Here is a 210,501-nt window from a genome sequence, read left to right on the forward strand (position 1 = left end):
AGTCAAAGGGCGGTTACAACCTACAGCACAAGGTTTACGGTTTCTTGAAGAGGTTGAACGCTCCTATTATGGTTTAGAGCGCATTAAAAATTCAGCGGAAACCATCCGGCGCTTCGAACATGCACAAATATCGATAACCTGTCTACCGGCTTTCGCCCAATCTTTATTACCTCAGGTTTGCCAATCGTTTATGGAAAATTACCCTGATGTCAGCATCACGGTGATCCCACAAGAGTCCCCTGTATTAGAGGAATGGTTGTCAGCCCAACGTTACGATTTCGGCTTAACAGAGCATCTACAAATGCCACCAGGAACTGAACAACAAACACTAGGAAGTTTAAATGAAGTGTGTGTCTTACCGGCGAGCCACCCTTTAACCCAAAAAGAAGTGTTAACACCCAGCGATTTTCAAGGCCAACGTTTTATTAGCCTGTCATTAACTGACAGCTACCGTCAGTTGATTGACTCAACCTTTGCGGAACACCACGTCGAACGAAAAATGGTCATGGAAACGCATTCGGCATCATCCATTTGCGCTATGGCACTAAAAGGGATTGGAGTTTCTATTGTTAACCCGTTAACTGCATTAGATTTCCATCAACAATCAGCTGGGAAGTTAGCTCTACGCCCACTCAGTTTTTCGATTCCTTTTACTGTTAGTTTAATAAGGCCAATTCACCGCCCTTCATCACAATTGACCAATATTTTTACTCAACATTTAGAGGATAACTTTAATCAAATAAGAACTCAGCTAACTTCCGCGCTGTTGCATCAATAGGTGCCAATGAGGTGAAGTTTCAAACCAATTAGCGAGATAATCAATCACCACCCTCAGGGCGGTTGGCATTTTTTGGCGGCTAGTATACACAGCGTAAATACCTAGTGGCATTGGAGTATATTCAGGTAATAACTGAACTAACTCACCCGAAGCCAAATGATTAGCAACTGAATAATAAGGTTGCATAGAGATACCCGCCCCCTGCAATGTTGCTTCAGCGAGAAATACGGATTCGTTAGCACTTAAGCGCCCATCAACTAACACACTATGCTGCATGCCTGCTTTTTCAAATACCCATAAGCTACGACCAAAAAAATTGTAGGTTAAGCAATCAAGCAAAACTAAATCCTCTGGCTTTTCAGGCTGTTTTTTTCCTTTTAAAAAGTCAGGTGAAGCACAAATGACAGAATGGCAAGTTGACAAGGGTTTTGCGATTAAACTCGGTTCCAATTGATTCGTGATACGGATTGCCAAATCAATTCGTTCTTCTATCAAATTTACCGATTTATTCGATATTTGCATATCAATAGCCATATTCGGGTAGAGCTTCATAAACTCAGAAATAGCCACAGAAAGCGCACTTTGGGCGATTGATTGTGAACAACTAATACGCACTAAACCAGATAATGCTTTTGCATCAAGCTCTTGCTGCACAGGCACCATTTGGGAAATCGCATTAAGTTGCAAAGATTGTTGATATACCCCTTCCCCTGCTGAAGTTAGACTTAATTTCCGAGTGGTGCGATTTAATAAACGTACTCCCGCCCATTGCTCCATTTCTGACAAATAGCGTGTCACCATCGCTCTAGACATATCCAGTTTTTCTGCGGCTCCACTTAGGCTGCCTTGTTCAACGATAGTAATAAATACCTCAGCCGCTTTTAATCTATCCATACCATTCTCATTTGACCGAATTATGCAACAAACAACACCTAATTATGGGGTTTTTCATCTCATCATTGCAATTTAGTATACACGACATGCAAAACAAACTTTTCTGTATAACTTCATTTTAGGATACAACATGAAATTGACCTTATTAGCGGCAACCGCGCTATTTGCCACAACGATAAATCTGGCCCAAGCTGAAACACTCACACTAGATGTTTATAACCCTGGAAATAACAGCGTATTTCCAGTTTCCTCTGAAATAATTAGCGGTTCAAGTGAAGTGGTGTTGATTGATGCACAATTTCAAAAAAATGATGCACAACAATTGGTTGATAAGATTAAAAAACTCAATAAAAAATTAACTACGATTTACATTAGCCATTCTGACCCAGACTACTATTTTGGGCTAGATACCCTAACAAACGCCTTCCCAGAGGCTAAAGTGATCGCAACAGCAAACACAGTTGAAGCCATTAAAGCCACTAAAGATAGCAAACTTGCTTACTGGGGCGGTGTATTAAAAGATGAAGCCCCTGCCCATGTTATCGTCCCTGAAGTGATTAAAGGAGATAGCTTTACGGTTGATGGCGAACGACTTGAAATTAAAGGCCTTGATGGCGCTTCGCCAGATAGAACCTATGTCTGGGTTCCATCATTAAAAGCCGTTGTGGGGGGCGTTATTGTTTCTGACAATATTCATGTTTGGGTAGCAGATACCCAAACAGAAGAGTCACGCAAAAATTGGCTGCAAACATTAAAAGACATCAAAGCTCTGAACCCAGCAACCGTTGTTCCCGGCCACTTTACGGGGGCGTCTAAATTAGATGTAGCGACGGTTTCTTTCACTCAAAAATATTTACAGGACTTTGAAAGTGCATATAAAACAAGTAAAAACTCAGGTGAGCTCATCCAAAAAGTTGCAGCGAAGTATCCACAATTAGATGATAAATCAAGCTTAGAACTTAGTGCAAAAGTCATTAAAGGCGAAATGAAATGGCCTCAGTAATTAAGTAATATTCACTATTTCAGCCAGTTGCGCGGTATGCCCCGTATCTGCACACTGAATGACTTACTAAAAGCAATTTGGCTGATTTAACCGAATGATAGTGGTATTAATTTTTTGATAATGATACAACTTAACTCAAATTATTTAAAAATAGCAAATAAAGAGAACGATTATGAGCAACATCACCCTACACTATATTTATGACCCTTATTGCGGCTGGTGCTATGCCGCTGCGCCTTTAGTCGAAATTGCCAAGCAACACCCAAGTATCAACATTGAAATGCATGGTGGTGGCATGCTAGCAGGTGACGCTCGTCTACATTTAGATGATAATTTTCGCCAATATATTCTGCAATCCGATAAGCGCATTGCATCAATGACAGGGCAAGTGTTTGGCGATGACTATATAAAAATGCTACACGAACCTAATTTGGTTATGGACTCAACACCACCGCAAACCGCTATATTAGCGGCAACCAAGCAAGGCAAAGGCTTTGAAATGCTTAAAGCCATTCAAAAAGCACACTATATTTCAGGACGCCATATTAAAGATACCGCGGTACTTCTTGAGCTCGCCAAAGAAATTGGCCTCGATGTAACCCAGTATGTGTCCGACTACAGTGAGTGTGAGCAACATGAAACTGCGGCCCACATTGGAACAAGTAAGGCTCTGTTAGCGCAGTCAGGTGCATCCGGTTTTCCAACACTGTTAATACAACAACAGGATAGATGGTTGCGTGTTCCATTACAAAATTACCTCGGTGAGCCGAGTAAATGGCAGCAGTTTTTAGACTCTCTAGTAACAACAGCGTCTTAACAACTACAACTCCGATTTTTACTCACCCCTTTCATGCATGCACGTATGGTTGTCTTTTAATTTAATATTCAATTATTGATAAATACAACCATATGCTAGCACTAATAATTAGCGCAGGGCCAAATGGGATCGTCTTCGTTTTTTTAGCTATTTTTGCCCCAGATAGTATCTCAGGGTAGGCCTGATTCGCCTGTTGCTTCTTTTGATATATTTTAGGCAATAACCCATAGATTACCCAATATTGTAATAGCCCTACCCCTGCGGCAGTCCCCAGAAAGTAAGGAAGCTGCCAAACCCCAAGCCAGGCAGAACAAGCGGCAACGAGTTTAAAATCCCCCCTCCCCATTTGTGGCTGAGACGTTTGTTTTTCAACCAATGTCACCACCATAAGCATTACTAAGTAACTGATCAGCACCGCGTAAATAGCTGAAACCACATTCCCATTTGGCAAATGAATTTGATATAACAGCCCCAACCATAATAATGGGTATGTAAGAATATCAGGGAGATAACCTATTTTATTATCAATGATGAATAATGGAATTATCAAATTAATATATAGTGTCAAAAATAAAACCATATATAAACCATCAGACGTCCAATATATTATAAAAATTAATAAGCCATATATTAGAAGTAGAATAGTATTTTTAATAAAAATTTTTGATTTATCAAAAAAAACAACTGGTAAATAAACAAGCAGCTTTTTAGTCGAGAAAAAAGAGATTAATAACATAATCAAAGCAGAAAAAATACAAACAAAATCAAACGGATTTGTAAATTTTCCATTTTGGCATGCTAATATAAACTGCTCAGACGGTGAAATAATAGATATAGCTGATGATATAAAAATACAAATTAGTTCCCTCATATTAACTCCTTATTCCTTTATGGAGATAAAAATAAATATACTGTGAATTTTCGATGCTCCCAACACTTTAATTCCGTTGAGTGGAGTCGGTTTATTCGAATATCATGATCTCCTAGTTTGCTTTCATCACTGTTTAAGATATCGCTTATGGCACAGACATACTATAAAAGGTCAGTATTTCGTTATAAACTAGGTAGTAGCGCTTGAGTTTAACAATTCAACCCCCATATTCATCAAAGTTATATTATTTATTAACCCAGTTTGTACTAAGGAAAAGCTATGCGCATTCCACGCATTTATCACCCAGAGCCTCTTCAAATAAATACAACAATTTCTCTTGGTGATGATGCCGCAAACCATGTCGGCCGGGTGCTACGCATGACTGCTGGCCAAAAACTCGAACTTTTTGATGGCAGCAATCAGACCTTTAGTGCTGAAATTACTGAAGCAACTAAAAAAAACGTATTCGTACACATTGAAAATAGCCAAATTGATGATAGAGAATCCCCGCTCGATTTGCACCTAGGGCAAGTCATGTCTCGTGGGGAAAAAATGGAATTTACCATCCAGAAATCTGTCGAACTCGGAGTTAATACAATAACACCTTTATTATCAGAACGTTGTGGTGTTCGCTTAGATGGCGAACGACTCGAAAAAAAATTACTACAATGGCAAAAAATTGCAATTGCAGCCTGTGAACAATGCGGCCGCAACCGAATTCCAGAAATTCGCCCAGTGCAAACCCTTGAAGCCTGGTGCACCGAGAATGACGGTGCGTTTAAAGTCAATTTACACCCACGGGCGACAGAAAGTATTAATACGCTACCCACTGAACTAAAGAAAGTACGATTGTTGATTGGCCCTGAAGGTGGCTTGTCAGCAGACGAAATTGCCATGACAGCAAACTATCAATTTACCGATATACTGTTAGGGCCTCGAGTATTACGAACAGAAACGACTGCGCTAACCGCTATCACAGCACTGCAAGTGCGCTTAGGTGATCTGGGGTAAGGAGAAAAAATGATCAAGCTCGGTATAGTGATGGATCCTATTTCATCCATCAAAATCAAGAAAGACACCAGTTTTGCAATGATGTTGGAAGCTCAGCGTCGTGGTTATGAAATCCATTATATGGAAATGAATGACCTGTATTTACACCAAGGTGAAGCTCGCGCACAAACAAAAATCGTGACGGTCGAAGAAAACCCTGAAAAATGGTATGAATTTCATGGCGAACAAGATATCGCCCTAAGTTCACTTGATGCCATTTTAATGCGTAAAGACCCGCCTTTTGACACTGAATTTATCTATGCGACTTATATTTTAGAAAGAGCGGAACAAGCCGGCACCCTAATTGTGAATAAGCCGCAAAGCCTACGCGACTGTAATGAGAAATTGTTTACGGCTTGGTTTGCTGAATTAACACCGGACACATTAGTCACTCGCAGCCCACAAAAATTGAGAGAATTTCACCAAAAACATGGCGATGTCATTTTTAAACCACTCGATGGTATGGGCGGCGCTTCGATTTTCCGCCTCAAACAAGATGACCCAAATGTGGGTGTGATTATTGAAACGCTAACAGAACATAGCTCCCGCTACTGCATGGCACAAAACTTCCTGCCAGCAATTAAAGATGGTGATAAACGTGTCTTAGTTGTTGATGGTGAACCCGTTCCGTATTGTTTAGCACGAATTCCAGCTCAAGGCGAAACCCGAGGTAACCTTGCTGCAGGTGGCCATGGGGAAGCGCGTCCATTAAGTGAAAGTGACTGGGCCATTGCGCGTGCTGTCGCGCCAACATTAAAAGAAAAAGGCTTAATTTTTGTTGGTCTTGATATCATCGGTGACCGTTTAACTGAAATTAACGTGACCAGCCCAACGTGTGCACGGGAAATTGAAGCCGCATTTGATATCTCCATTACCGGTATGTTAATGGATGCCATTGAACGCCGTCTCAATAAATAATTTATAGCAGTGGTTTATCTTTACTGATGATTTTTATTTTTTTTACACAATATATTGTTTTAACAAGATATATTGTTTTCAAACGGTAAAAGTCATCAGTTTTATTTACCACCTTATAGTTTTGCCTTTTATTGTGTTCTATCAATTGTTTTTAAATTTGCTGGAGTCTAAGTTTGAATCTGCAAAACCATTTTCTTATCGCCATGCCATCCTTAACAGACCCTTATTTTGAACAGTCGGTCGTTTATGTGTGTGAGCACAATGAAAAAGGGGCGATGGGGATCGTGATTAACAAACCTATTGATGACTTTTCTGTCGATACGATGCTCAAAAAACTCGAAATTACGATTTCAGATAAAATTGATAACCGTAATTTAAAAAAGCCCGTCATTGCGGGAGGCCCTGTTGCAGAAGAACATGGGTTTATCTTACACACACCAATTAAAGGCTTTTTATCTAGCCTGCATTTAAATGATGACGTTATGGTGACGACGTCAAAAGATATCTTAGAGACTTTAGGAAGTGAGCACTCGCCTACCAACTCATTAGTGGCGCTAGGTTATGCAAGCTGGGAGCCAGGCCAACTTGAGCGTGAAATTATGGAAAATAGCTGGCTAACCGTTGAAGCTTCTCCTCAGCTTATTTTTGACACACCCATTCATGAACGCTGGAGTGCCGCGGCTAAATTAATTGGTGTTGATATTCATACAATTTCAATGCAAGCGGGGCATGCTTAATGTCTGGAAGAACTTTGTTAGCCTTTGATTTTGGAACCAAAAGTATCGGTGTTGCAGTTGGACAAGAAATTACAGGTACTGCACGACCATTAACCTCATTGAAAGCCAGTGACGGCCGCCCTGATTGGCAACAAATCGAAAAGTTACTTAAAGAATGGCAACCACAGTTGGTTATTGTCGGGCTTCCCCTTAATATGGATGGTACGGAGCAACTGGTTACAAGCCAAGCCCGTAATTTTGCAAATCGGATTCATGGCCGTTTTGGTGTTAAAGTCGAATTACATGATGAACGTCTTTCCACGGTTGAAGCAAAAGCAGGCCTTTTTGAACAAGGCGGTTATCGAGCACTAAGCAAAGGCAAAGTTGATTCAGCCTCTGCCGTGGTGATCCTTGAAAGCTGGTTTGAACAACAGATGTAATTATTGCGTATTTTGCGTGGTTATTTTTAGCTTAACCTCACGCCATGGTGCCGTTCTGATGTAATTTGCTTTACACTATGGTCAACAGCCGCTATTCATGTATGACATGAATAAAATAGTATTGAATAAACCATATTGAATAAAATAATGACCATTCAAAATAATATCTCTGATGTCACCGCGCGTATTGAGCATGCTGCCGCAGAGTGTCAGCGCTCATCACAAGACATTACGCTACTCGCGGTAAGTAAAACAAAACCTTGTGAAGCTATTTCAGAAGCCATTGAGGCAGGTCAGCGCCAATTTGGTGAGAATTATGTTCAAGAAGGTGTTGAGAAAATTCAATATTTTTCACATAGAAATGACCTTATTTGGCATTTTATTGGCCCATTACAGTCAAATAAAAGCCGCCTTGTCGCTGAACATTTTGACTGGTTTCATACCTTAGACAGAGCGAAAATTGCTCAGCGCTTAAATGACCAACGTCCTAGTGAAAAAGCCCCTCTCAATGTGCTAATCCAAATTAATATCAGCGATGAAAACAGTAAATCGGGTATAACACTAGCAGAAGTCGCAGAACTTGCTGCACAGGTCGCTACTATGCCAAACCTAGTGTTACGCGGCCTGATGACGATCCCTGCACCTGAAACGGATTATGAACGCCAGTGTGCGGTGTTTCATCAAATGAATGAGGCATTTGAGCAATTAAAAACCACTTATCCCACGGTTGACACTCTTTCAATGGGGATGACTGACGATATGCGTGCAGCAATCCATTGCGGTTCAACACTTGTTCGCATAGGAACCGCTATTTTTGGCGCGCGCCAATATCACCAATAACAATATCACCAATAAATAGGAGAACAGAATGCAACATCGTAAAATTGCCTTCATCGGCGCCGGAAATATGGCTCACGCCATCATTGCTGGGCTGGTTAACCATGGTTACCCTGCATCGATGATCACGGTGTGTTCTCCTACACCTGTGCGTCGAGATAAACTGGCTGAACAATATGGCATTATCAGCAGTCATGATAACTTAGCCGCTGTCAAAGCTGCAGATGTGATTGTCCTTGCCGTTAAGCCGCAAATGATGAAAGAAGTCTGTGAACCACTACAAAATGCGGCTGATTTTGAGCAAAAATTAGTCCTAACCATTGCGGCTGGGATCCCAGCAGAACGTTATAACGACTATTTCGCTCATTCGCTGAATTTAGTGCGCATCATGCCAAACACGCCATCATTGGTAGGGAAAGGCGTTAGTGGGCTATTTGCTCAAGGGAAAGTTTCAGAGCAAGACAAACAATTTGCACAAGAACTGATGCAAAGTGTCGGCTCGACGATTTGGTGCCAACAAGAACAAGAAATCAATAACATTATTGCTATTACTGGTAGCTCTCCTGCCTATTTTTTTCTATTTATGGAATCAATGCAGCAAAAAGCAGAGCAACTCGGTTATGATAAACAACAAGCTAGAGAGCTCGTTCTTCATGCGATTGAGGGGGCTGTAGAACTTGCTAAGTCACAAAATGACACGGCTTTTTCAACTCTACGTGAACAAGTCACCTCTAAAGGCGGTACCACCGCGATGGCTTTAGAGCAATTTTATAATGGAAATCTTCCGCAGATTGTTGCCGATGCAATGCAAAGCGCAATAAACAGAGCGGAAGAAATGGAAAAACTTTTTTAAATTAATCGCGGAACTCACCATGCAGACCTTAGTATTCGTCGTTACTACCCTGATTCAACTGTATATTTTTGTATTACTACTGCGCGTATGGATGCAGTGGGTGCGTGCAGATTTTTACAATCCCTTTTCGAAATTTGTTGTCAAAGCAACACAGCCTATCGTCGCACCATTGCGCCGAGTCATTCCTTCTTTTGGCGCAATAGATACCGCTTCAGTGGTTGTGGCATTTATTTTAGCCATTGCAGCTATTATTTTTGGTATGTGGGCGACTAACTTGCTCCCTATTTTAGGCATAAGTATTTTACCTATGGGGCTGATTTTATTATTAACCTATACCGGTAAATTGATTTTTTGGATGATTTTAATCCGTGCAATTTTAAGCTGGGTCAGCCAAGGCCGTAATCCTGTAGACTATTTATTATACCAATTAACAGAACCTTTAATGGCGCCAATTCGTCGTATCATCCCTGCTATGGGCGGGTTAGATTTCTCCGCAATGATTGTAATGTTTATTTTAATCGCGCTGAATTATCTGCGTGTTGATATCTCACTGATGATTGACCCATCATTGACTGCAATGATGTATTCCATTGGTATTATGTAAAAACGAGTTTTAAATAATGCAAAAAGTTGTTTTAGCCACCGGTAACCCCGGGAAAGTGAATGAGTTAGCTGACCTATTACGTGATTTTGGGATGGATATCGTCGCACAAACCTCATTAGGTGTTGAATCTGCAGAAGAAACAGGCTTAACCTTTATTGAAAATGCGATCTTAAAAGCACGCCATGCAGCAGCACAAACCGGGTTACCCGCAATTGCTGATGATTCAGGAATTTCTGTTGATGCACTCGGTGGCGCACCTGGCATTTACTCTGCACGTTATGCAGGGGAAGATGCGACCGATGAGCAAAACCTGATAAAATTACTTGAAGCAATGAAAAATGTGCCTGACGACCAACGTCAGGCTCAATTCAACTGCGTTCTGGTCTATTTACGCCATGCAGAAGACCCAACGCCGTTGGTTTTTCATGGTCGCTGGCACGGTGTCATAACTCATGAACGCAAAGGCCAAGGTGGCTTCGGTTATGACCCTATATTTTATGTTCCTGAATTAGGTTGCACCTCAGCAGAGTTAACAAAAGCAGAAAAACAAGCCGTTTCACATCGTGGAAGAGCCCTCACAATGATGTTGGATGCGCTGAAGAATGCTTAAATTACCCCCGCTGAGCCTGTATATCCATATCCCCTGGTGTGTGCAAAAATGCCCTTATTGTGACTTCAACTCGCACACACTTAAGGGGGAAATTCCTCAGCAAGAATATGTGGCACACTTGTTGGCCGATTTAGACATTGATGCAAAATTAGTTGCAGGGCGTTCGGTAAAAACCATTTTTATTGGGGGTGGAACGCCCAGTTTATTAAGTGCTGAGTCAATGCAAGCATTAATGGATGGCGTACGTCAGAGAGTTGATTTAGACCCTCACGCAGAAGTCACCATGGAAGCAAACCCCGGCACTATTGAGGCTGGCCGTTTTGCAGGTTACCAAGCGGCAGGAATCAACCGTATTTCTATTGGTGTACAAAGTTTCGGTAATGACAAATTAATCACTTTAGGGCGTATTCATGGCGCTGATGAAGCGAAACGCGCCGCTCAGTTGGCCACTAATCTTAATTTAAGAAGCTTTAACCTCGATTTAATGCATGGGTTACCTGCGCAAACTCAAGTTGAAGGTTTATCTGACCTGCGCCAAGCCATTGAACTTGCACCTCCGCACCTGTCTTGGTACCAATTAACCATTGAACCCAACACTCAATTTGGCTCACGTCCTCCGGTATTACCCGATGACGATACTCTGTGGGATATTTACACCGAAGGCCATAAATTATTGAGCGCGGCAGGTTATCAGCAATATGAAACATCCGCCTATGCTAAACCCGGTTACCAATGCCAACACAATCTCAATTACTGGCGCTTTGGTGACTATTTAGGCATCGGTTGTGGTGCTCATGGAAAAATTTCTTTTGAAGATGGTCAAATTTTACGAACCGTAAAAACAAAACACCCTCGAGGTTATATGGAGGGGCGTTATATGCACCAATCCTATGATGTTGATGCCTCCGATAGGCCATTTGAATATTTCATGAACCGCTTTCGCCTGCTTGAAGCTATGCCTCGCGCTGAATTTACCCAATATACAGGGTTACCAGAATCAACAGTTAGAGCGGCTATTGATGAAGCCTTAGCTAAAGGCTATATCACAGAAACCGTGAATGAATGGCAGATCACAGAGCATGGAAAATTGTTTCTCAATTCCCTATTAGAGTTATTTTTAGGTGAAGAGTAGCGGTTATTCGATTTATTTATAATATCATTTCACTTATAAATTAGATGAAAGCCCACTTTATTTGACGTGGGCTTTTGTTTAGAGATAAAAATGAAATAGACAAGAATAACAATTGAGGTAATACATATTGCCACCATCAATAAGACAGTGGCAGATATCTGTTATAGAGCATTCACCACCGCATTAACTTGCTCTGTTAAGCTAACTAAACCGCCACCAGACAAGTACCATAAGTCAGATTGCAGGTAAGTAATTTTGCCATCTTTATAAGCTTTGGTTTCTTGAATATTGCTGTCTTCAAATACCGTTTTATCCAGTTTACCTGCACCAATCGCTTCGCTACGGTCAACAATCAGGATCACGTCTGGATTCGCTTGAGCAATAGTTTTGGTATCCACTACACGACGTTTTGCTTTATCTGCACTTTCATCAACAGGTAGGTCAGCGCGTTGCGCTTTCACAACGTTGTAAACAACAGCTTGGCTGTTTGGAATTAATTTGCCGTCATTATGCATCAGCACTAACACTTTTTTATTAGAATCAGCCGCTTTCTTCTGGGCGTCTGCGATGACTTTATCTAATTGAACCAACTGCTCATCAACCGCTTTTTGGTTACCATAGAGCTCACCAATCACACCAATGTTGGCTTTTACAGAATCAATATAGTGCTTGCTATCAGAGCCTAAATTGATGGTGGGTGCAATTTTTGATAACTCATCATAAGACTTACCTTGACGGCCCGTGATCACAATCAGGTCAGGTTTTAATTGCGCGATTTTGGCTAAATCAGGTTGTTTCATTCCACCTGCATTTTCCATTGATGCAGGGATGCTGCCTTTTATATAAGCGGGAGCATTGCCAGTTGGTAGTGCAACAACCTTGTCACCTAAGCCGAGTTTTTGCATTGAGTCATAAACACCGAAATCAAACAGAACCACTTTTTGTGGTTTTTTCACGACTTCAGTTTCACCTGATAGGTGTTTGATCGTCACTTTTTCAACACCTTGTGCTGTAACCGCATTTGGCGTGAAAGTGGTAGATTCAGCGCTGAGAGCGAAAGGCGCAGAGAATGACAACACAGAAACAAGCAGAGCAGGAATGAACTTTTTCATTTAAATGATCCCAATTTAGTCATTAAGCCAAACCCGCATTGTAAAGTGAGCAGCTTAGATGTCAATCAAATAAGAATCAATTTCATTTTCATTCCCATTAATGGAATTAATGTCACACAAATTGATGATAGAGATAATACAGATAAAATAAAAAAACAGTAATGTACAAAAAATACATTACTGCTCATAAGGTTATTGTGATTTTAGTGCTATCAGCTACTTTTGATTGAATTAAGTAATGAGACGCGTTGTTGCTCTATTGAGGTTACTTTAGAACAAACTTGTTGGCCAAATTGCTGGAAGCTTTTCTCTTGTTTTTTCCATTCAGATTCGAGCTCTTGTTGTAACCCGCCTAAGTTCCCTAACATACCTTGTAGCGCTTTATTAGCATCACCACCCGATAATAATTGCTTGCGCCCCATTTCGTTGATGCTGTCTTGTAAAATGCCACCCAAGCTTTCATTAACTAACTCGCGTCCTTTCGCTTCAACGGTTTTCATGGCTTCATGGTGAAATACATAACCATTAGGGCGAGTCTCAATAATTTGATTGATTTGCCCATTAAGCTCTTTTTCTAGTTTTGTTAACCGGTTACGGATATTGCTATCGCTACCAACCACTTTAACAACAACTTTGTCTATCGTTTCCCTTGAAGTTGATAATTTTTTTTCTGATTCTTGTTTTATCCAAGGTAAATCCTGACGGATAGAGGCTTGGTAACGAATAGCTTGCTGCTTTTGGGCCACTGTTGCAGCAACATTTTTACCGTTAAGCGTGATATCACCATTTGGCGTAATTTTTAAATCGCCACTTGCACCAATAACTTGCACACTTTCAGGTGTCATAACGATGTCATCCTTTGGTGTTACAGAACAGTTATAATCTGCAGCTTGGCTCGTCGCACAAGCAAGGAGTGAAAATGCAATTAATGTACGGCGTAACATAAAATCTCCTAGTAGAGCATTAATTAAAAAACAGAACGCCCAATTCGTTTCGATAATAACTCTAAAGCCGCACAGCCGACTAAAGAGTTCCCCGCCGAGTCTAGCTCAGGTGACCAAACCGCTACGGTAAATTGGTTTGGAACCACACAAACAATACCGCCACCAACACCAGACTTGCCGGGCATTCCTATCCGAAATGCAAACTCACCAGAACCGTCATACATACCACAAGTCATCATTAATGCATTGATTTGCCTTGATTGTAGTGGCGTGATGATGGGGTCAATAGAGCAAGATGACATCCCTTGCGATGTTAAATAGGAAAAACACCTCGCTAATTCAACACAGTTCATACTTAGAGAGCAATAATGAAAATAAGTTTCGAGAACCGTTAAAACATCATTTTCAAAATTCCCAAAAGATTTCATAAGATAAGCAATAGCTGCATTACGACTGGCGTGTTCCAATTCTGAGCGAGCGACAACCGTGTCATAACTGATATCCGGTTCGCAGGACAACTTTCGGACAAACTCTAGCATGCGCTGTTTAGGTGCGCTTAGACGTGATTGCAACATATCAGCAATAACAATAGCTCCCGCATTGATAAACGGGTTTCGAGGTATCCCCTTTTCCATTTCAATTTGAATTAACGAATTAAAGGGTAGCCCTGAGGGTTCTTTACCTACACGGCTCCAAATTTCCTCTTCCTCATAACGTGTCATTGCAAGCGTGAGGCTTAATACTTTTGAAATAGATTGAATTGAAAAACGTTGATATGCGTCCCCTGCGGTGAAAATATCACCGTCAATCGTGGATACCGCAATGCCTAAATGGTGGGAAGGTACGCAACCTAAAGCAGGAATATAATTTGCAACACAACCTTGCCCAATCAGTGGGCGAACTTGGTCTAGGATATCGTTGAGTAGCTGGTTAGAAAACATGGCGCTCAAAACGTTGACTCCAGATAGTATTTGCAACAGAAAATAAAGGCACCCAATTTTTGGATGCCTCTTCAAGCGACTGAAAGCTCAGTTTATTTATTGAGATTGACTCAATAAAATTATTCTTCCCACCAAACATCAAACAGCTCAGAAACGACGACGTCATTCATGCCTTTTGATTTTAGCCAATTTTCAACAATTTGACGGTGCTCTTCGGTACATTTGCCAATTTTTTGTAAGCAAACGATCCCTTCCCAGTTCATATAGCCACTTGCTTCAAACGCCAAACCATTAGGTTCAATCGCTTCTGCAATCAGTTGGTCAACGGTGCTGTCAACTTCCTCAATCGGCGTACCTTCTTTAAAGCTCCACTTAACAGTAAAGCCTAACTCTTGGAACTCATCCAAGCGTAATTTTTTACGTAAACGACGACTACGTGGTTGTTTAGCCATTATTTGATCCTCTCAAACATTAAATCCCATACACCGTGCCCTAACCGCTGGCCGCGCTTTTCAAATTTTGTTTCTGGTCTTGTTTCTGGACGAGGAACGTAATCACCTGATGGTGATAAGTTTTTATACCCTTCGACACTCGTCATCACTTCAAGCATGTGCTCTGCATAAGGCTGCCAATCTGTTGCCATATGGAAAACACCGCCGATAGCTAGTTTGCTACGAATTTTTTCTGCAAACGGAACTTGCACAATACGGCGCTTATTATGTTTCGCTTTATGCCATGGGTCAGGGAAAAATAACTGAACCATCGCAAGGCTGCCGTTTGGGATCATGCAGTCTAAAACTTCTATTGCATCATGGCACATCACCCGTAAATTGGTGACGTTTTCTTCTTTTGCTGATGCTAAACATGCGCCAACACCGGGAGCATGAACTTCAATACCTAAAAAGTTTTTATCTGCATTTTGAGATGCCATGGTCACCAATGAGGCGCCCATCCCAAACCCAATTTCCAAGGTAACTGGATTTGAGTTATTGAATACTTTGGCAAAATCAAAAGGTTCATTGATAAAATCGATGCCTTTTTCTGCCCATTCTTTTTCTAATGCGTCTTCCTGACGTTTTGTCAGACGCCCTTGACGGCGGACAAAACTACGGACTCGGCGCATAACCCGCCCATCTTCATTATATTCGGGGGAGATAACATTATTGATCATAATAAAGGTTCTAAAATGAGTGCCCAATTAAGTTAATGTGCCAACAATCAAGTTTATAAGGTGATTGGTTACCAAACCTATCAATTTACAGCCCTAAATGCCCAAGTTGTAGTGATTAACTTTACCCTTGAGGCATGATGGATATCGGAGTTTAGCAAAACTTCCACAAGGATGCAGTTGATAATTCGCTAACTTTACACTAAACAACACAATAGCGGTTTACAGCCCCCTTCGTCTATGTTGCAATTCCTACCATGACTGGAAATATCAATAAAAAATAAAATTATTAATGGAAGCTCAACAATTTTCATCTGCAGTACTTAACTGGTATCACAAATATGGTCGTAAGACGTTGCCATGGCAACAGGAAAAATCGTCTTACCATGTTTGGTTATCAGAAGTTATGCTGCAACAAACCCAAGTGAGTACTGTAATCCCTTATTTTGAGAAGTTTATCTCTCGCTTTGAGGATGTGACCGCCCTTGCCAACGCTCCTCTTGATGAAGTTTTGCACTTATGGACAGGGCTCGGCTATTACGCCCGGGCTAGAAATCTCCATAAAACCGCTCAAGTGATCGCGACTCAATATGGTGGCTCATTTCCCACTACATTTGATGAGGTTTTAGCGCTGCCCGGGGTTGGCCGGTCCACTGCTGGGGCAATTTTATCATTATCGCAAAAACAGCATTACCCTATCCTCGATGGTAATGTTAAACGCGTATTAGCTCGAGCTTATGCGGTTGATGGCTGGCCGGGTAAAAAAGAAGTCGAAAACCGTTTGTGGGAAATCAGCACTGATGTCACCCCACAAGTGGGAGTTGAATTTTTTAACCAAGCGATGATGGATTTAGGCGCAATGATCTGCACTCGCAGTAAACCAAAATGCGAACTATGCCCGCTTAATTTTGGCTGTATGGCCTATGCTAATCATTCATGGCAAAACTACCCAGGTAAAAAACCAAAACAGAAAATCCCTGAAAAGAGTGCTTGGTTTCTAATTATTCAGCACGACGATGATGTGTGGTTAGAACAACGCCCACCATCCGGTATTTGGGGGGGATTATTTGCCTTTCCACAGTTTGATTCTTTAGAGCAACTCAATGATTGGCTGAACGAATCTGGCTTTGAGTATACTCAATTAGAGCAATTAATTTCTTTCCGTCACACATTTAGCCATTTTCATTTAGATATTATCCCTGTAAAAGTTAAGATTCAGGCATTTAATTCTGCCATGGATGAAGGCAAAGGACTCTGGTATAACTTACACTTAGGCGCAACTATCGGCCTTGCTGCCCCAGTTGAAAGTTTACTAAAACAGCTCGCCTTACTACCTGATATTTGAGGAAAAATTAATGAGTAGAACCATTTTTTGTACATTTTTACAACGTGATGCAGATGGGCAAGATTTTCAGCTTTACCCAGGTGAGTTAGGAAAACGTATTTTTAACGAGATTTCAAAAGAGGCGTGGAGCCAGTGGATGGCAAAGCAAACCATGCTCATTAATGAAAAGAAACTTAATACGATGAACCCTGATGACCGTAAAATGTTAGAACAAGAAATGATTAAGTTCTTGTTTGAAGGCCACGATATCCATATTGATGGCTATACACCTGAAAAATAATCTGTTTGTCTACCTACTTAGTAGGTAGACTTTTGCCCCAAGACTGTGAATCGTATGAAAAAACTATTTGCGCTGAGTTTGTTGATCCCTCTAATTATTTCTTGTTCTAGCAAGCAAAAATCTGACTTTAACCCTGATTATGTCAAAGATACCAATGGGTTCGATATATTAATGGGTCAATTTGCCCACAATATTGAAAATATTTGGGGCATTAAAGAAGTATTAATTGCGGGTCCAAAAGACTACGTAAAATATACCGATGAATACCGAACTCGTAGCCATATTAATTTTGATGCAGGGACCATTACGGTTGAGACTATTTCAGCGGTAGAGCCTTCACAGCACTTAAAGAAAGCTATTGTCACCACCTTATTAATGGGGGACGACCCCAATTCCATTGACCTCTATTCTGATATCAATGATATTCCTCACAGCAAAGAACCCTTTTTATTTGGCCAAGTGCTCGATAACACAGGAGAAGCGATTCGTTGGGAATGGAGAGCCACAAAGTTTGCTGATTATCTGATTGAAAATAAAATGCAGCGCAGACAGTCTGGTATGAATATTGTTTGGTCCGTGACTATGCAATTAGTACCAAACCATTTAGATAAACGGGCTCATAAATATTTACCTTATATTAAGAAATCTGCGGCCAAATATGGTGTTGATGAGTCATTAATCCTCGCGATTATGCAAATTGAGTCGAGTTTCAACCCTTATGCAGTTAGCCGCTCTGATGCGCTTGGTTTAATGCAAATTATGCCAAATACCGCCGGCAAAGATGTTTTCCGCTCACAAGGGAAATCTGGTGTTCCTAGCCGTAGCTATTTGTTTGACCCAGAAAAAAATATTGATACGGGTACGGCTTACTTAGCTATATTGCAGAACAGCTACTTAGGCGATATTCGTAATCAAACCTCACGCCGTTATGCTGTTATTACCGCATATAATGGCGGCGCAGGCAGCGTTCTGCGGGTGTTCCACAGCGATAAAAAGCAAGCCGCGCAGCGTATTAATAATTTAGAACCGGGTGAAGTGTATGAAACCTTGTCCACTAAGCACCCTGCTGCAGAGTCACGTAATTACCTGATTAAAGTGAACAAAGCACAGAAAAATTATCTACGTTAAAATTTTCCAATAGTGAATGCCAGCCAAAATCTGATTTAAGGCTGGCATTAGTCATTAACCTTAATAATTTTATGTGTTTTCGATTAAAAACTAGCTAACATGTTGAAAAAAAGCGCATACAGTCAAAAGTTTATTGAAAGCACCTTGACTCAACCAATGAAATCAGGTTTAATACGCTCCGTTGCCCGGATAGCTCAGTCGGTAGAGCAGGGGATTGAAAATCCCCGTGTCCTTGGTTCGATTCCGAGTCCGGGCACCACTTATTTAAAGAACCCGCCCAAAAGGCGGGTTTTTGCTTTGTATCTACCTATAAAATTACTGAGCAAAACGCTCTTCATCACAAATTACTTTTGCGAAGAAGATAGCTTGTGCGGATAAAATTGAAAAGTAATGACGCCTTATCATATGATTATCCGCTGATTTAAAACTCTAATTAAACCGATATTTATCTCTCGCCTTGCGTATCAACTAATAACCGTTGGTTAATATATTCAATCGTTTCATCTATCGTCATGATTTTGTTCACAACGTTAGTAATACCTTGCCCAATAATGACTTCAGCTTGGCGTAAATTAAACAACTTACCGTTTGGAATTGAAGACTCACGGATCCCTCGGTTTATTTCTTGATACGCCAGCGGCATCCATGGATAACGATAGCAAATCTCTTGATTATGGCTGAAATCTTGGTGATTACTGTTGCCACCCAATAATATGAGGTGATCCATTACTATCGGTGAATAGAGCCAACGATAAAATTGTTCTGCATAATGAGTTTTTTGGCTATAGCGAGAAACCCCTAATGCTCCCCCCCCCAATTGAGGAATTCCCCCAGGTACAGAAGCAAAGCCAATTTTAGGGAAAATATTACTATAAGCGACATCGTTAAATAGGTTCATATAAGCAATTAACATGGCTAGTTTTCCTTGCTCAAATTGCTCGACGGATTCACTCCACCATTTATTATGAATATTTTCTGTCATAGAAACCTGATGAAGGTATTCATTTAATACTTGACCCGCTAATGGCATTTCTAACCTAGGAATATGGCCATTACTTATCAATTTTCCGCCAGCGGCGTAATACCTTAATAAATACTCAGTGGCAATTAACCCTGCACTACCTAACGTCGTTGATGCACCAATAGGCCGTAAAAACTCACCTTCTTCATGTAGCTCTGTGAAAAATTGAGTTACCTGATCATATTCAGTAAAAGAAGTGGGTACTATTAGTTCTTGCCCTGTTTTCTCGTAATACATTCTTTTTAAAATAGGATCTTCAAAGAGATCTTTACGATAAAACAACATTTGCGCACTGGCATCAAATGGCATGGCATAAGCAGTATCATTCACCAAACTATATTTTTGCTGAGTCGGTAAGGAAAAGTTATTTAATAAATCAGTCACCCCTCTTCCTACTTTATCTAATGGTTGTAGGATGCGCTCCGCAAACCAGGGAAAACAGGCCATATCGATACGTAGTAAATCATAATAAGGGTGTAAATGGAGTTGCCCTAATATCTGATAAACTTCATCATAAGGATAAACCGCTAAATTAACCTTAATTCCTGTTTGTCTATAAAAATGTGGCAGTAGTTTTTTAAGTGCGTTTGTTGAAGGACTCGGTAAAATGAGTAAATTCAGGGTTGGATCAGATTTATTGTCAGTAATTATTGCCGATGTTGCCGTATAAAGGTTACCACTTTGATTACGAACATAGACAGTATTTGTCCCCACAGTTTTCTTTTCATGATCTTCTCTCATCAGTTCATCGACCACTTCCAACCCTAATTGTGCATAGTTCATTGGGAAGCAATGTAACCCTTTTAGTATAGGAGGAATGTTACCGCTTAAAGCAAAAATTGCGGGGCAATCACCTTCGCTACCAAAAAAACTTGCTTGGGTTAAAAAACTCGCTTTTTCAATGTCTTCAGCAACAAATAAATCAGGAATCTGCTCTCCAGAGAAAAAATCAAAAGCCGCCTTATAAGATTCATCATTAGAAGCACGAATAATAATAAATTTTTTATTCGGAGCCTTCTGTTTAAGGTTATTTTGTAACTCACTGACAAAAGTGGCGTTCTCTAGATTTCCATGATCATCACTAAAAATACCTACTAATTGACTTCGACTTGTGGCTATTTGTTGGCATATCGCATCAGTTGCCTGAGAGTAATCCAGTGTGAAAAAGTGGTAAGCATTTGTGGGCTGACGGTAAATAAAAATAATTTGAGACGCCGCTAATTTTAAGGTATCAAAATAGATAGTGGCATCCTGCAAACAACTGACTGCCACTACTTGCCTATAACCACCTGCCGCAATTTTTTGTAATGCATCTAGTTCTGTCGTTTCCAGATCATCCGTCAAGAATAGATCATAAGTTATCTCTGGATACTGAGCCATTGATTGCCTAAATGAATTAAAAAATATTGCATACTTATCAGACAATAATTGCGGTAATAGTATTGCTATCTTCTGACTCTTATTGGTTCTCAATAATTGAGCTTGTGTATTTAGCTGATACCCCATTTGCTTTGCTGCTTTATAGACTGCTTCAATTTTTTCAACACTCACATTTCCCCGTTTATTCAATACGTTAGAAACAGTTCCATGAGAAACACCTGCTAATTTTGCGATATCTTTGATTGTTGCCATCTGTTTTTTTCACCTTGGTTGTTGCTACCAATAGCATACCTGAATTATTTATCACGACTACTGATAATTACTTTGAACGTTCCATAATTAATTCGTTTATAAAGCAAGCTAGTAATATAAATACTTTTTTATTGCCATTTTCCAATGCAAAAATAAAAATTAATAAAATCAATATCATTTAAAATATTCTTTGAATGAGATCACTGATCAAAATAACATTTATTGGCAAAAGTAATCACCAATATTATTATTGGAACGTTCAAATATCCTTGTTTTTTATTTGAATGCCAACATCAGGGTTAAAAAAATACATATAAAACAATAAAATATAGGTAATTATTATGAAAATTCACTTCTTAGGCACCGCGGCTTCTGAAGGTATACCAAATCCTTTCTGCCGTTGTGAGCACTGCCAGAGAGCAAGAGAACTCGGGGGGAAAGATATTAGAACCCATTCTTCCGCTATTGTAGATGATCTTATGCTGATCGATGTTTCCCCGACATTTAGCTATCAGTTAATGCGTGATGGAATGGATGCAACCAAGTTTGAAAGCCTGCTATTTACCCATACTCACCCTGACCATTTTAATGTCGGTGATTTATTTAGCCGCATGGAAGGTTATGGTTTTGAAATTTACCATCCATTACATATTTTTGGTAATGACCGAGCAATTAATGGCTGCCTTGATGTTCTGCCTGGCTATAGCAAAGAACGTTTCGATTTCCACTGCTTAATCCCTTTTGTCACTGTAGAAAGAAATGGTTATAAAATTACGCCATTACTCGCAAACCATGCTAAATGGGAATTATGCTACGTCTATCACATTGAAAAAGCTGGGAAAGCTATTTTTTATGGACATGATTCAGGTTGGTTCCCTGAATTAACATGGAAATGGTTGGAAAATAAACAGCTTGATATCGTCGTATTTGAATGCACTTACGGGCTCAATGGGAAAAATCGTACAGATAATCACATGAGCTTAGAAACTGTATTTGCAGCCAAAGAAAAACTGCAACAACAAGGCTGCCTACATTCGGAAACTCAAATTGCTGTTTCACATATTTCCCATAGCGGCAAATTACTTCATGAAGAATTAGAAGCAGTTTGTGCACCTTATAATATCCGCGTTGCTTATGACGGATTAACGCTAGAAGCACATTAAGAGGAAAACTAATCATGGATATGAAAATAACCTCTCGCTTACTCATTATGATGTTTGTGCAATATTTCATGCAAGGCGCATGGAATATGACCATGGGACTCGTGTTAAGTACTTATGGGATGGCAAATATTATTGGTAATGCCTACGCTTTATTAGGTGTGGCAACCATTATTTCTCCTTTATTTATTGGTATGGTTGCAGACCGCTTCTTTGCCTCACAAAAGGTAATGGGAACACTGCATTTAATTAATGCGGCCGTTATTCTATGTGTTCCTCAATTTATTGAGGCACAAAATAGCGGTATGACCCTGTTTATGATTTTCATTATTGGGCTACTGTTTTATCCAACAACTGCACTCTCTAATAGCATCAGCTTCTCTCATATTAATGGCGTGAAATATTTCCCTATTATTCGTGTATTTGGCACATTCGGTTTTATGGCTATCGGATTTATATTAGGAGAAATGGGCTTTTCAGGTAGTACCATGACTTGGTATATCGCATCAGCTGTTGCTGTATTATTAGGCTTTTACTGCTTTACTTTGCCAAATACACCGCCAAAAGCGAAAGGTAAACCTTTCTCCGCTAGAGATATTCTATGCTTAGATGCACTTTCATTATTCAAAGACCGCTATTTCGCTATCTTAATGTTTAGCATCTTTGTATTAATGATACCGAAAACAGCTTACTCCGCTTATATTCCTGTATTTATTAAAACACTGGGATTCGATAATGCGGCATCTATCATGCAAATTGGTATTGCATGTGAAGTCCTATTTATGTTCGTTCTGTCCTTCTTTTTAATGAAGTTCGGTTTCAAAATTACCTTACTTCTTGGCGCGGTAAGTTGGATTATTCGCTCAATGCTATTCTCCTATGCCGCAGTAGATTCCGGTTTTTACTTCATTATTATAGGGTTGATGCTTCAAGGATTATGCTGGGACTTCTTCTTTACAGCAGGTGATATCTACGTTGACCGTAAAGCCAAACCTGAGATCAGAGCGCAAGCTCAGGGTTTACGCTTTATTGTTTCAAATGGCTTTGGCTTATTATTTGCTTCAACAATTTGTGGTGAAATCTTTAATTCAACTGTCACAGAGACAGGTAGCGCAGCATTGCCACAATGGGAAACTTTCTGGCATTATCCTGCCATCGTCGCGGCTGTAGTTACTGTTTTCTTTATCTTCTTCTTTAAAGATGATGTGTCTAAAAAGAAAAATAACGAAGACGAAAAAGTAGTAAATAACGTTGCTATACCCAAATAATTTGAGTTGCAGGTAGGCGACAAGCAAAGATAGACGGGGAGCATAGATAAACTATGTGACTCGGCTAGCGGAGTGTAGTCAATACCGCTGCAACTTGAAGGATTACCAGTATACACAGTAAAAATCAAGGAAAGGGTAAGGCTACGTCAGGAGCAAGCCATGGATTTATTTATACAGTTTGTTGACACCATTGGCCCTTTATCACTATCAAGTATTTCTAAACTGTTGGCCGCCTTTGTTTTAGGCGGCTTAATTGGCCTAGAACGTGAATCAAAGGGAAAGCCTGTTGGTTTTAAAACTTGTGTCATTATTGCCGTTGCTAGCTGTTTATTAACCATAGTTTCTATTCAGTCAGCGGAGTATTACGCCAATATCTCTGACAATATACGTAGCGACCCAATGAGATTAGCTGCACAAATAATTAGTGGAGTAGGCTTTCTAGGTGCTGGCGTTATATTACATCGGCGTGATGATGCAATTTCAGGCCTAACAACCGCAGCCATTGTTTGGGCATCTGCCGGTGTTGGAATTGCATGCGGTTCGGGGTTCTACTGGCATGCGGTCATAGTTACAGTTCTTTTTTTCTTAGCAATACAACTCAGCCCCCAAGTTGCATTATTTCAGATGAAAAACCAAAAACTAGGAAAAATTAAAGTTCGTATGCTATTTACTCATGAAAAAGGTGTACCTTTACTTATTGAGTATCTAAAAAACCATAAGGACTTAATTGAGAATCTCACTATCAGAGATATCAAGAAAGAGCGCGTCGAGGTAAATTTAAAGCTATTAGTACGCCAAAAAATCACTTTACCTGAATTTTACTGTTCTTTAAAACAGTTGGAATATGTGCATTCTGTTTCTCTAGATCATTAATTTTCTCACTTTTAAGGTGTTATATTTCCGCTAAATAAAAGGCGAATTACTTAAATAACCTGCTTATATTCGCAGGTTATTTACTTATAAATTACCTTTCCCCACTATAAATTCCGTAAATCCTCTGGAATATTTTTTTTCAAAATACGCCAAAAATCCTCTGCGGTTTTATTTAGCCGTGTATCCATGCGGTAGATATACGCTTGGATAGGTATCGTTAATTCGGGTGTATCCAAACAAACAAGTTTTTTTTCTTTCAATTCATTCACTACAGAATAAATGGGTAACCATGCTATACCATGGCCATCCAAAGCCATATTTTTTAGTAACTCACTCATTGATGACATAAAAAGTGTTTTTGAATTGATCGCACCAAACTCACTTAACCGACGATTAACTAATCTTCCCATATATGAAGCACTGGTGTAATTCAACAATGGCACTTGAGGTTGATAGATATCAAATAGCGGCTTACCCTGCTCATCCGCTGCACAAATTGGGTATAATTCAGATTCAAATACATTCAATGAGGAAAATGGTGATTGCATTAAATCTTCATCATAAAATGAGATAATAAAATCACTTTTCCCTTCTCTCAATGTGTTCACAACTTGTACGACATCAATAGCCTCAACATGGTAAACAAATTCTCCACCGTAACCAGACAGCCCGTGAACTAATTTTGGGAGCAATGTTAACGACAACGAATGAGCTGCAGCAATTTTAATATTCGGTAGGCTCAATACATTATGGCCGGATAATTCATTTAAGTTACATTCCAGTTGTTGTAATAAACTACGCGCTTGAGAATGAAAAATTTTGCCCTCTTCAGACAACTGTAAAGGAGACGTCGTTCTATCAAATAATTCAACGCCAATGGCTTCCTCTAAAGCTTTAATACGACGGCTAAATGCGGGCTGAGAAATACTTCGCTGTTCTGCTGCATGAGAAAAATGTCGGCACGATTCTAGTGTTAAAAAATCATATAGCCATTTTGTTTCTATATTTTTCATCTTATTAAGCCTTAAATTGACTTGCTGTTAAAATATAAAAAATCAAAAGTATTTTTATTGATATTTTAAGTTAATGACTAGTTAAATAATCAAACTAAATTTGTAGTGGCGTTATTTGTATTATGCATAGCCCTACCATTTAAAACATTAACAAAAATCAAAAATTAATTTCATTTGATTTTTTTAATCCATAGAACCCAGTCTATTCAGGCTTTCAGAGCCATTTATAAAAATGCTTTTATTTTGAATAAAAACTCTTAATGCATATCTTGCATCAAACCATACTTACTTGCATTTCTCATTTTAGATAAACATTGATAAATATTAACCACAGGCTAGGCAGTTATAAATAAGTTAATAACCATTTTAACATTAAAGTATATGTTAAATAAATTAATAAAGATAAGTGCTTATTGTTTTTTATTTTATAAAAAGACTAATGAAATGCAGGGGTATTAAAATGAAAGGCTTAATTGGTGTATTAGGTGGTATGGGGCCTGCCGCTACTGTCGATTTATTTAATAAATTCGTAAATTATACCGTGGTAAATAGAGACCAAGAGCATATTCCTTTAATTATATCATCTATTCCTGATATACCAGACCGAACGGACGCACTATTAAACCATGGTGAATCTCCTCTACCTTTAATGACTGACTATTTGAGAAAGCTAGAAAATGCAGGTGCCGAATGCATTGTTATACCTTGTAATACCGCACATTTTTGGTTTAGTGAACTGAAAGAGGTTTGCCACGTCGATATGCTAAGTATCGTTGAAACGACAATGAAAGAGGTACTAGCAACTAAGAAAAAAAATATCGGATTACTTGCAACAAATGCCACCATATATATGGGGTTATACCAAAAAAACATAGAGAGCAATTATTTAAATTGCATTACTCCTGATAAAAAAAGCCAAGAAAATGTAATGGAAAGCATTTATTTATTAAAGTCAGGAAATAAAAAAATGGCTGAGTCCATTATGAAAAAACAAGCTGAGACATTATTTTCTCGAGGAGCTGAAGTTATTGTTCTTGGCTGTACCGAAGTCCCCGTCATTCTTGCAAATGAAATAAATAATTATCCAGATAAATATATCGACTCAACCAGCTCATTAGTCAGAGCAAGTATTCACTGGTATGAAAACAGAGTCGGAAAACAAAATTTAATGATAAATAAAAATATTTAACTTATATCAATTATCAAAAATTAATTTTTCAATATTACTAATGACAATATATTGTCTATTGGAGACGATTATGGTTTGGCTAGAAATCATTGTTGTATTAGGTGCAATATTCTTTGGCATTCGCATGGGCGGAATAGGTATAGGACTCTGTGGTGGATTAGGATTAGCTGTATTAACCATCGGGTTTGGTTTACCCATTGGATCACCCCCTGTTGATGTTATTTTAATTATTATGACGGTCGTGGTAGCAGCTTCTGCATTACAAGCTGCTGGTGGGATGGATTATCTAGTACGCCTAGCCAGTAAATTTATGCGTAAAAATCCTAAGTATTTAAATATAATCGCACCAATCACCACTTGGGTGATGACTATCATGGCTGGTACAGGTTTCATTGTGTTTTCTATGCTGCCTGTGATAGCGGAAATTGCGAAAGATTCGGGTATCCGGCCATCAAGAACATTAGCAGGCTCAGTGGTTGCCTCACAAATTGCTATTTCTGGCTCTCCAATCAGTGCAGCAATGGCTGCGATGTTGACAATTATGGAAGGTAACGGCATCACTTTTATCGTTGTCATGTCAGTATGTTTACCCGCCTCTTTTGTTGCTGCTATGGTTGCTGCCTTTATTGCATCGCGTCAAGGCTGCGAACTTGAAAACGATGAGGTCTATTTAGAACGTTTACAAAAAGGCTTAGTGCATAAGTACGAAGAGAAAAAAGGCGAGAGCACAACGAGAGAAAAATTCTCTGTTGTTCTATTCATTATTGCCACTATTGCTATCGTGATCCTCGCTGCATTCCCACAATTACGTCCTGGTTTTGATATCGGTAAGCCGATGGGAACACGAGATATCATCATCATTTGTATGCTAAGTGCAGCATGTTTGATGGTAGTTTTCTGTAAAACATCACCGGATTCCATTGTACTAGCACCAACATTCCGCTCAGGAATGAGTTCTCTTGCGGTGATCCTCGGAATCGTGACATTAGGCACTACTTTTGTTGATGCCCATATGGACCAAATCAAGGCCATCGCAGGAGATGTGTTATCTGCATATCCTATTTTATTGGCTTTAGTTCTGTTCTTAACCTGTGCCTTGTTATATTCACAAGGTGCCACAACACCGTTAATTATTCCATTAGCCATTGCCTTAGATGTCCCAACATGGGCAATATTGGCCTCTTTTGTCGCCGTCACCGGGGTATTTGTCTTACCCACTTACCCAACATCATTAGCAGCCATTGAATTCGACTCTACAGGGTCTACTCGGGTTGGAAAATATATTTTAAATCACCCTTTTATGCTACCAGGGCTAGGTGGAATTATTGCAGGTGTCGCCTTCGGTTTTATCATTGCACCAATGATTGTCTAACACTAGGATGTGAGGTCTCCTCACCCCTTTAGAATATAACGAAATGATTTTATTGACAAAATGAAGTTAAACTTTGGCTCTATTTAGCTTTATACTTTGCTTAATTGGCAAAATACAATTACAAGGTATAAAGCTATTTTTTTAATACCTATAGATATATCTGCAAAGAAAATATTATAGCAACGTATCAAAATGACTCATTACTCTATTTAATTTTTTAAATTAAATTTTATAAATTAAAAATAATGTCCTGTTAACCACTCAATATCTCTTTATTAAATGTAGTTTAAATTTGTTTTCATTCAAAAGTGTGAGCTGAAATGTTTTTGCATGAAATATTCACTTCTGAAAATAGTTAAAATAATTATACTCGGCTTCATATTCATTTCTTAAAAAAACAGAATAAGGAATGAATTAAGATTTTTATTATGATTTTCATCATGTTACAAAGTCAGTTTCGGCAGTCTCATTTCCCAATGAAAGTACTCAATTAAGTGACTAAAATTAGGGCTTAAATCACAAATTTTAGTTTTTAAGATACTTACTTTCAAAAATGACGACGTCGTCATATTAAAAAAAATTTATTTTATCTATAACATTAAACAACCATTTTTCTTACATACATATCAATATTGATAGTTAAGCGTTAAAAAACTAAAGCAAATGCGTTATAAAAAAACGCTTAATGTTGACGTCAACATTAGGGTTAACAACTAGAAAGAGGTCTTAGAACATGAGTAACCTACCTGAAAAAATGAAAGCAGTTGTTTGTCATGGCCCACATGATTATCGCTTTGAAAATATTAAAAGACCAACGCCAGGATTTAGAGAAGTTGTCATCAAAGTTGATGGGTGCGGGATCTGTGCTGGCGACTGTAAAGCCAACGATGGTGCTCAAATGTTTTGGGGAGATGACCCATGGATCAAAGCCCCAGTAGTTCCTGGCCATGAGTTTTATGGCCGCGTTGCAGAGCTCGGTGAAGGCTCCGCTGAAAAATTCAAACTGAAAATCGGCGACCGCATCTTAGCAGAACAGATAGTCCCTTGCTGGGAGTGCCGTTTCTGTAAGTCTGGCAAATACTGGATGTGTGAAACCCATGATATTTACGGTTTCCAAAAAGAAGTTGCCGACGGTGGTATGGCTGAATATATGCGTTTTTCAGAACGCGCCATTATTCATAAAATCCCTGATGAACTATCTGATAAAGATGCCGCATTAATTGAGCCAATGGCTTGTGCTATCCACACTGTACGCCGTGGTGATATTGATTTAAATGACGTCGTCGTCATTGCAGGTGCAGGCCCACTAGGGCTGTGCATGATCCAAGTCGCAAAATTAAAAACGCCGAAAAAATTGGTTGTCATTGATGCGATTGATGAGCGCCTTGAATTAGCAAAAAAATTTGGTGCAGATGTCGTTATCAATCCACTGAAAGAAGATGCGATTAAATTAGTCAAAGATATGACTGAAGGCTATGGCTGTGACGTTTATATTGAAGCAACGGGTGCACCAATCGGTGTTACTCAAGGGCTAGAAATGATCCGCAAACTTGGCCGTTTCGTGGAATTCAGCGTGTTTGGTAAAGAAACAACAGTTGACTGGTCAATCATTGGTGACCGCAAAGAACTCGATATCCGCGGTGCTCACTTAGGGCCATATAGTTATGAAGTCGCTATTGACCTATTTAGCCGTGGCTTAGTTAGTGCTGATGATATCGTTACTCACTTCTATTCCATCGATGATTGGGAAGAAGCCTTTGTCATGGCGAAATCGGCAGACTCAATTAAAGTCGTCATCAAGCCATAAACATGTTTTAACTGGCAGTAATAATTGATAATTCAAATAAACACTAAATAAGTAAAAACCCTACATATAATTAAACGCTCTTTTAGGAGAACATCTTATGCTGAGTAAATTTAAAAAGTTAGCTGTCGCTGCAAGTGTACTGACTTTAGGTATGGCATTTAACGCTACCGCTAAGCCAGTTTCAGTGGGCATGTCATTTCAAGAATTAAATAATGAATATTTTGTCACCATGAAGGAAGCCTTAGAGAGCGCAACGGGTGATATGGGCGCACAACTATACATTTCTGATGCGGCTCATGATGTATCAAAACAAACCAGTGATATCGAAGATATGTTACAGAAAAAAATCGATATTCTGTTAATAAACCCGGCAGATAGCGTTGGTGCGGAAACGGCTGTACTGGCAGCGAAAAAAGCGGGAGTTGTAGTTATCGCCATTGATGCTCAAGCAAATGGCCCAATTGACTCTTTCGTTGGTTCTAAAAACTATGATGCTGGCTTAATGGCAGGTAAACGTTTAGGTGAAGCATTAGGCGGCAAAGGCGAAGTGGCAATTTTAGATGGTATTCCTGTTGTGCCAATTCTTGAGCGTGTTCGTGGTTTTGAAGCAGCGATGAAAGAATATCCAAATATCAAAATAGTAACTAAATTGAACGGTAAACAAGAACGTGATACTGCAATGAACGTTACAGAAAATATGTTGCAAGCAAACCCAACGCTAAATGGGATTTTCAGTGTTAACGATGTCGGTTCTTTAGGTGCGTTAGCAGCGATTGAGTCCTCTGGTCGTGATGTCAAATTAGTGAGTGTTGACGGTTCTCCTGAAGCGGTTGCTGAAATTGCCAAAGGTAACTCTCCATTTATTGCTACTTCAGCGCAATTCCCTCGTGACCAAGTTCGTATTGGTTTAGCTATGGGCTTAGCAAAATACTGGGGCGCTAATGTCCCTAAAGAAGTCCCAATTGATGTTAAATTGATCGACAAAACCAATGCTAAAGATTTTCACTGGTAATAGTTAGTTATCAATAACCAATGTATTGCACCTGTATTTCTGATGTTCGGTGCAATACATTTTCATAAATATTAATTATTAAATGCATATTGGAATAAAAATTCCAAATGGCTTTGTTACCCATTTTTAAGCAGTTGAGAAATATAGGGAAGCAATATGATGCAATTATTAGCATTAAAAGATGTCAGTAAAACTTTCCCTGGGGTTAAGGCGTTAGATAATATTAATCTCTCCCTAGAAAAAGGGGAGGTTCACGCATTATTAGGTGAAAACGGCGCAGGTAAATCAACGCTAATGAAAGTGTTATGTGGAATACATAAACCTGATAGCGGACAAATTCTGATTGAAGGCAAAGAACACACCTTTCATAACTACAGAGATGCCATCAAAGCTGGCGTAGGTATTATTTTCCAAGAATTTTCTCTTATTCCTTATTTAAACGCTTTTGAAAATATATTTTTAAATCGAGAGTTAAAAAATAAGTTTGGTTTATTAGATAGAAAATTAATGCGAAAAAAATCGCAGGAAATCCTAGCTGAGCTGGGTGTAAACATCAATATTGATGAACCTATTAGCCATTTAAGTATCGCAGAGCAACAGTTTGTTGAAATCGCAAAGGCTCTGTCTTTGGATGCTAAAATTTTAGTGTTAGATGAGCCAACTGCGACATTAACCCCCAATGAAGCAAACCATTTATTCGATGTAATGCGTGATTTAAAAGCTAAAGGGGTTGGAATGTTTTTTATTTCCCACCATCTAGAAGAAATTTATGAAATCTGTGACACCATCAGTGTACTACGTGACGGACAATATATAGGGTCGCGTAAGGTCGATGAAACAGATTTAGACGTTATTATCGAAATGATGGTTGGTCGTGAAGTTGAGAATATTTATCCTCATAAACGCCAATTCAACGAGCAAGAAGTCATCTTAGATGCAGAAGTTCAGCGTTTCTCATATAGCCCAACTAACCACCTTCAATTAAAGAGAGGTGAAATTTTAGGGCTTGCGGGGTTGGTGGGATCGGGTCGCACAGAAACTATTCTTGCCATGATCGGTGCTGATAAAGCATATAAGAAGAAAGTTATTTTAGAAGGCAAAGAAGTTAAAGTTAAATCGGCTGCGGCTGCATTGCAATTAGGTATCGGTTTATTACCAGAAAGCCGAAAAACTCAAGGCCTTGTATTGCCCTTTTCCGTTAAAGAAAATATATGGTTAAACAATCATGCTCAAAAATTATTTTTAATTCAAAATAAAAAAGAACTCACTTTATCTATTGATTTAATTTCCCAAGTAAAAGTTAAAACACCAGAACCTCACACCGCGGTTTCTACTTTAAGTGGTGGAAATCAGCAAAAGGTTGTTATTGCTCGCTGGCTAAATAAACAAGCCAAAATTCTTATTTTCGACGAACCCACCCGAGGTATTGATGTTGGGGCAAAATCAGAAATTTATCAGTTAATGCGCTCTCTAACTGAAAAAGGAATTTCCATTATTATGATTTCATCGGAGCTACCAGAAGTTATTGGTGTCAGTGATAGAGTTTTGGTTTTTCGAGATGGTGAAATTGCTGCTGAGTTAACTGGAGACGAAATAAACTCAACTCAGATCATGGTACATGCGGCCGGCAATATTATATAGGATAACGACTATGTCTAATCAAAGTGCAATTCCATTAACTAAAAATAAATTTAGTTTTTCTAAGCTAACAAAAATACCTGCATTTTTACCACTTGTTGGTTTAATTCTTTTATTTGTCTGCATGTCCATTTTTAATGAACATTTTTTAACTGTAAATAACCTTTCGACCATTGCTCGTCAGGTTTCTATTAATGCCATCATCGCTATTGGTATGACATTTGCTATCTTAACAGGTGGAATTGACTTGTCCGTTGGTGCTGTTATGGCGCTTTCTGGAACCTTGATGGCTGGCTTAATGAAATATTATGGAATGGATCCTTACGCCGCAATTGCTCTGGGCTTATTATCCGGTGTTGCTTTTGGCTTCATTAATGGAATTTTAGCCGCTTATGGTAAAATGCCACCAATCATTGTCACTTTAGGCGCCATGATTATTGCTAAAGGGCTAGCCTTAATTTATACCGGTGGCTACCCAGTGTCAGGGTTACCTCAAGAATTTGCTTTTTGGGGACGCGAAGAATTAATGGGAATTCAAGTTCCTATTTTATTAATGCTTGGCCTTTATCTTATTTTCTATGTTGTACTAAATCATGTCTCTTTTGGCCGTTATATTTACGCCATTGGCGGTAATGAAGAAGCTGCACGCCTGAGTGGTATCCGCGTTGAACGTTATAAAATGTTAGTTTACGTCATTAGCGGTTTTACTGCTGCATTCGCTGGGTTAATATTTACCTCTCGAGTAATGAGTGGGCAACCCAATGCAGGGGTAGGATTTGAGTTAGATGCTATTGCTGCGGTCGTACTCGGCGGCGCTTCAATTGCAGGAGGCCGTGGTATGATCATTGGCACACTGATTGGCGCAATGATCTTAGGCGTACTTAATAATGGTTTAAATTTATTAGGTATTTCACCTTATGTTCAATATATTGTAAAAGGTTTAATTATTTGGGGCGCTACCTTAATTAGCTCAATGAAACGCTAAATTAATAATACCTCATCGCCATTAAGATAGGCAGGTATCATTACCTGCCTATCTATAATTGCCATACTTCAAGTTGCATGGGTGTTGACTGTGTTCATATATGACTCGAATTCTTTAGAGTATATAAATCATAACGGATTTTCTTTCTAACTCTTATTAATAAACAACAAGTTTCCCATCAACAAATATTTGTTTTGTTTTATGATCTTTATGTGAATCTCGCTCTATTTCAGAAAACAATAACTCAGTTGTTAATTCACCAAGATATACTGAATCGTGGTGTACACCAGAAATAGATAAATGGTAAGTATCTGCATAGGGTGGTAAATCTACAGAAAAATAACGGCAAGAAAGGCCTAGCTCTAAAATAATTTTATACATCCCTGCCGTGATAATTCCATTCAACCCAACAATATACATATTTGGTGTATAAAGCTCTTGAACTTTTTTTCTTAGATAATCTTCATCATTCTTATTAAACATATAACTGCTGTATAAGACATTAATATTTTTTCTATTTGGAAAATTTTCATATATACCCGCTAAACGAGACAAACTAATTTCAGATCCTTCTGGCCCTGAAACAATCAGTGTGTTTTCACTATTCTGCTGGTTAAGAAATTTTCCTGTTAAAGCGCCAATTTCAAAGTTTTTCAAAAACAGCCCTGAATACTTATTTTGATAACCATAAATTGAACGGTCAACAAAAACTAAAGGCACATTATGTTGATCAATTAATGATAAGTAACTTGGTTGATAGTCTTTATCATCACGAACTGGCGATAGTAGGATCCCACTCGCTTTGTAGCTGACTAATGTTTCGATTGCTGTTTTTTCTGCTTTTTCATCACTATCTGAATCAAAAATCATGACTTGATAGCCTTTTTCTTTCGCTAAGCGTGAGACTGTTTGAATCAGTACGATATAAAATGGGTTAAATGTGCTATCAGTAACCACACCTATTATGCGGCTATTTTTGTTTTTCAGATTACGTGCAAAAAGATTTGGCACATAATTGAGCTCTTGTGCTATCGCTAATATTTTATCTCGAGTTTCCTTCTTTACCATCTCAGGATGATTAAATGCTCTAGAGACTGTAATATCAGTTACATTAGCACGTTTAGCTATATCAATTATCGTTGTTGAGCTATCTTGTTTTGTCATAATTATACTAGTCAACCTTTAATGATTACCCAGAAGAGTATATTAGCAATCCATTTCACTATTATCAGGGTAGAAAAATGCGATGGTTCATTATACCTTTTTGAGCTTGAAGATAAATCAAATTTACTTTTTTAAAGAAGAATAAATGATTGAACATTCAAAATAGTGACACACTGCATGAATTATAAAAATTTATTTAATAAGTGATATTTAAAACCTATTTCAAATGACATTAAATTCAATCAATACTGATGAAATCAACCCTAAGGCAACAAAGATAACAGCACTTGAAAATAGTATTTGAATGGCTTTATTAGAAATATAATGCATTATTAATCGACCAATTAATAAGCCAACAACACATGAAGCAATGAAAACGATGCTAATTTCTTTAGGATATTGAAACCCATTCCAGACATTAATAAAAATACTAATACTACCAATACAGAAGATAACCATTAATGATGTTGCGATAATACTCTTCATATTCAAATTAGTGAATTTTCGCAATGCAGGAACAATAATAAAACCACCACCGACACCTAACATGCCAGTAAGTAATCCTGTAATGACACCAATTCCCCCAAAGATTAACGCTGTTTTAGTGTTCCAAATAAATTTCCCAGTTTCTGTATTAATTAAACAATGTGCATCATTTTGCTCATCACCCCGATTGAAAAATATACGTCCCCCGACATAAAGCATAACAAGGCTAAAAATAAGCGTTAACCAAACTGGAGGAACAATATGGGCAAGGTAAATACCATACTTAGCAGAAGGAATACTCAATAGCGCTATCCAAATAGCGGCTTTATAGCGAATATTCTTTTTTATAAGCCCTTGAATAACACTAATAAAAGCCGCTATTGTAATAGCTAAAAGCCCTACAGGTGCTGCTAATGCTACACTCCAATTTTGGCTTGCCATTAAAGCAGGAACAGCAAGAATTCCACCTCCCGCTCCCGTTAAACCTAGTAGACAGCCTATCAATAGCCCTTCTAATATCAGTATTAACATTATGAATGTCTTATCATTATTATTAAATATATTCGCTGAATATTAACGCTTACCGAGCGTTTTCTCCAATACCATTAATGCCCTATTAAATGGTACTTCTCCTGCAATAATATCGATTAACCGAGTATCTTGGAAAACCGCAATTGTCGGCACTGATTTTATACCATATCGAGGAGCTAAAGTGGGCGATTGAGCAATATCAACAATACCAAAATCGATGTTATTTTCTTGAAAACACTCAGAAAACTTAGTAAAAATAGGATACATATTTTTACACGGTAAACACCAAGAAGCCGAAAAATAAACAACTACAGTTTGTTGCTCATCTTGCTCTAGGGGGTAAAGTGTACTCGAGAAATTATCACTATCTAATGATAAAATATTCGACATTATATGCTACCTTTTGTGATTTTTTCCTAAACTAACATATTGGAACAATACACTAGATAATAAGTCACCTTTTGTCCATTAATTATTTAGTATTATTTGGCATTTGATTACTTTCATTTAAGAACAATAAACCAATTTAACATTTTATCACAATAAAGCATAAAAATATGATTCATAATAAATAGTAAAAACAAACTCGCTATATTAACTTTAAAAAATCATACGATATATAAACCACTTTTAGCTTTTTATTATACATTGGATTTTTATTCCTGAATATTATCAGCATTGATGAACCTAGATTATTTAATATAATTTAAAGATGTTTATCATTAAATAATAAACTATTTTTTTACTCTTATTCTTTATTAGCCATTCAATTTTAGCCCATTTAGATGGGTATCCGTTTCTGTTCTTTTTCTTTATCAAAAATCATATTCAGCTTCTCATGGGCATTGTCTGTATATCGACTTAAATCAGTAACATCTTGTTTCTGATTTGCCTTATCGCAAATAACAATCTCACCTTCCGATACCGCTGTATGAGTGGTGTTGCTGGCTTTGCCTGCATTGATGCCAGTTTGTTTATCCACCGATTGGTAATCGCTGTGCATCTCGGTTTTGCTGGCATTGAGACTCAGTGAACCACCGCCCGCTTGGCTACCATAGGGAGACAAAAGGTAAGCAAAATCGATCTATAGCTAAAATTACGTTTTAAAATCATTAGAATTATTAATTGTATTGGTTTGAGATAAAGTAATATACGAAACATCACACACCTTAAGTCAAATTACAATCACACTCATTTAAGCTTTTTTATAACTCATCTAACTTCATATATTATGATTATGATTATAATCATAATTTAACATAAAAATATTTTTTGTAATAAACAATATAAAACGGTAGCAATTTAAATAAATTATTTGAGTTCAATGCGATTTTTTATAAAACTTACCTTTATTTGTATCAAAAACACAAATAAAGCCCATTAACTAGTTGAATAAAATGAAATCTTAAGAAAAAACACCCGTTAAATGTATAAGTAATTATTATATTTCAATTCTGAATCGACAATAGATAACAAGGCAAAAATTAATTTGCTCTTGTTATCTATTTTGACGAGAGAAAAATAATTAGCTATTGCTAATATTAAGCTTCAACGCAGCGGCGATAGCGAGTGGCGAAAAGGTGATGCTGGCGGCAAATAACGCGGCAAGAATGGCAAAATAGCCATCGAGAGGCATTTTAAAGCTGTGGGCTTCCATCGTACCTGTTGCATAAATCAGCACAGGAATATACAGCGGTAAAACAAGCAAGCTCACCAAGACACCGCCTTTTTTTAAGGAAACGGTTAATGCTGCACCAATCGCCCCAATAAAACTCAATACAGGTGTGCCCAATAATAATGTCCCTACTAATACAAATAGTGTGTCTGCGCTAAAAGACAACATTAATGCCGCAACAGGGGATAACAAGATCAAGGGCAGCCCTGTGACTAACCAGTGGGCAATCACTTTCGCAAATACAGTGATAAATAAAGGATGCGGTGCGAGTAACAGTTGCTCAAGGGAGCCATCAAGGTAGTCATCCTTAAATAAACGCTCTAGTGATAATAGTGAAGACAAAATGGCCGCAACCCAAAACACCCCAACAGCAATGCGCGCTAATAATTGAGGTTCAGGGCCAATACTCAGGGGAAATAGTGTGATAACAATTAAGAAAAACCATAGCGGATTAACGAGTTCAGAAAACCCTCGGAACGCAATTTTAAGCTCTCTTTTAATTAATAACCAAAACATGATTCAACCCCACCCGTCAGTTTTAGTGAACCAAATTGCCCTGACATCGCTTGGTGGGAGGTAAACAAAATAATCCCCCCTTGCTCTGCATGCTGATGAAAACGTTCTGTTAAACGAGCGACCCCCGCCACATCAATGGCGGTAAAAGGCTCATCAAGTATCCATAGAGGGGCTTCACTTAGCCATAATCTCGCTAAATTAACACGCCGTTGTTGCCCAGCAGAAAGTTGGCTAACAGGAATATCTTCATAACCAATTAGCGAAACTTCTTCTAAAGCAGACCAAATACGCTCACCTTCATGCCCTTTATGGTGCATTTGGTAATAAAATTTGAGGTTTTCATAAGGTGTTAATAATGATTTAACCGCTGGTTTGTGGCCTAAATAAAGTAAATGACGAGTAAATTCTTCTTTTAGTTTATCAATCGATTGATTATTCCAACAGACAGCCCCTTCATCAGGTTTTAATAACCCAGCCATCATTCGTAGCAAGGTTGTTTTCCCCGCTCCATTTGGCCCTTCAACTTGCAAGATTTCACTAGGTTGCACTATAAAATCAAGTTGATGGAATAACACCCTATTTTGCCGATGGCAACTCACTTGTTGAGCACTTAGCATGAAGCACAATTCCCGTTATTTTTATTTTAAGGTTAGCTTTTTGCAACTTTGTTCAACAGCATATCACTAATAGAGTCGCTCGATATTGCTTCACCGCAAAGCACTTGCATCAAAACCTCTGAACCTAGCGTAGATAATGAAAACAACATATCAGGTTTAAGTAAGCGAACTTTATCCATATTGCTTTCTTGGTTAATTAGCACCACGGTTTTTACCGAGCCACCTTCCCCTGCTTGTTCTTTCACTCCCAATAAAGCGAAAGTACTGAGCGAATCGCTATCTGTCATCACTAACACACACTTTGCGTGTTTAACATTAGCAGCGGCGAGCAATTCGGAACTGGTTGGGTCACCGGTCACAATATTATCTTTTTCGGGATAATGACTGCGATGATTTTCTTGGCAAATCACAGCCACCGGTAGCTCCCGTTTTTTCAGCCCTTGATAGACATTAACAGCCATTGGTGTGCTACCAATCACCACATAATGATTTTTCATATAAGAAAACCTCTTACGCACGATTTCTTTCGTACCTTTCGCTAACACCCCAACAATATAAACCACTGAAGTGGTAAAAATTGTAATTCCTAAAATAATCACCGTCACCGTGAATACACGCGCATCCACTGTAACCGGAACAATGTCACCAAACCCGACCGTTGTCATACAGACTAAAGCAAAATAAAAGGCCGTTGTGCCGTCTTTAACCACTGGTGAAAATTCATCACCAATATATAAAGTACCAAAAATGGAATACAGCAATAATGCAATAATACAGGTTATTGCCACAAAGCCAGCACTGGTTAAGCTATGGTGATGATACAACTTCCAAAAAAGGCACAAAGCAACCAATAAAAAGAGGGAAAAATAACCTTGATGTATGTTTTCTTGTGTTAACCGCAGGTCAACAAATGAAATAATCCCAAGTAAAAATAAGGAGAACACCCAAGCAATACGGGCTCCGTTAACCATAAATAACGATAGGAAAATCAGTGAAATTCCCAATAAAAAACGAGGAATATCCAGTAACTTCATAAAGCCGAGTGATTTTAACCACTGTGTTAGCCCTGACTCGCGCCAATCAATGTAGTCGGTATAAGCACTTAATACAGGCTTTAAAATCATTGCGCCATCAATAATTATTAGCAATGAAAGCAACACCCTGATTGATAGAGGTGATTTTAAAAAAGCCACAAATGAATTATCTAACATGTATTGCTCTCACCCTTCATTGATGCATTCGTCAAATTTTCTTATATACCATAAATATATCAAAGGATAGTACCAATGGCGTAAAGACGATGACAAATGCTAATTGGACATTTTACTATTTTAACAATGGCTAGCAAAACATCGTCTATAATTGAATATCACGATAGCTGCCCAATTCCAAGCGAACAAAACAGCTTTTAAAAAACACTAGTAAACAAACGGTTATATGATTATTAAGGAAATATTATTTATAGATAATATATTTTGGAACTTAAACTACGTCTTTATATCTAAAAACCGATTTCTCAATTATTTTTCAATTCGATTTAACAATAATAGAAAACAAGAGTTTAAAAACCTATGAGTAACACTACACACTCGGAAAAATTTAGCTGGACCTCACTGTTCTGGTTACTAATCTACTTTTGGTATTTTTCATCACTATTACAACTGTATGTGCTCGTAACAGGGCAAAGTAATTCTATTGGCCTAAGAGATTCACTACTCTATAGCTCTCTTTGGCTGGTTCCTGCCCTACTGTTCCCTAAAAAAGTTAAGTTAGTTGCGGGACTAATTGGTATTGTTTTATGGCTTTCTTCGGTAGTTGCCCTCGCCTACTTTGTGGTTTATGGGCATCAAATATCCCAAAGTGTCATGTTTGTGATGTTTGAAACCAATACTAATGAAGCAGGCGAATTCCTTAAACAATATTTTAGCTTCAAAGTCTTAGGTGTCATACTCGCCTATACTGTAGTCGCAATTTTTCTATGGACACGTCTAAAACCGGTAACACTGCCAAAATCAGGGCGAATCGGTATTTCATTGTTAATTTTAGTTATTTTGTTCGGTATTCCTTATTATAACAAAGGCATTAAACAAGACCGACCAATGGCCAATGTCGCATCATATTTAAATAGTAAACTCGCCTACGCTGCCCCATGGCAGTTTGTGAGTGGTTACTTTTTATATAAAAACCAGCTAGCAAACATGGAGGAATTAATCCGCGACAACAGTAAAATTCCACCATTAGAAAACTTTGTCGATGCAAACGGTGATACACCCCGCACATTTGTATTAGTAATAGGTGAGTCCACCAGCCGCGATAGAATGAGCCTATATGGCTATTCACGCCCAACGACACCTGAGTTAGATGAACTTGCAAGGGATTATCCTGCTAATTTATCCGTATTCAATGATGTTGTGACGTCGCGACCTTATACTATTGAAGCACTACAACAAATTCTGACGTTTGCGACACAAACTGAGCCTGAACTGTTCAATTCGCGCCCTTCTATGATGAACATGATGAAGCAAGCGGGCTTTAAAACGTTTTGGATCACTAACCAGCAGACGATGACTGAACGCAACACCTTATTAACGGCATTCTCTCGCCAAACAGATAAGCAATATTATTTGAATAATGATATGGCTCAAAGCTCACGTATCTATGATGACGTGGTTTTTGCACCATTCAAAGAAGCGCTTGCAGACCCAGCAGAAAAGAAATTTATCGTGGTCCATCTGTTAGGAACACATATGCGCTATGAGTTCCGCTATCCAGAAGATAAAGCCATTTTCAAAGATAAAGACAGCGTGGTTCCCGCTAACCTAAATGATGATGAAGTGAAAGATTATAATGCTTACGATAACGCACAACATTATAACGATTATGTTGTTTCAACATTAATCAAGGACTTTGATTCTTCAAAAGAAAATGGTTTTCTGGTGTTTTTCTCAGACCATGGTGAAGATGTTTATGATACCCCGCCTCATAAAATGTTAGGGCGTAGTGAAGGTAAGCCAAGTAAAGTCATTTATAATGTGCCTTTCCTAGTTTGGCAATCACCTGAGTGGCTATCAACTCATCAATTTGATTTGAATGATAAAACAACCCGACCATTCAGTAATATGGACTTTATCTACGCGTGGTCTGATTTAGCAGGTTTAAACTATACTGGGTTTGAGCCCGAAAAAAGCCTGTTTAATGAGGCATTTAAACCTCAACCTCGTTATATTGGTGACCCAGATAATAAATCCTCATTAATGCTTTATGATGATTTAAAACAATAATTAGGTCTCTGTCGGTGAAATGTTATCTGCATTTCACCGACCTATTCATTTAAGCTATAACTTTCAGATGCTGTGCTCCCTTGCGGTTTATTTTACCATCCCGCAAAATAAACGTGACTTCACCACGCCAAAATTCAGCTAAGAAAATATCGTTTATTGATTCAATATTTTGTAATTCAATTTGCTGCATTAACCAAGCTTCATCTCTTTCGATAGATTCCAAACCATAGCTTCTAATAACCCCTTCCTTTATCAGGATCACTGATGGCATATTTTTTTCATCACAAATAATGGTTAGCTGCCCATCAGGTTCTATTTGTGCATAATAAATTTCTTGAAAGGAATGAATGCCTTGTGCATGAATTCGAGATGAAATATTGATGAGGTCTATCTTATTGGCTTTTTCTAAGATGTTTTCCATTATAAATTGGCCTTTTTTAATGATAGGTATGGGATTACCAATGGCCACATTACGAAAAAAATTAAATCTTTTTGTTAAAAAGTTCAAAAAGCTTATAAACAAAACACCAATAATTAAAATAGTCACATACTGGTACAATGGGATAGTATCACTGTAAATCACCCCACCAATAATACCTCCTAAAACAAAATTACCAATAAAATCAATAGGAGTCATTTGGGAAAGCTGCGTTTTTCCCGATAGATTCATATGAGTGATAACAATGGCAAAACCGATAATAAATTTTAAAATAATCAACGAATAATAGTACGCCATAATGCTATTCCTTTGTTATCTAAGCCATACATTTGTTTTCATTATTTATTTAATAATAAGTTCGATCAGTTTAGCTTGGTTTTCTATATTTTATAACTCTATAGCATGGAACAAGAGATGACTTTCCAAAAAAAAGCATTCACTTGAGTTTGCAATCAAAAAAATATAACGATTTCAGTTTGTTACCTAATTATTTTATAACTCACTTAATTTCAACTATAGTTAAATATACACATTGGCGATTATGCCAATATCGAGCTTTAATAACATTTTTACCAGCATCGTGCTAAGGATATGTTTATGAATATAAAACTCATCACTTCACTTCTTTTCGCGGGAATTGTTACAGTTATCGTAGGTTGTGATGACTCATCCAAACCAAGTGACACCGTTAAACAAGCTGAAGAAAAAGCCCAGCAATTAAAAGAAGATGGTGAACAAAAAGCTGATGAATTAACGAAAGATGCGCAAAATAAAGCTGAAGAGTTAAAACAAAATGCGTCAGAACTGAGCCAAGAAGTTAAAACGGATGCGATTAATAAAGCTGACGAAGTCGCAACCGATATGAAAGAAAAAACGGAATCGCTCAAAGCAGAAAATGACGCAGAAACCAATAAAAAATAATTTTCCTCTCAGTTCCCTTCAAGAATGTGGGCTTTAAATGCCTGCATTCTTATTTGGTGCAAAAAGACAACAAAAACCACCTAACTCTTTCGCCATTCCACGATATAATTATGTTTCTTATTCGCTAGCTACCAGGAAAACTAATGCAAATTAAACATAGCATGGGGTACACAAACCCAGAACTCCTTACTGATGCTTTCAACCTGCGCCAACAAGTTTTTACTCAAGAACAGGGGTTTCCCGCTGATATCGATGTCGATGAATATGATGAGTCCGCATTACATGTCGTTTTGTATTTAGATGGGCAGCCAGCTGCGGTATTACGTTGTGTACTACTTGAAGACAATCTCATCAAAGTTGGCCGTGTCGCAGTACAAAAATCACACCGAAGTAAAGGGTTAGGACGTGAATTAATGAAATTTGTAGAGCAATATGGCCGTTCTCATCATTACCATAAAATCGCTCTTTCAGCGCAATATACTGCCATTGATTTTTACCATACTCTGGGGTACCAAACTGAGGGAGAAATGTATGATGAAGAGGGAATGGACCACATTTATATGACATTATCTTTAGAGTAATAATTGCCCTTGAATTAAATTTTCTCGCCTCTATATTGGTATATAGGTCAATATTTAATCAAAAAGAGGTGAATGATGGCAAATGGTTGGGCAAATGAAGATGCTGTTCAAGAACAAATTGATGCCACTCTTGATGATGCGGTAGCGAAAGCTCGTCGCCAATTGCACTCAGGTGAAAGTGCCGAGTTTTGTGAAGAGTGTGGTGAGGCAATTCCTGAGGCTCGCCGTTTAGCATTACCCGGCGTTAAATTCTGTATCAACTGCCAAAATGAATTAGACAAAAAACAATCTACATTTAGTGGCTATAATCGGCGTGGCAGTAAGGATAGCCAATTACGCTAATCACATTTCCACCTCCATTTATCTAAGGTTTTTACTTATCTAGTACTTACTTTCACTCATTTGCGTTAACTTATTGGTAAAACATGTAAATACTGCACTGTTAATTATTAATTTAATGATAATTAACATGATATTTTTATCCTCTATTTAATGTTATTTCCCGATATTGTTGATCATTCACTCGTATCATGGCAGTATAACCGCCTATTTTTTAACTTATGAAGGTGATAAAGACTCGGGTTTCATCGCTATTTTTGGCAGTTTAGCCTGCCCTCAACACCATATTATTGTTCTTTCTATCTCGTTTCCTTAGGGGAAATTTTTCGCAATTATTCATTGTTTCATTAAGAAGGACAGCTCGCTGCATATTTGTCGATATCGGTATGCCAAAAATAAAATAAAACAAAACAAAAGAAGGTTGTTATGAGTCAAATTGATACTGATTCTAAAAAAATTCGTTCTAAAATTAGTCCCCCTGTATTTTATAGCTCTGCCGTTATTATTTTGGTTATCGTTGGCTTTGCCGCTTTGATGCCAGAAGTCGCAGAATCTCATCTAAGTCATCTTCAGCAAAACTTATTCAATAATGCTAGCTGGTTTTACATTCTAGCCGTCGCTATTATTCTTTTGAGTGTGACTTATCTGGGACTCTCCCGTTATGGGCAAATAAAATTAGGCCCAGACCACGCCCAACCCAATTTTAGCTATGTCTCGTGGTTTGCCATGCTTTTCTCAGCAGGTATGGGAATTGGGCTAATGTTTTTTGGGGTTGCAGAACCCGTAATGCACTACCTCAACCCACCTGTAGGTGAACCGCAAACCGTTGAAGCCGCAAAAGAAGCCATGCGCTTAACGTTCTTCCACTGGGGGTTACATGCTTGGGCTATCTATGCCATTGTCGCATTAATTTTAGCGTTTTTTAGCTATCGCCACGGCCTCCCTCTCACATTACGCTCTGCCCTTTACCCCATTATTGGTGAGCGTATTTATGGCCCAATAGGCCATGCAGTTGATGTATTTGCAGTAGTAGGGACGGTATTTGGTGTTGCAACATCTTTAGGCTTCGGTGTACTGCAAGTTAACGCTGGGATGAACCATTTATTTGGTTTACCAGTCAGCGAAACCGTACAGGTGGCTTTGATCATCATTTTTACAGGGCTTGCAACAATTTCCGTTGTTTCAGGACTAGATAAAGGTATCCGTATCTTATCGGAACTCAATCTTGGCCTCGCATTTCTATTGCTCGTATTAATCGTTGCTTTAGGGCCAACTGTGCTTCTTTTAAAATCTTTCGTTGAGAATACAGGTGGCTACCTTTCAGAGATCGTCAATAAAACCTTCAATCTCTATGCCTATGAACCCAAATCAAGTAATTGGTTAGGCGGCTGGACACTACTGTATTGGGGATGGTGGTTATCTTGGTCGCCATTTGTCGGTATGTTTATTGCCCGTATCTCTCGCGGTCGTAGTATTCGTGAATTTGTCATGGGGGTATTATTTGTCCCTGCTGGCTTCACTTTAATGTGGATGACATTCTTCGGTAACACAGCGATTGATTTAATTAAAAATAAAGGCGCAACCTTATTAGCCGAAACTGTTCAGGCAGACGTATCTCTCGCTTTGTTTGAATTCCTTAATTATTTTCCATTCTCTTCGGTTTTATCTTTCTTTGCTATGCTAATGGTCATTGTGTTTTTCGTGACTTCAGCGGATTCAGGAGCAATGGTGGTTGATACTTTAGCTTCAGGCGGCGATTCTAATACCCCTGTTTGGCAACGTATCTTTTGGGCGGGTTTAATGGGTATCGTTGCGATAACAATGTTACTCGCAGGTGGTCTCCAAGCGTTACAAACACTGACAATTGCGAGTGCTCTTCCCTTTGCTGTCGTTTTGCTCGCCTCCATTTATGGCTTGTTCAAAGCCTTAAGAGTCGATGCCTATAAGCGCGATAGCCAACAGTTAGCGACCATTGCACCAACTGCCAGCCGTAACCCTATTCCGTGGCAGCGACGCTTGCGTAACATCGTATATTTCCCTAAACGCGCGCATGTTAAACGCTTTATGGAAGAATCTGTGAAGCCATCAATGGAAATGGTATCTGAAGAACTGGCTAAGCAAGGTACTGTATGCCATATCCATACTGATAAAGATGACCGAATAGGTTTTGAAGTGGATTTAGGCGAAGATATGAACTTTTTATACGAAGTTCGCCTCCGTTACTATATTCAACCGTCATTTGCGTTATCGGGTATGGGGACAGAAAGTGATGATGAAAAGAGCGAGGAGCAACGCTACTATCGCGCTGAAATTCACTTAAAAGAAGGTGGGCAAGATTATGACGTGATGGGCTGGGCAAAAGAGCAGATCATTCACGATATCCTAGACCAATACGAAAAACATATCCATTTCTTACACTTACTGGGTAAGTAGCCCCAAAAAAGAAACATTACCTAAAATGTGTCGATAAGAATTCACAGGCGGCTAAAATTATAGCCGCCTCCGCCTGTGTTTATTCGATTATCTATTAATGCAATAGAATCCTATTTTATGACATTTGAATTTTTGATAATAAAGTACTTACGCTAGCTAAGTCTTCAGGATGAACTTTTAAATATTTTTCACAAGCTAATCTGGCATAGTAAAAGCAAGTTTCTTCACTGACGACTATTTCATCTTCTTTTTCTGGAGGATAACTTATTGCAAAAAAACACCCTCTTTAAAAATCATATCATCTAAAAATCCATCATACTCACAAGCAAAATTAGCACTCTTATTTTCTCCCCTCATGTAAGTTTTATTCCTCAAATAGACAGACATGACCACGTGTCTTTTTCCTAATTGATTCGGCTACGACCCTCGTTAACTTGGTTGGTTAAATCGTCTATCACCACAAAACAGGTTTATGTTTTTCGACGATTTCAGTGTGTTTTCGCATTCAATCTCAACGTTGCTAAAAACGCGCTGAGGCGGTTTTATGATGCCTAACGGGTGTTTTAGACACTAAGTTCGCCAGTTTAACATAATAGGTCTTATGGAAATTTTAAAATCAAGGTAAACGCAATCTATGCTAAATCATGATATTTAACTTAAGTAATGTATATGGTATTGTGAACTATCTATATTGGTTTTTAATGACAAAGGGAATGCTTAAAATGGCGAATATAATTTATCTTACGCTAAAAGGAAATAAACAAGGTTTAATCTCGAAAGGATGCTCATCGATAGATTCTATCGGAAACAAGTATCAAAAGGGACACGAAAACGAAATTCTTATTAATGAGTTGTCTTCTAATTTATCGATGCATCAAAATGTCAGTTTTCAGCCTATTAGTATTCGTAAGCCAATTGATAAGTCTTCCCCACTACTTTCTCAAGCATTAACATCGAGTGAGATATTAACGTGCGACTTTACTTTTTATAGAACATCAATGAATGGTGGGTTAGAGCTGTATTATAAAATAAAACTGACAGATGCCTCAATTGTTGACCTAAATTGTTTTTATCCTAATTCTGTTACTCACAATCAAGCCCAACCAGAAGAGTCTGTATCGTTTCGATTTAAATCGGTTACCTGGGAGCATGTTATTGCTGGTACTAGTACATACAGTATATGGGAAGAAAGGAGCTTTTAATGTTCTCTAGCCCAGAAGAGACCTTTGAATGGTATGCAAATGAATTAAGAAAAATATCTGAGTTATCTGCAAGGTATTTTCTTGACGACCCCTACTGTAAACAAGGTTACAGAAGTGAAATAAATGAAGTTATAAGGTTGATCCGAGCTGATTTTAATATAGCACTGTATAATAATAATGCTAGGCATCAACGAGTAGATAGCACTCGGGATTGGTTTAGAGAGAACATAGGTTCAACGGGGAATTGGCCCGATATATATAAATACACTGAGGAAATTAAACTCGAATATGAATCAGAAAAATTAGCGTATTCCCAATTAAGAAAGGCAAGTAAAGAACTATATAATGCAACTAGGTCTTATTTTGGTGAAGGCTGGCTTTTTTATGGTGACAAGAGCCTTGATATATTAGGTGGTGCAATTCAAACAGCAGTTGGTATTTTTAGTTATAGAATAGGTAAAACAATTGGAAGTCACGGAATGAAAACGTCCGGTGCGATAAGCATGGCCTATGGTGGAGGTCGTGTATATCAAGGTATTTCTGATATTACGTATGAGTTAACTGATGGTGAAATAAACTTTAGACAAGATCCAGTTAAATTTTTAATAGAACAAGGTACTATAGCATTAGGTGGAGATAGTATCACAGCTAAGAAAATTTATTATGATGTTGATTTTGTAAATAATCTTTATATCGGTTTTGGAGCATTTAAAATTATTGATCCAAAGAAAAGAACTGAAATAAGACAATTACCAACAAAAACTTCTAAAGGATTAAGAAAATTAGGTTTTTTTGAACGCTATTTTCCAGATAACGTCGGGTTTAGAATAGAAAGATGGACTAGTGAAAATTATAAAAGAAAATTAGCTATAGGAAATAAGCCAATGTTATTATATTCATTAACAGCATCAGCAATAAAATTGAAATTGATTCTTGAATTACATAGTGACGAAAATTAGTATTTTATAATTTTTTTATTTTCATTAGTGAATTAAAAGTTTAAATTTTATGGATAGATAAAATAAAAAAGGTATTTTACTATTTACTGAGTCTATAAATAAAACCATTAATACAGGGATTAAATATGCGATTGTTAAAGGTATTAGTGATAGAATTAATGGTGCCCCCATAAAAAAAACAAGAGTTAAATAGTTAATAATATAAATCAAATACAATATTTTGGGAATCTTTTTACTTGATACTGATTCTTCAAACCATGAATCAAAATCATCCCCTTTTCCAATGGATGAATGAATTGAACTAAGTTTGATAAAGTCATTTTTATTTAACTTATCTATATTTCTTATTTTCACTATGACCTCTGATACTAATATATAGCTTTTTATCTTAATTGGTGTAAATAGTCTTGTTTTTCATTTTGATGGTGGTGATTTATAATAATCACCATCAAGGTTATAATACTTAATTATATGAAATCACTTGAATTAATTCATACGGTTTACCTTGTCTTATCGCAAGGTTATCATCGAAATTGAATCCTTCAGCACAAAATAACGATTGTATACTGTCAATAATGACATTGTTATAATTGATAATAGAAGGTTCTTCCCCATCAATAAAATATTTAAGAGTAATATCTATTTTTTCATCGTTTTTGATAGCATCAAAGATAAATTTGGTTGAGTGACCCAAATCTTTATCAATCGTCAATCGTAGAATTGGAGTGCCATTTTCATCTTTTTCTCTAGAATAACTAATTGAATTAATTAGGATCGCATCATTTTTTGAATTTGAAAGGTCTTTCGTGATTACCCCCTGTTCAGATCCAATTATTCTCATGATTATTTGATGTTTCATGCGATTTCCTTATGTAGCATTTGGCTTTAGTAAGCCATTTTTTTTCACATAAAGCAATAAAAACATAACGAGTTCCGCACTGACTTTACCATTACTAAACCCAAATGCTGTTTTCTCCATAGAAGGATCATAAGCACCAATCCCAACTGCAAACTTCTCGGCTTGTGATTTAGAATTTAATTTATTAATTTCCTCAACCAATTTGTTAGTCGCAGAGGCATGCAACTGATCTTTTTCTATGATGGGGGGTTAATTTTGAGATATTAAGCCTAATTTAATATCATGGTCTGAAAGCGTAATGATCTTACCTTTTGATAGTAAGTTAGCCGACTATGTTTATTCAATTGTCTATTAATGCAATAGAATCCTATTTTATGACATTTGCATTTTTGATAATAAATTACTTACGCTAGCTAAGTCTTCAGGATGAACTTTTAAATATTTTTCACAAGCTAATCTGACATAGTGGAAGCAAGTTTCTTCACTGACGACTATTTCATCTTCTTTTTCTGGAGGATAACCTATTGCAAAAAAAACCCCCTCTTTAAAAATCATATCATCTAAAAATCCATCATACTCACAAGCAAAATGACAATATGCACCATCAGTACTATAGCCTCTCTTATGAACTATGTGGTCTACAACATCTAAGAAACGGTGATCATTATACATCCGATCAAAATAAGTTTTGATGACCCAATCGTGATGATCATAATTGTTTTTATCCTCATAATTATAAGGTAATCCAAACAATAAATGATTTAATTCATCAAAAGACTCATTCATATAAATTATTCCTATTGAGGATGAAAATTACTAACACCTTTAGTTTTGGGATCTAAATAAACTCTAAAGTGTATTAGTGTCGATAAGAATTCACAGGCGGCTAAAATTATAGCCGCCTGTGTTTTCAATCTTTTTTGCTCAATTCTATTGAACTTAGAGCTATCTACCCCCTATCATTGGGGCTTACTGATTGTTATTACCAGATTTCTTATAATAATTTTGCAGGAAGTATTACGTCTTTGCCTTTAACATAATCCCATACCAAGGTGAATATCTTTTTATATATCGAGCTTTCATATTGTGATAGGTGCATTAATAGTTTTGATAGTTCATCCGATGATCTCATGACTGATATCTCCCCCCCTTCAGGATACGCTATAAAAACGTGACTAACACCGTTTATCGATATAGTTAAAAAAGCCTTTCCATTAATATATTGTATATTATTAAGATATACACTACTGACTAAAAACGGCATTTCCATTCCAAGGCCCCTCGAAAAATTCTCGTAGTATCATTTGATAGCTCGTGCTTTTTTGTTGGGATTAACATATCAAAAGCAGGCAAGTACACAATTTAAATTACAGTCTAGGCCGCCCTCCCCCCGGCAGAAAAAACTGAACTAGATTTGACCTGACAGACACCTTATAAATAACCGGTAACTGTAAGGTCTGAGCTAATACATATAAGGCTTCGTCGGATAAACCCTCTTTCAAGTCAAAACACCTCACAGTGGATGAACCGTATATTTCTGCTCAAATGGCCTCGCTGATCCAACAAACCCATTCAAATACTGGAAGCCTCATCAAGCTCACTCAGGTTATCAATAGGAGACTGTTACAAAATTTGAATAATGATTCTAGCGTAGAACCATGTTTTAAATTAAATTAGCTGGTAGAGATATATTTCTGCCTTCGATAAAATCCCAAGTTATCTCACATAAAAATTTAGATATTTCTGGTTTATATGGCATTATAGACATTATTAACTTATCGAGTTCATCCGTATAATTTATACCTTTTATTCCTTTAGCCTCAAATATACTTGCCATGAAAAATTTAGTTTCTTTATTGACACTAAAACCATAGCTAATATTTTTCGTTGTATTATCATAATCTATTGATAATAAAAATATATTATGGTTTGTAGACACTATGTCCATTCCATGCATCCTTAAATTCGTTAACTTTCATTGTGTACCGTGTTCCTTTAAATGGATCGTTGATTATTACATTACCTCCATTGTCTACGCCTTTAACAACAACCCAATGACCAACTTTATTACCTGAGTCCCACATCATTGCACTCCAAGAACCGGTACGATTTAATGACTCAAAACTTGAAGAAGAAACATTATTAGCAACCCAACCGCTATCAACTTTATTTAGTTTATTGGCAAGTGAATTCATTGATGTTAATTCTGTACCTAATTTAATCTGAGATGTGAAAATATTACGATCTTTTAATATCATTTCCCCACATGCAGCGCCACAACTAGTCGGCGTCACCTGTTTCACTACAGTTGGGTCAACGATTTCATTCATGACATTCCAGTTACCTCCAGCCCCTCCTTTTAATGGTTTCCGCTGAAGGGCCGTGCCTGTTGTTTTGATCAATCGCCCCATAACGGCTACAGCTCGTTCTAATGGTAACGATGTTAATAGTGCAATTGCGTAATCTTTAGTATCCTTGGCCTGTGCTAATGCCATCATAGTATCTGAAACGGGAAGATGCTCTAATATTAACTTTACAGGGTCTTCTCCCCCAGCACCGTTAAGATAATTTTTCCGAATACTACGTTTTTCTTGCTCCGTAAGGCTGCTATCACTCGCTAATACTTTTTCAAGTTCAAAACCACTTGCGAAAAAGTTATCGCCCGTATTTCCAAAAAAATTATGGTAATGGTGATTAAAAAGAAATACATTTTCTGCGGCATTAGCACCACTGTATGCACCACTCGCTTCACCTGTATAAATACCGCCAGATAAAGCCCCAACCACCTTGATTATTTGAGTATCTGCATTTAAATTATTTTTACTTTTGTTATCAAGAGATAGTGCTGCCAATTCAGCGGCTAATGCACCAACAACGGCTCCTTTTACATTGCCACCACTAATTTCTGCACTTAGCGCAGCCAAACCCGCATGACTAAGAGCTTTTCCTGTATGCCCTAGAATATTTCCCTGTTTATCTACATATAAATACTGGAATTTATCGCCTATCAGGTTAGCCCCTTCAGCTTGAATTTGCCCTGCCACATTACTGAGTAGGGCTGTTTTAAAGTTTTCACTAAAGCTCCCACCTTGGATCGCTGTTCCGATGGTTGAGCTGATAGCACTTTGCCCTGCCACACGCTGTGCGACTTGAGTCCAATTTCCATCACTGAGTTTTGGTAAAGTCACTTTGGCCGGATCTGTCGCTTTGCCATATAACGCAATATCAAATCCTTCAAGTGAACCCGCAATAATCATGCTGGTCACAATTGATTTTACGGTATCACTTTCCCCTAGACTGGATAAGGTTTTTGACAGGTTTCCTTTGTTCTCGACTAATGCGACGGAAGCTTGAGAAACGAGTGAGGCAAACCCCGCCTGTGCCGCAGCAGAAGCCATTGACGCTGTTGTCGCTGAAGCACCCATGGTTGTAGCAGTAGAGCTCGCTAACCCACCAATACTGGCGGCTGTAGAGGTTCCATAAGTAGCAGCCGCGACAGCAATGGCAATCACAGCACCTACGACTGGATTAAGGCTTTCAGTTTTTACATCCCACTGGCTATAAGCATCTTTTACAACAGCCCAATTGACGTTTTTATTATTTTTAATGTCCCCGAGCCACTCATACCCAGGAGTACGACTTAATATTGCTAATGCCTGTTCGAATGACTGCCCTTCTTTAGTTTTAACATCTGCAGTGATCCCTTTATTCGCATCAACAGTCAGTTTTCCACCAATATGCAATGCAGGTAAAACCCATTTATCTGAGGTATAGCCTTTATTACGTTGGGTGATATAAAAACCGTTAGAATTTGTAATCACCTGTTCAAATTGCGAATTTTTGACCGCTTTAAAATTCACCTTACCCGTTTGGCTGGTGATTTTGGCATTCTTGCCCGCATTAATTTTGGTCGCTTCTAATGTGACATCATCCTTGGCATACAGATTAATATCGCCACCTGCGGTAAATTCAGTGACTTTATTGGTTTTATCACTGCGTGTTTTTCTCACTTCCTTTTTCGTAATACAAAGCGTCCATCTATTGCATTTCTTTTTATACTCTTCGAAGTAACTGCTTTCTTCCATGGCTTGGGCGTAGAGATAGCCGCCTTTTGCTGCAATATCCATCGCGCCTTTGGCAACGAGACGTGAGGCTTGGAAAAGAATGCTCCCCTCTGACAAAATGGTCAGGGTTTTACCACTGTTAATTTCAGTGCCAATTTGGCGATATAACTCTTCAAATTTTTTCCCTGACTGTTTTCGATAGTTCGTTTTAACTGACTCTAAGCGTACATTTCCCCCACTTGAGAGTGTGATGTCACTTAGGGATTTGATTGTGCTACCTTGTGCAGTGAGTGCGCCATTGGAGGCCAGAGTGACGCCTTTATCTCCGGAAAGTGTCGAGGTCACATAACGCACATCTTGGTTATCTTCACTGGGGTTGGGAATCGCAGAGTAAGCGGTAGCCGTTAATTTAATATCACGACCTGAAAGCGCTATGACCTTGTCTTTGGATTGAAGGTTGGCCGACTGCAAGTCAATATCACGAGCGGCATTTAACGTGATATTGCCATTTGCGATGAGTTGAGAGCGTAGCTCTGGGTAGCGATTGGTCTTGAATACATTATCGACATCTTTAATCGCTTTTGAGCCTAACAAAATATCTTGGCCTGCATTGAACGTCAGTGATTTTCCACTGTTGAAGGCAATGCCACGCGCTTCAATATTCTTACCTGCAGTGAGGTTTATTTCCCCTGAACTTGTCCAATTTCCTATTTTTGTGAGTAACACATTGATATTGGCGACAGGCTCTGATGCCGCGAGTTTCATTAAGTTGAGTTCATCGCGACGAATAAGGATATTGTCATTGGCACTGAGGGTAAGTTTATTCGTTTTAGCTAATTGCGCATTATCAAAAGTGATGTTTTTACCGGCTTGGATATGTAACGAGTTTGCGGCGTTGATAACCGGAGGAGATAAGACATTATCCTTAAAAGCAGAGACAGGATTTAAGCTATATTGAAGATTGCCATTTTTCGCAATCAAGGTACTGTCTTTAGCTGTTAAATTGACTTGTTTAAGGTTAAGGTCGTTGTTGGCAATTAGGCTCTGTGATTGTTTTGCAACGAGCTGCGCATCATGAATGTTGATATTTTGACCTGCGATAATAGACAGATCATTTTCAGACTGTAAGTTGGTGGAAATATTTATATTATTAGAATTTAAGACAATATTTTTTGCAGTAATGGCAAAAGATGGATTACCTACTTGTACTATTTTTGCTATGGGCTTTTCAGTATTAGGAAGTTTACTTTCAAGATTAATGGCGTTTTTAAAATCAAGAACAACATTATTTCCAGCAGATATCGTTTTATAATTTAAGGCTTCGGGAGCCCAAGAATAAAGTTTATCGATTAATTTAAAATCTACCGGCTCACCAACATAAAAAATATCATAAGTTCCATCATCATCACTTTCATCTGCAAATTTTCCTAAATCTGCATTAGATCTATCATATTTATACCAAAGATCTAACTTGCCTGAGTTAAAAGAGGATATTGATGCATTTTGTCCTGTCAATATCACATTGTTTTTTGCAGCGATTTTTCCAAAGTCGCTAACTAAATCATTTGCATTAATATAGGCATTCTTTTCTGATGCGATAACCCCAATATTTCCCAAATTCAAATACTGTTTTCGTTCAACATTAATGCTGTCACTGTTGATCAAATCCATCTCCCCAAACCATTTTTTATAGGGAAAATCTTCTAATCGAGGGTAGAGTGAAATAATTGATACAACTCCCTGCCTAGTACCAAAAAAAGAAGATACATAAGTGCCATTTTTATCACTGGTAGTCGCATTGATATTGGAAATTTTTATGGGTGATGCATTCGCCGTATTTGTCAGTTTTTTGGTCCGAACCACCAAGTCCCCTGCATTGGTCTTTATCGTCCCCGATTTATTCTCAATCAGGGTACTCAAATCCCCTTTGGCATTTTTTTGCATCCACAGATTATCTTGTGCCTGAATGAGTGCGCTATTTCCTGTGTTACTGACGTTATCAGCAAAGACACGCATATCCTTGCCTGCGGTAACTTTCCCGTTATTGGCGAGGGTGTTGGTGGCTAATGTGATGTCTTTGGCGGCATTCACGTTGGCATTGGCGTTAATTTGCAGGTTTTTGGTGCTAACATTGATGTCTTTTTTCCCTTGAATATTGCCGGCAAGGGTAATTTTGCCATCGACGGTTAACGTCAGGTCATGTTGGTTGGCTTGCACATTACTGAGGTTAATCCCCACCCCTGATTCCGTACTCACCAATTTCACTTGGTTGGCATACATCCCACCCAGTGCTTTGATATCTACCGAAATACTGGGTTTTGCTCCTTCACCCGCAATCGGTGTCACGGTGCCTTTTTGAAAGTCAACACGGTTGGTGCCTTGCATCAGGGTCAGGTTCTTGGCTTTGATTTGCCCATTTAGTTCGGTGGCGCGGCTGATAATATCGGCATACGTTTGCGCTTCGGTATTCATGCCATTGGCGCCGATAACCACACTGCCTTTTTTCACCTCAACCGCAGACAAAGCCCCCTTGTTATCCAGAATAGGTTTTCCCGTGGTTAAGGTAATCGCAGGGGTATTCACAAAACTACAGCCATTGCAGGTAATGCCATTCGGGTTAGCAATTAAGACATTCGCCCCTTTGCCTGCTACTTCCAACTTACCTTGTAATTCTGAGCGGCTACTGCCGGTAACTTCGTTGATAATCAGATTAGCGGCATTTCCCTTTAAATTCGTATTGGCTTTGATTTGCCCTGCAATTTGGGAATTCACATTAGTGGTGGCGTTGTTGAGTACCGCACCTTGTTTATCGACATTAAATTGTTGGAATTTATTGTGGGATATTCCCGCCCCATTCGGCGTGGCGATATTAATAATCGGGACGTTATTTTGTTGGCTGATTTGGGTGTTTTTATCTGCCGCCGTCATGGCTGCTCCCCAAGCAGGATGTAAGGGGTAGACGGCGGTTAAGAGAATAATGGTGTAACTTAATATCCGCTTAGAGCGAGAAGGCAACTGTTCATTTAGCATAAATAATCCTTTAAAAACGTAAAGCTACAGAGAGAATGAGACCGACCAATAAGCCGACCAATTGTCTGGTTTAAGTTGTGAGGGATAATGCAAAGGTTTACTGAGTAGAAACTGAGAATAAATTAGGCTATTGCCTGTAAAAGAGAGGCCAACGGCTCCACCAGCTAGGGTGTCATGTTCAACGTGGTATTTATCTGAGGCAATAAACCCGTAATCTAACGCTCCGATAAAACGCAGTTGCCCAATTGCCGTATTGGCGATGTCTTTATTGATTTCATTACGCCAATAGCCACCTCGGTTACCACTCAAAGACTGCTCATGGTAGCCACGGACAGAATACTGGCCTCCAATACTTATGCGTTCAATGCCGTATAAATTATCGGGCGAATATTGACCGTAAAATGAGGTTAAATAAGTCAAACCATTAGCGAAAAAATACTGATAACTGCTACTTAGACTGAATTTGCGGTAATGGCTTCGTGGTGAGCCTTGCGCGAGGGTGTCCGGTGAGGCACCAAAGGCAGATATCCCCCATTCAGCAGCAGGGTTAAACGTGAAGTAACCTTGTCCCAGCGCGGTACTGTATTGTGGGGTAAATGAGAGCGAGGTTAAAGTTGGGCTGCTGATACTCAGGGTTTGGGAAGCTAGCTGAGTGCGGGCATTTTTATGTTTGAAACTGCCTTGTAAGGTTAGACGCTGTTTGCCATCGCGATAAATTAAGTTGCTGACATCAAATTGTTGGTTGGTATTTTTGCCTTCATAACGGTATTGCTGATCCAATGTATAAAACGGCTGTAATGTATTATTACGATAAAACTGATAACGGTAAGACCAATAACCATAAGGCACATTCACATTCGCAACGATATAACGATTATGATGGGATGTACTTCCATCCATATCGGTATTGGCCGAGACTGACCACTGCTCACCAAACCCTAATGGGGAATCTACCGTCAAACCGCCGGTAATCAGCTGTTTTCCTGTTGCTTTCATCCCTGAATTATCGAAGTTCAATTGGCCCGTGATAGGCCACTTTTTCCCTTGCTGGTGAATAATAATCCGAGAGTAGCCATTTTGGCTTCCTGGCTGGATATCGATAGTGTACTTAGCGGACGATAACCGGTTGAGTTGCTCCAACCCCTGTTCAATATGCCGTAGGTTTAATATTTTTCCTTGTTGATGAGGGAATATTTGATGAGCTAAACGCTTAGGGGAGTTTTCAATCTCGATAGTTTCAATCTTTCCTTCAATCATTTGTATGGCGAGATGATGTGACGATAAATCTTGCTCAGGAATGATGGCTTGAGAGGTAATAAACCCCTGTTCTATATAGTAATTAGTCACATGCTTAGTGAGCTCATGTATTTCACCTAGCGTGAGGCAGCGTTTTAAGTAAGGTGAGGTTAACTGAGTCTGAGTTTTACTGGTGAGTTGTGTGGCACCGACAAATTGGATCTTATCGACCGGGAAACAAATTTCATCTTGACCGTGTTTGGAAAAAGTATCATCAACGGTGATTACATTGTGTTTTTCCAATAGGTTACGTTGGATTAACTCCGATTCTAACCGTTGTTTCTGTTCAAATTGAATACTTTCATTCGTGGAAGGGAATAATTGATTTTCCGTGTAGCCATAAGGAGAAATCATAAACAACGATAAGCATAATAAACGCCACATAATTTGATATTTTGTCATGTTATCTAAATTTTCGTTACGAACAGTAAATTTACCGTAATGTAACTTATTCTCATTAACTGCTTTTAGATAAAAAAAATCCACCATGACTAAAAATTAATACTTTCATTCTTAATATTGTTTTTTGCGCCATTTCACTATATTAATTTGACCAAATTGCAATTAACGATAAAGTCTAACGTTATATACTGAAAATCAATCATTTGATTTTATTAGGAATGATTTTTCTGAAGAATTTGTCACAAGCAACCTATAGGTAATTTCACAATTACAAATAAGATATGACAGTGAGGGATTGGCTACTCAACTAAAAGTATAAATGAAGTTCAACTTCAGTGAATTTAAACAGAAAAGTGAATTATTTAAGTAATAACTATATTCTAAATAATTCGAATTATAAGAAGGCGACAATTAAAGAAAGTCCGATGAAAACACACCAATATGTGACCCAGTAGCCAGCGCCAGCAACAATGTCACAATGCGAAATATGACGAAGACAAATTAATTTTCTAAATAGTTCGAACTCTAGCAAGGCGGCAATTGAGGATAGTTTGGGGAGCATACATCAGTATGTGACCCAAATAGCCGAAAGAAGCCAACACAGCTAGAGCTCGAAATATGACGAAAATTTAGGCGCTTTTCCGCTTATTCATCTCACTGTAGTCTGGGCTCTCTAAAGCGATTAGCTCATCCAACAGTGCGGTCAATTGCTGCATTTTCTCTGGCGAAAATGCCAGCTCGATTTTTTGATAACCTTCTTCCACTTCCTGCCGTGCTTTGTCATACAGCTCTTGCCCTGCTGGTGTCAAAGAGACATATAATTTGCGCTGATCATTCAACGGTTTTAAGCGGAAAATTAAACCTTCGCGCTCCATACGGGTTAGGATCCCCGTTAAACTTGGGCGCAGAATACAGGTTTGGACTGATAATTCATGAAAATCAATTGAACGCTTATCAGCTAAAACGCGAATAATACGCCATTGCTGTTCAGTCAAATTATACGACTTTAATATCGGCCGGAAAAAACCCATTGCGGTTTCCCTTGCCTGCAATAATGCAATTGTCAATGATTCATGCATAAGCTTAAAACTCACCACTTAATTAACGTTATTTAGCCCAATTTAGGTATTTTATGGCGGCTGCCACAGTGCTTTATTGGCGCAATGCTTTAGTGAAACCCTTTGGTTATCACCATGAATTTCCACATCACCAATTTGCCTTATTCAAGAGTAGCACGGTCAAATAACAATCTCAAAGAAAAACCCTAAAATATTAATGAGTAAATAATTTAAAATTCAACTTTAAAGTTAATTTTTTGTAAATCAAAAAAAATTGAAAAAATAATAAATTCATTTATAACAGCATGTTACAGAAAGGTGGCTCAATTATGTTAATGAGATCACAATTAAAATTAACATTTACATAAACCTATTGCTAATTTAAAAATTATACTTTATTAATATATTAATAATTACTCGAAAGTTGAATTCTTTTCATTAAGGAGTTGTCAATGAAAGGCACTGTATTTGCCGTTGCCCTCAATCACCAAAGCCAGCTTAGCCATTGGCTTGAGGCATTCCAGCAAGCCCCTTATAAGACCCCACCAAAAACCCCTGTGTGGTTTATTAAGCCGCGTAATACGCGTATCAATTCAGGTGAGCAAATTTTGCACCCTATAGGTGAAGAAGTGCAAAGTGGCGCTACGCTTGCTTTGGTGATCGGTAAAAATGCACGCAAAGTCAGTAAAGAGGATGCTCATCAATTTATTGCTGGGTTTGCGCTGGCAAATGAAGTGAGCTTGCCAGAAGACACCTTCTATCGCCCTGCAATTAAAGCAAAATGCCGTGATACTTTCTGCCCAATCGGTGAAATGGTGGCTACTTCGCTAAATACTCCTGTCGATATCATCACCCTAGTGAATGGCAAAGAAGTGGATCGCTGGTCAACAAAAGATCTGATCCGCGATGCTAGCGAGTTAGTGGCTGCATTAAGTGACTTTGCCACCTTAAAGCAAGGGGATGTGATCCTGCTCGGAACGCCACAGCAACGCGTCACCATCAAACCCGGTGATGACGTGGTTATCCAAGCGGAAGGCTTTCCTAGCCTGAAAAATACCGTTGTGGCAGCAGGAGGAAAATAATGTCTACGATAACAAAACGCGCCAAAATCCTTTTTAAAGGCACTGAATATTCCGTCACCGTTGGTGATAACGAAGCCATTACGTTACCTAATGGGGATGTAGTCACGGGTGATTCTCCTGATGTTGAATGGTTACCCCCTGCTCAAGGAACGTTATTTGCCCTTGGTTTGAACTATGCGGACCATGCTGCCGAATTAGAATTTAAGCCACCTGAAGAACCTTTAATTTTCTTAAAAGCAGAAAGCAGCTTAACGGGCCACCGCCAAGTTTCTGTTCGCCCTGATAATGTTGAATATATGCATTATGAGTCTGAGTTAGTGGTGGTGATTGGAAAAACGGCTCACAAGGTCTCAAGAGAAGATGCCATGGATTATGTCGCAGGTTATACCGTGTGTAATGACTATGCGATCCGTGACTATTTAGAGAACTATTATCGACCAAATTTACGTGTTAAGAGCCGCGATACCTTAACGCCGATCGGCCCTTGGATCGTCGATAAAGACGCCATTAAAGATCCACATAACTTAGCTTTATACACCTATGTAAATGGTGAATTACGCCAAAAAGGCACCACTGCCGATCTGATTTTCGATATTCCCTTTTTAATTGCTTACCTCAGTGACTTTATGACACTGCAACCGGGAGACATGATTGCGACAGGGACACCAAAAGGGTTGTCTGATGTCGTGCCGGGTGACGAAGTCATTGTTGAAGTTGAAGGTGTTGGCAAACTGGTCAACACCATTATCAGCGAAAAAGACTATGAGGAACGTGTGTAATGACTAAGATTAATCATTGGATCAACGGTAAAAACGTTGCTAGCAAAGACTATTTTGAAACCACCAACCCTGCAACGGGTGAAGTACTCGCTGAAGTCGCAGCGGGTGGACAAGACGAAATCAACCAAGCCGTTGCCGCAGCAAAAGACGCATTTCCAAAATGGTCCAATACCCCGATGAAAGAGCGCGCTCGCTTAATGCGTCGCCTTGGTGAATTGATCGACGAAAATGTCCCGCAAATCGCGGAAATGGAAACCAAAGACACTGGTTTGCCTATTCACCAAACTAAAAACGTGTTGATCCCACGCGCTTCACACAACTTTGAATTCTTTGCTGAAATTTGCCAGCAAATGAATGGCCGTACTTACCCTGTTGATGACAAGATGATGAACTACACCTTGGTTCAACCTGTGGGTGTCTGTGCGCTGATTTCCCCATGGAACGTGCCATTTATGACCGCAACATGGAAAACCGCTCCTTGTTTAGCACTGGGTAATACTGCGGTTCTGAAAATGTCTGAGTTATCACCATTATCAGCGAATCGCCTTGGTGAACTGGCTCTGGAAGCCGGTATTCCAGCAGGCGTTTTGAACGTGGTTCAAGGCTACGGTAGCACTGCGGGAGATGCTTTAGTCAAACACCATGATGTCCGTGCGGTTTCCTTTACTGGGGGCACGGCTACTGGCCGCACTATTATGCAAAATGCAGGCTTGAAAAAGTATTCCATGGAATTAGGGGGTAAATCACCGGTACTGGTCTTTGAAGACGCGGATATTGAGCGTGCACTAGACGCTGCCCTGTTTACGATTTTCTCCATTAATGGCGAACGCTGTACGGCTGGCTCACGTATTTTCATCCAAGAAAGTATCTATCCTGAGTTTGTTAAACGCTTTGCAGAACGTGCAAACCGCTTGATCGTCGGTGACCCGAACGATCCGAAAACCCAAGTGGGTGCATTGATCAGCCAGCAGCACTGGAACAAAGTTTCGGGTTATATTCGCTTAGGTATGGAAGAAGGCGCAACCTTGTTAGCGGGTGGCCCAGACAAACCGACTGATCTACCTGACCACCTCAAAGGCGGTAATTTCTTACGTCCTACCGTACTGGCTGATGTCGATAACCGCATGCGTGTCGCCCAAGAAGAGATCTTTGGGCCTGTGGCTTGTTTAATTCCGTTTAAATCTGAAGAAGACGGTTTACGCATGGCAAATGATATTGAGTACGGCCTTGCTTCGTATATTTGGACGCAAGATGTCAGCAAGATTTTACGTTTATCACGCAGTATTGAAGCTGGAATGGTGTTTGTTAACACCCAAAACGTGCGTGACCTGCGCCAACCATTCGGTGGTGTCAAAGCCTCCGGTGTAGGCCGTGAAGGTGGCGAGTACAGCTTCGAAGTGTTCGCAGAAATGAAGAACGTGTGTATCTCCTACGGAGACCACAACATCCCTCGCTGGGGTGTGTGATTCATAAATTTATTTTATTTATCAATTAGATACCCATGAAAATTTGAACTGTAAATGATTCATGATAAATAATAGCTACAACAAATTATGGGTAAACTCGTTCCTTACCCTAAATAGTTTGAGTTGTAGCTAGGCGGCAAGCGAAATCATCCCTATGAGCATACATGAGTATGTGATTAGGGTGGTTTTGTGCGGCCAACACCGCTACAGCTCAAAATATAACGGGTAAGAGAGGATGAAATGGGTAAGTTGGCACTCGCCGCAAAAATAACACACGTCCCATCCATGTACCTATCAGAACTACCAGGTAAAAACTTTGGATGCCGCCAAGCCGCTATCGATGGGCATAAAGAAATCAGCCGCCGCTGCCGTGAATTAGGCGTTGATACCATCATCGTTTTTGATACGCACTGGTTAGTCAACAGCGCCTATCACATTAACTGTGCTGACCACTTTAAAGGTATTTACACCAGTAATGAACTTCCACATTTTATTCGCGATATGGAATATGAATACGATGGGAACTCGGTATTAGGCCAAATGATTGGTGAGGAAGCGCGTAAGTTAGGTGTTCGTGCTCAAGCTCATGAAATCCCAAGCTTAACCCTTGAGTATGCGACATTAGTTCCTATGCGCTATATGAATAGTGACCGTCACTTTAAAGTTATCTCAATCTCAGCATTCTGTACTTCTCATAGTTTTGAAGACAGCCGCAAATTAGGTGAAGCCGTACTAACCGCGATTGAAAAATACAATGGCACCGTCGCTGTATTAGCGAGTGGCTCATTATCACACCGCTTTATTGATGACCAAAAAGCCGAAGATGGCATGAACAGCTACACGCGTGAATTTGATGAGCAAATGGATAAACGTGTCGTCAAACTTTGGCGTGAAGGTCGTTTTGAAGAGTTCTGCAAAATGTTGCCTGAGTACGCAGATTACTGCTATGGAGAAGGCCATATGCACGACACTGTGATGCTGCTAGGTATGTTAGGTTGGGATAAATACGCTGAGAAAGTGGAAGTTTTAACTGACTTGTTTGCCAGCTCAGGCACAGGGCAAATCAATGCCGTGTTCCCACTGCCAAGCTATATTACTGATAAACAAGCTGTCACCGCATAAGGAATTGTTATGCCTCATTTTTATGCAGAATGTACAGAAAATATTCGTGATGAAGCTCAACTACCTGAGCTCTTCGCCAAAGTGAATGAAGCCCTCGCGGGAACCGGTATCTTCCCATTAGGTGGCATTCGTAGTCGTGCTATTTGGCTGGATACTTGGCAAATGGCCGATGGCAAGCACGATTATGCTTTTGTCCATATGACGTTGAAGATCGGTGCTGGGCGCTCTCTTGAAGATAGACAAAAAACGGGGGAAATGATTTTCGACCTGATCAAAACCCATTTTGCCGATTTAATGGCAAAACGCTACCTCGCACTGTCTTTTACCATGGAAGAGCTTGATCCTGTTTTAAATTATAAACAGAACAATGTTCATGCCTTGTTTAAGGGCTAAGAGTTTAAAGCTTTATTCTTCGTTTTATTGAGAGGGCAAGATGGTTAAAAATTTCGATAAACACATACCGCACTACTTGATTCCATTACTGGGGTCATTAGTGGCATTCGGTCCATTGTCTATCGATATGTACCTCCCTGCCCTCCCTCAAATGGGAATTGCATTACAGGCCACTCAAGGGCAAATGCAGTACACCCTTGGGGCTTTTTTTGCTGGTTTCTGCGTGGGAATGCTGTTTTATGGCCCATTAAGTGACCTTCTTGGCCGGCGGAAAATGTTGTTAAGTGGCCTTGCCATTTTCACTATTGCCAGTTTGTTATGCGCACAAGCCACCAACGCAAATACCTTGATTGTATTCCGAGCGCTGCAAGCTTTTGGTAGTGGAGCGGCCATTGTTATGGCTAGGGCGATTGCAAGGGATGTTTACCCTGCTCATGAACTACCTAAAGTGCTGTCATTAATGACACTTGTGACCATGATAGCGCCATTACTGGCACCGCTATTAGGTGGTTTTTTACTCGTTCATTTTCAGTGGCAAGTGATTTTCTATTTGCTGGCAGTAATTGGCTTGGCTTCGGTGTGTGCGATTTTTTTCTTACTCCCTGAAACGTTAACCCACCAGCGCGGTTCTGAAAATATACTTTGTGTCGCTTTTAAGAATTATGCACAGGTGCTCACAGACCGAGAAGCACTGAGTATTATTGGCACCATGGCATTCTCTTTTGCCGGTATGTTTGCCTTTATCAGTGGTTCACCGTTTGTGTACATCAATTATTTCGGTGTTTCTGAACAACATTATGGTTTGCTGTTCGGTTGTAACATCTTGGGGATGATTGTCATGTTGTTGTTGAACGTTAAACTGCTAAAAACCTATAGTTTAACGCGCATACTGACTATGCAAAGTGGGTTTCAATTAGCATTTGGTCTGCTGTTACTCATATTTTACCAACAAAGTTTGCCCATAATTGTTATTCTAGTCGTGCTGTTCTTATCGATGGTCAATGCTATCGGCACCAACAGTTTGTCACTATTGCTGCAACATCGCGGGAAAATTGCAGGAAGTGCCAGTGCACTTGCTATTTCTATTCAGTTTGCCTTAGCGGCTGTCGCCAGCGTTGCAGTTTCTGTATTACAAGATGAATCCCCATTCGCTATGGCACTTGTTATGGCGCTGTGTGCCGGGTTAAGTTTTGTTAGCCAACAGCTATCAGCTAAAAATATCCGCCCACAAGTCCAATCAGTGTCTTCGGAGAACAACGAAAAATGAGCATAAATACCAATTCTACGTTATTTCGCCAACAAGCTTATATCAACGGCCAATGGGTTGATGCCCAAAATAAAGGTGTGTTTGAGGTCACTAACCCAGCAAATAATGAGATTATCGCTAAAGTCAGCAATGTCGGTGCTTTAGAAACCCAACAAGCTATCGAAGCCGCAGAAAAAGCCCTGCCTGCATGGCGTGCTAAAACCGCCAAAGAGCGCAGCCAAATTTTAAATAAATGGTTCCGTTTAATGATGGATAACCAAAAAGAACTGGCTGAGTTACTCAGTGCTGAGCAAGGTAAGTCGATCACTGAATCGATGGGAGAAATTGCCTACGGTGCCAGCTTTATTGAGTGGTTTGCTGAAGAAGGTAAACGTGTGTATGGGGAAACCATTCCATCACCTTTACCGGGGCGTCGCCTTGTGACGATAAAACAACCCGTGGGGGTGGTTGCGGCTATCACACCGTGGAACTTCCCAAACGCCATGATCACCCGCAAAGTCGGCCCTGCGCTAGCAGCAGGCTGTACGATGGTATTAAAACCCGCGGCAGAAACACCATTATCTGCATTAGCGTTGGCAGCGTTAGGGGAAGAAGCCGGTATTCCTGCTGGTGTATTTAACATTGTCCCAGGTACGGATGCTAAAGCCATTGGCGGCGTGATGACCTCTAGCCCTATCGTTCGTAAGCTCACGTTCACGGGTTCAACACGAGTTGGTAAATTGCTGATGGAACAGTGCGCTAACACCGTGAAAAAAATGTCTCTGGAACTCGGTGGTAACGCGCCATTTATCGTGTTTGATGATGCCGATTTAGATGCAGCAGTACAAGGTGCTTTAGCGGCTAAATTCCGCAATAGTGGGCAAACTTGTGTGTGTGCTAATCGCATTTTAGTCCAAGAAGGCGTTTACGATGAATTTGCGACTCGTTTAGCAAAAGCCGTGAATGAACTGAAAATCGGCCCCGCTACACAAGCAGACTCCCAGCAGGGTCCTCTGATTAACCAAGCCGCAGTCGATAAAGTCACTGAACATATTGCTGATGCCGTTTCCCACGGTGCAAAAGTCATCGCTGGTGGTAAATCGGCAGAATTAGGTGGCTTGTTCTTTGAACCGACCGTTATCACTGGCGTCACTGAAGCCATGAAAGTCGCTAAAGAAGAAACATTCGGCCCACTGGCACCTTTATTTAAATTCCGCGATGAGCAAGAAGCGATTGATCTTGCCAATGATACTGAATTTGGCTTGGCATCTTATTTCTATTCAAAAGATATCGGGCGTATCTACCGTGTTGCTGAGGCATTAGAAAGCGGCATGGTGGGTATTAATGAAGGCATTATTTCAAATGAAGTGGCCCCATTTGGTGGCATTAAGCAGTCAGGTCTGGGGCGTGAAGGTTCACGCTACGGAATCGAAGATTACTTGGAAGTGAAATACCTCTGCTTTGGTGGTCTTTCCAATTAGTTAAATTGAGTACCGCTGGGTACGCATTCAATTTACACCTTGAATAGTCCGAGTGGCAGCAAAGCGCTTTAGTGCAGCGCTGCTCTCGAAATAGAATAGGTGAATAGGAGTATTAACAGCATGTTACAAAAAGATGTCATATCACAAATCGCGCAGCGCCTAAATCAGGCTGAAAAATCACGTGAGCAAATCCGTCAGATCTCACTCGATCACCCAGAAATGACGATCGACGATGCTTACGCTATCCAAAAAGAGTGGGTTGGCGTGAAAATTGCTGAAGGACGTGTGCTAAAAGGCCATAAAATTGGGCTAACATCCAAAGCCATGCAGGCAAGTTCACAGATTGATGAACCTGATTACGGTGCGCTTCTTGACGATATGTTTTTTGATGACGGCTGTGATATTCCAACAGACCGCTTTATCGTACCGCGTATTGAGGTTGAATTAGCATTCGTACTGGCGAAACCATTACGTGGGCCAAATTGCACCATCTTTGATGTGTATAACGCGACTGATTATGTGATCCCAGCCCTTGAGCTGATCGATGCGCGTTGTCATAACGTTGACCCTGAAACCAACCGCCCACGCAAAGTGTTCGACACCATTTCGGATAACGCAGCAAATGGCGCGGTAATTTTAGGTGGTCGCCCAATCAAACCACGCGATTTGGATATGCGTTGGATTAGCGCCCTGTTATATCGTAATGGCGTCATTGAAGAATCTGGCGTGGCAGCCGCTGTACTCAATCATCCAGCAAATGGCGTGGCATGGTTAGCAAATAAATTAGCACCGCATAATGTGCAACTTGAGCCTGGTCAAATTATCTTAGGTGGCTCATTTACACGCCCTGTTCCGGCTCGTAAAGGTGATGTGTTCCACGTTGATTACGGCAATATGGGTTCAATTAGCTGCCGCTTCGTGTAAGGAAAATGGCATGGATATTTTAGAAAATAAATTTAAGAAAGCACTAAAAAGTGGTCAACCGCAAATCGGTTTATGGCTTGGCTTGTGCAGCCCATATAGTGCTGAATTACTTGCTGGTGCAGGCTTCGACTGGTTATTAATTGATGGTGAACATGCACCAAATAATGTGCAAACGACATTATCTCAATTACAAGCGATCGCCCCTTATCCGTCACAGCCCGTGGTACGCCCACCGTGGAATGATCCGGTGATCATTAAGCAATTACTGGATATTGGCGCACAAACCCTTTTGCTACCGATGGTACAAAATGCAGAGCAAGCCAAGCAAGCGGTGCGCGCAACACGTTACCCGCCAGCTGGGATACGCGGTGTCGGCAGTGCTTTGGCACGTGCTTCTCGTTGGAACCGAGTACCTAATTATTTAACCCGTGCCAATGATGAAATGTGTGTGATAGTACAGGTTGAAACCCGTGAAGCCATGAATAACCTTCCCGAGATCCTAAAAGTTGAAGGTGTCGACGGTGTGTTTATCGGCCCTGCGGATCTTAGCGCAGATATGGGCTTCTCAGGGAACCCTAACCACCCTGAAGTCAAAGCCACAATCGAAAAAGCAATTGTACAAATTCGTGAGGCTGGCTTGGCACCCGGTATTTTAATGGCAGCCCCAGATGTCGCTGAACATTATCTTAAACTCGGCGCACTATTTGTTGCCGTCGGGGTTGATACCACGCTACTAGCACGTACCGCAGAAGCGCTAGCAGCAAAATTTGGTAAAACCGTCTCAGAGGTGGCCTCGAGTGCACCAAGCGTTTATTAATTAAACTGTCTCTAAATAAGTTAATTTTAACCCTACAGACAAATAACTTAATTAGATAAATTAAGAAATCAATATCGCAACATTGGGCAGACAGCACCATGACTGCCTACTCGTCCCTTGTACCTATAATAATCTGTAAAAGAAAGAATTGAGGGCCCTACAATATGAGTAATCAACAACTTGCAAGCACTAACCCTGCTGAACAACATAAAAATTTAACCGAACCGCAGCAGCGGGTGATTAATAAGTTATTTAAACGTCTCATTGTATTTTTATTTGTACTATTTGTTTTTTCCTTCTTAGACCGTATTAATATTGGCTTTGCGGGTCTAACCATGGGGAAAGACATTGGCCTAACTTCCACCATGTTCGGCTTAGCCGCGACCTTGTTCTATGCCACTTATGTAATCTTTGGTATTCCAAGTAACATCATGTTGGGGATTGTTGGTGCTCGCCGCTGGATAGCTACCATCATGGTGCTTTGGGGTATTGCTTCTACAGCCACCATGTTTGCCACAGGGCCAACCAGTTTATACGTCCTACGGATGTTAGTGGGTATCGCTGAAGCGGGCTTCTTACCTGGGATTTTAGTTTATTTGACTTACTGGTTCCCTGCCTATTTCCGCGCTCGTGCTAATGCCTTATTTATGATTGCGATGCCAGTCACCATGGCATTCGGTTCACTCGCATCCGGTTATATTCTAGGTATGGATGGCATTTTAAACCTAAAAGGTTGGCAATGGCTGTTCCTGCTAGAAGGTTTCCCATCCGTGATCCTCGGTGTGCTAGTTTGGTTCTATCTTGATGATTCGCCGAAAAAAGCTAAGTGGTTGACCCAAGAAGATAAAGACACACTGCAAGAAATGATGGACAAAGACCAGCTGGAACTCGTACAGCCACATGGTTCCAAAAGCCATACCGCATTGCAGAACAAAAGCTTATGGAAAGAAATTTTCACCCCAGTGATCTTAATGTATACCGTCGCTTATTTCTGTTTAACCAATACCTTAAGTGCGATTAATATTTGGACCCCACAGATCATGCAAAGCTTCAATGAAGGCAGTAGTAATGCCATGATTGGGCTATTAACTGCAATCCCACAGTTTTGTACTATCTTAGGAATGATCTATTGGAGTCGTCGTTCTGATAGGTTACAAGAACGGAAAATGCATACTGCACTACCGTATTTATTTGCGGCCGCAGGATGGGTTCTCGCTGCGATGACAAGCCATCCCGTCATTCAGTTGATTGGTATTATTATGGCCTCAACAGGTTCATTTACTGCGATGGCAGTGTTCTGGACAACCCCAGACCAATCAATCAGTTTACGTGCTCGTGCCATCGGTATTGCGGTTATCAACGCAACAGGTAATATAGGTTCCGCCGTCAGCCCACTCCTTATCGGTTGGCTGAAAGACCAAACCGGTAGCTTTAACTCTGGCCTCTATTTTGTTGCAGGCCTATTGGTGGTCGGTGCGCTGTTAGTCATTGCTATCCCAATGAAAAACTCAAGGCCAAGGGCAACACCTTAAAATTTTGATGGTTCGAATGTTTTGAATGTTTTGAATGTTTTGAATGTTTTGAATGTTTTGAATGTTTTAAATGTTTTAAATGTTTCAAATGTTTTAATAACTTATGCTGCAAATAATTATTAAAGGGTGTTACCCAAAATAATTTGGTTTGCAGCTAGGCGGCAAGCAAGTTAATCCCTAGGAGCATACTGAAGTATGTGACTAGGGTTGGCTTGTGAGGCCAACAACGCTGCGAGCCGAAGAATGAAGGGTAACTCAACTTTAATTACGAATATTGACATCAGCACAGACTACGACGAAACCCAAGGCACCGACGACGTCCACTACCAAACCTTCGGCAACATGGCCGCCTTCTTTGGTCGTGATATGCAAGCTCATCGCCACGATGGTTTCTTCCAGTTGCACTATTTAGTTACGGGCCATATTACTTTGCAGCTCGATGAGTCGCGCTATTCTGTTCAAGCGCCGCTCTTTATTCTTACGCCCCCTTCGGTTGCACATGCATTTTTCACTCAAGAAGACACTGATGGCCACGTACTCACCGTACGGCAAGACCTGATCACACCGCTTCTTGGCTCATTGTACCCAGCGAATCCAGATTTGGTCGACATCCCTGCTATTTGCTTATCTGTTGCCGATAAGCCTGATGATATCGATACCTTTAATCATTATTGGGCATTGATGGCTCGCGAATCGGCGAATAACTATATTGGCAAAGACCAAGCCCTCGCCTCTTTAGCCCAAGCGCTGTTTACCTTTCTACTGCGCTCTATTCCACTTGATGAGCACCCTACAACGGGGGTTAGAGGCGAACACCGCCTATTCCAACGTTTTAATCAGCTCATTGACTTACATTATCATGAACACCTTGCGGTACCTGAATATGCCAAAAAACTTGATGTCACAGAGTCACGCCTTAAAGATATGTGCCGGCGGTTTGCTAACCGACCACCGAAAAGGTTGATTTTTGACCGAATATTGCGTGAAGCTAAGCGGATGTTACTGTTTTCCGACAGCCCCGTTTCAGAAATTGCCTACCAGCTCGGTTTCAAAGACCCCGCCTATTTTGCGCGATTTTTTAACCGGTTAGTCGGGTGCTCTCCTAGCCTATGGCGAGAACAAAACATTCATTAAAGAGAGGCTTAGTGATTTTATCCGTATTTTTAGGTAAAAATCATTAATGCCTCCTGAACGCTATATCATACCTACTTCTAACCTATCTCTACAAACCACCCTTCAAATAATTTTACATTTTAAAAACATTTTTGATATCTTATAAATTTTGTTTTAACTTTATAAAGATGCTAATAATGCTTAACAAAAAGTGAATGTGAAGATTAAAAAAAGAACAAACAACCCAAGGAAAAATATTAACATTAATATAATAACTATTTAATTAATGATTAATAATCAATGCACTGTAAGATAAATAAAAATTTATATTAATATCAAAACATCGAGATGATCACATTTCTTTCACAAAACACAGCTCCCAACGAAAAGTACCAGCAAACCTTTAGAAAGTCTCTTTAAAACTCCCTCGTAAAGCGATTCAATTAAGAAACACAAAACAAACATAAAATTAACATATTTCGCTTGCAACCTTTGTACCCTATCAATGCAAGCCCTCATTGTGAGATAACGAGGTAGACATGAAACCAGAAGATTTTCGTTCAGATGCTAAACGCCCTTTTAATGGCCAAGAATATTTAAAAAGCTTACAAGATGGCCGCGAAATCTATATTTATGGCGAGCGTGTAAAAGACGTCACCACTCACCCCGCTTTTCGTAATTCAGCCGCTTCTATAGGACAATTATATGATGCGCTTCATGATAAAACGACTCATGACCAACTTTGCTGGAACACCGACACAGGAAACGGCGGATACACTCACAAATTCTTCCGCTTCGCTAAAAGTGCCGATGAACTACGCCAACAGCGTGACGCTATCGCAGATTGGTCACGTCAGAGCTACGGATGGATGGGACGCACTCCAGACTATAAGGCGGCATTCGCCAGCTGTTTAGGCGCTAACCCAGAATATTATGGTCAGTTTGCAGACAACGCACGTCACTGGTATAAACGTATTCAAGAAAGTGGCCTGTACTTTAACCATGCCATTGTTAACCCACCAATCGACCGTCACAAGCCAGCTGATGAAGTTAAAGATGTTTATATCAAACTCGAAAAAGAAACAGATGCAGGGATTATCGTCAGTGGTGCTAAAGTTGTTGCGACTAACTCAGCGTTAACACACTATAACTTTATTGGTTTTGGTTCCGCACAAGTCATGGGCGATAACCCTGATTTCGCATTGATGTTTGTTGCACCAATGGACGCAGATGGCGTGAAATTAATCTCACGTGCATCTTATGAATTAGTTGCTGGTGCAACTGGCGCACCATTTGATTACCCATTATCAAGCCGTTTCGATGAAAATGATGCCATTTTGGTGATGGACCATGTGTTAATTCCATGGGAAAACGTATTAATTTATCGTGATTTCGACCGTGCACGTAATTGGGCAGTTCAAGGTGGTTTTGCACGTTTATTCCCATTACAAGCTTGTGTCCGCTTAGCCGTTAAATTAGACTTCATTACCGGATTGTTACAAAAAAGTTTAGAATGTACAGGTGTTATTGATTTCCGTGGTGTACAAGCTGATCTGGGTGAAGTGGTTGCGTGGCGTAATCTGTTCTGGTCATTAACCGATGCAATGACCTCTGAAGCACAAGCATGGGAAGGCGGCGCTTATCTACCCGATACTCAAGCTATCCAAACTTACCGTGTTATGGCACCAATGGCTTACACCAAAATCAAGAATATCATTGAAAGTAACGTGACAAGTGGCCTGATTTACCTACCATCAAGCGTTCGTGATATGAATAATCCAGAAATTGATAAGTATTTAGCTAAATATGTTCGCGGCTCTAATGGTATGGATCACGTTGAACGTATTAAGATCCTTAAACTCATGTGGGATGCAATCGGTAGTGAATTTGGTGGCCGCCATGAACTGTATGAAATTAACTACGCAGGAAGCCAAGATGAAATTCGTCTGCAATGTCTGCGTCATGCATACGGTTCTGGCAATATGAAAGCCATGACAGATATGGTTGATCGCTGTTTATCAGACTACGATCAACACGGATGGAAACGTCCACACCTGCATAACAACAATGATATTAATCAGTTAGATTCGCTGCTGAAATAGTCGGCAGCAGGAGGTCAAAATGTCTTTAGAAAATGAACATCGCCTGCGTTTCAGAGATGCGATGGCAAGTCTTGGTGCAGCAGTCAATATCGTCACCACGGATGGGACTGAGGGTCGCTGTGGAATTACAGCCACTGCAGTCTGTTCAGTTACAGATACGCCACCCACTTTGATGGTCTGTGTTAACCGCAATAGCGCTATGAATGCGGTATTTCAAAAGAATGGCCGCCTGTGTGTCAACGTGCTAAGCCATGAACAAGAAGAACTTGCATGCCATTTCGCAGGTATGAAAGGTTCAACGATGGAAGAACGTTTTGGCTGGAGTGTATGGGAAAGCGGTATTTTACAGCAACCAATGTTAAAAAACGCGCTTGCCAACCTTGAAGGTGAAATCACTCAAGTTCAAGATATCGGTACGCACTCTGTCTACATGGTTGAAATGAAACAAATCATTGTGAACGATACTGGACATGGTCTCGTTTACTTTAAACGTAAATTCCATCCTGTTATGCACCAAATCCTTGAGCCAACGGCTTAATTGGTAAAGTATTTATATGAAATAGCCTCTTATATTTGAGGCTATTTTTTATATATCATCGTTTAGCCAAAATAATAGCTAGCAACAGACTTACTCCTCATAAAATGTTTCAGCCTAAAATTTTTTACGCATAATAACTATTAGTTATTTTGTATAATGTTAAAAAAATAGTGTTTTTCTAAAAAAAATAAATACCTCTTCAACCTCCCGCCTTAAACATAACATGCGTAAATAAAAACTTAACTATATGATTTTCAATAACTTTCAAAATTACACCAAATATGCTTAATTGACATAACATAAATAACAGGTATAAACTCAAATAATATAAATATTTTTCCTATAAATAAAATCAATCTAAAAATGAACTATTTGATTAATAATCATATTAATTATGACAGTCATCAGGGGCTGTTATATATCGACGATGTTAATAATGCATTAAAACTAACAACCACCTTAAACCGTTTGTTATTAGTCTTAGTACAAAATAATCATGATATTGTTGACCGAGAAACCATATTACGTCGGGTTTGGGAGGAACATAACCAAGTTGTCTCCGATAATAACCTTAATAGTAGTGTCTCTGTACTCAGACGCCATTTATCATCTTTTTCTGATGATGAAATTATCACGACTGTACCTAAAGTTGGGATTAAATTTTCTGCTGATCTGAAAATTGAAAATGAGCAACAGGAAATTAGTGATAATAATCACAAAGCTTTATTCACTAGTGAGGAAGAACTAGACTCTTCATCAAAAGTACCCGAAGGGACTTTCCCCCAGGCAGTCGAAAATAAAAAAAGCTACATGTTGAATAACCGATATGTTGAAATTTCACTTATTGGGCTCATTATTTTTTGCTTATTATACCTTTTTAAAAGTTATTTCTTTGCAAGCCGAACAGAATACCCTGAAGTTGGTCGTATCGATCAATGCAGTATCCGCTACATTAATAGTTACCATAAACCCGATACAACAACCATCAGCTTTGCGACAATTCAAAATGAACTCACGAAATTAAACCTAGATTGTAAAAAGCCAGCAACTGTTTTTTATTATAATGTTGGTATCGTAGCAAATGATAAAAATTTATATGACAACTTCCTATTTTTGTCCTATTGCCCAACAGTACCGAAAGAAAGTGCAACTGTGAGCTGTGAGAATTTTTATGTCAAATAAAATATCAACAAGAATGTTTTTTTTGTCCATTATATCTATAATTTTGGTTTTCATTAGCTTATATGTTCATCACATAATTAACACTCCTATTATTCCTGATTGCCAAACAACCTTAAAAATAAATATCTCTGACCATCGTTCTACCTTAAAAGGATTTTACCTGCTAAGTGTTATCCCTAACGAAAATAAACCTGACCAACACACATTCATCATGAATGGAAGCATTAGTGATAATGGTAAAAACTATACTATTTCACGAAAATTTCTGATGAAACATGAATACTTAGGTGACCATTTTTTTTTACGCGTTGAAAATATATTTATAGACCCAGCTGATCAGGCTCAAGACAAAATCAATATTCGAGGTGTTCCTGAAATTAACCAACTTTATTTTTTAAAAATAAAAAAATTAACCGACACAAGTTATATTTTTGAAGAAAATTTCTCTCCACTTTTTATTTGCACTCTGTAGTACCAAAAAAAATCATAAGAAATGCATCAAATATTGATATTTTGATGCATTTTTTTTATTTCTAACCCCCCCCAACCTTAAAACACCTTAAAAGCACAAACATTAAACATTTCACAGACAATTAAATTAGCATAAAAACATTGATACATATTAAAAAAAACTAAATATAAGTTAAATAATTCAAATTTAATTAAAATCAAAGAGTTTTATTCCATTTTACACCTGATAGGGATAAGATTCCTTCCGTCGAAATGACCCACGCTAAAAACGATTACGTTAAGCGTTCTGTGATTAGGACATTTGAAAATCCATTTATGGATACTGAACTTTATTCCTATGGCAGTACTTATATAAAGGCTCACTAGGGATCAAATATTTACTTATTTTTAAGGATGTAAGATATGAAATTAAATAAACTTTCTATTGCTGTTTTATTCGCGTCTTCTGCTATTTCAACTTCTATCTTTGCTAGTGGTAATAGCGGTGAATTACATTTCAGCGGCCAAGTTGTTAATGCTCCATGTAATATTGAATCAGAAAGTACAAAACAAGAAGTTCCATTTGGTCAACTTTCTCGTGCATCTTTAGAAGCGGGTAATGCAGCAGAAAAAGATATCGCTATCAAATTGAAAGAATGTAATTTTGATGAGTTTAGCAAAGACACTGAAGGTAAGTGGGTTGCTGTTAAAGATATTAAAATTACCTTTGGTGGTAAAAACTATGTCGGTACTGATAAAGAATTCTTAGGTACTACTGGTACCGCTTCGAATATCGGTATTCAAATCAAAGATTTTAAATTTGATGAAGCTAAATCTATCCTAAGCCAAATTCGTAACCGCCAAGGTGAAAACGTTTTAGAATTTACTGCATTAGCTAAACGTGTTGATGGTGCAACACCAGTTACTGAAGGTGAATTTAGTTCTATCGCTGACTTTAAAATCACATACGAGTAATTTTTTTAGGGGAGAGAATTCTCTCCCCATAAAAGGCTCATTATGAAAAAAAATACTTATCTATGGATTGCCTTATTATTTAACCCTATTAACTCTAATGCGACTAGCTCTAACCTTGGACATATTCAAGATGGCCTCCGAGGCGAAACAGTAATGCAAGGTTATATCGTTGCGGCACCTTGTTCAATTGAAACTGATAGTCAGTATCAATATATAAACTATAATTACATTTCTAATTACAGTATAAATAATATAGATGATGAAAAATTAATGCGAAGACCTTTCTATATAAAATTAAATAACTGTATTAGTGAATATGACAGTAGTAATCATAAAGGTATTAAAATTCGTTTTTTTGCGCTGCAAGATACGTATACTAATGCAATAAAACTATCAGGCCCTAAGCCTGGAGTTGTTCTATATATATACGACATTAACAATAATTTATTAATACCAAATAAGCTCTACTCTATTTCTAATAATTACGTTTATTTTGATAACAAAAGTAAAGAGAGCTTTTTAAAATATGAAACAGAATTAGGCACAAGTAATAACGAAATTACACCTGGTGATTACTTTACCACAATTAAATTCAACGTTACTTACGACTAGTAAATAAACTCATAATTAATTTGATGAAAAAATCATGGTTAAATTTAATATTTACTCTTACATCATTGTGACTTCTTTTTTATCTTCAATCTCTTCGTTAGCCTATGCTGTCGAATTCAATACCGATATGTTAGATACAGAAGACACTCAAAATATTGACTTTAGCCAATTTTCTCAGGCTGGATTTATTATGCCTGGTATTTATCATTTAAATCTCAAAGTCAATAATGAGGGCATGGGTAGTGCGCAAGATATCACTGTGATAGCGCCACAATCCCAAAACAATAATTTATTCGATACCGTTTGTGTTCCCGTTAATATTCTTGATCGTTTAGGGCTTACTCCGGACGCAATTAAATTAATTAAATATCGTGATGAGGGTAAATGCCTTGATTTATCTCCGCTTGAAGGTGCTTCATTAAGTGTAGATTTATCGACATTAACGCTATCCATTTTAATCCCACAAAGCTATTTAGAATATACAGATCCAAGTTGGGTTCCTCCTTCACGTTGGGAGGAAGGTGTAAATGGATTTTTATTAGATTACAACCTAACAGGTTCTTTAACGCATCAAAATTCAGGTTCACGAGAATCGTACCTTTCTGCTAACGGAACAACAGGGCTTAATTTTGGTGCATGGCGTTTACGCGGTGATTACCAAGCAAACTATCGAAAATCGACAGGAAGCTTCGAAAACCAATATAGTGATGCCACATTTAGCCGATTATTTGCATACCGCTCAATAAAATCCATTGCGTCTATTTTAACGTTAGGTGAGAACTACTTTTACTCTGCTATTTTTGATTCTTGGCAATACACCGGGGTATCTCTTGAAACCGATGAAAATATGATGCCCCCTAAATTAACAGGTTATGCACCAGAGATTATTGGTATTGCTCAAACTAATGCCACTGTTATTGTCAAAAGCCATAACCGTATAGTTTTAGAAACAACCGTACCTGCTGGTCCCTTTCGTATCCAGACACTAGATAGCTCTATTCGTGGAACATTAGATGTGACTGTGCGAGAAGAAAATGGTGAAGAACAACAATTTAGCATTACCACAGCAGCATTACCCTACTTAACGAGACCAGGGCAAATCCGCTATAAATTTGCAGCGGGTAAACCACGTTTTAATGGCCGCCAGCTCGAAGGTGATTTAACTGCTTCGGGAGAACTCTCTTACGGGTTAAATAACCTTTGGTCTATCTATGGGGGCTCCGTTTTATCAAAAAATTATCAGGCATTTTCAGCAGGCTTTGGTCGTGACCTGTTTTCATTCGGTAGCCTTTCGTTCGATGCGACTCAGTCACATGCTCAATTACTTGATAAAACGTTAACTGGCCGAAGTTATCGACTTAGTTATTCAAAATCATTTGATGAAGCCAGAACTGACATTACATTCGCAGGGTATCGTTTCTCTGATGAAACCTATCGCTCTTTGCAACAAACGTTGGATGAACGACGTACAGGTAATGAAAGCCAAGCTCAAAAAGAAAGCTATCAAATTAATATTAATAAATATTTTGATGATTTCTCATTGGGTGGAAACTATCAATACAATACGTATTGGAATAGTGAAACAGAAGAACAATACAGCTTATACCTAAGTACTCTTTTAAATTGGGCGGCTATTGGGCTCAAAAATATTAACCTGACAGCTTCTGCTTCTCGTTCAAAAAGAGCGGGATATCAAGATGATGCGATCAGCTTGTATTTCACTATTCCTTTAAGTCAAGGAAGCAGCGTCAGCTTTTCTGAAGGTTATACCCGAAACCAAAATGGCCAACGCAGTTCAACACATAATATCGGTTATAGCGGATATAGTGAGCAGCGCAATTATAACTTAAATGTCGGTTATCAAACAGGAAGTCATCAGAATGACCAAACCAGCTTTAGTGTTTATTTAAACCAAAATCTTCCTTATGCCTCAATTTCAGGAAATGCGAGTTATGTCCCGAACGAGTATCACAGCGTTGGGGGATCAATTAATGGTGGAATTACCTTAATTAAAGAAGGTATTGCCATGCACCAAGCCGCTTATGGTGGTACTCGACTCGTTATAGAAACACCTGGTGCAGCTAACGTTCCTCTGAGTGGTGGCGTTTATCAAACTAATCACTTTGGACTCGCTGTATTGCCAAACGTGAGTAGTTATCGGAAAACCAGTGCATCAATTAATACCAGTAAATTACCAAAAGATGTTGAAGCATTAGAGACCGTCACTGATACGACTCTGACTCGTGGGGCAATCGGATATCGTCGCCTCAACGTAATTCAAGGTGAAAAAACGTTTGCTCGCTTAAAACTAGCTGATGACACTTATCCGCCTTTTGGCGCCAGCGTACGTAATAGCAACAATATTGAACTCGGAATTGTTGGCGAACAAGGTATTACGTGGATTATTGGTATCCAGCCTAAAGACTTACTCAATCTCTACTGGGGAAATAAACACCAGTGTAGTGCCGATGTGCCTGACGTGATTAATCCTCAAGAAATTTACCCAACTATTATTTGTCGTTAATAAGAGAACTAAGATGAAATTGAATTCCCCTTTTTTGTTACTTACTAGCGTATTCACGCTGACTATAAGTGTAATTTCAGCTGCGAATGCCGCGGTTACACTTGATCGTACTCGTATAATTTTCGATGGAAACCAGTCGTCTATTAATATTACGATCCGTAATGATAACCCGGAATTGCCTTATTTGGCCCAGTCGTGGTTAGAAAATGCGTTAGAACAAAAACTGGAAACAGGCCCTATTATTGCCACTCCGCCGATTCAGCGCATGGAACCCAAATCCACTAGCCTAGTTCGCCTAAGCACCGCACCCGACATTGCAAAGTTACCGCAAGACAGGGAATCCCTGTTTTATTACAACCTGCGTGAAATCCCGCCTAAGTCATCAGAAGCGGGTGTGTTGCAAATTGCATTACAGAGCCGTGTAAAACTATTTTATCGCCCTGAAAGCATTGTTGCACAAAGCAAAACCGATTGGACGAAATACATAACATTAACAGCAACATCATCGGGTTATACGTTAGATAACCCAACACCATTTTATTTAACTGTAATTGGTATAGGGAACAGCCAAAAACAATCTGAAGAAAGTGATTTTGACGCAGTCATGATACCGCCAAAATCTAATCAACTGATTAAATCATCCAAATTTTCAACACCTTACCTGACATATATCAATGATTATGGTGGAAAGCCCTCACTTGCTTTCAAATGCCAAGCTTCAAAGTGCAGTGTGACGGAATAATGAGTAAAAAATAGATAGGAGCAGAACAATGAAATTGAATTACCTAGCACTATGGGCTTTTACTATACCTATTTTTGCTGAGTCTGCGGTGCCTGTGACAACAGGCACGATATATGTTAATGCGCGTATTGTTACTGCTCCTTGTCTACCTAATATCTCATTAAAATTAAATGAAAGTACTTTAATTGCAGCAACCTATAGTGTGGAAATGCATTTTTCTCATTGTAGCAAACCAATACAAAAGCAAGCTTGGATACCGTTAAGACTGAAATTAGGCAGTAACCAGTATGTGCTAACTCAACCACTACGCAATAACACCATTTTATTCTCTATTCCTGCTAGTAATAAGATGCAACGTGTGGAGATAAATTATGACTAGATGCTCAATATTATTATTTAGTTTTTTATTCCTAACATGGAATACCAGCTTTGCCAATACACTAACAGTTTACTTTGAAGGAGTGTTAGTACCGCTTGGTTGTCGGCTAAGTGATGATGATACACAGAAAAAAATATATCTTTCTGGGCTACGTTTTTCTTCAATCGAAACATTAGGACGTTCAGATATGCAACCATTTAAATTGGATATCATGGACTGTTCAGCGATGGCTTTGAATAAAACGATCAAAATAACGTTAAATACCCAAAATATTGAAACACATAATGGTATTAATTATTTAAAAACCACTGGTGAATCTAATGTGTTATTAGCACTGACTGATAGTCGTGGTAAGGAACTAGAACTGAATACAACAATTGATGTCAGTACAGTAACTGAATCAGGTAAAGGGTCCGTTAATACACTTTTATTCGGTGTTTATGCTCAGAAGCCCTTTAGTTCTCTTTTAAAAACAGGGGGGTTCTCCTCAACTGTTACTTTTAATCTTGATTATCAATAAGGAGAATTGAAATGAAATTTATTTGTTTTTCATTCCCTTTAATTAGTTTATTAGTTTCCTTAGGCACTCAAGCGGATGTACTAATTTCTCTTTCTGCAAAATTGGTTCGACCACCATGTGTACTTACAGCAGAAAATGGTGAAAAAGAATTAGTCATTAATTTCCGTGAGGTAGCGCTAGACAGACTAACTGAAGAAAAACAGTCCTTTGGTATTCTCATTAAACAATGTGAACTTCGAAAAAATTTACAAGTTTACCTATCTCCAAGAGAAGGAAGCACTTTGACAATAAACAATGAAACCGTACTTGCAACCTCTATTAATGGATTGGGTATTCGTTTCTCAGAAGAAAATAAAAGTAATGCGCTCAACCTTAATAAATGGGAAAGGATTGCTCCATCCGTAAGTGGTGATACAGGGAAAGTTGTTATCCAATCACAATTAGTCACTAATCAAGCTATTGAAAATCTCACTGCTGGGCCATTTAGTGCCGCTTTATCAGTGATGGTTGATTATCTGTAATATTGGGAAGTCTTTATGAAAAATATAAAAAAGTATTCACCATTATTTTTGTTGCTGCTATTAGTTAACTTAAATTCCTATAGTGCGACTCGCTATTCAGGAAGTGGTGGTGGCTATAAAATGAGTTTAGTATCTAACAATTCTGTTGTTTCTGATACACCAGCAATTGGAAGTGATAACAATAAATATTTTTTAATAGCCCCAGCAAATAGCTCCGGTATTGTTATTAATGAAAACACATCTCAGCCTTATGGGTCTGTATATTGTACTGTGAATTTCTTACAAGGTAATTATTCAGCAGGCCTTGTTCCGGCTTATGCCTACCACCGTGTTTTTGCCTATATGCCAGAAGCAGGCTTTACTATTGGAGGGCTGACCGCATTTAAAATAAACAATAATACATTTTTTACACTTTATTCTGAGAATGGAATAACCAGTGGCTGGCGGAATATTTCAGGGAGAGGATGCTCTAATGAAGAAATGGGGCCATTAGCAACATCATTTTTTACTGTTCATTTTCCTTTTACCGTTAGAGTTTATGTCAAAGATATCCCTGTTGATGGAAAAATTGTTATTCCAAATGCAATGATTGCAGGTTACACACGATTATTCCAAGACTATGGGACACCAGATATTTATGTACCTATTGATAAAGCCACCGTTAAATTAGATCTCACTACATCGGTTATCAATTATCCGTCAAATTGCCATTCTAATATTGATAATTTAAACATTGATCACAAAACATTGGATGCTTATGAATTTAATAGTAAAGAAACGCGTACTGTTACTTATACATGCGATAGAGTACAGCCAGTTAAAGTAAAATTAGCATTAGATTATGCCACGGATAGTGATCCACAAAAACGACTTCCCTTAAAATCAGGAAATAATACTATTTATTCTGAGCTTATACTTTATGATGAACAAAATAATCAAAGTGGAAAAACGCTCGAAACAACAATAGATAAAGTAAAAAACATTACGATTGAAAGTAAAGTTTCAGGCTATGACGCCGAACCTGGAGACTACAAAGGCAATGCTTGGTTAATAGCAACATTTATTTAATATAGCGGTAAGCGTACTATGATCATAATATCCCGCTCACTATTTATTGGTATCTTTATTGTTTGGCACCTTGCTAGTCTTATTTATATTGACAGTCTAGGAAGCTTGAGACAATCATTACCACAAAACATTATTAGCTGGTTATCTATTTCCTTGACGATATCCATTATAGCATTTACAGTTTTCTATCGGAAAATTAAAATAATCATTACATTACCTGCTATTTGCTACTGTTTTTCTTTAGCTATTTTAATGATGGGGTTAATATCTCATCAGGGAGAAAATAATAATGTTGATTTTTGGTATTTTTCTGGTATTACCGTTGGCGTATTACTATATATTGCAGGGTTACAAGTGAAAAAAAAATGGTTAATACAATCATTTTGTATTTACTGTTATATCATTATTAATGTAGCTCAAGTCTTTATTACTGCATATCAATATATATTTGAAACTGATATTTTTTATCTTGCATCAGGCATGCGTTCAAATGGCTTATCACAGCAAGTTAATATATTATCGGTTAACATGGCGACTGCATGCTTATTATCTCTTATGACTCTTGTATTATCACAATTTTCGTTGTTATCTAAACGCCATGAAAAAATCAGGATTGTATTACTAGGAACATGCATTTTATTTTTCACATTAACTTTAGTCGTTCTGCAATCTGTTATTGCTTGGCTAAGCTTTACTGTTTGTGCATTTATTTTCATTTGTCTTTTTTACAAGAAAAACCCTCTACGTGTTAGTGCTAGTTATTTTATTATTGCTGTAGCAATCTTTATTGGAGTTTATTTAATAAAACTATGCCCACAGTACATTGGAACTGATGTTATGAATCAATTCCATTTAAAACAAATGCTACGTTTTTCTATTACTTTATTCTTAGAAAAACCGTATGATGCATGGGAGCAATCATTTTTATTTGAAAATAGTTATGAAAGAACAGCAATTCCTTTTTTTAGTCCTAAAATGTATATTGTTCCTCACCCACACAATGAAATACTACTCTGGCTGATGACTGGAGGACTCATTAATTTGATATTTTTATCTTTATTATTAACCGGAGGTATCTATGTCGTATTTCAATCTTTTATAAAATATAAAATTAATGGAAATGGTTATCCATTGGCAATCATTCTATCAATAATCCCTATTATTATACATAATCATGTTGAATACCCTTTTTTGCTTTCTGTATTACACTGGGGGATCGTCATATTATTTTTATCATTCTCAGATGCCGCTTTTGCATTAGAGGAACAATCCCTATTTTATATTAACAAGCAACTATCTTATCTATTCAGCTTTATTGTATTTATTATTGGATTAGGCGTATTTATTATTGGGTTATTTCTGTTTAATGGAGAGAAATCTTTTTATACTCAGGGTAATTATCGAAATGAAAACATAGCAATTAGACTATCAGATTCAATTACTTTCGAAAAAACAACGTATCAATATAAGAACACATAACTAAACCTTATTTACACTTAAGTAGTGTGATATTAATCAGGATAATATTATGAGAATATATCAAACTGAAATTTCAAATGCCTATATAGGACTACAAGTTCGTAAACGCCGTTTACAGATGGGATGGACAGCACACACTTTAGGGAAAAAGTCGGGATTAAGCCAACAGCAAATCTCCCGTTATGAACGCGGTACGCAGAATTTTACGATTCATCGGCTCTGTATATTTGCTAATGTATTGCAGTGTGACCTAGATTATTTTCTTGAACAAAATAGCTATAAGAACCTTTCTCTTGTAAATACAAATCTTTAAGCACTATTCAAAAGTAAAATCTGATCTTGTCACTCAAAAAGATCAGATTTTCTTTATTCTCACCTTACTTTCATTCTTTTCTGATTGCATAAGTGGTAAGGCTCTTATACTTTTAACCCAAATTACTTATCACGGGTTAAAAGGCATCAATATGACCATCACACTTATCGTTGTATTTGTTTTACTCTTATTGGCTATAGGTTGGGGGATCTCTATCTATAACCGTCTTATCAACACCCGTAATCAAGTCAGCAATCAATTTGCCAATATTGATGTTATTTTAAAGCAAAGAGCCGATCAGATCCCACAACTCGTTACCATTACAGAAAAGGCTATGGAACATGAGGAAAGCCTTTTTACTTCACTAAGTGATGCGCGTCAGAACTACTTTAATGCCAAAAACATGAACGATAAAATCGCGGCATCGAATGAAATGAACCGTGCACTGGGTAACCTTATTGCCATTGCAGAAAATTACCCTACTCTTATTTCTGGTGAGCAATTTACCCAATTACAAATCGCCTTAAGTGATGTTGAAAATAAATTAGCCCAACGACGTGAAGGCTTTAACGATGCAACAACAGAGTATAATACTGCAATACAAATGTTCCCTGACAGCCTAATTGCCAATGCATTTCGTTTCTCAGCACTGCCATTACTTGATATTTCTGAAGATGAAAAAAAATATCAGGGCGTCCAGTTTAAATAATGTCAGCCTAAAGGTATTAATGCGTGAATATGTATTTTTTACTCGGAGCAGCTATTGGTGCTTTAATTTTATTTATTGATAACAAATTTTCGATAAATAAAAAAGTAAACTGGGGGATTATTCCTTTTATCAGTGTTGCTTGTGGTATGTGGTACTCACTCTCTCCTTCTATCGGCGACTATGGCAGTATTATTTATTACGTCGTTATTCTCGTCATCACCTTTTTTATTACCCGTAATGTTGTCAAGGCTAGTAAAGCTGGCTATCAACGTTATCAACGTTTACAAAATGAAGGCTCATCAAAGTTTAGTGCGTTTCTTAAAACCCTTATAGGTATGCTGATCGCCACTTGCCTATTTGCAGGGTTCTTCATCGACATGCGCGTATTTTTTATCGCATTTGTCTTAGCCTTTGTATTTAAAGCGATTGAAAATACACCAACCAAGCGCTTCTTAAAATTTCAGAAAAACTTAGCCACCTCCAAAATCCGCTCAATGGCAATGGGGCTTGTGGAAATTGAAGGAAAAATCACGGCGGGCACAGCCATTAAAAGCCAACTAGGTAATAAAACCTGTTACGGCTCATTTTATTTTGAATATTCCATATCAAAAGATAAAGACGGTAAAAAAAGCTATACCTTACAAAATAGTAAATACAACATGCATAGTTTCACTCTTACGGATGATACTGGTTCGGTAAAAGTAGAGTGCGATCCAGACTATTTTGTTTACCCTGGCTTAGAACCGCATATGGATATTGAAAGCGGTAATCGCCGTTACAAAGAATATTTACTTGAAGCAAACCGCAGTTATTTATTAATTGGTACAGCAGATGCCAATGAAAAAGGCGAATCGATTATTATACGTAAGGCACCTCATATGCTATTAGGCGTCTCGCCCTTAGACTATGTCGTTCGTTGGAATAAAACAGGCCCATTACGTCGAAATTTAGCTATTACCGCCATGATTGCACTTTTTCTGATTGGTGTGATTCTAGTTACGCCAATGGATTATCAAAACGGGCTGCTAAATATGCATTTCGACCAGATATCATTATTCGGTGATAACTAACATGGAAAAGCTTATTTTTTTCATTATTATCGCTGTTATTAGCTATATTTTTATACGCTATCTAATTAATATTTATAATAATATTGTATTTTTAAAAAACAATTGCCATAAAGCATTTGCGAATATAGATGTGCTATTAAAGAAGCAAGTTGAATTAGTTCCTATATTAACTCAAGTTGCAGATAAAGCGATGGCACATGAAAAACAGCTGTTTAGCGAGTTAATTGCCAGCCGTCAGCGCTATTTATCCAGTACCGCTATTGAAACCAAAGTCGATATTGCAAACCAATTTCCAGCAAAAATAAAACCGCTGATTGCTATCGCTGAAAACTATCCAACGCTGATAAGTAAAGGGGTGTTACTGGAATTGCAAACCCAAGTAAAACATGTTGAAGACCAAATTGCAGACCGACGTGAGTTTTTCAACCAAACCGTCACACTCTACAATACTGATATTCATGTTTTCCCCAATGTTATTTTTGCCAGGTTATTTCGTTTTAAAGATATCCCCCTACTATTTAGTAAACAGGAGCGCTTACAATGATAAGTATCCCTTTTTCTTGGTTTGGTTTCACGGATTGGCTTATTGAGCAAGAGGCTGGGCTAATCATTATGTTTGCGACATTTGGTACGCTACTGTTAACTTTTGTCGTGCTTACCATCCTCAATATATTCGGGTTAAAAAAGTACTCACTCTATATTGCTGGCGCGTTATTGTGCTCCATTTTCATAAGCATGATGATCATGATCCCACTATTACTACTTTTCAGTATTGAAAACTCAATTAAGTTGCAACTTGTTTGGGTGGTGATTGTTGCCAGTTGCTTAATTTCATTTTTAAGCAACCGACATTATTTAGATATCTACTTCAATTCCATTGAAAAGAAAGCGAATAAAGAAGTCAAAAAACAAAATAAGAAACGTAAAAAATAGCACCGGCTCTATTTATATTAAACTTGCTCTGCTTCTAATCTTTTCACATAACGGTAATGTGAAAATGTCACTAGCAACGCTATAAAGGCAATTAATGCCCCTAATATAAACCCACCTGAATAACCTACCGCTGCCGTTAAACCAACAAGCATCATCGAACTGACTAATTCGCCAATATCCCGCGTACTTTGTACTGCGGTCATGTCAGTACCCGCTTGCTGATAGCGTGATGCAAATTGCATTCCCGCCGTCATTATCGCGACTGATGTGATCCCCGCAGATAATGAACCAAATGTAATACAAAGTGCCACTAAGCTAATTGACACGCCACTAAAGGATTGTAACAACCACAATAATGAAGAGAGTAAAGCAAATAATAGACCAAATGAGAAAGCACGCCACACACCGGTTTTACCGATTAACCACGCCCCACCGCCACAACCCAGTACTAATGTGACCATGCCACCAGCCATGCCCATTTTACCAATTTGCGCTAATGACCAACCAGCATCATTTAAGAATAGTTTGGCTAAACCAAAACCGGAAACAGCCGTTACCGCAGAAAGTAAAGTTAATAACAGTAAACGCGGAGCACCACGACGTTTTACTGTTTTTAATAGACTCGCTTTCTCGTTCATTTCCTGTGTTATTGATGGTGTTTTTAATGGGCAGACACTAATAAACAATAAACTGAGTAACGGTACACAAGCTAAAACCCCTAAGGCAAGCTGCTGACCTAAACTTTCACTCATGATCATCAACCCTGCACCGCCAATAAAAAAACCCGCCATCACCCCAGCTATCTGCACCGCATTAATTTTTGATAACATTGTGCCACTAACTTGCTCAGCAGCCATGCCATCTGTTGCAATATCTTGGGTAGCACTAGCAAGTGAAGCCACAAACAACAAGACAATACAGGGGAAAGCATTCGCAACCGATAGCCCGATGGTACTTAACGCAAACATCGTTACCGTGACAATAATTTGCATTGGAATAATCCAACTTTTACGACGACCTAAACGTTTCCCCCAATGGTTATCAACAAACGAAGCCCATAAAAATTTTACCACCCATGGCAAACCGACTAATGGCAAAAAAGCTAATGCTTTCAGTTCCCCTCCGTCATGGCGTAAAAAGGTAGGCAACGCATCCATTGCTATCCCCACCGGTATCCCTTGCGCAAGATAAAGTAACCCCAACGTCACCACTAACTGTTTATTTTGTAATAGATCTTTCATACTCACTCCGCGCACCTTTTGCTGTGCCTGACAATTTTCGATAACCAAATAAAATAAATAGCAGCCCTATTCCGCCACATAACAAAACGAGATTGATACGAGAAAAAGGCAACGAACCAAACAGGTAAGAGGCGATAAATGCGAATAGCAGCAAGATGGCAGAGAAAAAAAGGCATGCCATCAAGCTAAACTGTGCATTTTTGCAAAGTAGACTCGCAGTACATGCTATCCCCCAGCCGATAAAAAAATGTATTGGTAACAATGAAGTGAACCATGGCACTGCCGCTAATAGTGCACATGCGGACAACAGCAATCCCCCACAACTGCCCACAATGAACCTTGCCGCTAGGCTATGATTTCTTTTCCAACACCACATAGCTAGGCCAACAGAAATCAATATCAGCCCACTCAAGCCCGCGATAAAATGCAGATAACTCAATGTGTTACTTATTTTAGGTAGCCATTGATATTGCCCATAATGCAAGGGTTGGATGGCAATAAAAGCACGAGTCCAAATACCTTGCATTGCAGAATCCCGCACTGCAACTAACTGGCGTTTTTTACTATCAAATTGATATTGTTCGAAATTAGAAGTAGATAACTGCCCATTACGCACACCACCAATCACCCACATTTCACCTTGCTTGAACAAAGTTTGAGGTATAAAGCTAGGGACTGTTTGCTGTAATGCGCTGACTGCCGCAGTGATTGAGCTTTCAGCCACAGGTACGGGTGTTTTTAGTGGCTCAAACTCCCCCATCAGAGCTTTCATGATAATTTGTGGATTATCCGGTGCCGCCCTTTCACCGAGGGAAACGGTTCCGAGCGCCCCTAGCCCCGATAACGCGCCGGTAAACGCAAATAAAACCAACCACGGATAACACCATAGGCCAAGCCAGCTATGTAAATCGTGAAGCAATACTTTCAAGTGTGTGATGCGAGGTAAATGCACCATTGCGGCTATTCTACGGCGTTGAATTACTAGCCCTGTGATTAATAACACAGCTAATGCAAAACCAAATAAACTAATAAAAATACGCCCAGGAAAGTCTATAAATAAGTTTTTATGTAATGTCACTAGCCATATTGTGGGGCAGTCTAATGCCACCGATTTACCGTTAATCGCGCTATAGCTTAGCTCACAACTTCCCTGACTCTGGCAAAAAGTGATCACTGGGTTATGTTGTTCAGGCAATTGGATCATGGTTGCACTTGGTTGCAATGCAAGGAGCTGTTCAAGTGGTAGTAACTCACCTGAAAGTGGCTCTTTGTTACCCCATAATCTCAACGCATCACTGCCTAAGCTCCAACACCCTGTAAATAGGATCACAAACAAAAAAACACCAAATAGCGCCCCCGCACTGCGATGTAATTGGTCGAAACGACGAGTGAGGGAAAGAGATCGTTTATTCTTCATATCCATCCCCTCATCATTAAAAAAAGCGGCAATGGCCACCAGCTATAGCTGCGTACTAATATTTGCCGCCAATTTGATGCGCTGAGGTTATAAACCAATAACCCCATTGAGGTGATAACACTTAGAAATATCGCACCATATAAGCGTTCGAGGGGCTCTGCTGATGGATAAAAACGTGCTATCAACATCGATAGCACGATTCCACTGAACAAAGTGCCAATAACTGCTAGGCAACTGACTAATTTCATTAGAAATCAGCCTTCAATGTAAACATCACATTACGTGGGTCACCATAGCGGTTATTCCATTGAGGAGAGAACAACCCTGAGTAATAACGACGGTCGAACACGTTATTAACGTTAACGGCAGCCGTCCATGTTTCATCGATTTGATAGCCTAAACGGGCATTAAAAATGGCATATCCACCTTGGCGTAAAGTCACATTACCGTTACTTGTGCTGTATGCACTCTGAGCTTGCATACCGCCGCCCAAACTCCATTTACGCTCATCCCACGGTAAATCATAGTTAGACCATACCCGCAACATATGGCGAGGGGTTAAGGTGTTGTAAGATTCCCCTTGGTGCTGGCTGTCATCACGGTATTTCGTATCCGTATAGGTATAACCCACAGATACATCCCAAAATGGAGTCAGATAGCCAATGCCTTCAAGTTCAAAGCCTTGACTACGGACTTTACCACCACTAATGAAATAGTTATTAAAGCCCCCCGTTGGGTGCGCAGGGTCAATTTGTGGGTTATTTTTGATATCGATTTGGTAAATAGCACCTGATAAGTTTAATCCGCCATTGAATAACGCACCTTTGACACCCGTTTCAAGAGTTTGCCCTTCAACAGGCTTGAGCATTTTCCCGCTCCACGTTTTCCCTGTTTGCGGCTGATAGACCGTTGAATAGCTGCTATACCATGACCATTGAGGGTTAAAATCCCAAATCACGCCACCATAGGGGGTAAGACGGCCATTTTCCGTGAAGTTTGCCGTTGGCGTTTTGACATCCCACCAGCTATCACGTAGCCCCGCAATAACCGTGACAGGTTCGATCACTTTGATACGCCCCATCCCGTATAAACCTTTTTGAGTTGTCTTGGTTGGCCCTGCTGAACTATAAGTGCCAATACTCGGTTTCGGCACGCTGTGAGGGTTCCAACGATACACATTCACGGGTACATTTAAAGCGGGGTCTAAATCTGCGCTATATTGCTTTTCACTGGCATGTGAGTAACTCGCACCAACAACCACATCATGGGTTAACCCCCACGCGTCCACTTTGCCGTTTAAACTGGTATCTAAACTGGTTTGCTCGTTACGGAATTTATACGCGCCTCCCATTAGCATCGCACCGTCACCCGTGACTGGATCAATATTTCCCCATGCTCCTGCATATAGTAATCGAGCATTTACATGTTGATACTCTGCGTTAAGCTTATATTGCCAATTATCATTGATTTTATGTTCAATCCCCGCAAATGAGCGGGATGTATCCCACTTGAAGCGATCCCAATCCACATCTAAATACGTTTTACGCGGTAGATGTAAATCACTGCCATCTTTACCGAAAGGAACACCCGCCATATTGGTGACAGAATCAATCGTTTGGAACTGTGCGCCCATACGCAGTAACGTATCAGGGGTAACATCGATATCGACAGTACCGTACATCAAGCGTGTTTGCTGGTCAGAAACATCATAAAAATAATCTTTATCTTCCCACGCCATGACAAACCGTCCGCGCACTGAACCAGACTGATTGAGTAGCCCTCCAACATCCACTTCCCCGCGATAACGGTCCCAACTTCCTGCACTTAAACTCAACTTAGCCATATTTTTTTTTGGCGCATGTTTGCGAACCATATTGACGGTTGCCGCGGGGTTTCCCATACCATGCAATAGGCCATTCGAGCCTCGTAGAATTTCGACCCGCTCGTATACCGCCATATCTTGAGGTGAGCTCGCCATATTCCCTAATAACGCAGGTACACCATCAATTTCAAATGAGTCAATCTGGAAACCACGAACATAATAAGCGGTGGTTAACTTCACATAAGGCGCGCTGGTTACCCCTGTTGCACGTTGCATTACATCATCAAGGGTTTGTAGGTTTTGTTTTTCAATTTGCTCTCTATCAATCACGCTAACAGATTGCGCCACTTCTCGCGGCTTGAGTGCCATTTTTCCAAGTGTCGTCACGCCCGGTGCAACATAGTCATCATCCATATCTGAGGATGCGGTCACTTGTATAACATCCTGTTTCGGCTGCACGGGTTCTGCACTCACCATCGCAGACCAACTCACTGTTGCACACAAAAGGGCACAAGGTGTTAAGCGGAATATTCCGCGTGACTTAATGTTATAAACGGACAGCATTTTCCACCCTAAAAAAGTTAAATGATAATTGTTATCAATTTAGCAATTAATGTGATGGGTTACTTTCGACCGCCGGAATTTGTCTATCGTTATCCGGCAGTCGGCTGTTATTTTTTGAGTTGATTCGGGGAGATACCAAAGCGCTTGCGAAATGCAACGGAGAAATGAGCGGGGGTATAGCCGACTTGGTAAGCCACTGTTGAGATATTCGCATCATTCATACTCAGCAGTTGAAAAGCTGTTTCTAAGCGGTACTCCTGCAACCAGCCATAAATACTATTACCGAATAATTGACGGAAGCCTTGGGTAAGTTTACGGGTATTGATCCCTAGTCGTTTCGCCAGCTCATCTAAACTGGGCGGAGATTCCATTTCCTGAATCAATATCGTTTTTGCCATGTGCAGGCTATCAATATCTCGCTGCCGTAATGTGCCTATAACCGCCGAGTTCGCACTAGATAATGAATGATGTAAGCATAATGCCGTAATTTCTGACACTTTAGCACTTAAATATAGATGACGTAATGACGAATGAGTTGGGCAAGCAAATAATTGATGAGTGATTGCGAGTATATTAGGAGGAATAACCAACTGTAATAGCTTTGGGGCGCTAGGGTGATAGCACGTATCAGGTAAACTTAATTGTTGAGCCTCTAACCATTCAGGAGAGATATCAATCATGGTGTATTTCATGGTTTGTTGGCCATAAAATTGATTATTCAATAGATAATTTTTCTGGCTGCCCGATAAAATCAAAGAAGGTGAATTGATCTCCACATTTTGTCCCGCACTACTACGGCAGCCCATCGCCCCTTGATGGATAGCCACAATTTTTAGCCCAGCGGCTTGCTCTTCTTCAATACCTAAATCACGGTTAATCAGAAACTCACCGCGACGGATCCGGATAAACTCACCAACAGAGTGTTCTTCACGGGCTGAATGCGCTTGTGTGAATTTATCTTCGATACGCTGCTGCATAGGGCTCTTACCTAGACGAATAAATAAACAGTATAGTGACAAAAAAACACCAAGATAACAATAATTATCATTCGCAATAAATAAAGAGGAAATTAATTATTTTAAATTGAAGATTTGACTGTAGCTTTTAGGGTTCAAACGCAAATAAAGAATCAATGTTACTAATACAAAAATCACATGCATTGCCCATACCCATGTAAAACTCTGGCTCAATTGCTGTATCCACGCGGCGCATAATGGCCCAAAGGCTGCAATAATAAATCCTCCAGCCTGCATCAACGAAGTCAATGCGCCTGCGCTAACGGGATGAGGCAAATGATCTAAAGCAGTAATAATACTTAATGCAAAGCAGCCGCCTAGCCCCATACCTAATAACGCGACCCATAAAAGTGGCACATCGCTGGCAAACAGCATCAACCCAGAAAAACCAAGAGCTTGGCAACTGAGCGTGACAATCAGCCAAAAACGACGATCAATATTATGCGAAGCAAACACGGGGATCATGAGTGCAGATAACGCCTGAAACACCGTTAATATGGCAACAAAAGTGCCACTTTGTGCAGCACTCATTCCCTGTTCTTGGAAAAAAGGCGCTAGCCAAGTCACTACAGTGCCATATCCTGCATTAATCAGCCCAAAGCCTGCCATCAACAACCATGCTCTCGGCTTGCGTAAGAATGTCAATACTGAGACCCGATCTGCTTTTGAGCCCCGCTCCGTGTGTACATTCGCCCAAATCGCCAACAGCGCCAACAAAGCAGGGAAAGCAAGCCACGCTAAGGCACTCTGCCAATGGCCTGTTATTTTCTCAACCAACGGGGTGAGCTGTGCGCCGATAGCTCCCCCCGCCATTAACGTGGCTGAATATAACCCTGTCATCATCGCCATTTTTTGGGGGAAATTCGCTTTGATGAGCCCTGGAAATACCGACTGGATATAAGCCGCACCCACTCCACATAAAAAAGCGGTTAATAATAAAGCTGCACCATCAACCACAAAGTAACGAGCGAGTGAACCGACCAGCAGTAATAGCATTGCGCTACTGATACCCGCACGTTCACCTATTCGTTGGTTTAGCATTGGTACAACCAATGCGCCAACCCCCATCAATAACATGGGTAACAATGTTAAAAGCGAAATGCTTTGATAACTCATCCCTGTCGTTTGAATGATATTGTCGATAACAGGCCCTGGGCCCGTCATAAAGGGGCGTAAGTTCACCCCGACTAAAACAATGGTCAGTACTAACGCCAGCGAAGATGGTGCCGCTTTACTCATTTAGATTGCCGTTCCCACCACTGTTGGTACAGTGTACTGCGCGTTTCATCATTGGGTTTTAGTTGCTCAAACCGTAAACCTGATTGCTGCTCAGGAATGACCCTCAGCGCTTTTGCAATCGCATCCGTAGAAAGCCCAAAAGGTGCGGCATCATCATTTGAATAGGCGTAGACGACCCGAGAGATACCCGCCATTCGCATCGCGGCCAAGCACATCGGGCAAGGCTGCCCACTTGCATAAACCACACAGTCATCTAATTTCACGCGGCTTAATTTTTGCCCTGCTTGACGCAATGCCATCAGCTCCGCATGGGCGGTTGGGTCATTGAGCTCAAGTATTTGATTAACGCCACTCGCAACAACTTGCCCATCACAGACAACAATTGCGCCAAAAGGCCGCCCGCCAGCTCGCACGTTTTCCATTGCTAAGTTGATAGCTTGTTGTAAAAATTGCGTATCCGACATTATTTCGCTCCTGAATTCTCAAGAATTTCAATCAAGTTACGGTAACCTTTACTTTTTGCCAACGTCAGCGGTGATATCCCCGAACCATCAGCTAAGTTAACATCTGCGCCACCTTTGATTAATTCAGTGACAATTTGTGCATACTTATCGCTACCATCACCCAAAATAATCGCTTCAATTAGTGCCGTCCAACCCAATCGATTAACATGATTGACATCAACACCCGCATCAATCAAGGTTTTAACCGTTGCAACATGTCCACGTTCTGCCGCAGGGATCAAAGCAGTTCCCCCGTAGCGATTGGTACTTTTTAAATCAGCGCCATGTTGTAGAGTCAATATTAGTATCTCTTGCAAACCACGCGCCCCTGCGTACAAATAAGGGGAATCTTGCATATTATCCCGTGCATTAACGTCCGCACCTTGCTCAATCAAAAAACGGGCAACTTCAAGATGGTTTTCATGGGTTGCCGCCATCAACGCAGTACGTTGGCGTGAATCGCGCTGTTCAATATCCACACCTTGCTCAACTAAGGACTTAACACCTTGTAAGTTACCTTGCTCAGCCAATGATACCAAAGAGTTAGCTTGTGGGTTTGCCATACCTTTCCCCATAAATATCAATGAAATCATAAGAATGCTAGCTAAGTGAACCAACCATTTTGCACGTAAAAAGAATGTTTTCATGATTAATCTCCCCTATGACCCTTTAATCTACTGAAAAAGTATGCTATTTAAAAATTAAATAACTAAATGATTGGTATTTATAAAATGAATCCATTGCTCAATCTTGTTTTGTTAAAAACCTTTGTCACTGTTGCTGAAACAGGGAATTTCACCGTGGCTTCACAGCATTTAAATTCAACACAATCAACATTGAGCCAGCAAATTCAACGGCTAGAAGCTTTAGTCGGTCAGCCTTTATTTGTCCGAGGGCACCGCATACTAACCTTAACCGAAACTGGTGAAGTTTTGTTGAGTTATGCAAAAAATATATTGGCGCTCAATGATACCTTCTTTATGAAAATCACTGGCAATGCCGTCATTCAAACTATTCGGCTCGGTTTTCCTGAAGACCTCGCTTCTGGCCAAGTCACGCCGACACTGGCCGCATTTATGCAAGCTAACCCCAATGTGCGGTTAGAAGTCACGAGTGGCCTAAGCCGACAACTTCATCAGCGCTACCAACATGGCGAATTAGATTTAATTATTGTGAAACAGAAAAAAGGGGAATTTAAAAGTGATTACCATTGGCCGGAACCTTTGTGCTGGCTAACAAGCAACCAATATAAACGTTTAAGTAATGATTCAGTACCTTTGGTGGTTTTTCCTGAAAACGGTCTCTACCGTAATGATATGTTCAAATTATTAGATAGTGAACAGCGCCCTTGGCACATAACTTATACTTGTTCTAGCCTTGCAGGTATTCAAAGTGCTATCGCAGATGGGTTAGGTGTTAGTTTATTACCTTTACGAGCAAAACTTCCTCAACATCGAATTTTAACAGAAGAAGAAGGTTTCCCAGCTGCTCAAGAAATAGAAATTGCCATGCATTTCCATGCTAATACCTCGGATATCATTACGCAACTCGCCAAGAAACTGGCACAACAATTGGGGGAACGCGAGTGATAAATAAACTGATTGAATTAGAAAAAAAATTACATAACAGTACTAACCGACAGAATAGCAATTTTCTTCGCGAGATATTACATGAGGATTTTTTTGAATTTGGTCGTTCTGGCTTTTCAACCGATAAACTCGATACCTTAGCGTCATTGGCTAATGAAACAGCTAAAACGATTTACGCCGAAAACTTCCACTGCTCGCAATTGAGTGATAATACGGTGTTAATGACTTATATCAGTTTTGAACAACAAGATGGGGGTAAAACCAAGCTAACTAACCGCTCATCTATTTGGCTAAAAAATTCAGCAAACCAATGGCAATTAAGGTTTCATCAAGGGACACCTGCAAATTAACAATAAAGTGGAAATGTATCTCCCACTTTATTGTTAGCACAACATTAATTGGCTGCGTTATTTCTTATTAAAATACCCTGCGCGAATGGATGCTCCAATTAAATTCACAACAAAACGCCCAGCAGTCACCCCAGTTAGCTTAGAGGGAATATCTTTTGCGGGTGTAATTTCAACGATATCCATACCAACAACGCGACCTTTTTTCACTAAACCGTGAATTAGGCTACGAGCTTGCAAATAAGTCACCCCACCAGGAGCCGGGCCATCAACTCCAGGCATGATACTCGGGTCAATACCATCGGCATCAATACTAATATAGTAGTTCGAATTATCTGGAATGCGGTCTAAAATGGCTTGCATGCCAACCTCATGCAGTTCATAGGCAGGAATAACATGCGCACCATGGTCTTTAGCCGCTTGGTAATCCGCAGGGCGTCCGCTACCTTGTGCACGTAAACCAATTTGGAAAATTTCACCTATATGCTTCATTTCAGAAGCGCGGCGGATCGGGCTTGAAAGGCCGGTATCCACCCCATTAACCTCTTCACGCCAATCTAAATGTGCATCAATATGCACAAGTGTAATTGGCCCGACTTCATCAAATCCCTGCAAAATAGGCGTTGTGATCCCATGATCGCCCCCTAAAACAATGGGAAGTGCTTTAGCTCTTAATAACTGTCGAATTGCCTCAGCTGCACGCTGATGGTGCTCCCCCAAAGGCTTTGATAAATCAGGAATAACATCACCACAGTCAACAAATTTAATATCTTTACGGCCTTGGAGTAGTGGCCCATCAATATCAAAATCATAATGATCTGGATGCCTAACAATTCGGTCACTCATATCACGTAAATATTGTGGAGCACGAGATTGGTCGTTAGTAAATGCATGAGCACTATAAGCTGAACTAAATGGCATCCCTAGTATGGCAATATCCGCTTCAATGTTGGTCAATTCAGTCACTAATTCTGAATATAAAAATGTTTTATGGCCAACATGTGGGGGTGTCGTTAATTTTTTCATACAAACTATTCCTTCTTAGATTTAGTTTTCTTTCTTTTGTTGTTTTTTATTTCTTAGCCACCAAATGTGTTAGCTAGGAATACAAATAGAGGGACACCAACAATATCCGTTAATACTGTTCCGGCGATTGGTATAATAATGAATGCCTTTCGTGAAAATAAACCATATTTATTACAAATAGCGTCCATAACCACTAAGCCATTTGGTGTTGCACCTAAACCATGTCCAATAAAACCAGCGGACATAACAGCAGCATCATAGTTTTTACCTAATGCGCGATAAACAACAAATATGGCAACTAATATTGTTGTAATGACCTGAGATATTAATATAATCGTTAGTGGTAATGCTAACTCATATAGTTCCCAAAGTTTTAATTTCATCATAGCCATCACTAAAAACATTTCTAGTGATAAAGTAGAAATTAATACTACTGTATTGCGAGATATTTTAATTATTGGTTTTCTTTCATTGATCGAATGAAATATAACACCAACAAACAAACTAAAAATATGTCCAGGAATAGTAAACCCTGTTATTGTACTTATCCATTTTGCTGTCGGCATTCCGATAGCGAGTATGCTTAAAATAACTGCTCCTGTAATAATACATTGTTGAGCCGTAATTTTATCTTCGGTATCGTTACTTTCCGCTAAATTTTCCAAATCAACATGGTCAGTTTCAATTTTTAATTTATTTCTTTGGATCAACCAGTTCCCAACAGGCCCTCCTAGAATTGACCCTGCAATCAAACCAAAAGTCGAAGCCGCTAACCCAACATTCAGGGCTTGGTCGTGACCAAAGGACTCAATCAGCGGTGCTAAAGATGCCGCCATACCATGACCACCTTGCATCGAGGCTTGGCCTGCCATCATAGCAACTAGTGGCTCAATATCTAAAACATATGATAAACCAATGCTGACGCCATTTTGCATAAATGCCAGCCCCCAGCAAATCACCATATAAATTAGCAATATTTTTCCACCACTCACTAATAATTTAACACCTGTCATTAAACCTATTGTGACGAAAAATATATACATCGATAAGTCATATAATGTGTTATCAAAATTAAGCTCAACAATATTAAATTGATAAGCTAACCACATTACAATAGAAAACATAAACCCGCCGATCACCGGACTAGGAATTGAATATTTCATAAAAAATGGAAATTTCTTTATGATTACATTACTAGCAATTAATAATAAGGCCCCTAATGCTGTAAATGTAATCATATCTAATTTTATTGTTAACAATTCATCTGTGACCATAAATTAGAATCCTTTTGTATTTATATATATTTGGATTAATTATTATTTTGTGGCGCTACTTTGGTAATAATTTATTAACAACTACAACTTTAAGATATACGTATCCGCTAGGAATAAAAGTGATATTTTTGATCCTATGGTTTCATAAAATGAAACCTTTTATATAAATAAAAACAATTTTAATAATTAAAATAAAATAGTATTAATTATGCTATTTGTATCCCAATAAAAAATAAGATAGATTAGCATTTAGTGATTGATTTCACGTAATAGGTATAAATATGCATAATAAAAAATTAACTGAAAAAGACTTAAAATCATTACGTGTTTTTACTTCCGTTGCAGAAGCTGGTGGCTTTACCATTGCAGAAAAAAAACTAAATATGTCAAAAGCATCAATAAGCCGCCATATCCGTGAAATTGAAGAAAAACTCGGTGTCCAATTGTGTGAAAGAGGCCCTTCTGGTTTTAAGCTAACTGAGTCAGGTTTATTTGTTATCGAAAAAGCCAATACTGCTTTGAAAGCATTAGATAATATCAAAACTGAAGTCGATGAACGCCATGGGATTTTATCTGGAACATTAGTTATTGGTGTTATTGAACATATATTAACGGATCCACTCTGTCATCTATCAGCCACTATTGCTCAATTTACCCAAGAGGCGCCTAATGTTAAATTAGAGCTAAGCATCCTCAACCATAATCAATTAAATAAAGCGCTTAGTGACAGAACAATTCAAATCGGTATTCGCGGGCAATATCACGAAAATAACCGTTATAATTATCAATTCTTATTTATAGAAAACCATAAACTTTATGTTTCTGCCAATACCGCCAACAACAAACATAATCTAGCATTAGTTTATCGGCCACACCCATTCACTGAAAGTATTTTAGCATCGGGTGAATTTAGCCGAGGCCCTGAAGCCGCTGGCCTTGAGGCTGTAGCTACCTTTATCGCTTCAGGCCACTATGTGGGTATTTTACCGGAAAACTATGCCTCACATATTAATTTCCGCCATTCACTCATAGAAATGAGCGACTCCCCTGTCTTTCATAACCGCATATGTGCAATCACCGAGGCGAGTAAACCGCTAACACAAAGTGAAGCGCTGTTTTTAAAACTACTTTCACAATTAAGTAAAGCACCAGTATCTACATGATCAAAAAATCCCCCAGCAAGTTACCTTACTAGGGGATTAATCACAAAAAACTTAATGCGCGTTAATTACAGTACATCAACACAGTTCAGTTCTTTGAATGCTTGTTCTAAACGAACAACCATTGAATCTTGTGCTTTACGCAGCCACACACGTGGGTCATAGTATTTTTTGTTAGGTTTATCCGCACCTTCTGGGTTACCTAACTGACCTTGCAGATAGCCTTCGTTCTTTTTGTAGTACTGTAAAATACCATCCCAAGTTGCCCACTGAGTATCAGTATCGATGTTCATTTTGATAACACCGTAGCTAACTGCTTCTTTGATTTCAGCAGCACTTGAGCCAGAACCACCGTGGAATACGAAGTCTAAGCTGTTGTGTGGCAGGTTATATTTTTCTGAAACGTAGTCTTGTGAATTACGCAGGATTTTTGGCGTTAACTGAACGTTACCTGGTTTATAAACACCGTGAACGTTACCGAAAGAAGCCGCGATAGTGAAACGCGGGCTTACTGCATTCAGTTTTTCGTATGCATATGCAACATCTTCTGGTTGAGTATACAGCTCAGAACTGTCCATACCTGTGTTATCAACACCGTCTTCTTCACCACCAGTACAGCCTAGTTCGATTTCCAGAGTCATATCGATTTTAGCCATACGCGCTAAATATTTAGCACAGATTTCGATGTTTTCTTCCAGTGTTTCTTCTGACAGGTCAATCATGTGAGAAGAGAACAGTGGTTTACCGGTTTTTGCGTAGTGTTTTTCACCTGCATCTAACAGGCCATCGATCCATGGCAGTAATTTCTTCGCACAGTGGTCAGTATGCAGAATAACAGGAACACCATAGTGCTCAGCCATTTGGTGTACATGATAAGCACCAGAGATCGCACCTAAAATTGCAGCTTGTTGGCCTTCAGCTTTCAGGCCTTTACCTGCGATAAATGCAGCACCGCCATTAGAAAACTGAACAATAACTGGAGCACGAACTTTAGCGGCCGCTTCAAGTACGGCGTTAATTGAATCCGTACCAACACAGTTCACCGCTGGCAATGCAAAGTTATTTTCTTTAGCAACTGCGAAAACTTTCTGTACATCATCACCAGTAAGAACACCCGGTTTAACAAAATCAAAAATTTTAGACATGTGAAAAGGTCCTGTGGTAAACAGGCAGCCTACGCTGCCTGTTGTGTATGAACAATTAATTACGCTTTAGCACGTTCTTCTAGCATCACAACGGCAGGGAGCTTTTTGCCTTCAACGAACTCAAGGAAAGCACCGCCACCAGTAGAGATATATGAAATTTTGTCAGCAATGTCGAATAAATCGATAGCCGCTAGGGTGTCACCACCACCAGCGATAGAGAATGCGTCGCTATCAGCAATCGCTTTTGCAACGATCTCAGTACCTTTACGGAAGTTAGGGAACTCAAACACGCCTACTGGGCCATTCCAAAGAATGGTTTTGGCATTTTTCAGGATCTCAGCCAAACGCTGTGCAGATTCGTCACCTAAATCCAGAATTTGTTCGTCGTCTTTAATTTCAGTACTTGCTTTCAGAGTTGCAGGTGCAGTTTCGGAGAACTCAGTTGCAACGCGAACATCAGTCGGTACTGGAATTTGGCAGTTTGCCAGTAATTTTTTCGCTTCAGGGATTAAGTCTGCTTCATATAATGAGCGACCAACATTGTTGCCTTCCGCTGCGATAAAGGTATTCGCAATACCGCCACCAACAATTAACTGGTCTGCAATTTTAGATAGAGAATCTAATACAGTCAGTTTAGTTGACACTTTAGAACCACCAACAATCGCAACCATTGGGCGAGCTGGGTTATCTAATGCTTTACCTAATGCTTCTAACTCACCACTCAGTAGTGGGCCAGCACAAGCCACTGGAGAGAATTTAGCAACACCATGTGTTGACGCTTGTGCACGGTGAGCCGTACCAAACGCATCCATCACATAAACATCACACAATGCCGCATATTGTTTTGACAGCGTTTCGTCGTCTTTTTTCTCGCCTTTATTAAAGCGAACGTTTTCCAGCACAACTAACTCGCCAGCTTCGATGTCAACACCGTTAAGGTAGTCTTTAACTAAACGGACTGGGTAATCCATTTTATCGGCCAGATAGTCAACAACAGGTTGCAGTGAAAACTCTTCGTTGTACTCGCCTTCGGTCGGGCGACCAAGGTGAGAAGTGACCATGACTTTAGCGCCTTGTTTCAGAGCAGCTTCAATTGTTGGTAATGAAGCACGAATACGCGCATCAGAAGTAACTTTGCCATCTTTTACAGGAACGTTTAAGTCAGAACGGATGAATACGCGTTTACCCGCTAAGTCTAAATCGGTCATCTTAATTACAGACATGGTGAATCCTCTCGTTGATTCTCTATAAAGTTTCCATCAGCGACTGTGCAAAACAATAAAGTTATCATGCCCTGCTGTCTGTCAGTCGCCAATTAGTTTAAACCTGTCGCTGCCATTGCTAATGTTGTATCTAGCATCCGGTTAGCAAACCCCCATTCGTTATCACACCAAACTAGGGTTTTAATTAAATGCTTACCACTAACTCGCGTTTGTGTACCATCAATAATAGCACTGTGTGGATCATGATTGAAATCCATCGAGACTAGCGGTAATTCTGTGTAGTCCACTATACCACGAAAATGCCCTTGTGCAGCGCTTCGCAGTAGTTGGTTGACTTTTTCAACACAAACATCGTCATGTACGGTAACACTCAAATCAATCGCTGTCACATTCGTCGTCGGTACACGAACAGAAATGGCTTCAAAGTGGTCTTTAAATTTCGGAAAAATTCGTGTAATTCCTGCGGCTAATTTGGTATCAACAGGAATGATAGACTGACTCGCTGAGCGAGTTCTGCGTAAATCTTTATGATAGGCATCGATAACGGGTTGGTCATTCATTGACGCGTGAATCGTCGTCACTGTCCCCGATTCAATCGAAAATGCCTCATCAAGTAATTTAATAATTGGAATAATACAATTGGTGGTACAAGAAGCATTGGAAACAATCTTGTCTTGAGCGGTTAGGCTTTCATGGTTAACACCATAAACGATAGTGGCATCAAGGTCGTCAGTACCCGGGTGAGAAAATAACACTTTTTTCGCCCCTGCCGCTAAATGCAGTAACCCATCATCCCGTGAGCCATAAGCCCCACTGCAATCTAAAACGACATCAATACCCAGCTCTTTCCAAGGCAACTCATGCAGCTCACGTTGATGAAATAAACGAATATTATCATCACCAACTTGTAAAAGTGTTCCGTTAAGCCGTACATCCCAAGCAAAACGCCCATGGCTGGAATCATACTTCAGCAAATGCGCAATACCTTCAGGTTCAGCAAGTTCGTTAACCGCCACCACGATAATCTCTGCCCGACGGCCAGATTCATACAACGCTCTTAGAACACTTCGACCAATGCGGCCAAAGCCGTTTATTGCTACCCTGATTGCCATTCTACACCTTGTATCTGAGCAAAATCACACGGTTGCTAAGGATAACTGACTCACACCAACTCTACTGCTCATTTTAGCTGTCAAACATCAAAAGTGTGCTTCAACCGACATTTTTAAAAAATATTTTCATTCAGCAATACATGACTGAAACGGTTCAGCTTATCTAAGGTTAGATTAAGGGATATATTTACAGAACGCAATAGAAAATCCTATATTGGTGCACAAAAAAACAACGCCTAGCTTATCACTAGGCGTTGTTCAGCAAGATAATTAGAAATGGGAACCAAAATTCGGGACTCATTCCTTCTTATTTTATTTCAGTAAAGATTTAGCAGCTTCAACCGCTTTCTCTACTGTAATACCGAATTCTTTAAACAGAACTTCGGCAGGAGCAGATTCACCAAAGGTATGCATACCGATGATAGCACCGTTTAAACCAGTGTACTTGAACCAGTAATCTGCAATACCCGCTTCGATAGCAACACGTGCTGTCACATTGGCAGGTAAAACAGCTTCGCGGTATGCCGCATCTTGTTTATCAAATGCATCGGTTGATGGCATAGAAACAACACGGACCTTACGGCCTTCTGATGTTAATTGCTCAGCCGCTTTAACGGCCAGTTCCACTTCAGAACCTGTCGCAATAAAGATTAACTCAGGCGTGCCTGCGCAATCTTTCAGAATGTAAGCCCCTTTCTCAATATTGGCTAATTGCTCAGCAGTACGAGGTTGTTGCTCTAAATTTTGACGAGAGAAGATTAATGCGCTTGGGCCATCTTTACGTTCGATAGCATATTTCCACGCCACAGCAGATTCAACTTGGTCACAAGGGCGCCATGTGCTGACATTTGGTGTCACACGCAGACTTGCCAGTTGCTCAACCGGTTGGTGAGTTGGGCCATCTTCACCCAGACCAATAGAGTCGTGAGTATAAACAAAGATGCTACGCACTTTCATCAGTGCTGCCATACGAACCGCATTACGTGCGTATTCAACGAACATCAGGAATGTCGCACCGTAAGGAATGAAACCACCATGTAACGCGATACCGTTCATGATAGCTGACATACCAAATTCACGAACACCGTAGTGAATGTAGTTGCCCGCTGGGTCAACGTTCAGTGCTTTGGAGCCTGACCACATGGTTAAGTTACTTGGCGCTAAGTCCGCAGAACCGCCCATAAATTCAGGTAATACTTTACCAAATGCTTCTAATGCATTTTGTGATGCTTTACGGCTTGCGATATTTGCTGGGTTTTGTTGCAGATTTTCAACAAATTGTTTCGCATCCGCGTCAAAGTTAGCAGGTAATTCACCATTCATACGACGAGTGAATTCCGCAGCTAGTTCAGGGAATTGCGCTGCATACGCGGCGAATTTTTTATCCCATGCGCTTTGTTTTTCTTTACCTGCAGTACGAGCATCCCAAGCTTCATAGATATCTTTAGGAATTTCGAATGGGCCGTAGCTCCACCCCAGAGCTTCACGAGTTGCTGCAATTTCAGCATCACCTAAAGGCGCACCGTGAACAGACTCAGAACCCGCTTTGTTTGGTGAACCAAAACCAATAATAGTTTTACACATAATCAGTGTTGGTTTATCAGTTTGGCTTTTCGCTTCATTCACTGCCGCGTTGATCTGTGATGCATCATGGCCGTCGATATCACGGATAACATGCCAACCGTAAGATTCGAAACGTGCAGCGGTATCGTCAGTAAACCAACCTTCAACTTCACCATCAATAGAGATACCGTTGTCATCATAGAATGCGATCAGTTTATTTAATTTCAGTGTACCCGCTAAAGAACACGCTTCGTGCGAGATACCTTCCATCATACAACCATCACCCATGAACACATAAGTGTGGTGGTCAACAATGTCATGGTTAGGGCGGTTAAATTGCGCTGCTAATGTACGTTCTGCAATCGCAAAACCCACTGCATTTGCAATGCCTTGACCTAAAGGACCGGTTGTTGTTTCAACACCTGGAGTATAGCCATATTCTGGGTGGCCCGGTGTTTTAGAGTGTAATTGGCGGAAATTTTTTAACTCTTCAATAGATAAGTCATAACCAGTGAGGTGCAGTAAGCTATAAATCAACATTGAGCCATGGCCGTTTGACAGTACAAAACGGTCACGATCTGCCCAGTGTGGGTCAGCTGGGTTATGATTCATATGGTCACGCCACAGTACTTCAGCAATATCAGCCATGCCCATTGGCGCGCCAGGATGCCCTGATTTTGCTTTTTGAACCGCATCCATACTTAGAAAGCGGATAGCATTAGCAAGGGTTTTACGAGTCGTCATCAGTATACTCCAGGTAGGATAAAAACGTACTTAAACCAATTTTTACAACGCAATACGGATAGTGCTACTTTAATTTCGCTGTAACATGAAAACATCAATTTAGCGATGTATCCCATATGTTCCCTACTTTAAGGAGCCATAGCACATCGACAACAAATTGAGCATTTCACGAATAGAGCGATTGAAAGTAACCCAATTCTACCCATACCGCAATATTTGCTATGTTCATGGCAGCAGATCGCTAATAAATTGAACTGCCGCAAAGCTGAATCCATTCCATTGCGCAAAATATCCCTTAATGCTTACATTTTTGCGCAAGTGACTAACCTTATTAAACCTGAGTTCAGTGTCTGGGATCAAGGTGATTTATGCATCTAGCGCATTTAGCTGCCACATTAGTGATAATTGGCAAAGTTTTAGACAAAAAAAAGCCTCAATATGCCCGAATATTTTTGTTTAGGTTAAGTCAAATACCCAACCCTTCCAATGATTAGAAATAAATAGAAGTAACATGAATTGAAAAAACAGTAGCAATAAATATTACTGGCTAATCGCAGTTGCCTATAGCCTATAGAATGGTCTATCTCCACACCTAACAAGGAGAAAATAAGAATCGTTCAAAATAATCTAGATAAGCTATTCTGCAAAGCTTATCTAGATTGCTCATCATATATAGATAGTGCGTGCACTTCTAACAACCAACGTTTTTACAACAGAAATTCCTATACAGATCACAGTTCTTATATGTATAGTTTTGAATAAAAGTGGCTTTCAAAAGCCCGCAGTGCAATCTTAATTAGCGGTTAGGTAAATCGGTATATCTAACTTATTAAGTAATAATTAGCGAATCTCTAAGTGAAGAATTGCTTTTAGAACAAACGTGTATAGTATTAGGCACTGCAAAACCTATATTCATTTAGTGACCTAATTACAAAGAGGAAGCTTTCCCATTATTATTTCTATAGCACACGACATCCACAGATAAAGACATCATAATTGATATTGCTGAAATTAAAATAAGGGGCACTAGAGAACGTAGTAACCTATCGCTGATTCTATTTTCACTGGTAAAATATCTGATGAGACTATAGAAAATAAATTGGCCTGTAAGACAAAATTTCAGGTCTAAACCCTATGTGCCACAATAGGGTCATGATATTAAAAAGTTGATACTATAGTATCAACCTACTAGACACTTATGTCATATCATATATCTAGTTAGCAAAGTGTAATTTTAACATCATACACATTAAACTAGTTAGTTGAGTTATTAATAAATAAGAGGGCTAAAAACACATTACAAATTATAATTTTACCAATATAACTGGTTTCCTACCTTTATTCTAAATTCTTCCCACCCTTTAATTGTAATAAATTGTAACTTTCAATGTAGATTCTTTATACTTCTTAATTAAATATACATTTGTTAACAATTATAATAATTTTACACTTATTTAGTGTATTTTTTTATTGATCCCCCTGATTTCAATACTATTAAGTGTATTTTTAACCAATTAAACTGGTGAGAAGATATTTTTTAATTAGATAATGCTAAAAAAAACAGATTTAATAGAAAAAACCTATTAAAAGTCAATCTTTAATAGAAATCCTACCATTTACTCTTTTTTTAATGTATTTATTATAACACTCAATTAAGCAAGCGAGTGAGCTAACGAATATCATATAAATAGATCTATTAATATTAGAGGCTGAAAAAATGAAAGCTAATATAATTAGTAGTCATGTAGGAAATTATTTACGAAAATCACGCAAAGAAAAAAACATGACAGGAAAACAGTTGGCAGAATTAATTAACATTAGCCAACAACAGGTATCTCGCTATGAAACTGGTAGTAGTTCATTATCGCTAGATCAATTAAATGAAATATTAACCGTTTTAGACAAAAGATGGATTGAAATGATTTACTATATTGATTGTTTCTCTGAAGAAAATAAAAGAAACAATATAAATTTAAGTAAAAAAACAATCGAAATATTACTAAACAGCATGAAAGATATTTAAATATTCTATTTTAAATTCAATAAAACCATATCAATATGTAAAAATTAAATAACTAATTTTACTATTGTTTTCTATCAATATAAAAAGAGAGATTAGTATGTTAAATAAAAAAATGGCTTCTGTATTGTTATCAACAATTATCGCAGCTTCTTTTACTACAGCTGCAAATGCAGATACACGTACCGCTCAAGCAACAGCAACATGGCAAGCGACTGCAATTAAAGACACGACAAGTATGTTAGTTGTAACTCCATTAAGAAGTTTAACTTTTAATTATGCCGAAGGCCAAAAAAGCTTTAACCAACAGAATGGAGCATTTGATATCGCTATTCAAGGCCAAGCTGGTGCAACAGATTTTAAATTAGCGTCAAAAATTATTGCTAATACATTAGCAAGAACAACTGACGATTCTAAATTAACTGTTGGGGTTAAATGGAATGGCGAAGACTTGACTAAAAATAATGATTTAGTATTAATTGATACATCAACCGGTTTAACTTCTGGTTTAGACAATTTAGCAGCTGATGGCATCTATAATGGCTCTGAGCGTGCAGCAGATCGCGGTGAATTCACCTTTGTTATTGCTGGCGCTGAAGCTGATGGTGCAGCGACTGACTTTAAAGCACTGACTGATGGTACATGGGATGGTGATGTGAAAGTTCAATTTACTGCAACTTGGGACGGTGATTTCACGCCAGCTCCTTAATTCAATATCCCCTTATTAGATAACTAAATATTACGATAAAGATACTATAGGGAAATAATATCTTTATCGTCATTCATTTTTGAAATTTACGATTATGAAAAAGATAACATTAGCATTAATTTTATTATCATGGTTACCATTAAAAAGCAGTTTTGCTGTCAACGTGGGAAATATTACTGAAATAATATCATCGAATGAAGACACCTTATCTAAAGAAATTGAAAATACAGTAGATACAGCAAGATTGGTAAATTTAACGATAGAAAAAATAGATTCACCACTTGATACTGGAAAAGTAATTACAGTTACTGATCCTAATGAAATATTATCAACACCCGCTAATTTAATTCTTCCAGGGCATGCAAAAGATATATTTAAGATAATTTATCAAGGCCCAAAAGATAATAAAGAACGTTACTATCGATTAAATTGGAAAGATGATCCTATTGGCGAGAGTGGTGTTACACAAAGTGCGAAATCGGCATCAGCAACAACATCAGCAACAATTAGCACAATTCTCGTTGTCGCACCAAGAATTGAAAACTTTAATTATAAATATACTAATTCCCAAGTTTCAAATACTGGAAATAGCACCTTCCGTGTAGTGGCTTCAGGCCCTTGTTTAGTAGAAAAACAAAAATACGGAGTGGATGGTATTTGTCGCGAGCGTTATTACCTCATGCCAAACTTAGCCGTCAAATTACAATTTGTCGATGTCACAAATAAAAAATCAAGCGTAGGTATTTGGCACAAAGGAGAGTTCATTGTTGTCAAATAATTAAGAATGGACTTAAATTATGCGTAAGAGTGCTATTGCTTTATCAATATTAAGTATTATTTTTTCGAATACAATTAATGCCAATGAAATGAAAAGCGTTAAGATAGGTGGATATATTATTCCTCCTGCATTTGTTAGTGCATTGGAAGAAGGAATGTCTGTACCTGTTTTTTTACGACTAAATGATGATGCAGCAACCAATCAGAGCGAAAGTAAAATTGCAGATGCAGTTATTGTAATCGATCATGGTAATATTAAATTATCAAGTATTCATCTCATTGAAAATGAGCAAGGTGCGAAATTAAATAATTTATTAGTTGATAAACTTGAAGAAAAAAAGGATGCCATTTTTAATGAAAGTAATGGTATTATTATTGATAATAATGCAACCCTTCAATTAAACATTTCTTCTTTTAATTTATCATTAGATGTTGATAAAGCTGCTTTTTCGCCAAAAGAACATGCGCGGCAATCTGTACTAGGAAATTCTTCAGTTAATTCATTTTCAGCGGTAGCTAACTATGATTTAGGGGTATTCCAGAGCCGTGTTAAAGATTCAAAAGATACATCCAGCAGCTATTTCAATTTAGATACATTATTCGCAGCTGCGGAACATCACTTTAATGTAAATGCATCAGCATATAGCATTGGAAAATCTAATTCTAATGTTGAGCTGTATCGTGCAATGTATGAGCGTGATTTCAACGGATTTCGTTTTGCACTTGGGCTCATGAGTACGTGGAATTTACAGTCTATTGCCAGCTTAACTACCCTTAGCAGCAGTAAAATTTATGCGGCATCAATAGGAAACAATTCCTCAAGTATGGTGACAAATAAGCAGCAATCACTTACGCCGATTTATGCTTTTTTAAATAGCCCAGGCGAAGTACGCATTTATCGGCAAGGTAAATTATTAAATATTCAAAATTTTCCAATGGGTAATTTTGAAGTTGATACCAGTGTACTACCCTATGGTATTTACGACGTCACTATTGAGACAGTTATCGATGGCAAAATTGTCACAACACAGCACCAAACAATTAATAAATCCTTCGGTGCGATAACGGGCGGTTTTGATAAACTCAATTGGGAAATTTATGGTGGTTATATTGACTTTGATAAGCGCAATTATGTAAGAAATGAAGGCTCAACGAGCCAAACTCCTGGTAAAAGCCATTTAATCGGAGCCTCTTTTGCTTATAACTTCCCTGTATTGTCTGGCGTGCGTTTTCAAATGTCAAATTATGGGTTTGATAAATTTGTTGTACAAGAAACGAGTATCAACGCGGCTTTAAATAACTATATCTCAGTTAACTGGCAAGGGATGCTAGAAAACCATGGTAGTTATCGGAACATTGCGACTCTTTCTATCAATATACCGGAAGGTTATGGTTCTTTATGGGCATCTAAAGAAAAAACTGTAGTGAGTGGTGATTTACCACTTTATGATGCTGACAGTTATTCTTATGGCGGAACCATTAATTTTGACAAAATAATTGATAGAACTGGGTCACTGACTATTAGTAATACTAAAGATCGCCGTATTGGCAGTGATTCAATTAACTATGAATATGCGAATACATTATTCTCTGGCCGTTATGGAACGGTGGGGCTAAGAGCGGGTGTACAGCGCTATCATTATGATAACCAAAATAGTACCAACGAAAAATATATTAACCTCGATTTTTCCTTACCTTTATCAACATGGTTGAGTACGGGTGTTTCCTCAACAAATGGTAATGTGAAAGCAAATATTTATGCGAATAAAAACTTTGAAAATTCGGTGATTACCAATGCAGGGGTTTCTGTCTCCAAATTAGTCCGAGATAAAGATAATGGTGAATCCAATTTTTCAACATTAGGCTATGCTTCTTATGATACTAAATATAATTCAGGTACCGTAACGATTAATCGCCCCGATAATAACAGACTTAATGGCAATTTAACCTCTCGTGGCTCTGTGGCATATAGCAACGGCATGATCATGCCAAGTGGGCAGCAAGGTAAATCAGGCGTCATTATTAATTCCGATATAAAAGGTAGCGGCAGCATGGTCGCAAAAGTAAATGGGCAAAATTACCCAATTAGCGGAAAAAATACCTTTATTCCATTATCCCCTTATTCGGATTATGACATTCAACTAATGAATGACGGAAAATCAAAAGACAGCTTTGATATTGTCTCAGGGCGAAATAAATCCGTCACATTATACCCAGGAAACATTGCTCTTTATCAACCAGAGGTAAGGCAATTAGTCACGGTATTTGGCCGTCTGAAATCACCAAATGGTGAATACATAAAATATGCCTCAATTCGAAATCATATTGGTCGAACAAAAACGGACCAAAATGGTGAGTTTTCCATGGATGTTGACGTCCGATATCCAGTGATATCGTTATTACAAGATGATCAGCAAACAATTTGCGAAGCAGATTTAAACCTTCAAGGTGCACGTGGTGCATTGTGGGTCGGTGAGGTGACATGTGAACCTCAAGAAGCATTTGCTAAACGTTAATTATCACTTTAAAGGCTAATTTAATATGCGATTATTATCGATAACAGCACTTTTTATTTCATTTTCGGTTCTAATACCGAATTCGTTTTCTGCAACAGCGCCATTACAAGAGTATGTCATTGTTGAAAACCAAGTTGATAACGAATTCTTTATTGTTGCTAATAGAGTTGACCCACGCTTCTCGGGCTCAAATGTATTCACAAAATACCAGCGCAATAGCCAATATAGTTTAGGCTATATGGGATATACAGGAACACCTTTTAGCTCAACTTATAATACAGGTGATATCTGGTTAGAAAATTCTCCCGTAAGCCAACCTTTTATCGGAAATCGTTGCATGACAAATAACCGAAATTGCCCGGCAACGTCTTATTGGTCAGCTCAGCAGTTACGAGATAATGGTGCATATAAAATCCAACAAACAGGAACACCGGGTGAGTCTGGATATTCAAGACCGATATTTTCTGAATCTTTTTATCGCTGGTTAGCCGAAATACCACCAGGAACAGAATATACTTTTGATTTAAGAACCTGCACAAGCCGCGATGATTATGATTTAAGTAACGCAACCTGTATGACGAGTGGAGGAAGAACGACAACACAACAACACTACATTCCAACCAATAAAAAAGGCAATATTATTCTAAAAGGGACGGGCGCCTTACAAGAAGTCTTTGTGGATAGCAATGGCAATCCAACTATTGGACTCGGTTCTAATTTTTGCTCGACAGGGATTGTTGGAAATACTTCTGGAATTATTTGTAAGTTGGTTGAATTAGAAACCCAAGGACAATCTATCGGCGGTACATTTACAGTTCGTATGTATATTGATAGTGCAAAGTTAGGTTTAGCTAGGGACCCCCGTGCTGCACTTATTCAATATAAAGGAAGTAACAGCACGCGCTGGACAAATTGGTCATCAACAACAAACATGTCAGAGATCTTTAATAATGGTTCACAAAATATTGAAGTTTTTCTCTCAAATGAATATTTAAAATCAATTGTTGACGCTTCACCTAATTCAACAGTCACACTTGCTGATAGTGTATATACTTTTGGTTTTCAATCACCACTTCCTCAATCTGGATTTTACGAATTTACACCTTCAAATTTCTTAATAATTAAGCCGAGAGATTATGGAATTAGCATTATTCCAGCAGATTTTAATCCAAACCAATCCAAAACAGGAAAAGTCGGCAATGATGAACCACCGATAGAATTTAATTATATCGTCACGACTAGCGGGCCAAGGCAAGCGGATTCTATTACAGCAAAAGTTGAAGGACCAAACACAACATTAAAAGGACAGTCATACTGCTTATTTACCTCGAGCGATAATAAACTTAATGTCCCTTTTTCCGCTTATCTTTCATTTAAAAATGAAAATGGCACTAAAGAATCACACCGAGCAAGTTGTGATAATAATGAAATTTCATTAAAAAATGCATTATGGTCTGAAACACCATGGGATAGACCTAATGAGGATTTAGGATCTTTTTATCGAACTAACTTAGATTTATCATTCCCAATGAATGACTCTGAATCATTTTTTACATTGGATGGTATTGATTGGTTAGGAACCGTTTCTGCAAGTGGCACAATAACTGTCAAAGCAATTTGGACTGGGCCCGATATTCAATAATATCTAATGACTACTTTTAGGGCTACTTGTAAAAGTTCAAGTGGCCCTTTTATTGAACCCCATATACTCTTAAATTTTAGTTGGATTTTTTAATATGAAACCATTTTATTTACTTAAAATCCTATTATTGATTTTGCTATCAGTGTCTTGCAATAATGCTATTGCTTTATATATCAATGCAGATATTTCTTCGATGGAGTCAGGGCAAGAGTTTTTTTCTAAGCCATACATCAACGACACAGATAAAACTAATTTATATAATTTTAGTGCCTACAAAATTGATAAACCAGGTAACCAAGAACATGGGGCACCTCTCCATAACGGCGAGATTATTTTTACTCCATTGAAGAAAATTTTATTACCTGGGGAACAAGAATTTTTTAAGATTTTTTATCGAGGAGAAGCCGATGAGACCGAGCGCTATTATAAGATTATCATTAGCGAAACCCCTCTTGATATGCGTAATGATGATGAACAAAAAAAGCGACCTTTATTTTATCCAACGGTTAGCCTAGAAACCTATTTTGTTGTGAGACCTAAAAAACCAGATTTTAAATATGAGCTTAATCCAATCACTAGTATTCTAAAAAATACGGGTAATACCTATTTTAGAGTACTCTTACATGAAAACTGTGATGCTAATGATGATTCCGAGCCTTATCTATTTTACTTATTACCTGGCCAAGAATCTAAAGATGAGCGTCTTAAAAAGAAAAGTCGTAAATATATTGTAATATTTGATAAATATTACCCAATTGGCAACTGCACCTAAAATCCAATCATATCAATTAATTAAAAAAACAAAATGACAAATTTGGCTATACTACTATTAAAATAAACATTGAATTATCTAATCATAATTCGACAGGTACTCTGTATCTATAATTACCTTAAAGCATTACAAATTCATAAAATTCAGTTCTAAAAAATCATTTCAGCCTATTAAAAATAGCAAATTAATTTAGGTTTCCATGACTTGAAATAGTGGTTAATACTGCTTTTTATCTGTATATAAAACATCAAAACAAAAAATGTCAGTTTCATTAATACAATACACTGAAATTTTTGTCATTACATATATAACCAATCGTTATAAACAAAAATTTATTTTCATATTTTCTTCTCAAAAAAAGAGTAGTATATTACACTGATATAATTACTTTAAAATCAATGACTATCATGTTAGCTAAAGTGATCAAACTAAGCACATATTTTAATAACTAAATAAGAGTCATGTATGATATATATACTGAACAACATAATAAAATATAACTCTGACTTAGGTGAAATATTTAGGGTGGACACAGAACTCAGTGTAATGAAATTAACACCCGTGTTGAATTATATTTTTATAATACTAATTCAGAATAATAAAACGACTATCACTCGTGAAGAGATATTAAAAAAAATACTAAATAAATATGACCTAAAAGTTTCGATAAACACCCTTAACCAATACATTAGTACATTAAGAAAAGTATTACATCAACAGCTTTTAGTTGAAAATGCAATTCTAAGCATATCAAAAAAAGGCCTTGTTATCTCTTCTGAAATTCAAATTGAAGAATCGATTGCCAAATTCAATAATAAAATAGAGAAAAGCCTAGCCCCCCCTCCCACTTCAAGCAATAAATCTAACAAATCACTATTACTTAGTGATAAAAATCATATTATTAAAAAAACATTATTGATAATTAGTGTTTTTTTACTTTTGGTGATTATTTACCTTATAAATCAAATTCATGCAATAAAATTTCCATATGCATCAATACAGTCATACAAAATTAGCACAATTGGAGATTGCCCTGTTTATGGGTTCAAAGATAACTATGAAAAAAACATGAGTGACACAATAAGCAAACAAGCAATTGATTTTAACTTAACCTGTGAAGATTCTGATGTTTTTTATTATTATAACAATATACAAAACTTAGGAAAAAACAAACATAGCTTATTAGTAAAATGCAAAAAAAATAAAGAATGCATTTCAACAAGAGTAAATTGGCAGGATAAAAATGACTAATAAAACACTATATTCATTGATACTATTATTTTCATTAATTATCGTTTTCTTGTTATTTAACTTGAATTTAGAAAAAAGTAAAACACAATATTGTGAAGCAACTGTTTCCTCTAATTTCATATTAGCTAATAATAAATCATCATATACACTAAATATGAAATTAGTAAAAAACAATGATAACAGTGGATATATTAAATTATTAGGAACAATTACAACTGATAAGACATATACTGTTAATCGAGTTGTTCATTTCAATCAATCATCAAGAAAGTATATAAAAGATTTAAAGTTAACCATAAGTTATGATAGAAAATCTTCAAATGACAATGTTCCTGATGATATATTCGAAAAATATTTTAAAGCATTCAATCTAAACTCAATTGCATATGTAGAAATTGATGAGATAACTTCTGATTGGTACCTTTTTTCCAGTTCGTTTGGCCCTTATTTTGTCTGTAGCAGGCAAGATAAATTAAATACAATTTAACACATAGCTAACTACTTATAAAGTAGTTAGCTCAGGTAATCGCTAATATTACATCTCTGATTCCTATTAACCTTTTCATTTTTTCTCCAACTAAGCAGGCTTGATTATACTTTTACCTATAATTAAATTTATATGCTACCTACCGATAAGTACCAAATCAACCCTAAATAAATCACTATTTCAACTTAATCTATAAATATTTTTTTGTAATTTTATGTAAAAATATAAATACTTACTTTTATATGACTATAAATGCATTTTTTTCATTTATTATTTATTATATTCTCACTTTTAAGTCAATCCCTAAGATTAACATAACGCATTGTTTTTATTGAATTATAAAAACCTATATTTTGATTCAATAGTCTATATTCATTATTTATACCTATATCAATAGACTAAAGCTATCAAATAAACTATTTTTGATTCATTAAAACAATTTCACATTAGTAACTAAAAAATATAATCTATTCCTCATAGAGAAAATCAAAAAATTTAAAGTAATGCCATCTTCAATAGCTAACTTTAAAATAATAAGTTCCTAATAGAGAGAATATGAAATGAAATATATCAATACTAAAGAATTGAATAAAAGTAATGACCTAGATATTGTTATGGCTACCGCAAAATACTTGAAATCCGCACGTATTGAAAAATCATTAACAGGAACAGAATTAGGAAAATTATTAAATTTGAGCCAACAACAAATATCAAGGTATGAGAATGGCCAATCTGCAATTTCTATTGATAGCCTTCATATATACCTTAAAGCATTAGGTAAAGATTGGTTAGATTATTTCAGATCTGTTATCTTAGTTAGAGTTCATGCGAATTATTATTAATACAGTCATAAAAAACTCAAACTTATACATTTCGATAAAATCGCGACAAAACCTAAGAATAGTTAATATGATTAAAAAGAATATGAATTATTGTCATAAATCTATTATTTATAGATCTCATTATATCAAAAATTAACTCAAAGAAGTCATTAGAAGCAAAAAATGTATCATTCAACAAAAAAGTGATACAAAAAGAAAGGAACTCTTAATGCAGTTAAATACAGTCATGATAAAAAAAACGCCACGCTAATATATTAGCGTGGCGTTATAATTTGGCGGAACGGACGGGACTCGAACCCGCGACCCCCTGCGTGACAGGCAGGTATTCTAACCAACTGAACTACCGCTCCTGATGTTCCCTACTGGGAACGCCATGCATATTACGAATACTTAAGGACCCCGTCAACACTTTTTCTTGTTAAATCGCGCAGTTGAACAGTTTTTAGCCTTGAGAGGCTTTTCTATGCATTTTCCTAAGCAACCATTAATGATAACACCAATCATTAGTGTAAATTTTCAGCCTCATCGGAAGATTGCCGCCAAAGGCAGGGTTTGCCACCCTTCTTATCAACAATATCCAGCCGGGCTTCATGAGCAATAAGCTCTTCATCGGAAGCAAAAATCACCCTAAGGCCAGTTTGGGGACGTTCAATTCTTTGAATTTCATACTCTTGCTCATTATTAGCCGATTCCGAATCCATCGAAAATGATAATGAAGTTTGCCCACCTGTCATTGCCAAATAGACATCTGACAGAATCTCAGCATCGAGTAAAGCCCCGTGCAGTGTTCGCTTAGAGTTATCAATTAAATAGCGGTCACATAGCGCATCCAAGTTATTCCGTTTACCCGGGAAAAGTTTGCGAGCCAATACTAAGCTATCAGTGATGGTACAAAAATCTTGCGTGGGTGGAATTCCTTTATTAAGTTTACGGAATTCATAATCCATGAAACCGATATCAAAGGGAGCATTATGAATAACAAGCTCTGCACCTCGAATAAATTCAAGGAACTCATCCGCAATTTCTGCAAAAACAGGTTTATCTTGTAAAAATTCATCACTTATCCCATGCACTTCGAATGCTTCAGGATCCACTAAACGGTCAGGTTTAATGTACACATGAAAATTACGCCCTGTTAGTCGGCGGTTAATCACTTCAACCGCACCAATCTCTATAATGTTGTGCCCTTCATAATGAACACCGAGTTTATTCATACCGGTTGTTTCAGTATCAAGGACAATTTGTCTGGTTATCACCGTGCTCATAATGTTTTTTTGTGTCAAACTAGAGGGGAACGAATAATATAGAGTGTAACAGAAATGACAAAGCAGGTAGAAATTTTCACGGATGGTTCCTGTTTGGGCAATCCTGGCCCTGGTGGATATGGCGTTGTTTTACGCTACCAACAGCATGAAAAAACGTTGAGTGAAGGTTATTTTTTAACCACAAATAACCGAATGGAACTACTTGCAGCCATCAAAGCATTAGAATCGCTAACAAGACCTTGTGATATTATTTTAACCACTGATAGCCAGTACGTACGACAAGGAATAACACAATGGATCCACGGCTGGAAGCGTAAACAATGGCGAAAAGCAGATAAATCCCCTGTCGTTAATGTCGATTTATGGAAACGCCTCGATGATGCCATCCAACGACATACTATTGATTGGCGTTGGGTTAAAGGCCATGCTGGCCACCCCGAAAACGAGAAATGTGATGAATTAGCTCGAGCTGCGGCTTCAGCACCAACTAAAGAAGACACGGGTTACCAACCCGCACAAAACTAAGAAGGGTCGTTTACCTTCATTGATTTACTGATCTCCTTTGCTGTACCGAGTGCTGTTCCAATCTTAACTTTTGGTTGCTTAAATTTTAGTGGTGTCGGAGTTAGTGGGTAAGTCCGTTTCCGCGCCACAATCACGCTTAAAACACCAACTCCCCCACAGCTTTTATTCACTCGTCTATTCGCCCCCAGCCAAGGGATTATTTGGCAATTGCGATGATACAAAACTTCATAATTTAATAAGCTGAGCCAATCAAATACCCTAACGGATGGAAAAAAACGGCTACAATAAGGCTGCCGTTTACGTAAAACAGGCACGAGTTTCGCCATTCCAAGAAGACTGAAAGGGTTAAAACCTGAAATAATTAACCAGCCATCGTCGATTAATACCCGGTCAACCTCCCGTAAGAGCCAATGAGGATCATGGCTATAAGCCAAACAGTGAGTCATTAGGCAGGCATCTATAGATTTTTGGGTTAATGGTAAAGCTTCGGGTTTGGCAACAAGGTTAAAACGCGGATCGCCGGTACCAACATTAAATTGGTGAGAGATAAGACAGCCTTCGGTCTGGATTTCAGTACTTAAATGACCTAACTTAAGCAGATGAAAGCCAAATATCTTTGGCCACCAAGGGCTAAGTTGATTTTCTATGGCTTGACGGTATTGTTCTCCAAAAGGAATGTCAGACCAACTAACAGGCATTTGAATTTTTTTATCAATACGCGCAGGCTTCATGAAATTCCCCTATTAACTATTAACAAGTATCGAGGTCATTATGGAGTTAATTCGAGTACCAGCCTTAAACGATAACTACATTTGGGTTTTAGCTGATAGCCACCAACAGTGTATCATCGTTGACCCTGCAGAGGCAGAGCCTGTGCTTGAAATAATTACAGCCAAGCGATTGACCCCAGTCGCAATCCTATTAACTCACCACCATAATGACCATACGGGTGGCGTAAAAGGGATTTTAAGCAAATTTACAACTCTTCCCGTTTTTGGCCCAAAAGAAACTCAATCTAAAGGAGCAACAGAAATAGTCGAAAATGGTGATAAAGTCATAATTGACGAGTTCAACCTACAGGTTATTTCATTATCAGGCCATACATCTGAGCATATTGGCTTTTACCAAGCACCTTATTTATTCTGTGGTGACACCCTATTCTCTGCGGGTTGTGGGCGGATATTTGAAGGAACGCCCGAGCAAATGTTTGAATCTATCCAAAAAATTGCAGCACTCCCTGATGAAACCTTAATTTGTTGTGCTCATGAATATACTTTATCTAATCTCAAATTTGCACACCATATATGGCCTGAAAATGAAGCGATTACACAATATTTACAAAAAATAACGCAAATACGTGACAAACATCAACCAACAGTACCTACCACATTGAAAATAGAGAAAAAAATAAATATTTTTCTGCAATGTGACAACCCTCAACTACAGAAAAAACTCAATATTAATCTACAAAACCCACCTTTAAGAGCAATTTTTACCCTACTGCGTCAATTAAAAGACCAATATTAAAGTTTAATGATTGTCATATCGGGGTGGGATAAGTATTATTGTTCGACTTTTAAACATTAAAATGAAGAACAATAGAAAAGAATGAAGATAATCGCGACGCTTATCGCCATTGTTCTGTTGGCCGGATGCCAAACTGCCCCGAAAAAAATTAAGCAGAACAAAACTCCTAGTAATCATACAATTGAAACTGTTGCACCACATAACCAAGCCGCCAGTAGACAATTACCTAAATCTGATTATGACCTATGGGGTTATATTAGTGATGAACTAAAAATGGATGTCCCTGATAAACCTCAAATTAGGGAGTTAGCAAATAGTTATTTAAATAAACAACGTTTTGTCTACGATGTGGCATTAAGAGCTGAGCCATACATGTACCTCATCGTAGACGAAATTAATGAGCGCAATTTACCAATGGAGTTAGCTTTAATTCCTATTATTGAAAGCTCGTTTAATCCTAAAGCAACTTCTCCGGCACAAGCTGCAGGCCTATGGCAAATCGTCCCTATCACGGCTCGCTCATATGGCCTAAAACAAACACAATGGGTTGATGAACGCAGAGATGTCGTTTCTTCAACTAAAGCGGCCTTCGATCTTCTCGAAAACTTAAATGTTATGTTCGGCCATGACTGGGAGCTCACTCTAGCTGCCTATAACTGTGGTGAAGGCTGTGTACAAAATGCTATCAAGAAAAATGAGGCTGCCGGGTTACCAACTGATTTCTGGTCACTCTCTTTACCGAAAGAAACCAAACAATATGTACCAAAAATCTTAGCGCTTAGCCAAGTATTAAAAAATCCTGAAAGGTATCAAGTTAATTTGCCAACAAGTAATAAAAATAGAGCACTCACTCAAATTGATGTTGGCCAACAAATCACGTTATCTCAAGCTGCTGAGTTGGCTGGGTTAACAGTTGAATCGGTAAAAACATATAATTCTGGTTACACTCGCGGTATAACATCACCAAGTGGCCCTCATTATATTATGCTACCTACGGCTAAAGCCGAACAATTCAAAACATCTCTTTCAGACCAAGACGTTTTAAACACGATTCGCTTAGCAGCGCAACAAAATCAGCAGATAAAAACAGCACAACCTACTGCAATTTCTAGTGCGCGTCAAAATCGAGCTAAAATAGCGACATATAAAGTACGCAAAGGCGAATCCGTCGCAAGTATTGCAAAAAAATTCAATACTACTGCGAAAGATATTCAAAAGCTAAATGGATTAAAAACCGCAAGCGTTATCAAACCTGGGCAAGTATTAAAAGTTGCTAGCCCAGCGTCTACAGCAAGTAGCCGTAAGGCAAAAACCTATAAAGTAAGAAAAGGCGATTCCTACTATAGCATTGCTAAGCGTCATGGCATAAAGCTCAATGATTTAATGACTTGGAATTCAGGTGTTAAAATGGCCGACCTGAAACCAGGGGTGACCTTAAACCTCTACCTTTAAGTTAATCTCAGCAAAAAAGCTTTTGTCTATTTCAGATAAAAGCTTTTTTATTTTGAATTCTCTTATTAGTAAAAATTAATTATTTGAATGAATTAAATAGGATAATAATTTTTATAACATCTTTTGTATAAACGTTTCATATTCGCTGTACTAGAATAACCGATGGTTAAACTATAGTTTAAATACTTCATAAAATTGAGTTTAAACAGAACATACGTAACTCAAACCTCAACTACTCACTAATAAATTAGAAAAAAGTCGTTTATTGGTGGTGACATATGTGGTAATAATGCTATTATTATATCGCGGCTAGTTTAGTCCGAGCAGCCAGTCCGTATTCGAACATCGCTTATGTATTATATTAATAATTTTCGAAAGTTTAACGAACTAGCAATAATCTTATATTTTTCAATATACTAACGTGCAAACTTTTATATTGAACATAGGTACTTTAATTAGTTAACATGACATTATTGATAAAAAATACACACAGCAAAAGTCAGATTCGCCTGCGGAGGTGATTATGGATGAATACTCACCCAAAAGACATGATATAGCAGAACTAAAATACTTATGTAATAGTCTCAATAGAGACGCTATTTTAAGCTTACAAAAAACAAATACACACTGGATTAATGATTTAAGCTCCCCGCAAAGCGCAGCCTTGAATGAACTCATTGAACATATCGCTGCATTTGTATGGCGGTTTAAAATCAAATACCCAAAAGAAAATCTTGTTATATCACTTATCGAAGAATACCTCGATGAGACCTATGATTTATTCGGCAGCCCAGTTATCACACTTAGTGAAATTATAGACTGGGAAGCAATGAATCACAGCCTTGTCGCTGTGCTGGATGATGACCTAAAGTGCCTAACCAGCAAAACTTAAAGGTATTATTTACCTTTAGTTCAGACTATAAAACCGTATATTAATAAGTAATTTTGCATAAAAGAAAGGGTATTATGACCAAATCTGATTATCTGATGCGTTTAAGAAAATGCACCACAATTGAAACACTTGAGCGTGTCATTGAAAAAAATAAGTATGAATTATCTGATGATGAGCTAGAGCTATTCTATTCAGCAGCAGATCACCGCTTAGCTGAACTCACAATGAATAAGCTTTATGATAAAATCCCAGCGTCTGTTTGGAAGTTTGTTAGATAATATCTTATTAACACGCACAGATAGTGAATGGTTATAGCCGGTAAATCCACTTATCGGCTGAACGCAATGTATTTGTCATTTTATTATTGGCATAATTATTATGCTAATAGGATTTTCTTACTTTAAATTTTAGCCTGCCAACTTTTTCTTATCACAATACTCAACAATTAATGTTGTATTCTTAACTTTTCTTTTTAACTTTTGAATTCATTTAAACCTTAAAGTTTAATTTACATTTATAAAAATAAAAAAGAATAAACAGAAAAAACAATTAAAAATTATATTTATAATAAATTGGAATAGGGAGATTGATATACAAGGAAAGGTCTTAGAATTGGGTGGGAGCCCTGCCAGCGACATCCCGGCACACACGACCCCTGCTATGGCTGCTTCCTTCCGGACCTGACCAAGTTAACAAGTTAGCGTTGCGGGAGAACCAACAGAGCCCCCATTGATTGCTTCTTTCAAAGCAGGGGCATTATGCTTGATAGTCATTGAAATAGCAAGAAACCCATGGCTAAGTGGCGATTTATCACACAAACACCTATAAAAATAGAGACTCAACTAAGAGCCGGTACATTGGCTAATTCGCAGAGACCATCAATAATTCAACATTTTTTGTAATACCGTTGTTGATAACCTCTACAACACTATCACTGATATACAATAGTTTTCCGTTTGCGCTTATAGTTGCATTCACAACTAGCGTACCTTCTTGCCTAACTTCACTTTTTTGGTAAGTTAGTTCAAAAGGAATAGTCGGCCGATTGTTCACCGAATTATAATATTTTTGAGATAATATTAGAGCAGGTAAGTCCGCAACTGTTGTATCTGCCAAAGTGATTGTAACAACCGCACCCTCGGGTAAAACAGTATCCTGTAAGATTACCACACGGCCCTCAATTTTCCCTGAATCTACCGTCTGGTTATTATTGCTATTTTTAGCATTAAGTGTTTTTTCACTGGGCTTTGTGCTATTCCCTTCACAGCCAACCAACGTTAAAAGCACTAATAAGCTAACAATGTAGCGAAAAAACTTCATAGTTATTACCTATAATACAATGTTTACTAAAACATTTTTAAATAATCGGAATAGACAAATCATTTTCTGACAAGGAATGATAAAAAGTATAACTAATATTGGTAGAATAATACATTTATATTTCTAAATGTAACAATACGTAACCCCAATTTATTCGATAGCAATTAATCTACCTATTCAGGGTAAATAATGGGAAAATACCTGTATCTCATTTACATATAACAGAACTAAGATGACTATGAGCCCAGAATTACAGAATTTAATTAGCCTAATTGAACTCGAAAAAATTGAAGAAGGGATTTTTCGAGGACAAAGTGAAGACCTTGGATTGCCTCAAGTTTTTGGCGGGCAGGTTGTTGGGCAAGCCATGTATGCTGCGAAACAAACCATACCTGAAGAAAGAGCGATTAATTCTTTTCATAGTTATTTTTTGCGCCCCGGTGACAGCTCTCGTCCTATTGTTTATGACGTTGAAATTTTGCGCGACGGTGGAAGTTTTAGTGCACGCCGAGTAAGTGCCATTCAAAATGGCAAGCCTATCTTCTTTATGACCGCATCATTTCAATCTCAAGAAGAAGGTTATAGCCATCAAAACTTAATGCCGGATGTGCCACCACCGACAAAATTAATTTCTCAAGATGATATTGTTCAAAGTTTGGCTGATAAATTACCGGAAGCAGTTAAAAAATACGCTCTTAGGCCAACTCCCTTTGAGTTTCGCCCTGTTGAGTTTTACAGCCCATTCGATTCCGCCCCTCAAGAACCATTTCGCTATATTTGGTTCAAAGCAAAAGGGCAGCTACCTGACCTACCTTCACTTCATCACTATTTATTAGGTTATGCTTCTGATTACAATTTCCTTCCAGCCGCATTACAACCGCATGGTAGAGGCTTTATGGAACGCGACTTACAGGTTGCAACGATTGACCATTCAATGTGGTTCCATCGTCCATTTAAAATTGATGATTGGTTACTGTATGCCGTAGAAAGCCCTTCAGCATCAGGAGGGAGGGGTTTTGTGAAAGGACAAATCTATAATTTACAAGGTGATCTTGTTGCAACGGCTGTCCAAGAGGGCGTAATCCGCCATAGGCAACCTCAAAAATAGAAGGGACTTCAAGTAAGTGATTACTTACTTAGAAAAATAAAATTGTCAGTTTAAAAAGGTAATGGCAGCCAGCAATACGCTGCCATTATCAATTTACATAAAACACAGTATTATCCTGTCATTATCATTACATTAAGGTTAATTGTAGGCACTTTCACCATGAGAAGTAATATCTAAACCTTCCCTTTCTTTTTCAACATTAATGCGTAAGCCAGACGTTTTCTCTGCGATTTTAAATGCAATATAAGCAACAATTGCAGTCCAAACAACACAAACTAGAATACTAATAGCTTGAATTCCCACTTGTTTCATCATCGTAATACCTTCTGCATAGCCACTTCCACCTAATGCAGTTGAGGTAAACACCCCCGTTAGTAAACAACCTAAAATTCCGCAGACACCATGAACCCCAAAAACATCGCACACATCATCAACTTTTAACCGGCGTTTTAAAATCACAACCCCCCATAAACCCGCTAGCCCAGAAAGCAGCCCGATGATTAATGCCCCGCCGACACCCACAGTGCCCGCCGCTGGCGTAACACCGACTAACCCGGCCAAGCACCCAGAGCAAGCACCTAATAATGAAGGTTTTTCCCTGAAAATCCACTCTGCTAAAGTCCATGATAAAATAGCACCAGCCGCCGCTGCAATAGTGTTCACAAACGCTAAGGCTGCAATACTATTTGCACTTCCTGCCGAACCTGCATTGAAACCAAACCAGCCAATAAATAATATGGAGGTTCCCATAAATACCATAGGTAAGTTATGAGGTTTAATGGCTTCTTTCCCTAATCCGGTACGATGTCCAAGTAAGTAAGCACCAACTAAACCTGCAACAGCCGCATTAATATGAACAACCGTCCCCCCTGCAAAATCTAGTGCACCATCTTGGGATAAAATACCGCCGCCCCATACCATGTGTGCCATTGGTAAATAAGCAAATGTAGTCCAGATAACGGTAAATATTAAAATTGCAGAAAATTTAATGCGCTCCCCTAGTGCACCTATCACTAATGCAACTGTTAAGCATGCAAATGCACCTTGGAATACAACGTGAATAAATTGAGGGATCGGCCCAGATAAGCTATCTACAGTGATGTTTTTCAACATAATCTGACTAAAACCACCTATAAAATCATTCCCCTCACTAAAAGCTAAACTGTATCCATAAACAATCCAAATAACAGACACTAAAGCGAAAATAACCGCAGTTTGAGCCATTAAAGAAAGAACATTTTTACTTCTCAGTAACCCACCATAAAATAATGCGATACCTGGCAGTATCATAAAAATAACTAAAGCAGTCGCTATCATCATAAATGCGTTATCAGCTTTATCTAGGGTTTCCTCTGCTGCAAACACGGTTATTGGAAAACCACCCATTGATATCAATAAAAATAAGTATTGGAACCCTTTGCTCATATTTGCTCTCCTACAGTGCTTCGTCTTGTTTTTCACCTGTACGAATACGTACTGCTTGCTCTAATGACAAAATAAATATTTTTCCATCCCCGACTTGGCCCGTATAAGCTTTTTTTTCAATTGTTTCAATCACCTGCTCTACCAACTCATCAGAAACCGCTATTTCCATACGTACTTTAGGTAAAAAATCGACGGTATATTCAGCTCCTCTATATAATTCGGCATGTCCTTTTTGCCGCCCAAACCCTCGAACTTCAGTAATCGTAAGCCCTTGAACCCCAATATCTGATAGTGCCTCTCGAACTTCATCTAATTTAAATGGCTTAATGATCGCGATGATATATTTCATGTTCACTCCTATAAGTCATATGAATAAGCTGCTTAATACTTCGGACAGCACTGACTTTATAGCAAACCGTGTGCCAAAATATATTTATCCATAAAATTCAATAGGAAAGAACAAAATAAAAAACCACTCGAATGAGTGGTTTTAAGGTATGCATTATAAGAGTGCAGAATAATTAACTAGGTATAGCCTCAATTTCAGCATCACTATGGGCATTTAATGATTCTCCAACTTGCTGCAACTGGTACATTTGATAATAACGTCCTTTTTGTTGCAAAAGCTGTAAATGTTTACCTTGCTCAACAATTGCACCACGATGTAACACAACGACTTGGTCAGCGTCGACAATTGTCGATAAACGGTGGGCGATCACAACTAACGTAGTATGTTGGCGAATCACTCGTAACGCTTTTTGTATCGCTTGCTCTGTCCCTGAGTCAATATTCGCAGTTGCTTCATCCAAAATTAAAATTTTGGGTGTCACCACAAGGACTCGGGCCATCGCTAATAACTGTCTTTGCCCTACAGACAAGGTATTTCCCTGTTCACCAAGCACGGTATCTAGCCCATCAGGTAAACCACGAACCAACCCAGCAAGCTGAACAGTTTCAAGAACTTCCCAAACTTTGTCTTGGCTAATCTCACGTCCTAATGCGACGTTGTCAAAAAAAGAAGCAGCGAGGACAACAGGGTCTTGTTGTACCATTGCAATACCATTACGTAATACTTGGTGGGATAGTGAACTCAAATTACGTCCATCTAATAAAATATCTCCCTCCTGCCACGGGTAATACCCCATAATTAAATTTGCTATGGTACTTTTACCGCTGCCTGTATGACCGACTAATGCAACGAAGTTATTATCAGGCACTTGTAAATTAATATCTTTAAGTACCATTTTGTTATCACGGTAAGCGAAAGATAAATGGTTAATTGAGATTGAACCTCCTTGTAATGGCTCAATACTTTCACCATAACCTTGCTGCGGACTATCCATTAATTCAAATACACGCTCACCAGAAACAACAGCTTGCTGAAGCATTGATTGCTGAGAAGTTAACTCAATAAGCGGCTCATTCAAGCGACCTAAATAGTTAATAAATGCATATAAGACACCAACACCAATGGTAGTCGTTCCTTCGAACCCAAATAGCAATAGCAAGCCACACAATACTGAAGCTGAAAGTAAACTTAGTAATGGCCTTAATAGTAAGCCATCAAGTTTTAATGCTTTCATTCTTGCAAAATAATGGTCTTGGCTAATACTTTGCATTTTTTCGCCAAACCTAGCCTGTTGGATAAATTGCTGAATAACTGTCATTCCATTAATGACTTCGTTAAAACCGTTATTAATATCTGCAAGATAAGATCTCACACGGCGCACAATGGGCGTACTTAAACGCTGATAAACAAGCATTACCACAAATACTGCAGGAAAAATCATCACTGCAATTGATGCCATACGCCATTCCAATGAAAACATAGCAACTAACATGGCACAAATCAGGGCTAAACTACGAAATACTGTCGGCACAACCATCACAAATAGATCTTTAATAACTTCAGTATCATTTGTAACTCGTGAAATTAATTGGCCAACAGGTTGCTTATCGAATGCACTTAGGGGCTGTCGAAGGGCTGCATTCATCACATCTGTACGTAATGTTTGCACTACCCCCACAGAGGCTTTATTAAATAAAATAATTTGATAGTAATGTAATAACGCTGCAATAACTTGGAGCAATATAAAACCAACTGCCATATATAAAGCAAGTGGCATGATGATTTGTTTTTTCGCTATCATGTTATCAATAAAATAACTGATTAGCAGAGGCCCACTAACTTCTGCAATAGCGGCTAACCATAGCATTGCAATGGCAATACCCATGGTTCCTCGGTATGCTTTTCCATAACCAAGCAAACGCTTGAGTGCTGGCCATAGCGGTTTCTTTTGGCTCATAGCTCACCATCCAGAGCAGCTTCAATCTGTTGATACTGATACATATCTTTATACCAACCCGATTGCTCAATAAGCGCTTCATGTTTACCTCGACTAACAATAGCACCTTGAGATAACACAATAATATTGTCTGCCTCTACCAATGCAGATAGACGATGGGCGCTAATTATCATAGTCCTACCCTGCCGCCAATGGCTTAAATTTTGTAAAATTGTAAACTCGGTCTGCCCATCAACGGCAGAAAGCGCATCATCTAACACCAAGATTTCTGCATTTTGCAAGATGGCCCTTGCAATAGAAATTCGTTGTTTCTGCCCGCCAGATAACATGACACCGCGCTCACCAACCTGAGTAGAATAGCCTTCAGGTAAACGTAAAATATCATCATGTACACAAGCTATACGCGCAGCCTGTTCAATTTCATCTTGAGTGGCATTAGGCCGCCCAAGCGCGATATTGCCAGCAACTGTATCTGAAAATAAAAATGGGGACTGATTTACGATAGATAACCGAGCACGCCATTCATCTAAACGGATTTCGGGTAGTGATAAGCCTTGATAGCAAATCGCCCCTTCCGTCACATCAAATTGACGCTGTAATAACGTCAACAACGTTGATTTTCCAGACCCCGTCGGCCCACAAAGCCCCAAAAATTGTCCAGGTTTTAAATCAAACTTAATATCATGTAATGCTATTCGCTTAGTTTCTGGATAACTAAAGTTGATAATATTCACATTCAAGTTTCCCTTTTCAGGCTGTAATGAATGCGAACCATCCTGAATGACTAGCGGTTCATTGAGTAAACTTAGAATACGGCTATAAGCCGCACTACCTCGTTCAACGATATTAAACATCCAAGCAAGCGCTAACATCGGCCAAATCATTAACCCTAGATACATTACAAAGCTCGTTAATTCACCTAACGTCAATGTATCGTTTAATACCATCCAGCTTCCACCTGCAATAGCGAGTAAATTTGCCATACCAATCGCCATAAAAATGGTGGGGTCAAAACGCGCATCAACTTTAGCAACATGCATATTGCGACGCCCTGCCTCAGTAGCTACCTGTTCAAATTGATTTGATTGATGATCTTCAAGGCCAAAAGCTTTAATCATACGAATACTTGTTAAACTTTCTTGCGCATGATTATTTAAAGACGAAAATGCCCCTTGAGCATGCTTGAAACGCTGATGAAGCTGGTCTCCATACCGTTTAATGATTAATGCCATAATTGGCATTGGAATGAGTGCTAGTAAAGTAAGCTGCCAACTAATTTCAACACTCATCATGATGAGCACCGCACACCCCATCACCAATGAGTCAACTAATGTTAAAACACCTTCACCAGCTGCGAACACGACTCGGTCAACATCATTCGTTGTACGTGCAATTAGGTCTCCCGTTCGATACTTATGGTAAAACGCTTGATTCTGCAGACTTAATTGCCGATAAAACTTTTGTCGTAGCTGTACAGCTAACTTATAAGAAGCACCAAATAACCATAAACGCCAAATATACCGCAACCCATACACAACCAATGCAATCAACAGCATGATTAAAACATAAGTGATTAATTGCTTTGTCGGCATTGCTCCTTTACTTATTCCATCAACGACAACACCAACAATGCGTGGAGGAACTAATTGTAAAATAGCAATGATAATTAAAAAGCAAACAGCGCCGAGATAGCGCCGCCATTCACTCAAAAAATACCAACCTAGTTGTGAAAATAATCGCACGTAATACTGCCTTGAATATATTGATTTATTGATGCCTAAGAATGAGAGACCGTAATTATCTAAGTTATTACGAGGTTAGTCAGGGATAGGCAATACTGTCGTATATTTGATTTTTTCCATTGCAAAGCTTGAGGTTACATCGATTAAACCATGAACGCCATTGACTAGCTTTTTATAAAATAAGTCATATGATTTCATATCATGAACTTCGACTTGCATAAGATAATCATACTCACCAGCCATGCGATAAAACATCAGCACCTCAGGAAGTTGACTAACAAAAGAAACAAATTGCTCATACCACTCGCTATTATGATGCTGTGTTTTAATTGTCACAATTACCGTTAAACCTAAACCTAGCTTCTCACCATCGAGTAAGGTCACTCGCCCTCGAATATAGCCTTCATCTTCAAGCCTTTTTAATCTTTTCCAGCACGGAGTAGATGTTAAATTAACAGCTTCAGCAAGGGTATTTAAGGATAGGCTACTGTCATTTTGCAATAAACAAAGCAGTTTTTTGTCTATTTTATCTAACATGAATGCTCTCTTGATTTAGGTGTAAGTACTTTTGTCGTTATTTTATTAGCTGCATAAACATATTATGCAAAATTGAATAATTAAAAAACAATAAAAATGTTACCAAACACCACGATTATAGAATATTTTTACACAAATAACCAAATTGACATATAAATAGTACCTCAATCAAACTCGCTTGATAAAAATAGAACTATTAATTGCATCCTAGTATCGCTAACATGTTTCGCTCTCTTCTTATTACATATTGAAAATGATATATCACCAAGGAGTACCTATGAAACGCGCAGTTGTGGTTTTTAGCGGGGGCCAAGACTCAACAACCTGTCTTATTCAAGCTTTGCAAAACTATGATGAAGTTCACTGTGTTACTTTTGATTACGGCCAGCGCCACCGTTTTGAAATCGAAGTCGCACAGAAATTAAGCGTATCTTTAGGTGCTGCAGCACATAAAGTGTTAGATGTCACATTACTCAATGATTTGGCAATCAGTAGCTTAACCCGAGACAACATACCAGTCCCTGATTTCGCTGAAAGTGAGTCAAATGCGTTACCTAGTACTTTTGTTCCAGGGCGTAACATTTTATTCCTCACATTAGCTGCAATTTATGCTTACCAAGTACAGGCAGAAGCAGTGATAACGGGGGTTTGTGAAACCGACTTTTCAGGTTACCCGGACTGCCGAGATGAGTTTGTCAAAGCTCTCAACCATGCAGTAGACCTCGGTCTTGCCAAAAATATTCGCTTTGAAACCCCGTTAATGTGGCTGAATAAAGCCCAAACCTGGGCACTTGCCGACAGCTATGGTCACCTTGAAACGATCAGGCAGCAAACACTGACTTGTTATAATGGTATTCAAGGTGATGGTTGCGGTGAATGTGCTGCCTGCCATTTAAGGAGCAAGGGCTTAAATGAATATTTAAGTGATAAAGAAGCTATCATGCTCTCACTAAAGCAAAAGTTATAATTAATTAGTCAAACACACAGCCTGCCATTAGCTTATTCATAACGATTCAAGCTAGGTAGGCTAATTTTGAATAAAGTCTTCAGAACCTACTTTGAATGACTCTAGTTTCTCACGCAATTGTTCATCAATAACAATCGCTTTATTCTCTATGTTATCGATAAATACAAATGTCACATAAGCATCAGAAACTACCTCTTGAGCCCCTGCTTTATTGCGAATTATTTGTTGATAACAGACTGCGCTTTTAGTGCCGATTTTATCCATTCGAGTCACTACTGTCAGCTCATCACCAAGCAAGACGCCTTGGATATAATTTACATTAATATTCACCGCAGCCATTGTTAAATTGTTTTTTATCGCCCAACTAATGAAATTACGCTTATTCATCCATTCCCAGCGGTCCGCTTCGTAGAATTCTAAGTAACGTGCATTATTAACATGTTGAAAAATATCTATATGATAACCATGAACTTTAATGTGTGTTGTCATAACTACTCCGACCAGTTTATTTTTTAATAACATAAAAATAACAAATGTACGGAAAATGTGCTGAATGATTATCAATAATAAGACTTAGCTCGCAAATTATTTATAAAAAGCTTAGTTTTCTGCTTAATTATTAACCTTTAATATATTACCCCCATACTCTGTATGGGGGATTTTAGTTACAAAGTTAACTTATCTTTATTCTTTTCTAAAAATGCAGGACCTATCCCCTGAACTTCTAAAATATTTTCAATGGAATTAAAAGCACCATATTTTTGCCTATATTCAACGATTGCTTTCGCTTTTTGCCTACCTATACCAGTAAGTTTTTCTGCAAGTTCTTCTTCACCCGCTAAGTTGATATTCACTTTGTCAGACTGGCCATGGCTCGTTGATGGTGAGTTATTACTTACTTGTTTTTCTTGAATGACAGCCGCTGTGGCTTTTTCTGGCTCAATTTTCTTAGCCAAAGAAAAAGAAGAGAGTGAGCATAATAAAGAAAGGAGCAGAACAATACCTAATCTGCATTTATTGACTGAATTCCATAACATATTTGTTCTCCTGTGTATGTTGAGACACAACGATGCCATAGAAAAATACGGAACACTTTTCAATAATACTGAAAATACGAAAGGCCACCCAAAGGTGGCCTTCTATTCATGAAGTTACAATTTTACTTGCGAAGCTGCTCGCAATTACTCAATATTCAGCACTTCAATTTTTGCATTCTCACGCAAGTTAAGCATCAGAGCTTCATTGACCGCAGAACTCATAGCACCTTGGTATTCACGAGTCAGTTGCTTTAACTCATCTTCCGTCGGTTGGCCTAGCGTAACTTTATCTAGTTGAATAACCACATAGTTATCGGACTCATCACGCGCAAGTGCATAACTTGGTTTACCATCAGCAGGTTGCGGCATTTCCATCGTTGCATTAATAACCGCTGTTTGTGGCATTAAACGAGAAACAGTTTGAGTATCGGAAAATTTAACCCCCGCCGCATTTAGAGCTTCTGTTCCTTTACCCGCATTTAACTCAGCAAGAAGTTTATCACTCGTAGCTTTCAACTCTGCATCCGCTTTTTGGCGCTTAACCAGAGTTTCAATTTCGGACTTAACCTTATCAAAAGGTTCAACGCTTTCAGGTTTGTACTCTGTTACACGCACAACAAATGCACGGTCCCCTTCAACGTTAATAACATCTGAGTTGATCCCTTTAGAACCATTTTTATCCACTAAACGGTCGCTAAATACTTCACTGACCACTTTAGGGAAATTAAGTGCGGCAGGTGGATTTGTTCTATCAAACCAATCCGTTGTCACAGCTTTCAAACCAGATACAGATTCAACCGAAACTAATGATTCCATATCACTCGTGGCAGCCTCACTAACCTTCTGCTGCAAGTCATAGAATTGTTTAATGTTTTTATCTTGAAGTAAGCTAGTTTTAATACTTTCTTCAACTTGCTCAAACGGTTTAATAGATTCAGGTTTAATATCATCTAAGCGAAAGATAACATAACTATTTTGTGATTTAACAGGTGCCGAAAGTTGCCCTTTTTCTGTTAATTTTGCGTCCACAATTTCGCTTGGCGTTGATGCCGCTTCCATCCAACCAATCAAGCCTTTTTGCCCTGCACTGAATTTATCCGTTGATTTTTCAGTTGCCAGTGTTGCAAAGTCCGCACCTTGTTTTAATTCATTCAGAATATCATTTGCTTCTTTTTCTGAAGCTACCTGAATCATGCTGTACTGTTTTTGCTCTGCCTGAGTATAATTTTTCAGGTTTTGATCATAATACGCTTTTACTTCTTCAGCTGACACTGTCGCTGGCGGCATTGATGCTGCATCCATTTCAACATAGCTTACTTGTACTTTCTCAGGTGAGATAAAGCTATTTTGATTGGCATCATAGTAGGCTTTTAATTCTTCTTCAGAAGCTGTTTGTTTTGCTTGAACCTCTGCTAAATCTAAGATTGCAGTACGAATTTCACGTTCTTGCATAAATAATTCAGCATATGCTTTAACTTCTGATGGTAAAGCGAAATCCGTTCCAGTAAAGGTTTTTCCTAACTGAGCTCGTGTAAGGTCTTGGCGAATTTGAGCCGCAAGGCTATCCGCGTTAATGTTGTTACGACTTAAGATCTCACGATATTTTTCGCTATCAAACCGGCCATCTGTCTGGAAAACAGGCATTGAGAAAATATATTGCTCAATTTGCTGGTCACTTGCTGAGAGCTGTAATTCATTAGCATACTGATTAATCAGTTCATTGTTAATCAAGTTATCAAGAGCTTGACGACGCAGTAAATTCATACTTTCTTCATTACTAGCGACTTCTGAGAATTTATCCCCTAGGTACTCTTGTAATGATTGGCGTTCTTGTTGAAAAGCCTGCTGTAGCTGTTCGCGGCTTATTGATTGCCCGTTAACTTCAGCTGCATTATTTGCACTGTTGCCACCGAGACCCCCCATCATAACGCCACCCAACACGAATGAAAGGATAATCAGCGCCAGTATTATTTTGAGCAAAGGACTATTCGCCTTTGTGCGTAAATTTTCCATCATAAAAAGGCTTAACTCCGCTTTGTTGAATTCAATTTCCTGATAATACGCTAATCTTAACTCAGAAAGAAAAAAAAGCGCACCATTTCAATGGTGCGCTTATATATTAGCTGATTAAAGACATTCCGTCAGTTTGAGTTTTCGCAAAATTACGAGAAAGACAAACTTAAATACCTAATTAGCTATTTACAGCGTCTTTAAGACCCTTGCCTGGACGGAAAGCAGGAACTTTCGCCGCAGCTATTTTAATTTCTTTACCCGTTTGAGGGTTACGGCCTGTACGTGCTGCACGCTCACGAACAGAGAAAGTCCCAAAGCCAACTAGAGCAACATCATCCCCTTTACTCAGAGAACCTGTTACAGTAGCAACGAACGCGTCAACAACACGACCTGCTGCAGCTTTAGAAATATTCGCATCAGAAGCGATTTGATCAATCAGTTGAGCTTTATTCACTCTTATCATCCCCATATTAGTTGGACTATAAATCTCTTAATTAACTATAATTAACTATAGCAGTTATTAGTATAGTTAATTAATGATGCAGCCGTTATATCAATCCTGATTACCAATGGCAAGAGAACAGATTGCATACAAACAATTATCAGAATCATCGTTAAATTAGCGATGAAAAAAAAGACTGACAAGCCCTAAATTAGCTGTCAGTCTTAATTTTATACAAACTTCTTGATTCAGCTCACTCTTTTAGCTTTCTTTTTAACTACTTCTGCCCCAAAAGGAGGGTTAACTAAAGCTAAAGAAAGAACTTCTTCAATTGTTTTCACCGGATGAATTTCGAGATCCGCGATCACATTTTGAGGAATTTCCTCTAAATCACGTTCGTTTTCTTTAGGGATTAATACGGTTTTAATCCCTCCGCGGTGTGCAGCCAATAATTTTTCTTTCAGGCCGCCTATCGGGAAAACTAAACCTCTTAAAGTAATTTCACCTGTCATTGCTACGTCAGCTCTAACTGGATTACCCGTTAAGCAAGAGACTAAAGCGGTTGACATCGCAATACCCGCACTCGGGCCATCTTTTGGTGTAGCGCCTTCTGGTACGTGAACATGAATATCACGTTTTTCATAGAAATCACTATTTATACCCAGTTTTTCTGCTCGAGCTCTAACAACCGTTAATGCCGTTTGGATAGACTCCTGCATGACTTCACCTAAAGAACCGGTATAAGTTAGTTTGCCTTTGCCTGGCACACATGCAGTTTCAATAGTCAGTAAGTCACCACCAACTTCAGTCCAAGCAAGGCCTGTAACTTGCCCAACACGGTTTTCTGTGTCTGCTTGGCCATAATCAAAACGGCGAACACCCAGATAATCTTTCAGGTTATCAGCGTTGATTTCAATGTGCTTAAGCTTTTTGTCCATGAGCAGCGCTTTAACCGCTTTACGACACAATTTAGAGATTTCACGCTCTAAACCACGAACTCCAGCTTCACGAGTGTAATAACGAATAATGCTCATTAAAGCACTATCATCGATAGTTAACTCATTCTTTTTCAATGCGTTACGTTCAATCTGCTTAGACAGCAAATGTTTTTTCGCAATATTCAGTTTTTCATCTTCTGTATAGCCAGAAAGACGGATGACTTCCATACGATCTAACAATGGTGCTGGAATATTCATCGAGTTGGATGTTGCAACAAACATCACATCAGACAAATCGTAATCCACTTCCAAGTAGTGATCGTTAAAGGCAATATTTTGTTCTGGATCAAGCACCTCTAATAATGCAGAGGCTGGGTCACCACGCATATCAGATGACATTTTGTCAATTTCATCCAATAAAAATAGTGGGTTTTTGACCCCTACTTTTGCCATCTTTTGAATCAACTTACCTGGCATTGAACCGATATAGGTACGACGGTGACCGCGAATTTCAGCTTCATCACGCACCCCACCTAATGCCATACGAGTGTATTGACGACCCGTAGCCTTAGCAATAGATTGCCCCAAAGAGGTTTTACCCACGCCCGGAGGCCCAACCAAGCAAAGGATTGGCCCTTTAATTTTACTGACACGGCTTTGCACTGCCAGATACTCTAAAATACGGTCTTTCACACGCTCTAAACCGTAGTGATCGGTATCTAACACTTCTTGAGCTTTAACTAAGTCTTTTTTGACTTTACTACGTTTATGCCATGGTACCTGCACCATCCAATCAATATAGCTACGGACAACGGTAGCTTCTGCTGACATCGGAGACATCATTTTCAGCTTCTGCAATTCTGCTTCTGCTTTCTCTTGTGCCTCTTTTGGCATTTTCGCTTCTTCGATTTTACGTTTTAGCGATTCATATTCGTCTGGCGCATCGTCCATTTCACCCAGCTCTTTCTGAATGGCTTTCATTTGCTCATTCAGATAATACTCGCGCTGGCTTTTTTCCATCTGTTTTTTAACACGGTTGCGGATGCGTTTTTCCACTTGCAGCAGCTCAGTTTCTGACTCCATCATGGCCATCAAAAACTCTACACGCTCCGCGATATTTGCCATTTCTAAAACGCGTTGTTTATCCGCTAATTTTAGTGGCATGTGAGAGGCAATGGTATCTGCCAGTTTGTCTAGCTGATCTTGTTCAATCGCATGTAACGCGGTTAATACTTCAGGTGGAATCTTTTTATTCAGTTTTATATAACTTTCGAACTGACTAACGATAGTGCGGTACAACACTTCGTTTTCTTTTTCATCAAGTGCGTCTGATGATTGAGAACCCGCTGTCGCTTCATCATACGCTGCGTGCTCAGATTCATTATTTTGCTCTGCTGCCAAATATTCTGCTTGCGCTAAGAAATATTCGCCATTATCTGTCAAACTGGTAATACGTGCGCGTCGTAGACCTTCAACGAGGACTTTAACGGTGCCATCAGGCAGTTTTAGCATCTGAATAACCGATGCGACTGTACCGACAGCAAATAAATCATTCACCCCTGGCTCATCAGTCGAGGCTTCTTTTTGCGCAACCAGCATTACCTGCTTGTCATGATCCATCGCTGCTTCCAGACTGTGAATGGATTTTTCACGTCCAACAAACAGTGGGATCACCATATGTGGGTATACCACTACATCACGCAGAGGCAATACTGGTATTTCAATGCGTTCGGAACGCTCAGGATTCATAAAGCTCTCTCTTCGTTTAGCTCACGCTAGTTTAAGGGTTTCTATCTCTTGTTTTAAAATTACTTTCTAGAACAAGGAAACCACACCTCAGAATATAAACTATATGGGGACAAGATTTTAGCATTCAATGGCTAGTTGAACATAAAAAACAAAATGAGGGAAACCCCTCATTTCGTTTGATTAACTATTGAACGTTTTATATGGGATTAGTTATCGCCAGAAGCTTGAGCATCAGGTTTGCTATATATCAATAGCGGTTCTGATTGTTCGTTAATGACGTTTTCATCAACGACAACTTTTTCAACATCACTCATTGAAGGAAGGTCATACATCGTATTTAACAATGCAGCTTCAACAATAGAGCGTAAACCACGAGCTCCGGTTTTACGTGCCATAGCTTTCTTAGCTATTGCTTTTAGTGCTTCTTCACGGAATTCGAGTTCAGTATTTTCAAGGCTAAATAAGGCTTGATATTGTTTAGTTAAAGCGTTTTTAGGCTCTTGCAGAATCTGAATTAATGCTTCTTCACTTAATTCAGTTAATGTTGCAACAACAGGTAAACGGCCAATAAATTCAGGAATTAAACCAAATTTAATTAAATCTTCTGGCTCTGCCTGAGTTAATAACTCACCTTCCGTTGCTTTATCTGATTCACCTTTCACTTCGGCAGCAAAACCGATACCTGAACGGGTATTTAAACGCTGGCCAATTACTTTGTCGAGCCCTGCAAATGCCCCACCACAAATAAAGAGGATCTTTGAAGTATCAACCTGCAAGAACTCTTGCTGAGGGTGTTTACGTCCCCCTTGTGGCGGTACTGCTGCAACCGTTCCCTCGATTAGTTTCAGAAGGGCTTGTTGCACACCTTCACCAGAAACGTCACGGGTAATTGATGGGTTATCTGATTTACGTGAAATTTTATCAATTTCATCAATATATACGATACCACGCTGAGCTTTTTCAACATCGTAATCGCACTTTTGTAGTAATTTTTGAATAATATTTTCAACGTCTTCACCGACATAACCAGCTTCAGTTAATGTCGTTGCATCAGCCATTGTAAATGGTACATCCAAATAACGTGCTAAAGTTTCAGCTAAAAGCGTTTTACCACTACCGGTTGGGCCAATTAGCAAAATATTACTTTTGCCTAATTCAACGCCATCACTGGTTTTATCACCATTACGCAAGCGCTTGTAATGGTTATATACAGCAACCGCTAAGACTTTCTTCGCTTTTTCTTGGCCGATGACATAGTCGTCAAGATGCTGTCGGATTTCATGTGGCGTAGGCAGCTCACTACGCTCGCGGTGCGGCGTAAGTTCTTTTATTTCTTCACGGATGATATCGAGACATAAATCTACGCATTCATCACAAATATAGACTGACGGACCGGCAATCAGCTTACGAACTTCATGCTGACTTTTTCCGCAGAAAGAGCAGTAAAGCAGTTTTCCTGTCCCCTCTTTGCGTTTATCTGTCATCAGTTGACCTCACTTTTATCCATATTGTTTTGTTTTCATTCAATTAAAAAACAAAACAACGATTTTCTTTAAAATAGTTTATGGTATGAACTAATTATACCAAAAGTTAACCCATTAACGGCTACTATAAATTTGGTCGACTAAACCATACTCTTTTGCTTCATTTGCAGATAAGAAGCGGTCACGCTCTGTGTCTCGAGTAATTTCTTCAATGGATTTACCAGTATGTAGAGCCATTAGCTCGTTCATTCGAGATTTCACTTTAAGAATTTCTTGAGCATGAATTTCGATATCTGACGCTTGACCTTGATAACCCCCTAATGGTTGGTGGATCATCACGCGTGAATTTGGTAAGCAGAAACGTTTACCTTTGGTACCCGCCGTCAATAAAAAAGCCCCCATGGAACAAGCTTGTCCCATACAAATAGTACTTACATCAGGCTTGATAAACTGCATCGTATCGTAAATTGACATTCCTGCGGTAATAACGCCACCCGGTGAATTAATATACAAATGAATATCTTTTTCAGGGTTTTCTGCTTCAAGGAATAACATCTGAGCGACGATTAAATTCGCCATATGGTCTTCCACTTGACCAGTCAGGAAGATAATACGTTCTTTTAATAGACGTGAGTAAATATCATACGAGCGCTCACCACGAGAAGTTTGCTCTATGACCATAGGCACAAGGGCCATTTGAGATGCTAATTGTTCCTGACTGCCAAAATGTGACATCGAAATCTCCTATTAAAAACGTTCCGGTGCTTGCGCCTAATTTGCTGTCTGCCTGCTATTTTGAGCAGAGATCATGCCACAAACAACGGTTTTAAAAAATTCCTGTGTCTGCAGGCTCTTTCAATTCTCTTATTTTCTAGTTTAGCTAATATTTAACCAAGCAACTGGCGAAATAAGAAGAAAATGCAGCTAAGTATGCTGCAGTAAACAAGACGCTCTGTAAAAGAGTTTAACACAAGTCTATTGGGTTACACGGAATTATACCATTAGAAAACCATACTTGATTTTCAAAAATGACGAAATAACTCGATTGGTTAATATCACTATTTCTACAATATTAAGCTATTCAAAATAGTTCAAATTGCAATTAAAGCCCCACTTAGACTACTTGAAGTATAGATAATATAATTAGGGTTTAAATGTGTTTTTCAAGGGTATCCTAATTAAATTCGCTAAAGTGATAATTTAAAGGCTTTAATTGACAAAAAACCCGTAGTATTACACCACGGGTTTCATTATTTTGTACAGCAAGAAAGAATTAACCTGCTTGAACTTGGTTCATCAGTTCAGTGAAGTTAGTTTCTTTTTCTGTCACTTTAGCAACAGCCAATACAGTTTCAACAGCTTGTTCTTCTAAAGCTAAGTTACGAACGCTATTCATCAGCTCTTCATTTTTGCTGTAGTATTCGATAACTTCAGCTGGATCTTCATACGCAGAAGCCATTTCCTCGATCAGCGCTTTAACGCGATCTTCGTCAGCTTTCAGTTCGTTTTTGTTGATCACTTCGCCTAACAGCAGACCGATCACTACGCGACGTTTTGCTTGTTCTTCAAACAGTTCACGAGGTAATTCCATCGCTTGTTTTTCGTCGCCACCAAAACGCTGTGCCGCTTGACGACGCAAAACATCAATTTCACCATCAACAACTGCTGCTGGAACTTCGATGTCGTTAGCTTTGATTAAGCCATCAAGAACTTGTGCTTTAACACGGTTACGCACGGCATTTTTCAGCTCACGCTCCATGTTTTTACGTACTTCTGCACGCAGACCATCTAAAGAACCATCAGCGATACCAAAACGCTTGATGAATTCTTCAGTGAATTCAGGCAGTTCACGTTGTTCTACTTTCTTCAGAACAATAGCAAATTTCGCCGCTTTACCTTTCAGGTTTTCAGCATGGTAGTCTTCTGGGAAGTTAACTTCGATATCGAATTCTTCACCCGCTTTATGACCAACAACACCTTCTTCGAAGCCTGGGATCATACGACCTTCGCCCATAACGAGTGCGAAGTCTTCTGCTTTTCCGCCTTCGAATTCTTCACCATCGATAGAACCGGTAAAGTTGATAGTGATGCGAGAGTCAGCTTCTGCTGCCGCTTCAACTTCTTTCCACTGCGCTTGTTGCTTACGCAGAGTTTCTAACATGTTTTCCAGATCTTCATCTTTTACAGATACAGCTGGTTTTTCAACTTCAATCGTTTCTAAACCTGTTAATTCGATTTCTGGGTAAACTTCGAATTCAACTGAATAAACAAAATCTTTACCGTCTTCGAGTTGCTCAGGTTTGTAGCTAGGCGCACCCGCTGGATTGATTTTTTGTTCAATAATTGCGTTGATGAAGTTACGTTGCATTACATCGCCCAGAACGTCTTGCATAACAGACGCGCCGTAACGCTGTTTAACGATGTTCATTGGTACTTTCCCTTTACGGAAACCATCAACACGTACTTTTTTAGCAACACTAACTAATTCGCTATTAACTGCTTTTTCAATATCAGTGGCAGGAACGGTGATTGTTACACGACGCCCAAGGCCTTGAGTCGTTTCAACAGAAACTTGCATCTTCTTACCTCAAAATAAATCTTAGTGATCGGTCTACTCCAGAGTTATGCCATTAAATCATAACGGCTGTCTCCCTTCCAGAACCGGGGGCGTTACTTTCGTAACGGTCAATCCCTGATATCAGAAGCGTCCCGAAACCTTACTGAAAATTAGACGCAGCATTATACCGATGCATGCGCCCTGAGTCGAGAAAAGCTGAGAAAAGAAGCGTTTTTTCCTCATTATTTGTGACTTTTCTGACTAAATTTTTTGTTTTTTCACCTAATTTGAAGAAAAAACATTCACCAAGCTCATCATCGAGCATAGCTGATTAAGTACAGCATAGTCTCAGTGTATTAACTGAAACGAAAAATTACCGATTAACACCGCCGACACCACGACAAGCAGGTGATTTTAACGCAGTGTCAGCAAGCTCATTCCACTCTTGTTGCGTATATGTATGCAAAGCAAGGGCATGGATCCCTCCCGATAATTCGCTGGCTAAAATAGCATAAATTTCGCGGTGGCGGGCAAGCATTCGTTTATTTTCAAATTTATCACTCACTAAAATAACTTTGAAATGGCTTTCAGAGCCCGGTAACACATTGTGTTGGTGGCTTTCATTAATTACCTCCAAATGTGTAGGTTCGAAAGCAGCTTGTAATTTTTTGCTCACGAGAGATTGCATACTTTGAGCTGCATTAGCGACCATAAAATGCTCCTTAATTAAAAATTATGCTCAGAGGCAATTATCTTTTATTGTACGTGTTGATTATTGCTATCTTCTTATTATAGAAATATCCGATAATAACTTGCCAATGTTATGATAGCGGCACATTGATGCGAATTTTTTCAAAAATTGTTGTCTAATAGTTCAGGATAAATAAGCCGCTAAGCTTTATATTGAACGACGGCTACCCGCACCATAACGAAACATTTTCAATTAGGAAAGATGAACTGGAAAAAATTATGTTAAGAAAACTGTGTTTTCCACTTTTAGGGTTATTTCTTCTTGCGGGCTGTGCAACCAGCAGCAATACATTATCACTTGAGCCTAAGATAGCTTTACCTGCAAAAAACCCCACACTGAATGCAACTTCAATCAGTGTTAGCAGTGTAGACAATCGTACGAATAAATCCTTAGCGGAAGTCAACCGCAATGGCAGTTTAGTCGTACTGAACCCTTCACGCGATCCTCGTTATCTGATGCAAGAAGCCGTCGAAAAACAAATGGCTGCACGTGGCTTTATGGTGACATCACCAGCAAATGTGAATCTAGTCGTTCAATTGAATAAACTCGATACCAAAGTCAGTGAAGGCAGCTTGCGCCATAATATTACCGTAAACTCCAGTGTGAGTATTATTGCAACAGCCCCAAATGGTTCGACAAAAACACGTTCATTTACCCGCAATTTTAATACACAAGAGTTATTAGCAGCCAATAATGACAAGATAGCAACAGCTATCAATAGCGCACTCACTGATTTAATTGCAGATATGGCAACAGACCAAGAAATCACCGATTTTATCAGACAAAATTCACGCTATTAACTGAGCAATCATTATCATTAAGTATTAAGCTACCTAAGCTCTCACTGATTGAGCTTGGGTAGCATAGCGCAGCCAATACCTCTGCAGCGCAATGTATTGCAGCAATATCACACTGGCTTAGAGGGAAATAATGCCTCGTTTTACTCTACCAAATAACATCACTTTAATCCTTTTAGGCTTTGTTTCTGGTCTACCTTTAGCTTTAACTGCAGGTACATTACAAGCTTGGCTAACTGTTGAAAATGTCGATATTAAAACTATTGGTTTCTTTTCATTAGTCGGACAGGCTTATGTGTTGAAATTTCTTTGGTCCCCAATGATGGACCGCTATACTCCGCCCTTTCTTGGTCGTCGAAGAGGATGGCTATTAACCACGCAAATTCTGTTGATTATCAGCATTGCCGCTATGGGCTTTATGAACCCCTCAGAGCATTTGTGGTACCTTGCTGCGCTGGCGGTTACTGTTGCATTTTGTTCAGCATCACAAGACATTGTTTTTGATGCCTATAAAACTGATTTACTGAGTGCGGAAGAACGCGGAATTGGTGCTGCAACCTCAGTTATGGGTTACCGGATCAGCATGTTAGTTTCAGGCGGCCTTGCTCTTTGGTTAGCGGATAAGTTTTTAACGTGGAAACAACTATATTTAGTCATGGCAGGGCTGATGATTATCGGCGTTATCGCAACATTACTCGCGAAAGAACCCGAAGAAAGCTGCGCTGCACCAGCATCACTAAAAAAAGCAATATACGAACCACTCGCTGAATTCTTTAGCCGAAACAATGCTTGGCTAATCTTACTACTGTTAGTTTTTTACAAGCTCGGTGATGCCTTTGTCATGGCGCTTAATACTAACTTTCTATTAAATGCTCTTGGTTTTAGTTTAAGCGAAGTGGGTACCGTCAATAAAACTGTTGGTATGGCTGCAACTATTGTTGGAGCGTTACTTGGTGGTTATCTCATGAAAAATATGAGCTTATTTAAAGCTCTATTTATTTTTGGGCTTCTACAAGGCGGCTCTAATATAGGCTATTGGTTCTTAGCGATAACACCGCCCCATATCTTAACCATGGGGTCGATTATCTTTCTAGAAAATATCTTCTCTGGTATGGGAACCGCCGCTTTTGTCGCCCTATTAATGACACTATGTAATAAGTCGCTATCCGCAACGCAGTTTGCACTTCTTTCTGCTCTTTCCGCCGTTGGTCGTGTTTATATTGGCCCAGTCGCAAGTATTTTTGTCAGTAATTATGGCTGGCCACTGTTCTACCTTATTTCGATCGCAGTTGCAGTCCCTGGTGTTTTGCTTTTATTAGCTTGTCGGACATCCTTAATCTACACACAAACAACAGGGTTGTTTCAACGGCGTCAGCTGTATGCGAAAGGGTATCGCATTGCCGTTTATGCTCTTATTACTGCCGTTAGCTTCCTTGCTATTTGGCTACTTTCATTACTTATATTTTCATTTAGTGATATGAAAGTTTATCTGTTTACGACACACATTGAATTTTGGCTGAGTTTACCCCACTACCAAAACCTTATTTTTAATACTGGTATTAGCATTGGTGCTATCAGCTTAGTTATTGGTGGTAGTTTAGATTTCCTCGCCGTTCGCAAAACAGTACAGCAATAACCCTCCCAATACTCTTTCTCATTCTTTTCATAATTCCCTAAGCAAAGCTTATTTGTTTAGGGAATTTGATCTTTTGTATAAATTAGATCTAAATAGCAAAACAAAGCAATAACATCTAAATATCGTGATTGCGATCACTTCATGCGTGTAAAATATTTCTTAATTACAATTTTCAAGTCTAATATATCACAAGTTACAAATTGGTTAGCTAAAGTGTTAATAACTAACGCACTACTAAATTCCATTAATCAATAAGTGAAAATAATCTATATATGAAAAAAATCATTTACATGACCGCCTTAATTTCTCTAGCAGGTACGGCATATTCTGACAATATTATTGGCTATAAAAATGGCTTTGCTGATGTCAATGTAAACTATTTAGATTGGTCACATCGTACTGAAACCAAAACAGAAAACACGACACGTAAGAAAGATTTTGCCTATATTGAGCTTGAAGGTGGTGCCAATTTTAATTGGGGTGAGTTATATGGCTTTTTTGATCTCGAAAACCCATTTCATAGCCAACACACCGATTCAGGACGAAATAAACGCTATACCATTAAAACAACAGGCCGCTTTTATTTAGGTGATACTGGTTTCAACCTATACGGGCACGTTTATGGCACTTGGTCATTACCTGGAGCCAAGTATGGTGGTAATTTCCACGATGTGAATACGTTATATGGTATTGGTTATAACACTGCATTCGGTGATTTATGGTTTAAACCTTTTATTGCTCTTAATTACACCGACCAGACATTCTATTCAGGTAATAATGGATATGTAGCAGGTTGGGTGGCTGGCTATAATTTCAGCGTATTCGAAGAAAATTTCATGATAACAAACTGGCATGAAATGGAATTCGCGAGGAATAAACGCTATAACGGGGATAAGCGTAATGGCATAAATGGCGCCCTCGCTTTTTGGTGGAATGCAACAAACCATGTTTCTGCAGGGGTACAATACCGCTATGCTGATAATAAATTAGGAGATACTTTCTACCAAGATGCAATCATTTATACATTAAAGTATACCTTTTAGCGCACTATAGAACATTGCATCAGAAGTTAACTATTTTCTTATTTTTATCAGTAAAATAAGAATTTTTCTTTATGATTTAGCCGATAAAGCAACCAAAATAGCTTTATCGGCAATAAAAACTGTAATTTCCCTTAGCAAATTGCTAATCATTTATATCAGTTTCACTATTTTTTCATTTCTTTTGTATATATTTTTCTTTGAAAAATTACCAAGATAATTTAGTATTAATAGAGTTTTATCAATACATACTTATAATCCGTATCAATTTTAACTTTTTGTTTATAAGTTCTTTACATGTGATCATATTAACATAAAGAGCTAACAATTCAGTTTCTTTGCCTTACAATCATTTACACTCGCATAACCTTACCGTAAAATGCCCGCACTGATGAAACGACAATTAGAATCTTTGTCATTTGGGGTCGTGGATGAGACTTATGAACTACAAAAAAAGCATCGGAGCAATCTCACTCGTTGTAGCTGCCTTACTACTAGGTGGTTGCGATATGGTGTTGATGGATCCAAAAGGCGCCGTTGGCGTTAAACAAAAAGAGCTAATTCTTATTGCAATTGGCTTAATGCTACTTGTTGTTATTCCTGTTATTTTCATGACGATTATCTTCGCAAGAAAATACCGTGAATCCAACACGTCAGCAACCTACCGTCCTAATTGGGCTCACTCAAATAAAATTGAGTTAGTCTGCTGGACCGTTCCTATCATCATTATCATTATTCTAGGTGCTATCACTTGGAAGACGACACATGAGCTGGACCCGTATCAGCCATTAGTGAGTGATCAGGAACCTGTCACTATTGAAGTTATTTCTGCTGACTGGAAATGGATATTTATTTATCCAGAGCAAGGCATTGCAACAGTTAATGAAATCGCATTCCCTACAGGTGTGCCAGTTAACTTCAAAATCACGTCAGATTCGGTGATGAACTCATTCTTCATTCCATCTTTAGGTGGCCAAATCTACGCGATGGCAGGTATGCAAACTAAACTTCATTTAATCGCTAATGAACCAGGTACCTACAAAGGCTTCTCAGCAAGTTACAGTGGCCATGGCTTCTCTGATATGAAGTTCAATGCTATTGCAACTCCAGACCGTCAAGGTTTTGATGAGTGGGTACAAAAGGTAAAAGCTTCTCCTAAAACAATGGATACCATGCAGGCATTCGACGAAGTCGCTAAGCCAAGCATGAACGTTCCTGTTACCTACTTCTCTAGCGTGAAGCCTAAACTTTATGAAGATATCGTTCTGAAGTTTGGTCATGAGCACCATAAAGGTCACGCTCCTGTAGAAAATCAAAGTCATTCAATGACTGACCATAACGATGCTACAGGCAATTCAATGCAAATGAGCCATAGTGCTCATGCTGCTGGCGCTGAGGAATAAGGGCATGTTCGGAAAATTAACACTAGATGCAATTCCGCTCCATGAGCCGATTATCGTTGTCACCCTGATTGCTATTGTCCTAGGTGGACTTGGCTTAGTAGGTGTGATTTCTTACTTTGGTAAATGGAAGTGGTTGTGGAAAGAATGGTTAACCTCTGTTGACCATAAGAAAATTGGTGTCATGTACATCATTGTCGCAATGGTTATGTTATTCCGTGGTTTCGCGGATGCTATCATGATGCGTGGGCAGCAAGTTCTTGCTTCTGCTGGCCAAGAGGGTTTCTTGAATCCTCATCACTATGACCAAATCTTCACCGCACACGGCGTTATCATGATTTTCTTCATGGCAACTCCATTCGTTGTTGGTCTGATGAACTTAGTTGTGCCTCTGCAAATTGGTGCACGTGATGTTGCGTTCCCATTCCTTAACTCATTGAGCTTCTGGTTCTTTGTTGTTGGTGTTGTGTTAATCAACATCTCTCTAGGGGTAGGTGAATTCGCACAGACTGGTTGGTTGGCTTATCCGCCATTATCCGGCTTGGAGTACAACCCTGGGGTCGGGGTCGATTACTGGCTCTGGAGTCTCCAGATATCCGGTATTGGTACACTATTAACAGGGGTTAACTTTATCGCGACTATTATCCGTATGCGTACGCCGGGTATGTCGATGATGAAAATGCCTGTATTCAGCTGGGCTGCGTTATGTACTAACGTATTGATTGTTGCTGCTTTCCCTATCTTAACTGTTACATTAACGCTTCTGACGTTAGACCGTTATTTAGGTACCCATTTCTTCACTAATGATATGGGCGGCAACATGATGATGTACATCAACCTGATTTGGGCATGGGGTCACCCTGAGGTGTATATCCTTGTTCTGCCAGTGTTCGGTGTATTCTCTGAAGTTGCAGCAACCTTCTCGAAGAAACGTTTATTCGGTTATACCTCATTAGTTTGGGCGACAATCGTTATTACCGTTATGTCCTTCATCGTTTGGTTGCACCACTTCTTTACGATGGGTTCAGGAGCGAACGTTAACGCCTTCTTCGGTATCGCCACAATGATTATCGCAATCCCTACAGGGGTTAAGATCTTCAACTGGTTGTTTACCATGTACCAAGGTCGTATCGAGTTTAAATCACCTATGCTGTGGACTATCGGTTTCATCATCACCTTCTCTGTTGGTGGTATGACTGGTGTTCTGCTTGCTGTTCCAGGTGCAAACTTCGTTCTGCATAACAGTCTATTCCTGATTGCTCACTTCCATAACGTTATCATTGGTGGTGTTGTATTCGGGTGCTTCGCGGGTATGACTTACTGGTTCCCGAAAGCGTATGGCTTCACGCTAAATGAGAAATGGGGTGTTCGTGCCTTCTGGTTCTGGATCATCGGTTTCTTCTTAGCCTTTATGCCACTGTACATTCTTGGCTTTATGGGTATGACCCGTCGTTTAAGTCAGAATATTGACCCGACTTACCACACAATGTTAGTTGTTGCTGCAGGCGGTGCTGCGTTAATCGCAATCGGTATTGCATGCCAAGTTATCCAAATCATTGTGAGTATCCGTGACCGTCATGAAAACCGTGATTTAACCGGTGACCCATGGGGTGGACGTACACTTGAGTGGGCGACATCTTCTCCACCACCTTTCTATAACTTTGCGATTGAACCACACGTTCAAACCCGCGATGCATGGTGGGATCTGAAAGAGAAAGGCCTTGCTCATAAGAAACCAACTTCATATGAAGAAATTCATATGCCGAAAAACACAGGCGCAGGCGTTATTATCGCTGCATTTAGCTTAGTTTTAGGTTTCGCTATGATCTGGCACATCTGGTGGCTCGCAATCATTGGTTTCGGTGGAATGATCGTAACTTGGATTGCAAAAAGCTTCGACGAAGATGTTGATTACTACGTACCTGTGGCTGAAATCGAAGAAATCGAGAATAAGCACTTTGAAGAATTGCGTAAGGCAGGTGTGAACGATGTCAACTAATACAATGACTAACCAAAATATCGCCCATGCTGAGCATGGGCACCACGATGCAGGTGGAACAAAAGTATTCGGTTTCTGGCTCTATATCATGAGCGACTTGATTCTGTTTGCTTGTTTGTTTGCGACCTATGTTGTTTTGGCCGATGGAACTGCTGGCGGTCCTGCTGGTAAAGATATCTTCAGTCTGAAGTTCGTATTAGGCGAAACCTTCTTACTGTTAGTGAGTAGTATCACTTACGGCTTCGCAATGATAGCGATGCACAAAGGTAAGATAGCTGCTGTTAACTTATGGCTGTTTGCAACGTTCCTGTTAGGTCTTGGCTTCGTCATTATGGAAATCTATGAGTTCCATGAATTGATTGCAGAAGGCTTTGGTCCTGACCGTAGCGGTTTCTTATCTGGCTTCTTCGCACTCGTTGCGACTCACGGTCTACACGTAACTGCGGGCCTGATCTGGATTATTATCATGATGATCCAAGTCACTCGCCGTGGCCTGACTGATGTCAACAAAACACGTTTAAACTGCCTAAGTTTGTTCTGGCACTTCTTAGACGTTGTGTGGATTTGTGTATTTACCGTTGTTTATCTTCTGGGGGCTATTTAAATGAGTCATGCAAAAGATGCTCACACTGGAGCAAGCCACGGTAGCGTTAAAACATACCTGATTGGCTTTATCCTATCAGTTATCCTAACAGTGATCCCTTTCTGGATGGTGATGGAAGGTACAGCGTCAACTTCAACAATCCTTTGGACTGTTGTGGGCATGGCTGTTGTGCAAATTCTGGTTCATTTAGTTTGTTTCTTACATATGAATACATCATCAGATGAGCGCTGGAATTTAGTTGCCTTCCTGTTCACCATGCTTATTGTTGGCATTGTGGTCATTGGCTCACTGTGGATTATGTACAACCTGAACATCAATATGATGCTCGACTAAAGAGTTGCCGATATGTTTAAGCAATACCTGCAAGTGACCAAACCAGGAATTATATTCGGAAACTTGATTTCTGTGATCGGTGGTTTTTTATTGGCTTCAAAAGGGTCAATTGATTACCCACTGTTCGTTGCGACTTTGCTGGGTGTATCACTGGTCGTGGCTTCTGGTTGTGTTTTTAACAACTACATCGACCGTGATATCGACCGTATCATGGAAAGAACGAAGAATCGCCCTTTAGTTAAAGGGTTGATTGATCCGAAAGTTAGCCTGATTTACGCTGCTGCATTAGGTATTGCTGGTATGGTGCTGCTACTTGTAGCAGCCAATGCTCTGGCAATGCTGCTTGCAGTTATCGGTTTCATTGTTTATGTAGGTATTTATAGCCTATATATGAAACGTAAATCCGTTTATGGCACACTGATTGGCAGTCTTTCAGGCGCGGCACCACCAGTTATCGGTTACTGCGCTGTTACAAATGAATTCGATATGGGTGCACTTATCCTATTATTGATATTCAGTTTGTGGCAAATGCCTCATTCTTATGCCATTGCTATCTTCCGCTTTAAGGATTACAAAGCCGCAAACATTCCTGTGTTACCGGTTATTAAAGGAATTTCCGTCGCGAAAACGCACATCTTCCTGTATATCCTAGCGTTTATGGTCGCAACATTAATGTTAGCTATCAGTGGATACGCGGGCTATAAGTACCTCATCGTAGGTGCAGCAGTCAGCTTATGGTGGCTAGGTATGGCAATTTCGGGCTTCAAAACCGAAAATGACGACCGGGTCTGGGCAAGAAAACTGTTCATTTTCTCAATCGTAGCGATTACTTCATTGAGCGTAATGATGTCAGTTGACCCTATCGTTTCAAGCGATACTGTTATAGCTCTCGTCAGATAACTTATCTGTTTACTGATGATAACGATGTCTAAACGGCGGGCCTTCCCCGCCGTTTTTATTTGTCTCTAACTGCTTTTACAACTCACTTTTACTTATTCTGCCTATCCTTATGAATCTATTTTATGGTTAAATAGCCGCTTGCTATTGATAAGCTAGATATCAAATGCACTATTAAAAATGCTAATAGGTTGAGATTAAAAACATATTGCCACAACATATACGTATTTATTCAACTTGTTGTATTTATTAATGTGTGACCTAACTAGCTGAGAGAAGTCAACACCGCTACAGCACGAAATATGAAGAATAAAAATGAATGATAACAAAATGACATCCGCAGAGCTTAGATCCACTTGGGGATTAGGCTCCGTTTTCTCCTTGCGAATGCTTGGAATGTTTATGGTATTACCTATTTTGACCAGCTATGGGATGCATTTACAAGGTGCTAGCGAGTTCTTAGTGGGTGTTGCTATTGGTATCTATGGCCTTAGCCAAGCCGTTTTTCAAATCCCTTTTGGTTTAATGTCAGATAAGATTGGTAGGAAACCTTTAATTATTATTGGGTTAGTTATTTTTATTATCGGAAGTATCGTTGCAGCACTAAGCGATTCTATTTGGGGAATTATTATTGGGCGGGCTTTACAAGGCGCCGGAGCAATTTCTGCTGCCGTCATGGCATTACTTTCTGACCTAACTCGAGAGCAAAATCGCACTAAAGCCATGGCATTTTTAGGTATTAGTTTCGGTTTAACTTTTGCTATCGCCCTCGTACTTGGCCCAATTATCGCTAATTGGGTTGGTTTAAGTGGCTTATTTTGGGGGATAGCGCTACTTGCAGTTGGTGCTATTGCAGTGACTGTTTTTGTTGTTCCTAATACTAATACTCATGTCTTAAATCGTGAGTCTGCATTTGTGCAAGGTAATTTAAAAGCGGTTTTAATGCACCCCCAATTACTCAAATTAAATATAGGGATCCTCAGTTTACATACCCTACTGATGTCCAGTTTTGTTGCTCTGCCTCTTATCATGACTGACTCCGGCTTTTTAGCAAAAGACCATTGGAAAGCCTATTTAGTCACGATGTTAATTGCTTTTGTCACCGTACTTCCGTTCATTATTTATGCGGAAAAATACCGCAAAATGAAACAAGTCTTCTTATTCTGTATTGCCGTTTTAGCATTGGCCGAAATTACCTTATGGTTTTCTGGTAGTCACTTATGGGTGATTTTCTTAGGTATTCAACTGTTTTTTATCGCTTTCAATATCATGGAAGCCATTTTACCGTCACTCATAAGCAAAGAGGCACCTGCGGGCTATAAAGGAACTGCCATGGGCGTTTACTCCACTAGCCAGTTTTTAGGCGTTGCCATCGGGGGTATTGTTGGTGGGTGGTTATACAGTTTTGAAGGAGCTAGTACCGTTTTTATTGGTGGTTTAATTTTGACCATTATCTGGTTTATCATTAGCCTGACAATGCAGCAGCCTCCTTATGTCAGCAGTATTCGTATTGAATTACCCAACCATATTGGAGATACAAGAGCTCTTGAGAAAAAATTACAAGCTCAAGAAGGGGTGATGGAAGCGCTTGTCGTTGACGAGGAATTTAGTGCTTATGTTAAAGTTGATAGAAAAATCATCAATCGAGAACAACTTGAAGCATTAATAAATCAGTAAAAATTAGCCCGCTATCGCGGGCTTTAAACGAACACTTGAAAAATAACTAATCGCGGAAGTTATTAAATTGAAAAGGTTGGCCTAAGTTCCCGCCACGTACTAATGCCATAACCGATTGTAAATCATCACGGGCTTTGCCCGTCACACGTACTTGGTCACCTTGAACTTGTGCTTGAACTTTCAGTTTACTGTCTTTAATTAATTTAACGATTTTTTTAGCAGTTGCAGCATCAATACCTTGCTTGAACGTAACTTCAACGCTATAGGTTTTTCCACTATGAACAATATCTTCTGGCACATTCAATACAGCACCATCAATACCGCGTTTTGCCATTTTTTCTCTTAAGATATCAACTAACTGGAGTACTTGGAAATCAGACTCACTAGTGATTTTAACTGATTCATTTTTGTCATTTAGCTCAAAACTAGCTTCGACATTTTTAAAATCCCAACGGCTGGTTAACTCACGCTGCGCATTTTCCACCGCATTACGTACTTCATTCATTTCCACTTCAGATACAATGTCAAATGATGGCATAGCTAGAACCTCACTGATAATTTTTAGACTGTGCGCATGATAACGTTTTTATTCACATCACTTCAAGTTATCAGGGTCTGTGATACTTCGTTAACTACAACTTCGTATCGTAAAAGGTTATAATGATAAGAGATCACTTCCGCCTTACCTTATAAGACGTTAAAGTCCCATTTTCAAAGGGGAAACAATGAAAATAACTCTAATTGGTTGTGGTGCGATAGGTAAACTGTGGCTTGCTTCACTTGCAATACAAGGGCATGACATACAAGGTTGGCTACGTGTTGCACAGTCTGATTTATTCGTCGATGTTAATGAACCTGATGGGCGTAGTTTCCGAGAGCTGATTCCTTGTAATAATATTAACCACTTGCAAACCAGTGAGTTGATCATTGTTTGTTTAAAAGCATGGCAAGTTTCTGACGCTTTATTACCTTTGATTAATACTATCCCAGAAAATACGCCTATTCTATTACTGCATAATGGCATGGGAACGATTGAAGAGCTGGCGCCTTTACGTCATCCTATCTTAGCGGGCGTCACAACCCATGCGGCTTGGCAAGAAAATAACCAAGTATTTCATGTCGCAAATGGCATCACACATATCGGCGCTATCAATTCCCAAGCACAAGCTTACTACCCAATAGCAGATATCTTGCATGAAGCCTTACCTGATGTGGCTTGGCATAATAATATTTTAACCACTTGCTGGCGTAAATTGATTGTGAACTGTGTCATTAACCCCCTTACCGTCGAACATACCTGTAAAAATGGTGAATTAATCCAACATTCCATACAGATATCTCAGATCATTGATGAAATATGTCATGTTATGGCGGCAGAAGGGCTGCATACGGATAAAGCAGAACTGACTGAGTATATTTACGGCATTATCAATAATACCGCTGATAACTATTCCTCTATGTTACAAGATATGCGAAATAATCGCCGTACAGAGATTGATTACATCACTGGCTTTTTAATCAAACAAGCACGAGCTCATGGGATCAGTACACCTGAAAACGATCGCCTTTATCATTTAGTCAAAAATAGAGAACAACAATATGACGACTTCCGCTCTAGTTTGCATCGCTCATGGGAGTGAAGAAATTGAATTTACTATTACTGCTGATTTATTAGTTAGAGCAGGTATCGATGTGACCTTAGCGAGTGTGACTGAAGATGGCTCTTTAACCATTACAGCCTCACGAGGCCTAAAAATTATTGCCGATACTCCGTTGATTAAAGTCGCTGATGAACCTTTTGATGCCATTGTGCTGCCTGGTGGTATGGCGGGAGCAGAAACGTTCCGCGATAGCCCACTGGTGGTTGAAAAAGTTCGCCGTATGCATCTTGATGGTAAAATCGTAGCAGCTATTTGTGCAGCACCAGCGCTTGTACTTGAATATCACCAATTGTTTCCACTAGGTAATATGACCTGTTTTCCATCAATGAAAGATAAAATCGCAGCTCATAAATGGGTCGATCGCCGAGTTTACTTTGATGAACGTGTCAATCTATTAACTAGCCAAGGGCCCGCCACTTCTTTTGACTTTGCATTAAAGTTAATTGAATTATTGGTAGGCCGAAAGACTGCGGCCCAAGTTGCCGCTCAACTCGTTTTACCTAATGGTATTAACGATTATTTAGAAGATTAAATATAAAACTCATTATAAAAAACGAATTAGAAATACAACTTAACTTATTGAATAATAAAAATTAAATAGTAAAAAAATCTGTGTTTAGAGTACTTTTTTGCTATGATTGCCGCGGGTGCTTGGATCATTTTGGTTCAAGCATTTGTGAGAGCCAAAAAGACGAAAGCCCCGAATTTAGATGTTAATCTTAATCCGAGGCAGTCTCAAACACACAACAATTTGATTCTGTCTCCTTTTAGATGATGCAAGAAAGGCTATGCTCTTTTAGCATCAGCAGCGGAAACACGCTGGTTCAAGCTACGTTATCCTGCGATAACTAGTCTTGTGGGGGAAATTTCCCCCACATTTCTCTCTGATTGTGAGTTGGTGATACAAGCACCCTGTTTTTATTCTCTACTTATTTTTATTCAGCTCACTTTGTCATTTCTATTTCAGTTGCATCAGTAATCATATTAATATCAATGATATCGAAACCATTATAACCAACTGAATTTAAATATTTTATTTTCAATAATGAACGATAAAAACATTTGTTTAGAGTGATTTTTTGCTATGATTGCCGCGGGTGCTTGGATCATTTGGTTCAAGCATTAGTGAGAGCCAAAAAGACGAAAGCCCCGAATTTAGATGTTAATCTTAATCCGAGGCAGTCTCCAACTCACACAATTGGATTCTGTCTCCTTTTAGAAAAGGAGTCAAGAGGAATGGCCAAAATTGCCCTTCTGGGGCTAGTTACCGTGTGTCTGACGGTATTGTGTTTTTCGTTATTGATGCAAGAAAGACTGTGCTCTTTCAGTATCAGCAGCGGAAACACGCTGGTTCAAGCTACGTTATCCTGCGATAACTAGTCTTGTGGGGGAAATTTCCCCCACATTTCTCTCTGATCGTGAGTTGGTGATACAAGCACCCTGTTTTAAGTTATGGGCGATAAACCTTTATATTTTCATAACCTTGTTCTTTTAGGTATAGCGCTTGCAAGCGGCTCATTACCCCACGGTCACAATATAATAAATAGGTTTTATCTTTTGGTAAGTCACCAAATTGCGTACTCAACTTATAGAATGGAATGTGCTTAATTTCCATTCCATCTACATTCAGTGGTTTGTCTTCGAATTCATCAATTGAACGAATATCTAAAATCACTTCATTTTCAATTGAAAGCTCACTCACCATTTCAATTTCAGGAACTTTTTCAAGACTTTCTTGTGCAATTTGTCGAATATCTATATTTTGAGCTTGCTCAACAACAGACTCTAAAATACCAAAATCAAAATTGGCCTCTTCCGCTTCAATCCGCGCTTTCACCGCTTTAACTGTTGGGCTTTTTGAGATTACACCACAATATTCAGGCATGGTTTTTGCGAAATCTTCAGTACCAATTTGGCGAGCTAACTTAATAATATGTTCTTTATCATGGGAAATTAGCGGCCTTAATACGAGAGTATCAGAAGCATTATCAATTAAACGCAAGTTTGTTAAAGTCTGGCTTGATACCTGCCCTAACGCTTCACCTGTGACAATCGCCTGCACGCCATAACGCTCAGCAACTTTAGATGCCGCTCTTACCATCATACGTTTGAGCACAACGCCCATTTGGCCATCATCCACTTTTTCTAAAATTTCAGCCACAACTGGCTCAAAATTTACAGCAATAAAACGGACTTTATGGGAGCTACCAAAACGGTTCCACAAATAATGTGCGATTTGCTTCACACCAATTTCATGTGCAGCTCCGCCTAAATTAAAGAAGCAATAGTGAACACGACAGCCACGACGCATCAGCATATAGCTCGAGACACCTGAATCAAAACCACCGGAAATGAGTGACAACACATCCTCTTGGGTCCCTATAGGGAAACCACCAATGCCTTCAATACGTGCTTTAACTAAGATAAGTTTATCATCTTCGATTTCTAAGTGAATCGTGGTGTCAGGGTCTTTAAGCTTAACTTTTGCAGATGCAATGTGCTGGTTTAACCCACCACCGATATAGCGTTCAGCATCGATGGATGAAAACTCATGTTTACCACGACGTTTCACCCGCACACAGAATGTTTTATTTTCTAATGACTCGCCATAGGCTTCGTGTGTCATTTCGTAAATATGATGCAAATTGGTAAACGGTTTTTCTTCCACTTCGAGAATATGGTGAATACCTGGGATACGCCCTAGCATGTCACAAATTTCATCGTGTTTTGTTTCCCCCTTCACACGCACTTCAATGTTATCCCAATTACGGACAACCGAAATCTCTTCGCCAAGTGGTTTAAGCACGTTACGGATATTACTGGTCAAAATTTTAATGAAACGTAGCCTAACAGTTTGGCTTTTAATGGTAATTTCTGGGAATAACTTAATGATAAACTTCATAATAGCTGCATGTTCATGGTGGTTGGGGGCAAACGAATGTGCCTTAACAGAGACACATGACACGTTACCAATTGTCAATAAAGAGGCGTATTATAACACTATCTTGCGGGTTGAATCTAAAAACCCCAATAATAAATTGTAACCGTAGCAAGACTGCGTTAGTCTGCTGAATATTTAAAATCCCTCGAATTAACTGATTTCACATTAGTGGCTAAAGACTATGGCTAAAGAAAAAACTCAGCAAGTTCCGACTGTTAGTTTTGAAAACTCACTTCAAGAGCTAGAACAGATCGTCGCTCGCCTAGAATCCGGTGAACTTCCCTTAGAAGATGCCCTTAATGAGTTTGAACGTGGTGTTCAAATTGCTAAACAAGGTCAAAAAGTATTACAGCAAGCAGAGCAACGTGTACAAATTTTGCTAAGCGATGACGAAAATAAACCTCTAGCCGATTTTTCACCTGATACAGAATAAATTATGTCTGAACAACATTTAGATAGCTTTACGCAGCAACAAAAGCAAGCTTACGACAGAGTCAATCAATACCTATTAGATGCCTTAAATGCGCTGCCGTTTGCAAACCTCCCTCTAGCGCAAGCTATGCGCTATGGCACATTATTAGGTGGAAAACGCTTACGTCCATTTTTAACTTATGCCATCGGCTCGATGTTTGGTGTTAGCCAAGAAAACCTTGATGCCCCTGCTGCTGCAGTCGAATGTATTCATGCTTATTCATTAATCCATGATGATTTACCTGCAATGGATGATGATGATTTACGTCGTGGCCAACCGACTTGCCATATTAAATACGGTGAAGGCAATGCGGTGCTTGCTGGAGATGCATTGCAAACATTGGCTTTCCAATTGCTGTCATCTGCACCAATGCCAGATGTAACAGACAAAGACCGCATAGCGATGATTGCAGAGTTATCATACGCAAGTGGCTTAGCAGGTATGTGTGGCGGACAAGCACTTGATTTAGATGCAGAAGGGAAGCAAGTTGACCTTGAATCTCTCGAGCGCATTCATCAACATAAAACAGGGGCATTGATTCGTGCTGCAATCCGTCTTGGTGCTTTTGCAGCAGGTGAAAAAGGTCAACAATTGTTACCTGTTTTAGATAAATATGCACAATCCATCGGTCTTGCCTTTCAAGTACAGGACGATATCCTAGATGTTATCGGTGATAGTGAAGTCACGGGTAAACGCCAAGGAACTGATGCCGAACATGAAAAAAGTACCTATCCATCGCTATTAGGGCTTGAAGCGGCGCAGAAAAAAGCACGTGAGCTATATCATGATGCAATAGATGCTTTAGAGACACTCCAGTCCCATGGATATAATATAGAAATGTTAAGCGCTTTAGCTAATTTCATTATTGAACGTAAAAGCTGACAATATGCTTTGCCTTTTGGCTACAAGAAGATCGATAATTACGGCAATTTATTACCCTAATGTATCTTCGAATCATTCCTATAACACAACAAAATAGATGGATGACTTCTTAATCACTCGAGAGTTATAGGCAGACGATAAACGAAGGCAACCCAACAGCACATAGAGGCTTTATGCAGCTAAATACTGAAAATAGTCATTTTGTTATGGCTAAGTAAGTTGGGTTTTTTATTAATTATAAGTGAGCAACTAATGAGTATTGATATCGCTAAATATCCAACGCTAGCCTTGGCAGAGACACCAGATGAGCTTCGTCTGTTGCCTAAAGAGAGTTTGCCCAAGCTTTGTGATGAACTCAGACAATTTTTACTGAGTAGCGTAGGTCGCTCTAGCGGTCACTTTGCTTCTGGTCTTGGCGCTGTTGAGCTCACCGTCGCACTACATTATGTCTATAAAACGCCGTTTGATAACCTTGTGTGGGATGTCGGCCACCAAGCCTACCCACATAAAATATTAACGGGGCGCCGTGACCGTATTGATACCATTCGTCAAAAAAATGGTTTACATCCCTTTCCATGGCGTGAAGAAAGTGAATATGACATTTTAAGCGTTGGCCATTCCTCAACATCCATTAGTGCCGGTTTAGGCATGGCCATTGCCGCAGAAAAAGAAAAACAAAACCGTAAAACGGTTTGTGTGATTGGTGATGGCGCCATTACCGCAGGAATGGCATTTGAGGCGATGAACCATGCTGGGGATGCTGCACCTGACATGTTGGTTATCTTAAATGATAACGAAATGTCTATTTCAGAAAATGTTGGCGCACTAAACAACCACTTAGCTCACTTGCTTTCTGGAAAGCTCTACACAACATTGCGTGAAGGTGGAAAAAAAGTTTTTTCTAACATGCCGCCTATTAAAGAGCTACTGAAAAAGACAGAAGAACACATTAAAGGCATGGTCGTACCGGGGACCATGTTTGAAGAATTAGGTTTTAACTATATTGGCCCTGTTGACGGCCATGATGTTGTTGCCTTAGTTCAAACGTTAAAAAATATGCGTGATTTAAAAGGCCCGCAATTTTTACATATCATGACCAAGAAAGGCCGGGGTTATGAGCCAGCAGAAAAAGACCCTATTAGCTGGCATGCTGTTCCTAAATTTGACCCAAGTACCTTCACTTTACCTAAAAGCAAAGAGACGGGGCCAACATTCTCTAAAATCTTTGGGGATTGGCTGTGTGAAGAGGCCAAAGACGATAGCAAGCTGATGGCTATCACCCCTGCGATGCGTGAAGGGTCTGGTATGGTTCGGTTTTCTAAAGAATTCCCAGAGCAATACTTCGATGTCGCGATCGCGGAGCAACATGCTGTCACCTTTGCGGCAGGCCTCGCCATTGGTGGCTATAAGCCTATCGTTGCTATCTATTCCACTTTCTTGCAACGCGGTTATGACCAAGTCATTCATGATGTGGCTATCCAAAAGGTACCTGTCATGTTTGCAATTGACCGGGCAGGCATTGTTGGGGCTGATGGACAAACTCACCAAGGTTCTTTTGATATTTCATTCCTGCGCTGTATACCAACCATGGTTATTATGGCTCCAAGTGATGAAAATGAGTGCCGCCAAATGCTGCATACTGGCTACCATTACCAAGATGGCCCATGTGCGGTTCGTTACCCTCGAGGTACAGGAACAGGCGCTGAATTACAGCCGTTATCACCACTGCCTATTGGTAAAGGTATTATTCGTCGCCAAGGTGAAAAAGTCGCTATCTTATGTTTTGGCACATTATTAAGCCACGCATTAATTGCTGCTGAACAACTCAATGCAACTGTTGTAGATATGCGTTTTGTGAAGCCTTTAGACGAAGCTCTGCTCCTTGAAATGGCCAATACCCATGATGTACTGGTCACTCTCGAAGAAAATGCCATCATGGGTGGTGCTGGTAGCGGTGTGAATGAGTTCCTAATGCATGAGAAAAAAATCATTCCAATCTTAAACCTTGGTTTACCTGACTATTTTATTTCTCAGGGTACCCAAGAGGAACTTATTGCTGAATTGGGCTTAGATTCCACAGGTATTGTTAATTCTATTAATAACTATTTAGCAAAATAGTTATTATCTTCAGGGCATTGCATTAACAATACAGTGCCCTATTCAATCACAAAGCCAATCACTCTTATTTCTTTTCTTAATACGCTAAAAAAGTGTTTAGCTCCCTATTATTACTGACTCACTAATGTTCATTTTAAAAAATCACCTATGTCACATTTTTATTATATTTCAAGATCATTAAAATAAAATATAAAACCAAATATAATCAGTTTATCTACAACGATATTCAGCTATTTACCTGAAATAAGAATACAAACAAAGCTTTTATCTTGAATGTAAATTTTCACAATAAAGGCATGCAAATTATTTTAAAATCTATTAATATGAACTTTGTCACTGTATGACAGCGTAATTTAGTCTCTGAATTATATTCGTCACATATTATTATGAAATATTATTTTTTATATGTAAGAAATGATAATTTATTTTTATAACGAATATATTATTTTAACAATTTTAACCAGAAATTAATAAGTAATTATTTTGTTTTCTTAATTAACAAACCAGGAAACAAATAAACGCTATTCCAACTACAATTTTCATATAGTTTATTTTTATTTAGTCGATTTTAATAAATAGATTTGGGAGCGCTTATGTGTGGACAATATATTAATGAACCCTTGTATTTATCTATTGCAAACTGGGTAATGAAACAAGGGCGCTGGACTACAGCAAGAGAGATATCTAACAACTTTGATATCCCGCATCCTAATGCAGTCAATATTGTTTCTTATATTTTATCTGATGTTGCTGAAATTCAGTGTGAAGTAAAAATGATCCCAAATAAATTATCGGGACGAGGCTGCCAATGCCAGCGGCTTATTAAAGTTAAGAAAATTGATAACCAGCTTTATGCACGTTTAAGAAGTCATCAAGCTGAAAAAGTCACTATCGATTCTCCTATAAAAGCAGCCTCTATGCCACCAAGTGAATTAAATCGAGAGCAAAAATGGCAATGGATGCTATCAAAAGCACAACGTCGTTAAACCTATTTCTTAGCTTCACATCAATAAAAAACGCAGACTTCACTATCTGCGTTTTTTATTTTACGGCCTTTTTGTGAATCATTGCCCCTTAGGTTTTACATCCGTTGTACCAAATAATTGGGGTCGATTAGCTTCAAGCTCTATTAGTGGCTGGGTTTCCTGTAAGTGTTGCTGATACCGGCACGCTAAGTCTTGATATTCCTTAGTATTTAACTGCTTCCAATGCAGTTCTTCATCAGTCACTAAGCGTAAAAAACGGGCTGGACTTCCGACTAACATCTGACGGTATTCTCCTTGAAACCCAGCTTTAACAAAACTCATCGCAGCAACAATGCTTTGTTCGCCGATGACAGCACCGTCCATGATCACACTATTCATACCGACTAAAGCATCACGACCAATAATACATCCGTGCAAAATAGCACCGTGACCTATGTGTCCGCACTCATGGACAATCGTTTCAACATCACTATAGCCATGCATAATGCAACAGTCCTGAATATTCGCACCTTTTTCTATGATCAAACGACCATAGTCCCCACGCAAAGAGGCGTTAGGCCCGACAAACACTCCTTCACCGATAATCACATCACCAATCACTACCGCTGATGGATGTACATATGCGGTGGGATGAACAACTGGGATCACCCCTTCAAAAGCGTAAAAACTCAAGATTCACCTCACTGCTAGCGTACTAGCGCCCTTTCCAACTCGGTGAACGTTTTTCGGAAAACGCCAGCGGGCCTTCTGTTGCATCTTCTGAGTGTAAAACCGCAGGGTAGTTTTTCAGCACGCCGCTACGCATAAGTTTATACCCCTCTTCAACAGTAAGTTCACCTGTAGCGCGGAAAATTTCTTTCAGTGCAGCGACAGCAAGTGGCGCACTTTGGGTGATTTGTTCTGCAAGTTCACGGGCTTTATCCATCAGGCTCTCAATAGGAACCACATCGTTAGCAATTCCCCAACGTAATGCTTCCTGCGCATCCATTCGTCTGCCGGTCATCACCATTTCATTCACGATTGGCGCAGGTAAAATTTTAGGTAAACGTAAAACACCACCGCTATCCGGAACAATCCCGAGTTGGGCTTCAGGTAATGCGAAACTGGCATTTTCAGAACAAATAATCATATCTGCCGCTAAAGCCAGTTCAAAACCACCGCCAAACGCATATCCATTCACCGCAGCAATAACAGGTTTGTTTAAATTAAAAATTTCAGTCAAACCGGCAAAGCCTCCTGGACCAAAATCAGCATCAGGTGCTTCACCTTCCGCCGCAGATTTTAAATCCCAACCCGCAGAGAAAAATCTCTCTCCTGCCCCGGTAATAATGGCGACACGTAGCGAAGGGTCATCGCGAAAATTAAGGAAAACTTCTCCCATTTTGAAACTAGTTTTTGCATCTATTGCATTTGCTTTAGGTCTATCGAGTATGATTTCTAAAATAGCGCCATTTCGAGTGATTTTTAATGATTCGCTCATAATATAATCCTTTCTTCGTCGTGCAGTGACGCTTCAGGTTGCACATGTGCAGCCCGAAAATGTATGCAAAATTAATCAAGTTTGTCGATTATTGCAGATATTTTTTCAATACTTTTCCAGAACAGTTACGCGGTAAATCTTTACGTACCTCAACACACGTTGGCACCTTAAATTTCGCCATTTGTTTTTCACAAAAAGCAAAAAATTCTTCCTGAGTTAAGGTTTCCCCTTCTTCAAGCACAATAAAGGCTTTAATCGCTTCATCTCGGATATCATCCACAATACCAATCACCGCAACATCGACTATGGCAGGATGTGAGGCGATAATATTTTCGATTTCACTGCAAGAGACATTTTCTCCACCGCGTTTGATCATATTGCTGCTTCTATCGACAAAATAGAAAAAGCCGTCTTTGTCTTGGTAAGCAAAGTCACCCGTATGCATCCATCCCGCTTCGTCAAAGGTTTTTGCTGTCGCTTCAGGGCTGTTGTAATACTCTTTAAAGAGGGTTTTACCACGTTCACCTTTTACACAAAGCTCACCAATAACCCCTGTTCCGACAGGTTGGTTATTTCTATCCCGAATTTGAGCTTGATAACAAAAACCAGGGCGGCCAATGGATGGCCAACGACGCATATCGCCAGGCCTATCACCAATCAAACCAACTATCGTCTCCGTCATTCCATACGAAGTTAAAAACCGCTTCACCCCAAAACGGGCCATAAACTGGTCGCGTTCTTCTTCACTTAAATTGAGGTAAAACATGGCTTCTCGTAAACAATGATCTTTTTCGTTATCCGCCAGCGGCTGGCTTAATAATGTGCGGATCATCATTGGGATAAGTTCGACGACAGTCGCTTTGTATTTCACCACTTGTTGCCAAAAACGGCGTGCGCTGTATTTCTCTAATAAAACAAACGTAGCACCGGCAGAAAATGCAGCCATAGAAGCCGTACATTGGCAATCAATATGAAAAGCAGGCATGACCGTTAAATAAATATCATCGGAGCGCAAGCTGTTTTGCCAAGAAGAGTAATAACCCGCAAAGCGGAGGTTATAGTGAGTAATAATCACCCCTTTAGGTTTCGAGGTGGTACCAGAAGTAAATAAAATTTCGGCCGTATCCTCGACATGCAATTCAACCACCTGAGTCAACTGCGTATGTTGTTGTGACTGCTCAAGCCAAAAGTCAGAAATATGCTCTACGGGTTCAATTTGCGTTTCTGTAATCAAAAAAATATGTTCTAAGCTGGTCGCTTCATCAGCGAATACTTGTTGATAAATATCTAAGAAAGAGGAGCAAGTTACCACCATTTTGGGTTGGCAGTTCTGCATGATCCAGGCACTTTCACTGTATTTATAACGCGCATTAATTGGGACCATAATCGCCCCAATTTTAGCCAAGCCAAACCAGCAAAAGAAAAATTCAGGGCAATTATCTAAATGTAAAGCCACTTTATCGCCTTTTTGAATGCCATAAGCTAAAAAGAGATTGGCGGTGCGATTAATTTGCTGGTTCATTTCTAAATAGCTGAACTTGCTAACCTTTCCATCGCAGGATTCAAAGATAAGCGCCTGACTGTTACCGTGGGTGACTGCTAAGTCATCCCACATTTGACGCAAATTTTGTTTACCGATTACATCCATTAATTGTTACCCATCATTTCCCTGATGAATACTCAGCGCAATAGTCATCATTGCCCTGAGTACCCATTCAATTAATCAACTATTTTGGCTAGCCCTTTATCGACTAACCCCCGAATATCAGTTTCGCTGTATCCAATATTTTTTAAGATATCTGTCGTGTCCATACCGTGTGATGGCATGCCTCGCCAGATTTGTCCGGGGTTATTTTTGAATTTAGGCATGACATTAGGACCACGGCAGGTTTTTCCTTCCATTGTTTGCCAACTGGTAATAGATTCGCGCGCAATGTATTGAGGATTGGTTTCTAGCTCAGGAATCGTAAGGACTTTGGCGCTAGCAATATTCAATTCCGCGAGTCTTGCTAACACTTCATCAATCGAACGTGAACCTAGCCATTCATCGAGTTTTTCTTCCACTAAAGGCCCATAAGGGCATTCCACACGGTGAATTAGCTGTGTGCCTTCCGGTATTTCTGGTGTACCTAACAGATGCGCTAACCCAATATCTTTGAAAATTTCCTGAATTTGCGTGATGCCGACAATTTCCATCACGATATAACCATCTTTACAGCTATAGAGACCACAACCTGCGTAATAGGGGTCTTTTCCTTTTGTCATACGTGGACAGATTTCGCCGCCATTAAAGTAGTCCATCATGAAGTATTGCCCCATACGCAACATCACTTCATACATGGCAACGTCAATGCTTTCACCTTTTCCGGTTTCACGTGCTTTATACAGTGCCGCCAGTGCCGCCGTTGTGGCAGTCATGCCAGAAAAATAATCTGCGGTATACGGGAAAGCAGGCATTGGCTGGTCTTTATCACCGTTTTGAATCAGATAGCCACTGAAAGCTTGAGCAATAGTGTTATAAGCTGCGAGGTTGGTATATTGCGGGTCACCGTACTGCCCGAAACCGGATAAGTGTGCAATGACCAGTTTAGGGTTATGTTCCCAAAGTACTTCATCCGTGATACCACGGCGAGCAAATGCGGGGCCTTTACTCGCTTCAATGAATATATCCGTGGTTTCCATCAGTTTTAAAAATGCGTCACGCCCTTCATCCTTGAAAATATTCAATGATAATGCACGTAAATTACGTCGTGACAGCTGAGGGTAGTTGGGTTGAACGCGAATAGTGTCTGCCCAAGCGACATTTTCTATCCAGATCACTTCAGCACCCCATTCTGCAAACATTTGCCCCGCGAATGGGCCAGCAATTTCAATTCCTGAAAATACCACTCTAACCCCAGCTAGAGGGCCAAATTCTGGCATAGGTAGATGCTCTGCCATGTTGTTATCTCCTGTGAAGCAGGGTTGGCCCTCTCGTGAAAGCCATCCCATTACGTTCAGTTATTAGCGGTATTGTTTTAGTACGCTACGGCCTAATGTCAGTATTTGCATTTCATCTGAACCGCCTGATACGCGATCCACACGCAGATCACGCCAGAAACGGGCGATCCGGTGCTCACCTGCAATTCCTACACCACCGAGTACTTGCATCGCAGAGTCCACGACTTCAAATGCCGCATTTGCACAGAAGTATTTACACATTGCTGCATCTCCAGAGGTGATCAATCCATTGTCACTCTTCCATGCAGTTTCATATAACATGTTGCGCATTGAATTGAGCTTGATCGCCATATGTGCAAATTTTTCTTGAATTAACTGAAAACGGCCAATGGCTTCACCAAATTGAACACGCTGGTTAGCATAACGAGCCGCATCTTCGAACGCGCACATCGCAGTGCCATAGTTAGTTAAGGCCACTAAGAAACGTTCATGGTCGAACTCTTCTTTTACACGGTTAAAACCATTACCTTCGCGGCCAAACATGTCCTTTTCATCAAGTTCGACATTATCAAAAGTGATTTCACAACAGCTATCCATGCGTAAACCCAGTTTTTCAAGTTTGTTCACCTTGATACCTGGTTTGCTCATATCTAAGAACCATTCGGTGAAAACAGGTTTGTCTGGTGAATCCGCATCACGGCTCATCACCACAATGTATGGGGTGTAAGCACTACTGGTGATAAAACATTTGCTACCATTCAAATACACTTTGCCATTACGGCGTTGGTAAGTAGTTTGTAGGCTACCTACGTCAGAGCCCGCCCCCGGTTCAGTGATCGCCGAGTTCCACATTTGTTTACCCGTACCGCGGAACGCCATGATTTTATCAATCTGCTCTTGAGTTCCTTCTCTTAGCACTGTATTAAAACCGCCCGGTAGTTGGTACAGCACATAGGTTGGTGCCCCCAGGCGACCCAGCTCCATCCATACCGCAGCAACGGTGATAAACCCTGCATCTAAGCCGCCATGTTCTTCTGGGATCAGCAGGTTATCGATTTCCATATCCGCTAACGCTTTTACAAAGCGTTCAGGATACTTACTGTCGCGGTCACATTCAGCGAAATAGCTTTCCCAGTTTTCACTGGCCATCAGTTCACGGATCCCTGCGACAAACAGCTCCTGCTCATCATTCAATCTAAAATCCATATCAATAACCTCTTAAATGTTGTTTCTGAGTAAATTAGTCATTTTTCCAATGCACTTTGGCATCTTTAATAAAGGAGAGCGTTACCATGATGTTGACGAAAAAAAGTGGGCATCCTCCGGCAATTATCGCTGTTTGAATGGGTTTTAATCCGCCTAACGCCAGCAAAACAATGCCGATAACACCGACTAAGACAGACCAACCGATGCGCACTAACAATGGCGGCTCATCACCATCTTTCACTGCGCGACAAGTCGACATAGCGAGGGTGTAGGAACAGGCATTAATGAGTGTCACAGTGGCGATAAAGCAGAGGATGAAGAAGCCCCAAATTGTTACAGTGCTCAAAGGTAAGGCAGCCCATGTTTCAATGATGGCGCGCGCAACGCCGAATTCTTCAATTAGTTTGGGAACATTAATAATATTTTGGTCAACAAGTTGGAGTGTGTTACTCCCTAAAATAGTCCAAATTAACGTTGTTCCCGCCGTCAAGCCTGCCACCATCCCGATACACAACTCACGGACGGTACGGCCTTTAGAAATACGCGCGAGGAAGATACACATTTGAATGGCATAGATAACCCACCATGCCCAGTAAAACACTGTCCAGCCTTGTGGGAAGCCACTTTTACCTACCGCATCGGTATAAAACAGCATGCGAGGCATATACATCATTAGGACACCGATAGAATCAGTGAAATAGTTCACAATGAAGCTAGCGCCACCAACAATAAATACCCATCCCAACATCAAGAAACTCAGGTAGCTACGGACGTCACTCGCAATTTTCACCCCTTTTTGCAGGCCGAAAGCCACACAAATTGCATTTAGTATGATCCAACAGAAAATGATGATGGCATCAAGTTGTAAGGTATGAGGAATACCAAATAAATATTGAATACATTCAGTAACTAACGGTGTTGCTAATCCTAGACTAGTTCCCATTGCTAATATCAACGCAACGAGATAGAAGTTATCAACAAGCGTACCAAACCACCCGTTTACCCGTTTTTCCCCTACCAGAGGAACTAGCGTACTACTTGGACGAATAACATCCATTTTGCGAACAAAGAAGAAATAACCGAATGCGACAGATAAGAAGCTATAGGTCGCCCATGGGAGTGGTCCCCAGTGAAACAGGCTGTATGCAAGCCCAATATTTTTAGCCTCATTTGAATAAGGTTCAAAGCCAAAAGGCGGTGCAGAAACGTAATAATAGATTTCAATCGACCCCCAAAACAGCACGGCAGCTGAAGTACAAGATGCGAACATCATAAAAATCCAGCTTGCTCGGCTAAATTCAGGCTTCTCTTCCCCTAGACGTTTTTTAGCGTATGGTCCTAAAATTAACCAAAACCAGCCACCAAACATCACGACCATATACCACTCAAATGCCCAGCCCCACACATTGGTGACATAGCTGAAAACTTGGTTGATAACTTCATTTGAAGCATCAAGGTCACGGACAGTTAACCAACACAATAGTCCAACAATGATCAACGGTGGAAAAAAAACCTTCGGTTCTATCCCACCTTTTTTATTTTCTTTGCTCATAGTTCGATCCCAATTTATTATTTAATACATAAGTTTTAAAATAGATATTATTCTCAATACCTAATACATAACCTCATACTTACATTTATTTAAAACTTATATTTATTATTAAATCCCGAGAAACCTAATTAAGTATTAATTCAAATTCTATCTAAATCATGTCTAGTCCCCATTAACAATTCTGTTATTAAGGTCACAATATTATTCGTGATAAATAATTGTTATTGTTTTTTCTATTTAAAATAACTCTAAATACCAATAAATACATAGAGATAAAATATTGTGTAACGTTAATGTTATTAAATACCTTCAGTATTGGTGATTCAGGTAGCAATATTGAACATTTCATTGATAACTAGGTGATTTTTATAATATTGGTGAGTAGGGTATCAGTATGAGTAATTAAACTCCCTTTAATTTAAGGTTTTCAATATTGGTGACTTAGGTTTTATTTTTAAATATCCAGATCATGATAATTATATAATCCGAAACCGAAACGGATCATATTTATTAATATTATTTTAGGAGATGTAATGAATATTATTACATGCTATAAATCTGTTCCTGATGAACAAGATATTATTGTAAATAGCTCAGATGGTTCTTTAGATTTTTCACGTGCCGATACCAAAATCAGTCAATATGATTTAAATGCAATTGAAACTGCCAATCAAATAAAAGCGCAGCAAGTAGACAGCAAAGTAATTGCGTTAAGTATTGGTGGTAAAGCACTAACTAATATGAAAGCGCGTAAAGATGTGCTATCACGTGGCCCAGATGAGCTGGTTGTTGTTATTGATGACCAACTTGAGCATGCACTGCCCCATCAAACTGCGATTACCCTTGGTGCCGCGGCACAGAAAGTGGGCTTTGATTTAATTATTTGCGGTGATGGTTCCGCAGATCTCAATGCACAACAAGTGAGTATTTTATTAGGTGAAACCCTGCAAGTTCCTGCCATTAATGGTGTGAAAAACATTGTTTCTATCACAGCCGATACGGTGATTGTAGAGCGTGAACTGGAAGACGAAATTGAAACGTTATCCCTTCCATTACCAGCCATTATCGCTGTTACCTCCGATATTAACGTTCCCGTTATTCCATCCATGAAAGCCATCTTAGGTGCTGCTAAAAAACCCGTCCAAGCTTGGACGATGGCAGATATTGGCTTAGATAACGTTGCCGCATTATCGTCTCAATCTATCGCCGCACCAAAACAGAAAGTTCGCCAGCGGATCATTATTGAAGGTGATGGAGATGATCAAATTGCGCAATTTGCAGAACATTTAAGAAAAATCATTTAATCGGAGGAGTTATGAGTAAATTATCAACCGTTTGGGTATTTAGTGACATGACTTCCCGTTTGCCTGAACTTATCGGCGGTGCTCTCACCCTTGGTGAGCAAGTCAATGTTTTCGCCCTAGATGAAGCGCAAAGCTCACAAGCTTTTCAACTTGGTGCGACCCAAGTTTTTCAATTAGCAGGTAAACCCGACGACCGTATTATTGAAGATTATGCAGACACTATCGTTTCAACCATCAAACAGCATGGTGATAAAGGTTTATTACTGTTACCGAATACCCGTAGAGGTAAATTACTAGCAGCACGCTTAGGGGCTAGACTACAAGCAGTCGTCTCTAACGATGCAACAGCAGTTACAATCGAATCTGGAAAACCTGCAATTAAACATATGGTTTACGGTGGTCTCGCCTTCGGTCAAGAGACTCTAGATAGCGCATTTTCAATTGCAACACTTACCTCTGGTACATTTGAAGCAGCCCCAAGTGATGCATCACGTAACGGCACGGCTCAAGCTACACAATGGGTCGAACCAAAACAATCTATTGTACGTACCTCGATTCAGAAAAAAGCAGGTAGCTCAGTTGAATTAGATAAAGCACGCTTAGTTGTCAGTGTAGGACGGGGTATTGGTAGTCAAGAAAACATCGCTATTGCTAAAACGCTTGCCGACACAATAGGTGCTGAAATCGCTTGTTCCCGCCCAGTCGCAGAAAATGAAAAATGGATGGAACATGAGCGCTATGTGGGTATTTCCAACTTAATGCTCAAACCAGAGCTTTACCTCGCTGTCGGCATTTCAGGGCAAATTCAACATATGGTCGGTGCGAATGGCGCACAAACTATCGTCGCTATCAACAAAGATAAAAATGCCCCTATTTTCCAATTTGCTGACTACGGGATAGTAGGCGATCTGTTCAAAATCTTACCTGCTTTAACGCAACAACTGGCGAAATAAACTCAATAACAGTGAGGCATTTTCCTCACTGTTTTAGTGACCTTTGGAGAAACTATGTCCGATGATATTTTTGATGCAATCATTGTAGGTGCAGGCCTAGCCGGCTCTGTGGCTGCATTGGTGCTTGCCCGTGAAGGTGCGCAAGTTCTCCTAATCGAAAGAGGAAACTACGCGGGCGGTAAAAACGTAACAGGTGGGCGAATGTATGCCCATAGCTTAGAACGAATTATTCCTGGCTTTACCCAAGAAGCGCCTATTGAGCGCATGATCACACGCGAAAAATTGTCATTTATGACCGAAACCGGTGCTGTCACTGTTGATTTTCAAAATGCTGCAGCACAAAACCCAGATGAAACCTCTTGGTCTGTACTTAGGGGAAAACTGGACCCATGGCTGGTTGAACAAGCCGAAAATGCCGGTGCGCAGTGTATTACAGGTATTCGAGTTGATAAGTTAGTTGAACGCGATGGCAAGGTCGTCGGTGTGGAGGCTGATGGTGATGTACTTGAAGCTAAAGTGGTCATTTTAGCAGATGGTGTCAATTCACTATTGGCAGAACAACTTGGTATGACAAAACGCGTCAATGCAGAACATGTTGCCGTTGGGGTTAAAGAATTAATTGAACTACCAAAAGATGTGTTGTGCAACCGCTTTAATTTAAATGAGAACGAGGGCGTTGCTTGGCTATTTGCAGGCTCACCGACCGATGGCTTGATGGGCGGAGGCTTCCTTTATACCAATGAAGATACTATTTCTTTAGGTTTAGTCTGTGGCTTACACCACATCAAAGACGCTAAGAAATCTGTTCCGCAAATGCTTGAAGACTTTAAACAGCACCCCGCCGTTGCACCGTTGATTGAAGGCGGAAAAATGGTCGAATATGCCGCTCACGTTGTTCCTGAAGCAGGTTTAAAAATGCAGTCAGAATTAGTACGTGATGGGGTATTAATTGCTGGTGATGCGGCTGGTATGTGTATGAATTTAGGTTTTACTATTCGTGGTATGGACTTAGCTGTTGCCTCCGGTGAAGCGGCAGCAAAAGCCGTACTTAGCGCAATGAAAACCGACGATTTCAGCAAACAAAATTTAAATCAATACCTCACACTGCTCAACGAAGGCCCACTGCGGGACATGAAAATGTACCAAAAAATGCCTGAGTTTTTGGATAACCCTCGCATGTTTTCTGCTTACCCAGAAATGGCAGTTGGTATTGCCAAAAAACTCTTCACTATCTCAGATGAAGCGCCTGTGCCTTTACGTAAGACCATGTTACAACACGCGAAGAAAGTGGGCTTTATGAATTTGCTCAAAGATGGAATTAAAGGAGTCAGAGCAATATGAGTAATCCAGTCAACGTTGATGTCAAACTCGGCATTAATAAATTTAATGTCGATGAAGAAAACCCGCATATTGTGATAAAAGAGCATCCAGATATGAATGTGCTCGAAACATTAACTAAAGCTTGCCCAGCGGGATTATATAAAAAACAAGAGGACGGCTCAGTACGTTTCGATTATGCCGGTTGTCTTGAATGTGGAACCTGCCGCATTCTTGGCTTAGGTAGTGCATTAGAAAAATGGGAATACCCACGCGGCACTTTCGGTATTGAATTTCGTTACGGCTGATTTATTTAGCATAACTCTCGGAGCTAATAACTTCGAGAGTTTTCAAGCGTTTATTTACGCTGACACTGGGATGCATAATGAAACCAAAAAGTTTTGATGATATCCAATTTTCCTCCGTTCATCGGCGGATTATGCTTTGGGGCAGTGGAGGGCCTTTTCTGGATGGTTATGTATTAGTCCTGATCGGCGTTGCCTTAGAACAACTCACACCCGTATTAAGCTTAAGTAGTGAATGGATTGGCTTATTAGGCGCTGCAACATTAGCGGGCCTATTCATCGGTACTTCTCTATTCGGCTATATTTGCGACCAAGTCGGTCGTCGTAAAATGTTTTTAATTGATATTGTTGCCATTGGTGCTATTTCAGTGGCGACCATGTTTGTCTCAACACCGATGGAGCTGCTTATCATGCGGTTCTTAATCGGGATAGTAATAGGTGCGGACTACCCAATTGCAACGTCAATGATCACTGAGTTTTCCAATACTAAACAGCGCGCATTTGCTGTCGGGTTTATTGCGGCAATGTGGTATGTGGGTGCAACCTGTGCCAATCTCGTCGGTTATATGTTGTATGACGTGGAAGATGGCTGGCGCTGGATGCTTGGTAGCTCAGTGATCCCTTGTATTATCATTTTGATTGGTCGTTTTGATTTACCTGAATCACCTCTTTGGCTGATCCGCAAAGGGCGCGTTAAAGAATGCGAAAAAATGATGGAAAAGCTGTTTGGTCAGCCTGTGGTATTCGAAGCCGAAGAACAACAAAAAACACATTTCATCCAATTATTCACTAAGCGCCATTTTTCTTTTGTTCTATTCACTGCCATTATTTGGACCTGCCAAGTGATCCCGATGTTTGCAATTTACACCTTTGGCCCACAAATTGTTGGGCAATTGGGCTGGGATCAGGGGAAAAATGCCGCACTGGGTAACGTGGTTATTAGCTTATTCTTTATGTTAGGCTGTTTACCCGCGATGTATTGGTTAAATAAAATGGGCCGGCGACCACTATTGATTGGTAGCTTTGCGATTATGACCCTTGCACTTGCCATACTTGGGCTATTCTCAAACCTCGGTATTTGCCTTGTGATTATTATGTTTGGCATTTACGCTTTCTTCTCCGGCGGGCCGGGTATTTTACAATGGCTCTACCCTAATGAACTGTTTCCAACAGATATTCGTGCCTCTGCCGTTGGGGTAATTATGTCCATCAGCCGTATTGGAACCATTTTTTCAACGTGGGCATTACCGCTGTTTATCACTAAATATGGGGTCAGTTCGGTGGTGTTAATGGGGGCAGGTGTTTCTTTGCTCGGGCTAATTGTTTCGATCCTATTTGCGCCAGAAACCAAAGGATTAACCCTAGCACAAACCTCCGTGATGGGTATTCGGCGCAAAAAGAAGTAAAAGAAGTAAAAGAAGTCACCACGATATGCAATCACATCAAATATACACGTATTTATACGCTAAATAGTTCAGATTGTAGGTAGGCGGCAAGCGAATAAGACCCTAGGAGCATACACAAGTATGTGACTAGAGCGAATAAGCGAAGCCAACACCCCTACAATTTGAAATATGACGCGTATTTATACGCTAAATAGTTTGGGTTGTGGCTAGGCGGCAATCGAGGTTATCCCGATGAGCATACACAAGTATGTGATTCGGGTAACCGAACGCAGCCAACAACGCCACAACGCAAAATATGACGCGTATTTAGTTGGTTGAGAATGGCATAATGTCATACCAAACCAACAACCAAATAGTGACATAAGCAAAAATCGCCGCAATGATATCGTCAATCATAATACCAAAACCGCCGCTGACTTTTCGGTCAAAAAACCGTATTGGCCATGGCTTCCACATGTCGTAAATGCGGAAAATAAAGAAGGCGGTAATGACCCACTCATAATCAACAACTGGGATCGCCATTAGCGTAATCCACATCCCAATAAATTCATCCCAAACAATACTGCCATGGTCATGAATTTTCATATCGTCGGAAGTGCGTTGGCAAATTAGGCAACCAATCCAAAAACCCACGATAATGAGTACCCACACACTCCAAATTGGCATGTTTGCCATTAATAACCAGAAAGGTATCGCAGCAAGAGAGCCCATTGTGCCAGGCACAATAGGAGAAAGGCCACTACCAAACCCCGTAGCCAATAAGTGCCAAGGATTACGCATAGTTAGCCGTTTTTTTGCTTCCGCTTTTTCTTGGCGACTTGCCATTCTATGCACCTTCCGAAACAAAATGATCGAAACCTTTTAGGTTTACATCAACTTCTTGGTTATTGCAAAAGTAGCTAATTCCTTCAGACTGCGGCTTAATTTGCCCGATACACGTAAAGCCTGACCCCGTATGCGCTAATGCCATCTCTAACGCTCCACGATTAATTTCAGGAACAGTAAAACAGAGTTCGTAATCTTCACCACCACTCAAAGACCATAAACGCCCTTGCTCAATACTACAACTTTGTTTCAACGCTTCTGATTGAGGCAATGCATCTAAATTAATCCGTGCACCACAACCACTCGCTTTCAAGATATGGTTAAGATCGGAAACTAAACCATCCGAAATATCAATTGCAGAAGAAGCCAGGTTTCTCAGCGCTTGGCCTTGTAAAATCCGTGGCTGCGGACGTAAATGGCGCGCAATTAGCCATTCTTGATGCTCTACATTTTCAACATTCAGTTTGTCTTGCAAAATAGCTAAGCCTGCCGCGCTATCACCGAGAGTACCAGTGACATAAATCCAATCGCCATTACGCGCTCCTGCGCGAGACATCGCCTTACCATTTGGTACTAAACCATGAACCGTATACGTTAAACTCATTGGCCCACGAGTTGTGTCACCACCAATCAATTGCATTCCATAATAATTAAGCTGTTCAAACAAGCTATCACTGAAAGATTGCAACCAATCGCAATCAACACAAGGCAATGTAATGGCTAAGGAAACCCATGCAGGGTCTGCGCCCATCGCTGCAAGGTCACTTAAATTAGATGCTAATGATTTATAAGCAAGATCAGCCGGTGAAATGGTAGGTAGGAAATGGATACCAGAAACGAGAGTGTCAGTACTTACTGCAAGTTGCTGTTTTTCTGGAATGGTCATCAACGCACAATCATCGCCAATACCGATATTAACATCACGTCGGTTAGTGGTTTGACGGTTAAAATAACGCGCGATGAGGTCAAATTCGCCATATGACATGGTAGATTTTCCGTTTTCGCTATATCTATTTTCGTTTGAGACGAAGCAAATAATTTACACCCTAATAATTCAATAATAGGTAAATAGCACACAATTGCTAACCTAAACAGCGTATCTAATTGGCTACAATTATCCTTCGCTCACCTGTCATTGAAATATCGCGAGCATATAAACACAAAGGTAGACTGGAACCCAGCCTACCTATTTATTACCGTAGTGCTACAGGAGGGAACCCTGATATTATTATTTTTTACGACGAACTGCAGGTGCCGCTTTGTCTAATACACCGTTAACAAATTTATGGCTATCTTCTGCGCCAAAAACTTTCGCTAATTCAATACCTTCATTGATTGCAACTTTATAAGGTACGTCTTCACGGAAACTTAATTCAAACATGGAGACACGTAAAATCGCTTTTTCTACCTGCCCTAACTCTTCTAGCTGACGAGATAAATAAGGCGCCATCAGTTGATCAAGTTTTGTCGCATTGGTCGCAACACCTGATAACAGTTCACGAAAATAGTTTACGTCAACGTCTGACATGTCCTGTTCAGCAATAAACTCATATTCCACTTCAGCAATTGGATTGCCAGATAATTGCCATGAATAAATGGCCTGTACAGCACACTCACGAGCGCGGCGACGAGCAGCAGGTTTCACAAGATTCCCCTTAAATTTAAAAACTGTACACAAAAAACACTTGTTGCATTGCGTTATCTACACCATTGTGGCGAAAAAACGGCAACAAAGAGCTAATTGTGTATTATTTGCCTTTGATGGCCTTAATTACATTAATCATTTCAAGTGCTGTCAGTGCAGCTTCAGCACCTTTATTACCTGCTTTAGTACCCGCACGTTCAATGGCTTGTTCGATATTTTCAGTGGTTAACACACCAAAAGTCACTGGCACTTCACTGTTCATCGCGACATGAGATAGGCCGGAACTACATTCACCTGCAACATATTCAAAGTGAGCTGTACCACCACGAATAACGGTACCTAATGCAATTACTGCATCATATTTATTAGTTTCAACTAATGCTTTTGTGGTCAACGGTAGCTCATAAGCGCCTGGAACCCACACAATTGTGATGTTGTCATTTGAAACCTGACCAATGCGCTCTAACGCATCAACAGCACCTTCCAGCAGACTATCATTAATAAAGTTGTTAAAACGAGCGATAGCGATAGCAACACGCGCTTGTGGAGCAGCAACAACACCTTTAATTACGTTCATAGCCTTCCTCTAATATTAATTATAACCCGCGGGGCGCGGATTTTATCACATTCTTTCGTGTATCGTACGTATGATTTTCAAAAAAACCACTTACCATACGGGACGAAGCCTGACGCGTAGGTCTGTCCCGACTTGCTTCACTTCTGTAAATTCAAATTTTGGCGCATCAATAAGGGCATTAAGCGGTGGGAAGTCCACCAGACCTCGAGCGCTATTTCCTAATAATTTAGGCGCAATATAGACAATCAGCTCATCCACTAAACCTAACTTAAGCAATGAGCCTGCAAGTTTTGCCCCTGCTTCAACCCAAATGCTATTCACATTACGTTTAGCCAATTGCATCATCAAAATGACGAGATCGGTGCCGTTTTCATCTGCAGGAACAGCGAGTTGCTCAACTTGCCCTTGCCATACTGCATTTTCATCTGGGTTTGAACGCACTAACCAGCATTCACCATCTAATTGAGTGACTTTATGGCCAGAAGTCACACGATTGTGGTTATCCAACACAATACGAATGGGCTGGCGCACTTGGTTTTCTGGATAAACTTGTTGGATGTCTGATGGGAGCTCGTTCCAACGTACCGTTAAAGAAGGGTCATCAGCAACAACCGTGCTGCTCGTACTTAAGATAGCGCTAGCCTCGGCTCGAAGAGCTTGTACATCTTTGCGAGCTGCCGAGCTGGTAATCCATTTACTTTCCCCTGATTCAAGGGCGGTTTTGCCATCGAGTGAAGCGGCAAGTTTCAACTGGATATAAGGAAACCCGGTACGCATACGTTTTAAAAAGCCGCGGTTTGCCGCTTCAGCATCATCTAGTAAAACATTACTGTGCGTTTCAATCCCTGCTTGCGACAACATATACAGGCCACGGCCCGCAACTTGAGGGTTTGGGTCTTGCATGGCAGCAACAACGCGGCTTACACCCGCTTTGATCAGCGCCTCTGCACAAGGTGGGGTACGACCGTGATGACTGCAAGGCTCAAGGGTGACATAAGCCGTTGCCCCTTGCGCTTTATCTCCTGCCATCCTTAGTGCATGGACTTCTGCGTGGGGTTCCCCCGCTTTTTGATGATACCCTTCACCGACAATAGTACCATCACGCACAATCACACACCCGACATTTGGATTAGGTGATGTGGTAAAACGCCCTTTTCGTGCCAACTCAAAAGCACGAGCCATATACATGTTGTCTTGTTCAATCATTGGCGTTAATCCTGTAATTTAGCGATTTCTTCGCCAAATTCACGCACATCTTCAAAGCTGCGGTAAACAGAAGCAAAACGGATATAGGCAACTTTATCGAGCTTTTTCAGCTCATCCATAACCAAACTGCCAATTAATTTCGACGGGACTTCACGTTCCCCGGTAGCCCTAAGCTGGGATTTAATAGAAATAATAGCTTGTTCAATATCATCAGAACTTACAGGCCGTTTTTCTAATGCCTTTTGCATACCACGATTAAGCTTTTCTTCATCAAAAGGCTCACGAATATCGTCGCTTTTAATGACTCTAGGCATGACAAGTTCAGCCACTTCAAAGGTTGTGAAGCGTTCATGGCACAGTAAGCATTGGCGGCGTCTACGGACTTGGGACCCTTCACCGACCAGACGCGAGTCAATAACTTTCGTATCTACAGCTGAGCAGAATGGGCAGTGCATAGCGTTTCCTGAATCTATTTAGGGGGAGATAGTTTACCCTACTATGCGAGAAAAAACACCCTAGAAGATGCCTCCTAGGGTGTTCTCGTTGCTCTTCATATCTCGCGTTGTGAGAGTATTAGCTGCACTCCGATACCCTAGTCACATAGTTTACTATGGTGCCTAGGGATGTCGTTCACTTGCTGCTTACTCACACACGAACTATTTTAAGAACTAAGGCAGTAATGACTCTTGGTCTGCGCCTTCTTTTTCGACTTTCGCTTGCATCAAGTGTTCACGCTTCATACCCATCTTCAGTGCTAATGCAGAAGCCACGTAAATAGATGAGATAGTACCGATAGTTACACCGATTAACATAACCAATGAGAAGCCTTCCAACATTGCGCCACCGAACAGGTATAGCATCAGAACCACTAATAATGTAGTTGCTGATGTCATAATGGTACGGCTCAATGTTTGCGTCAAAGAGACGTTCATGATTTCGTACGGTGTCCCACGACGAATTTTACGGAAGTTTTCACGGATACGGTCTGATACAACGATACTGTCGTTCAGCGAGTAACCGATAACCGACATCAATGACGCCACGATAGTCATATCTATCTCAATATGGAACAAAGACAGAATACCTAAAGTAATCACCACGTCATGCGCAAGAGATAGCACGGCACCCGCAGCCAAGCGCCATTCAAAACGGAACCCAACATAGATTAGGATACAAATCAACGCAGTTAACAGAGCCAAAGCCCCTGTTTGCGCCAATTCAGCCCCAACACTTGGCCCCACGAATTCAATGCGTTTTACGGTTGCTTTATCATCCACACTTTGGTTGATAATCGTGATAATTTCTTTGCCGACTTCTTGACCCGCGGTGCCTTCAATAGGAGGGATACGGATCATGATGTCGCGGCTGCTACCAAAGTTTTGGATTAGTGGATCTTTATGGTTCGAGTTAGACAAGCTATCACGAATTTTATCCAAATCAGCTGGCTGACTTAAGTTGATTTCAATTACCGTACCACCTGTGAAATCTAAGCCCCAGTTAAAACCCTTGACGCCGATAATCACAAAAGAAGCAATCAGTAATACGATAGAAATGCTAAAGGCAACGTTGTCCCAGCGCATAAAGTCATAAACTTTACGACCATAGTTCAATTGTTCAACAGTATAATCCTGTGCCACAACGTGCTCCTTAAATTGACAGCTTGTTAATACGTTTACCGCCGTAAAGCAGGTTCACGATAGCACGTGTACCGACGATAGCTGTAAACATAGAGGTTGCGACACCAATCGCTGTCGTAATCGCAAAGCCTTTAATAGACCCAGTACCCACTGCATATAGAATAATCGCAGTGATAAGTGTCGTTAAGTTTGCGTCTGTAATACTTGAGAAGGCGCCTTTATACCCTTCATGAATCGCTTGCTGAACAGATCGACCGTTCTTGAGCTCTTCTTTAATCCGTTCGTTAATAAGAACGTTAGCATCGACTGCAACTGCAAGGGTTAATACAATCCCCGCAATACCTGGCATGGTCAGTGTTGCCCCCGGTAATAAGGACATCACACCAACAATTAACACCAAGTTTGCTAACAGCGCACTACTCGCAATCAGACCAAATTTACGATAATAAATAATCATAAACAGGATAGAAGCTAACAGGCCTGCGATACATGCTTTCAGCCCTTGCTCGATATTTTGCATACCCAGTGTTGGACCAATGGTACGTTCTTCAACAATTTGGATTGGCGCAATCAACGCACCAGCACGTAACAGTAATGAAAGCTGGCGAGCTTCAGTACCGTTAGTAATACCCGTAATACGGAATTTGCTACCAAAACGCGCAGAAATACGTGCCGCATTGATGACCTTTTCATCTTTCACCAAAATTGAACGGCCAGTTGCATCTTTTTTGCCACTGTCTTTGTATTCAACAAACAGCGTTGCCATCAGCTTGTCTTGGTTATCACGTGTAAAGTCAGACATGATAGAACCACCAGCACTATCAAGACTGATACTCACTTGTGGTTGGCCATTTTCATCCGCTTCAGAGGTTGAGTCCGTAATATGGTCACCCGTTAAGATCACACGCTTATATAAAACGTAAGGCATGCCTTCACGGTCATATTTAACTTCTGAATCACCTGGTACACGGCCACTTTCTGCTGCGGAAGAATCGACTGAAGTATTCACCAAACGGAATTCTAATGTCGCAGTCGCACCTAAAATTTCTTTTGCGCGAGCAGTATCTTGGATACCGGGTAATTCAACCACAATTCGGTCAGCACCTTGGCGTTGAACGAGTGGCTCCGCAACACCTAATTGGTTTACACGGTTGCGAATAATAGTAATGTTCTGAGAAACTGCATAGTTACGTGCTTCACGTAAACGCTCGTCGGTCATAACAGCAATCATGGTGTTATCGCTGCCATCACTAAAGACTAAGTCTGGGTATTTACGAGACAATGCTTTTTCAGCTTGGCTACGATCGTCCGCGTTACGGAAACGAACTTCCACGCTGTAATCATTGCCTTTACGAATAGAAGAGTACGCAATGCCTTCTTGACGCAGGTCATTACGCAAACCATCCATGTTTTGTTCCTGCAATTTACCTAATGCAGTGTCCATATCAACTTCCATCAGGAAGTGAACCCCACCACGCAGATCAAGACCAAGCTTCATCGGTTCACCACCGATCGCTTCGAGCCACTTAGGCGTTGCAGGTGCAAGGTTTAATGCAACAACATACTGGTCACCCAGTGCATTCATGATCACTTCACGCGCACGTAACTGAACATCAGAGTTGTTGAATCGGGCTAAAATTGCCCCATTTTCTAGAGAGATAGATTTACTCTCAATTTTATCGTCTTTTAACGATTTTTGGACTTGGATCAGCGTTTGTTCATTGGCGGCGGTTCCCCGCACGCCAGTGATCTGAACAGCCGGATCCTCACCATATAGGTTTGGAAGTGCATAAAGCAAACCGATGAGGATCGCAAAGATCAACATCAGATACTTCCACAAAGGATAACGGTTTAGCACGGCAGTTCCCTTCGGGAGAATCAGAATTAAATTGCTTTCATTGTGCCTTTAGGTAAAACAGCAGCAACGAAATCACGTTTGATGGTTACTTCTGTGTTCTCACTCAACTCAAGAACCACATAACCGGTTTCAGACACTTTAGTTACACGCCCGATTAAACCGCCAGTTGTTAAAACTTCATCACCTTTAGTGATAGATTCCATCAATTTACGGTGTTCTTTCGCACGTTTTTGCTGTGGACGCAAAATCATGAAATAGAAGATCAGCGCGAAAACAACAAGCATGATAACCATGGTGTATGGACTACCTTGCGCTGGTGCACCTGCTGACGCCGCTGCTTCAGAAATAAAAAAACTCATTCAACTTTCCTCATTGTTTTATTGAAAGCAATTTTACATACAAAAAAGCTAAGTTTGATATGCTACACAGATTAGTGGCATTTCGCACTTAAATTCACTCGATATTTAATGAAGGTTCGGGTTTACCAATCTTTTGGTAAAAATCTTTAGCAAACTCTTCAAAATTCCCATTTTCAATGGCTTGGCGAATACCTGCCATCAAACGCTGGTAATAACGTAAATTATGGATGGTATTGAGCCTTGCACCAAGGATTTCATTACATCTATCAAGGTGATGCAGATAAGCACGGCTATAATGACGACAAGTATAGCAGTCACAATCAGCATCCAGTGTTGATGTGTCTGATTTATACTTAGCATTACGAATTTTTACCACGCCATTTGTCACAAATAAATGCCCATTTCGTGCATTTCGTGTTGGCATCACACAATCGAACATATCGATACCACGGCGAACCCCTTCAACTAAATCTTCAGGTTTGCCAACTCCCATTAAATAACGAGGTTTGTCAGCTGGAATTTGCGGGCAGACATGTTCTAAAATTCGGTGCATATCTTCTTTCGGTTCGCCTACGGCTAAGCCGCCTACAGCGTACCCATCAAAGCCGATTTCCACCAGTCCCTTAACTGAAATATCACGTAAATCTTCGTAAACACTACCTTGAATAATACCGAATAAAGCATTTTTATTGTTTAGTTCATCAAAGCGTTGGCGGCTACGTGCAGCCCAACGCAAAGACATTTCCATTGATGTCTTTGCATAGTCCCAATCTGCTGGATAGGGCGTACACTCGTCAAAAATCATGACAATGTCTGAGCCGAGGTCATACTGAATTTCCATCGATTTTTCAGGGCTTAGGAAAACTTTTTCACCGTTGATAGGGTTGCGAAAATGCACACCTTCTTCTTTAATTTTGCGCATCGCACCAAGACTAAAGACCTGAAAGCCACCTGAATCGGTTAAAATTGGCCCTTGCCATTGCATAAAGTCATGGAGGTCACCATGTAACTTCATAATTTCTTGACCCGGACGTAACCACAGGTGGAAAGTATTCCCTAATAAGATTTGAGCGCCAGTTTCTTTCACTTCTTCAGGGGTCATCCCCTTAACTGTACCGTAGGTTCCTACTGGCATAAATGCAGGGGTTTCCACCACGCCGCGCTCAAATACTAAGCGACCACGGCGTGCATTGCCGTCAGTCGTTTGTAATTCATATTTCACATTTGCCTCCTAGCAGCAGAAAAACAGTCTGTTGCTATCGATAATATTAATTTGCTAAGCAAGCAGCCGATGCCACCGCTTATAAAACTGATTACTCACCAATTTTCTCAAATCGAGCGTTTGTATTGGGGGTAATAAACATCGCATCACCATAACTAAAGAAACGGTATTTTTGTTTAACGGCTTCTTCGTATGCATTCATGGTGTTTTTATATCCAGCAAACGCAGAAACCAACATAATTAATGTAGATTCAGGTAAGTGGAAGTTGGTGATTAGTGCATCTATCACCTGATATTCATACCCAGGGTAAATAAAGATTTGGGTATCATCAAAAAATGGAGCAATTAAAGCGTCTTGGCTTGCTTTTGCGGCACTTTCTAGTGACCGAACAGACGTCGTTCCAACGGCGATAACGCGATTACCTCGAGCTTTACAGGCTAAAACGGAATCCACGACCTCTTGTGGCACTTCTGCATATTCAGAATGCATAATGTGATCTTCGATAGTATCAACACGTACTGGTTGAAAGGTACCGGCTCCCACATGCAATGTCACAAACGCCATTTCTACGCCTTTTTGGCGCAATGCTTCAAGTAACGGCTCATCAAAGTGTAAACCTGCCGTTGGTGCTGCGACAGCCCCTGGTTTTTCACTATACACGGTTTGATAAAGTTCTTTATCTGACTCTTCATCAGGGCGATCAATATAAGGCGGCAGAGGCATATGACCAATTTGGTTTAGAATGCTTAATACATCACGTTCATCATCAAAGCGCAGTTCAAACAATGCACCATGACGCGCGACCATGGTCGCCTTCACGCTTTCATCTTCACCTAACAGTAATTCAGCCCCTTCTTTTGGCGCTTTTGATGCCCTAACATGGGCTAATACGCGGTGTTCATCCAGCATACGCTCAATCAGAACTTCAATTTTACCACCGCTAACTTTGCGCCCAAATAACCGTGCAGGGATCACGCGAGTGTTATTGAACACTAGCAAGTCACCGTGCTCCAATTTTTCTAGAATATCGGTAAAAACACCATGCGTGAGCTGCCCTGAACCGCCATCGAGGCTTAATAAACGACAAGCACTACGTTCAGCCTGCGGATAGTGGGCAATCAGTTCTTCAGGTAATTCAAAAGTAAAATCAGAAACACGCATTGTATTGACATCAATCTAAAAAAACAGGCGACTAGTCTAGTGCCGCGCTGACTTTGGCGCAAGAAATAAGCGTAAAATAGTACAGAAAAACACCATTATTTAACAAATATTTTGTTAGCAAAAAATTCTGTACACTATTTGTCCATTCAAAGAATGAATTATTTCAATTTCAATAAACTTTCATGACAAATTTATTTCGACTTTTTTATTTTTTTCTCTCAGTACTGATACCCCATGAATTTCGAATTAGAGGAATTCTTTATTCCTCTGCCAAGTAATGTCCTGTGAGTTTCGAATTCAACATAATTACTGCTATAGTTTGAGCAATCAAAAAGCTAGCTAAGCTGCGCTGCATGTCCTATGGATTTCGAATCACAGGTAGGCAGCAAGTAAAGATATCCCGATGAGCATACATGAGTATGTGATTCGGGTGGCTTTACGAAGCTAACACCCCTGTGGTTTGAAAGACGACGGACATTTTAAAGTGAATTATTTAGCGCACCTCCACCTGGCCCACCTCGCTGACAGCTCCTTGCTCGGCAACATCATGGCTGACTACGTCCGCGGAAACCCTACGGGCCTTTATTCATCTGAAGTTGTCTCTGGTATCTTTATGCATCGAGCCGTCGACCGCATTACGGATACCCACCCTTTAGTCAAAGAAGCTAAGTTGTTGTTTCGTGATGAATATCGCCGTGTTGCGCCCATAACCTTGGATTTAGTCTGGGATCATTTTTTGTCGCTGCACTGGTCGACTATTGAGCCATCAATATCGCTAGCGGGCTTTGTACGTGACTGCCGAACAATAATTGAGCCACAACTTTGTTATACTCCTGAAAAATTTCAGGAGTTAAATGAATTCCTTTGGCCTCAGCAGTGGCTGATACGCTATGCGGATAAAAATTATATTGGTAAATCACTGAATGGTATGGCGAGAAGGCGCCCCAAGCTTGGAGCGCTAAGTGGTTCATTTAACGACTTTTTATTACAGTATGATGCGTTAGAAAATATTTTCTTTCAATTTTATCCAGAAATGATGGCTAATGCGCTGCAACATTTTTTTGTACAAAATGTCACAATTAACACAAAGGAATAAATTAAAGCTTGCACTTTAATGGAATAAAACTATCTTATTGATATTAATTTAATAAACCAGTATGATTGATAGCCAAAACCTATCACAATAATCGGTTTAAATGTCTTTATTATCAAAAGATATTTTTCTATTCTTTTGGCAGTCTATGTCCACACTATTTATCAGTGATTAAATAGACAGGACAAAAAACTTTAATTCAAACTCATAGGAGTAAATTATGGTTCTGGTAACACGTCAAGCCCCTGACTTTACTGCTGCAGCTGTTTTAGGTAATGGTGAAATCGTTGATAACTTCAACCTGAAAACCCACCTGAACGGCCGTCCAGCTGTGATCTTTTTCTGGCCAATGGACTTTACTTTCGTTTGTCCTTCAGAGCTGATCGCATTCGACCACCGCTACGAAGAATTCAAAAAACGTGGCGTAGAAGTTGTAGGTGTTTCTTTTGACTCTGAGTTTGTTCATAACGCATGGCGTAAAACACCAGTAGATAACGGCGGTATTGGTGAAGTTAAATACCCAATGGTTGCTGATATCAAACGCGAAATCATCAAAGCTTACGGTATTGAACACCCAGATGCAGGCGTTGCACTGCGTGGTTCTTTCCTCGTTGACAAAAACGGCGTTGTCCGTCACCAAGTCGTTAATGACCTGCCATTAGGCCGTAACATTGACGAAATGCTGCGTATGGTTGACGCGCTGCAATTCCACGAAGAGCACGGTGATGTTTGCCCAGCTCAGTGGGAAAAAGGCCAAGAAGGTATGAATGCTTCTCCAAAAGGCGTTGCTGACTACCTGACTAAAAACTCTGCAAAACTGTAATTCGTTACGCGAGTTTTAGAAAAGCGGGCATCAAGCCCGCTTTTTACTTTTTGTGAACCTAGTCTATCTTTTCTCTTCCTACTAGCAATTATTCCACTCAGTTAACAATTCTTAACTCAAATACTCAATGTTTTGTATTATTGTGTGCTATACATTAAAAGCACAAATAATTAACAAATTATTCATATTGAATATTTGTGCGATAGAACACCTCACCTAACCTTAACTGGGAGATACGAATGATAAAAACATCATTACGCCCTGCGGTTCTACTTCTTTCCTTACTTGTTTCCAGTCAACTATATGCCGCCTCCGAACCTGCGGTTGAAGCGAAAAAAGGCATGGTCGTTTCTTCCCAACATTTAGCATCACAAATTGGGGCTGATATTCTAAAATCAGGCGGTAATGCCATTGATGCAGCTGTTGCGGTAGGGTATGCACAAGCCGTGGTTAACCCTTGCTGCGGTAATATTGGCGGCGGCGGCTTTATGACTATTCACCTAGCCGATGGGAAAGACTTATTCATTAACTTTCGAGAAACTGCCCCTGCTGCCGCTAGCGCAGATATGTATTTAGATAAAGACGGTAAATTGATTAAAGATGCCAGCCTCTATGGCTATCTTGCGTCAGGTGTACCCGGTACCGTTAAAGGCCTAGACTATGCCTTAGAAAAATACGGGACAATGAGCCGCCAACAGGTGATGGCTCCTGCCATAAAATTAGCCAGAGAAGGCTTTACTCTAACCCGTGCAAATACCGATGTTCTCGACACCACGACAGAACGTTTTAAACAAGACCCTGAAGTGGCTCGTATCTTCTTAAAACCAGATGGCAGTGCCTTCCAACCAGGCGACTTATTAGTCCAAACCGATTTAGCTAACACACTAGAAAAAATTGCCAAAAATGGCCCATCTGCCTTTTATGAAGGAGAAATCCCCAAAATTGTTGAAGAAGCATCGAAAAAAAATGGTGGTATCTTAACAGCAAAAGATTTTGCGGATTTTACAATTACAGATACAGCGCCTGTCAGTTGTACCTATAGAGGGTATCAATTTATCTCTGCTCCACCACCTAGTTCAGGCGGGGTAACTATCTGCCAAACGCTTAATATTTTAGAAGGGTATGACCTCAAAGAAATGGGCTTTAACTCTGCAGACTATATTCATACTCTTACAGAAGCGATGCGCCATGCTTATATGGATAGAAACACCTTCCTTGGTGACCCTGAATTTGTCGATAATCCAACCGAAAAATTACTCAGTAAAGCTTATGCAGAAGAGTTACGCAAAGAAATCAAACCCAACCAAGCAACGCCATCAACCCAAGTTCAACCGGGAATAGGGCCACACGAAAAACCAGAGACAACACATTACTCTGTAGTAGATGAAAAAGGAAATGCGGTTTCAACGACTTATACGATTAATGGCCGATTCGGCTCTGTTGTTATCCCTCCGGGGACAGGGTTCTTCTTAAACGATGAAATGGATGATTTCACCACGAAAGTCGGCGAGAAGAATTTATATGGCTTAGTACAAGGGGAACGCAACTCTATTGCACCGGGTAAACGCCCATTATCATCCATGAGCCCGACTATCGTGACGAAAGATGGCAAGGTATTTTTAGTTCTCGGTTCACCGGGAGGCTCACGGATTATTTCAATTACGCTGCAAACCGCTTTAAATATTATCGACCATGGTATGCCACCGCAAGAAGCCGTTAATGCGCCACGTATTCATCACCAATGGCTCCCTGATGAGGTTTATTATGAGCAAAGAGGGGTTTCTAAAGACACCTTAGCGCTCCTCGATAAAATGGGTTACCAGATGGTTGAGCAAACGCCATGGGGAGCTGCCGAGTTGATTATGGTCGCGATCCCTGAAGGTGCTGGTGTTAGTGCCAAATCTTCGGGTAATGATTCCGCTGTTTCAGGAAAAGTACGCGAAGGCTTTATCTATGGCTCGAATGACGTAAGGCGCCCAGCAGGCAGTGCAGTTGGGGTTGATTAATCGCTGTCGAAGGATCCACCCCCTTCACTGATGGGGTTGGATTAAATATGAATGGCCCTCAACTCATTAATCAGGCTTGGTTTCTTTTCTAAAAGATACAACAATTTGAGGGCCATTCCTGATGGAAACCGACGTTGTTGTTCCCAGCTACGGACCAAATCAACACTAGAACCTATCGCTTCTGCAAACTCTTGTTGTTTCATACCAGAGTGTTTACGAATAGCTTTAACATCTGGTAGTTCGAAGCGATGAATATTTTCACTAGCAGGAACTAATTCACCTTTCTCGATAGCAACCATCTCTTCTAAGCTACTCACTAAATCGTCAAAAAGCTTTTTTCCCATACCATTATCCTTATTACATAACTCATTCAATTCTATATTTTAAATAATTCGAGCGGCAGTTAGGTGATAAAGGAAGATAGACGGAAAGCATAGATAAACTATGTGACTCGGCTATCTGAGCGTAATCAACACCGCTGCAACTTGAAAGATTACGAGTATATTTAACCATTAAGCAAGCTTTTGAATGATTGCTCGTAAAATCGCTTTTTCTTGTTCATTCAAATCTTCCTTTGCGTTCTTAGTATAAATCGTAAGCAAATACAACCTACCGCTCATGGTTCTGTTATAATAGATAACCCTAACACCACCACGTTTTCCTTTATTTAAGGCTCTCCAACGTATTTTTCTACATCCTCCAGAGCGGCTTATTACGTCACCATACTCATAGTTTTCTAATAAGAAGGCCTGAAATAATTGAAATTCATTATCTTCCATAATTAGTTTAGGTTGCTGACTAAAAATTCTAGTTTCAACAAACTCTAAATAATTCATTTGCACCTCCTTGCGCATTTCCTATCCAATCTACTAGTACTCCGTACTAACTTCAACAAAAAAATATCATTAGCCCCATTCAAAACGAGTTATGTACCGCTCTGGTTACACAAAAAAAGGCCGCTAACATTAGCGGCCCTTCGATTCAATAATTGAAATTACTATACTTGTTTATGCTGCGCAGCGGGTGCCACAAACTTATCGCATAAAATTGCCACGACCATCACAACAACAGTTGGTAATACCCAGACTAAATCTTGCTTATACAGTGGCATTGCAGTCATCCATTCAGGAATATAACCTTTCAGATGATCTGACGCTTTTACGGCGCCAATTAAACCGACCACAAAGCTGACTAACATTGTCGGCGCAATCACTATCGTTGGGTTTTTCCACCACTTCAAAGTAAAGCTTAATAAAATTAATACAATACAAGGTGGATAAATTGAAACTAGCACGGGTAATGAGAAGGCGATTAACTTACTCAAACCTAAGTTTGAGATCACCATGGAGAACACACCTAGGATCAATACCAGTTTACGGTAAGAAATCGGTACATACCGGCTGAAGAACTCTGCACAAGCACAAGTTAAGCCCACGGCAGTTACCATACAAGCAACAAATATTAATACCGCGAGGAAGAAGCTACCGTAATTACCAAAAGTATATTGGACATAGGTATGTAAAATGTCAGCGCCATCAGCAGGGTTTGGAATTAACGAACCACTATTCTCACCAAGCTTAAACAATGACAAATAGACCAGCGTCAATAATACCCCTGCAATTAACCCTGCCCACATAGTATAACGAGTTAATAATGAAGAGTTTTCGATACCCCTTGAACGCGCCGCATTAACAATAACGATACCAAATACCATCGCACCGAGGGTATCCATTGTCAGATAACCATTGATAAAGCCGTTCGAGAAAGCCATCTCACGATATTCTATTGTTGACGGAATCGGGTCACCCGCAGGCCACATGACAGCCGCAATACCCAAAATAGCCAAAGCTAGCATTTTTACAGGCGCTAAAATGTGCCCAACGCTATCGAGCAGTTTTCCTGGGTATAATGAAATACCAATAACTAGAACGAAGTAAACCACGCTGTAGATCAGTAATAGCATATCGGACTCACCACCGAATAATGGTGCGATACCGACTTTATAAGATACAGTTGCCGTTCTTGGCGTTGCGAATAGAGGCCCTACCGACAAATAAGCAACAACCGCCAATAGTAGCCCTGCAGTTTTGCCGACAGGCGTACTGAGCGCTTCAATACCCCCACCCACTTTAGCCAGCGCAATAACCGTCAAAACAGGTAAACCCACACCAGTAACCAAAAACCCTAGTGCCGCAGTCCAAACTTGTTCCCCTGCCTGCAAACCAACCATAGGGGGAAAGATAATGTTTCCTGCCCCGACGAATAACGCAAAAGTCATAAAGCCTAATGCGATGATATCTCTTGATGATAAACGATGAGCCATATTATGTTATTTTTAAGTGACAAAATAGAAAATTATGGGTTTACACTTAGCAACCCTTTGAAATATATATAGCGAGATAGAATTCTGATAAACATACTGTTAACAATATAAAAAAGTATATTTGCTTGTATCACACGAAATGAAAAGTCAAAAAACAGAAAAATTCGCCAATAACTGACAACAAGTAGAACTTTTATAGGGCAAAAAGGCAATAGCAAACCTAAAAACAAGAATAAATAACTAAACTAATTTTCAGAACTAGTGATTACTTTCAGTAAAATCCCAATACTCGTTATATGCTTTGTTCGAAAAATGAACAACTCATCTTTTTCTAGTGATTATAATTGATTATTTAACAGAATATATAATTAACGTGACGACAATTATCAGCATTAAATATATGAATATTGAATTGAATACCTATATGAACTGGTGAATAGAAATAATCCACTTTATTAATATTTTGATCATATTAATAAAGTGGAATTATTTACCCATTTTTAAGTTTTTTATCATCAACAATTAGTACTGTTGGTAACGTAAATGAAAACTCACTCCCTTTGCCTAACTGGCTCGTCACCACCAACTGACTACTATGATGTTGTAATGCATGTTTAACAATAGCTAACCCAAGGCCAGTACCTCCACCGCCTTGGCGGGAACGTGCTTTATCTACTCGATAAAAACGTTCGGTTAAACGAGGGATATGCTCTGCGGGTATCCCTTGCCCGTTATCTCTCACACTAAAACGCGCCCCTTGCCCGCTTCTCTGCCAATCAACCCAAATTTTGGTGCCTTCAGGCGTATGGCTGATCGCGTTATAGACTAAGTTCGCCACTGCACTACGTAATTGCTCTTCATTACCATGAACACGCAATTTTTCATCAACTTGAAATTCAAATTGATGACGCCCTTGGCTTAAACTAAGCGCTTCTTGCTCAATCATTTTGAGAATGACAGGGATATTCACTTGCTCATCAAGGTTAATTTGAGGGGCAATTTCGATGCGTGATAGCTGCAAAAGCTGCTTAACTAAGTTATCCATGCGGTGCGTTTGCTCTTGCATAACATGCAGTGCTTTTTTATTGACCGCAGTCACGTTTTCTTGGTCATCCATAACCTCTAGGTAACCTTGAATGACAGTGAGGGGAGTCCGTAATTCATGGCTCACATTCGCAAAAAAGTCCCTACGCGCCTTTTCCAAACGACGTTTTTCTGTCACATCTCGCGCAACCATCAATAACTGCCCTTCGGTATATGGCAAGATACGAAACTCAACGATTTCACCACTATTGAGCTCGATAGTCAGCGCTTGGTCATAACGTTTGATGGTGAAGTAACGGCTAAAATCAGGATAACGTAATAAATTAAAAATATGTTGACCATTATCTTCAGGCCAACGAAAGCCGAGTAAAGCCTGCGCATGGCGATTACACCAGAAGATATTCCCTTCGGTTGTCATCATTACCACTGCATCAGGTAGTGATTCTGCACCACTACGAAACCGTTTAATTAACTGGCCTAATTCACGGCGGCGTTTTCGATTACGTTGCTGCATCTGGTAGATACCATAAAAAATGGGTTCCCACCCACCTCGCCCTTCAGGGGGCAACATACTTTTATCTAGCCATAACCAGTAAGAAAGCTTGAGCAGGTTATACCCATGCCATATCAGTGCAGCAAGTAGCGATATCACTAATAGCCACGCTAGGTGGCCAATAAAAACCGATAAAATAAGGGCGGGTAAGATAAATAAAAACAGCCCCCAAATCAGCTGCTTAATCGATAAACGTTCAAGCACGCATGCCTCTCCCTTTGTGGGTTTTAATAACGGATAGAAAAACGATAACCTGTACCACGTACAGTTTGTACCATTTTATCATGACCTTCCGTCTCTAGTGCCTTTCTTAACCGCCGAATATGCACGTCAACGGTTCTATCCTCAACATACACATTGGCTCCCCAGACATAATTTAGTAGCTGTTCTCTACTATATACGCGTTCAGGGTGAGTCATGAAGAAATGTAGTAATTTATATTCAGTTGGCCCCATATCAATAGGGATGTCATTGCTGGTCACACGATGAGAGGTAGGGTCTAATGTTAACCCATTCATTTCAATAATATCTTCCGTCGCCATTGGTGAAATACGACGTAAAATTGCCTTTACCCGAGCAATTAATTCCTTCGGTGAAAATGGCTTGATAAGATAGTCATCCGCGCCAACTTCCAAACCTTTTACGCGGTCTTCTTCTTCTCCTCGTGCAGTTAACATCATGACAGGAACGTCACGTGTTGCGCTATCACGCTTCATATGCTTAATTACTTGAATACCGGAGCCCCCTGGGATCATCCAATCCAGTAGGACGAGGTCGGGTAGCGGGTCAACGAGTTGTGCAATCGCACTGTCATAATCATCAGCTTCAATAGGCTGAAAACCATTCTGTTCTAATACAAAACAAACCATTTCTCGGATGGGCGCTTCATCTTCAACAACTAGAATGCGTCTTGCCATGATTGTTCCTGTAAAATTAAGAAGACATTTAAAATGTGAAAGCATTATGCGTCACTTTTATGACAGAATTATGAATATCAATGGGTAAAACGCATATTAATCTTTATTTTAACGGTTAAATGTCATTTAAGTGAAATATTTCCGCAACATGGTAATAAAGTCACAAACACCCCTCACCCATTATATGGATCAGGTATACTCTCATTATCGAACGTTCATGCTCATTATTGATGATAGGAATTGATAACTCATGCGCATTATTCATACCTCAGACTGGCACCTTGGTCAGTATTTTTTTACCAAAAGCCGTGCGCCTGAGCACCAACATTTCTTAAATTGGCTAGTTGAGCAAGTAGAACTACACCATGTTGATGCCGTCATCGTTGCAGGTGATATATTTGATACAGGTTCACCACCGAGCTATGCACGTGAGCTGTACAACAAATTTATTGTCGACTTACAAAAAACAGGTTGCCAACTGGTTATTTTAAGCGGTAATCACGACTCTGTTTCTGTACTCAATGAGTCAAGCGCTCTACTTCGTTACTTGAATACACAAGTCATTACATCTGGAAGTGAGCCGCATGTTATTACATTAGTGAATAAACAAGCGCAACCTATCGGCTTAGTTTGTGCCATTCCTTTTTTACGTCCTCGGGATATTCAACTGAGTATCGCAGGGCAAGATATTGAAGAGAAACAACGCTCACTACAAAGCGCTATTCATGAACATTACCAAGCCAGCTACCAACTCGCACTAGAACAACGAGCCACTTTAGGGTTGGATATTCCAATTATTGCAACTGGCCATTTAACCGTTGTCGGCGCAGCCTTAACTGACTCTGTGAGAGACATTTATATTGGTACGTTAGATGCGTTTCCTTCTGGGGCCTTTCCCCCTGCTGACTATATTGCCCTTGGCCATATTCATCGCCCCCAAGTGATTGGAGGACAAGAAAATATTCGCTACTGCGGTTCACCTATTGCATTAAGTTTTGACGAAACAGCGCAACAAAAAAGTGTCTGCCTTATTGAATTCACTGGAAGTAAATTAACTCAAATTACCCCCTTGGAAATCCCCATTATTCAGCCATTACAAAGTATTAAAGGTTCCTTAAGCCAAATAGAACAGCAATTAGATATATGGAAAGATTACCAAGGTGATAAACCAGTTTGGCTTGACATTGAAGTCGCTTCACAAGATTACCTCGCCGATATCCAACAACGTATTGAAGCATTGACACAAGAGCTCCCTGTCGACGTCGTGATACTACGCCGTGCACGCAAGCAAATACAGGGACAAAACCAAACCTTGACCAATGAAACATTAAGTGAACTCACCGTAGAAGACGTTTTTTTACGTCGCCTTGCCCAAGAGTCATTAGAAGATCCTGAGCGTGAACAGCGCCTAGTGCAGCTATTTCAACAATCTTATGATGCATTACAAATGAGCAAGGAAAGTTAATATGAAGATTTTAAGTTTACGTTTAAAAAATATTAACTCCCTTAGAGGTGAATGGAAAATTGATTTCACTGAAGAGCCATTTGCTAGCAATGGGCTATTTGCCATTACAGGTGCCACAGGTGCAGGAAAAACCACTTTATTGGATGCAATTTGCCTCGCGCTTTATCACCGAACACCGCGTTTAAAAACCATTTCTAACGCACAAAATGAACTGATGACTCGCCACACTGGGGAATGCCTTGCGGAGGTGGAGTTTGAGGTCAAAGGCAAAGCTTATCGTGCCTTTTGGAGCCAAAGACGAGCAGGAGGAAAACCTGACGGCAATTTACAACAGCCTAAGGCGGAACTTGCAACGGTTACTGATGGGAAAATATTGACCGTAAAAATTACAGAGATAAAGGAATTAGTAGCGCAAATAACTGGGCTTGATTATGAGCGTTTTACCAAATCAATTTTACTTTCTCAAGGTGATTTCGCTGCGTTTTTAAATGCTTCAGAGAAAGAACGCGCTGATTTACTTGAAGAAATTACAGGCACTGAAATTTATAGCCAAATTTCAATTTATGTTTTTAATCAACACAAGCAAGCCAAAATTGACTTAGATTTGCTAAAAGCGAAAGCACAAAGCATTAATTTACTCACTGAAGCAGAGCATCAAGAGTTATTGGCACAACAAAGCCATTTACTTGAACAAGAGACTCAAACCAAGCAACAGCGGGCTCGCCACCAACAAGGGGTTAATTGGTGGCAACAATATCACCAACTCACCCAGCGCATGCAATCACTTGATGATGAGCTTAAAAAAAACGAGCTTGAGTTCCAAGCTGCTCAGCCTCAGTTGAAACGGTTGGCGGACAGCGCTCCGGCAGAATCCCTTCGTCCGTTGTGGCAGGAAGTTGAACGCCAGCAACTACAACTCACTGAATACACGAATAAACAACAACGTTTGCAACTTAGCTTGCAAACTCAGCAAGCTGAACGTGCCCCACTGCAAGAGAAGTTGTTGAAATCACAATCCGAGTATCAACAACACCTTGATTTTGCCAAACAACAACATCAATTGATTGATGAAACTGTCAGGCCTCTGGATAACCAAATTGCACAATTGAAACAGCAACAGTCTGAAATTACGCAGCAAATTGAACAACAACACACAACTCTTCAGCAAAAACAACACTTAGTTAATGAGACACAGAGTCAGATCCAAAATGCTCACATTGAGTTAAAGAAACACAACCTATTCCTAGAAGCGCACCCAAAAGACGCTGAACTGAGTTCCCAAATAGGTAGTTGGCAACAACAAGGTCATTTTATTTTCGAATTAGCCGACAAACTGGCAAGTTTACACAATAAACAACAAATACTTTCAAATGGCGTCGCACAGTTACAGCGGCAACAACAGCTGCAAACTGAAAAATTAGCCCAAAAACGTCTCGAGTTAGAACGCAGCACCGACGCATTCAAAAAACAAGAAGAAACCTACAAACAAAATCAAGAAAAACATAATGTTAACACCATCAACCAACACATTGAACAGCTACAAGCTCGATTACAGCATGCCAAGTTATTACCCCTAATATTATCTCAATGCCTTAATACTCAAACACAAAAACAGAAAGAAATTCAAAAAGATGCTGAATTAGCACAAAGTATCACTGCAACGCAAAAAGAGTTGAGCATTGCCCTGACACGTATTAATGAGTTAGCCCCACGCGTCAAACTAACCAATGATAAATTACAATTAGAACAAAAAATTGTCAGCCTAGAGCATGAGCGCCAGCAACTCATAGCAGGTAACCCCTGCCCATTATGTGGTGCAACAGAGCACCCTGCAGTTAACGATTATCAATCAATCCATCTCAGTGAAACGCAGCAACAACTCATTGAACTAACAGATAAACTCGACCAATTAAAACAGCAACAAGCTCAGTTAGAATCACAACTTCACACACAAAAACAACGTCAGAACGAAAACTTACAGCAACAACAGCAAACCAATGAACAATTCGATGCTTTTAACCAACAGTGGCAAAAGACATGTGAGCAAGCACTCACTCCTGAGTTAGCCCAAAATGAGCAAGCCGTCACCCTCTTAGTTAATCAATTAACGGATCAATTAGCTACGCAACAGAGAATAGTGGCGGATATGGCGGCTCTAGAACGTGAATATCAGCAAGCCAAACATCATTTACATGAACAACAAGCTAGCTTTACACAGCTGCAATCAGAACTGTTATTAGTCGAAGAGCGTTTAAAAAACCAAACGCAACAACTTGATGAGCTCCAAAAAGAACATAATCAGCTCCAACAGCGTAAACAGATACAAATAGAGCAATGGCAATCCACCCTAGATCCATTTAACTTAAGCGCGCCAGATAAAGATAAGTTTGATGAATGGTTTCGCGAAGTTACTCAGCGAAGTGAGCGCTTTAATAACCAAAAAATGGCGGCGCAAACACTTAGCCAACAAATTGAAGTCAATAATGCCACATTAAAAGTTGAGTCAGCACAACTCCGTATTCTCACTCAACAAATTGAACAAGAAGAAAATCGACTTAAACAAATTGAGTTAGGTTTAGAGCAAAAAATAGCGCAACGGAAAACACTGCTTTCTGGTTTAGCTATCAGCCAATTCATTCAGAAATTGAATGATAAACAAACCATGCTTTTCCAAACTCAGGAACAATTAAGTAAACAACTCAATGAGATTGATAAAGCCATCGCCTCAATGAATGGAAGCTATCAAGAGCTCATTGACGCCAGTGAAAAAACAAAACTGGCACAAAAACAAGCCAATACCCTGTTCTCTCAATCACTTACAGATAGCCCATTTAGCCATCAACAAGCCTTTCTTGATGCGTTAATAAGCCACGAAGAAAAGCAACAATTAGAAGAGCTAAAACAGCGCATAAGCCAAGCCCGCATACAGTGTGAAACACGTTATAAAGAGGGGCTACAGGCGATTGAAGCACTGAATCAACAGCGTATTGCTGATTTTTCGGCGCTTACTGAAACGCAATTACAAACAGTAGTCACTCAACTTGATGAAGAAATTAAGCAAATAAACCAAAAGCAAGGCCAGATAATTAACCAACTCAGTGCAGATAAGCAACTGCGCCATCAGCAACAAGATTTACTGCAAGAAATAGAGAAAAGCCAATTAAGTTATGACGATTGGAGCTATCTCAGTTTACTTATCGGCTCCGCTGAAGGGGATAAATTCCGACGTTATGCACAAGGCCTAACTTTGGATTGTTTAGTTTCTTTAGCCAATCAACAACTTGAAAAACTTCATGGCCGTTATTTATTACAGCGTAGCCACCAAGCAAACCTTGAGTTACAAGTTATTGATGGCTGGCAAGCAGATAGCATTAGAGGCATTAAAACGCTTTCTGGCGGGGAAAGCTTTTTAGTGAGTTTAGCATTGGCCCTAGCGCTATCCGATATGGTGAGTCACCGTACACAATTGGAATCGCTCTTTTTAGACGAAGGTTTTGGGACTTTAGATGCAGAAACGTTAGATATTGCCCTAGATGCATTAGAAAGTTTGAATGCATCCGGCAAAACTATTGGCGTAATTAGCCATGTGGAAGCAATGAAAGAGCGCATCCCCGTACAAATTGCAGTGAAAAAAGGCAATGGACTTGGTTTTAGCGAACTTCCCGCACAATACCGCATCAGTTAACGCAATTTTGTGATTATTCAGGGTGGGAAAGCCCCACCCTGATGATTAAATCGCCTCTAATGCTAGTTCCAATGCATATTTAAGGTCATTCACATTTTCAATACCAATTGATAAGCGCACTAAATTATCACTAATACCAATATGTTCCCGGACCTTTTGAGCAACACCTGAATGGGTTGTGGACGCCGGATGGCTGGCGAGCGACTCAGTCCCTCCTAGGCTAACTGCTAATTTAAAGATAGCTAAGTTGTCTAGAAAACGAAATGCATCCGCTTCATTACTCCCCACATTGATAGAGAAGGTTGAGCCTGCACCAGTGCATTGTTTTTGATAAACTTGATGTTCCACACTCCCTTCCGGAAAAAAAGCAGGAAAATGCACTTTGCTGACTTTAGGGTGCTGATGGAGATATTCAGCCAATAATTTTGCACTCTCATTTGCCCTTTCCATACGTAACTGTAATGTTTCTAATGACCGCCCTAACATCCAGCTAGAATGGGGGTCAAGCTGTGTACCGATGGCATTACGTTGCGCCTTCACTTTCTTGACTAACTCCTGACTTCCAACCACAGCACCCGCAACTAGGTCTGAATGCCCTCCCACATATTTAGTTAGTGAGTACACACTTAAATCTGCGCCTAATGACAACGGCTTTTGAAATACAGGCCCTAGCAACGTATTATCGCAAATGACTAATGGAATTTGCCCATTTTGGTTCGTCGATATCTGCTTTGCCACTTGGCTAATTAATTCAATATCAACAAGTGTATTCAATGGATTAGACGGCGTTTCAATATAGATAGCCGCGACTTTTTTACCTTTTTCGATACGTTTAGCAACGTCTAAAATAGATTCTTGCTCATAACCATTTTGAAAAGGAACCGAAGTTATTCCAAAACGGGCTAACGTGTTTAAAAATAAGGTTTCAGTTCCACCATAAAGTGGCTGAGAATGGAGTAACACATCACCCGGTTGCAATACTGCCATTAAGCACGTTGTAATTGCCGACATACCAGAAGAAAATAGCGCTGCGCTTTCTGCCCCCTCATACAGGGCGAGTCTGTCTTCGACAATCTCACTATTTGGGTGGTTAAAACGTGAATACACCAATCCTTGTTTATGGTTTTCGCTCGTTTGTGTGCGCCCACTAACTAAGTTAAAAAAATCTTTCCCTTCCTGAGCGGTTTTAAATACAAATGTGGATGTCAGAAAAACAGGTGGCTTAATTGACCCTTCTGAAAGCTTAGGGTCATAGCCATAACTCATCATTAAGGTTTCTGGAGATAATTCTTTACCTTGTAAGTCCTTTTTATAGCTCTGTTCTGACATTTTTAGCTCCAATATGGTTTATCATCATATCTCTAACGACTCGACTGCTCAGATAATATTATTATTACTTATTATTTGCTCATATTCCTTAGGATAAAAGCGACGTGTGACCGTTAAATGGGAGCGCAAGCGCCCTTTAATGACATTTTTTCCGAGGTTGGTAAATAATGGATTCAATGGATCGCTATCAGGCCCTAACGCTTGTTGCGCTAAATAATGGGGTAAATTTAATAATGGGACTTCTTCTGCAAAAATATTTGGCGTAATAAAATAAGCAATAGAATAACGAGAATGACTATTTTTACGCCTAACAACTTGATGAACATTCGCACGTAAATAGCCATTAGTGGCTAATTCAAATACTTCTCCAATATTTACCACAAATGCATTTTCCAAAGGTTCAACATCTATCCAGCCTACATCTGTTTCAACTTGTAGGCCTCCACTATTGTCCTGCCATAATAAGGTTAAGATCCCCGCATCTTTATGTGCGCCAACGCCTTGCTCTCCTTCATTATTATTTTCTCTTGCCGGGTAATGAATAAGTTTTAATAAATGTTGTGCCGGCTCGGCAATAATTTTATCAAAACTATTTTCAGGTAATTCTAGTGCAACTAAAAACGCTTTAATTAATTTTACTGCAATGGTTCGCATTTCACTTTGCCACGCAAGTGCCTGAGATTTAAGTTCAGGTAAAGATTGCGGCCATTGGTTTGGCCCGTGTAAATTAAACCAGATAGGGTCATCTTGATTAAGTTGCAATGCAGGTAACTCTTCACCAATATCAATCTGTTCACGGTAATCCGGCTGGCTACGAGTGCTCTCTTCCGTGGATGCTGTATACCCACGAAAATGCTTTGAGTGCTCCATCGAAATGCTTTCTTTTTCGCTTTGAGGTAAGGCAAAAAATTGTTTAGTTGTGGCTAATAGTTGCTCACGTGTACCAACAGGAATATTGTGCCCAACGAGATAAAAAAAACCAATTTCTCTAGCAATAAACCGTAATTTTTTGTAGAAATTCTCTCGTGTTTCAGGGTTTTCGAGTTCTTGTAAATCAATAATGGGTAATTGTGTTATAGACATATTAATCGACCTTCTAAAATATTTATTTAAATAATGAATAAAATTCAAGATATATTTATCACTCGATTAAATACCACATCTGATATTACTAAAAATAATTTAAAACTATATCGATATAACTTTTTGTAACAGTTCACATCTTATATAACTGAAAATAAGAAATACGAAAAAAATATTATTTATAAAGCGTTATTTTTATTTGGTTAGATACCGAGAACAAAACCAATTAGAGATCATCAAATGAAAAAACTACCTGCAGTGTTATTGTCCTTGTCGTTATCAGCCTTAGTGGCTTGCTCCCAAGAAGAAGACACCAATGAAATTACAGCACCACAAAAAGTAACTTCACAAAAAATTATTATTGGCAGCCACGGTAGTGATGCGGATATATGGAAATTTATTGCCCAATCACCGGAAGCTAAACAAGCCAACCTCGATATTGATGTCAAAATTATTGACGATGGAATAACACTCAACGTCGCTACCATTGACGGAGATGTTGATGTTAATGCATTTCAATCTTGGGGGTTTTTAAAAGATTTTAATAAAAATCATAATAACCAATTAACGGCGATCTCAACCACCTACTTTGAGCCAATGGGCATATATTCGGTAAAACATAAAAAATTAGCTGATTTACCTAAGCAATCTATCGTTGCCATTCCCAATGATGCCGCCAACCATATACGTGCACTTAAATTACTTGAAAAGTCGGGGTTAATTGCATTAAAACCTAATTTTAACCAAGCCACAGGGTCTACTAATGATATTGTCTCGAACCCTAAGGACTTAGTTTTTAGGCAAATAAAATATGCTCATGGCCCAAGAGCATTGCCTGATGTTGATATTGCAGTCATAGGTAATACCGCTGCACAAGAAGGCGGGTTAAACGTTTTAACTGACTCGTTATTTAGGGAAGAGAATGATGAGACTATTATTAATAATATCAATTTATTAGTTGTTAAAACAGATAACAAGGATAACCCTAAATTTGCCAAATTAGCAGAACTGTACCACACTGAAGCGGTAAGAAAGTACATCATTGATAATTTTGGTGGAACTAAAATCGAAATAACCAAAAATGTTAGTGAACTCAATTAAGTAAAACTAGTTATCATTCTTGCCTAGCAGGATTACGCCTCTTGCTAGGCTCTTTAATGCCCCATCTATTCTCTCTTTTTCTATGCTCAATTATTTTATATGTATATTATTCATTTGTGCCTATTAATGTCATCTCTCATCATAAAATCACACCAGAAACATATTTAATATATTGATTTTAAACAAATTAAAAGCAAAACTTAACTTAGTGCAAAAATTTGAACCTTATCGTTAAATTTTTTTTCTATGATTTTTCATTCGCCAAGTTATAGTAATAACCATTGAAACACACTACGGCTTCTAAGATTTATTCAATAAAATGCCGTGCGCTAATGAAAAGCTAGGAGACTAAAATGTCTAACGCATTTATCGAAATGATTAAAAATCGTCGTACTATTTATAACCTCGGCGATGCTTTACCAGTATCAGAAGAACACGTCACGAAACTAATTAAAGAAGCAGTTAAACATTCACCATCATCATTTAACTCGCAAACGTCTCGTGTGGTAATTTTATTTGGTGCTGAACACAAAAAATTGTGGAATATGACTAAAGAAGCACTGCGTAAAATTGTTCCTGAGCAAGCCTTCGCTTCAACAGAACAAAAAATTGATAGCTTTGCTGCAGGGGCTGGTTCTATTCTGTTTTTTGAAGACGAAAACATCGTAAAAGGTTTACAAGAACAATTCCCTTTATATGCGGATAATTTCCCAATTTGGTCTGAACAAGCCAGTGGTATCGCACAATTTGCAGTCTGGACAGCATTATCACAAGAAAATATCGGTGCATCTTTGCAACATTACAATCCACTGATTGATAATGACGTTCAAACAACATGGAATGTACCAGCTAACTGGATATTACGCGCTCAAATGGTATTTGGTTCGATTAATGCACCCGCTGGTGATAAAGACTTTATGGACGACGATGTTCGTTTCAAAGTTTTCAAATAAACTAGAATACTAAGAATTTAAATAATCCTCTCGTAATATATTTACGAGAGGATTTTATTTATTTGATATAATCAAGGTGAATAATTCAATGTCATCACCAATGATGATCATAGTTTTAACTTATAACTTATTCTAAATTAATCCGCACCCTCAATAAAACATATTTATTCAAAATAGTTTATCGAAATAAAAAGAAATATTTACAATTATACTATTATTATTACACTCGTGTTACCGTCTGACTATTAATTGAACATGCGAAATTTGACAACTACATAAGTTGATATTTATCAATTCATTAGCCAATCACCCTACTAAACTCTAAGTATATTTTCATTTTTAGTTTTGCATTATAGATATTTGAACTACACTAAAAGTGAGAGCACAAAAACACGTTCCATCGTGTAAGTGTTATTAAGGGGGGGTGGACTATGAAAGGTTTATCTTTACTAACATCTGTTGTTGCTATAATCATTTCAAGTTGTTCTTTCACCTATGCAAGTAATAATTCATCAGGAGGTACAATTACATTTACAGGTTATATCTATGAGCCACAATGTTCAGTTAAGGTTGAACATAAAGAGCGAGTGAATATTACGTGTTACCGAAAAGGTAAAGATGTTTCAATAACTGGTTCTTTAAAAAATGGCCAAAAGGTAGAATCTGAATATGTGAAAGTTGAGTATGATAAACACACTAAATTACCTATGTTAAATGTCTTTTATGAGTAGCTCCATAATGTTTACCTTAATCATAACTGCTCGGAATATTTAATGTAAAAATTGTCTTAATATTCCGAGCACTATTTTCCCCTCTAAAAAGTACCTCTTAAACACATTATTTAGCCACTAAAAAGCCCACCCGTAGGTAGGCTTGAATGATATCAATGTGTTCAGATTACTTCTCGGTTAAATCTATTTGATAAATAGCGAAACCAATATCATCAGTACCGACTTGTTTCATCGGATACTGCGCATTCTCTTTGATGAATTTTGCTGCTTTTTCACTTGGTGCAGTTTCAAAGCGAATATCCAGTTTTTTGTCTGTTTTAATTGGAGTGAATGACCAATTATTAGCCGCTTTAGTCGCAATTTGTCCTTTATCTTTAGACTCTTTAGCAATATAAGCCGCTAAAATAGAACGGTTTTCATCCGGTGATGCAAATGCAACATTATTATCACCTGTTCCAGCAAATTTACCGCCGTAGCCACGGTAGTTATTCGTTGCCACTAAGAAAGTTGCTTTTGGATCAATCGGTTTACCTTGGTAGGTTACGTTTTTGATTCGGTTAGCATCTTTGTTGACTGTTTGGCAATCAACATCGTATTTCGCTGGCTGAGTCAGGTCGATTTGGTAATTTACACCACTAATTGTATCGAAATTATAAGTTCTGAAACCATTCCAATTCAATAAGCTTTGTGGTGCTGTTGATTGTGGGTTGATTTGATTGAACATCCCGGCTGAACATTCTAACCACTCGACGACATCCGCACCTGTGGCTTTAACTACAACTAATGTATTTGGATATAAATATAAGTCAGCAGCATTACGGAAAGTTAAATCACCTTTTTCGACTTCAATAAATTCAGTCGGTGAATTTTTACGTCCACCCGCTTTAAATGGCGCTGCGGCTGCAAGAACTGGTAAATCTGCGAGGTCAGGGTCACCTTGAATAAAGTTTTTGGTGTAATCGATTTGAGCATCATTCACGATTTGTACAGTTGGGTCGCTTTGAACCAATGCTAAGTAGCTGTACATATTTTCGGATGCTTTACCGATATGTTTTCCGACAAACTTACGAGTATCTTGGTGTTCTTGTTCAATAATTTTTGCTAGGTCGCCATCACGCTCAACCAAGGCTTTCTTATTTGGTTTATCATAGACAGGGCGTGCATGAGCTGTTGCATCAACCACTTTCCACGCGCCATCATCATTATTGACCACTAAATCAACCACACCTAAATGATCACCCCACTGTCCTGGCATAACCGCAGGTACACCATTAACTGTTCCCTTTGCAATATCAACACCTTTGATATCGCTGAAATCTTTGCTAGGGAACACGCCGTGTGAGTGGCCAAACATGATAGCGTCGATACCTGGGACTTCACTGAGGTAATAAACTGAGTTTTCAGCCATTGCTTTATATGGCTCTTGAGAAAAACCAGAGTGAGGAATAGCAACAACTAAATCCGCACCTTCTTTTTTCATTTGTGGTACAAATTTTTTCGCAGTTTCAGTAATGTCATTAACTAAAACTTTGCCTTCTAAATTTGGTTTATCCCAAATAAGAATTTGTGGGGGAACAAAACCAATGTAACCAATCTTGATAGTGTGCGTTTTACCGTCTCTATCTTTAACCGGTGTATCTACAATAATGTATGGGTTAAAGTAGTTTTTACCCGTTTTCGCATCAATAATATTAGCGTTAATGTATGGGAATTTTGCGCCATCAATAGCTTTATGTAAGAATTCTAATCCAAAGTTAAACTCATGGTTACCGAAGTTACCTACGGTGTACCCCATAGTATTTAAAAGTTTATGTGCAGGGTGAGATTCACCGTCTTTTAAACCTTCACCTACTATATAGTCTGCTAATGGGCTACCTTGGATTAAATCTCCGTTGTCCACTAATACTGAGTTTGTCGCTTCTTGTTTAGCGGCTTTAATTAATGTCGCGGTACGAACGTAACCAAATTGCTCTGTCGGCTTGTCTCTATAATAGTCAAAATCAATGAGGTTGCTGTGAACATCCGATGTTTCCATTACGCGTAAATCAACTGTTGCTGCGTTCGCATTAAATGCGACTAACATAGCAAGTGTTGAAAGTTTTAATACTTTATTCATGTAATCCCCTTAGTTGCCATTATTGAGAGAAAATTGCCTCTCAAATCTGAGTACCTATCCTGTAAAATTGAACAAATAAACAACAAAGTTAGCGTTAAAATTTTACACTATGTGCATGACGTCAATTTTTAATGATAATACACTGCAAACAGTAACCATTTTTTGTGACTAAATCACGGTTTTCATCTTTTTATTGGGCTTGATTTTTATATAGCTCACAAAAATGAATTAATGATGACAAATTCACCTTAATTAACTCAACTTATTCCATTGAGGAATTGTGAATATTTTTCGTAGGAAAAAAGAACTGTGATTTATATCACTGAGAATTAAAGACGCTTATTTAACTTAAATCTCTGTGCTTTATTTAGCCAAGAAAGCACCTTTATTTTTACTTATCCTTTTTATTCTATAAATATATCCATCAAATTATTTTCAATTAATCTAAATTTAATTTAAGAAATAAAAGATGATTATTTAATCATTAGTTTTATACATATTTTTCATTTGATTAGAAATTAAGTATTTTTCCTAAAGAACTTTCATTTGATTAGAAACCAAGTATTTTTTCTAAATAATTCGAGTTGAGGCAAGGCGGCAAAAGAGGGTATCTCGGGGAGCATACATAAGTATGTGACCCGAGTAGCCGAATGAAGCCAACACCGCGACAACGTAAATTAGGACGAAAACAACCAAGCAGCTCCGCGAACCCCACTCGAATCGCCATGCACCGCCTTACGAATCGGTGTATCACACTCCCTACCAAACACCCACTGACGAATACGCTTTGGTAGCTCTTCATAGAGGCAATCAACATTACTCATTCCGCCCCCTAGCACTATCACATCTGGGTCTAACATATTAATGGCTTGTCCGAGGGCTTTTGCAAGGCGATTAAGGTAATTTTCCAGTGCAATGGTGGCATGCTTATCACCTGTTTGAGCTAATGCAACAATTTCCATCCCCGTTTTTTGGCTTCCTGACATTTTTGCATAATCCGCCATAAACCCTGTACCTGAAACAAACAATTCGGTGCAGCCCGTCAGCCCGCAATAACAGCTTTCTGATACTAGAAACTGCCTATCTTGCTCATCTTGCCATGGTAAAGGGTTATGCCCCCATTCCCCTGCAACGCCATTTCCCCCTGAATGCACTTGCCCATTTATCGCAATTCCTGCACCACAACCGGTTCCGATAATAACAGCAAACACGACCTTCTCACCCGCTCCTGCACCATCAACCGCTTCTGAAACAGCTAGGCAATTAGCGTCATTCGCCATTTTTACTTCACGGTTTAATAGATGACTTAAATCGGCATCAAACTGTTTACCATTAAGCCATGTGGAATTGGCATTTTTAACTTTACCAGTCACAGGAGACAAAGTTCCAGGGATCCCTACACCAACACTACCTGACAACCCAGTCGCCGTTTCTGCATCTGCCACTAAACTTGCTATCGCTTTAAGTGTCGCGTCATAATCACCACGAGGTGTTGGAATACGTTTACGAAACAAAGTATTGCCACTGTCATCTAATGCAATAACTTCAATTTTGGTTCCACCAAGGTCAATACCTATTCTCATTATGATGTTCTCTACTATTTAAAGTTTTTATGTCAGGGCTTCTATAGCTATCATGGCTTGCTTTGAGGGGTATTATCAATAGTTAACTAATGAAATGATAGCAGCCCTCAACGACAGCGCATTTTTTTTCGCTTAATAACAGACAATTCGCTATCATAGCCCCCTGCTCTAACTGGCTATTTATTAACAAAGGTAGGTTTTTCATGTGGTTCAAGAATATATTGGTCTATCGCCTGAATCGGGATTTGGCACTCTCCGCAGATGATTTAGAGAAACAGCTTGCCGCCCTCGCCTATCACCCTTGTGGTAGCCAAGATATGATGCAAACTGGCTGGGTTTCCCCTATGAATGGTGGTGATGCATTGACACATGCAGCGGGTAACCAAATTCTTATCTGTGCTAAAAAAGAAGAAAAAATGCTGCCATCTCCTGTAATTAAGCAAGAATTGCAGGATAAAATCGAAAAATTGGAAGCTGACCAAGGCCGTAAGCTGAAGAAAACAGAAAAAGATTCACTAAAAGATGAAGTTGTTCACTCACTCCTTCCTCGTGCATTCAGTAAATTCAGTAAAACCTACATTTGGATTGATACAGTAAATCAATTAATTATTGTTGATGCCGCAAGTGCAAAACGCGCTGAAGACAATTTAGCCTTACTCCGCAAAAGCTTAGGTTCCTTACCTGTCGTCCCTCTGACTTTTAAAGACCCAATAGAGCTAACACTCACTGAATGGATCCGTTCGGGCTCATTACCACAAGGTTTTGCCGTCATGGATGAAGCGGAGCTAAAAGCTATCTTAGAAGAAGGTGGTATTATCCGCTGTAAGAAGCAAGAACTCATTTCTGATGAAATCGCCACCCACATTGAAGCCGGTAAACTCGTTACCAAACTGGCCTTGGATTGGGAAGAGCGTATCCAGTTCATGTTATCTGATGATGGTTCCCTGAAGCGCCTCAAATTTAGCGATACATTAAAAGACCAAAATGACGACATCGCTAAAGAAGACTACGCGCAAAAATTTGATGCTGATTACGTATTAATGACAGGTGAACTTAGTGCATTAATCGCTCGCTTGATTGATGTATTAGGTGGCGAAGCCGAGCACTAATTTGTTTCTATCCCCTCTATCGCCCTCACAATGGCAACTCACACTTAAGTAAGTTGCCATCACTTTTTAGATCCTGCTTACATAGCCACAATTAAGTCATTGACTGGTAGTGAAATCTCTGGTTGATTGATTTATATCCATATCGCAAATTTCTAATATTTAATTATGTTCAACAACAATAATAAAAATAGTCCATCACTGATGATTATGGTCAATATTCTGTCGAAGGAAATGTTATGAAAGAGCTCATCGAACCTGAATTAGATGAAAATTCACTGGTTACCCTACAAAAAGTCACCGCCGATAATTTTTCTGAAATTTGCTTACTAAGTCATACGCTTAGTGAAGCACAACGTAATATGGTGGCTGACAATGCCTATTCCATGGTGGAAGCCCAGTTTTCTGATTGCGCATGGTATCGAGGCATTTACGCCGATGATGTCCCTGTCGGTTTCATCATGCTGCATTCTGGGTTAGATGATGATGAATTAGAATATAACGGTATTATGCTTTGGCGTTTTATGATTGCTGAACCCTACCAAAAGCTGGGATTCGGCCGTGAAGCCCTAGTTCAAGTCATCCATTATTTAAAAAGAAAAGGATACCCACGCCTTTATAATAGCTGTGGTGAAGGGGAAGAAAGCCCATTTGAGTTCTACAAAAAACTTGGTTTTGTACCAACAGGCGCTTATATGGATGATGAATGCGAGCTGGTCCTAGATATTACTAATTGGCAAGAACAAGAAGAGTAAGCCTATAAGTGCAGTCAACAACGCTACAGCACGAAGTATGACCAATACGCTAAATAGTTTGTGG

Annotated in this window: 193 protein-coding genes, 2 tRNA genes, 1 other RNA gene and 1 pseudogene (1 of these 197 cut by a window edge); 111 read left to right on the forward strand and 86 right to left on the reverse strand. The window is 39.4% G+C overall.

Translation table 11 applies throughout. From position 1 onward, the window contains the following. Nucleotides 1-778, forward strand: the 3' portion of a protein-coding gene (locus PR834_RS09575) for a LysR family transcriptional regulator (RefSeq protein ID WP_004264729.1). It extends 158 nt beyond the left edge of the window; the window shows 778 of its 936 coding nt (coding positions 159-936); the start codon falls outside the window, past its left edge; the stop codon is at nucleotides 776-778. On the opposite strand, the gene PR834_RS09580 is transcribed toward PR834_RS09575, so the two are convergent. Further along, nucleotides 752-1,672, reverse strand: a complete 921-nt coding sequence (locus PR834_RS09580; protein ID WP_004264725.1) for a LysR family transcriptional regulator — start codon at nucleotides 1,670-1,672, stop codon at nucleotides 752-754. The genes PR834_RS09575 and PR834_RS09580 overlap by 27 nt on opposite strands. Nucleotides 1,673-1,802: 130 nt before the next feature. Between PR834_RS09580 and PR834_RS09585 the strand changes: the two genes are divergently transcribed. Both PR834_RS09585 and PR834_RS09590 read left to right on the forward strand, forming a co-directional pair. After that, nucleotides 1,803-2,675 carry an MBL fold metallo-hydrolase gene (locus PR834_RS09585; protein ID WP_272525110.1) on the forward strand — a complete coding sequence of 291 codons (873 nt, stop codon included), beginning with the start codon at nucleotides 1,803-1,805 and terminating at the stop codon, nucleotides 2,673-2,675. A 172-nt stretch (nucleotides 2,676-2,847) separates the two neighbouring features. Next, complete coding sequence (locus PR834_RS09590) at nucleotides 2,848-3,492, forward strand: DsbA family protein (RefSeq protein ID WP_181488612.1); 645 nt, start codon at nucleotides 2,848-2,850, stop codon at nucleotides 3,490-3,492. Nucleotides 3,493-3,553: 61 nt separating this feature from the next. Here PR834_RS09590 and PR834_RS09595 read toward each other — a convergent pair whose 3' ends face one another. Further along, nucleotides 3,554-4,363, reverse strand: a complete 810-nt coding sequence (locus PR834_RS09595) for a prepilin peptidase (protein ID WP_272536615.1) — start codon at nucleotides 4,361-4,363, stop codon at nucleotides 3,554-3,556. 279 nt (nucleotides 4,364-4,642) lie between these two features. Here PR834_RS09595 and rsmE point away from each other — a divergent pair, with 279 nt between their 5' ends. From rsmE to hemW, 9 genes are all read left to right on the forward strand, one after another. Next, on the forward strand, nucleotides 4,643-5,374 hold the full coding sequence (gene rsmE, locus PR834_RS09600; protein WP_004264709.1) for a 16S rRNA (uracil(1498)-N(3))-methyltransferase: 732 nt from the start codon (nucleotides 4,643-4,645) through the stop codon (nucleotides 5,372-5,374). A 9-nt stretch (nucleotides 5,375-5,383) separates the two neighbouring features. After that, the gene (gene gshB, locus PR834_RS09605; protein WP_272536616.1) at nucleotides 5,384-6,331 is read left to right on the forward strand and encodes a glutathione synthase; all 948 of its coding nucleotides are present in this window, start codon (nucleotides 5,384-5,386) and stop codon (nucleotides 6,329-6,331) included. A 173-nt stretch (nucleotides 6,332-6,504) separates the two neighbouring features. After that, nucleotides 6,505-7,068 carry a YqgE/AlgH family protein gene (locus PR834_RS09610; RefSeq protein WP_094962048.1) on the forward strand — a complete coding sequence of 188 codons (564 nt, stop codon included), beginning with the start codon at nucleotides 6,505-6,507 and terminating at the stop codon, nucleotides 7,066-7,068. Then, nucleotides 7,068-7,487 carry a Holliday junction resolvase RuvX gene (gene ruvX / locus PR834_RS09615; RefSeq protein WP_004264697.1) on the forward strand — a complete coding sequence of 140 codons (420 nt, stop codon included), beginning with the start codon at nucleotides 7,068-7,070 and terminating at the stop codon, nucleotides 7,485-7,487. Before PR834_RS09610 ends, ruvX begins: the two co-directional genes overlap by 1 nt. A 147-nt stretch (nucleotides 7,488-7,634) precedes the next feature. After that, nucleotides 7,635-8,327, forward strand: coding sequence for a YggS family pyridoxal phosphate-dependent enzyme (locus PR834_RS09620; RefSeq protein WP_110592324.1), 693 nt, complete (start codon nucleotides 7,635-7,637; stop codon nucleotides 8,325-8,327). Between the two features lie 28 nt (nucleotides 8,328-8,355). Continuing rightward, entirely contained in the window at nucleotides 8,356-9,177 is an 822-nt protein-coding gene (gene proC / locus PR834_RS09625) for a pyrroline-5-carboxylate reductase (protein ID WP_004264693.1), read from the forward strand. Nucleotides 9,178-9,196: 19 nt separating this feature from the next. Then, nucleotides 9,197-9,781 carry a YggT family protein gene (locus tag PR834_RS09630; protein WP_094962050.1) on the forward strand — a complete coding sequence of 195 codons (585 nt, stop codon included), beginning with the start codon at nucleotides 9,197-9,199 and terminating at the stop codon, nucleotides 9,779-9,781. A 16-nt stretch (nucleotides 9,782-9,797) separates the two neighbouring features. Next, the gene (locus PR834_RS09635; RefSeq protein ID WP_094962051.1) at nucleotides 9,798-10,391 is read left to right on the forward strand and encodes an XTP/dITP diphosphatase; all 594 of its coding nucleotides are present in this window, start codon (nucleotides 9,798-9,800) and stop codon (nucleotides 10,389-10,391) included. After that, on the forward strand, nucleotides 10,384-11,523 hold the full coding sequence (gene hemW, locus PR834_RS09640) for a radical SAM family heme chaperone HemW (protein WP_180312385.1): 1,140 nt from the start codon (nucleotides 10,384-10,386) through the stop codon (nucleotides 11,521-11,523). The genes PR834_RS09635 and hemW overlap by 8 nt, the downstream gene beginning before the upstream one ends. Before the next feature lie 161 nt (nucleotides 11,524-11,684). Here hemW and PR834_RS09645 read toward each other — a convergent pair whose 3' ends face one another. The 5 genes from PR834_RS09645 to trmB form a co-directional block, all read right to left on the reverse strand. Continuing rightward, the gene (locus tag PR834_RS09645) at nucleotides 11,685-12,635 is read right to left on the reverse strand and encodes a siderophore ABC transporter substrate-binding protein (protein ID WP_004264683.1); all 951 of its coding nucleotides are present in this window, start codon (nucleotides 12,633-12,635) and stop codon (nucleotides 11,685-11,687) included. Between the two features lie 212 nt (nucleotides 12,636-12,847). Then, a complete protein-coding gene (locus tag PR834_RS09650) occupies nucleotides 12,848-13,579 on the reverse strand; it encodes a DUF2884 domain-containing protein (RefSeq protein WP_004264680.1) in 732 nt (243 codons plus the stop codon). 23 nt (nucleotides 13,580-13,602) lie between these two features. Continuing rightward, nucleotides 13,603-14,529 carry a glutaminase B gene (gene glsB / locus PR834_RS09655; protein WP_094962054.1) on the reverse strand — a complete coding sequence of 309 codons (927 nt, stop codon included), beginning with the start codon at nucleotides 14,527-14,529 and terminating at the stop codon, nucleotides 13,603-13,605. A gap of 110 nt (nucleotides 14,530-14,639) precedes the next feature. Next, a complete protein-coding gene (locus tag PR834_RS09660) occupies nucleotides 14,640-14,972 on the reverse strand; it encodes a YggL family protein (protein ID WP_004264672.1) in 333 nt (110 codons plus the stop codon). Beyond that, nucleotides 14,972-15,691 (reverse strand): tRNA (guanosine(46)-N7)-methyltransferase TrmB, encoded by a 720-nt coding sequence (trmB, locus tag PR834_RS09665; RefSeq protein WP_004264669.1) that lies wholly within the window; start codon nucleotides 15,689-15,691, stop codon nucleotides 14,972-14,974. Before trmB ends, PR834_RS09660 begins: the two co-directional genes overlap by 1 nt. A 289-nt stretch (nucleotides 15,692-15,980) precedes the next feature. Between trmB and mutY the strand changes: the two genes are divergently transcribed. The 4 genes from mutY to PR834_RS09685 all read left to right on the forward strand — a co-directional run bounded on the left by mutY (nucleotide 15,981) and on the right by PR834_RS09685 (nucleotide 18,700). Continuing rightward, nucleotides 15,981-17,033 carry an A/G-specific adenine glycosylase gene (gene mutY / locus PR834_RS09670; protein WP_112307878.1) on the forward strand — a complete coding sequence of 351 codons (1,053 nt, stop codon included), beginning with the start codon at nucleotides 15,981-15,983 and terminating at the stop codon, nucleotides 17,031-17,033. 10 nt (nucleotides 17,034-17,043) lie between these two features. Continuing rightward, nucleotides 17,044-17,313: an oxidative damage protection protein gene (locus PR834_RS09675; protein WP_042848738.1), complete on the forward strand. Its 270-nt coding sequence runs from the start codon at nucleotides 17,044-17,046 to the stop codon at nucleotides 17,311-17,313. Nucleotides 17,314-17,367: 54 nt separating this feature from the next. Continuing rightward, the gene (gene mltC, locus PR834_RS09680; RefSeq protein WP_004264664.1) at nucleotides 17,368-18,441 is read left to right on the forward strand and encodes a membrane-bound lytic murein transglycosylase MltC; all 1,074 of its coding nucleotides are present in this window, start codon (nucleotides 17,368-17,370) and stop codon (nucleotides 18,439-18,441) included. A gap of 183 nt (nucleotides 18,442-18,624) precedes the next feature. Then, a tRNA-Phe gene (locus PR834_RS09685) sits at nucleotides 18,625-18,700 on the forward strand. Between the two features lie 186 nt (nucleotides 18,701-18,886). Here PR834_RS09685 and PR834_RS09690 read toward each other — a convergent pair. After that, nucleotides 18,887-21,094 carry an extracellular solute-binding protein gene (locus PR834_RS09690; RefSeq protein WP_112307877.1) on the reverse strand — a complete coding sequence of 736 codons (2,208 nt, stop codon included), beginning with the start codon at nucleotides 21,092-21,094 and terminating at the stop codon, nucleotides 18,887-18,889. 341 nt (nucleotides 21,095-21,435) lie between these two features. Between PR834_RS09690 and PR834_RS09695 the strand changes: the two genes are divergently transcribed. The 3 genes from PR834_RS09695 to PR834_RS09705 all read left to right on the forward strand — a co-directional run bounded on the left by PR834_RS09695 (nucleotide 21,436) and on the right by PR834_RS09705 (nucleotide 24,395). After that, the gene (locus PR834_RS09695) at nucleotides 21,436-22,257 is read left to right on the forward strand and encodes an MBL fold metallo-hydrolase (protein WP_112307876.1); all 822 of its coding nucleotides are present in this window, start codon (nucleotides 21,436-21,438) and stop codon (nucleotides 22,255-22,257) included. 14 nt (nucleotides 22,258-22,271) lie between these two features. Further along, nucleotides 22,272-23,522 carry an MFS transporter gene (locus PR834_RS09700; RefSeq protein WP_272536617.1) on the forward strand — a complete coding sequence of 417 codons (1,251 nt, stop codon included), beginning with the start codon at nucleotides 22,272-22,274 and terminating at the stop codon, nucleotides 23,520-23,522. A 159-nt stretch (nucleotides 23,523-23,681) separates the two neighbouring features. Then, nucleotides 23,682-24,395: an MgtC/SapB family protein gene (locus tag PR834_RS09705; protein ID WP_004905226.1), complete on the forward strand. Its 714-nt coding sequence runs from the start codon at nucleotides 23,682-23,684 to the stop codon at nucleotides 24,393-24,395. A gap of 104 nt (nucleotides 24,396-24,499) precedes the next feature. Here the strand turns inward: PR834_RS09705 and hypT are convergent, their stop codons facing one another. Next, nucleotides 24,500-25,408 carry a hypochlorite stress DNA-binding transcriptional regulator HypT gene (gene hypT / locus PR834_RS09710; RefSeq protein ID WP_004905229.1) on the reverse strand — a complete coding sequence of 303 codons (909 nt, stop codon included), beginning with the start codon at nucleotides 25,406-25,408 and terminating at the stop codon, nucleotides 24,500-24,502. 460 nt (nucleotides 25,409-25,868) lie between these two features. Here hypT and PR834_RS09715 point away from each other — a divergent pair, with 460 nt between their 5' ends. The 6 genes from PR834_RS09715 to PR834_RS09740 all read left to right on the forward strand — a co-directional run bounded on the left by PR834_RS09715 (nucleotide 25,869) and on the right by PR834_RS09740 (nucleotide 33,411). Continuing rightward, a complete protein-coding gene (locus PR834_RS09715) occupies nucleotides 25,869-26,597 on the forward strand; it encodes an aspartate/glutamate racemase family protein (RefSeq protein ID WP_153673747.1) in 729 nt (242 codons plus the stop codon). A 70-nt stretch (nucleotides 26,598-26,667) separates the two neighbouring features. After that, nucleotides 26,668-27,969 (forward strand): anaerobic C4-dicarboxylate transporter, encoded by a 1,302-nt coding sequence (locus tag PR834_RS09720; RefSeq protein ID WP_094963063.1) that lies wholly within the window; start codon nucleotides 26,668-26,670, stop codon nucleotides 27,967-27,969. A 733-nt stretch (nucleotides 27,970-28,702) separates the two neighbouring features. After that, entirely contained in the window at nucleotides 28,703-29,776 is a 1,074-nt protein-coding gene (locus PR834_RS09725) for an erythritol/L-threitol dehydrogenase (protein ID WP_004905239.1), read from the forward strand. A gap of 151 nt (nucleotides 29,777-29,927) precedes the next feature. Further along, nucleotides 29,928-30,788, forward strand: a complete 861-nt coding sequence (locus tag PR834_RS09730) for an ABC transporter substrate-binding protein (protein ID WP_370661211.1) — start codon at nucleotides 29,928-29,930, stop codon at nucleotides 30,786-30,788. A gap of 156 nt (nucleotides 30,789-30,944) precedes the next feature. Further along, the gene (locus tag PR834_RS09735) at nucleotides 30,945-32,429 is read left to right on the forward strand and encodes a sugar ABC transporter ATP-binding protein (protein WP_094963062.1); all 1,485 of its coding nucleotides are present in this window, start codon (nucleotides 30,945-30,947) and stop codon (nucleotides 32,427-32,429) included. Between the two features lie 10 nt (nucleotides 32,430-32,439). Next, nucleotides 32,440-33,411, forward strand: coding sequence for an ABC transporter permease (locus PR834_RS09740; protein ID WP_004905244.1), 972 nt, complete (start codon nucleotides 32,440-32,442; stop codon nucleotides 33,409-33,411). A gap of 156 nt (nucleotides 33,412-33,567) precedes the next feature. On the opposite strand, the gene PR834_RS09745 is transcribed toward PR834_RS09740, so the two are convergent. The 7 genes from PR834_RS09745 to PR834_RS09775 all read right to left on the reverse strand — a co-directional run bounded on the left by PR834_RS09745 (nucleotide 33,568) and on the right by PR834_RS09775 (nucleotide 39,611). After that, on the reverse strand, nucleotides 33,568-34,575 hold the full coding sequence (locus PR834_RS09745) for a LacI family DNA-binding transcriptional regulator (RefSeq protein WP_004905247.1): 1,008 nt from the start codon (nucleotides 34,573-34,575) through the stop codon (nucleotides 33,568-33,570). Between the two features lie 222 nt (nucleotides 34,576-34,797). Continuing rightward, nucleotides 34,798-35,592 (reverse strand): sulfite exporter TauE/SafE family protein, encoded by a 795-nt coding sequence (locus PR834_RS09750; RefSeq protein WP_004905249.1) that lies wholly within the window; start codon nucleotides 35,590-35,592, stop codon nucleotides 34,798-34,800. A gap of 42 nt (nucleotides 35,593-35,634) precedes the next feature. Continuing rightward, nucleotides 35,635-35,982, reverse strand: coding sequence for a thioredoxin family protein (locus PR834_RS09755; protein ID WP_272536618.1), 348 nt, complete (start codon nucleotides 35,980-35,982; stop codon nucleotides 35,635-35,637). A gap of 391 nt (nucleotides 35,983-36,373) precedes the next feature. Further along, nucleotides 36,374-36,595 (reverse strand): hypothetical protein, encoded by a 222-nt coding sequence (locus PR834_RS09760; RefSeq protein ID WP_036958541.1) that lies wholly within the window; start codon nucleotides 36,593-36,595, stop codon nucleotides 36,374-36,376. Between the two features lie 522 nt (nucleotides 36,596-37,117). Continuing rightward, complete coding sequence (gene ccmB / locus PR834_RS09765) at nucleotides 37,118-37,783, reverse strand: heme exporter protein CcmB (protein WP_272536619.1); 666 nt, start codon at nucleotides 37,781-37,783, stop codon at nucleotides 37,118-37,120. Then, nucleotides 37,768-38,400 carry a cytochrome c biogenesis heme-transporting ATPase CcmA gene (gene ccmA / locus PR834_RS09770; RefSeq protein ID WP_004914240.1) on the reverse strand — a complete coding sequence of 211 codons (633 nt, stop codon included), beginning with the start codon at nucleotides 38,398-38,400 and terminating at the stop codon, nucleotides 37,768-37,770. The genes ccmB and ccmA overlap by 16 nt, the downstream gene beginning before the upstream one ends. Before the next feature lie 32 nt (nucleotides 38,401-38,432). Next, the gene (locus PR834_RS09775; RefSeq protein WP_004905258.1) at nucleotides 38,433-39,611 is read right to left on the reverse strand and encodes an ion channel; all 1,179 of its coding nucleotides are present in this window, start codon (nucleotides 39,609-39,611) and stop codon (nucleotides 38,433-38,435) included. Nucleotides 39,612-39,971: 360 nt separating this feature from the next. Here PR834_RS09775 and cptA point away from each other — a divergent pair, with 360 nt between their 5' ends. Continuing rightward, complete coding sequence (gene cptA, locus PR834_RS09780) at nucleotides 39,972-41,681, forward strand: phosphoethanolamine transferase CptA (protein ID WP_094963057.1); 1,710 nt, start codon at nucleotides 39,972-39,974, stop codon at nucleotides 41,679-41,681. 49 nt (nucleotides 41,682-41,730) lie between these two features. Here the strand turns inward: cptA and PR834_RS09785 are convergent, their stop codons facing one another. Further along, nucleotides 41,731-42,417: a DUF421 domain-containing protein gene (locus PR834_RS09785; protein ID WP_206277890.1), complete on the reverse strand. Its 687-nt coding sequence runs from the start codon at nucleotides 42,415-42,417 to the stop codon at nucleotides 41,731-41,733. Between the two features lie 300 nt (nucleotides 42,418-42,717). Between PR834_RS09785 and PR834_RS09790 the strand changes: the two genes are divergently transcribed. The 4 genes from PR834_RS09790 to PR834_RS09805 all read left to right on the forward strand — a co-directional run bounded on the left by PR834_RS09790 (nucleotide 42,718) and on the right by PR834_RS09805 (nucleotide 46,394). After that, complete coding sequence (locus PR834_RS09790; protein ID WP_036958543.1) at nucleotides 42,718-43,041, forward strand: hypothetical protein; 324 nt, start codon at nucleotides 42,718-42,720, stop codon at nucleotides 43,039-43,041. A 143-nt stretch (nucleotides 43,042-43,184) separates the two neighbouring features. Next, on the forward strand, nucleotides 43,185-43,622 hold the full coding sequence (locus tag PR834_RS09795) for a GNAT family N-acetyltransferase (protein WP_004905264.1): 438 nt from the start codon (nucleotides 43,185-43,187) through the stop codon (nucleotides 43,620-43,622). Between the two features lie 75 nt (nucleotides 43,623-43,697). After that, entirely contained in the window at nucleotides 43,698-43,964 is a 267-nt protein-coding gene (locus tag PR834_RS09800) for a DksA/TraR family C4-type zinc finger protein (RefSeq protein ID WP_036958544.1), read from the forward strand. Between the two features lie 423 nt (nucleotides 43,965-44,387). Continuing rightward, the gene (locus PR834_RS09805; RefSeq protein WP_094963056.1) at nucleotides 44,388-46,394 is read left to right on the forward strand and encodes a BCCT family transporter; all 2,007 of its coding nucleotides are present in this window, start codon (nucleotides 44,388-44,390) and stop codon (nucleotides 46,392-46,394) included. 115 nt (nucleotides 46,395-46,509) lie between these two features. Here the strand turns inward: PR834_RS09805 and cdiI (PR834_RS09810) are convergent. Beyond that, nucleotides 46,510-46,665 (reverse strand): annotated as a pseudogene (gene cdiI, locus PR834_RS09810) (ribonuclease toxin immunity protein CdiI); the annotation flags it as partial. Nucleotides 46,666-47,116: 451 nt separating this feature from the next. On the opposite strand from cdiI (PR834_RS09810), the gene PR834_RS09815 reads away from it, so the two are divergent. Both PR834_RS09815 and PR834_RS09820 read left to right on the forward strand, forming a co-directional pair. Continuing rightward, the gene (locus PR834_RS09815) at nucleotides 47,117-47,596 is read left to right on the forward strand and encodes an Hcp family type VI secretion system effector (protein WP_094962184.1); all 480 of its coding nucleotides are present in this window, start codon (nucleotides 47,117-47,119) and stop codon (nucleotides 47,594-47,596) included. After that, on the forward strand, nucleotides 47,596-48,555 hold the full coding sequence (locus tag PR834_RS09820; RefSeq protein WP_036958546.1) for a hypothetical protein: 960 nt from the start codon (nucleotides 47,596-47,598) through the stop codon (nucleotides 48,553-48,555). Before PR834_RS09815 ends, PR834_RS09820 begins: the two co-directional genes overlap by 1 nt. A 463-nt stretch (nucleotides 48,556-49,018) precedes the next feature. Here the strand turns inward: PR834_RS09820 and PR834_RS09825 are convergent, their stop codons facing one another. From PR834_RS09825 to hpaR, 7 genes are all read right to left on the reverse strand, one after another. After that, nucleotides 49,019-49,414 (reverse strand): hypothetical protein, encoded by a 396-nt coding sequence (locus PR834_RS09825; protein WP_164564638.1) that lies wholly within the window; start codon nucleotides 49,412-49,414, stop codon nucleotides 49,019-49,021. A 9-nt stretch (nucleotides 49,415-49,423) separates the two neighbouring features. Continuing rightward, nucleotides 49,424-49,639 (reverse strand): hypothetical protein, encoded by a 216-nt coding sequence (locus PR834_RS09830; RefSeq protein WP_004905277.1) that lies wholly within the window; start codon nucleotides 49,637-49,639, stop codon nucleotides 49,424-49,426. 147 nt (nucleotides 49,640-49,786) lie between these two features. Continuing rightward, nucleotides 49,787-50,200, reverse strand: a complete 414-nt coding sequence (cdiI, locus tag PR834_RS09835; RefSeq protein ID WP_136134808.1) for a ribonuclease toxin immunity protein CdiI — start codon at nucleotides 50,198-50,200, stop codon at nucleotides 49,787-49,789. Between the two features lie 877 nt (nucleotides 50,201-51,077). After that, complete coding sequence (locus PR834_RS09840; protein WP_419555467.1) at nucleotides 51,078-51,353, reverse strand: hypothetical protein; 276 nt, start codon at nucleotides 51,351-51,353, stop codon at nucleotides 51,078-51,080. After that, entirely contained in the window at nucleotides 51,337-56,508 is a 5,172-nt protein-coding gene (locus PR834_RS09845) for a two-partner secretion domain-containing protein (protein ID WP_272536620.1), read from the reverse strand. The genes PR834_RS09840 and PR834_RS09845 overlap by 17 nt, the downstream gene beginning before the upstream one ends. 24 nt (nucleotides 56,509-56,532) lie before the next feature. Then, a complete protein-coding gene (locus tag PR834_RS09850) occupies nucleotides 56,533-58,293 on the reverse strand; it encodes a ShlB/FhaC/HecB family hemolysin secretion/activation protein (protein WP_272536621.1) in 1,761 nt (586 codons plus the stop codon). 542 nt (nucleotides 58,294-58,835) lie between these two features. Further along, a complete protein-coding gene (gene hpaR, locus PR834_RS09855) occupies nucleotides 58,836-59,285 on the reverse strand; it encodes a homoprotocatechuate degradation operon regulator HpaR (protein ID WP_110592370.1) in 450 nt (149 codons plus the stop codon). A gap of 431 nt (nucleotides 59,286-59,716) precedes the next feature. On the opposite strand from hpaR, the gene PR834_RS09860 reads away from it, so the two are divergent. From PR834_RS09860 to PR834_RS10000, 29 genes are all read left to right on the forward strand, one after another. After that, entirely contained in the window at nucleotides 59,717-60,346 is a 630-nt protein-coding gene (locus tag PR834_RS09860; protein ID WP_112307868.1) for a fumarylacetoacetate hydrolase family protein, read from the forward strand. Beyond that, nucleotides 60,346-61,125, forward strand: coding sequence for a fumarylacetoacetate hydrolase family protein (locus PR834_RS09865; protein ID WP_136134805.1), 780 nt, complete (start codon nucleotides 60,346-60,348; stop codon nucleotides 61,123-61,125). The genes PR834_RS09860 and PR834_RS09865 overlap by 1 nt, the downstream gene beginning before the upstream one ends. Continuing rightward, entirely contained in the window at nucleotides 61,125-62,591 is a 1,467-nt protein-coding gene (hpaE, locus tag PR834_RS09870) for a 5-carboxymethyl-2-hydroxymuconate semialdehyde dehydrogenase (RefSeq protein WP_094962174.1), read from the forward strand. The genes PR834_RS09865 and hpaE overlap by 1 nt, the downstream gene beginning before the upstream one ends. Nucleotides 62,592-62,831: 240 nt before the next feature. Beyond that, nucleotides 62,832-63,713, forward strand: coding sequence for a 3,4-dihydroxyphenylacetate 2,3-dioxygenase (hpaD, locus tag PR834_RS09875; RefSeq protein WP_164455016.1), 882 nt, complete (start codon nucleotides 62,832-62,834; stop codon nucleotides 63,711-63,713). 9 nt (nucleotides 63,714-63,722) lie between these two features. Further along, nucleotides 63,723-64,106 carry a 5-carboxymethyl-2-hydroxymuconate Delta-isomerase gene (locus PR834_RS09880; protein ID WP_004905302.1) on the forward strand — a complete coding sequence of 128 codons (384 nt, stop codon included), beginning with the start codon at nucleotides 63,723-63,725 and terminating at the stop codon, nucleotides 64,104-64,106. A gap of 40 nt (nucleotides 64,107-64,146) precedes the next feature. Beyond that, entirely contained in the window at nucleotides 64,147-65,373 is a 1,227-nt protein-coding gene (locus tag PR834_RS09885; RefSeq protein ID WP_004905316.1) for a Bcr/CflA family multidrug efflux MFS transporter, read from the forward strand. Continuing rightward, a complete protein-coding gene (locus tag PR834_RS09890; protein WP_110592371.1) occupies nucleotides 65,370-66,833 on the forward strand; it encodes an NAD-dependent succinate-semialdehyde dehydrogenase in 1,464 nt (487 codons plus the stop codon). The genes PR834_RS09885 and PR834_RS09890 overlap by 4 nt, the downstream gene beginning before the upstream one ends. 120 nt (nucleotides 66,834-66,953) lie before the next feature. After that, the gene (gene hpaH / locus PR834_RS09895; protein ID WP_004914311.1) at nucleotides 66,954-67,757 is read left to right on the forward strand and encodes a 2-oxo-hept-4-ene-1,7-dioate hydratase; all 804 of its coding nucleotides are present in this window, start codon (nucleotides 66,954-66,956) and stop codon (nucleotides 67,755-67,757) included. A 10-nt stretch (nucleotides 67,758-67,767) separates the two neighbouring features. Then, the gene (gene hpaI / locus PR834_RS09900; protein WP_004905322.1) at nucleotides 67,768-68,574 is read left to right on the forward strand and encodes a 4-hydroxy-2-oxoheptanedioate aldolase; all 807 of its coding nucleotides are present in this window, start codon (nucleotides 67,768-67,770) and stop codon (nucleotides 68,572-68,574) included. A gap of 164 nt (nucleotides 68,575-68,738) precedes the next feature. After that, on the forward strand, nucleotides 68,739-70,106 hold the full coding sequence (hpaX, locus tag PR834_RS09905; protein ID WP_136134801.1) for a 4-hydroxyphenylacetate permease: 1,368 nt from the start codon (nucleotides 68,739-68,741) through the stop codon (nucleotides 70,104-70,106). A gap of 243 nt (nucleotides 70,107-70,349) precedes the next feature. Then, the gene (gene hpaA / locus PR834_RS09910; RefSeq protein WP_102139502.1) at nucleotides 70,350-71,240 is read left to right on the forward strand and encodes a 4-hydroxyphenylacetate catabolism regulatory protein HpaA; all 891 of its coding nucleotides are present in this window, start codon (nucleotides 70,350-70,352) and stop codon (nucleotides 71,238-71,240) included. A 518-nt stretch (nucleotides 71,241-71,758) separates the two neighbouring features. After that, nucleotides 71,759-73,321, forward strand: coding sequence for a 4-hydroxyphenylacetate 3-monooxygenase, oxygenase component (hpaB, locus tag PR834_RS09915; RefSeq protein ID WP_004905326.1), 1,563 nt, complete (start codon nucleotides 71,759-71,761; stop codon nucleotides 73,319-73,321). Nucleotides 73,322-73,340: 19 nt separating this feature from the next. Next, nucleotides 73,341-73,859, forward strand: coding sequence for a 4-hydroxyphenylacetate 3-monooxygenase, reductase component (hpaC, locus tag PR834_RS09920; RefSeq protein WP_004905327.1), 519 nt, complete (start codon nucleotides 73,341-73,343; stop codon nucleotides 73,857-73,859). Between the two features lie 363 nt (nucleotides 73,860-74,222). Then, on the forward strand, nucleotides 74,223-75,041 hold the full coding sequence (locus PR834_RS09925) for a winged helix-turn-helix domain-containing protein (protein WP_004905329.1): 819 nt from the start codon (nucleotides 74,223-74,225) through the stop codon (nucleotides 75,039-75,041). Continuing rightward, nucleotides 75,031-75,513 (forward strand): FidL-like protein, encoded by a 483-nt coding sequence (locus PR834_RS09930; protein ID WP_004905330.1) that lies wholly within the window; start codon nucleotides 75,031-75,033, stop codon nucleotides 75,511-75,513. The genes PR834_RS09925 and PR834_RS09930 overlap by 11 nt, the downstream gene beginning before the upstream one ends. 401 nt (nucleotides 75,514-75,914) lie before the next feature. Beyond that, on the forward strand, nucleotides 75,915-76,466 hold the full coding sequence (locus tag PR834_RS09935; protein WP_004905332.1) for a fimbrial protein: 552 nt from the start codon (nucleotides 75,915-75,917) through the stop codon (nucleotides 76,464-76,466). Between the two features lie 42 nt (nucleotides 76,467-76,508). Further along, complete coding sequence (locus tag PR834_RS09940; RefSeq protein ID WP_004905333.1) at nucleotides 76,509-77,078, forward strand: fimbrial protein; 570 nt, start codon at nucleotides 76,509-76,511, stop codon at nucleotides 77,076-77,078. A 34-nt stretch (nucleotides 77,079-77,112) separates the two neighbouring features. Beyond that, on the forward strand, nucleotides 77,113-79,602 hold the full coding sequence (locus PR834_RS09945) for a fimbria/pilus outer membrane usher protein (RefSeq protein WP_272536622.1): 2,490 nt from the start codon (nucleotides 77,113-77,115) through the stop codon (nucleotides 79,600-79,602). A gap of 13 nt (nucleotides 79,603-79,615) precedes the next feature. Beyond that, complete coding sequence (locus PR834_RS09950; protein WP_004905342.1) at nucleotides 79,616-80,344, forward strand: fimbria/pilus periplasmic chaperone; 729 nt, start codon at nucleotides 79,616-79,618, stop codon at nucleotides 80,342-80,344. Between the two features lie 28 nt (nucleotides 80,345-80,372). Then, nucleotides 80,373-80,723, forward strand: a complete 351-nt coding sequence (locus PR834_RS09955; protein WP_094962171.1) for a hypothetical protein — start codon at nucleotides 80,373-80,375, stop codon at nucleotides 80,721-80,723. Next, nucleotides 80,716-81,243, forward strand: a complete 528-nt coding sequence (locus tag PR834_RS09960; protein WP_094962170.1) for a fimbrial protein — start codon at nucleotides 80,716-80,718, stop codon at nucleotides 81,241-81,243. The genes PR834_RS09955 and PR834_RS09960 overlap by 8 nt, the downstream gene beginning before the upstream one ends. Nucleotides 81,244-81,254: 11 nt before the next feature. Beyond that, complete coding sequence (locus tag PR834_RS09965) at nucleotides 81,255-81,764, forward strand: fimbrial protein (protein ID WP_004905345.1); 510 nt, start codon at nucleotides 81,255-81,257, stop codon at nucleotides 81,762-81,764. Between the two features lie 15 nt (nucleotides 81,765-81,779). Then, entirely contained in the window at nucleotides 81,780-82,832 is a 1,053-nt protein-coding gene (locus PR834_RS09970; protein WP_094962169.1) for an adhesin, read from the forward strand. 18 nt (nucleotides 82,833-82,850) lie between these two features. Next, on the forward strand, nucleotides 82,851-84,311 hold the full coding sequence (locus PR834_RS09975; protein ID WP_226617044.1) for an O-antigen ligase family protein: 1,461 nt from the start codon (nucleotides 82,851-82,853) through the stop codon (nucleotides 84,309-84,311). A gap of 49 nt (nucleotides 84,312-84,360) precedes the next feature. Then, on the forward strand, nucleotides 84,361-84,624 hold the full coding sequence (locus PR834_RS09980; RefSeq protein ID WP_004905357.1) for a helix-turn-helix domain-containing protein: 264 nt from the start codon (nucleotides 84,361-84,363) through the stop codon (nucleotides 84,622-84,624). Nucleotides 84,625-84,775: 151 nt separating this feature from the next. Beyond that, nucleotides 84,776-85,333 (forward strand): LemA family protein, encoded by a 558-nt coding sequence (locus PR834_RS09985; protein WP_094962168.1) that lies wholly within the window; start codon nucleotides 84,776-84,778, stop codon nucleotides 85,331-85,333. Between the two features lie 29 nt (nucleotides 85,334-85,362). Beyond that, nucleotides 85,363-86,403: a hypothetical protein gene (locus PR834_RS09990; protein WP_196725389.1), complete on the forward strand. Its 1,041-nt coding sequence runs from the start codon at nucleotides 85,363-85,365 to the stop codon at nucleotides 86,401-86,403. 1 nt (nucleotide 86,404) lies between these two features. Then, nucleotides 86,405-86,947, forward strand: a complete 543-nt coding sequence (locus tag PR834_RS09995) for a LemA family protein (RefSeq protein WP_272536623.1) — start codon at nucleotides 86,405-86,407, stop codon at nucleotides 86,945-86,947. Next, nucleotides 86,944-87,336 (forward strand): hypothetical protein, encoded by a 393-nt coding sequence (locus tag PR834_RS10000; RefSeq protein WP_094962165.1) that lies wholly within the window; start codon nucleotides 86,944-86,946, stop codon nucleotides 87,334-87,336. Before PR834_RS09995 ends, PR834_RS10000 begins: the two co-directional genes overlap by 4 nt. A 17-nt stretch (nucleotides 87,337-87,353) precedes the next feature. Here the strand turns inward: PR834_RS10000 and PR834_RS10005 are convergent, their stop codons facing one another. The 8 genes from PR834_RS10005 to PR834_RS10040 all read right to left on the reverse strand — a co-directional run bounded on the left by PR834_RS10005 (nucleotide 87,354) and on the right by PR834_RS10040 (nucleotide 95,785). Further along, nucleotides 87,354-88,577 carry a RhtX/FptX family siderophore transporter gene (locus tag PR834_RS10005; RefSeq protein WP_262960656.1) on the reverse strand — a complete coding sequence of 408 codons (1,224 nt, stop codon included), beginning with the start codon at nucleotides 88,575-88,577 and terminating at the stop codon, nucleotides 87,354-87,356. Continuing rightward, nucleotides 88,555-89,994 (reverse strand): PepSY-associated TM helix domain-containing protein, encoded by a 1,440-nt coding sequence (locus PR834_RS10010; RefSeq protein ID WP_272536624.1) that lies wholly within the window; start codon nucleotides 89,992-89,994, stop codon nucleotides 88,555-88,557. Before PR834_RS10010 ends, PR834_RS10005 begins: the two co-directional genes overlap by 23 nt. After that, nucleotides 89,991-90,242, reverse strand: a complete 252-nt coding sequence (locus PR834_RS10015) for a hypothetical protein (RefSeq protein WP_112307859.1) — start codon at nucleotides 90,240-90,242, stop codon at nucleotides 89,991-89,993. The genes PR834_RS10010 and PR834_RS10015 overlap by 4 nt, the downstream gene beginning before the upstream one ends. After that, nucleotides 90,242-92,380: a TonB-dependent siderophore receptor gene (locus PR834_RS10020; RefSeq protein ID WP_112307858.1), complete on the reverse strand. Its 2,139-nt coding sequence runs from the start codon at nucleotides 92,378-92,380 to the stop codon at nucleotides 90,242-90,244. The genes PR834_RS10015 and PR834_RS10020 overlap by 1 nt, the downstream gene beginning before the upstream one ends. A 107-nt stretch (nucleotides 92,381-92,487) precedes the next feature. Next, nucleotides 92,488-93,357 (reverse strand): helix-turn-helix transcriptional regulator, encoded by an 870-nt coding sequence (locus tag PR834_RS10025; RefSeq protein WP_181489340.1) that lies wholly within the window; start codon nucleotides 93,355-93,357, stop codon nucleotides 92,488-92,490. A gap of 96 nt (nucleotides 93,358-93,453) precedes the next feature. Next, nucleotides 93,454-94,635, reverse strand: a complete 1,182-nt coding sequence (locus PR834_RS10030) for a cyanate transporter (protein WP_094962164.1) — start codon at nucleotides 94,633-94,635, stop codon at nucleotides 93,454-93,456. Then, complete coding sequence (locus PR834_RS10035; RefSeq protein ID WP_272536625.1) at nucleotides 94,632-95,099, reverse strand: nucleoside deaminase; 468 nt, start codon at nucleotides 95,097-95,099, stop codon at nucleotides 94,632-94,634. Before PR834_RS10035 ends, PR834_RS10030 begins: the two co-directional genes overlap by 4 nt. Beyond that, entirely contained in the window at nucleotides 95,099-95,785 is a 687-nt protein-coding gene (locus tag PR834_RS10040; protein ID WP_004905375.1) for an ankyrin repeat domain-containing protein, read from the reverse strand. Before PR834_RS10040 ends, PR834_RS10035 begins: the two co-directional genes overlap by 1 nt. Nucleotides 95,786-95,869: 84 nt before the next feature. Here PR834_RS10040 and PR834_RS10045 point away from each other — a divergent pair, with 84 nt between their 5' ends. After that, nucleotides 95,870-96,727 carry a LysR substrate-binding domain-containing protein gene (locus PR834_RS10045; protein ID WP_262960660.1) on the forward strand — a complete coding sequence of 286 codons (858 nt, stop codon included), beginning with the start codon at nucleotides 95,870-95,872 and terminating at the stop codon, nucleotides 96,725-96,727. After that, nucleotides 96,724-97,077, forward strand: coding sequence for a nuclear transport factor 2 family protein (locus tag PR834_RS10050; RefSeq protein ID WP_196725384.1), 354 nt, complete (start codon nucleotides 96,724-96,726; stop codon nucleotides 97,075-97,077). The genes PR834_RS10045 and PR834_RS10050 overlap by 4 nt, the downstream gene beginning before the upstream one ends. Before the next feature lie 57 nt (nucleotides 97,078-97,134). Here PR834_RS10050 and PR834_RS10055 read toward each other — a convergent pair whose 3' ends face one another. Continuing rightward, complete coding sequence (locus PR834_RS10055) at nucleotides 97,135-98,100, reverse strand: agmatinase (RefSeq protein WP_094962160.1); 966 nt, start codon at nucleotides 98,098-98,100, stop codon at nucleotides 97,135-97,137. A gap of 53 nt (nucleotides 98,101-98,153) precedes the next feature. Further along, nucleotides 98,154-99,374, reverse strand: coding sequence for a sodium/glutamate symporter (locus PR834_RS10060; RefSeq protein ID WP_094962159.1), 1,221 nt, complete (start codon nucleotides 99,372-99,374; stop codon nucleotides 98,154-98,156). A gap of 281 nt (nucleotides 99,375-99,655) precedes the next feature. Here PR834_RS10060 and PR834_RS10065 point away from each other — a divergent pair, with 281 nt between their 5' ends. Further along, nucleotides 99,656-100,537, forward strand: a complete 882-nt coding sequence (locus PR834_RS10065) for a LysR family transcriptional regulator (RefSeq protein ID WP_110592383.1) — start codon at nucleotides 99,656-99,658, stop codon at nucleotides 100,535-100,537. A gap of 65 nt (nucleotides 100,538-100,602) precedes the next feature. On the opposite strand, the gene fbaA is transcribed toward PR834_RS10065, so the two are convergent. From fbaA to tkt, 4 genes are all read right to left on the reverse strand, one after another. After that, entirely contained in the window at nucleotides 100,603-101,679 is a 1,077-nt protein-coding gene (gene fbaA, locus PR834_RS10070; protein ID WP_094962157.1) for a class II fructose-bisphosphate aldolase, read from the reverse strand. 59 nt (nucleotides 101,680-101,738) lie between these two features. Continuing rightward, entirely contained in the window at nucleotides 101,739-102,902 is a 1,164-nt protein-coding gene (pgk, locus tag PR834_RS10075; protein ID WP_004905385.1) for a phosphoglycerate kinase, read from the reverse strand. Between the two features lie 92 nt (nucleotides 102,903-102,994). After that, nucleotides 102,995-104,014: an erythrose-4-phosphate dehydrogenase gene (gene epd / locus PR834_RS10080; protein ID WP_272536626.1), complete on the reverse strand. Its 1,020-nt coding sequence runs from the start codon at nucleotides 104,012-104,014 to the stop codon at nucleotides 102,995-102,997. 312 nt (nucleotides 104,015-104,326) lie between these two features. Next, complete coding sequence (gene tkt / locus PR834_RS10085) at nucleotides 104,327-106,321, reverse strand: transketolase (RefSeq protein WP_004905389.1); 1,995 nt, start codon at nucleotides 106,319-106,321, stop codon at nucleotides 104,327-104,329. Between the two features lie 1,717 nt (nucleotides 106,322-108,038). On the opposite strand from tkt, the gene PR834_RS10090 reads away from it, so the two are divergent. The 9 genes from PR834_RS10090 (at nucleotide 108,039) to PR834_RS10130 (ending at nucleotide 117,337) form a co-directional block, all read left to right on the forward strand. Continuing rightward, nucleotides 108,039-108,344 carry a helix-turn-helix domain-containing protein gene (locus tag PR834_RS10090; RefSeq protein ID WP_004905391.1) on the forward strand — a complete coding sequence of 102 codons (306 nt, stop codon included), beginning with the start codon at nucleotides 108,039-108,041 and terminating at the stop codon, nucleotides 108,342-108,344. Between the two features lie 97 nt (nucleotides 108,345-108,441). Then, the gene (ecpA, locus tag PR834_RS10095) at nucleotides 108,442-109,050 is read left to right on the forward strand and encodes a common pilus major fimbrillin subunit EcpA (RefSeq protein WP_112307853.1); all 609 of its coding nucleotides are present in this window, start codon (nucleotides 108,442-108,444) and stop codon (nucleotides 109,048-109,050) included. Between the two features lie 94 nt (nucleotides 109,051-109,144). Further along, on the forward strand, nucleotides 109,145-109,828 hold the full coding sequence (locus PR834_RS10100; protein WP_004905393.1) for a hypothetical protein: 684 nt from the start codon (nucleotides 109,145-109,147) through the stop codon (nucleotides 109,826-109,828). A 19-nt stretch (nucleotides 109,829-109,847) separates the two neighbouring features. Next, nucleotides 109,848-112,343: a CS1-pili formation C-terminal domain-containing protein gene (locus tag PR834_RS10105; protein ID WP_272536627.1), complete on the forward strand. Its 2,496-nt coding sequence runs from the start codon at nucleotides 109,848-109,850 to the stop codon at nucleotides 112,341-112,343. A 25-nt stretch (nucleotides 112,344-112,368) separates the two neighbouring features. After that, on the forward strand, nucleotides 112,369-113,985 hold the full coding sequence (locus tag PR834_RS10110) for a fimbrial protein (RefSeq protein ID WP_272536628.1): 1,617 nt from the start codon (nucleotides 112,369-112,371) through the stop codon (nucleotides 113,983-113,985). Nucleotides 113,986-114,079: 94 nt separating this feature from the next. Further along, nucleotides 114,080-114,757, forward strand: a complete 678-nt coding sequence (locus PR834_RS10115; protein ID WP_272536629.1) for a fimbrial protein — start codon at nucleotides 114,080-114,082, stop codon at nucleotides 114,755-114,757. Between the two features lie 525 nt (nucleotides 114,758-115,282). Next, nucleotides 115,283-116,008, forward strand: coding sequence for a winged helix-turn-helix domain-containing protein (locus PR834_RS10120; protein WP_164561215.1), 726 nt, complete (start codon nucleotides 115,283-115,285; stop codon nucleotides 116,006-116,008). Beyond that, on the forward strand, nucleotides 116,001-116,495 hold the full coding sequence (locus PR834_RS10125) for a FidL-like protein (protein WP_004905400.1): 495 nt from the start codon (nucleotides 116,001-116,003) through the stop codon (nucleotides 116,493-116,495). The genes PR834_RS10120 and PR834_RS10125 overlap by 8 nt, the downstream gene beginning before the upstream one ends. Before the next feature lie 560 nt (nucleotides 116,496-117,055). Beyond that, on the forward strand, nucleotides 117,056-117,337 hold the full coding sequence (locus PR834_RS10130) for a helix-turn-helix domain-containing protein (protein WP_004905402.1): 282 nt from the start codon (nucleotides 117,056-117,058) through the stop codon (nucleotides 117,335-117,337). Nucleotides 117,338-117,610: 273 nt separating this feature from the next. On the opposite strand, the gene PR834_RS10135 is transcribed toward PR834_RS10130, so the two are convergent. Further along, nucleotides 117,611-117,687, reverse strand: a tRNA-Asp gene (locus PR834_RS10135). Between the two features lie 153 nt (nucleotides 117,688-117,840). Then, the gene (dnaQ, locus tag PR834_RS10140; RefSeq protein WP_094962150.1) at nucleotides 117,841-118,602 is read right to left on the reverse strand and encodes a DNA polymerase III subunit epsilon; all 762 of its coding nucleotides are present in this window, start codon (nucleotides 118,600-118,602) and stop codon (nucleotides 117,841-117,843) included. 54 nt (nucleotides 118,603-118,656) lie between these two features. Between dnaQ and rnhA the strand changes: the two genes are divergently transcribed. Continuing rightward, nucleotides 118,657-119,127 (forward strand): ribonuclease HI, encoded by a 471-nt coding sequence (gene rnhA / locus PR834_RS10145; RefSeq protein WP_004905405.1) that lies wholly within the window; start codon nucleotides 118,657-118,659, stop codon nucleotides 119,125-119,127. Here rnhA and PR834_RS10150 read toward each other — a convergent pair. Then, a complete protein-coding gene (locus PR834_RS10150) occupies nucleotides 119,124-119,858 on the reverse strand; it encodes a class I SAM-dependent methyltransferase (RefSeq protein WP_094962149.1) in 735 nt (244 codons plus the stop codon). The genes rnhA and PR834_RS10150 overlap by 4 nt on opposite strands. 40 nt (nucleotides 119,859-119,898) lie before the next feature. Between PR834_RS10150 and gloB the strand changes: the two genes are divergently transcribed. From gloB to PR834_RS10170, 4 genes are all read left to right on the forward strand, one after another. Next, nucleotides 119,899-120,654, forward strand: coding sequence for a hydroxyacylglutathione hydrolase (gloB, locus tag PR834_RS10155; RefSeq protein WP_004905408.1), 756 nt, complete (start codon nucleotides 119,899-119,901; stop codon nucleotides 120,652-120,654). An 81-nt stretch (nucleotides 120,655-120,735) separates the two neighbouring features. Further along, nucleotides 120,736-122,106: a murein transglycosylase D gene (gene mltD / locus PR834_RS10160; RefSeq protein WP_094962148.1), complete on the forward strand. Its 1,371-nt coding sequence runs from the start codon at nucleotides 120,736-120,738 to the stop codon at nucleotides 122,104-122,106. A 523-nt stretch (nucleotides 122,107-122,629) separates the two neighbouring features. Next, nucleotides 122,630-122,998: an Hha toxicity modulator TomB gene (gene tomB, locus PR834_RS10165; RefSeq protein WP_004905413.1), complete on the forward strand. Its 369-nt coding sequence runs from the start codon at nucleotides 122,630-122,632 to the stop codon at nucleotides 122,996-122,998. A 74-nt stretch (nucleotides 122,999-123,072) separates the two neighbouring features. Next, a complete protein-coding gene (locus PR834_RS10170; RefSeq protein WP_004905417.1) occupies nucleotides 123,073-123,276 on the forward strand; it encodes an HHA domain-containing protein in 204 nt (67 codons plus the stop codon). Between the two features lie 345 nt (nucleotides 123,277-123,621). On the opposite strand, the gene ffs is transcribed toward PR834_RS10170, so the two are convergent. Together ffs and PR834_RS10180 are read right to left on the reverse strand one after the other, a co-directional pair. Continuing rightward, nucleotides 123,622-123,718, reverse strand: an RNA gene (gene ffs, locus PR834_RS10175) — signal recognition particle sRNA small type. Nucleotides 123,719-123,859: 141 nt separating this feature from the next. Beyond that, nucleotides 123,860-124,318, reverse strand: coding sequence for a YbaY family lipoprotein (locus PR834_RS10180; RefSeq protein ID WP_004905418.1), 459 nt, complete (start codon nucleotides 124,316-124,318; stop codon nucleotides 123,860-123,862). A gap of 238 nt (nucleotides 124,319-124,556) precedes the next feature. On the opposite strand from PR834_RS10180, the gene tesB reads away from it, so the two are divergent. Then, a complete protein-coding gene (gene tesB, locus PR834_RS10185; protein WP_036958583.1) occupies nucleotides 124,557-125,426 on the forward strand; it encodes an acyl-CoA thioesterase II in 870 nt (289 codons plus the stop codon). Nucleotides 125,427-125,564: 138 nt separating this feature from the next. On the opposite strand, the gene amtB is transcribed toward tesB, so the two are convergent. From amtB to PR834_RS10210, 5 genes are all read right to left on the reverse strand, one after another. Beyond that, entirely contained in the window at nucleotides 125,565-126,851 is a 1,287-nt protein-coding gene (amtB, locus tag PR834_RS10190; protein ID WP_004905420.1) for an ammonium transporter AmtB, read from the reverse strand. 10 nt (nucleotides 126,852-126,861) lie between these two features. Further along, complete coding sequence (gene glnK, locus PR834_RS10195; protein ID WP_004905421.1) at nucleotides 126,862-127,200, reverse strand: P-II family nitrogen regulator; 339 nt, start codon at nucleotides 127,198-127,200, stop codon at nucleotides 126,862-126,864. Nucleotides 127,201-127,372: 172 nt separating this feature from the next. Continuing rightward, nucleotides 127,373-129,157 carry a SmdB family multidrug efflux ABC transporter permease/ATP-binding protein gene (locus PR834_RS10200; protein ID WP_004905423.1) on the reverse strand — a complete coding sequence of 595 codons (1,785 nt, stop codon included), beginning with the start codon at nucleotides 129,155-129,157 and terminating at the stop codon, nucleotides 127,373-127,375. Then, nucleotides 129,154-130,899, reverse strand: a complete 1,746-nt coding sequence (locus tag PR834_RS10205) for a SmdA family multidrug ABC transporter permease/ATP-binding protein (protein WP_004905428.1) — start codon at nucleotides 130,897-130,899, stop codon at nucleotides 129,154-129,156. The genes PR834_RS10200 and PR834_RS10205 overlap by 4 nt, the downstream gene beginning before the upstream one ends. A gap of 75 nt (nucleotides 130,900-130,974) precedes the next feature. Beyond that, nucleotides 130,975-131,436, reverse strand: a complete 462-nt coding sequence (locus tag PR834_RS10210) for an Lrp/AsnC family transcriptional regulator (protein ID WP_004905429.1) — start codon at nucleotides 131,434-131,436, stop codon at nucleotides 130,975-130,977. 277 nt (nucleotides 131,437-131,713) lie between these two features. On the opposite strand from PR834_RS10210, the gene queC reads away from it, so the two are divergent. Continuing rightward, nucleotides 131,714-132,403 carry a 7-cyano-7-deazaguanine synthase QueC gene (gene queC, locus PR834_RS10215; RefSeq protein ID WP_181489325.1) on the forward strand — a complete coding sequence of 230 codons (690 nt, stop codon included), beginning with the start codon at nucleotides 131,714-131,716 and terminating at the stop codon, nucleotides 132,401-132,403. Nucleotides 132,404-132,463: 60 nt separating this feature from the next. On the opposite strand, the gene PR834_RS10220 is transcribed toward queC, so the two are convergent. The 9 genes from PR834_RS10220 to bolA all read right to left on the reverse strand — a co-directional run bounded on the left by PR834_RS10220 (nucleotide 132,464) and on the right by bolA (nucleotide 143,335). Next, nucleotides 132,464-132,892 (reverse strand): acyl-CoA thioesterase, encoded by a 429-nt coding sequence (locus PR834_RS10220; protein WP_036958551.1) that lies wholly within the window; start codon nucleotides 132,890-132,892, stop codon nucleotides 132,464-132,466. Between the two features lie 176 nt (nucleotides 132,893-133,068). Beyond that, nucleotides 133,069-133,440: a ComEA family DNA-binding protein gene (locus PR834_RS10225; RefSeq protein ID WP_231136043.1), complete on the reverse strand. Its 372-nt coding sequence runs from the start codon at nucleotides 133,438-133,440 to the stop codon at nucleotides 133,069-133,071. Between the two features lie 144 nt (nucleotides 133,441-133,584). After that, nucleotides 133,585-135,456: a peptidylprolyl isomerase gene (ppiD, locus tag PR834_RS10230; protein ID WP_196725278.1), complete on the reverse strand. Its 1,872-nt coding sequence runs from the start codon at nucleotides 135,454-135,456 to the stop codon at nucleotides 133,585-133,587. A 175-nt stretch (nucleotides 135,457-135,631) separates the two neighbouring features. Beyond that, the gene (gene hupB, locus PR834_RS10235) at nucleotides 135,632-135,907 is read right to left on the reverse strand and encodes a nucleoid-associated protein HU-beta (RefSeq protein ID WP_004914513.1); all 276 of its coding nucleotides are present in this window, start codon (nucleotides 135,905-135,907) and stop codon (nucleotides 135,632-135,634) included. 236 nt (nucleotides 135,908-136,143) lie between these two features. After that, entirely contained in the window at nucleotides 136,144-138,582 is a 2,439-nt protein-coding gene (gene lon, locus PR834_RS10240) for an endopeptidase La (protein WP_004905440.1), read from the reverse strand. Between the two features lie 206 nt (nucleotides 138,583-138,788). Further along, on the reverse strand, nucleotides 138,789-140,066 hold the full coding sequence (clpX, locus tag PR834_RS10245) for an ATP-dependent protease ATP-binding subunit ClpX (RefSeq protein WP_094962144.1): 1,278 nt from the start codon (nucleotides 140,064-140,066) through the stop codon (nucleotides 138,789-138,791). 114 nt (nucleotides 140,067-140,180) lie between these two features. Continuing rightward, nucleotides 140,181-140,801, reverse strand: a complete 621-nt coding sequence (clpP, locus tag PR834_RS10250) for an ATP-dependent Clp endopeptidase proteolytic subunit ClpP (RefSeq protein ID WP_004905443.1) — start codon at nucleotides 140,799-140,801, stop codon at nucleotides 140,181-140,183. A 538-nt stretch (nucleotides 140,802-141,339) separates the two neighbouring features. Continuing rightward, a complete protein-coding gene (tig, locus tag PR834_RS10255) occupies nucleotides 141,340-142,644 on the reverse strand; it encodes a trigger factor (RefSeq protein ID WP_004905445.1) in 1,305 nt (434 codons plus the stop codon). A 352-nt stretch (nucleotides 142,645-142,996) separates the two neighbouring features. Beyond that, a complete protein-coding gene (bolA, locus tag PR834_RS10260; RefSeq protein ID WP_110592392.1) occupies nucleotides 142,997-143,335 on the reverse strand; it encodes a transcriptional regulator BolA in 339 nt (112 codons plus the stop codon). A 257-nt stretch (nucleotides 143,336-143,592) separates the two neighbouring features. On the opposite strand from bolA, the gene PR834_RS10265 reads away from it, so the two are divergent. From PR834_RS10265 to PR834_RS10305, 9 genes are all read left to right on the forward strand, one after another. Continuing rightward, a complete protein-coding gene (locus PR834_RS10265) occupies nucleotides 143,593-144,174 on the forward strand; it encodes a YajG family lipoprotein (RefSeq protein WP_036958553.1) in 582 nt (193 codons plus the stop codon). A 130-nt stretch (nucleotides 144,175-144,304) separates the two neighbouring features. Beyond that, nucleotides 144,305-145,807, forward strand: a complete 1,503-nt coding sequence (gene ampG, locus PR834_RS10270) for a muropeptide MFS transporter AmpG (protein ID WP_272536630.1) — start codon at nucleotides 144,305-144,307, stop codon at nucleotides 145,805-145,807. Nucleotides 145,808-146,079: 272 nt separating this feature from the next. Then, nucleotides 146,080-146,850 (forward strand): nucleoside-specific channel-forming Tsx family protein, encoded by a 771-nt coding sequence (locus PR834_RS10275; protein ID WP_094962140.1) that lies wholly within the window; start codon nucleotides 146,080-146,082, stop codon nucleotides 146,848-146,850. 428 nt (nucleotides 146,851-147,278) lie between these two features. Beyond that, nucleotides 147,279-148,250, forward strand: coding sequence for a cytochrome o ubiquinol oxidase subunit II (gene cyoA / locus PR834_RS10280; RefSeq protein WP_004905454.1), 972 nt, complete (start codon nucleotides 147,279-147,281; stop codon nucleotides 148,248-148,250). Between the two features lie 4 nt (nucleotides 148,251-148,254). Continuing rightward, nucleotides 148,255-150,246, forward strand: a complete 1,992-nt coding sequence (cyoB, locus tag PR834_RS10285) for a cytochrome o ubiquinol oxidase subunit I (RefSeq protein WP_036958554.1) — start codon at nucleotides 148,255-148,257, stop codon at nucleotides 150,244-150,246. Beyond that, nucleotides 150,236-150,850, forward strand: a complete 615-nt coding sequence (locus tag PR834_RS10290) for a cytochrome o ubiquinol oxidase subunit III (RefSeq protein WP_004905456.1) — start codon at nucleotides 150,236-150,238, stop codon at nucleotides 150,848-150,850. Before cyoB ends, PR834_RS10290 begins: the two co-directional genes overlap by 11 nt. After that, nucleotides 150,851-151,183 (forward strand): cytochrome o ubiquinol oxidase subunit IV, encoded by a 333-nt coding sequence (locus PR834_RS10295; protein WP_272536631.1) that lies wholly within the window; start codon nucleotides 150,851-150,853, stop codon nucleotides 151,181-151,183. It begins immediately after the preceding gene. A gap of 12 nt (nucleotides 151,184-151,195) precedes the next feature. After that, a complete protein-coding gene (gene cyoE, locus PR834_RS10300; protein WP_004905461.1) occupies nucleotides 151,196-152,083 on the forward strand; it encodes a heme o synthase in 888 nt (295 codons plus the stop codon). A 312-nt stretch (nucleotides 152,084-152,395) separates the two neighbouring features. Continuing rightward, nucleotides 152,396-153,757, forward strand: a complete 1,362-nt coding sequence (locus tag PR834_RS10305; RefSeq protein ID WP_110592393.1) for an MFS transporter — start codon at nucleotides 152,396-152,398, stop codon at nucleotides 153,755-153,757. Between the two features lie 46 nt (nucleotides 153,758-153,803). Here PR834_RS10305 and PR834_RS10310 read toward each other — a convergent pair whose 3' ends face one another. Then, complete coding sequence (locus tag PR834_RS10310; protein ID WP_004905465.1) at nucleotides 153,804-154,295, reverse strand: YajQ family cyclic di-GMP-binding protein; 492 nt, start codon at nucleotides 154,293-154,295, stop codon at nucleotides 153,804-153,806. Nucleotides 154,296-154,482: 187 nt separating this feature from the next. Here PR834_RS10310 and panE point away from each other — a divergent pair, with 187 nt between their 5' ends. The 3 genes from panE (at nucleotide 154,483) to PR834_RS10325 (ending at nucleotide 156,798) form a co-directional block, all read left to right on the forward strand. Next, nucleotides 154,483-155,397, forward strand: a complete 915-nt coding sequence (gene panE, locus PR834_RS10315; RefSeq protein ID WP_004905466.1) for a 2-dehydropantoate 2-reductase — start codon at nucleotides 154,483-154,485, stop codon at nucleotides 155,395-155,397. Continuing rightward, nucleotides 155,357-155,950, forward strand: coding sequence for a protein deglycase YajL (yajL, locus tag PR834_RS10320; RefSeq protein WP_110592394.1), 594 nt, complete (start codon nucleotides 155,357-155,359; stop codon nucleotides 155,948-155,950). Before panE ends, yajL begins: the two co-directional genes overlap by 41 nt. A 704-nt stretch (nucleotides 155,951-156,654) precedes the next feature. Beyond that, complete coding sequence (locus PR834_RS10325; protein WP_004905468.1) at nucleotides 156,655-156,798, forward strand: Hok/Gef family protein; 144 nt, start codon at nucleotides 156,655-156,657, stop codon at nucleotides 156,796-156,798. Between the two features lie 70 nt (nucleotides 156,799-156,868). Here the strand turns inward: PR834_RS10325 and thiI are convergent, their stop codons facing one another. Further along, entirely contained in the window at nucleotides 156,869-158,320 is a 1,452-nt protein-coding gene (thiI, locus tag PR834_RS10330) for a tRNA uracil 4-sulfurtransferase ThiI (RefSeq protein ID WP_196725276.1), read from the reverse strand. Nucleotides 158,321-158,540: 220 nt separating this feature from the next. On the opposite strand from thiI, the gene xseB reads away from it, so the two are divergent. From xseB to caiF, 4 genes are all read left to right on the forward strand, one after another. Continuing rightward, the gene (gene xseB / locus PR834_RS10335) at nucleotides 158,541-158,792 is read left to right on the forward strand and encodes an exodeoxyribonuclease VII small subunit (RefSeq protein ID WP_004914571.1); all 252 of its coding nucleotides are present in this window, start codon (nucleotides 158,541-158,543) and stop codon (nucleotides 158,790-158,792) included. A gap of 3 nt (nucleotides 158,793-158,795) precedes the next feature. Beyond that, nucleotides 158,796-159,713, forward strand: a complete 918-nt coding sequence (gene ispA, locus PR834_RS10340) for a (2E,6E)-farnesyl diphosphate synthase (protein WP_004905476.1) — start codon at nucleotides 158,796-158,798, stop codon at nucleotides 159,711-159,713. Between the two features lie 252 nt (nucleotides 159,714-159,965). Further along, complete coding sequence (dxs, locus tag PR834_RS10345) at nucleotides 159,966-161,831, forward strand: 1-deoxy-D-xylulose-5-phosphate synthase (RefSeq protein ID WP_272536632.1); 1,866 nt, start codon at nucleotides 159,966-159,968, stop codon at nucleotides 161,829-161,831. A 593-nt stretch (nucleotides 161,832-162,424) separates the two neighbouring features. Beyond that, entirely contained in the window at nucleotides 162,425-162,817 is a 393-nt protein-coding gene (caiF, locus tag PR834_RS10350) for a carnitine metabolism transcriptional regulator CaiF (RefSeq protein ID WP_004905481.1), read from the forward strand. Between the two features lie 78 nt (nucleotides 162,818-162,895). On the opposite strand, the gene caiE is transcribed toward caiF, so the two are convergent. From caiE to caiT, 6 genes are all read right to left on the reverse strand, one after another. Further along, nucleotides 162,896-163,489, reverse strand: a complete 594-nt coding sequence (caiE, locus tag PR834_RS10355) for a carnitine operon protein CaiE (protein ID WP_004905486.1) — start codon at nucleotides 163,487-163,489, stop codon at nucleotides 162,896-162,898. Between the two features lie 22 nt (nucleotides 163,490-163,511). Further along, entirely contained in the window at nucleotides 163,512-164,297 is a 786-nt protein-coding gene (caiD, locus tag PR834_RS10360) for a crotonobetainyl-CoA hydratase (protein WP_094961958.1), read from the reverse strand. 88 nt (nucleotides 164,298-164,385) lie between these two features. Beyond that, nucleotides 164,386-165,945 (reverse strand): crotonobetaine/carnitine-CoA ligase, encoded by a 1,560-nt coding sequence (gene caiC, locus PR834_RS10365; RefSeq protein ID WP_140172104.1) that lies wholly within the window; start codon nucleotides 165,943-165,945, stop codon nucleotides 164,386-164,388. 71 nt (nucleotides 165,946-166,016) lie between these two features. Then, nucleotides 166,017-167,237 carry an L-carnitine CoA-transferase gene (gene caiB / locus PR834_RS10370; protein ID WP_094961956.1) on the reverse strand — a complete coding sequence of 407 codons (1,221 nt, stop codon included), beginning with the start codon at nucleotides 167,235-167,237 and terminating at the stop codon, nucleotides 166,017-166,019. Nucleotides 167,238-167,300: 63 nt separating this feature from the next. Continuing rightward, the gene (caiA, locus tag PR834_RS10375; RefSeq protein WP_004905499.1) at nucleotides 167,301-168,443 is read right to left on the reverse strand and encodes a crotonobetainyl-CoA dehydrogenase; all 1,143 of its coding nucleotides are present in this window, start codon (nucleotides 168,441-168,443) and stop codon (nucleotides 167,301-167,303) included. A gap of 34 nt (nucleotides 168,444-168,477) precedes the next feature. Further along, the gene (caiT, locus tag PR834_RS10380) at nucleotides 168,478-169,995 is read right to left on the reverse strand and encodes an L-carnitine/gamma-butyrobetaine antiporter (RefSeq protein WP_004905502.1); all 1,518 of its coding nucleotides are present in this window, start codon (nucleotides 169,993-169,995) and stop codon (nucleotides 168,478-168,480) included. Nucleotides 169,996-170,528: 533 nt separating this feature from the next. On the opposite strand from caiT, the gene fixA reads away from it, so the two are divergent. The 5 genes from fixA to PR834_RS10405 all read left to right on the forward strand — a co-directional run bounded on the left by fixA (nucleotide 170,529) and on the right by PR834_RS10405 (nucleotide 175,280). Next, complete coding sequence (gene fixA / locus PR834_RS10385; protein WP_196725273.1) at nucleotides 170,529-171,299, forward strand: putative electron transfer flavoprotein FixA; 771 nt, start codon at nucleotides 170,529-170,531, stop codon at nucleotides 171,297-171,299. An 11-nt stretch (nucleotides 171,300-171,310) separates the two neighbouring features. After that, nucleotides 171,311-172,252, forward strand: a complete 942-nt coding sequence (locus PR834_RS10390) for an FAD-binding protein (RefSeq protein ID WP_004905511.1) — start codon at nucleotides 171,311-171,313, stop codon at nucleotides 172,250-172,252. 54 nt (nucleotides 172,253-172,306) lie between these two features. Then, nucleotides 172,307-173,593 (forward strand): FAD-dependent oxidoreductase FixC, encoded by a 1,287-nt coding sequence (gene fixC, locus PR834_RS10395; RefSeq protein ID WP_144140933.1) that lies wholly within the window; start codon nucleotides 172,307-172,309, stop codon nucleotides 173,591-173,593. Then, on the forward strand, nucleotides 173,590-173,877 hold the full coding sequence (gene fixX, locus PR834_RS10400; RefSeq protein WP_004905518.1) for a ferredoxin-like protein FixX: 288 nt from the start codon (nucleotides 173,590-173,592) through the stop codon (nucleotides 173,875-173,877). The genes fixC and fixX overlap by 4 nt, the downstream gene beginning before the upstream one ends. 77 nt (nucleotides 173,878-173,954) lie before the next feature. Then, entirely contained in the window at nucleotides 173,955-175,280 is a 1,326-nt protein-coding gene (locus PR834_RS10405; protein ID WP_004905520.1) for an MFS transporter, read from the forward strand. A gap of 306 nt (nucleotides 175,281-175,586) precedes the next feature. On the opposite strand, the gene pgpA is transcribed toward PR834_RS10405, so the two are convergent. From pgpA to queA, 11 genes are all read right to left on the reverse strand, one after another. Further along, entirely contained in the window at nucleotides 175,587-176,105 is a 519-nt protein-coding gene (gene pgpA, locus PR834_RS10410; RefSeq protein WP_094961952.1) for a phosphatidylglycerophosphatase A, read from the reverse strand. A 1-nt stretch (nucleotide 176,106) separates the two neighbouring features. After that, complete coding sequence (thiL, locus tag PR834_RS10415; protein WP_004905525.1) at nucleotides 176,107-177,090, reverse strand: thiamine-phosphate kinase; 984 nt, start codon at nucleotides 177,088-177,090, stop codon at nucleotides 176,107-176,109. 243 nt (nucleotides 177,091-177,333) lie between these two features. Next, the gene (nusB, locus tag PR834_RS10420; protein WP_036958557.1) at nucleotides 177,334-177,750 is read right to left on the reverse strand and encodes a transcription antitermination factor NusB; all 417 of its coding nucleotides are present in this window, start codon (nucleotides 177,748-177,750) and stop codon (nucleotides 177,334-177,336) included. A 103-nt stretch (nucleotides 177,751-177,853) separates the two neighbouring features. Next, nucleotides 177,854-178,327, reverse strand: a complete 474-nt coding sequence (gene ribH / locus PR834_RS10425; protein ID WP_004905531.1) for a 6,7-dimethyl-8-ribityllumazine synthase — start codon at nucleotides 178,325-178,327, stop codon at nucleotides 177,854-177,856. Nucleotides 178,328-178,417: 90 nt separating this feature from the next. Further along, nucleotides 178,418-179,533: a bifunctional diaminohydroxyphosphoribosylaminopyrimidine deaminase/5-amino-6-(5-phosphoribosylamino)uracil reductase RibD gene (gene ribD / locus PR834_RS10430; RefSeq protein ID WP_272536633.1), complete on the reverse strand. Its 1,116-nt coding sequence runs from the start codon at nucleotides 179,531-179,533 to the stop codon at nucleotides 178,418-178,420. A gap of 5 nt (nucleotides 179,534-179,538) precedes the next feature. Next, nucleotides 179,539-179,988: a transcriptional regulator NrdR gene (gene nrdR, locus PR834_RS10435; RefSeq protein WP_004914623.1), complete on the reverse strand. Its 450-nt coding sequence runs from the start codon at nucleotides 179,986-179,988 to the stop codon at nucleotides 179,539-179,541. 213 nt (nucleotides 179,989-180,201) lie between these two features. Beyond that, nucleotides 180,202-181,170: a protein translocase subunit SecF gene (gene secF, locus PR834_RS10440; protein ID WP_004905538.1), complete on the reverse strand. Its 969-nt coding sequence runs from the start codon at nucleotides 181,168-181,170 to the stop codon at nucleotides 180,202-180,204. 10 nt (nucleotides 181,171-181,180) lie between these two features. After that, nucleotides 181,181-183,028, reverse strand: coding sequence for a protein translocase subunit SecD (secD, locus tag PR834_RS10445; RefSeq protein ID WP_071585895.1), 1,848 nt, complete (start codon nucleotides 183,026-183,028; stop codon nucleotides 181,181-181,183). A gap of 26 nt (nucleotides 183,029-183,054) precedes the next feature. After that, entirely contained in the window at nucleotides 183,055-183,387 is a 333-nt protein-coding gene (yajC, locus tag PR834_RS10450) for a preprotein translocase subunit YajC (RefSeq protein ID WP_004905542.1), read from the reverse strand. A gap of 94 nt (nucleotides 183,388-183,481) precedes the next feature. Further along, nucleotides 183,482-184,609 (reverse strand): tRNA guanosine(34) transglycosylase Tgt, encoded by a 1,128-nt coding sequence (gene tgt / locus PR834_RS10455; RefSeq protein ID WP_004905543.1) that lies wholly within the window; start codon nucleotides 184,607-184,609, stop codon nucleotides 183,482-183,484. Nucleotides 184,610-184,700: 91 nt separating this feature from the next. Continuing rightward, entirely contained in the window at nucleotides 184,701-185,771 is a 1,071-nt protein-coding gene (gene queA / locus PR834_RS10460) for a tRNA preQ1(34) S-adenosylmethionine ribosyltransferase-isomerase QueA (protein ID WP_164564598.1), read from the reverse strand. Between the two features lie 484 nt (nucleotides 185,772-186,255). On the opposite strand from queA, the gene PR834_RS10465 reads away from it, so the two are divergent. The 3 genes from PR834_RS10465 to ggt all read left to right on the forward strand — a co-directional run bounded on the left by PR834_RS10465 (nucleotide 186,256) and on the right by ggt (nucleotide 189,693). Continuing rightward, nucleotides 186,256-186,867 (forward strand): acyl carrier protein phosphodiesterase, encoded by a 612-nt coding sequence (locus PR834_RS10465; RefSeq protein ID WP_272536634.1) that lies wholly within the window; start codon nucleotides 186,256-186,258, stop codon nucleotides 186,865-186,867. A gap of 217 nt (nucleotides 186,868-187,084) precedes the next feature. Then, nucleotides 187,085-187,687 (forward strand): peroxiredoxin C, encoded by a 603-nt coding sequence (locus tag PR834_RS10470; RefSeq protein ID WP_004905550.1) that lies wholly within the window; start codon nucleotides 187,085-187,087, stop codon nucleotides 187,685-187,687. Between the two features lie 239 nt (nucleotides 187,688-187,926). Further along, complete coding sequence (ggt, locus tag PR834_RS10475) at nucleotides 187,927-189,693, forward strand: gamma-glutamyltransferase (protein WP_272536635.1); 1,767 nt, start codon at nucleotides 187,927-187,929, stop codon at nucleotides 189,691-189,693. 41 nt (nucleotides 189,694-189,734) lie between these two features. Here ggt and nadS read toward each other — a convergent pair whose 3' ends face one another. From nadS to phoB, 5 genes are all read right to left on the reverse strand, one after another. Continuing rightward, complete coding sequence (nadS, locus tag PR834_RS10480; RefSeq protein ID WP_096864520.1) at nucleotides 189,735-190,037, reverse strand: NadS family protein; 303 nt, start codon at nucleotides 190,035-190,037, stop codon at nucleotides 189,735-189,737. Between the two features lie 168 nt (nucleotides 190,038-190,205). Further along, nucleotides 190,206-190,529, reverse strand: a complete 324-nt coding sequence (locus PR834_RS10485) for a type II toxin-antitoxin system RelE/ParE family toxin (protein ID WP_167732488.1) — start codon at nucleotides 190,527-190,529, stop codon at nucleotides 190,206-190,208. A gap of 161 nt (nucleotides 190,530-190,690) precedes the next feature. Continuing rightward, complete coding sequence (brnQ, locus tag PR834_RS10490; RefSeq protein ID WP_004905565.1) at nucleotides 190,691-192,016, reverse strand: branched-chain amino acid transport system II carrier protein; 1,326 nt, start codon at nucleotides 192,014-192,016, stop codon at nucleotides 190,691-190,693. Nucleotides 192,017-192,506: 490 nt separating this feature from the next. Then, a complete protein-coding gene (gene phoR / locus PR834_RS10495) occupies nucleotides 192,507-193,817 on the reverse strand; it encodes a phosphate regulon sensor histidine kinase PhoR (RefSeq protein ID WP_262961123.1) in 1,311 nt (436 codons plus the stop codon). Nucleotides 193,818-193,840: 23 nt separating this feature from the next. After that, nucleotides 193,841-194,530, reverse strand: a complete 690-nt coding sequence (gene phoB / locus PR834_RS10500; RefSeq protein WP_036958559.1) for a phosphate regulon transcriptional regulator PhoB — start codon at nucleotides 194,528-194,530, stop codon at nucleotides 193,841-193,843. A 250-nt stretch (nucleotides 194,531-194,780) separates the two neighbouring features. Between phoB and sbcD the strand changes: the two genes are divergently transcribed. Together sbcD and PR834_RS10510 are read left to right on the forward strand one after the other, a co-directional pair. Further along, nucleotides 194,781-195,995, forward strand: a complete 1,215-nt coding sequence (gene sbcD / locus PR834_RS10505; protein ID WP_272536636.1) for an exonuclease subunit SbcD — start codon at nucleotides 194,781-194,783, stop codon at nucleotides 195,993-195,995. Nucleotide 195,996: 1 nt separating this feature from the next. Then, nucleotides 195,997-199,680: an AAA family ATPase gene (locus tag PR834_RS10510; protein ID WP_262961125.1), complete on the forward strand. Its 3,684-nt coding sequence runs from the start codon at nucleotides 195,997-195,999 to the stop codon at nucleotides 199,678-199,680. A gap of 45 nt (nucleotides 199,681-199,725) precedes the next feature. On the opposite strand, the gene PR834_RS10515 is transcribed toward PR834_RS10510, so the two are convergent. After that, nucleotides 199,726-201,009 (reverse strand): cystathionine gamma-synthase family protein, encoded by a 1,284-nt coding sequence (locus PR834_RS10515; protein ID WP_196725269.1) that lies wholly within the window; start codon nucleotides 201,007-201,009, stop codon nucleotides 199,726-199,728. A gap of 48 nt (nucleotides 201,010-201,057) precedes the next feature. Beyond that, complete coding sequence (locus PR834_RS10520) at nucleotides 201,058-202,092, reverse strand: isopenicillin N synthase family dioxygenase (RefSeq protein WP_094961945.1); 1,035 nt, start codon at nucleotides 202,090-202,092, stop codon at nucleotides 201,058-201,060. Between the two features lie 240 nt (nucleotides 202,093-202,332). Here PR834_RS10520 and PR834_RS10525 point away from each other — a divergent pair, with 240 nt between their 5' ends. The 3 genes from PR834_RS10525 (at nucleotide 202,333) to PR834_RS10535 (ending at nucleotide 204,877) form a co-directional block, all read left to right on the forward strand. Then, nucleotides 202,333-203,193 carry a MetQ/NlpA family ABC transporter substrate-binding protein gene (locus tag PR834_RS10525; RefSeq protein WP_136134858.1) on the forward strand — a complete coding sequence of 287 codons (861 nt, stop codon included), beginning with the start codon at nucleotides 202,333-202,335 and terminating at the stop codon, nucleotides 203,191-203,193. Between the two features lie 353 nt (nucleotides 203,194-203,546). After that, nucleotides 203,547-204,146 (forward strand): nitroreductase family protein, encoded by a 600-nt coding sequence (locus PR834_RS10530; protein WP_004905586.1) that lies wholly within the window; start codon nucleotides 203,547-203,549, stop codon nucleotides 204,144-204,146. Between the two features lie 431 nt (nucleotides 204,147-204,577). Beyond that, the gene (locus PR834_RS10535) at nucleotides 204,578-204,877 is read left to right on the forward strand and encodes a type 1 fimbrial protein (RefSeq protein WP_094961944.1); all 300 of its coding nucleotides are present in this window, start codon (nucleotides 204,578-204,580) and stop codon (nucleotides 204,875-204,877) included. Between the two features lie 166 nt (nucleotides 204,878-205,043). Here the strand turns inward: PR834_RS10535 and PR834_RS10540 are convergent, their stop codons facing one another. Together PR834_RS10540 and mak are read right to left on the reverse strand one after the other, a co-directional pair. After that, complete coding sequence (locus tag PR834_RS10540; RefSeq protein ID WP_004905590.1) at nucleotides 205,044-206,993, reverse strand: bifunctional 2',3'-cyclic-nucleotide 2'-phosphodiesterase/3'-nucleotidase; 1,950 nt, start codon at nucleotides 206,991-206,993, stop codon at nucleotides 205,044-205,046. Between the two features lie 677 nt (nucleotides 206,994-207,670). Beyond that, nucleotides 207,671-208,576, reverse strand: coding sequence for a fructokinase (gene mak, locus PR834_RS10545; RefSeq protein ID WP_094961942.1), 906 nt, complete (start codon nucleotides 208,574-208,576; stop codon nucleotides 207,671-207,673). Nucleotides 208,577-208,779: 203 nt separating this feature from the next. Here mak and rdgC point away from each other — a divergent pair, with 203 nt between their 5' ends. Both rdgC and PR834_RS10555 read left to right on the forward strand, forming a co-directional pair. Further along, entirely contained in the window at nucleotides 208,780-209,685 is a 906-nt protein-coding gene (gene rdgC / locus PR834_RS10550) for a recombination-associated protein RdgC (protein WP_004905595.1), read from the forward strand. A 236-nt stretch (nucleotides 209,686-209,921) separates the two neighbouring features. Next, nucleotides 209,922-210,437, forward strand: a complete 516-nt coding sequence (locus PR834_RS10555; protein WP_004905596.1) for a GNAT family N-acetyltransferase — start codon at nucleotides 209,922-209,924, stop codon at nucleotides 210,435-210,437. The last annotated feature ends 64 nt before the right edge of the window (nucleotides 210,438-210,501 follow it).

Origin of the sequence: Providencia sp. PROV182, from assembly GCF_028480325.1 — a bacterium.
In the GTDB taxonomy this organism is placed as follows: Bacteria; Pseudomonadota; Gammaproteobacteria; order Enterobacterales; family Enterobacteriaceae; genus Providencia; species Providencia hangzhouensis.

Coding starts and splice junctions, on each gene's coding strand:
- PR834_RS09705 (WP_004905226.1), top strand. CDS start 23,682: ATGGATTTATTTATACAGTTTGTTGACACCATTGGCCCTTTATCACTA.
- PR834_RS09690 (WP_112307877.1), bottom strand. CDS start 21,094: ATGGCAACAATCAAAGATATCGCAAAATTAGCAGGTGTTTCTCATGGA.
- PR834_RS10010 (WP_272536624.1), bottom strand. CDS start 89,994: ATGAAGAATAAACGATCTCTTTCCCTCACTCGTCGTTTCGACCAATTA.
- ampG (WP_272536630.1), top strand. CDS start 144,305: ATGCCTCGTTTTACTCTACCAAATAACATCACTTTAATCCTTTTAGGC.
- ppiD (WP_196725278.1), bottom strand. CDS start 135,456: ATGATGGAAAATTTACGCACAAAGGCGAATAGTCCTTTGCTCAAAATA.
- mutY (WP_112307878.1), top strand. CDS start 15,981: ATGGAAGCTCAACAATTTTCATCTGCAGTACTTAACTGGTATCACAAA.
- cdiI (WP_136134808.1), bottom strand. CDS start 50,200: ATGAATGAGTCTTTTGATGAATTAAATCATTTATTGTTTGGATTACCT.
- PR834_RS10470 (WP_004905550.1), top strand. CDS start 187,085: ATGGTTCTGGTAACACGTCAAGCCCCTGACTTTACTGCTGCAGCTGTT.
- PR834_RS09850 (WP_272536621.1), bottom strand. CDS start 58,293: ATGGTGGATTTTTTTTATCTAAAAGCAGTTAATGAGAATAAGTTACAT.
- PR834_RS09580 (WP_004264725.1), bottom strand. CDS start 1,672: ATGGATAGATTAAAAGCGGCTGAGGTATTTATTACTATCGTTGAACAA.
- PR834_RS10200 (WP_004905423.1), bottom strand. CDS start 129,157: ATGAGCCAAAAGAAACCGCTATGGCCAGCACTCAAGCGTTTGCTTGGT.
- PR834_RS10510 (WP_262961125.1), top strand. CDS start 195,997: ATGAAGATTTTAAGTTTACGTTTAAAAAATATTAACTCCCTTAGAGGT.
- hpaR (WP_110592370.1), bottom strand. CDS start 59,285: ATGCATGAATCATTGACAATTGCATTATTGCAGGCAAGGGAAACCGCA.
- PR834_RS09695 (WP_112307876.1), top strand. CDS start 21,436: ATGAAAATTCACTTCTTAGGCACCGCGGCTTCTGAAGGTATACCAAAT.
- cyoB (WP_036958554.1), top strand. CDS start 148,255: ATGTTCGGAAAATTAACACTAGATGCAATTCCGCTCCATGAGCCGATT.
- thiI (WP_196725276.1), bottom strand. CDS start 158,320: ATGAAGTTTATCATTAAGTTATTCCCAGAAATTACCATTAAAAGCCAA.
- ispA (WP_004905476.1), top strand. CDS start 158,796: ATGTCTGAACAACATTTAGATAGCTTTACGCAGCAACAAAAGCAAGCT.
- PR834_RS10305 (WP_110592393.1), top strand. CDS start 152,396: ATGAATGATAACAAAATGACATCCGCAGAGCTTAGATCCACTTGGGGA.
- PR834_RS10100 (WP_004905393.1), top strand. CDS start 109,145: ATGAAAAAGATAACATTAGCATTAATTTTATTATCATGGTTACCATTA.
- PR834_RS09790 (WP_036958543.1), top strand. CDS start 42,718: ATGAATATAAAACTCATCACTTCACTTCTTTTCGCGGGAATTGTTACA.
- PR834_RS10130 (WP_004905402.1), top strand. CDS start 117,056: ATGAAATATATCAATACTAAAGAATTGAATAAAAGTAATGACCTAGAT.
- PR834_RS10275 (WP_094962140.1), top strand. CDS start 146,080: ATGAAAAAAATCATTTACATGACCGCCTTAATTTCTCTAGCAGGTACG.
- proC (WP_004264693.1), top strand. CDS start 8,356: ATGCAACATCGTAAAATTGCCTTCATCGGCGCCGGAAATATGGCTCAC.
- PR834_RS10295 (WP_272536631.1), top strand. CDS start 150,851: ATGAGTCATGCAAAAGATGCTCACACTGGAGCAAGCCACGGTAGCGTT.
- PR834_RS10150 (WP_094962149.1), bottom strand. CDS start 119,858: ATGAAGCCTGCGCGTATTGATAAAAAAATTCAAATGCCTGTTAGTTGG.
- PR834_RS09785 (WP_206277890.1), bottom strand. CDS start 42,417: ATGGCGTACTATTATTCGTTGATTATTTTAAAATTTATTATCGGTTTT.
- hpaC (WP_004905327.1), top strand. CDS start 73,341: ATGTCTTTAGAAAATGAACATCGCCTGCGTTTCAGAGATGCGATGGCA.
- PR834_RS09930 (WP_004905330.1), top strand. CDS start 75,031: ATGTCAAATAAAATATCAACAAGAATGTTTTTTTTGTCCATTATATCT.
- sbcD (WP_272536636.1), top strand. CDS start 194,781: ATGCGCATTATTCATACCTCAGACTGGCACCTTGGTCAGTATTTTTTT.
- caiA (WP_004905499.1), bottom strand. CDS start 168,443: ATGGATTTTAGATTGAATGATGAGCAGGAGCTGTTTGTCGCAGGGATC.
- PR834_RS09950 (WP_004905342.1), top strand. CDS start 79,616: ATGAAATTGAATTCCCCTTTTTTGTTACTTACTAGCGTATTCACGCTG.
- PR834_RS09965 (WP_004905345.1), top strand. CDS start 81,255: ATGAAATTTATTTGTTTTTCATTCCCTTTAATTAGTTTATTAGTTTCC.
- PR834_RS10105 (WP_272536627.1), top strand. CDS start 109,848: ATGCGTAAGAGTGCTATTGCTTTATCAATATTAAGTATTATTTTTTCG.
- thiL (WP_004905525.1), bottom strand. CDS start 177,090: ATGTCATATGGCGAATTTGACCTCATCGCGCGTTATTTTAACCGTCAA.
- fixX (WP_004905518.1), top strand. CDS start 173,590: ATGAGTAATCCAGTCAACGTTGATGTCAAACTCGGCATTAATAAATTT.
- lon (WP_004905440.1), bottom strand. CDS start 138,582: ATGAATCCTGAGCGTTCCGAACGCATTGAAATACCAGTATTGCCTCTG.
- caiT (WP_004905502.1), bottom strand. CDS start 169,995: ATGAGCAAAGAAAATAAAAAAGGTGGGATAGAACCGAAGGTTTTTTTT.
- cyoA (WP_004905454.1), top strand. CDS start 147,279: ATGAGACTTATGAACTACAAAAAAAGCATCGGAGCAATCTCACTCGTT.
- gshB (WP_272536616.1), top strand. CDS start 5,384: ATGATCAAGCTCGGTATAGTGATGGATCCTATTTCATCCATCAAAATC.
- ribH (WP_004905531.1), bottom strand. CDS start 178,327: ATGAACGTAATTAAAGGTGTTGTTGCTGCTCCACAAGCGCGTGTTGCT.
- caiC (WP_140172104.1), bottom strand. CDS start 165,945: ATGGATGTAATCGGTAAACAAAATTTGCGTCAAATGTGGGATGACTTA.
- queA (WP_164564598.1), bottom strand. CDS start 185,771: ATGCGTGTTTCTGATTTTACTTTTGAATTACCTGAAGAACTGATTGCC.
- PR834_RS10125 (WP_004905400.1), top strand. CDS start 116,001: ATGACTAATAAAACACTATATTCATTGATACTATTATTTTCATTAATT.
- PR834_RS09940 (WP_004905333.1), top strand. CDS start 76,509: ATGAAAAAAAATACTTATCTATGGATTGCCTTATTATTTAACCCTATT.
- panE (WP_004905466.1), top strand. CDS start 154,483: ATGAAAATAACTCTAATTGGTTGTGGTGCGATAGGTAAACTGTGGCTT.
- PR834_RS09735 (WP_094963062.1), top strand. CDS start 30,945: ATGATGCAATTATTAGCATTAAAAGATGTCAGTAAAACTTTCCCTGGG.
- hpaD (WP_164455016.1), top strand. CDS start 62,832: ATGGGTAAGTTGGCACTCGCCGCAAAAATAACACACGTCCCATCCATG.
- amtB (WP_004905420.1), bottom strand. CDS start 126,851: ATGAGCAAAGGGTTCCAATACTTATTTTTATTGATATCAATGGGTGGT.
- PR834_RS09675 (WP_042848738.1), top strand. CDS start 17,044: ATGAGTAGAACCATTTTTTGTACATTTTTACAACGTGATGCAGATGGG.
- nadS (WP_096864520.1), bottom strand. CDS start 190,037: ATGGGAAAAAAGCTTTTTGACGATTTAGTGAGTAGCTTAGAAGAGATG.
- PR834_RS10225 (WP_231136043.1), bottom strand. CDS start 133,440: ATGTTATGGAATTCAGTCAATAAATGCAGATTAGGTATTGTTCTGCTC.
- caiF (WP_004905481.1), top strand. CDS start 162,425: ATGTGTGGACAATATATTAATGAACCCTTGTATTTATCTATTGCAAAC.
- PR834_RS09805 (WP_094963056.1), top strand. CDS start 44,388: ATGAGTCAAATTGATACTGATTCTAAAAAAATTCGTTCTAAAATTAGT.
- ggt (WP_272536635.1), top strand. CDS start 187,927: ATGATAAAAACATCATTACGCCCTGCGGTTCTACTTCTTTCCTTACTT.
- PR834_RS10290 (WP_004905456.1), top strand. CDS start 150,236: ATGTCAACTAATACAATGACTAACCAAAATATCGCCCATGCTGAGCAT.
- PR834_RS09865 (WP_136134805.1), top strand. CDS start 60,346: ATGTCTACGATAACAAAACGCGCCAAAATCCTTTTTAAAGGCACTGAA.
- PR834_RS10035 (WP_272536625.1), bottom strand. CDS start 95,099: ATGTCGGATACGCAATTTTTACAACAAGCTATCAACTTAGCAATGGAA.
- gloB (WP_004905408.1), top strand. CDS start 119,899: ATGGAGTTAATTCGAGTACCAGCCTTAAACGATAACTACATTTGGGTT.
- rnhA (WP_004905405.1), top strand. CDS start 118,657: ATGACAAAGCAGGTAGAAATTTTCACGGATGGTTCCTGTTTGGGCAAT.
- PR834_RS09650 (WP_004264680.1), bottom strand. CDS start 13,579: ATGTTACGCCGTACATTAATTGCATTTTCACTCCTTGCTTGTGCGACG.
- PR834_RS09750 (WP_004905249.1), bottom strand. CDS start 35,592: ATGTTAATACTGATATTAGAAGGGCTATTGATAGGCTGTCTACTAGGT.
- PR834_RS10310 (WP_004905465.1), bottom strand. CDS start 154,295: ATGCCATCATTTGACATTGTATCTGAAGTGGAAATGAATGAAGTACGT.
- PR834_RS10020 (WP_112307858.1), bottom strand. CDS start 92,380: ATGCTGTCCGTTTATAACATTAAGTCACGCGGAATATTCCGCTTAACA.
- hpaE (WP_094962174.1), top strand. CDS start 61,125: ATGACTAAGATTAATCATTGGATCAACGGTAAAAACGTTGCTAGCAAA.
- PR834_RS09995 (WP_272536623.1), top strand. CDS start 86,405: ATGGAAAAGCTTATTTTTTTCATTATTATCGCTGTTATTAGCTATATT.
- PR834_RS10090 (WP_004905391.1), top strand. CDS start 108,039: ATGAAAGCTAATATAATTAGTAGTCATGTAGGAAATTATTTACGAAAA.
- PR834_RS09945 (WP_272536622.1), top strand. CDS start 77,113: ATGGTTAAATTTAATATTTACTCTTACATCATTGTGACTTCTTTTTTA.
- PR834_RS10180 (WP_004905418.1), bottom strand. CDS start 124,318: ATGAAGTTTTTTCGCTACATTGTTAGCTTATTAGTGCTTTTAACGTTG.
- ecpA (WP_112307853.1), top strand. CDS start 108,442: ATGTTAAATAAAAAAATGGCTTCTGTATTGTTATCAACAATTATCGCA.
- PR834_RS09740 (WP_004905244.1), top strand. CDS start 32,440: ATGTCTAATCAAAGTGCAATTCCATTAACTAAAAATAAATTTAGTTTT.
- PR834_RS10485 (WP_167732488.1), bottom strand. CDS start 190,529: ATGAATTATTTAGAGTTTGTTGAAACTAGAATTTTTAGTCAGCAACCT.
- PR834_RS09725 (WP_004905239.1), top strand. CDS start 28,703: ATGAGTAACCTACCTGAAAAAATGAAAGCAGTTGTTTGTCATGGCCCA.
- PR834_RS09760 (WP_036958541.1), bottom strand. CDS start 36,595: ATGCACAGCGATTACCAATCGGTGGATAAACAAACTGGCATCAATGCA.
- fixA (WP_196725273.1), top strand. CDS start 170,529: ATGAATATTATTACATGCTATAAATCTGTTCCTGATGAACAAGATATT.
- clpP (WP_004905443.1), bottom strand. CDS start 140,801: ATGTCACATTTTGGCAGTCAGGAACAATTAGCATCTCAAATGGCCCTT.
- nrdR (WP_004914623.1), bottom strand. CDS start 179,988: ATGCACTGCCCATTCTGCTCAGCTGTAGATACGAAAGTTATTGACTCG.
- PR834_RS10110 (WP_272536628.1), top strand. CDS start 112,369: ATGCGATTATTATCGATAACAGCACTTTTTATTTCATTTTCGGTTCTA.
- dxs (WP_272536632.1), top strand. CDS start 159,966: ATGAGTATTGATATCGCTAAATATCCAACGCTAGCCTTGGCAGAGACA.
- PR834_RS09755 (WP_272536618.1), bottom strand. CDS start 35,982: ATGTCGAATATTTTATCATTAGATAGTGATAATTTCTCGAGTACACTT.
- PR834_RS10530 (WP_004905586.1), top strand. CDS start 203,547: ATGTCTAACGCATTTATCGAAATGATTAAAAATCGTCGTACTATTTAT.
- cptA (WP_094963057.1), top strand. CDS start 39,972: ATGAGTAACACTACACACTCGGAAAAATTTAGCTGGACCTCACTGTTC.
- phoB (WP_036958559.1), bottom strand. CDS start 194,530: ATGGCAAGACGCATTCTAGTTGTTGAAGATGAAGCGCCCATCCGAGAA.
- PR834_RS09620 (WP_110592324.1), top strand. CDS start 7,635: ATGACCATTCAAAATAATATCTCTGATGTCACCGCGCGTATTGAGCAT.
- PR834_RS09975 (WP_226617044.1), top strand. CDS start 82,851: ATGATCATAATATCCCGCTCACTATTTATTGGTATCTTTATTGTTTGG.
- rdgC (WP_004905595.1), top strand. CDS start 208,780: ATGTGGTTCAAGAATATATTGGTCTATCGCCTGAATCGGGATTTGGCA.
- hpaA (WP_102139502.1), top strand. CDS start 70,350: ATGAAGGGTAACTCAACTTTAATTACGAATATTGACATCAGCACAGAC.
- yajL (WP_110592394.1), top strand. CDS start 155,357: ATGACGACTTCCGCTCTAGTTTGCATCGCTCATGGGAGTGAAGAAATT.
- hpaB (WP_004905326.1), top strand. CDS start 71,759: ATGAAACCAGAAGATTTTCGTTCAGATGCTAAACGCCCTTTTAATGGC.
- yajC (WP_004905542.1), bottom strand. CDS start 183,387: ATGAGTTTTTTTATTTCTGAAGCAGCGGCGTCAGCAGGTGCACCAGCG.
- xseB (WP_004914571.1), top strand. CDS start 158,541: ATGGCTAAAGAAAAAACTCAGCAAGTTCCGACTGTTAGTTTTGAAAAC.
- PR834_RS10210 (WP_004905429.1), bottom strand. CDS start 131,436: ATGTTAGATAAAATAGACAAAAAACTGCTTTGTTTATTGCAAAATGAC.
- ccmA (WP_004914240.1), bottom strand. CDS start 38,400: ATGCTAAGTGCTCAACAAGTGAGTTGCCATCGGCAAAATAGGGTGTTA.
- PR834_RS10390 (WP_004905511.1), top strand. CDS start 171,311: ATGAGTAAATTATCAACCGTTTGGGTATTTAGTGACATGACTTCCCGT.
- PR834_RS09985 (WP_094962168.1), top strand. CDS start 84,776: ATGACCATCACACTTATCGTTGTATTTGTTTTACTCTTATTGGCTATA.
- PR834_RS09980 (WP_004905357.1), top strand. CDS start 84,361: ATGAGAATATATCAAACTGAAATTTCAAATGCCTATATAGGACTACAA.
- fixC (WP_144140933.1), top strand. CDS start 172,307: ATGTCCGATGATATTTTTGATGCAATCATTGTAGGTGCAGGCCTAGCC.
- cyoE (WP_004905461.1), top strand. CDS start 151,196: ATGTTTAAGCAATACCTGCAAGTGACCAAACCAGGAATTATATTCGGA.
- PR834_RS09880 (WP_004905302.1), top strand. CDS start 63,723: ATGCCTCATTTTTATGCAGAATGTACAGAAAATATTCGTGATGAAGCT.
- PR834_RS09775 (WP_004905258.1), bottom strand. CDS start 39,611: ATGTTAGATAATTCATTTGTGGCTTTTTTAAAATCACCTCTATCAATC.
- PR834_RS10025 (WP_181489340.1), bottom strand. CDS start 93,357: ATGCAGCAGCGTATCGAAGATAAATTCACACAAGCGCATTCAGCCCGT.
- PR834_RS09890 (WP_110592371.1), top strand. CDS start 65,370: ATGAGCATAAATACCAATTCTACGTTATTTCGCCAACAAGCTTATATC.
- rsmE (WP_004264709.1), top strand. CDS start 4,643: ATGCGCATTCCACGCATTTATCACCCAGAGCCTCTTCAAATAAATACA.
- PR834_RS09935 (WP_004905332.1), top strand. CDS start 75,915: ATGAAATTAAATAAACTTTCTATTGCTGTTTTATTCGCGTCTTCTGCT.
- clpX (WP_094962144.1), bottom strand. CDS start 140,066: ATGACAGATAAACGCAAAGAGGGGACAGGAAAACTGCTTTACTGCTCT.
- queC (WP_181489325.1), top strand. CDS start 131,714: ATGAAACGCGCAGTTGTGGTTTTTAGCGGGGGCCAAGACTCAACAACC.
- ribD (WP_272536633.1), bottom strand. CDS start 179,533: ATGATTGAACAAGACAACATGTATATGGCTCGTGCTTTTGAGTTGGCA.
- mak (WP_094961942.1), bottom strand. CDS start 208,576: ATGAGAATAGGTATTGACCTTGGTGGAACCAAAATTGAAGTTATTGCA.
- tomB (WP_004905413.1), top strand. CDS start 122,630: ATGGATGAATACTCACCCAAAAGACATGATATAGCAGAACTAAAATAC.
- tesB (WP_036958583.1), top strand. CDS start 124,557: ATGAGCCCAGAATTACAGAATTTAATTAGCCTAATTGAACTCGAAAAA.
- PR834_RS09970 (WP_094962169.1), top strand. CDS start 81,780: ATGAAAAATATAAAAAAGTATTCACCATTATTTTTGTTGCTGCTATTA.
- PR834_RS10525 (WP_136134858.1), top strand. CDS start 202,333: ATGAAAAAACTACCTGCAGTGTTATTGTCCTTGTCGTTATCAGCCTTA.
- PR834_RS10115 (WP_272536629.1), top strand. CDS start 114,080: ATGAAACCATTTTATTTACTTAAAATCCTATTATTGATTTTGCTATCA.
- PR834_RS10220 (WP_036958551.1), bottom strand. CDS start 132,892: ATGACAACACACATTAAAGTTCATGGTTATCATATAGATATTTTTCAA.
- caiB (WP_094961956.1), bottom strand. CDS start 167,237: ATGGCAGAGCATCTACCTATGCCAGAATTTGGCCCTCTAGCTGGGGTT.
- fbaA (WP_094962157.1), bottom strand. CDS start 101,679: ATGTCTAAAATTTTTGATTTTGTTAAACCGGGTGTTCTTACTGGTGAT.
- PR834_RS09885 (WP_004905316.1), top strand. CDS start 64,147: ATGGTTAAAAATTTCGATAAACACATACCGCACTACTTGATTCCATTA.
- PR834_RS10055 (WP_094962160.1), bottom strand. CDS start 98,100: ATGAAAAAATTAACGACACCCCCACATGTTGGCCATAAAACATTTTTA.
- PR834_RS09660 (WP_004264672.1), bottom strand. CDS start 14,972: ATGGCTAAACAACCACGTAGTCGTCGTTTACGTAAAAAATTACGCTTG.
- PR834_RS10535 (WP_094961944.1), top strand. CDS start 204,578: ATGAAAGGTTTATCTTTACTAACATCTGTTGTTGCTATAATCATTTCA.
- PR834_RS10060 (WP_094962159.1), bottom strand. CDS start 99,374: ATGGTCACAGATGAATTGTTAACAATAAAATTAGATATGATTACATTT.
- tig (WP_004905445.1), bottom strand. CDS start 142,644: ATGCAAGTTTCTGTTGAAACGACTCAAGGCCTTGGGCGTCGTGTAACA.
- PR834_RS09800 (WP_036958544.1), top strand. CDS start 43,698: ATGGCAAATGGTTGGGCAAATGAAGATGCTGTTCAAGAACAAATTGAT.
- PR834_RS09925 (WP_004905329.1), top strand. CDS start 74,223: ATGAACTATTTGATTAATAATCATATTAATTATGACAGTCATCAGGGG.
- brnQ (WP_004905565.1), bottom strand. CDS start 192,016: ATGGCTCATCGTTTATCATCAAGAGATATCATCGCATTAGGCTTTATG.
- ruvX (WP_004264697.1), top strand. CDS start 7,068: ATGTCTGGAAGAACTTTGTTAGCCTTTGATTTTGGAACCAAAAGTATC.
- PR834_RS09845 (WP_272536620.1), bottom strand. CDS start 56,508: ATGCTAAATGAACAGTTGCCTTCTCGCTCTAAGCGGATATTAAGTTAC.
- PR834_RS09715 (WP_153673747.1), top strand. CDS start 25,869: ATGAAAGGCTTAATTGGTGTATTAGGTGGTATGGGGCCTGCCGCTACT.
- PR834_RS09825 (WP_164564638.1), bottom strand. CDS start 49,414: ATGAAACATCAAATAATCATGAGAATAATTGGATCTGAACAGGGGGTA.
- PR834_RS09955 (WP_094962171.1), top strand. CDS start 80,373: ATGAAATTGAATTACCTAGCACTATGGGCTTTTACTATACCTATTTTT.
- PR834_RS09745 (WP_004905247.1), bottom strand. CDS start 34,575: ATGACAAAACAAGATAGCTCAACAACGATAATTGATATAGCTAAACGT.
- PR834_RS10520 (WP_094961945.1), bottom strand. CDS start 202,092: ATGTCTATAACACAATTACCCATTATTGATTTACAAGAACTCGAAAAC.
- PR834_RS10265 (WP_036958553.1), top strand. CDS start 143,593: ATGTTAAGAAAACTGTGTTTTCCACTTTTAGGGTTATTTCTTCTTGCG.
- hpaH (WP_004914311.1), top strand. CDS start 66,954: ATGTTACAAAAAGATGTCATATCACAAATCGCGCAGCGCCTAAATCAG.
- PR834_RS09635 (WP_094962051.1), top strand. CDS start 9,798: ATGCAAAAAGTTGTTTTAGCCACCGGTAACCCCGGGAAAGTGAATGAG.
- PR834_RS10540 (WP_004905590.1), bottom strand. CDS start 206,993: ATGAATAAAGTATTAAAACTTTCAACACTTGCTATGTTAGTCGCATTT.
- PR834_RS10015 (WP_112307859.1), bottom strand. CDS start 90,242: ATGAAATTAGTCAGTTGCCTAGCAGTTATTGGCACTTTGTTCAGTGGA.
- pgk (WP_004905385.1), bottom strand. CDS start 102,902: ATGTCTGTAATTAAGATGACCGATTTAGACTTAGCGGGTAAACGCGTA.
- PR834_RS09720 (WP_094963063.1), top strand. CDS start 26,668: ATGGTTTGGCTAGAAATCATTGTTGTATTAGGTGCAATATTCTTTGGC.
- PR834_RS10325 (WP_004905468.1), top strand. CDS start 156,655: ATGGCCAAAATTGCCCTTCTGGGGCTAGTTACCGTGTGTCTGACGGTA.
- trmB (WP_004264669.1), bottom strand. CDS start 15,691: ATGATCAATAATGTTATCTCCCCCGAATATAATGAAGATGGGCGGGTT.
- epd (WP_272536626.1), bottom strand. CDS start 104,014: ATGGCAATCAGGGTAGCAATAAACGGCTTTGGCCGCATTGGTCGAAGT.
- PR834_RS09820 (WP_036958546.1), top strand. CDS start 47,596: ATGTTCTCTAGCCCAGAAGAGACCTTTGAATGGTATGCAAATGAATTA.
- hypT (WP_004905229.1), bottom strand. CDS start 25,408: ATGAAAAATATAGAAACAAAATGGCTATATGATTTTTTAACACTAGAA.
- PR834_RS09815 (WP_094962184.1), top strand. CDS start 47,117: ATGGCGAATATAATTTATCTTACGCTAAAAGGAAATAAACAAGGTTTA.
- hpaX (WP_136134801.1), top strand. CDS start 68,739: ATGAGTAATCAACAACTTGCAAGCACTAACCCTGCTGAACAACATAAA.
- PR834_RS09595 (WP_272536615.1), bottom strand. CDS start 4,363: ATGAGGGAACTAATTTGTATTTTTATATCATCAGCTATATCTATTATT.
- PR834_RS10045 (WP_262960660.1), top strand. CDS start 95,870: ATGAATCCATTGCTCAATCTTGTTTTGTTAAAAACCTTTGTCACTGTT.
- PR834_RS09645 (WP_004264683.1), bottom strand. CDS start 12,635: ATGAAAAAGTTCATTCCTGCTCTGCTTGTTTCTGTGTTGTCATTCTCT.
- PR834_RS09590 (WP_181488612.1), top strand. CDS start 2,848: ATGAGCAACATCACCCTACACTATATTTATGACCCTTATTGCGGCTGG.
- caiD (WP_094961958.1), bottom strand. CDS start 164,297: ATGAGCGAATCATTAAAAATCACTCGAAATGGCGCTATTTTAGAAATC.
- mltC (WP_004264664.1), top strand. CDS start 17,368: ATGAAAAAACTATTTGCGCTGAGTTTGTTGATCCCTCTAATTATTTCT.
- mltD (WP_094962148.1), top strand. CDS start 120,736: ATGAAGATAATCGCGACGCTTATCGCCATTGTTCTGTTGGCCGGATGC.
- ccmB (WP_272536619.1), bottom strand. CDS start 37,783: ATGTTTTGGTTATTAATTAAAAGAGAGCTTAAAATTGCGTTCCGAGGG.
- bolA (WP_110592392.1), bottom strand. CDS start 143,335: ATGGTCGCTAATGCAGCTCAAAGTATGCAATCTCTCGTGAGCAAAAAA.
- hemW (WP_180312385.1), top strand. CDS start 10,384: ATGCTTAAATTACCCCCGCTGAGCCTGTATATCCATATCCCCTGGTGT.
- PR834_RS10555 (WP_004905596.1), top strand. CDS start 209,922: ATGAAAGAGCTCATCGAACCTGAATTAGATGAAAATTCACTGGTTACC.
- PR834_RS10000 (WP_094962165.1), top strand. CDS start 86,944: ATGATAAGTATCCCTTTTTCTTGGTTTGGTTTCACGGATTGGCTTATT.
- PR834_RS10005 (WP_262960656.1), bottom strand. CDS start 88,577: ATGAAAGATCTATTACAAAATAAACAGTTAGTGGTGACGTTGGGGTTA.
- pgpA (WP_094961952.1), bottom strand. CDS start 176,105: ATGGCAAGTCGCCAAGAAAAAGCGGAAGCAAAAAAACGGCTAACTATG.
- PR834_RS09795 (WP_004905264.1), top strand. CDS start 43,185: ATGCAAATTAAACATAGCATGGGGTACACAAACCCAGAACTCCTTACT.
- PR834_RS09990 (WP_196725389.1), top strand. CDS start 85,363: ATGTATTTTTTACTCGGAGCAGCTATTGGTGCTTTAATTTTATTTATT.
- PR834_RS09585 (WP_272525110.1), top strand. CDS start 1,803: ATGAAATTGACCTTATTAGCGGCAACCGCGCTATTTGCCACAACGATA.
- tkt (WP_004905389.1), bottom strand. CDS start 106,321: ATGACGACTCGTAAAACCCTTGCTAATGCTATCCGCTTTCTAAGTATG.
- PR834_RS09960 (WP_094962170.1), top strand. CDS start 80,716: ATGACTAGATGCTCAATATTATTATTTAGTTTTTTATTCCTAACATGG.
- glnK (WP_004905421.1), bottom strand. CDS start 127,200: ATGAAATATATCATCGCGATCATTAAGCCATTTAAATTAGATGAAGTT.
- PR834_RS09700 (WP_272536617.1), top strand. CDS start 22,272: ATGGATATGAAAATAACCTCTCGCTTACTCATTATGATGTTTGTGCAA.
- PR834_RS10040 (WP_004905375.1), bottom strand. CDS start 95,785: ATGAAAACATTCTTTTTACGTGCAAAATGGTTGGTTCACTTAGCTAGC.
- PR834_RS09730 (WP_370661211.1), top strand. CDS start 29,928: ATGGCATTTAACGCTACCGCTAAGCCAGTTTCAGTGGGCATGTCATTT.
- PR834_RS10515 (WP_196725269.1), bottom strand. CDS start 201,009: ATGTCAGAACAGAGCTATAAAAAGGACTTACAAGGTAAAGAATTATCT.
- hpaI (WP_004905322.1), top strand. CDS start 67,768: ATGGATATTTTAGAAAATAAATTTAAGAAAGCACTAAAAAGTGGTCAA.
- PR834_RS10405 (WP_004905520.1), top strand. CDS start 173,955: ATGAAACCAAAAAGTTTTGATGATATCCAATTTTCCTCCGTTCATCGG.
- PR834_RS09630 (WP_094962050.1), top strand. CDS start 9,197: ATGCAGACCTTAGTATTCGTCGTTACTACCCTGATTCAACTGTATATT.
- dnaQ (WP_094962150.1), bottom strand. CDS start 118,602: ATGAGCACGGTGATAACCAGACAAATTGTCCTTGATACTGAAACAACC.
- PR834_RS10065 (WP_110592383.1), top strand. CDS start 99,656: ATGCATAATAAAAAATTAACTGAAAAAGACTTAAAATCATTACGTGTT.
- PR834_RS10170 (WP_004905417.1), top strand. CDS start 123,073: ATGACCAAATCTGATTATCTGATGCGTTTAAGAAAATGCACCACAATT.
- PR834_RS10030 (WP_094962164.1), bottom strand. CDS start 94,635: ATGAGTAAAGCGGCACCATCTTCGCTGGCGTTAGTACTGACCATTGTT.
- PR834_RS09860 (WP_112307868.1), top strand. CDS start 59,717: ATGAAAGGCACTGTATTTGCCGTTGCCCTCAATCACCAAAGCCAGCTT.